We start from the raw sequence: 223,374 nt of genomic DNA, 5'->3' as shown, positions 1-223,374 counted from the left end.
ACTGATGACGCGACCGACCTGGTCACCGCTGGCACTTGTTACGTTCTTGCCCTCGTCGTCCGCGGTCGATGTTCAACTGTCTTTCATCGTGATTCTTCCGCCCCTCACGGGGTTTCGAGATTGAGCCCGACAGAGCGTGAGAGCGTGGGGTTCTGTGATGTGTAACCCGTCGACGAGGCGCCTTCGGCATCCGCTTTTGTCCCGTCTGCGAACTGCGCTGCGGCCGTACTCTCGATCAGCGAGCCGACACCACGTCGCAACCGCTCCGAGACCGCCTGGTGGGAGACGCCGAGCGGCTCTGCGAGTTCCTCGAGGTTGACCTTCCGAGGGACCGAGTAGTACCCCCGTGCGAGCGCTGTGAGCAATGTCTGGGCCTGTATCTCCGATAGCCCGAACTGCTGGGTGTCCTGCAGCTGCTTCAACTCGGACACCTCGAGGAGGTCGAACTGAACGCCGTTCGACTCCGACGCCGTCGCGAACTGTCGGAGAACGGACCGCTCGGGGAAGTACGCCTCCACGGTCCATCCACGCACCTCCCGGTCCGCCGAGAGGAAGACCGCTTGCCCGTCGGTCCAGCGGTGATAGTCTATTGACGAACTCGCCTCTGCCGTGAGCCTGATCTGGTAGAGCTTCCGGGTATCGGTTCCTCCGACAGCAACCCAACGAGAGACCGTCTCGTCAGCGTCCAGTCCGTTCTCGAACGCATCCAAGTCGTCACTGCCAGCCCAGAGCGTGAGGTCGAGTGCGCTGTCGATTGCCGTCTGTTGTTCGAGGGTGATGTCCACGGCGGCGGCCCGTTCGATACTCGTTTCGAGGACAGGCGAATCGAGGAATACCCTGGCGAAGAGAGTCAAAGACGGTCCTCCTGGCGGTTGATATTGGTTTGGTATTGACGCGCGTGTGCGGTCTCGGGTCCGGTTCGGGAGGTGATTCGCATACGCTGTACTCAGTCTGTGACCATATCAATAGTCGACGTTTTTACACGTGTCGGGGTTTTGATTATCTGAGAGACACGAACGGCAGCACCCGTACAGGTCCAATCGACGCACGAGCGAACGAGTGTGAGCCCTGTCGTCGCTCCGACCGCACACAACCGGTGGACGCTCCGCGAGAAGCGAGCAGCCTACCACACCAACAGGGCGTTCATGCGGCCGGCTGGAAGTCACTGAACGGTTTCGGCACTCCCGGGTCCCGGACATCTTCACGACGGTACAGCCGACAGTACGATACCGACTGCTGTCTCTGTGTCCCGATCATCGACGACCTCGGAGCATCGCGCTTTGTGCTCGAACCCCCGCTTTTCGTGACGTTCCTCGGAGTCGGTTTCACTTTCGGTGTCGCCGTCGGGGCACCGTTCATCGGCGAGCGCGTCGTCCGACCCAGGAGGAGTCACCCCGACTCTGTCCGTCACTCGCACGTGGTCGCCACGGATCGGCGGTTCTCGACTGGGTCTCCGTCCGAGGGGAATCGCCACATAGGGGTCGGGGTTAGTCGGAGAGTTTGGTGGCGATCTCCAGCGCCTTTCGAGAGGCGTCGTCGTCGTCTTTGACCTCATCGATCGAAACGAGGATGCTCTGGACGAGCCACTCGTCGTCGTCGTTCTGGCCCATCCGGACCTCGCTCTCGGGAACGACCGACTGAGCGATGTTGTTCGCCCAGTCCGGCGTTCGGACCTCCTCAAACGTATCGGGGTCACGGAATCGCACGTGGTAATAGTCGTCGCTCTGCTCGACTGTCTTTACCGTAAGTTGTGACGCCATACGTGGATCTACGAGATGCTGTCGTAATCACTCGTCTGCTTGCAAACTCCACGTTGTTTCCGTGTGTCCCTTGGTCTCGTCTCGGATACTGGTCGGTGGTCCGTGGGAGGTGTGGCGTCGCGTCGACCCCGTCGTGGTCTCGCGGGGACGTGGGTTCGACGAGACGTCAGCGATTCAGCCTGAGTTCGTCGTCGGTGATTGCTTCGATCTCGTCCTGCTCGATGGGAAAGCGATGGTCGTCACTGCTTTCCTCGGAGTCCGCTCCCGTCATGTTCCGCTCGGTCGGTACCGACTCCGACTTGGAATCGGGGTCGACGTACGCGATATCTCCGCTCACTTCGACGACATGCCCGACGGTCTCGCCCGCCGAGGTGACGACGCGTTTTCCATTGTCCGCTTCGGAGAGGGGTGTATCCTTTGACATCTGTTCAGTATGAAGGCACCCACCGATCTGAGTGTCCCCCTTGCAGATTCAGTTCGCACCTCGGTCCGGGAAGCGGTCGGGTGTCCCCTTCCGTGTCGCATGGAGAGGGTGTTTCCATCACGACAGGCGGCTTCTTTTCATGCTAATATGACTGTAGTACCTGTTGGACGGCTGTTGTGAACCGACCCAAGTCGAGGTAGAGTTTCGTGAGGTAACTACGGTCGCAGATAGGCGTATCCGTCTGTTTCCAATCGCGTTACTTCCACAGCACCCTCTGGGACGGTCTCGACGCCCTCGACGAGGTCGGATTCGTCAAGATCCATCATCTCGAGTGTGTTGGTGCAGGCCTTGAACGAGACACCGTCGTCCAATAGGGTCCGGACTTGCTCCTCGGTCTCCTGGCCAGTTTGGATCGCCTTCATTCCATCCGCCTGAGCGACAACCGCAACGTCGTCGATACTGCCAGTCTCATCGTTCAAGAGGTTTCTGGCAATGGTCAATGATGTCTTCTGTTCGGTCCCGTCTCCTGAAATGAGATGAATAACGGTTTTCATACATGCTGAAGACGGGGAGTAAGGGCTACTGCCTGTTGCCTGCAAATGAAAGGACCCGAGGGCGGATACGAGTCGAGGAAGCGTTTCGATATGTCATTCCGGTCAGCGTGGTCTGCTCGTCCTGACCCGCTGCTCGGACGCCCGCTGGCGTCCGCTCGAACGTCGAGTATCGACGCGCGCGTAGTCGAACATGCGGGTCGAACGTGAGTTCGACGTCCACAGCACCCTCGGAACACGTGAACTTCCGATAGAGTACTTTTCGGGTGGTCGACGCCCTCGGCGGGCGGCATGAAGTCGGCAACGGTCAGCTGGTCTTGAATCGCGTCTCGAGGACATTCATCCCGTCGTGATAGCGCTGGGTTCTCGCTTCCCCGCTGATAGGACCGATGCGAAAATGACCGCCGCGGTCCGCATCGCGTATCGCGGCGAAGATACTCGAGGAATCGACGTGCGGGACGGGAAACCAGTCGATCGACCCATCGGGGCCACGAGCGCGGCGATCTCCAAGTTCCCCACGAGACCGTAGTCCTAGATTGGCGTGTGTTCACACTCGCTCATCGGCCCCACCTCACGTGGAGCATCAGGTGCGATCCATTGTGTGATTCAGCAGTCATGGGGGCGTTTGGGGTGCGAGTCGAAAAAACGAACGAGGGACGAGCACCAAGGGTACCCTCAGGCGAAAGAGGCTCCCCCCTGAACCCCGAACCACTAGGCAGAATGACTGATTACGATCTCATCGTGCTCGGTGGCGGGACCGGAAACCAGGTCGCCGCAGCGGCGGCCGACATGGGGATGGACACGGCGCTCGTCGAGCGAGGGCTGCTCGGTGGTACCTGCCTGAACCGCGGCTGTAACCCCTCGAAAAAACTCATTCACCGCGCGGACATCGCCGAGACCGTCCGTCACGCCGACGAGTTCGGTATCGAGGCGTCCGTCGATGGCATCGCGTTCAGCGAAATCGTCGACGACGTGACAGAGACCGTCACTGAGGCGGCCGAAGAGAAGGCTCGCCGCGCGCGCAACCAACGCAACCTCACCTTCTATCAGACCGAGGGACGGTTCGTCGGCCCACACGAGGTGGAAGTCGACAGCAACGACGGCCCGGGCGGCGACCGGCTCGCTGCCGAGACAATCGTACTGGCGGGCGGGAGCCGACCGATGATCCCTGACTCCATCGACGGGACCCACGAAACGCCCTACCTTACGAGCGACGAGGCGCTTCGGCTTGACACACTCCCTGATCGACTCGTCGTAGTCGGTGGCGGCTACATCGCCGTCGAGATGAGTCACTTCTTCTCACAAGTAGGCAGCGACGTGACCATCGTTGGCCGTGGCGACGCACTCGTCGCCCGAGAGGACGCGGCGATAGCCGCGCGCCTCACCGATGCCTACCGGGAGAAACACGAGTTACACCTCGGATTCGAAGCGACGGCAATCGCAGATGAGGACGGCGAGCGCGTGGTCACCGCCGAGTCGGAAGGTGGCGAGGAGATCAATGTTCGCGGTGACCGGCTCCTGATCGCAACTGGCCGGAAACCGAACAACGACGTCTGGAACGTCTCGGCAGCCGACATCGAGACCGATGAAAAGGGGTTCGTCAAAACCGACGAGTACCTCCGTACGTCGGTCGACGGCGTCTACGCAATGGGCGATATCGCGGGCAACTATATGTTCAAACACTCTGGTGACAAAGAGGCCAAATACGTCGTCGAGAACGCCGTTCGCGGGAACGAGCGACCGGTCGAGTACCCAGGGATGGCTCACGCCATCTTCGGGTCGCCGCAGGTCGCCAGCCTCGGGCAAAACGAGGGTGACCTCGACGAGGGGGTCGACTACGAGGTGGGGACCTGCGCCTACGACGACACGGCGCTCGGGGTGGCGCTGCGTAACGAGGGCGGATTCGCGAAGGCTATCGTGGGGAGCGAGGGCGAGGTACTCGGCTGTCACATCATTGGCCCGGAGGCGTCAACGATGATTCACGAGGTGAGCACGGCCGTCGCAGCGGGTGCCGATGCAGAGCTGATCGCAGAGACGATCCACGTCCACCCCGCCATCTCGGAGGTCGTCCAGGGTGCCTTCCGCGACGCGTGCAACGTAGCTCCCTCCGGTCTCTGATCGAGCGTCGGGACCGTGCGCTGTCACGACTCGTGAGACCATACCACATATCTACCCCCGTGAAGGGCCGATGGGGTACTGATAATTCGCATAGCACTCACCGGAGCGGCGGGCGACGTTGGATGCGAGGCCATTGAGGCATCCGGCTCCGACCACAACGTGGTCCCCTTTCCTCTATCGCGTCGCTCCTGTGACCGCTGATCGCCGCCACCCTCTTCACGATGCCGACCGATATCTAGCGAATGAAGGTACTCGTAGCCGGTTCGCACGGACAGGTCGGCCAACACGTGACACAGATCCTCGCCGAGAGCGACCACAGTGTTCGGGGGATGGTTCGCGCGGAGTCGCAAGCATCGGACATCGAGGACCTGGGCGCCGAGCCGGTCGTCGCGGATCTGACCGGGGACCTCTCGCACGCCGTCGAGGGAATCGACGCGATCATTTTCGCCGCGGGTTCGGGCGGCGAGGACGTGTGGGGCGTCGACCGCGACGGTGCGATCAACCTCGTCGACGCGGCCGAATCCGCGGGCGTCAAACGGTTCGTGATGCTCAGCTCGATTAACGCCGATCACCCCGAGAACGGCCCGGAAGCGCTGCGAGAGTACCTCCAGGCGAAGGCCGAGGCCGACGAGTACCTCCGGGAGAGCGATCTGACGTACACGATCGTCCGGCCCGGACCGCTGACGGACGAGGACGGCACCGGACGAATCAGAACCGGCGCCACTCTTGACGGGGACGATGTCGAGATCCCGCGCGAGGACGTGTCCCGGACGCTGGTCGCGGCGCTCGGGGCCAAGAGCACGTACGGCGAAACGTTCGAACTCGCGGCCGGCGACGAGCCGATCGAGGAGGCGTTACAGGAGCCGCTAGACGGCTGATCGCATGAGTCGGTGAGCGGAGCGCGAACGTCTACCGGTCTTCCGGTGCGTAGCGCACCACGACGTCGGCCCGCCGACCCAACCCGATCGACCGGCTCACGCTTGCGGTTGCAAGCCGTGGCGTTTCACGCCTCGTCCCAATATATCGGAGATAGAACAATGACAGACCGGAACTCATCCCGTTCGAAGCAGCTGATCGGCCTGGGCCAGATCTGCGTAACGTCGTTCATCCGAGAAGCCGTCAGGGAAGCGGTTCGGGAGGCGCTCGTCGAGGAGCGGGCCAGCGCTGACGAACAGGGAGAGCACACGCAGCGCTCGGTCACGGAGGATCGGACGGAGAGCGGGAACCGGATCCTTGGGCCGGCGATGCTCCTCCCGATTCTGGGACTCGCAGTAGTCGGAGTGATCGTAAGGCGTCGGGGTCTTCCGACGGGCTTGACGGGGGAACGCGGTGCCGACGAGGACGACGGGACGCCTTTGACCTTCGACTCGACTCAGCAGAGTACGGCTGACTCAGATTAGAGAGGTGTTAACAAATGGACAGGATATGACAACGACAACGTGGACGCCGACAGTAACGAGTTTTCGAGGACGGAATAGCTCTCTCCGCCGATCAAGCTGCACCACGGTCACAGAGCAGGCCGGCCCACGCTCGCCACGTGTGGGTCGGACGGTGGAGCGTCGATGACGGCGATACCACTCCCCGGAGCGTCCGGTAACGACACGGTGCACTCGCTTAGTCGTCTGGGTGCGGAACGGTTCCCATGGAGACTCGTTCAGCGGCACCGATCGGTCGTGCCGAGACTGGCAGAATCACGAGAGATCCGTTCCGGGTCGAGACGCCCGTTCCGTACTCGGGGAGCGGCCAGTCGAACGCGACGAGCTAGGGCGGTTCGCCGACGGGACGGACGCTATCCGGGGGATCGTTACCCAACCGGTTCTCCCCCTGCCGATCGGACGTGTGGGCATGACTACTCACACCACATCAGCACGGTCACCCCGGGGGAGAGCTTCGATAGAGTCGCGTATCACGACTACGGAACCCTGCACAGCGCCGTGGAATGGGATGCGATGTGTTCTCGGGCGGAAGTAGGTGACTCATGAGCTTTCGATACTCGCGGAGCGCCGGAAACGCCGTCCAAGTCGTACGGAATATCGTTCGCGAGCTTCGGGAGAAAGACGCCCCGTTCATGGCCGGAAGCATCGCGTACGCGGCGTTCGTCTCGCTGTTACCGCTCATCATACTGCTCGTGATCGCGGCGTCCGCGCTCGGTGGCGAACGCATGGCTGGACGCGTCCGAAACGCCACGAGTCGCTTCCTCACACCGACGGGACAGTCCCTAGTGACCGACAGTATCGGCCAGATCAGCAGTCAAGCCGGGCTGTCGATTCTGGGGATCGTCGTTCTCCTGTGGGGGGTCCTGAAGGTCTTTCGTGCGCTCGATACGTCCTTCTCAACGATTTACGATACCACGGAGAAGAACGACATCCTCAACCAGTTCAGGGATGGCCTCGTGGTTCTGGTGGCCTTCAGCGTCGCGTTGGTGGCGGTGCTCGTTGCGGGACTGGGTCTCCGGTTCGTCCCCAATCCTCCGTTCCCGCGGCTGGTGAGCGAGTTACTGTTGATTTTCGGTCTCTCGGTCGTGTTCACTCCGATCTACTACGTGTTCCCCGATGTGGATCTCTCCCTCAAGACGGTCTTTCCGGGGGCCGTGGTCGCGGCTGTCGGATGGGTGCTACTCAAGGCTGGATTCGGAATCTACGTCACGTACTCATCGACACAGGACTTGTACGGCGTTATTGGTGGCTTCATGCTCCTGATCACGTTTCTCTACTTCGGGGCACTGGTGATCCTGATCGGTGCCACCACGAACGCTGTTCTCATGGGACCCCGCCCTATCGCCGCCGAGATTCCGACTGATCGGTGACAGAGACCACAACGATCGCGTTCACGGTGTCATACTGACCGACAGCAGTCAATATGACTCATTATAAAGAGGTTCCGCGTGCCGTACCCCCACCACAGTCTGTCCGGGAAGTCCATGATCGGTAGCAGCTCATTCGCATTGACGCCCAGGTCCGCGAGCGTGTCCAGGTGGTCGGTCAACAGATCCTGAAGGTCTCCGGCGGCGACGTGGAGCCGGTTACCGCTCGCCGCGGGCGCGGCCAACCGGGGCGGGAATTCGTACAGTACTAGCTCGTAATTCTCGGGTAGCCCGTCTTCGGGGAGTTCGTCGTCCCAGGAGAACGCCGGTCGGCATCGCCCGCCGTCTTGGATCCGGAAAGTGCCGCGAATGCCCTGGAACCGGTGAGCTCCTCGGCGAACGGGCCGGGCGCTACGATGGGGTCGTCCTCGCTGCGCTCGACGATGAACTCGTACTCGTAGCGACCGTCCGGCAGGTCCAGCTCGGCCAGGTCCAGCGGTCGGCGCGACTGACGAGTCACGCTATGAGCCGAACCGACGCTTGAAGAATCCCGCAAGCGGAACGAAGTACCTGGAGCCACCGATGGCCACGATCAGTCCGCCGACCGTGTTGAACACCATGTCTGTGACGATGTCGTCGACACCATAGACTTTCAGCGGTGCCTCGATACCGAGTACCCGCGCTACCTGTCCGGACGAGAACTCGAGTAGTTCCCAGACGACGGAGACAGCGAGGACGAACACGACGATGAACACGGGTCGGAAGCTCGCCGGGACGTGAAGTTCCTTCGAGTGCTCTTCAAACCCGCGGAAGGTCGCGTATCCCAGCCCGGCGACGACAGTCGCTGAGACTGTGTGCGTCACGCTGTCGAACCAGGAGAACCACGAGTACGGGCCAAGCGATCCGACGCTGTGGAGACCGATGGCGATGGTAATCCACAGGACCAGCGCGGGACTCATCGTGTAATCGTACTCCCGGCGGATCGCGGCCGGGATCAACGTAAGCGCCAGACCAAACGCCCCGTTGACTGCCATCCCCAGGCGTAGCGTGACTACCCCGGCGAGGAAGACACCCGCCAGCACAAACTGCAGCAGTCGGGTCACCAGGCGTTCTCTCCGCTCCGAGAGGCCGATAGACTCGGAGACCGTCATGACGTCTCCTCCGGGACGACTGGTTGGTGACGTGAGCCGACGTGTTCGATACGATCGAAGTACCACAGAAAGAGTTGACCCATCACGAGGCTGACAATCATAACGGTGACGAGGTCCCACTGAAGTTCGGCCTGTGAGTGGATAAACGAGGTGCCGAACCACTGGTCCGAATAGTAGCCGGCGATCGTCCACCACGACTGGAAGGCGATAGTCGTCATAACGGCGAACAGCACTGCAAAGCGGCGACTCATTTCCACATCGGTGAACGAGTCGAGCTCGACGACAACCGCGAGCGCGACGGACGAGATGACGACGTAGCCGGTGACCTCCGGGGCGACGCCGAACGTCCGCGCGGTCACTCCGACAGCGACGACCAACCCGAGTGGCCACGGGAGCATCACCCGCCAGTCCCGCCGTAGCACCGCCGGAAACACGAGGATTCCGGCAGCGACCAGTGCGAGCAAACCCCAGAGTAGCGGCGTCATAAGGAGGCTAACGGCGGCAATCAGGATCACGACACCGACGAAGACCCACCCAAGCGTTGCGTTCGTTGTCACGTTTCGTGCGAGCGAGTGTGTGATAGGCATTGGTAGGGAGATTTTTTTTATCTCTGACTACTTCAGCGAAAAGACTCCACTCGACGTGGTCAGCCTCGCGACGGTGGAGAGCCGGAACATATGGGCGGTCAACACGAGGTAGGGCGCGATGGAGATCGTGAACGCCAGCGCCACGAACGCTTGTAGCAGCGGGATGCCGAACAATAACCCGCTTGGGAGGACCTGCCCGTTGATCGCGATGATCATCGAGGCGTTGACCAGGATGGCAGGGAGTGCGACGATCAGCAGGGTCTGGGACAGCTTCGATACCTCCTTGGTATAATACAGCGTTTTGAAGTACTCCTTCCCGATGGCGAACAGTTCGAACGCATCGATCAGGTCCTCGAAGCGCTCGGGTGAGGTATCGCGGGAGGAAATAATCGTCTGGGATCCCTCGATGAATGAGCCGTAGTCGAACCCGAGTCCCTTCCAGAGTATGGCGAATTCGGCGCCGGACGTCTCATCGACTGCCCCGAGCTTTTCGGCGGCGTCCGAGACCAACCCCGAGTACTCGTCGAGATCGTCGACGAGTTCCTTATCGGCACCCTCCAACTCGTCCGCGAGCGCGTCCGCGCGGGTGCTGATGATCCTGGACATGACCTTGAGAAACGACCCGGGGTTGGTCGGGTTCTCTCCGGTGGCGGTCAATTCACTGAGGTCCCGTCGGAATTTTATCGTGCCCTGGACGCGGTCCTCTTGATCGGTGAGGGAACTCATGTCGTGTGAGAGCACGATCGAGTTGATCGAGACGACGATGGAGACCAGGAGGATCATCCCGCTCAGGAAGGTGTTGAGGATCGTCTGGATGGTCGAGGTGTCCGTCAGCAGCGTCTGCATCTCGAAGGTCCACACCGTGGAGATACCCATGAAGGTCGCGAACACGAACGAAAGCAACGCTCCTGTCACTGCCAGCCGGTCCCCCTCGAGCAAGACCCATCGCTTCAGTGCGAATCCGCTGCTCCGACTCGGGACCGGAAACCAGTTTCGCCAACGGCTGAACTTCTTGGCGATACTCATGACACCGGCCTCTGAGCGGAACGGCTGGGAGGACCTACCCGTAATCGATAATTCATGCGATAAGGTACGGTCCACAGCCGCAAGACCTTGCGGGTATATTCCAAGGATGGCTGCGTACGTGGTGGCGTCGTAGGTCACGCGCCGCGCCTCCCGTTCACCCGGGGGGTGTCGAAGGGCTACGGCTTGTCACGGAAGAGCGCGAGATGCCGGAGCGCCATCCGATTTTCGGTACCGCCGGCGAGCGCGCCCGACAGCACACCGAGCGTGCTGATGAAGGCCCCGACACGGACAAGGTCGACGAGCCCGACCGTGGGTTCCTCGAGGCTCGGCCAGTTCGTCATCAGGTTCGGCGGAAAGACGGCGAACTCGATCAGGAGCATGATCGATCCGACGAGGATGAAGAGCCCCGTCATCGCCACGACGAGGATGAAGAACACGGTCACGTTCACCAGTGCCATATGTTCGGTGAACACCTGGCTGCGCTCTCGTGGGAACGTGAGGTGCTGAACGTATAGGAGATGGACTGCGGCAGCAATGACACTCCCTATCGCGAAGAGTGCGGCCGTACGGTTGGTCAGGCTCAGCCCGACGTCCCATGCCTCGGCACTGAACACGAGGATCAGTGTCGGCGTCACAGCGGCCGTCGAGAGGCGCGGGAGTGAGAACGGGAGCAGGGGGGCGCGACTCTGCAGCAGCGTCGCGGCGACGATACCCGGATTCCGCACGAGGCTCACCACGTGAAACGCCAGCCGTTGAAGCCGCCCTCGCGAGACGTCCGCTTGGGGAATGCGGGTCGCAATTCCTTTGAGGTGTTCCGTGATGTCCGCATCGAACGGCGGGACGCTCCGTCGGGAGGGGTCAAACGAGAACGGAGCCATGACGCCGCCATCACCGTGGTCCGCACGAAATACGTGTCCCAGGAGGTGAACGAGGAGGGTCGCAGCGTTCCAGCGGACGGCCGGTGAATCGAGCGCCCTGACCGTCTCCCGGTCGTGGGTCCGCAGGAGTCGTCGTGTGGAGACGACAACGACGCGGGCGAGCGGGGAAGCGAGCCCCTCGACGGAACGCTCCTCTCGCGTGGTGAGGGGCACGTCGGTCACGACGACGACCAGGTCGTACGGGCGTTTCGTCATGTGAAGCGCGGCTTCATCGAGGAACTCGGACGGCCGTCGAGGAGCATGGTCGGTGAGCGAGTCCGGATCGGCACAATGGATCCGCCAAGCTGCGTCCGTGGCTGCCGCCAGCTCTTCGATACCGTCCCGGGCCATCCGCTCGGCGAACGACTGGAGCGGCTCGACATCCCCACCAGGCGAGTGCGCAACGAGAACCCCCACGTCGATCGGTGCCCCGGTCTCATCGTCATTCCGATCGTCCACAGTCGGCTGGCCGGGCTGATCCGCCTCATTGAACTGAGGTACCGCACCGCCTGAGGGGTTCCGGTCGACGTCGGAGGACTCGTGATTCATCGCCTGAGTGTCGTCCAGTACATTACCAGGCGATCTCAGAGATACGTATCGTCCCACTCGTCAGCCAGGTGAGCGTTGCCACAGTTCCCGCACTCGAGCCTGCCTTGTCCGTCGGCGGAGACGTCAGTACTGCCGCACTGTGAACAGAAGTACCCGTACGCGTCCTCCTCGTCCTCCTGACCGGACACCGCGAAGAATGGGGCCTCCCTGCCGGGAACGCTCTCATCGCGATTGACGGACCGGGCAACTCCATCGACGGTGACGGATTCGGGAACCGGAACGGCGGGTTCGTTCGGCATCTCTGTCTTTTGCCCCTCCGTGAACATGGTGACATCGAACTCCTCCCCGCCGAGCAGTATCTGGTCGTGGTCACTCTCCTTGAGGCCGAACCCTTTGAGGAAGTCGCCGCCCTCGACGGCTTCGTCGAGGACACACGCTGCAATCGGCTTCTCGACGAACTCTTCGCGGACGCGATCGATCAGCGCCGTGGCGAGGCCCTTGCCCCGCGCCTCCGGATCCACGTGAAGCCACCGGATCGTCGCTCGTGTTCCGACTTCGACGGTGATGAACCCGTAAACGGTCTCGGTGCCGTCGATCGTCTCGTCGACGACGAGCACCGTCGTGTCCGTATCTTCGAGCAGGTCGTTCAGTGACGTGTCGTCGAACTCCTCTTCGAGTATCGTCTCGATCTGCTGTGGGCTGAGCGAGTACGACGATCGCAGTGAGTCACGCGTGATCGCTCTGATCCGTTCCTTGTCGTCCGACTCAGCGGGGCGAACTTTCATATCATGAGTTGTCGTCGTAAAGGGTTAAGTCGTGGGTTGGTCCTCATCTCTGCACGATAGCCCACTCGAAAACGTGACCTGCAGGAATCGGACCGCGCTTTGAGTTCTGCTTACCTCGGTCCGGTGCGTCTGTGAGATTCCCTACCGAACGGAAGTAGCTCAGACTCTCTGGGCGCAGCTGTGACACCGCAGGTTAGAACGATTCCGACTCAGGCGAGTCGTCGTCCTCGGTGGCAGCCCCGCCGCGGTCGCTGTACTTTTCTCGGCCGACCGCCTCGTCGCCGACCATGCTGAACACGGCCTGCCGGACGCTCTCCACGTCCTCGTACTCCTGTTCTTGCTCCGGGGAGAGCACTTCACGTAGCGGGACCTGGGTGTCGAAGAGACCTAGCTCGCGGTCCCCATACCGACTGAGGAGCGTCTCGTGAGACAGCGGGTAGGACTCGTCCTCGAGGTCTCCGATTAGTGTGCCAAATTCGATGCCCATTTCTCGGGTGTCGTCAGAGCCGTTTGTCATAGTAGTCTTTTCGACGGGAAAGAGCGTATAGCTTTTGCAGGCGTATACAAGGTAGTGTGGTTCATTCGGGGGCCTACCACCAGTTACCGGGAGCCACCCAACCTTGCTGCGAACGGACACACAGTACCGAATCGAGATGTGGCATTTCCCCGCGGCCGAACGACCCTCACGCGTGGTACAGAGTAGGGTCTACACAGATGGCACCACAAACGGGATACCCGTGCAACCCCACTATCATGGAATGGACGACCAGAACCAGAGCGATAGTGCGTCGATCAAACCGGGAGAAGTAGTGTACGATAGCAACGGGCGACCAGTGGGACACGTGAGCGGACTCACCGACGATGGGTTCGAAGTGGAGGTGATGGACCCCAACGAAAGCGAGGTCGAGGAACTGCCGGGGAAGGAGTTCGGAGAAGGGTACCTGATGTGGCGGTGTGCCGAATGCGGAGAGATGGGCGAATTGGAGAAGGAGTTGCCAGAAGCGTGTCCGAACTGTAGTGCTCCACGAGAAGCGATCTCCCCCGTCCAAGAGGATTGAGCGCGAACCGCCCCACCGGCTTGGCCGGCCTCTCGACGCGCTCCGGTGGACCGTCGAGAGCGACGGGATCATCGCCGAGCTGGGGTTGCGGGCTGCGACGCGTCACAGCGAGTCCAGACCGTCCGAGTGCGTCACCCCTACCGGGGCATGGGGGCGGGGCGACCTGCGTAGTAGGCGTTTGAATCCGGTAGTCGGTTAGCTAAGCATGAGCGGTCCCATCGAGAGCGTCTGTTTGGCGAGCGTCGCGAGCCGCAGGATGTAGGATGTAAACAGGAGAAATGGCAGTACTGAGACGGCAAACGCGGCGCTAACGACCCAGAGAACGCTCTCGATGCCGAGGAACGTGCCGGTGAACGTTGTCGGGTCGACGAAGACGACCATCCCTCCGGCGACGGTGAGTGCAATCACTGCGGCGTACAGGATAGCGCGTGAGAGTTTCACCAGTGCCCACTGGATGTAGAGGTCCTTGATGTACTCGCGGACCACTCCGTACATCGTAAGCGCCTCGAGCAAATTTCTGAACGCGCTTCGTTCCTCGTCGGTGAGGGAGTCTTCGTACTCCATCCCGAGCCGGCGAACGTCGTGCATCTTCCGGTCGTAGTTATAATCGAGCGCGGGCGATACGACGTCGAAGGTGCCGAAATCCGTGTCTTCGAGGTGGTTGTGTGCGTGGTCGGCGTTCTCCAACAGATCGGTGACGTATTCGTCCACCTTCTTGTAGAGCGTCTGTTTTTCAGTCTCGGAGAGTGTGTCTCGTAGTGTCTTCGCTCGCTGTTCGCTCGTTTCGATAAGCGCATCGAGGTAGGCCGCAGGGTCGGCTGGCGTCGTCATCCCGAGGAGGCTGTCGGTATTTTGGCGAAAATCCATCGCCATATCCATCCGACTACGCTGGCTCCCGAGCGAGCCGATTTCCTGAGAGAGGACGAGTTGATTGATCGTGACGACGAGCGTCGTTCCTGTGATGATCGCGCCGACGAGACCGGCGAATACCGTCTCGACCATGTCGCTCGACTGCATGGTCGAGAGCAACGACACCGGCTTCAGCACGCCCCAGATCATGAACACGAGGAAGATTAGGAACGCGAGTCCGCCAGCGACGACCCACCGGTTAGCCCCGAGCAGCAACCAGAACCAGTATTTGTTGACGTCCGTCCGTTCCCGTAGCGTGCTGTCCGTCGAGAAGTCATTCATGAGAGACTGGGCGTTTGAACAGCAGTAGTTTCGTGCCGCCACCGTCGTAGCTGATCGTCTCTGTGAGTTCCCAGCCCTCTGTACCGAGGCGGTTGAGTTCGTCTGTTGGATCGACCGTCTCTCGCTTGGTCAATCCCTTCGGCGGTTCGAGTGTCTTGTATTCCCATTGCTGGTGCATTTCAGTACCCATAGGTTGCTATCGGCTCTCACGGTGATGACTCTGGTGACAGGTTGATTCCCCTCGTGTAACGGTCGAGAACGGACCGGTGTACTCGTGGACCGTCGTCTATCGCAATCACGAGTCTCAGGAGTTTCGAATATGAATTTCGAGGCTCTGTCAAAAACTCATAACAGCTGATAGGAGCGGCGTTCTGTAATACAGCGCTCGTATCTTGGAGACGCATTTTTGGTTGATTTTCTGTTTGTGAGTCGTGCGAATATTTCGGCATCAGGTGTGGGTGAAGTGACCGGACGGAGGTTCGAGATAGACCTACCTATAGGCAGCCCTACTGTTATCTGTCTGGGTCTCCTACCGTTGTATATGGAAGATGACAAATCGGGACGAGATAAGCAAGCGGATCATGAAGAGGAGCGCCAGAGTGAGAGGGAGATAGAGGAGACCCGGAACCGCGGTGATGAAAAGGAACCGATGGGCGATGACCCAGGAGGACGGCTTGGTGATCTAGATGAAGCGCTCAACTCTCACGACTATCCTGCCACGACAATCGAGTTGGTCGAGTCCTATGGCGAGTTTGAAGTTGAAACTCAGAGCGGCAACAACTCCCTGGAGGACGTACTCGCATCAACTGAGGACCAGAGATATGACTCAGCCAATGACGTTCGCAGACGGGTACTGGGACTCATTGGACGATAACACAACAGTTCAACACACTCGTCTCGCACATCGGACCGCCTGTGCAGAAATAAACTTCGTCTGTAGTTAGCTCTCGACATCCTCTATATTCAGTACGGGCATTGAAAATTTTCTTCGTTTGATGAATTCAACAAGGACAATCTCGAATGATCCGTAGATTCATTTTCAGGTACCTCATGAAGCGTCTATATCCAACGGTGTCTGAGGTTTGAGTTCTGCGTCGGAGCTTAGCGTTGGGATCCGCGGAGGAGCAGCGGTTCGATGGCGAGTGTCCGTTTCGCTATGGTGAGGATGCGAAGGATGTACGAGACGAACAGCATGAATGGAATAAGTGTCACTGCAAACGCACCGCCCACGACGAGGATGATGTGATCGAGACCGAGTGTGCTTCCCGGGAACGTCCCCGCATCGACGATTCCGACCATGATACCCGCAACGGCCACTGCCGGGACTGCAGCATAGAGAATCATCTGGGACAAGTCGATGAGTGCCCACTGGAAGTACAGCGTCTTGATGTGTTCGCGCGCCGGACCAAACAGAGACAGCGCTGTTTTGAGCTCGTCAAGCAAGCCGTGTTCCTCCTCAGTGAGGCTCTCTTCGTATTCGTTCGCGAGACGTTCAACCTGGAAGATCTTCCAGCTATAATTGAAATTCAGTGCGGCGAATAACACATCGAACGAGCCAAACTGCGCACCCTCAAGCTGATCACGTACCGTGTCAGCGTTCCCAGTGACGCTTTCAGCGAATTCATCGACCTCTTCTCGGAGGTTCTCGTCAGCATTCTTGTCAATTGACTCTCGAAGAGCCGTTGTCCGTTGTGCCGTGACTCCGATAATCTGCCGGAGGAATTCGGATGGATCGACAGGACTCGGAGCCCCGATCAATTCTTCAGTAATGTCCCGGAAATCCATCGAACTGGCCATCCGCTCACGTTGATCGCCGAGCGGGCCGTTCTCCTGAGTGAGGACGAGCTGACCGATCGTGACGACGAGTGTCGTCCCAGTCACGATGACCGTGATCATCGTCGAGAACATCGTGTCGATCATGTCACCGGACTCTAATTGCTGTGAAAACGGTGGATGGAGGACAGCGAGGGCGATAACGAATACGACGAACACGGCACTGGTCAGGACACTGGAGACGAGAAGGCGGTTCGCACGAAGCAGCACCCAGAGTGTTATCCGACTCTCTTCGGCGCGCTCACGCATCGTGTTGGCCGTACTGATACCGGTTTCGTCAGTCATACTGGCACACTCGATCGGACAGGTCGCTTGAAAACGAGGTACTTGGTGCCGCCCCCCTCGTAGTCGATTGTCTCCACAAACTCCCAACCCTCTGCACCGAGTTGATTCAACTCCGCTTTCGGATCTTCTGCTTCTTTTTGGGTCTCATCGCGCGGCGGGCGAAGCGTCTCGTACTCCCAGCGGGCCGTTTCTGATTCGGACATCACTACCAGTAGGTACTGCAGCCCTCTATAGCCCGCACCACCACCGAGATGAAGGAGATACTTCGGCCCTGTTGAACCCCTCATCCGGTGATAGGTCTAAGCGGCCGTGCTGCATACGGAGGGTGTAGTCAGCACGGTACTGCAGTCTGTTGTCTTCACTGAGAGAAAACGGGGGCCTCCCCGTCTGGAACGGGTCGAACGTGTCCTGCGTTGGAGGAAACGACTCACATCCGATTTCCGGTCGCCCAACATCACCGCCAATTTGCCAATTCGTCTCTCGGATAATAACAACCCACTCCACGGTGAAAAGTGACGACTTGAACCGTTAGCGTACCCTATCTTGTACAAGATGGCTGCTGGAAGTACCGGCGTCGTTATCGCCGCATTGATCGCGAACGCCGGTATTACGATACTGAAATTTGGCGGGTTCTTGCTGACTGGGAGTCCAGCGATGCTTGCCGAAACCTACCACTCTATCTCCGATACGGGCAATCAGGTGCTGCTTTTGGTCGGGATCAGAGCCAGTAAAGAGCATGCAACAAGGTCCCACCCCTTTGGGCACGGGAAGTCCCAGTTCTTCTACGCGTTTCTCGTTTCGGTGCTGCTCTTCGGAGCCGCGGGGTGGAAAAGCCTCACACACGGTATCTCCGAACTGCGAGCCGGCGGGCACGAAATCGAAGCGGGCCCCGCACAGTTTCTTGGGATCACGATTGACTTGCAGGCACCGGTCGACCCATTCTACGTCGTGGTCGCCATCCTGCTCGGAGCGGTCGCCTTCGAGACGTACGCATTCTCGAAGGCCAACGCCGAACTGAAACGCCAGATGGAGGTCTACGACTGGTCAGGCTATCGCCAGGCGTTTGGAGAGACGAGCGACATAACGACGTTGACTGCCCTCACGGAGGATGCGGTTGCATTGCTGGGACTCCTCGCCGCGCTCGTCGGAATCGGCGCGACACGTGTTACCGGTAACCCCGCCTACGACGCCGCCGCCGCAGTGATAATCGGGAGTCTCCTGATGGTGTTTGCGGTGGCGCTGGCGATCGAAAACAAGCGGCTCATTATCGGAGAGAGTCTCTCCGCAGACGTCGAGCGCGAGCTGCGCACGGCCGTGGAGTCCCACGACCACGTCGTCCATCTCGATGACTTCCGGACGATGTTCATCGGGACTGGAACGGTACTCGTCACCGCGAACGTGAGCTTCGACCCGAAGCTCGTAACCGGCAACATTGATGAAGATATCAAGCAGATTGAACAGGCACTCATCGGCATCGACAGTCGAGTAAAGCTGGTATACATTGAGCCGGAGCTGTAACCACATCTCGCCATTCAAGTCCGTACATTGGCCACCCACTGGCTCACTGAGGAGTGCCTCGGGTCCTGAAATACGCGCGTCATATGCAGCACGACTGTTGGTTCGTCTCAGCATCTCGAAACAAGGTCCTGCCCCCTGACAGGGTCAGCAGCGACCGGCGTCGCTGAATTTACTAGTCGAGCTCCGAGTTTCAGTCAAGCAAACCGTATTCACGTTCGTCGTGCAGGACCGATATCCACTTCTCCTCGAGAAGTTCGTCCCGTACCCATTCGCCGTTGTACCGACCGAGACCCGACTGCTTGAGTCCACCGAACGGTGCATTGGGTTCGTCCTGAATTGGGTGATCGTTGATGTGGACCATCCCGGATTCGATTCGGTCGGCCAGCGAGCGCGCCCGGGCATCGTCCTCACACTGGACCGAAGCCGCAAGCCCGTACTCCGTATCGTTCGCAACCTCGACTGCCTCCTCGTCAGAGCCGACCGGGATCACAGGTGCAACCGGACCGAAGTGTTCGTTGCAGGCAGCCGCCATCTCGTTCGTCACGTCGGAGAGGACCGTCGGCTCGAAGAACAATTCGTCGGCCTCGCCACCGGTTTCGAGGGTCGCACCCTGCTCAATGGACTGGTTGACGAACTCCGTGATACTGTCGAGCTGGGACTCGTTGATCAGCGGTCCGAGGTCGACGTCGTCCGTGGTCGGATCACCCATGTCGAGTGAGTTCGCGTACGTAGTGAGCTTCTCGACGTAGTCGTCGTAGACGTCCTCGTGGACGATATGCCGGTTAATCGAGATACAGACCTGTCCCTGGTGGGTGAACGACCCGACCGCTCCGATCCGAGCGGCCCTGTCGACGTCGATGTCTTCGGTGACGACGTTCGGGCCGTTGCCGCCGAGTTCGAGAGCGGGCTGGGTGATACTGTTGCCGGCCTGGCTGGCGACTCGTTTGCCGACAGCGGTCGAGCCGGTGAAAGAAATCACACGTGGCACCGGGTGGCCCGCCATACGGTCGCCGATTTCCGACCCCCGGCCGGTGACCACGTTCACGACGCCGTCCGGGAATCCGACCTCGTCAGCGATCTCTGCCAAGAAGAGCCCACCGGAGATCGGCGTATCCGAGGCCGGTTTGACGACGACTGTGCACCCGAGCGCGAGCGCTGGGGCCAGTGCGCGCGTGGTCAGATGCACGGGGTAGTTCCACGGCGAGATGATACCGACAACGCCGACCGGCTCCTCGACGATGTGGTGGCGCTTGCCCTCGACGAACGCCGAGTCTCTAACCTCCTCCTCCGGCGGGGTGAGGTCGAGTGCGGTCTCGAAGTCACTCTGCGTGAGGGCGAGTTCCCCGTTGGCCTTTCCACTTGCACTCCCGCCCTCGCGCGCAAGTAGTTCGACGAGGTCATCGGAACGTTCCCTGAGCGTGTCGAGTGCTGCCTTAACGAGCTCGTTCCGGTCGGTGCGTGAAGTAGCCTCCCAGCCCGGCTGTGCTTCCCCAGCCGCCTCGTAGGCCGCATCCACGTCCTGTGTTGTCGCTGCGGGCACCTCGGCAAACGCTTTTTGTGTCGACGGATTTGCCACCTCGAGCGTCTCGCCACCGGTGGCATCGACCCACCCACCGTCAATGTACATCTGATCCCACTCTGAACCTGCTATGCTCTCTCCTAAGGACATCATGTGATAGGACGTTTATACAGAAATAACGCCCCTCGTTTTTTCAGTCTCGTATCTTTTTGAGGAAGTGAGTAACGGAATGAGACAAGACCACTCCCGTATGAGTCCGAGTTGCACCCGCTCAATTCGCGACCTGTCTCTTGGACGCTAGTTTTATCAGAAGTTGGGCGTTTGAACAAAACCAATAGTTCCTGATCCGGATGTGGGCTGCTTGGACGCCCAGCAGTGCAACGTTCAAGCACTCGGATACCGAGGAGGACCAGTCATAACTGTCACTCCCTCGCGTCGCCAAGTCGTTGCGACGATAGCCCTGCGTGGGGTGGTCGTTGGGAGCGATGGATTCGACGCGTTTCTCGAAATCGTCTGTAGGCAGAATAGTCTACGCGCTCACTGGTACTGAGTCGTGAACCCGTTGTCTGTAAGCCCGGCCGAGGCGCTTCCTGTTTTTCCCGCTGAACCCTGGGTTCGCGCAGATCGAATGCCACCATCGGCCGCAACTCCGATACCCCTCCGCCTCGAGTCACCAACAATGAGCTTCGACGGGCTGTTCGACCGGGCCGCCGAGTACGACGCGGACGGCGAGGCGGTGAGCGCAGCGCTTGCGGAGCACCGATCAAATGTCGGAGGCGGAGACGCGACCGAGCAGGACGACGACCCCGCCGAGCGCGGCGACGAAGCCACCCCGACCGAACGCGATCCGAGTCCCGCCCGCGTCGTCGCCGACGCCGACGTGCTCGCGGCCGACCTGCTCGTCGGCGGCGCGGCGCGTGAGGCGCTCGACGTGCTGCGCGCGCACTCGTGGACGACGCTCGTCGCCAGCGACGCGCTCCTCGACGACGCCGAGGCGGTGATCGCCGCGCTGTCGGACCCCGACCTCGCGGCCGACTGGCGCGAGGCGGTCGAGGCGTGGCGCGAACCGGTGACACACCCCGCGGGGGATCATCCCGCGTTGGCATCGGCGTACCACGGCGCGGCGATGCAGGTCGTGAGCCTCGACCCGGCGCTCACGGGGGCGCGGGCCGCGGCCGGGCTCCGCGACCGACTCCCGGTGAGCGTTCGGGAGCCGCGAGCATTCGCGAGCGTCTTCTCGGCAGCGAAACTCTACCCCGAGGCCGTCGGCGGCGCATACCCCGGCCCCGACCGCGACCCGCGCGCGATGACGCCCGCCCGGCCCGAGGAGGACCAGCACCGATAAACGAGCCCCGACCTGACTCACGACAATGACCGATTCGGACGCGACCGCGACGAGGCTCGACGACGGCGACGCCCCGGCGCTGCCGGCCGACCTCGACGCCGTCCGCGAGGCACTCGTGGCCTGGTACGAAACCGACCACCGGGAGTTCCCGTGGCGGCGCACCGATGACGCCTACGAGATCCTCGTCAGCGAGGTGATGAGCCAGCAGACGCAGCTCGACCGCGTGGTCCCCGCGTGGGAGGACTTCCTCGACGAGTGGGCGACGACCGCCGACCTGGCCGCCGCCGACCGCGGCGACGTGGTCGCGTTCTGGTCGGATCACTCGCTCGGCTACAACAACCGCGCGAAGTACCTCCACGAGGCCGCCGGACAGGTCCGAGACGAGTACGACGGCGTGTTCCCCGACTCGCCCGACGAACTACGGGAGCTGATGGGCGTGGGCCCGTACACCGCCAACGCGGTGGCGTCGTTCGCGTTCAACGCCGGCGACGCGGTCGTCGACACCAACGTGAAGCGAGTGCTCCACCGCGCGTTCGCGGTCCCCGACGACGACGCGGCGTTCGAACGGGTCGCCTCCCGCGTCATGCCCGAGGGGGAGTCCCGCGTCTGGAACAACGCGATCATGGAACTCGGCGGGGTCGCCTGCGGGACGACGCCGCGCTGTGACGAGGCCGGCTGCCCGTGGCGCGGTTGGTGTCAGGCCTACGAGACCGGCGATTTCACCGCGCCCGACGTGCCCGAGCAGCCGAGCTTCGAGGGCAGTCGCCGGCAGTTCCGCGGACGGGTCGTCCGGGCGCTCGGCGAGTACGACGAGTTGGCGCTGGACAAGCTTGGGCCGCGGATTCGGGTCGACTACGCGCCCGACGGCGAGTACGGGCGGGAGTGGCTGCGCGGGCTGGTCGACGACCTCGCCGACGACGGGTTGGTCGTGGTCGACGAGGAAGACGGCGAGCCGGCAGTTCGACTCGGGGACTGAGCGTCGTCGGCCCGGCACTCGGTCACTACCGACCGCGTGCGAACCGTCACCCGTTTATCACCGGAGCCGGAACAGACGGCCATGAGCGAGACCGTCGACTCCGACCTCTACACGCGGACGAAGGCCCTGCTGGAGCCGGGCGACATCGAACTCCTGGGCTGTATCGTCCACACGACGCTCGAGGGACAGGAGGACCTCGAGATGCACGAGCTCACGGTCGCCATCAACGAGGTCATCGCCGACCACGCCGACAAGGGCGAGGCGTACATCGAGGCCGGCAACGACGACACGAACTTCTCGTCGAACCAGTTTCAGGGACTCACTCTCGACGGCGAGGAGTTCGTCTGGGAGTGCCAGCAGCTCCTCCGCAACGGCACCTTCGACCTGGTGTTCTACTACGAGGCCGGCGTCGATCAGGAGGCACTCGCCACAGACCTGACCGCGCTCGATAACGTCGACCGCGTGACGCAGGTGCCCTAACGCGGCGATGCGCCCGCTCCTTCCCCCGCGCCCGTGAGCGAAACCGTTCTCATCCCCGGCGGCCGCGACGTTCGAGCCACGCTCGACACCGCCGCGAGCGACGGGAGTCGCGTCGACGCGGTCGTCGTCGCCTGTCCCCCGCACCCGCAACAGGGCGGCCACCGCGGCGACGAGCGACTGACCGCCGCGAGCGAGGCGCTGACCGCCATCGGTATCGACTGCCTCAGATTCGATTACGGCGACTGGGACGAGGGGTACGGCGAGAGCACGGACGCCGACAACGCGGTCGGGTGGGCGGTCGAGCATTACGGAGGCGTGGGCCTGTTCGGCTTCTCGTTCGGTGCTACGGTCGCGCTCGTGACGGCCGCGTCGCGCCCTGAACTTGCCGGCGTCTGTGCGCTCGCGCCGACGGCCCGGCTGAATACAGATGTCGACGCGGTCGCGGCGCTCGACGCGCTGACCGACCTGGGCGTGCCCGTTCGGGTCCTGTACGCGACCCGTGACTCGACGGCCGACTGGGAACCCGTCGTCGAGCGGGCGGGGACGCTCGGAGTCGAGACGGCGGCGTTCGAGTCCGACCACTTCTTCATCGGCCGGTCTGGAGCGATTGGGGACGCGGTGGCCGAGTTTTTCGAACCGCTCCTGGGCGGTAGCAGATAACCCGCAGTTGGTTATCGCCGTGCTAACGGCCAGTGAACGAACTGGTACATATAAGCCCGACACGGGCGACAGCTACCACTCGTGAGAGAGATCCTCAACGAATTGAAAGGACAGCTCGCAAGTCTCGTACCGGCACGAGCGTATCCCGCGCTGAAGGGCGCACACGCGTCGGTCTTCTACGACCCGGATCGAGTCAGAGCGCCTCACGGACGGGACTCCATCCCGAAGACGCTCTCGGACGAACACGTCCGAGACGTCGAGGTCGTCACGTCTCGAGAAGAGATGCTCGAAGCGTTCCCCGAGGGCGGACGGGTCGCGGAGTTGGGAGCGGACGAGGGGAAGTTCTCCGAGAAGATTCTCTCGATTACGGACCCCGAGGAGCTGTATCTGATCGACGTCTGGGGGTCGGCGGAGTACAGCGATCGGAGTGTCGCGGAGGTGAAAGCCAGATACGCGGACGAGATAGCGGACGGAACGGTGGAGGTCGTTCCGGAGCGACCAGATGCCGCGCTCGAACAGTTCGACGACGGGTTCTTCGACTGGGTGTACATCGACACCAGCCACACGTACGAGCAGACGCTGAAGGAGCTACAGATCAGCTGGGAGAAAGTGAAAGCAGACGGCGTCATCGCCGGACACGATTACTGCCTCGGTGACATCCCGAACGGGCGGTGGTACGGGGTCATCGCTGCGGTTCACGAGTTCTGCACGGAGTACGACGCGAAGCTAACGCAGTTGTCCCTCGAAACCCACGGCCACAGCAGTTTCGCGATAGAACGGATCGACCCGTGAGTCGATCGTCGTCAGCACGACTCACGTTCGAGAGGCCACCGAAGCCGCGTGTCGGATCGGGGAAACGCCGATTCGAGCACACCGGACTCCGGAGAGACGATCCGCCGCCGGCGAGTACGACGGATTCTTAATTATACCCGCGCCAGCGACGCCCGCACTCCTTGCACTTGAAGAACCGCGTCGGCGGCTCGTCGGCGGCGCCGGTCTGTTTGATCGTGTACCACGCCTCGCCGTGGCCGCACTCGTCGCAGACGACGTCCGTCGCGGTGGGCTTGCCCTCGAAGTTCGCTCCCTCCTCCGTTTCGATGATCTCGTCGTCGGTCTGTTCCGTGGTCGACTCAAACTCGGCGGCGAGCGCCTCGTCGCGTTCCGTCGTGGCGCCGCAGTCGTCGTTCTGACACACCATCTCTCCGTCGCGAGAGACCATCATCGAGCCGCAGTCGTCACAGAACTGCATATATCCGAGGAAGGGCGTCGAGCGGTTTAGCTCCCGTGACTGCGCTCCGCGTCGTGGTGCGCTCGGAGAAAACGTCGCTCGGCCTCTTCGCGATGCACAGTGCCCGAACGGGGAACAACGTGGCGCGGCGAGTGACATCAAAACGCGGCGAAAAGTAGTGAGAAATGGCGAGAAGTGGTGAGAAGTAGGAAATCGACGGGAAGCGCGTCTCTCAACTCTCGCCGTCGAACGTCGGGTCCTCCTCGGATATCATCGGACAGTTCCGAACCCGGAACTGGTCGAAGCCGACAGCCTCGACGATGGTCGTCCCCTCGTGGGTGCACGCGAACTCGGGCGGCCGGGTGAAGTGCGGACACTGCTGGCAGTACGTGCGCTTTGAGACGACGTGCTCCGTGTCGCCCGCATTGGAGACGGACGTGGCCCCGCCGACCCCGGCGTCCGCGTCGAGCAACTCCCAGACGTCCTCAGCCGCCGGGCCGCCGACGTCCATCTGCTCGAAGGCGTCATCGAGTGGGGGCGTCTCGTCGTCCCACTCGTCCGAGTCGTCGGTAGGCGTCTCGGGTGCGGGCGCCGCGGGTTCGTCGGCCGAGTGCTCGCGGGCTCCCGCGTTCACGTCCGCTTCGGGGTCGTCCCCGTCGAGACCCTCACCGAGTTCGGCGAAAGGATCGGTGATATCCTCCGCGGGGTCGTCAAGAGAATCGAACGCGTCCGGCTCCCCCGCCTCGTCCGAGTCGCGAGGTCGATGGTCGTGGTCCTCGCTCATCCCTCGCCTCCGGCGTCCCGGGTGCTCACGCCGGCGCGCTCGTCGTCGACGTCGCCGTCGAGGGCGGGTTGGTCGTCGACGACCAGCCGCGAGGTGCCGAGGAAGCCAGGGTTCGGCTCCAGTTCGGCGAACCCCCGTCCGCAGTGGGGACACTCGGGCTCCGTCAACAGCCCGACGTAGACGGTCTGTCCGCAGTCGGTGCAGGCCGCCTTTCGGACGCCGTTGCGGTTCGCAGTCGCCGAGAGGGCGTCGAGCCGCTCGCGGTCAGCGCGGTCGCGCTCGGCCGCCTCGAGCCGACGTCTGACCCTGACGACCGCGCTCGCGACGCGGGAGAGCTTGTCATCGAGTTCGTCGGTGTCGAGCGCGTCGACGCGAGCCTCCAGCCCCGCGAGGTCGTCCGTCCGGGCCTCGACATCGGCGAGGCGGTCGTCGAGGGCGTCCACGCGCGCCGCGTCCGCCTCAAGCTCGTCCAACCGCTCCGCCGTCCGGTGGAGGTCAGCCGCGAGCGCCTCAAGCCGCTCTGCCGTCTCGGCGTGCTCGTGGTCCGCCGGCGCCGTCGACTCCAGCCGGCGGTAGAGCTCGACGAAGCGGTCCCGGAGGTCCTCGACCTTCTGATCCACGTCGGCGTCGAGCGCCTCCATCCGCGATTCGAGCGCCGCGACCTCCTCGGCGTCCGGTACGTCGACCCCCTCCTTTTCGGCGAGTGCGACGATGGCGCGCTTCAGCAGCACCTCGCGGTCGACCCCGACGTCGGCGGCGGCGGCCTCGAGCGCGGCGTCGACCGGCCTTTCGGTCGGATCGAGGTCGCTCATCGCGGTTCTCCCGTCATCTACGCCTCGTTACTCGGGGAGCCTTAAGTAACCTCCCGCGTTATTCTCCGAATCGATACTCGCGGCGTACTCGAAGGGGGGAGTGGAATGCTCTCGACCGAAATCACCGTATCTTCCGCACGTCGCTGATGTCGAAGCCCCCCTCGTGGATCTCGGTCTCGAACCGAACGATGTTCTCCTCCTCCAACCGCGAGAGGACGCCGCGGAACTCGCGGACGAACATGGTTCGAGCGCGCTGGGAGCCCCCGCTCTCCCAAGTGAACTGGAGGGTTCCACCGGCGGCGTCCATCAGGGCGCCGAACTCCTGGTCGGAGATCGAATCGGTGTTCACCAACACGAGAATGAGCCCGCCCCATCGATAGGCGGCCTTCTTGAGCCCCTTCATCACCATCGCCACGTCGCTCCATTCCGTGTCTTCGTTGACCATCGAGACGAGGTCGGTGACGGAGTCGATACAGACGAGGCTCCCGTCGGCGTTCGCCGAGAGGTAATCGCCGAACGCCGTGAGGACATCCTCGTACTCCCCGCGGTCGCCGAGTTCCGTGATCGACGTCGTCTCGTCCTCGTACCAGTCGCGGGGGATAGGGCTCAGTTGAAAATATTCCGGCGAGAGGTCTCGGAAGGCGATGTCCTCTATGGCGGCGTCGACGATCTCGTCGGCCATCGTGAACCGCATCTCTCGAGTGATCGCGTCCGTGTCGGCGGTAAACGAGAGGTAGTGGACCTCTCCGGGGAGTTCGGCGTCTGCGGGGAGGTCGCCGTAGTACAGGTCGAACAGGTCCGGGGCGGCGTCTCCGAGGGCGTTCATGGCGGCGCTCGTGTACAGGAACTCTCGCGCGCCAGCCCCCGATTCGCCGGCGAGCAGCACGACGTTTCCGGGCGGCGCGCCGCCACCGAGGATCGAGTCGAGGCGGCCGACGCCGAAGGGAACGCTCGTCATGTCCCGTACGGGGTCGTCGGACCGCTTAGTGTTGTTGCTCGTTCGGGGGGTGCGCGATCGGGGTGCAAGCGATCGGGGTGCAAGCGACCGGGCGCCGACTTGCACCCTCTGTTACTCCGTCACCCGTGCCCCGCGGTCGGCCGCGCGGACGACCGAAACCGACCCGGCCACCCCCGCCTCGTCGAGGGCGCGTTCGCCCGCATTCGCCGCGGCGTCGGCGTTGGCGGCGTCGGTGACGCCGTACACGGTCGGTCCCCACGAGGACTGTCCGGCGCCGAAGACGGCCGCGGACCCCGACAGCGACGCCACCACGTCGCCCACGGGCGGTCGGTAGACGCCGCCCTGCTCGTCGGCGTACCACGCCCCGTTGAGTCGCCCGATCTCCGCGACCGCGGCGCCGAACCGCTCGGCGTTCCCGGTCGCGACCGCGGGGAGCACCCGACGCGTGACGATTCCGCCGATCCGGTCGGCGAGGCCCGGGTCCGCGCGCTCGACCGCGGTTCGCATCGCATCGTCCTCGGCGTCCCCGTTTCGGCCGGGACCGACGTCGGGGCGCACGAGCAGGAACCGCCAGTCGTCGGGCACCTCGTGGCGGGCCGCCACCGGCGGCACGGTCCACTCGCCGTCAGCGGGGCGGTCGGTCGTGAATCGAGCGGTCGGATGGCCGGCGTCGAGGACGAATCCGCCCGTCTCGAACGTCGCGACACCGACGCCGGAGCGCCCGCCGCGGCCGAGCACCGGAGCACGCGCCCTGATTCGGGGCTCCACGCCATGAGCGACCGCGACCGCCGCGAGCGTCGCGGCAGCCAGTTGGGTCCCGCTTCCGAGGCCGGCGTGACGCGGCAGCGACTCGCGGAGGGTGACGCGCGCCCCCTCGACGCCGAGTAGGTCGGTGGCGATACCGGCGTACGCGAGGACGTCATCGATGACGGCGGGATCGGTGGAGTTGGTGGAGTCGGTAGAGTTGGAGTCGCGGGAGTCGGCCGCGAAATCGTCACCGTCGGCCGTCCGGACGCTGACCCGATCGGCCGGCTCGGCGTCGACGACGACGCGGGGCTCGCGGAGGCCGACGCCAAGGGCTCCGTACAGCCGCTCGTGCGAGAGGCTGAGGTTACAGAAGCCGAAGTGGAGCCGGGCGCCGGTACTCGCGCGTGCCATGAGTGCCCCCGCTTCGAGGTCGATGGATAAAGGGTGCGTGACAGTGGCGGAGGTTGCCCCCGATTCGAGCGATACCGCAACGATCGACGCGTCAAGCCGAGAACGGTCACTGGGGTCCGGTAAACGAGCCAGGAGTCTCGACCGTATTAAAAAGCCGCGACGGCGTTCACTCCTGCCAGTCCGGATTCGCGCGCGGCGGGGAGAAGATATCGTAGCCGACGACCGTCTCGTCGCCGTCGTTGCGCGCGCTGTGCGGCTCGTCGCCCGGGAGCACGTACGTGTCGCCGGCCTCGACGACCAGTTCCTCGCCGTCGGCGACGAACGTGATCGTCCCCTCGGTGATCACGCCGATCTGCTCGTGTGGGTGGTCGTGCTCGGGGACCTCGGCGCCGGGTTCGATGACGAAGCGCTGGATGCTGGTGGCCTCGCCGACCGCGCCCTGCGTGAGGAACACGTCGTCGACCGCCTCGACCGCCTCCACGTCCGCGTCGGATACGACGTCCATGAGAGAGCCGGCGGCCGGGAACGACTTAAATAGGGTGCCTACGGGAACGGGTGGTACGCCTTCTCCAGGTCGGGCTCGAACCCCATCGACCGCGGCACGTCGCGGGCGCGGTCGCCGAAGAAGGGGTCGCCGGTGAAGAGCGGCTGCGCGCCGGGGACTAGCACGCGGACCGCCTCGAACCCGATACCGGCGAGGTCGCGAGTCGTGATCCGCGCAACGTACGGCTCCAGCCCGACGGTCTCGACGCGGTCGACCGCGGTCGCCAACTCGTCGGTCCCCGTCAAATCCGGCTCGCCGAGCGCATCGGCAGAGACGCTCGCATCGGGGTCGAAGAACGCCCGCGTCACCTCGGGGAAGTCGGCGTGGTGCCCGATCGCCGCGCCCTCCTCGGCGGCCGACTCCGGCCCCATCGACCGGAGCTCCGTCCAGTTCTGGAGCGCCTCGGCCAGCGCGCTCCGGGCCGCCGCGACCGGATCGAGGTCGGCGCCCGATCCGGCCGCAAACCGCGGCCAGTCGCCCTCGCGGTGGACGCCGACGGCGACGACGGGAACGTCGACGTCGGTCGTTACGAGCAGGGGCGTCACCGACAGCGACTCGGCTCGCGCGCGCTTCTCCAGCTCGGTGATCGTCGGGTCCTCAACGTCGAGGCCGAGCGGGTCCGTCGTCGAGTACCAACTCGTCATCGTCGCGTCGCGCTCTATCGCCTCGTACAGGCCCGAGAGCGCGGCCTCCGGCCCGGAGTTGCCGAGTCCCAGTCCGGTCGTGATCGCAGGGCGGTACCGCCGGTCGGGTGACGGGAAGTGAACGAACTCGGCCGGGAGGCTCGCGGGGTCACCGGTCGCGAGGCGTTCGCCCGTGACCCACGCGAGCCGGTCCTCGCGATCGTACGCCGCGGCGTCTGCGGGGCGCACGAACGCGTCGGGCGTCACCGGGTTCGGGACGTTCGCGGCCGGCGCCCGCGTGAACGACGACTCGCGGTAGACGCCCGCGGCGTACCGCTCTAACCCCTCGCCGAGCGCCTTCATGAACGCCGCGTCCCAGTCGGCGTCGACGCCGCCGCCGAACTCGGCGGCCCGAGCGTCCGAAAACGGAGTGGTGTCGGCGACGCGAGCGACGTAGTACGGCACCGGGAACGACTCCCGCTCCCCGACCTCCGAGAGCGCGCCGAGCCGGCCGTCGACCGCCCGCTCGGCGCGGTCGATCGACTCGTCGAGCGAGCGCTCCGTGTGCTCTCGTGGAAGCGCGTCGCCGGGGGCGTCGCCGCAGCCGCAGCCGGGGACCGGGAGGAGGGTCCGCTCCGCGCCCGGTACCTCGACGACCGTGTCGGCGACCGGATCGCCCGCGAGCAGTCGGATGACCCGGCGCCCCGCGAGCGCGCCGGCGAAGCGCACCGCCGACCGCCGGCCCTGCGGAGCGTCCGCCGGCTCTGCCCCGCCGCTCGCGACGCGAGCCTGAAGGCAGTCGTAACAGGTCTCGTCGAAGACGGTCACCGCGGCGTCGACGGCGTCGAGCGGGACGCCCCCGAGGCCGCCGACCTCGATGCCGACCCAGCGGTCGAGCGCGTCGTTTGCGGCCCCGAACGCGCTCGATCCGGCGGTGTCGACCACGACCGCGAGGTCGAAGCCGTCCAACAGTCCCGGCTCGACCGGCATCACGTTCACGTCGACGTCGCCAAGCGCGGTCGCAACGGCGTCGACCGCGGGGCCCTCGCCGACAAGTCCGATGTCCATGTCCCGTCCGATGCGGAGCAGTGAAAAAAAGCCGCGGGTGGCGGGACGCCGAAGGGAGGCGACGGCGCGGGAGAGCGGCAGGCGGCAGTGCGCGTAGAGCGGGAGGCACCAGCGCTGGGAGCGCAAGGCGAGACGGAGAACGGGTGTCGGTGTCGGAGTGTCGGGGCGGTGGGCAACCCCGACGGAGACGGAGCCGAGTCGCCGATCAGGCCAGCAGGTCGCCCGCCGCCGCGGCGAGGTCCTCGGCGTCAATATCCTGTAGCCGCTCGTCGCCGAGTTTGAGTCGGAGTCGCGGACGGCCGACATCGATCGGGACCTTCTCGGTGTCGATGACCCCGAGGTCCTCCAGCCGGGTCTTCGTCCGGGAGAACGTCGCCTTTGAGGCGATCCCGACGTCCTCGCCCCACTTCGAGATGTCGTACAGGAGCACGTCGTTCTTCGCGGCGACGAGCAGCGAGACCGTCACCTCGTCGAGTCCGGAATCCGTGGACTCCATCGAGGCGAGGACGGCGTCGAAGTCCTCGCGGGTCGGCTCGCCGATCTCGGCCGCCATCGTCTCGCGGACGCGGCTGAGCGCCGGCGTCCGGAGGACGTACTCCTCGGCCGCTTCGAAGGCGTCGCGGTGCGTCGCGAACACCTCGTCGACGAAGTCGGCCTCTTCGGTCGAGAGGGCGGCGACGTGCTCGCCCGCGCCCACGAGGACGACGAGCCGCGACGGCGAGACGAACAGCGCGTTGTCCACGTCGGTCGAGAGAACGCGGAGCCCGAGCGACCCGTCGGCGACGAGATCGGCCGCCTTCGACGCGATCAGGAAGTCGTCCATCACGTCCTTCAGCGTGCGTTCGTCGGCCAGCATCGACAGCGACGGCAGGTCGTCGCGGCCGGTTGCCGCCTCCACGAGCGATACGATCGTCTCCGCAGACGGGTCGACGACGAGGAGCTCCTCGTCGTCGCCGCCGAACGCCGTGTCGAGTACGTTCTCGACGTCCGTCTCCAGCAAATTTGACACCATATATCTCGTCGGATAAAAGCCAGATGCATATTTAATATTAACGGGATTAGGAGAGACAACAACCGATTCTCAGGCACTGAAGCCGCCGAAAACGGGGAATTCGTTGATTTGCGTTGCTCGGCGTCTGACGAGGCGGCGCCAGTGACCGGGACGTCGCCGTCGGCGCAGTCGTCGTCGCGGCACCGTGACGGGAGCGAGCGCGACACCGTGACGGAAGGATTAATGCGCGATCGTACCCGCGTTCGTACATGGACAACGAGCACGTCCGGGAAGTCGATCCGGCGGTCGCCGACGCGCTGGACGGCGAGCGCGACAGGCAGGAACAGACGCTCGCGATGATCGCCAGCGAGAACCACGTCAGCGAGGCGGTGCTGGAGGCGCAGGGGAGCGTTCTCACGAACAAGTACGCTGAGGGGTATCCGGGCGCCCGGTACTACGCCGGCTGCGAGTACGCCGACGAGGTGGAGGAACTCGCGATCGAACGCGCGAAGGAGCTGTGGGGCGCCGACCACGTCAACGTCCAGCCGCACTCCGGGACGCAGGCGAACCAGGCGGTGTACTACGCGACGCTCGACCCCGGCGACAAGATCCTCTCGCTGGAGCTGAACCACGGCGGCCACCTCTCGCACGGCCACCCCGCGAACTTCACCGGACAGATCTACGAGGTCGAGCAGTACGAGGTCGACCCCGAAACGGGATACATCGACTACGAGGGGCTCCGAGAGACGGCCGAGGAGTTCGAGCCCGACATCATCGTCTCCGGCTACTCGGCGTACCCGCGCGCCGTCGACTGGGAGGAGATACAGGCAGCCGCCGACGCGGTCGGCGCCTATCACCTCGCCGACATTGCGCACATCACCGGCCTCGTCGCCGCCGGCGTCCACCCCTCGCCGGTCGGCGTCGCTGACTTCGTCACCGGCTCGACCCACAAGACGATCCGCGCCGGCCGCGGCGGGATCGTGATGTGCGACGAGGCGTTCGCCGACGACATCGACAAGGCGGTGTTCCCCGGCGGACAGGGCGGCCCGCTCATGCACAACATCGCCGGCAAGGCGGTAGGGTTCAAAGAGGCGCTCGAACCCGAGTTCGAGGACTACGCGCGACAGGTCGTCGACAACGCCGAGGTCCTCGCCGAGACGCTGACCGGCCACGGGCTCTCGCTCGTCTCCGGCGGCACAGACAACCACCTCGTGTTGGTCGACCTCCGTGACTCGCACCCGGACCTGCCCGGCGGCGACGCCGAGGATGCGCTCGCGGCCGCGAACATCGTGCTCAACGGCAACACCGTCCCCGGCGAGACGCGCTCGCCGTTCAACCCCTCGGGGATCCGCGTGGGGACCGCCGGGCTCACCACTCGCGGGTTCGACGAGGCGGCGATGGCGGAGGTCGGCGACCTCATCTACCGCGTCGTGGACAACGTCGAGAGCGACGACGTCATCTACGAGGTCGGCGAGCGCGTCGTCGAACTCTGCGAGGCGCACCCGCTGTACGAGTGACCGCGCGCCGATCGCCGGCGTAATCCACCGTCGGATCGAATCCGTGCGTACAAAGTAGGGGCGGCCCCGACGGGTCGACATGGCCGACTCGTCGTTCCTCGCAACACGCCTCGACCGCGGCGCCGTCCCGCTCGCAGTCGGTGATTTGGCCGCGTTGATCGTTCTGTTGACCGTCGGCGCGCTCAACCACAGCACGGTCGAGTTCCTGTCGTCGAACCCGCTGTACCTGCTAGAGGTGTTCGCGCCGTTTCTGATCGCGTGGGCGCTGATCGCGCCCCTCGTCGGTGCGTACTCGGCAGGGGCCGTCGAGACCGCGAAGTCGTCGGTCCCGCTCGTGATTCGCTCGTGGATCCCGGCGGCCGTCCTCGGACTGGCGCTCCGCGCGTTCGTCTTCAGGGGCGGTGCCGCGCCCGCGTTCGCGGTCGTCATGCTCGTGCTCGGCTCGGTCGCGCTCGGCGGCTGGCGCGCGCTTTACTTCAAGCTCCGATAGGGCACTCCGTCGTCGTCCGATAGGGCGCTCCGTCGTCGCGCGAGCCACGAACCGCGGTCGCCAGTCGACCAACACGTTTCTATAACTTATACAGCGCTTCGAGGTGATGGCTTCGGGAGTCACCCCGAACCCCGAGAAAGATTTAATACCGATAATGTAAAACGAACAACTGTATCATGGCTGGGTACTACGACTACGTTCTCGGGCTCATTCCGGCGGCGCTGATCGGTGTAACTGCGTTTTTGAGCCTGTTTGGGCTGTCGGTGACGGCGGCGCTCCCCGCGGGCGCCGTCGTCGCGGGGGCCCTCGTAGTCCACGCGCTGTTCGTCCGGAGTCCGGTCGCCAGATCGGTCGGCGACGACCCCCGCGGTCGCTCGGGGCGGTTGGTCGGGGGGTCTGCCGGACGGTCGAGCGACGGTTCCGACGGCCGGTCGCGCTCCGGTGAAGCCGCGGACTGAGTCGGGACCCGCTTCGCGCCGGAGGGTTCGATCGAGTACCCGCTTTCCTACACGGTTTAATCCCCCGCGCCCAAGGGGGTTGATATGACAGAGACGCTGTTCCTCTCGAGCGCCGACATCGACGACCTCGCCGACCCCGCCGACTACGTCGCCGCTGTCCGCGATGCGTACCGACAGATCGGCGAGGGAGCGCCCGCGAAGCCGCGGACGATGCTGTTCAACCGCGATCCCCCGGGAATGCTGACCTCGTACACGGCGGTCCTCCCCGAAACGGGCGGAATGGGCGGGTACACCTACTCGGCCGGGTTCGGAGCCGGCGACGCCTGGTTCATGACCCCGCTGTTCGACGCCGAGTCGGGCGAGCCGCTCGCGGTGCTCGACGGCGCGTCGATGAACCCGTACAAGACCGGCGCGGCGGGGGCGACCGCGGTCGACGCGCTCGCCCGAGAGGACGCGACGGAGATCGCCGTGATCGGGAGCGGGGCGCAGGCCCGCGGTCAGCTCGCGACGACCGCGACGGTCCGGGAGTTCGAGGCGGTCCGCGTCTTCTCGCCGACCGCCGAGAACCGTGAGGCGTTCGCGGACGAGTTCGCCGACCGGATCGAGCCCCCGGTCACGGCGGTCGACAGCGCGAGCGAGGCGGTCGCCGGCGCCGACGTGGTGATCACGGCAACGAACGCGAGCGACCCAGTGATCGACGACGCCGACGTCGACCCGGGCACCCACATCACGTCGATGGGGCAGTACAACCCGAACAAGAACGAACTCCCACCGGAGCTTATCGCTCGGGCGACGTACGTGCCCGACATCCGCGAGCGGGTGAGCCAAGACGCCGGGTCGTTCCTGGTGGCCAAGGAGGCCGGGCTCGTCGACGACGACCACGTCGCGGCCGACCTCGGTGAGGTCGTCGCCGGCGAACACCCGGGTCGGACGAGCGAGGAGGAGATCACCGTGTTCGACTCCGGCGGAACCGGCATCGAGACGGTCGCGGCCGCGCACATGCTCTACGAGCGAGCGAGCGAAGCGGGGCGCGGAACGGTCATCGACTTCGCGCCCGCGAGCGAGGCGCTCACGGGTAGGTAACGCCGGACCGCGCGACCGACGGCGACCGCGACTGATCCCGGCCGCCCGCCGGAACGCGCACGTGCAAGTCGCCGCAGACCGCGGTCGGTCACCGACGACCGACGCTCACCACCGTCGGGTCAGCGTCCCCGACGCGTCGAGGTCGAACGCCAAGCCCCCGCCCTCGTCCTCGTCGCCCGGGTAGTAGTGGACGTGGTCCCGGTCGGTGAGCCGACTGTCGTTCTCGAAACAGGCGTACTCGATGAGGTATCGCGCGGGGTCGGCCACGTCCTCGCGCACGGCTTCGCCGTTCGGCTCGACGTCGATCCGTCCCGAGAACGCTCTGGCGTCGCTCCTGTCGGTCTCGCTCGTCCGCGAGAACGTCAACTCGATCGCGTACGGTCGATCGGAGTGGTTGAACACGGTCACGGAGAGCGGATGCGCCCCTGAGCGCAGTCCCGAACACCCGGCCAACCCGAAGCAGAGGGGAACCGCAGCCCGGACCGCGGTGCGGCGTCGCATACGTCACCTCCACCGATGATTGGTAAGTGTTTTGGGGAGCGACGGCGGCGCTCGCCTCCCGTCGCGGTCGGAGCGCACGAGCGTCACGGGACGAATCGCAGGAGGTGCGGAGAGGACCGGACCGCGCGGAGGGTTACTGCAGCCGATAGCGGAGAATCGCCGCGATCCCACCGAGGTTTGAGAGCTGCTGGCCGGGCGCGAACTCCGAGGAGAAGACGACCACGTCGCCGCCCTGCCGTTCGACCGACTCGATCACCTCGTTGACGTCGATCGACCAGTCGCCGTCGCCCTGTCGCTCCGTCCGAAGTCGGTCGTCGACCACGAGGAGCGTCTCGATCGCGCCGAACTCGGCCGCCTCGGCCACGTCCTCGGGGCCGTAGGTCGCCTTCGCGCCCTGCGCGATCTCGGCTGTGAGATCGTCGATGAGGTTCGCTTCCTTCGCGATTCGCGTCTCCTTTTGAACCTCGTCGACCGCGCCGCGCTTGAGGACCTCGTGGACCCCGCGATCGCCGGCGGACGAGGTGTCGACCGTGGAGATTCGGTCGGCCAGATCGCGATACTCCTCGCTGATGTAGTCGAGCGCGTCGTTCTTCGTGAACCCCGGTCCGGCGAGGATGACGGCGTCGGCGTCGAGGTGTGCAAGCGCCTCGCCGAGCTCAGCGAACAGTTCGTCCCGAGGGCGCGAGTACTCGCCTTTCCCCGTCGGCTTCGTGAACGAGGCGTACTCCTCGGTCCCGTACTGCTGGACCGTGTGGACGTAGGCGGCGCCCTCCTCGACGGTCGCGATGGCCACGTCGGGGTTCTCGGCGGCCTCCGTCGCCTCCTCCAACCGCTCGGTCTGGTCCGGTTTGAAGTGCTTCTCGACCGTGATTTCGTCGTGCTCCTCGACGTTGAGCGTGTGGTGGGCGTTGAGCTGGTCCTCGCGGGAGCAGCCGACGATCACGCCCGAGACGCGGAGTCGGTTGGCGAACCGGGCGAACTCCACGTCGTCGACTTCCAGTGTGATGAACAGGTGTTCGCGCTGGCCGCCGGTGTCCCGCATCTGGTCGTCGTTCCGCTGGATTCTGCGGGTGGTGTCTCCCTCGACGAGGTCCCCCGGTTCGAGGACGTGCGCGAGGTGCCAGAGGTCGTCGACGTTCTCGGGGACGAGGGTGAGCCGCTCCCGGCCCTCCTCGCCGTAACCCCGGTCGGAGATGCGCATACCCGACCGTTCGCCCGCGCTCGTATCAACTCTTGTTTTCCGAGTCGACGCGGGTTCCCCACTCGAACGCGTCGTCGAGCGCTCTCTCGCTGTCCGCTCTCTCATCACTGGCGCCGCCGTCATCGAACTCGCGCTCGGCGTTCCACCGGAAGCCGTCGGCGTCGGTCGGCACTCCTCGTCCGTCGTCGAACGGGACCGTTCGACCGGTCTGCACCGCCGGCGTCACCTCCGAGATCGAGGATCGGACCCCGCCGTCGAGTCGGTCAGGGGCGCGTTCGACTCGGTCGGAAAGAGGACCGGTCACCGCGGTCGTCGACCCGGTCCGGTCGGCGGCCTCGCCCGTCTCCACCGGCCCCGCGGCACCGAAGTCGACCGTGCCCGCAGCCCCGCGGCCGTACAGCGCGTGGGCGGCGATTCGAACGACGAAGGCGAACACGACGCCGACCACGAGCGGCACGAACGGCGCGGCGAACGCGTACCCCGCGCCAAGCGTCGCGACCGCGACGATCCAGGCGGTCGCATACGAACCCGACCCGGCGACGGCGGCGATCCGCCCCGGCCGGACCGCGTCGCGGAGCCGGCCGGACGCGGCAAACACGGCGAGCGCGGCGGGCCTGACGTACGCGAACACGAAGAGATACACCGCGGCGACGACGGCCAAGAGTCCGACGGCGGCGGCGACGACGACCGAGCCCCCGCCGGGACCGAGCGCGCGCTCCGCGGTCTCGGCCGCGGGCCCGAGGTCGACGAGGCCGAACTCGGCCGCGATGGCGGCGATGACGGCGACCGCGAGGAGCAGCGCCAGCGGCGCCAGGAGGAGTGCGCTCAGCAGGGTCGATTTGACCCCGTCGCGATACAGCTGGTTCCACGCGATGAACGGGGGCGCACCGTCGTGATTCCCCGTCGACCCGGCGTCGGCGACGACGCGAACGAAGTATCCCCGAGCGACGAACGCCGGTGCGAGCGCGAGCGGCGCGAGGACGAGAAGCAGCGGAACAGACAGAACGCCGAGGATCCAGACCGGCGTGACGACCCAGGTCAGCAGAGTCAAGAGCCCGCCGATGGCGAGGACGCCGCCGCTGTCGGCCGATCGCGACAGCGCCGACGCCGCGCCCCGGAGCATATCGGATCCTGTCCCGCGACGGTGATAAAGCATGCCCGACCGCTCGACCGTACGGCACGATTGACGTGCGAACGGGGAAAAAACGGCTGCCTCCCGAGTTTTGGCTGCCTCCCGAGTTTTTATATGGGATAGCTGAGAATATCTAGGTGGCCGCGCGGGACAATCGTGTGCCTCTGACAAGTTCGACTCGGCCGCCCTCCGCGGTGGCCAGTCCCCGTCCGCGGCTTTCGAGGGCGAATGAAATTCTCTCGTCGCGAGCGACGCCGGTAGCGATTTATCCCGTCCGGTCGACGGTCCCGTATGACCGGCGACGAGCGAACGACCGACGTGGAGCCCGCGCTCCGCAGCTACGGAATCAGCGTCGAGACCGTCGACGGCGGCGACCCGCTGGAGCTAACGTACATGACGGCGTTTCCCGGCCGCGAGGTCCACCACGCCGAAATCGGCCGTGCCCTCAACGCGCTGATCGACCGCGCCGACGCGGACGAGTGGGACCCGGTCCGAGTCGAGGCGACCGTGGTCCGCTCTCCGGGCGACGTCCTCGGGACGTGGCGCGCCGAGGCGGAGTGGTTCGAGGCGCTGGCGAGCTACGAGATATCGGAGACGGAGTTCTCGACCCGCGTGCTGGAGACGCTGTCGCACACCGACGACCCCGCTGAGTCCGAGGGCCGAGCGTGACCCGGCGGAACCCGGTGAACCGCGCGCAACGTCGCCTCGCGCGACCGCCCCGCGAGCGGTTCGCAACGAGGGCGCTCGCGTTCGACGTCGACGGCGACACCTGCCGCGGCACCCTCTACCTGCCGGGCGGCGACGACGACGACCCGCCGGTGATCGTGATGGCTCCGGGGCTCGGCGCGGAGCGGAGCTTCGGCTATCCGGCGGTCGCTGAGCGGTTCGCGGACGCCGGCTACGCTGCGTTCCTCTTCGACTACCGCGAGTTCGGCGACTCCGACGGCGACTCGCAGGCGGTTCACCCGGCGCACCAGCGTGCCGACTACGAGGCGGCGATCGACCGCGTCCGGCGCGTCGACGCCCTTGGCCGTGACCTCGTGCTCTGGGGCGCGTCGCTGTCGGCGGCGCACATCCTCACGCTGGCGGCCGATCGCCGCGACGTCGACGCCGTGATCGCCGCGGTGCCGATGCTCGACTGCCGGGCGACCGCCCGGCGTCGCGGCGGGCGCTACCTCCTGCGCTCGGGAGCCGCCGGGGTTCGCGACCTGATCGGGCACCGGTTCGGTCGCGGACGGACCGTGCCTATCGTCGGGGACGTCGAAGAGATCGCAGCGATCACGGAGCCGGGGACGAAGCGGAAGTACCTCGACTTGGTCGACCGCGAGTCGACGTGGCGCAACGAGACGCCGGCGCGGTCGCTGCTGCGGGTCGCGAACTACCGCCCGGTCGACCGGCTCGACGAGATCGGGGCGCCCACGCTGTTGCTGGCGGGAACCGACGACGCGATCGTCGACAGCGAGGCGGTCGTCGACGCGGGCGAGTCGCTCTCGCGCGGGACGGTCGTCACCATGCCCGCGGACCACTTCTCGCCCTTCGGCGAAGACTTCGAGCCGGCGGTGGGCCATCAGCTCTCCTTCCTTCGGGACGCCCTCGATCAGTAGCGATCAGTAGCGATCCGAAGCGGACACCGCCCGCGGGCCATTTTAAGTTTCAGCGTCCCGGATTTCGACCATGACCACAGTCGCGCTGTTGAGCGTCGCGCCGGTGATCGAGGGGAGTATGGCGAGCGAGGTCGCGAAAGCCGTGGCCGCGCTCGACGAGTTCGACGTGAGCTACGAGACGAATCCGATGGGCACCGTGATCGAGGCCGACGACGCCGAGACGGTGTTCGCCGCCGCCGCGGCCGCACACGAGGCCGTCGACGGCGACCGCGTCTCGACGGTGCTAAAGATCGACGACAAGCGGACCGTGGAGACGACCGCCGATCGGAAGGTGGCGGCCGTCGAGGAGGTGCTCGGTCGGGAGGCGAAGCGAGAGCGCTGAGTCGACGGCCGGCGCTCCGAACGGAACCGAAACGACCGTCAGACCGCGTCCACGCCGACCTCGCCGCCGGCAGCCGTGTCGCCGGCGGGGTTCTCGACGGTCACGTCGACGGTCGTCGTGCGCACGACGGTCGCCTCGTCTCCGCCGCCGGCGACGTCCGCGCGGAACACGACGTCGAGCGTCGTCGTCGCCGTCTCGCCGCCGCGCAGGTCGGGATCGCCGAGCGATTCGCTCGTCACCGCGTCGCCGCTGGCGGTCGCGTCGGCGCGCTCGAACCGCGCGGTGAGGCCGCCGTCGACGACGTCGAACTCGGGAGTCGAGTCGTCGGTGGGCGCGTCGCCGGCTGAGGCCACGGCCGCGACGTCACCAGGCGTCGCGCTCGGAGCGCTCGCTGTCAGCGTCTCTCGGTACACCTCGTCCACGCCGGCGTCGCTCCCGACGGCGAGCACGAGCGTCACGCGCTCGACGCCCTCGGAGAAATCGGTCCACGACACGTCGAGAACGGGAGAGAGGTAGACGGACTCGATCCGGCCCTCGTTGCTGGTGACGGTCGGCGCGTCGCCCGCCTCGAATGCGGCGGGGTCGCCGTCGACGGCGGCCGCCGGTTCGCTCGACGCGACGATGGCCCCGAGGCCTGTGAGGCCGCCGACGGCGACGCCGAGGGCGCCGCCGAGTATGGACCGTCTGGAGACCGTTTCGGCCGAACCGCCGTTCCGCGAGTGGTCGGTCATCTCGGTGCGACGTGGCCGCGGTATCCGATATAAGACCTCGGTGGCGGCGGCGGAGCCGACGCTATCCCTTGATGTTGCAGACGGGGAACGTCCGCGCCACCTTGTCGCCGATGCCGAGCGCGTCGCTGACCCGGATCACCTCGTCGATATTCTTGTATACGCCCGGCGCCTCCTCGGCGATGGTCGCCCCCGACTGCGCCTTCACGTAAATATGATGAGTCGACTCGAGGTCGTCCTGCACGTCCCCGCCCCAGAACTCCTGTTTCGCCTGCGTCCGGCTCATGAGCCGACCGGCGCCGTGAGCGGTCGACCCGAACGACACCGACAGCGACTCCGCGCCGCCGCGGAGCACGTACGACCCGGCGCCCATGCTTCCGGGGATGATCACCGGCTGACCGACGTCGCGGTAGGTCTCCGGCACGTCCTCGTGGCCCGCCGGGAACGCCCGCGTGGCCCCCTTGCGGTGGACGTACAGCTCCCGGTCCGCGCGGTCCACGGCCTCGTCCGCATTCGCGGGACGCCCGTCGGCGTCGACGGCGACCTCGTGGGTCTCCTTCTTCGCGATGTTGTGCGCGACGTCGTACAGCAACTCCATCCCGAGGTCGTCGATCGGATCGGCGTCGAACACCTCGCCGAACGTCTTCCGGGTCTGGTGGGTGATCAGCTGACGGTTCACCCACGCGAAGTTGATGCACGCGCCCATCGCCCCGTAATACTCCTCGGCCAGCTCGGAGCCGGCGGGCGCGGCCGCGAGCTCCTTGTCCGGCAGTTCGGCGAGTAAGTCGCCGTGCCCCTTCTCGATCCGTCGCAGGTAGTCGTTGCAGGTCTGGTGGCCGAGGCCGCGGCTCCCGCAGTGGATCAGGACGACGATGCCGTCCTCCTCGAGTCCGTACGACTCGGCGACGTCCGCGCGGAAGATGTCCGTGACGCGCTGGACCTCCAAGAAGTGGTTGCCCGAGCCGAGCGACCCCATCTGGTTGCGCCCGCGGTCGGTCGCCTTCTTCGAGACGTACTCCGGCCGGGCGTCGGGTCGTCGCCCCTCGTCCTCGCAGTGAGCGAGGTCGCTCTCGATCCCGTATCCCTGCTCGACCGCCCACTCGACGCCGCGCTCCAGGGCGCCTTCAATCGCGTCGGCGTCGCCGTCGATCACTCCGCCCCCACCGAGTCCGGAGGGGACCGACTCGAAGAGGGCGTCGACGAGTTCTTCCTCGCGACCGCGAACGTCGTCGTACGTCAGGTTCGTCCGGACCATCCTGACGCCGCAGTTGATGTCGTAGCCGACCGCACCGGGAGAGATACAGCCGGTTTGAGCGTCGATGGCGCCGACGCCGCCGACGGGGAAGCCGTACCCCTGATGGCCGTCCGGCATGCAGACCGCGGGCTCCACGATTCCCGGGAGGTGCGTCGCGTTTTTCAGCTGTTGGAGCGAGTTGTCCTCACCGATCTCCGCCAACAGCGACTCGCTGGCGAGGACTCTCGCGGGGACGTTCATGTCGCCCTCACGAGGAATCTCCCAGACGTAGTCGCGGACTTTCTCCAGCCGGATCCCGTCGAACTCGCGCGTGGTCATACCACCGATCCGCGCGGGGAGGCAAAGGGCGTTGCGTCAGGCGGGCGGATTCGGCTCAGACGTCGAAGACGACGTAGGCGTACCACTCGTCACCGCGGCGGTCGATGGTCATCTCCGAGTAGGTGACCGCCTTTATCTCGCGGGCCGCGACGTCGGTGAGGGGAACGCCGCGGGCCGTCGCGTCGACGGTCCACGCGTCGGCGTCGTCCGGAGACGCGCCGTCATCGGCCGCCGTCGCCGCCTCGTCACCCGCCGACGACTCCGCCGGCCCCGAGACCGTACACTGGTTGGCGGCCGGCAGCACGAGTCGCACGTCGCGCTCGTAGATCAGCTGGTCGAGGTAATCGAACAGGAGCGCCTCGCGGCTCTCGGCGCGGACGGACAGCGAAAAGCGGTCGCCGGTCTCCGGTACCGACTCGCAGCTCGCGGCCGTGAGTCCGTCGGCGACCGACTCGAACAGCGCCGACAGGGTCGGCGCGGTCGCCTCGACCGCGACGTCGGCGGTGTGGTCGCGGAGTTCGAACGTCACGGGCCGGCACCTCCGTCGTCGGGCGTCCCTCGTCCGTCGAGCGGCGCGTCTCGGTCGCCTCCCGCGTCGCGCTCACCGTCGGTGGGGCGCTTCGCCGCGTCCGACATCGAGGAGTGGTACGAGCCGATCCGCCCGTCGGGGGCGGTGTCACGGACCTGTGCCGACGACACGCCGTCGGCGTCGGCCGCGGCGCGCTCGAGGGCGACGCCGCTCGTCACGAGCGCTCGGATACCCTCCTCGACGCTCAGGTCGATTTCGACGATCCGGCGCTTCGGGACGAAGAGGACGTGACCGCCCATCACCGGGTTCGGCGCCATCGGCATGAACAGCGTCTGCATCTCGCCGCCCTCTGCCGGCCCGGCGAGCGTGTCCGGCGTCTCGCTCGTGACGAACGCGAGGGTGTACACGTTCTCGGTCGGGAACTCGACGAGGACCACCTCCTGAAAGTTCCCCCCGTCCGAATCCATCATGGCGTCGCTCATCTGCCGGAATCCCTGGTAGACGGAGCCTATCCCCGGAATCTGCTCGATCGCGTAATCGACGTAGTCGACCGCCTGCTCGCCGTACTGCGTCGACTCGACGGCGACGCCGATGAGGAGGATCGATCCGACGAACACGACCGGCGTGGCTATCTCGATGGCGACCTCGCGGTCGATCGGGAGCGTGGTCGTCGGTAGCAGGGGGAGAATCGCCGTGGAGAACGCGTTCAGGTAGTCGTAGATAGCGTTGAACACGACGCCCAAGACGGCGAGGGTGATGACGGAGGGGACGATGACGGCGACGCCGGTCAGCAACGCCCGTCTGAGGCGTCCCCGATTCGGCGGCGAATCAGCGGCCATTGTCCACATCACGAACGAGTCGAACAAAACGCTTCCGTCGTCGAAAGCATCGGCCGCAATCCACCCCGGTGGCGGTGGAGTTATATTCCGGTGGGGTGTTAGCTGCTTGCAGTGAGCGTCAACGTAGAGAAACGGACGGATCCGCCGGGAGAGTCCGACTACGCCGCCGCGGCGTGGGATCTCAAAGAGCGGATCCGAGTCGAGGAAGGAGTCCTCCGGCAGCGCCGCGGCTTCTTCACTGACGCCTACCGTCGCTCCACGACGCACCTACTCATCGAGAACGACGCGCTCGTCGCGTTCGCGTCGGTCCGCCGCGACGGGTACATCCTCTTTCTGGCCGTCGACCCCGACCGCCGGGGATGTGGCCACGCGGAACGGCTCGTCGCCGACATCGCCGCCGAACACCGGTCGGTCACCTGTCACGCCCGCACGACGAACGAACGGGCGCTCGGCTTCTACGAACACCTCGGGTTCGAGGTCGTCCGCCGGATCGACAACTACTACGAGGACGGCGGCGACGCCTACTACCTCAAACTCGGCGACGAGTCGCTCCGCGAGCGGCTCTCCGGGTTCGTCGGCCGCTGAGCGGTCGGACCGCCCTGGCAGAATCGACAACCATTAGCACGCGCCCCGAGGAGACGCGAACATGACCGACGCCACCCCCGCGTCGCTCGCGGAGCGCGTCCGCGACGGCGAGATCCGGTTCCACGAGCTCGAAGAGCACGCCGACGCCGACGTCGCCGCGGCGGCCCGCCGCCGACTCGTCGCCGAGACCGCAGACGCCGACGTCGATATCCTGGGCGACTACGCCTTCGACGCCGCCGATGCCCACGGCTCGAACATCGAGAACATGATCGGCGCCGTGCAGGTGCCGCTGGGCGTCGCCGGCCCGGTCTCGGTCGACGGCGGCGCGTTCGGCGGGGAGCGCTACTTACCGCTGGCGACCACCGAAGGCGCGCTCGTCGCCTCGATCAATCGCGGGTGCGCCGTGGTGAACGACGCCGGCGGGGCGACTGCGCGGGTGACGAAGAGCGGGATGGCCCGCGCGCCGGTGTTTCGGGTCGCAGACGTCGCCGAGGCGGAGGCGCTCGTCGCGTGGGTCCGCGACAACGAGGCGGCCCTGCGGGAGGCCGCGGAATCGACGACGAGCCACGGCGAACTGCTCGACGTGACGCCGTACGTCGTCGGTAACAACGTCTTCCTGCGGTTCCGCTACGACACGAAGGACGCGATGGGGATGAACATGGCAACCATCGCGACGCGCGAGGCCTGCGACGTCGTCGAGGCCGAGACGGACGCCGCCCTCGTCGCGCTCTCCGGGAACCTCTGTTCGGACAAGAAGCCCGCCGCGATCAATGCGGTCGAGGGACGCGGCCGGTCGGTGAGCGCCGACGTCGAGATCCCCCGCGAGGTCGTCGAGGATCGGCTCCACACGACCCCCGAGGCGATCGCCGAGATCAACACCCGGAAGAACCTCGTCGGCTCCGCGAAGGCGGGGGGGCTCGGATTCAACGCCCACGTCGCCAACGCGGTCGCCGCGATGTTCCTCGCGACCGGCCAAGACGCGGCGCAGGTGGTCGAGGGTGCGAACGCGATCACGACCGCGGAGGCGACGGCCGAGGGAGACCTCTATCTCTCCGTCTCGCTCGCGAGCCTCGAAGTCGGTACGGTCGGCGGCGGGACGAAACTCCCGACGCAGGCCGCCGGTCTCGACGTGCTCGGCGTCCGCGGGGGCGGCGACCCCGCCGGCGACAACGCCGACGCACTCGCGGAGGCGATCGCGGTCGGCGCGCTCGCGGGGGAGCTCTCGCTACTCGCGGCGCTCGGCTCCAGACACCTCTCCTCGGCGCACGCCGACCTCGGGCGGTAGGCCGCGCTCGGCGGCGCGGGATCGGCTCACGCGAGAACACTCAGTCCGACCACCGGGCGCAGTCGTCACGGAGCGCGTGAGCGAGACCTGCGAGCAGTCCGGATCGTCGTCCGCAGCAGGCCGCTCCTTCGACCCGGCGGCCGATGCGTCTCACGCGGGCATCGATCGCGGTACCGTCTATCAGTATAACTGGCATACCGAGGGGTTCAGCGAATTGGGAGGCGTTTCGGAACCGCGAGCGCACTCGGTCGCCCTTGTCGTCCGGGGCGGTCTCAGTCGTCGGCGCCGGCCGACTCGCCAGCGGGGGACGAGCCGTCAGTCGACCGATCGGGGAGCATGGGAGAGCCGTCGGCCCGCGGGCCGAGCCGGGGGCCGTGCGGGCCGTCGTCGGGGTCGATCCGGCGACGGGTCCGGTAGTCGGTGGAGCGTTCGACCGGGGTCCGGCCGATCGCCGTGATCATCTCGACGTAGTCGTCGAACGACCGGTACTCGCCGTACTCGCCGCCCGCGCGTTTCGTTATCTCCTCCGAGAGGATGGTGCCCATGAAGTCGTCGGCCCCGCAGTTGAGCAGCTTCAGTCCGTGGGCGTCGCCCGACTTCACCCACGAGGCCTGCACGTGGTCGACGTTGTCCAAGAAGAGGCGCGCGACCGCGACCACGAGCTCGTCCTCGTCGCGCGAGGGGCCGGAGTCGACGACGCCGTGACGGTACAGCGGGGTGTTCTGATGGATAAAGGATAGGGGGACGAATTCCGTGATCCCGCCCGTTCGGCCCTGTAGGTCGCGGATCACGCCGAGGTGCTCCGCGCGGTGTGCGACCGTCTCGACGTGGCCGTACATCATCGTCGAGGTGACGTCGAGACCGGCAGCGACTGCGCCCTCCATCGCCGCCACCCAGTCGTCGGTGCGGATTTTCCCCGGACAGATCACGTCGCGCACTTCGTCGACGAGAATCTCGGCGGCGGTGCCGGGCGCCGAGTCGAGACCCGCGTCCGCCAGTCGCCGGTAGACGGTTTCGTACTCCCAGTCGGTGCCGCGAGCGGCGTGGTACGCCTCTTCGGGGGTCATCGAGTGGAGGTGAACCCCGCCGACGGACATCGCCTCGATCTGTTCGAGGTAGGTTCCGGGGTCGGTGGCGTACCGCTCCGGGGGTTTGTAGTTCACGGCGCTCGCCGCGTCGTCGTACCCGGCGAGGATCTCGTGGTGCTCCTCGTTCAGCGCCAGCGCGGGGTGGAGCCCGGAGACGGAGCAGACCTCGTAGATACCCATGTCGAGCGCGTCCTCGACGACTTGGCGTGACTCGGCGGGGGGTTTCGTGAACCCCGCGTGGTCCGCGTCGCTGTCGGCCTCGAAGGCGTGCGCGGAGTCCTTGAAGTTGCAGAACAGACAGCCCGTGTTGCAGGCGGTCGTGACGTTGTTGTTGAGGTTGGCGACGAAGGTGACCTCGTCGCCGACCGCCTCGCGCCGTCGCCGGTCGGCGGCCTCGAGGACGGCCTCTTTCCGGACCGGGTCGATGCCGTCCGCGCCCGTGCCGGTCGCGAGGAGTTCGGTCGCGTCGTCGACGGTCAGCCGGACGCCGTCGCGGGCCTTCGCCAGAGCGTTCTCGAACGACTGGTCGGTGGACGGCTCGGCGAAGCCGAAGTCGTCCCGGTCGAGCGCCTCCGCGTCGGAGGCGTCTGCGTCGGGGTCCCGCGCCGGAGTCATCTGATGATCGTCCCCGCCCCACGGGTAAAAACGGGACGGTCACGGCACCGCGTCTCACAGCTGTGACTGGGCGGACACCCGCTGTACCGGTCACAGAGACCGATTTCCGTGACGCCGGACGAGAGTGACCCCGATTCGCGATCGGTGTTTCTTGAGAGGGCCACAGATCGCGATGGTCCCCGGACCGAGGGCGTCGGGGAGTTTAATTGGTCTCGCGGTGAGGTGGGTTTAATGGCCGCCGTGATCGGCTTCCCCGTGACTCCGTCGGCGTTCGCCGTGTTCGTCCTCGCCGCGGCGACGCTGATCGCCACCCCCGGCCCGGACACGCTGTTCGTCCTCTCGCAGGCGGTCGAGGACCGGGCGGTCGGACTTCGATCCGCCGCCGGCGTCACGGTCGGCATCCTCTTTCACACCGCGCTCGTCGTCGTTGGCGTCGCGGCCGTCTACCGGACGGTCCCGGGGGCGCGGGAGATCGTCCGCGTCGCCGGCGCCGCCTACCTCTGTTACCTCGGGGTCGACACGCTCCGCTCCGCCGGCACCGAGGAGCCGACGACCGGCGGCGGCCTGCGGCAGGGATTCCTCGTCAACGTACTCAATCCGCAGGTCGCGCTGTTCTTCCTCGCGTTCCTCCCCGGGTTCGTCTCAGGGGCGGGGACCGAGTCCGGATCGCTCGCGTTTCTCGGGGTTACCTACGCCGCACTCACCGCGGCCTACCTCGGCGTCGTCGCGCTCCTCGCGGACGGCGCCGCGGCGTACCTGCGCTCCGACGGGGTCGGGCGTCGGCTGGACCGGATCGCCGGCGCGACCCTGATCGTGCTCGGCGGGTGGGTCCTCCTCGGGTAACTCGCCCGCCGGCCCGCGACCGACCGCTTCCCAAAACGGTAATCCCCCGGAGCGAGAGCAGATCGTATGGACGCACGCATCCGCGAGCACGCCGAGATCATCGCCGACCACTCGACCGGTATCGAGTCGGGAGACGACGTCGTCATCCAACTGCCAGCCGAGGCCGAGGACCTCGCGGTCGCCCTCCACGAGGTGTGCGGGGACCGCGGCGCCAACCCCGTCTATCTCAACTACTCGAAGCGCGCCGAGCGCGCGTTCAAGCGCTCCTCGGCGGAGTTCGCGGAGCCCGATCACCGGCTCGCGCTGTACCAGGAGGCGGACGTCTTCGTCATCGCGCGCGGCGGCTCGAACGCCACCGAGGACGCCGACGTCGACCCCGAGACCAACGCCGCCTACAACCGCGCGATGGAGGACGTCAAGCGCACGCGCCTCTCGAAGACGTGGTGTCTCACGCAGTTCCCGACCGCGAGCCACGCCCAGCTCGCCGGGATGAGCACCGAGGCGTACGAGGACTTCGTCTGGGACGCCGTCTCGCTCGACTGGGACGAGCAGCGCGCGTTCCAAGAGGAGATGGTCGCCATCGTGGACGACGCCGACGAGGTTCGGATCCGGTCGGGCGAGGAGACGGACCTCACGCTCGACGTCTCCGGTAACTCGACGCTCAACGACTACGGCGAGGCGAACCTCCCCGGCGGCGAGGTGTTCACCGCCCCCGTCCGCGACGGGGTCGACGGCGAGGTCCACTTCGACCTCCCGCTGTACCGCTACGGCCGCGAAATCGACGGAGTCAGACTTCGGTTCGAGGACGGCGAGGTCGTCTCGCATTCCGCCGAACGCAACGAGGACCTGCTGACCGGCATCCTCGACACCGACGAGGGGTCGCGGCGACTCGGCGAACTCGGCATCGGGATGAACCGTCAGATCGACCGGTTTACCTACAACATGCTGTTCGACGAGAAGATGGGCGACACGGTTCACATGGCGGTCGGGTCCGCGTATCCCGAGACCGTGGGCGAGGAGAACGAGATCAACGAGTCCGCCGAGCACGTCGACATGATCGTCGACATGAGCGAAGACTCCGTCATCGAGGTCGACGGCGAGGTCGTCCAACGCGACGGGACGTTCGTGTTCGAAGACGGGTTCTGAGGGCGACGAGCGCCGGGGGCAGAGCGGTGGGCGCCGAGCCGGCGGAGAGGCCCGTCCGCGGCGTGCGGATTTATACCGCGATACGACGTATCTTCGGGTATGCCAGAAGACGTCCTCTTCAAATCCGAGAGCCGCCGAAGCCGCGAGGAGATCGCCGCGTACCTCCGGACCGTCGCCGACTCGCTGGAGTCCGGCAGCGAGATCACGCTCAGTCGGGGCGACGAGTCGGTGACGATGGCCCCTCCGGCCCGACCGACGTTCGAGGTGAAAGCGGAGCGCGAGGGACCCACCGGCGGGCCCGGCGAACTGAGCGTCGAGTTCGAACTGGAGTGGGACGAGAACGGAGACGCCGGCGACGGTGACGGAGAGCTATCGATCGAGTGACCGGGTCGGGATCGGTCTCACGCTACGGGACGTTTCCGGGGACCTCGACGAACGCGTCCCGCGCGGAGAGGTGATCGAGCGTGTCGTCGACGCGTTCGCGGACGGATCCGATCCGATCGATGAGATCATCGTACTCGACGGTGTTCGTCGCGTCCGTCGCCTCTAAGGCGGCCTTCTTCGACGCCAGCGCGAAGAACTCCTGACTGTGCTCGTCGAACTCCGCGCGGTGGAGTAACACTTCCACGAGCGTCAGCAGGTCCTCTTTGGTCACCGGCTTGGTTTTGTAGTCGTCGAACGGCATGTCGACGATGTCCACATCGGGCTCGACGGCGGTCAGCATCGCGACGCGGGCGTCGTACCCGGCCTCGCGCATGGCCGAGAGCACCTCGTGTCCCGACATGTCTGGCATCCGCCGGTCGAGGAGAACGACGTCGACGGACTCGTCCATCTCCGCCATCGCGGCCTCGCCGCCGGTCGCGGTTCGGACGTCGTACGCCGAATCGAGGTACACCCGATACAGCTCCGCGAGGTCCGGTTCGTCGTCGACCGCGAGGACCGTCGCCGTGGTCGTCCCGTCAGTCATAGTTGGGGACCCGGCGTTCGCGACTCGACCGTCGAGAAGGTGCCGCCGACGCGACCGGCCGCCGTTCGTGCACTCATACGACGGGGTACACGCGCCTTCTGTTAAAACATTGACCCGCGAGTATCACCGGTGAGATTCAGCGGGTGGCGGGCGTTCAGTCCATCTGGCGGTGAGGCGGGGCGTCGAGCCTGCGGTCGGATCGGGGTACCTCCGTGACCCAAAGGCACATTTACGCGCGCTTCCTACCGTGGATCAACGAATGTCCCATAGCCCCTCACTGCCCGACCGTCCCCGTCTGGAGCTCGATCCAGACATGAGCGAGACGGAACGGCTCGAAGCGATCCGCCAACACTACCGGCGGATCCTCAACGTGAACGAAGAACTGGAGCAGCGGTTGGACGACGCGCAGGGCCGCCGCGGCGAGCTCAAGACCGACGTCGACGAGCTGAAACGCGAGAACGAGGTGTTGAAAACCTCCTCGCTGTACATCGCGACGGTCGAGGAAATCACCGACGACGGCGTCGTGATCAAACAGCACGGCAACAATCAGGAGGTGCTCACGCAGGCGTCCGCGCGGCTGGACGAGGACCTCCGGCCGGGCGACCGCGTCGCGATCAACGACTCGTTCGCGGTCCAGCAGGTGCTCGACGACGAGACCGACTCGCGGGCGCAGGCGATGGAAGTCACCGAGTCCCCCGACGTCGAGTACGACGACATCGGCGGTATCAACGATCAGATCCGGGAGGTCCGCGAGGCCGTCGAGGACCCTCTCGAGAACCCCGAGCAGTTCGAAGCGGTCGGCGTCGAGCCGCCGAGCGGCGTCCTGCTTCACGGTCCGCCGGGGACCGGAAAGACGATGCTCGCGAAGGCCGTCGCCAACGAATCCGACGCGACGTTCATCAAGATGGCCGGCTCCGAACTCGTCCGGAAGTTCATCGGCGAGGGGTCGCGACTCGTCCGTGACCTGTTCGAACTGGCCGCCGAGCGCGAGCCCGCCGTCATCTTCATCGACGAGATCGACGCCGTCGCCTCGAAGCGGACGGACTCGAAGACCTCTGGCGACGCCGAGGTCCAGCGGACGATGATGCAGTTGCTCTCCGAGATGGACGGCTTCGACGACCGCGGCGAGATTCGGATCATGGCGGCGACCAACCGCTTCGACATGCTCGACGAGGCGATTCTGCGCCCCGGTCGGTTCGACCGCCTCATCGAGGTGCCGGAGCCCGACGAGGAGGGCCGTGCCCGGATCCTCGAGATCCACACACAGCACATGAACGTCGCCGAGGGGACGGACGTCTCGGAGGTCGCTTCGGACCTGGACGGGTACAGCGGGGCCGACATCGCCTCGCTGGCGACCGAAGCCGGAATGTTCGCCATTCGAGACGGCCGCACCGAGGTCACGCAGGACGACTTCGAGGCCGCCCGCGAGAAGCTCCAAACCGCGGAACAGACCGACGAACAGGTCATCAACTACCAGTACTGAGACGAGGAGTGAGGGCTGCGGGCCGCGTTTTTACCTCGGAGACGGTCGCTTCGTAACCCCTTAGCGCGCGGGCCGCCGATCCCACCGCAATGAACACCATCCACGTCGCCGGCGGCGTCGGCGTCGCCGACACGGCGATGGCTTCCTACGACGCCGCGCTCGCGGACGCGAACCTGCACAACTACAACCTCGTCGCGGTCTCCTCCGTGGTCCCCGCGGAGGCCACCGTGGAGGCCGTCGAGGCAGTACCCGACTTAGGCCCCGCCGGGAACCGGCTCACCGTGGTCGAAGCGCGCCGCACCGTCGGCCCGGACGACGAGGTTGACTTCCGCGAGGGCGGCCGCGCCGGCGCTGAGGACGCGGCGTCGAAGCACGCCCCCCGGCGTCACCCCGACGTGGCCGCCGGGCTCGGGTGGGCGACCGGGCCCGGCCCCGGCCTCTTTTACGAGGTCACCGGCGAGGACCCCGACGGCGTCCGCGAGCGGATCGAGGCGGGGTTGGACGCCGGCAGCGAACTCCGCGACTGGGAGTTACCGAATCGAGAGGTCGCCATCGAGACGACCGCCTCGGCACCGGAGCGGTACACGACCGCCGTCGTGATCGCCGCCTACGGCGAGTCGGAAGCGATCCTGTAGCGGATGCGTGCCCGTTCCCGTCGACGTCTTTCGATGGGGCGACGGGTCGGCCGTCGCGCCCGCGCCGCGGCGGATCGCCCCCGCCGACGCCTTTTTTAACTGGCTCCGCGTACCTGTCTTGTCTTCGATGAACGGCAATAACCCGTATGCCGGGGCACCGGGTGTGACGAACGCGGGCGAGCCCGCGTCAGTCGACCTCTCTCCGGATCAGGAACGGCGCCTTCGGCAAGCGGTCGCCGGAATCGTCTCGCGAACCGAATCGTATCTTCCGAACAGCTACGCGGTCGGCTCCGAGCTGTCTGTCGGCGCGAACGGCCCCCAAGCGACCGTCGCCGTCAACCCGCCGGCCGGCCACCCCGTCTCCGCCGGCTTCACGCCGGACCCCGACGAACTGGAGGCCGGGATCGCCGACGCCGACACCGACGAGGTCGCTCGCGGGCTGGCCGCCAGCGCCGCGATGCAGGTGATGGACGCCGTCGGCGACGTTACGCCGACCGCGAAGTGAGTTCGGACTACTCTGCCGGTTTCTCGGTCGAACCGTCTCCTGTCGACTCCTCTCCAACGAGTTCCGTCTCCCCGTCCTGAACGTCCGTTCCGTCGGCGAGCGGCGCCGACGGCTTCATCGTCCCCTGCACGCGGCCGTAGATCCCGAATATCTCCTCGTACCCGTGTTCGCTCGCGAGGATGGGAACGACCCCGTCCTCCTCGACGCGGTGGGTGTACACGTCGTCCTCGGCGAACACCGCGCCACGCGGAATCTCCTCGAAGTTCGCGAAGTAGACGTGCGGCTCGCCCCCGCCCTTCGGTACCTCCTCGTCGCCCGCGACGACCGTCGTTTCCGTGAACGTCGGCGGCTCGTCGTCGAGCGCACCATGCGCCCGCAGGAACGCCAGACAGGCCTCGTAGCCGAACTCGATCGCCTCCTCGCTCCCCTGTCTCCCGACCTCAAGCGAGACGGTGTGCGGGACGACGGAGTCGAGGGTCGTCGAACGGAGGTTACCGGAGTCGACGACGTACTCCACCGGCATTCCGGTCACGCTCCGACGAACCGACTCGGTCGGGTCGCTGTAGATCGCGAACGGCGGCGGCGCGCTGTGAGAGCTGTGAAGCGCGAGCACCGCGTCCATCCCCTCCAGTTCGGCCGCGAGGCGCGGCGCGAGCGTCCGTTCATACTCTGTACTGTCTGGATCGCCCGGGAAGACGCGGTTCAGGTCCGCGTCCGTGTAGCGCGTCCCCGCCGCCAGCGCCCGCTCGTTGGCGACGATCAGTCGAACGCCTCCGCTCCCCGTCCCCTCCCCGTCGAGGTCGGCGGCGAGCCGCCTGACGATCCGCTCGCCGGCGGGCTCGTCACCGTGGATCCCGCCGACGATCGCGACGCGAGCCGAGCCGGGCGACCCGCGTTCGATCGTTATCATGGACTCCGCTACGCACCGGTCGACTAATAAAGGATTGCCGTACGGCCGCGCGACGTTCGTCGGACCTTCCACCTCGCTCGCCGGCTTCCGCGGTTCGCTCACCGATCGAGTCGGCGAGCGAGTGCCGCGCGGTATCGCGTCGCGAGGTGGCGAGCGACCAGCCGGTCTCGGGGGTCAACGCCGAGGACGGAGAGCGCGGCCGCGTACGCCGCCACTCCGACGACGACGCCGGCGATTACCGCGGCCCCGCCGGGAACGGTCGCGCGAACCGCCCACATCGCGATGAGGGCCACGCAGCCGGCCGCGAGCGGAGTGAGAAACGTCCGATCGAACGGCCACAGTCCCTCGAAGCGGCGGAGGAGAACGACCTGAACCCCGTTCTGGACGGCGATTGCGAGCGACGTGCCGAGCGCGGCGCCGACCAGCTCGAACCGAACGACGAACGCGTAGGTCAGCCCGACGTTGAGGACCGCGAGCAGCCAGTCGAGCGCCATCCGGGCGTACTGATGGTCGGTCATCATCAGGAGCCACCCCGTCGCACCGACGGCGCTCCCGACGAACACCCCGCCGAGGTACACTACGAGCGGGACGTATCCCGCGACGTAGGGGTCACCGAACAGCCCGAGCAGTTCGCGTCCATACACCACGAGGGCGGCCAGAATCGGGACGACGGCCGTCACGATCTGGCGGGTCACCGAGGTGTAGACCGCGTTCAGCGTCGCCGTCTCGTCGCTCGCGTACAGCTCCGAGGCGACGGGCGGGAGGAGCTGGTTGAACGACATGAGCGGGATCCACGCGACCGCGATAAACACGAGTACGACGTTGTACACCCCGGCCGCGGTCGCGGTCAGGAGCGCGCCGACGAGCAACACGTCGACGCGGTTCTGAAACACCTTCCCGAGGCTGCTCATCGCGACGGGGGCCGCGTGGTCGTAGAAGCGCCGCGCCTCTCGGCGAGCGCCCCGGAGCGACGGGAGGATTCCGGTCACCCGCGCGACGAGCGGGACGGCGACCGCCGCGAGCAGCGCGGTCGCGGCGACGATTCCGACGGCGACGCCGGCGACGGAGTACCCCAGCGCGAGCGCCGCGACCGCGGCGACGAGCCGGACACCCGGTCTGAGCAGCTTGTTGAAGGCGATCTCGCCGCGGGCCGAGCCGACCGCGCGGAACACCGCCGACGCGACCATCACGACACCGAGGAGCCCGACGAGGAACCCGAACGCCCGCATTGCGCCGGGAAACGCTGGCTCGCTGACGGTGAGATCGTTTATCCGTGGCGCGGCCAGCCAGACGCCCGCGGCGATGGCGGCCCCAAAACCGAGCGTCGTCGCGTACGCGAGCCCGGCGACGACGCCTCGCCGCGCCGGGTCGTCCGCGTACTCGGGGAGGTACCGCTGAAGCGCCGGCACGCTCCCGAACGTGACGAGCCGCGAGAGGAGCTGGGCGATCCGCCACGCCAGCGCGTAGACGCCGTACGCCGTGGGACCGAGCCCGCGCGCGAGGGCGAACTCGGTCGCGGCCGTCAGCGCCCGCTGCCCGGAGACGCCCCCCGAGGTGACGACCGCGCCGTGAGCGATCGTGACGAGCGCCTCGCGCTCGTCGTCAGGGACGGCATCGGAAGCGGCGTCGCTCGGCGCGTCCGGGTCGTCGACCGGGTCGTCGAGAGCGTCGCTTCCGGGTCCGGGGTCGTCGTCCACGAGTCGGATTGACCTGACCCGCCTCGGGAGAAAAGCGACTCGTTCCGGGGCGACCGGGCGACGGGCCGGCCGCGACGCCGACTACTTATAAGACGTCCGCCAGCGCGTCCATCGTCTCGTCCACGCGCTCGACCCGAGCGCAGTGGCCCATATGTCCGATACGCAGGATGTCACCGGCCAGGTCGCCGAGTCCGGTCGCGAGGAGCACGTCGTGCTCCTCCCGCAGGCGCTCCTGTAGCTCCCCGGCCCGGCCGGGCATATAAAAGGCGGTCACGGTCGGCGACGCGCGCTCGGGCGCCGAGTAGAGATCCAGTCCCAACTCCACACCGCGCTCGCGACACCGCGCCGCGGCCGTTGCGTGTCGCTCTCGAACCGCGTCGAGCCCCTCCTCCAGCCACAGGCCGAGCGCCGCGTCGAGCGCGACGACCTCCGTCGTGAGGTGAGTGTACGGAAACCCCTCGCTGGTGTCGCGCCACGGCAGGAAGTTCGTGTACAGCGAGTGCGGATCCCGGTCCGTCATCGCGTCCCACGCGCGGTCGCTGATCGCGGCCGTGGTGAGCCCCGGCGGCGCGCTGAAGCATTTCTGGGACGCGCCCAGACACACGTCGATGCGCTCGGTCGGGACCGGGACCCCGCCGAGCGAGGAGACGGCGTCGACGACAGTGAGCGTCTCTCCGTCGGCCTCCGCCAGCAGGTCCAGCGCGGGACCGAGGTCGTTCAGCGTCCCCGTCGGCGTCTCACAGTGAACCAGCGTCGCGACGTCGAAGTCGCGCTCGTCGTCGGCGAGGACCGATTCCAGTTCGGCGAGCGGGAGCGACTCGTCGTAGTCGGCCGCGACGAGCGTCGCCTCGCCACCGTACGACTCGACGAAGTCGGCGAAGCCGTCACCGTAGAGCCCGTTTGACAGACAGAGCACCTCGGTTCCGGGTTTCACGAGCGAGGCGATGGCGGCCTCCAGGCCGAGGATTCCCTCGCCGCCGGGGACGACGACGTCGCGAGCGGACCCGTCGGCGCCGTCCGTGGCGTCGACCCCGTAGACGGTCGCCAACCGGTCCGTGAGGCGATCGTAGATCCGGTTGAACTCCGGGTCCACGTCGGGGTTGATCAGTTCGCGGCTCATCGCGTCGCGGACGGGGGTGGGGACCGCGGTCGGCCCCGGCGTCATAAGCATACACCGACACTCGGTTCCAGTGAAATAAGCGCCTCGTCCCGCCCTCTGACCGACTCGGAGTGGGTCGAGCCGAATCGAGCTTACTCGAAAGGCCGCCACGCGTAAACATATATGACCGGCGGGCAGAGAAGATAACATGACATCTGAGCAGCATGGTCGGACGGTCTCGGTTCGACCGGCCGACAGACGCGCCGCGACCGCCGGGTCGGGGGAGTGAATGTCCCGCCGACTCCCGGCCCTCGCCGTCGTCGCCGTCGTCGTCCTCTGCGTCGGAGCGTTCGCCGGCTTCGCCGTCGCGCAGGAGGAGCCGTTCGTCCGCGGCGAGCCCGAACTGGACGTGTACGTCCCCGATTCGACGGTGTCGCCGGGGACGGCGACAGACCTCACGCTACAGATCGCGAACGACGGGGAGGTTGACGCGGGGTACGACGCCCGCCGGGCCACCGTCACGACCGCGAGAGCGGTCGTGGTCACCGTCCGGAGTGACGACTCGCCGCTGGTCGTCGAGACGGGCCGTTTCGCCGCCGGATCGATAGGCGAGGGCGCGGTTCGCGAAGTCCCGATATCGATCAGGGTCCCGGCCGACGCGGCACCCGGACGCTACTCGCTCGACGTGCGGCTCACGTACTCGTACACGTCCCTCTCGGCGCCGCGGAGCGGGGTCGTGCAGGACCGCACGCGGACCCGGACCGAGTCGGTATCGGTGACCGTCGACGACGCGCCGCGGTTCGAGATTCGGACGGTCGAGACGGACGTGCAGATCGGCGACGCCGGGACGCTCGCGACGACCGTGACCAACGTCGGCGGCGAGCCTGCGCGCGACCTCTCGGTCGAACTCGTCGCGAACGGACCGGACGTCACGCTCGGTGAGACGGAGCGGAACACCGCGCGGATCGACCGGCTCGCCCCCGGAGCCAACGCAACGGTCGAGTTCCCGGCGCGCGTCAGCGCTGACGCCGCCGCCGAGTCGTTCGACCTCACCGGCACCGTCCGGTACACCGACGTCGACGGCATCCGCGACGCTCACGAGGGGATCGCAGTCGGGCTTCGACCAGGCGCGGAGCAGGCATTCTCGGTCGCGGTCGACGACTCGACACTCCGCGTCGGCGAGAACGGAACCGTCAGCGGGACGGTCCGCAACGACGGGCCGGCGGACGTTCGGGAGGTCGTCCTCACGGTCGGCGACGGGGCGTTCGTCCCGCGCAGCCCCCGGTACGCCGTCGGCGACCTCGACGCCGGTGAGAGTGCGTCCTTCCGGTTCCGGGGCGCGGTCCCGGCGGACGCGGACTCGGTCCCCCAGCAGTTGATGTTCTCGACTAGCTACCGGAGCGCCACCGACACCGAGCGGTCGACCGAGGCCGCGGTTCGCGTTCCGATCGCCGAGCGCCGGGACGCCGTGACCGTGACCGCGGTCGATCCGCGGTTCGAGGCCGGCGAGGAGGGCGTGTTGCAACTCGACGTGACGAACCGCCGTGAGGTGACGCTTCGGGACGTCGAACTGCGCCTCACCGTCGACCAACCGCTTGAGAGCGAGTTCCGGACGACCGTGATCCCGACGCTGGCGCCCGGAGAGACGGGGCGCGTCGCGTTCGATCTCACGGTAGACGCCGACGCGCCGGCCACTCGGTACCCGGCGAGTGTCGGCGTCTCTTACACCGACGCCGACGGCGTGCGCGTCGACGGAGACTCTGCGAGAGTCGCCGCGTCGGTCGTCGAGACGTCCGGTGGCGAGGTGCCCATCGAGGCCGCCGTGCTGATCGTCCTCCTCGTCGTCGTCGCCGCCGGCGCGTGGTGGTTCTATGTCCGGTGATGCGCCTCGCTCCGACGGGGCCGACCACCCCCTCGTCGTCGACGGGCTCACGAAGGAGTTCGGGAACGTGGTCGCGAACGACGACGTGTCGTTCGCGGTGAACGACGGGGAGGTGTTCGGCTTCCTCGGCCCCAACGGGGCGGGGAAGTCGACGACGATACGGCTGCTGTTGGGGCTGTTGAAGCCCACCGCGGGAACGGCGACGGTGCTCGGCGCCGACATCCGCGACGAGGCCGCCCTGACCGAGGCCAAGCGACGGGTCGGGTATCTCCCGGCTCACCTCGGGTTCACCGAGGAGGCGACCGGTGAGGCGGTGCTCGACTACCACGGCGCGATGAAGGGCGAGACCCGCCGCGAGGAGCTATTAGAGCTGTTCACCCCGCCGGTCGAGCGACCGATACGCGAGTACTCGACCGGGAACAAGCGGATGCTCGGACTGGTGCAGGCGTTCATGCACGACCCCGACCTCGTGATCATGGACGAGCCCACGGCGGGGCTCGACCCGCTCAAACAGGAGGCGTTCAACGAGTTCGTCCGGGACGAGCGCGACCGCGGGACGACCTTGTTCTTCTCCTCGCACGTGTTGAGCGAGGTGCGACGCGTCTGCGACCGCGTCGGCATCCTCCGCGGCGGGTCGCTCGTCGAACTCGATAACGTCCAGGCGCTGCTCCACCGCGGCGGGAAACACGTCCGGGTCCACGCGAGCGACGCGGCGCTCGCGGCGATAGCCGACCTCGACGGCGTCGTCGGCCTCGAGCGGTTCGCCGAGGGCGTCCAGTTCATCTACGCCGGCGACGTCAACGCGCTCCTCCGCGAACTGGCCGAACACGACGTCCGCGACGTGGAGATCGGCGAGCCGCCGATCGAGGACGTGTTCGCGCACTACTACGGCGGCGAAGGGGCGGGAGACGGAACGGACGCGACCGACGAAGCGTGGACCGAGAACGTCGGAGTGACGGGCGAGAACGATGAGACGACCGGCGAAGAAGACGAAGCCGACGCCGAGAGCGACCAGACAGCGGGCGAGAGCGACGGTCCGGGGGCGACGAATGTTTGAGACAGTTCGGTACGAGGGGCGGCGGCGGCTCCGCGGCGCCGCGATCCTCACGGCCGGCGTGGGGGCGTACGCCGGGTTCATCGTCTGGTACTTCACCGTCCTGGAAGGCGTCGACTACGAGGACGTCTTCGAGGACCTGCCGCCGGCGATGCTGGACGCGTTCGGGATCCAGAACCTGTCCACGATAGAGGGATTCCTCGGCGCGCAGCTGTTCAGCTTCATCTGGCTGCTCGGGCTGGGATTGTACTTCGCCTACGTCGCCGGGGGTCTCGTCGCGCGCGACATCGAGACGGAGCGGATGGACCTCCTCCTGTCGTTCCCCGTCACACGGTCCCGGCTGCTCGTCGAGAAGTTCGCCGCCCTGCTCGTTCCCATGGTCGCCGTCAACGCCCTCGGCGGCCTGATAATCTACCTGTTCGTGCTCGCCGCGGGAGAGACGATCGCGGTCGATCACCTCTTCCTCGCACACCTGCTCTCCGTTCCGTTCCTCCTCGTCTGTGCGGGGATCGGCCTCGCCTTCTCGGTCGCCGTCGACCGCGCGGCGATCGCCGAGCGGGCCGCCGCCGGGACCGTCTTCGTCCTGTATCTCGTCGAGTCGGTCGTCGGCGGCGCCGAGGGGTACGACTGGATCCAGTACCTGAGCCCGACGCAGTACTACGAGCCGACGCCGATCCTCATCGACGGATCGTTCGAACCGATCGACTCGGTCATCCTGCTCGTCGCGTTCGTCGGCTTGCTGATCCTCTCACAGGCGCTGTTCGAGCGCCGAGACATCTGACTCACGGCTGTTCGGGCGCGACACGTACCGTTGCCTGGGTCGCCCGGGGGCGTGTGAGGATCGGTACCAAACTGCCCGACACGTTCTTATATTTCTGTCGCTTTCAATTGGCCACAATGATGCTCCCGACTCACGTTCTTGCCGGGATGCTGCTCGCCGCGCCGCTCGTGCGCGTGGCGCCGGAACTGGCGAGCGTCGGGCTCGTCGCGGGCTTCCTCGGTGGGCTCTTCCCCGACCTCGACCTGTACGTCGGCCACCGGAAGACCCTCCACTACCCTGTCTACTACTCCGCGCTCGGCGGCGTCCTCGCCGTCGCGGCGTTGGCCGCACCGTCTACGATAACCGTCGCGGCGGCCCTGTTCGTCCTCGGAGCGGCGCTTCACAGCGTCTCGGACATGTTCGGGGGCGGGCTGGAGCTGCGTCCTTGGGAAGGGAACTCCGACCGCGCGGTGTACGACCACTACCGGCGGCGCTGGATCGCGCCGCGCGCCGGGGTCAGGTACGACGGCGCCGCCGAGGACCTCATGCTCTCGGTCGGGTTCTCCCTCCCGCTCCTCTACCTGCTCGACGGGCCGCTCCGCCTGATCGTGGCCGGGACGCTGGTCGTCGCCGCGGTGTACACCGTCCTCCGCCGGCACCTCGCTGAGCTCGCCGCCCTCGTGATCCCCCTGGTGCCGGCGGTGCTGACGCCGTACCTGCCCGACCGATACGCGGACGCGAAGTCGGAGAAGTAGCCGTCGTCCCGCGGTGACCGCGCGGTGTTATTTTCGAGCAGGCTGTGATGCCGCGGGCCTCGCCGCGGTCGACGCAGTGGTTGGGACCGTCACGACTCTCGCCGCGCCGACCGCCAGCTCTCGAAGAACGCGCCGGCGGGGTGGTAGTCGGGCTCGACGCCCGGCGGCTCCGGCGCGACGAGGTCCCCGTCGGCGTCCGCCGGCAACCGCTTCTCGTACCAGACGCCGGCCGGGCCGCGAAAGAGGTCCGTCCTGACGAGGAGCCGACGGTGCCAGCGGCGGAGTCTCGCGGCGGCGTCCGCGTCGCCCCGCGCCGTCGCGCGCTCCGCGAGCGCCGCGGCCGCGCCGATGGCCTCCGCGAGCGCCCAGCCGTACCGGTCCTCGACGAGCGGGGAGCCGTCGGCAGCGTGGGTGTAGACGAACCCGTTCTCGGCCCAGCCGCGGTCGACCGCGGCGTCGAACAGCTCCAGCCCGCGCTCGTACCAGTCCGGGCCGGCGTCGTCGCCTGCGGCGCCGGCTTCAGACGGCGCCTCCGCGTCGTAGCGGTCGAGGAGCGCCAAGAACTTCGCCCACTCGACGTGGTGGCCGGGCTGATAGCCCGGCGGTCGGAACTGGTGGCGGGGCTCGTCCTCGTTGTACGCGAAGTCGTGCTCCCACTCGGGCGTGTAATGCTCCCACAGGAGCCCGTCCGTCGCCGCCGCGAACTCGACCGTGATCGCCGCGGCGATGTGGCGCGCCCGGTCGAGATACGCCGCCTCGCCCGTCGCCTCGTAGGCGGCGAGGTAGGCCTCGCAGGCGTGCATGTTGGCGTTCTGTCCGCGGTACGGCTCCAGTTCGGCCCAGTCCTCGTCGCAGTCGCTCCGCAGCAGGCCGGCGTCGTCGCGGAACCGCTCCTCGATCAGCGCGTGCGTCGCGGCGAGCCCCTCGCGAGCGCCGTCGATGCCGGCGTCGGCCGCACGAGCGTACGCCAGCAGGACGAACGCGTGTCCGTACGCCGACTTGGTCAGGTCGACAGGGTCGCCGTCGGCCGCGACGACGAGGTCGTAGCCGCCGTCGTCGCTCCGATGGACCTCCTCGAGGAACGTCAGACCGTGTTCCGCGGCCGGGAGACACCACTCCGGGCCGTCCGCGAGGGCGCCGAGCGCAAAGTTGGCGACCGACCGACAAGTGGCGACGAGATGCCGCCTGTCACCGGTGTAGCGATCTCCCGTCTCCGGGTGAAGCAGTCGGTACCCGCGGTTGGCGAGCACGTCCGGGTACTGCACGCGGAGCGTCGCGAGCAGTCGCGCGCGGTGCGGCCGGGCCAGCCGTCGGTCGTCGTGCGGCGTCGCGTCAGTCATTGCTTCCAACGAGGCGGCCTCACCGTCTAATGACTGTCGGCAACGTCTCCCCCGGCTCGGCTAGGCGATCAGTGACACTCGCCCACACAGTATTGTGCGTAGTACCCAAAACTATTATCAGCGCCGGGGACGTACGGGTGGGTATGAGTTCGACAGAATCCGTTCCCGCGGAGCCGATCCAGCTGTCCGACCCCGACGACTTCGACGACCTCGTCGCCGAGCACGACGTCGTCCTCGTCGACTTCTACGCCGACTGGTGCGGCCCGTGTCAGATGATGGAGCCCGCCGTGGAAGCGGTCGCCGCGGAGACCGACGCGGCCGTCGTGAAGGTCGACGTCGACGTTCACCAGGCGCTCGCGGCCGAGTACGGCGTCCAGGGCATCCCCACGCTGCTCGTGTTCGCCGACGGCGAGCTCGTCGACCGCATGGTCGGCGCACAGAGCGAGGACGCACTGACCGGCGCGATCGCGGAGCACACCGCCTGAATGCCCCTTCAGTTCGACGGCGAGGCGATGACGCCGCGAGAGCTTCGCGCGAATGTGCCGGCGCTGGGCGACGCGGCGTACTTCAACTTCGGCGCGCACGGGCCGAGCCCCGAGTACGTCGTCGAGGCCGCGTCCGGATTCATCGCTGACCACGAGTACGGCTCGGCGGCGACCGATCCCTACGGGCACGCCTTCGAGACGTACGAGTCGGTCCGCGAGCGGATCGCCGCGTTCGTCGGGGCCGAGGCCGACGATATTGCCCTCACAGAGAGCACGACCGACGGGATCAATCGGATCGCCGGCGCGATCGACTGGGAGCCGGGCGACGTCGTCGTCCGGACCGACCTGGAACACCCGGCCGGGATCCTCCCGTGGAAGCGGCTCGAACGCGAGGGCGTCGAAGTCCGCGTGCTGGAGACCGAGGACGGTCGCGTCGACCGCGACGAGTACGCCGAGGCGGTCGCCGACGCGCGCCTCGTCTGTTTCAGCGCGATCACGTGGACCCACGGGACGCGGCTGCCCGTCGCCGACCTCGTCGAGGTGGCGAACGAATCGGGCGCGTTCACGCTCGTCGACGCCGTCCAGTCGCCCGGACAGGGGCCGTTCGACGTCTCGGCGTGGGACGCCGACGCGGTCGCCGCCGCGGGCCACAAGTGGGTCCTCGGACCGTGGGGCGCCGGCTTCCTCTACGTCGACCGCGAGGCCGCCGACGACCTCGAACCCCGGGCCGTGGGGTACCGCAGCGTCGACGACCCGAACGCCGACGAGATAGAGTACAAGGCGGGCGCCAAGCGGTTCGAGGTCGGCTCCACGACCGCGGCCGCCCACGTCGGCCTCGCCGAGGCGCTCGACGCGATCGATGCGGTCGGGCTGGACGCGATCGAGTCTCGGATCGAGTTGCTCACCGACCGCCTCAAAGACGGCGTACCCGAGGACAGACTTCTGAGCCCGCGCGCGTTCGAGAGCGGGCTGGTCACAATCGACGTCGACGACCCCGACGCGACCGTCGAACGCCTCGCAGAGCGGGACATCGTCGTGCGCTCGCTGCCGCATCCGGACGCCATCCGCGCGTCCGTCCACGCCGTCTCCACCGAGTCGGAGATCGACCGGCTGATCGACGCCCTCGACGCGGAGTGGTGAGGGCGCCCCTGAGCGGTGACTGACCCCGACCGGACGCGTTTTAGCACTCGACACCCAAGACCGCGCATGGGTTTTCACACGTTCGACGCCGAGCAGGCGGGGCGACTGGAGCGTCCCGGTCGCTATCGCTGGGTCTCCGCGGAGGAACTTGTCGGTCCGCTGGTCGAGGCCGAGGCCGCGGTCGTCGCCGACCTCGGCAGCGGCACGGGCTTTTATACCGACGACGTGGCGCCGCACGTCGAGACCGTCTACGGAGTCGACGTGCAGCCCGAGATGCACGACAAGTACCGCGCGAAGGGGACGCCGGAAAACGTCGAACTCGTCGCGAGCGACGTGGCTGATCTCCCGTTCGCGGACGGCGAACTCGACGGCGTCTTCTCCACGATGACGTACCACGAGTTCGCGAGCGACGACGCGATGGCGGAGGTCGCGCGCGTCGTCCGCTCGGGTGGGCTCGTCGTGACGTTCGACTGGACTGCCGACGGCGAGGGTGAACAGGGGCCGCCGGTCGACGAGCGGTTCGCCGCCGCTGACGCGGTCGCGGCGCTCGAGGCCGCGGGGTTCGAGGTCGTCTCCGAGGCGACGCGCACGGAGACGTTCGGTGTCGTCGCCCGCGCGCCGTAGGGAGACCCGCCGAACCCAAGAAAACGACCGTCTCAGGGTTGCACCCGAACGTACGTGAAGAAATACTGTTAGGTGCGTGCAGTCCGTACCGGAAGTATGTCCGCTCGTTCCCGAACGGTCGTTACGGCCGCGCTCGCCCTGCTCGCGACGCTCGTCGCGCGACCGGTCGCGGCCCACATCGACTACGTCACCGAGGGATCCGGCGACCCGCTCGACGCGGTGGCGTTCACCGCCGAGGTGCTGTCGGACCCCGTCAACGCGGTGCTGTTCGCGGGCTCCGGCCTCCTCGGAGTCGCCGGTCTCGCCGTTTACCTCCGGATACGCCCGACCATCGTCGACGTCGTCGTCCTCCGCGAGACGCTCGCGGGCTACGGCGACCTCGTCCCGTGGATGCTGCGGCTCGCCGTCGGTCTCCCTCTCGTCGGCGCCGGTTTTCAGGGATACCTGTTCGCGCCGACGCTTGCGTTCGACCCCGGATCGAGCCCGCTCCTCCGCGTCCTCTTCATCGCGCTGGGCTTCTTCGTCCTCTTCGGGCTCGCGACGCGGATCGCTTCTGCGGTCGGCCTGCTGGCGTACGCGTGGGTCCTCCTCGCCGTCGACCCGCTCGTCTTCCTCGCCGTGGAGTACGTCCCCGTGTTCGTCGCGCTGCTGATCCTCGGCGGGGGGCGACCCAGCGCCGACGAAATGCTGTTAGCGGTCGCGAGCACACCTGGGTCGTACTACGGTCGGATCGATCCCGTCCAGCACCTGAAGCGGTTCTTAGACGAGTCCACTACACCCCTGCGCCGCTACGTGCCGACGGTCCTCCGGGTCGGGATGGGCGCCTCGTTCGTCTACCTCGGGCTCATCCAGAAGCTCGCGGACCCCGCCAGCGCACTGCAGGTCGTCGAGAAGTACGACCTCACCTCGGTCGTCCCGGTCGACCCCGGACTGTGGGTCGTCGGCGCCGGGGTCACCGAGGTCGCGGTCGGGCTGGCGCTGATCGCGGGCTTCTTCACCCGCGGCGCGGCCGCGCTCTCGTTCGTCCTGTTCACGACGACGCTGTTCGGGCTCCCGGACGACCCCGTCCTCGCGCACGTCGCGCTGTTCGGGATGGCGTCGGCCGTCTTCACGCTCGGCTCCGGCCCGCTCTCGTTCGACCAGTGGTTCGGTCGCCCCGCGCTCGGCGACGACGAGTCGGTTCTCACCGCCGACTGAGACCGGTCGCGGTAGTGACCCCCGCGGCGCCGGAGGCTCTCGACGGTCGCCACACCTGCCACTTTTAAGCCGTGTTCGCCCGCGTTGTGAGGTATGCATGTCGACCTCGGCAACGCACTGGAGACGACGCCGGGACTCACCGCCGAGACGCTGGAGCGTCTCGACGACCGGGTCGCGGCCGCGCACGACCGGATCGCCGCCGGCATGGCCGACGACGACTTCGGCTACGCGGCCCTGAACCTTCCCGAGACGACCGACGCGGAGGCGATCCGCGCGGCGACCGACCGCTTCGACCGCCCGGAGGCCGTCCTGACGGTCGGGATCGGCGGGAGCGCGCTCGGCGCGGCGACGCTCGCGAACGCGCTCGACAGCGACGTCGACGCGTACTTCCTCGACAACGTCGACCCCGACGCGGTCGACGCGCTCCTCGACGACCTCCCGCTCGCCGACACCGTCGTCAACGTCGTCTCGAAGTCCGGGACGACCGCGGAGACCCTCGCGAACTTCCTCGTCGTCCGCGAGGCGATGACCGAGGCGGGCGTCGACTGGACCGAGCGCACCCTCGTCACCACCGGCGAAGAGGGGAACCTCCGCGCGCTCGCCGACGCCCACGACCTCCCCGCGCTCGACGTGCCGGACGGGGTACCGGGGCGCTTCTCCGCGCTCTCGACGGTCGGCCTCGCGGTGCCAGCGCTGCAGGGCCACGACATCGAGGCCGTGCTCGCCGGCGGGCGGGACGGCATGGAGGGCCTGTCGGACTCGCTGTTCGAGTCGCCTGCGTACGCCTACGGCGCGGCGACGTACGCGCTCGCCGAGCGCGGCGCCCTCACGAACGCCGTGATGCCGTACGCGGAGTCGCTGGAGACGTTCGCGGAGTGGTTCGCGCAGCTGTGGGCCGAAAGCCTCGGGAAGGATGGGCTCGGCCAGACCCCAGCGCGGGCGCTCGGCGCGACCGACCAGCACTCGCAGCTTCAGCTGTACCGCGCCGGTCCGCCGGACAAACTCGTCTCGCTGATCCGACCGACCGAGCGCGCCGAGACCGCGATTCCGGAAACCGACCTCGACGGTCTCGCGTACCTCGGCGGCTCGTCGCTCGGCGAACTGTTGGACGCCGAGTTCGAGGCGACGGAGGCGAGCCTCGCGGCCGCGGGCGTCCCGAACCTGCGCGTCGAGATCGACCGCGTCGACGAGCGGAGCCTCGGCGAACTCCTCTACGGGATGGAGGCCGCCTGCGTGCTGTACGGTGAACTCGCGAGCGTCTCGACGTTCACCCAGCCGGCGGTCGAGTGGGGGAAGAAGGCGGCGCGGGGGTTGCTCGGCGGTGGCGACTTCCCCGAGGCCGACGCCGTGGCCGATAAACGCGAACTGCGGGTCGAACGGTCCTGAATCGCCACGGATAGCCGCGTGCGAGCCGGCGCGATTCCGTCTCCTTCCGGTGGCGATAAACCGCCGCGAGTCGTACCCCCGACGATGAGCGAGACGCCGTCCGAACCGGTGAATCAGATTCTTCGCGTCGCCAGCGCGGCGTTCGCGGTCGTCTTCGCGTTGTTCGTCGCGAGCGCGGTGACGGCGCCCGCCTCCGAGTTCGCCGTGTCGGTCGGGCTCGTTTCGGAGGGGACGACCGGACTGCAGGTGCTCCGGACGCTGCTGCAGTTCGCCGGCTTCCTGGCCGCGGTCGTGGGGTACCTGGCCATCACCGACCAGTGGGAACTCGTGCCCGTCTCTCAACTGACGCTCCGGGACATCGGACTCGTCCTCGGTGGCGGCGTCGCCCTGTTCGCCTTCCAGTACGGCGCGCTGTTCGTGCTGGGGGAGGTCGGACTCACGACCGGACAGAACCAAGCCGTCGTGCCCGACGGTGACCCGGTGACGTACTACCTCGTCATGGTCGCCGTGTCGCTGCTCGTCGTCGGCCCTGTCGAGGAGGCGCTGTTCCGCGGCGTCGTCCAAGGCGGACTCCGGCGCGCGTTCGACGCCGCGCCCGCGGTTCTGATCGCGAGCGCCGTGTTCGGACTGGTTCACCTGCCCTCCGTCTCCGGGACCCCCGGCCAGCGGTGGGCGTACGTCGCCGTCGTCGTCGTGCTCGGCTCGGTCCTCGGCGTCCTGTACGAGCACACTGAGAACGTGGTCGTACCCGGACTCGCACATGGCGTGTACAACGCCGTCATCTACGTGGTGTTGCTCGCGCAGTCGCTTTGAGGCGGACGTCGGACGGCGTCGACGCGGCTTTGTCGGAGGAGAGCGACCGAAGATGTGGTTTCTCGAGTCGATTTCGACTCCGCGACGACGGCCCCACGCAGACGGATGTCGTGAGGAGCGCGCCGAGTGTCGGAGACCGACTTCCGGGAGATACTTCCACAGGCCCTCTCGACTCGTACTATGCTCTCTCGCGAGAATCCGGTGCTGATCGGGACCGCCGTGGTCGCTCTCGTCGCGCTCGTCGCCCTGCGCACGTTCACGGACGCGGGCGTGGTGGCCAGGTTCGCGGTCGTCGTTGCGACCGTCGTCGCCGCGGACGCCGTTCTCGGGCGGGCGGTCCGGTGAGCAGTCGACGTTCGGTGTGGACGCAGCAGACGGCCGACGGCCGGGCGCGTCGACAGCGGCACGGATCGAAGTCGTTCGTCTGGTCTCGCCACGCCGACATATAGTCAACTATATTTAAATATACATCTTTCCACAGAATATTGATATATAATAGAGCGGGACACAAAGCGGTCGCGCGAGCGAAGCCGCATGGACACCGTCGGTCTCGTCTCGACCTGAACCGTTCGGCGGGAAACGACGCTCACGGCACCCAAACCAGATTCTAACGGGAGCAAGACGATCCGATCTATCGAGGACGAAACGACGATCCGAGTACGCCTATTTCAGGAAGCAGTCGCGGTTACGAGAACAGAGAAAACGCGATATACACCGGAATCAGACCATCAATCGTGACTCTGGCGAGCGGAGGTCACCGACGATCGGATATCGCATTCGGAGACCGTGCGACAACGAATGTGCGGGTCATTTTTGACATATGTATCAAAAGAAAATATATGACTGAATAGTTATAAATATGCGGCAATTCGGATGGCACTGTCCACCGCTTTTGTGACGAGGTCGGTAGCGACGAGCCGTGGTGACTCGACGGACGAGGTCGGGAGCGCGACGCCGTCGCGTCCGGACCCTTCGCCAGTTCGGCGGTCGGTCGGCCCCAGAAGACTATTGACGCCCGTCCGCGTTCAGCCGGTATGGGCGATGCAGACGAACCGAGCGACGGTGGGAGCGGTCGCCGGACGAAGGTGGTCCGACTGATCGAGGAGTACGAGTTGGCGACGCTCGGCCCCGAAATGGAGCGCCGGTGGACATCGGACGGCGACGACCGGCTGAGCCTGCGCGCGCTCGCGGACCACTTCAACCAGCGGTTGCTCGAGACGAAGATGACGGAGGCGGGGATGCAACCGCTCTCCGGCGAGATCGAGAACACCTACCGCCTGCTGACCGACGACGACGTCGGCAGCGCCGACGAGACGCGGACCCGCCGCCGCCTCGAGCGCAACGGGGTGGACGTGGAACGCCTCCAGAGCGATTTCGTCACATACCAGGCGATCAGAACGTATCTGAAGAACGACCGCGGCGCCGAACACGCCACCGACGACCGCCCTCGGACGGTCGTCGAAGGCGAGAACATCCAGCGACTCCGGGGGCGGACGAAGACGGTGACGGAGGGACGACTGAAGCAGTTGCAGAGCGCCGACCACATCCGCCTCGGAGAGTTCCGGGTGTTCGCGGAGATCAACGTGCTCTGTGAGGACTGCGGAGCCCGCTACGAGGTCGAAGAGCTCCTCGAACGCGGCGGTTGTGAGTGTTCCTCGTAACGGAGCGACGGCCACATGGAGGCTCGGCCGAGCCTCTGACCGGTCGTCCGTCTCCGAGGTGATGGAGAGGCTGGCACCGTCGGCGAGGAGACGAACGTCCGAGAGTGGCCGCCTGCGTCCCGGTGTCACCACGGCCTCTCGACGACGAGCCACGGGCCGACATCGATCACGCCCACAATTGCACCGTTGGCCACGCTCGCACCTAACCAAGCGGGCTCGAGTAGCTGACGGCCCGTCAAGCGACCGAGTGCGGGGGATTCTACGGCAATTTCGTGGGAGCAGCCTGACGGTCAGTACATCACTTTACCGGCGGACACGTTGATGTCTTGGCCCGTAATGCGCTCCGAGTCTTCCGAACAGAGAAACCCGACGAGGTCGGCGACGTCTTCGCGGCGGACCAGTTCGCCGCGGGCAGCTTCACGCTCGGACTCGCCGCGGACGTCCTCGTAGCTCTGTCCGGTCTGGGCCGCGTGACGCTCGAACACCCGCTTGATTCGGGGGCCGTCGACCGATCCGGGACAGATCGCGTTGACGTTGATGTTTGCCTCCCCAACTTCGGCAGCGAGGGTCCGCGTGAGTCCGATGAGGCCCATCTTGCTCGTCGCGTAAGGCGTCCGGTTCGGCAGGGGGCGTTTTCCGGTGACCGACGCGATGTTCACGATCCGACCGAACGAGTTCTGTTTCATGTGAGGCAGGATTTCACGACACATCTGGAACGGGCCGTTGAGGTTCACGGCGAGCGTCTGCTCCCACTCCTGGGTGGTGACCTCCTCGCACGGCGCTGTCGGCCCAGCGATGCCGGCGTTGTTGATCAGATAGTCGATGGTGTCGAACTCGTCGAGGGTTCGTTCGACCGTCTCCGCCACGCTCTGGGCGGAGGCGACGTTGGTCTCGACGACGAGACACCGTTGGCCGATCGCTTCGACTCGGTCCTTCGTCTCTTGCATCTCCGTCTCGTCGAGGTCGGCGACGACGATCGAGGCCCCGCGGCGGGCAAGTTCGACACAGATTGCCTGTCCGATACCACCCGCGCCCCCCGTGACGATCGCAGTTGGGTCAGATCGCATAGCTCAAAGAGCTTAGAGGAGGAATATAAGCATTGGTATGCCACCACGTATCAGGAATGTTGGGGCAACGCAGTTCGGCAGGCCGAACGCGCTGGAGAGGTCGCTCGACGGTGAGACGGGTCGCACAACGGTCCACTGGTCGTCAATATTCGTTCTGGTGTGCATGCGTGGACCGCCGCGACCCGTGGTCCCGCAGAGTTAACATTTATTTTAGTACCGAATACATATGTTCACAATGGAGATTACGCAAGACGAAACTGACACCGCCACCCTCCAGGCGAAAAACGTCGGCGGGATTCGGGAGACGACGGTCGAGTTCTCGCCCGGCGTGACGGTGCTCGTCGGGCGGAACGCCACGAACCGAACCTCGTTCCTCCAAGCGCTGATGGCCGCGCTCGGGAGCGAGAACGTCTCGGTCAGAGGCGACGCCGACGAGGCCGAGGTCGAACTCGCGCTCGGCGACGAGACGTACACGCGACGGCTCAGTCGGCGGGCAGGGGGCGTCACGGCCTCGGGCGAACCGTACCTCGACGACCCGACCCTCGCGGACCTGTTCGCGTTTCTCCTCGAGTCGAACGAGGCCCGCCGCGCGGTGGCCGTCGGCGCCGACCTCCGAGAGGTCATCATGGGGCCCATCGACACCGAGAAGATCCAGTCGGAGATCGACGGCCTCGTCGACGAGCGTGAGTCTCTCGAATCTGAGCTTGAGGAGCTCGAAGCGCTCAAACGGAAGCTGCCCGCGTTAGAAGAGGAACGAACCGACCTGAAAGCGAGGATAGAGGAGAAGAAGACCGAGCTCGAAGCGAAGGAAGCGGAGCTCGCGGCCGCCGACGCCGACGTCGACGAGACCCGCGAAGAGCAGTCCGAACTCGACGACAGGCTCGAAGCGCTCCGGGAGAAGCGGTCGACGCTCGACGACGTCCGGTATGAGCTCGAGACGGAGCAGGAGACGCTCGAGGCGACCACTCGCGACCAACGAGAGGTCGAGCAGAAGCTGGCCGAGCTCCCCGAGGTACCGACGGAAGAGGTGGACGAACTCGACACCGAGATCCGGCGACTGCGTGAGAAACGCCAGCGGGTCGAGACCGAGGTGAACGAGCTCCAGAGCGTCATCAAATTCAACGAGAAGATGCTCGATTCGTCCGGTTCGACCGCGTTCGAGGGACTCGCCGACGCGGACGCCGACGACGTGACCGGGCAGCTGCTCGGCGACGACGAGGTGGGCTGCTGGACGTGCGGCAGCAGGGTCGAACGGGAGCAGATCGAAGCCACCCTCGGGCAGCTACGAGAGCGCAGCCAGACGGAGGTCGGGAACGCGAACGACCTCGAAGGCGAGATCGACGCGCTCCGCGACGAAAAAGACGACCTCGAGCAGGCACGACGGGAGCGTGAGCGGCTGAACCGACGGCTCGAGACGATCGAGAACGAGCAGGAACAGATCGAGGCGCGCATCGAGCAGCTCCGGGAGCGTCGCGAGCGCCTGACCGACGAGATAGAGACGCTCCAGGCCGAAGTGGAAGAACTGGAAGACGAGGACTACAGTACGGTGCTCGACCTCCACAAGGAGGCGAACAAACTTGAGTACGAACTCGGGAAACTGGAGAACGACTTCGAGCGCGTCGACGCCAACGTCCGGGAGATCGAAGACCGGATCGCCGACCAGGACGACCTCGAGAGCCGGCGGGAAGACCTCTCGGAGGAGATTGCGTCGCTCCGGACGAAGATCGAGCGTATCGAACGGGAGGCAATCGAGCAGTTCAACGAACACATGGACGACGTGCTCGAACTCCTCGACTACGCGAACCTCGATCGGATCTGGATCGAACAGGTCGAGCGAGAGGTCCGCGAAGGGCGGCGGAAGGTGACGAAGAGCGCGTTCGAACTCCACGTCGTCCGAACGTCGGAGTCCGGCGCGGCCTACGAGGACACGGTCGACCACCTCTCAGAGAGCGAACGGGAAGTGACCGGACTCGTGTTCGCCCTCGCCGGCTACCTCGCCCACGACGTGTACGAGACGGTTCCCTTCGTCCTGCTCGACTCGTTGGAGGCGATCGACTCCGAGCGCATCGCGAAGCTCGTCGCGTACCTCGACGACTACGCCAGCTACCTCGTCGTGGCGCTGCTCCCCGAGGACGCGGCCGCGCTCTCCGACGAGTACGAGCGTATCAGCGAGATATAGCGGTCTCGCACCGGCGGAGATCCGTCGCTCTCCGACGGTCGTTTCCCCTTTCGTGCAGAACCGTGCCGTCCGTCGTCGGGTGCGAACGGAGGCGTCGGTGACGCCGTAAGTGGGCGTTCGTCCGAAATAGAATAACAGCCGTACTTTTGTTACGTTACTCGCCCGGTGTCGCTCGGGCGTCGGTCCGAACGAGTTTCGGCGTTCTCGAAGCGAACGCGGGTGATAAACGAACACCAAGATATCTTATAAGATACCGCGTACATAACACTTATAAAGTAATTCGACAGTCTTGCAGTGCTGCGATTTCGATCTCACTGGCTCGGAAGTAAGTCGTGTCAATATCGTTTATTAATCGCACGTCGCCTCCGATCCCCACCGGAACCGGTCGGACGGTCCGAGCGGGCGTCGGCCGTCCCGCCGCTGCGTGTCAGTGACCGGCACGTATTTGATGGTCGCCGCGGAACCAGGAGCGTATGACCGGTAGCGATTCGCCGCTCGAATCGGTGGTCCTGGACGACGTCGCTCCGGAATCGATACCGCCGCACGAAGTCCGTGCCGCGCTCGAATCGGAGCGCTCGCTGGTCCGTCAGCGGGGAGCACACGTCTGCGTGGCGCTCGCCGGGACCGACGTCGACAGGATTCGCCCGTTCGTCGACGCGTTGGGATCGGCGTTGCGCGACGACGACGCGGGCGTCCGCCAGACCGCCGCCTCGGCGCTCCAAGAGATAGCCGCGGCCGACCCGGACGCCATCACCGGAATCGTCGACGACGTCGTCGTACTGACGCGGTCGGACCTGCCGGACATCCGGCTGGCCGGCGCCGAACTGCTGGCCGAGGTGGCGACGGAGCGACCGTCGGCGTGCGCCTCGGTCGTCGGCGAACTCATCGAGAGCCTCGACGGGCCGCGGGCCGCGGTCGACAACGAGGCGTTCGCGGCCCACGTCACGGACCGGGGAACCGAGGAGGTGATTCGCCAACGCGACCGGGAGAGCCGTGAGTACGGGCGACAGGCCCGCGAGCTCCTGTCGAACGTCCTCGTCGCGGTCGCCGACGACACCCCGGCGGCCGTCGCGGACCACGTCGACGCCGTCGCCGACCTCGCCGCCACGGACGACGCGATCGTTCGAGGTGCGGCGCTGGACGTACTCGGTGCGCTGGCTCGGGAGTCGCCCGAGTCGGTCCGACCCGTCGCCGACGTCGCGGTGCCGGCGCTCGACGCCGAGGCGAACGTCGTCAGGGCGCGGGCAGTTCGGCTGTTCGGCCTCCTCGGCGACGAGGCGTACGTCGAGGCGCTCGAACGGGTCGCGGAGCGCGACGAGGACGACGAGATCGCGGCCTTCGCCGACGAGACGGCGGCGTTCATCCGGCGATAGACCGAGGCGCGCTCACATCGCCCGGCGGGTACAGTACCAGTAGGCCACGCTGAAGACGACGAGACAGCCGACGACCAGAATCGCGTCGATCAGCGCGATGACGTAGGCGGCGGTTCCCGGCTCGAGGAACAGCAGCGAGAACGCGAGGAGAAGCCCCATGACGATGACGACTGCCAGCAGCAGCGGCATCTGGTTCCGCTGCTCGCACACCGCATCGAGGAGCGTCTCTCTGAGCGTCATACCTGTGGCTCTGGCCGGACGGTCATTAACGTCCCGGTCACCCCTGCGGGACGCCTCCGAAGGGCTCTGTGGGTCGGCGGGTTTTATATCCGTGCCGCGGGTGGGTGCCTCGTATGAAACGCGGCCTCGTGAGCCTCAGAGAGACGGAGACGCATCGCGACCTGCTGTCGGAGGCGATGAGCTACGCCGAGGGGAGCAGCGGCGAACTGGTGGTCCTGTGGCACCTCGAAGACGACGAGTACGACGAGGGCGTCCGGACGCTCGAAGCCGTCGGTCGGATCGAGCACGTCGAGTACGATCACTCGTCCATCATCGAGGGCGCGTCCGAGGACGCGCGGTCCTTTATTAGACGTGCGGCGGGCGACACCGACGTCGACGTTCATGTTGTGGTTGGCGTCGGCTCCGAGGACGGGCGGGCGGAGCAGATACTGGAGACCGCCGACGAGCACGGCTGCGACCACGTGTTCCTCGTCGGCGACTCGCGGTCCCCGACCGGCAAGGCGGTCTTCGGCGACGTCGCACAGCGAGTCATCCTCGACTTCGACGGCTACACGACCACGACGACGGTGTGACGGAGCGTCTCCGGCGGGACGCCGCCTCCGTCACCGATCGGACTCGCTCGCGAGCCGACCGCCTCGCTGGAGCCCCTCGACGACGTCGGCCGCGTGGTCGAGCGTGTCGTAGGTGTCGGGGCCGTCCTCCGCCTCGTAGATGAGCCAGTCGACGCCGCTCTCCCGGACCACGTCGACGGTTCGCGTCAGGTCGAGGTCGCCGGTGCCGACCCGGACGGTTTCGCCGGCCGCGGCGTCGTAGTCCTTGAGATGCACGAGGTCGATCCGGTCCGCGTGGGCGGAAACGTACGCGAGCGGGTCCTCGCCTGCTGAACCGGCCCACCCCGCGTCGAACTCGAGACCGACGTCGTCGGTCGCTTCGAGGAGGTGCGTCAGCGCCGGGCGACCGTCGAGGGAGACGAACTCCTGATCGTGGTTGTGGTAGTGAAGCCGGACGTCGTGCGCCGCGAGCGCGTCGGCCGCGTCGGAGAGTCGGTCCGCGGCCGCCTCGACGGCGGCGATCGACTGGAAGTGCCGGGGGTCGAGCCACGGAACTACCACGTCGCGACAACCGGCGTCGAGCGCGGTCTCGGCGGCGCCGGCGGGATCGGCCTCGATCTCGTGGAGATGGACGTGGACGGCGGCACACGAGAGGCCGACCTCGTCGAGCGTCGCCGCCATCGCGTCCGGTTCGTTGCCGTCGAAGCCGGCGAACTCCACGCCGGCGAACGGGGTCTCACCGACGCGTTCGAGGACGGTCGGGAGCGGGTCGTCGACGTCGCGCAAACTGTAGAGCTGGAAGCCGAACGAGGTCATACGATCTCATCGCGGCACCGCGGCATAATTCATGCGGGTCCGCGCCGTCGACGGCGACCGGATACCCCCTACTCGACGTCGGCGACGAACCGGGCCGTCGCGTCGCGCCACGCCGAAACGATCGCGTCGTACTCCGGGTCGGCGTCCCAGTCCGTGACCGCGTCGTCGGCTTCGAGTCTGCCGACGACCCGCGTCGCTCCCTCCTCCCACGATACCGTCTGTCGAAATCCGAGGTCGCGTTCGGCCTTGCTGGTGTCGAACACGGTGGAGAACCGGAAGTGGTCCAGCAGCGGGCCCACCCGGTCGGGGACCGCCTCGCGGAGCGCGTCGGTCGGGACGTGGACGAGGTCCGGTTCCGGCGCGTCCAGCGCGGCCGCGGCGCGACGGTGGTACTGGTTCCACGTCATCGGCTCGGTCGCCGTCGCGTGATACGCCTCGCCGACGGCCTCTCGGTTCCCGACGGCCGCGACGAACGCGGCGGCCACGTCGTCGCGGTGGCACGGCCCCCACACCGAGGTGCCGTCGCCGTGGACGAGTATCGGCTTCCCCGTCCGGAGGCGGTCGACGTACGTCTCGGTCGAGAGCGTGTCGACGAGGCCGTCGCCGCCGCCGTACGTGTGCCACGGTCGGATGACCGTCGCCGGGAAGCCGCGCGTTCGATAGGCCTCGAACAGGCGGTCCTCGCAGGCCGCCTTCTCCGCGCCGTACTCGCTCACCGCCGGTTCGCGGGCGGCGCGCTCCCGGATCGGCATCGTCTCCACCGGTCGGTGGTAGACGTCGACGGTGCTGCAGAACACGTACTGGTCGACGTGGCCGGCGAAGACGTCGACGGCCGTGTCGACGTCGGCCGGGTCGAAGCCGACCATATCGATCACGCAGCCGAGCGAGAGCGCGTCGCGAGCGCGTTCGAGCGCGCCGCGATCGGTGCGGTCGCCGACGATGCGGTCGACCGACTCGGGGAGGTCTGCCTCGGTCTCGCCGCGGGTGAACACGGTCACGTCGTGGCCCGCCGCGGTCGCTTGGCGCGTGATCGCCGTGCTGATGAGTCCGGTCCCGCCGATGATGAGTACGTGCACGTGTCCCGCCGAGGACCGCCGGCGGTATAGCTGTACGGCCCTCCCCCGTTCGTAAAGACTTTCACCCGCTTCGACGTGAGGTATCGTAACCCGTGACAACTTACACCGTGGCCGTTATCGGCGCCGGTCCCGACCCGGAGAACCCGTCAGTCGACGGGTACGCGATGGGGTATCGACACGCGGAGGGGTTCGAGAACGACGCTCGCTGCGAGGTCGTCGGCGTCGCGGACATCGTGCCCGAGAACGGCGCCGCGTTCGCGGAGGCGTTCGACCTCCCGGAGACGGCCGTCTACGAGGCGTACGAGGAGATGCTCGCCGAACTCGACCCCGACGTGGTGACCGTCGCGGTGCCCCCGGCGGTACACCACGACGTGGTCGTCGGCTGCGCGCGGAGCGACACCGCCGCGGCGATCCACTGCGAGAAGCCGATGGCCACGTCGTGGACCGACGCGCGGTCGATGGTCCAGGAGTGCCGGCGGAACGACGTCCAGCTCACCTTCAACCGACAGCGACGGTTCGGGAAGCCGTTCGTCGAGGCTAAGCGGCTCCTCGACGAGGGCGAGATCGGGGCCCTGCGACGGGTCGAGATAACGTGGGGCGACTTCTACGACACGGGCGCTCACACGATCGATCTGGCGGGGATGTTCAACGACGAGCGCGGCGCCGAGTGGGTGCTGGCCGCGCTCGATTACCGGACGGAGGACGTGCGGTTCGGCACGCACCAAGAGAACCAGATGTGGGCGCAGTGGCGGTACGACAACGGCGTCTACGGCGTGCTCTCCGGCGGCGAGGGGAGCGACTTCGCCGACGCGTCGTTCGTGCTCCGCGGCACCGAGGGCGAGATCCGGATCGACGTCGACGACGGACCGATGCTGGCCGTCTCGCACGGCGGCGACCGCCGGGCCGTCGACGTCGACGGCGAGACGATGCACGCCACCGGGTCCGAGGAGGACCGGTACGGGTCGGCGTTCCAGGACCGGGCCGCCACGGAGGTCGTCGACGCGCTCGAAGAGGGCCGCGAACCGGTTCTCAGCGGCCGGATCGGGCTTAACACGACGGAGATCATCTTCGCGGGGTACGAGTCCGTCCGTCGGACCGGCCGCGTCGACCTCCCGGCGGACGTCTCCGGCCATCCACTCGAAGAGATGGTGGAGTCGGGTCGGCTGTCGCCGTCACCGGCCGAGGAGTAGGAGTCGGGAGGCGACGGCGCGGCGGTCAGGGCGCGTCGAAGTCGGGGCCGTCCACCGCCGACTCGGTACGCCAACTGTGGCTGGGCGTCCAGTCGAGGAGGGCCCGCGATTTCGCCATCGAGAACGCGGCCGCGTCGCCCGAGAGCGCGCAGGGTTCGGGGACCGAACCCAGCAGGGCCGCGAACAGGTCGGTCGTGTCCTCGCCGAGGTAGTTCTCCGTCGCGTGGCAGTGCAGGGCCTCGTGGCCGTCGACGTCGACCCGCAGCGTCCTCGCGATCTGATCGGCGAGGTCGCGGACGTCGACGTACGACCAGAAGTTGCCCGGCCCGCCGCCGACCGCCTCCTCCGGGGCCGCCGCCAGGGCGTCGAGGTCGAACGCCTCGCGAATCTCCGTGACGAAGTACTCGCCCGGGTACTGGACCCACGACGGACGGATCGAAACGACGGAGACACCGTCGCGCCGGACGACCGTCTTCGCGGTCTCCTCGCCGCTGACCTTCGAGAGCCCGTAGGGGTCCGCCGGGCGGAGCGGGTGCGTTTCCTCGACCGGCAGCGCGTCGGGGGCCTGCGCGGAGTCGGCGAACGGGAAGCCGTACGCGGACTCGCTGGAGGTCCACGTCACGTCCGCGCCGACCCGACCGGCCGCGTTCAGCACGTTGTAGGTGCTGAGCACGTTGTTGCGGTACACGCGCTCGCCGGCGTGGTTCAGCGGGTCGGGGATCGCGGCGAGGTGGACGACCGCGTCCGGGTCGACGGCGAGCATGAGGTCCGTGGTCTCGCCGGCGTCGACCAAGTCGACGGCGCGGAAGTCCACGCCGTCCGGCGGCGTTCCCACGGGCAGTTCGCGGTCGACGGCCACAATGTCGTACGATTCCTCGGCGAGTCGGTCGACGACCCAGCGCCCGGCCCCGCCGAGCGCGCCGGTCACGACGAGCGTCTCAGGTTTCGATTGCATACGGACACACTCGGTGACACCGAAAAAAAGGTGGCGCTGCGGCGGTCTCAGTCTTCGAGGACCGGGCTGTCCCAGTACTCGTGGTCCGGGTCGCCGCGGAAGCAGGCGCTCCGGTGGGCCCCGGCGTCACCCCCCAGTTCGGGACTGACCTCCCGACAGGTCTCTCGGGCCTCCGGACATCGCGTGTGGAACCGACACCCGCTCGGCGGGTTGACCGGGTCGGGAATGTCGATCTTCCGCATCGGCGGCTCGCCGGCACCCGCGGAGTGCAGCGAGAGGTCCGGGGTCGCCCACCGGAGGACGTTCGTGTACGGGTGGCCCGGGTTCTCGATGAGGTCCTCCGCCGGACCGATCTCGACGAGTTCGCCCAGGTACATGACGCCGATCCGACCGTCGCCGTGCTCGGCGAAGTACCGCGCGTTCGACAGGTCGTGGGAGATGAAGACGAACGAGGTGTTGAAGTCGTCCTGCAGGTCCAACATGAGGTCCATCATCTCCACGCGCAGCGAGACGTCCAGCGCGCTGATGGCCTCGTCGGCGAGGATGAGGTCCGGGTTCATCAGCAACGCGCGCGACAGCGCGACTCGCTGTTTCTCCCCGCCGCTGAGTTGGTGGGGATACCGGTCGGCGAAGTCGGACGCCGGGTTCATCCCGACGCGTTCGAGCAGCGAGTAGATGCGCTCTCGCCGCTCGCTGAGACCGACGTCCGGGTGCGTCAGCTTGATCGGCTGGGAGAGGATTTCGACGATTTTCTGGTTCGGGTTCAGCGAACTCCCCGGGTCCTGATGGATGATCTGGAGCGACGATCGGATCTCGTCGAACGGGATGTCGACGTCGCCCACGCCGTCTTTGGCGTCCCAGATGTCCTGTCCGCGATAGCGGACGCTCCCGCCGGTGGGGCGCTGGAGACCGATGCTCGTCTTGCCGAAGGTGGACTTCCCGCAGCCGCTCTCGCCGACGAGCGCGAGCACGTCGTTCTCTTCGATGTCGAGCGAGATGCCGTCGACGGCTCTGACGACGTCCGGCTCCTCGAAGAACTCGAACAGCCCCTGCTCCTTCTCGAAGTGGACCTCGACGTTGTCCATCGAGACGAGCGGCGCGTCGTCCCGTTCGGGGGCGTCGACCGACGGAGGCGCGTCGGAGCGACTCATACGCCGCCCTCCGGACCGCCGTCGGTCGCCCCGGGATCGATCGACTCGAAGTTGAGGGCGATCGTCTCGCGCGCCTCCTCCCAGCGGTGACAGGCCGTGCTGTGCCCCTCGCCGGTGTCGTAGAACTCGGGGTCGACGTCTCGGCACTCGTCCGTCGCGAGCGGACAGCGCGGCGCGTACGAACACCCCGACGGCACGTTGATGGGCGCCGGACTCTGCCCTTCGATGGCGCGCATCTCCTCGAGCGGCGCGTCGAGGTTCGGCGTGGAGTTCAGCAGGGCGCGCGTGTACGGGTGCCCCGAGTCGCCGATGAGCCGGTCGCGCGGCGCGACCTCGATGAGGTCGAAGGCGTACATCACGGCCATCCGGTCGGCCAGCGCGGCCACCAGCGGCAGGTCGTGCGTGATGAACACCATCGTCAGGTCGTACTTCTCTTTGAGCTCCTGGAGGAGCATCAGTATCGACCGCTGCATCAGCAGGTCGAGCGCGGCCGTCGGCTCGTCCATCACGAGGACGTTCGGCTCGAGCACGAGCGAGAGCGCGATGAGCGCCCGCTGCGTCATCCCGCCCGACAGCTCGTGCGGGTACGAGTCGAGCACTCGGTCCGGGTCGAGATAGAGGTCGGAGAGCAGTTCGCGGGCGAACTCCAATCCCTCGGTCACGTGCGCGTCGTGGGCCTTCAGCGTCTCCTTGAAGTGTCCCCCGATTTTCATCGTCGGGTTGAACGAACTCATCGCGCCCTGGAACACCATCGCGACCTCCTCCCAGCGGAACTGCCGCAGCTCCTCGTCGCTGAGTTCGAGCACGTCGACGGTCGTTCCGTCCGGCCGGTGATACAGCACTTCGCCGGACAGCCGACCGGGGTCGGGAATCGCGTCGAGCATCGCCGAGGCGAGCATCGACTTGCCGCTACCGCTCTCGCCGACGACGCCGACGACTTCGTTTCGCTCGATAGAGACGCTGACGTCGTCTAAGACGAACGTCTCGCCGTCGTCGTACGTGACTTGGGCGTTGCGCATCTCGATTATCGGATCGGTCGCCTCTGCCGGGTCGCCGTACCGTCGGTTCAGTGTTGTGTTCGATGCCATCTATAGCACCTCAGTCACGGTGTCTTCGTCGTCGTCGGAGACGGTCGATTTCGACTCGCCGGCCATCCGCGTTCGGACGCGGGGGTTGAACACGCGGTCCAGCCCCTGTCCGAGCAGGATGAGGCCGAGCGAGAGGCCCATGATCGCGACCATCGGGGCCAGCAGCCAGTGGGCCGCGCTCCACGAGAAGAGCGCCCCGCCGCTGTACGCGAAGTTGAGCGTCACGCCCCAGTTCTGCGTCGAGTAGGGCAGCACGCCGAGGAAGTAGAGCCCGACCGACGCGAACATGACGTAGCGCGCGGCGAACACGAAGTTGACCGTCACGTACGGCATGAGGTTCGGGATGATGTCCTTGACGATGATCCGGGGCGTGCTGACGCCCATCGTCCGGGACGCCTCGACGTAGTTGTTCTCTCGGATGGTGAGCACCTGCGACCGGAGCGATCGGCCGAGGCCGGCCCAGTAGCTGATGTTGATGATGACGCCAAGCAGCACCGGATTCTCGGGGTTGAGCGTCACCGCGAGGATGATGACGAGCGGGAGCCCCGGAATCGCCATCACGAGGTCGGAAAAGGACATCAACCCCCGGTCGACGCTGCCGCCCTTGTAGCCGGCGACCGTGCCGATGATGACCGCGATCACCGTCGCCCAGACGGCGCCGGCGGTGATCATGATGAGGATGCTCGGCGTCGAGTGGATGATGAGCGCCATGAGGTCGACCCCCGAGGCGGTCGTGCCGAGCGGATAGCTCATGTTCTCGAACAGCGTGAGGTATCGCGGCGCCTGGCTCGTCGACGGCTCCCGCCAGAGGCCGAGGACGGCGACGAGTCCCATCAGGACGTACACGCCGATGATCAGCAGGCCGAAGCGGGTTCGCCAGTCGGACCACGCGACCATCGCCGGCGTCCGGATCTGTGCGTCGTATATCTCTTTGAGGCGCTCTTTCCGGGTCACGTCCGCAGACGACCCGCTGTCGCTCCGCCAGTCGACGCCGGCGGTCTCCGTTTCAGTAGGCTTCATCTGACTCACCTGCGCTGATCCGCGGGTCGATCCGGCTGTAGGTCAGGTCGGCGATGAACACGCCGAGCACGAGCGCCACGGTGATGACGAGGAACGTCCCCATCATCAGCGGGTAGTCGTTGGCTTTCAGCGCCGTGATCATGTAGTATCCCAGCCCGGTGTACGAGAATATCTGCTCCAGGATGACGGTCCCGCCGAGGCGGAAGCCGAGCAGGAGCAGGAACCCGGTGTACATCGGCAGGATGGCGTTCCGCGCGACGTATCGCGTCGCGATGCGGCGGTCGGAGAGGCCGCGGAGCCGCGCCACCTGGACGTAGTCGTTGCCGAGCACCTGAATGCTGTTGCCTCGCATCGCGAGCGCCTGTCCGCCCGCCGCGCCCAGCGTGTACGAGACGATGGGAAGGATGCTGTGCTTCAGCGCGCTGACGAGGAACGGGACGCCGAGACTGCGCTCGACGCCGTTGCCGACCGTTCCCGCCGTCGGGAGCCATCCGAACTGGTAGGCGAAGACGTACAGGGCGATGACCGCCACGACGTAGAACGGGAGCGACATCAGCGAGATGGAGACGCCGGTGACCAGTTGGTCGAACCGGCTCCCCTCCCAGTAGGCCTGCAGCGACCCGAGGAAGATGCCGATCACGAAGACCAGGACCGTCGAGACGAGCACGACGAATATCGTCCACGGGGCGGCCTTCGCGAGCACCGTCACGACGGGTTCGCCGAGGGAGATGGACTCGCCGAGATTCCCCTGAAACAGCGCGGTCATGTAGTCGATGTACTGCTGCCACAGGGGTTCGTTTGGCCGGATGTTCTGGAGGTTGGCGATTCTGGCGTCGACCTCGTCGGCCGGCACTCCCTGCCGCAGCAGTTGCGCGCGTAACAGCGTGAACGGACCGCCGGGGAGGAGCCTGACCAGACCGAACGTCAGGGACGCGACGAGGAATATCGTGACGAACACTCTGGCGGTCCGCCGCACGTAGTAGTTGACCATTGCGTACTCGATTTCGTCTGATTAGTTCTTCGCGCTCAGTTTGCCCTGCTTCGGAAGCCAGTGAGAGGGCCACTTGACACCGCGGGCGGGGTCGTCGGACCCGACGACGTCCCACTCGGCGTCGGTGAGCCACGACTGGTCGAGTTTGCCGACCAGCCCCAGGACCGGAATGTTCTGGTTGTGATGCCAGGCGACGCGCTTGACGGTCTCTTCGACCGCCGCTTGGTCCTGCGTCGTCGCGACCGAGGTGATCTCTTCGAGCGGGTTCAGCGTCATCTCGCCGGAGCCGTCCATCGCGGGGACGGTGTGCTCGCCCTCGGCGAAGTTGTGGCCGCCGCTGATGTCGGGAATCTTCATCTGCCAGCGCAGCGGGAAGTACGGGAACGACGAGCGAGCGCCGCCGGGCAGCCAGTAGAAGGCGCCCATCGTGAAGTTGGACTCGATGTAGGCGCCGAAGTAGTCGCCCTGGGGGAGCGAGTTGATCTCGAAGTCGAACCCGAAGGAGTTCAGCTGGTCGACGACGGTGTTGGTCGCCGTCGTCCAGTCGGTCCACCCGGCCGGCGTGATGTAGCTGCCGCCCAGCGCGTTGCCGTCGCCGTCCTGCCACGTGCCGTCGGACTTCGAGTAGCCGGCCTCGCGGAGCAGCGAGGCGGCCTCCTCGGTGTTGGACGCGTTCGGGCCGTAGCCCTCGAAGCTGTCGAAGTCGTCGCCGAGCCACGTCTCCTGGTCGGCCGGCGGGATGCCGGTGACCTTCGGTGCGGGATCCTTAGTTCGCGGGCCGGCGTTGTCGGCGATCTGCTGCCGGTTGAGGACGTGTGCGACCGCCTGTCGGACCTTCCGCTTGCCGAAGTGCTCGTCGTCGTGATTGAACAGGGCGCCGTAGCCCCACTTGGCCGGGAGCTGAACCTCTTCGACCCGGTCCGGGAAGTTCGCGACGATGGTCGGCGGCGTGAACAGGCTCGTGACGACGTCGAGCTCGCCGCCCAGCAGCCCCTGCTGGAGCGCGGTGTTGTCCGTACGGGTGAGGAGCTCGTACGTGCTGAAGTTGACGTTGTCCGCGTTGTAGAAGCTCTCGTTGCGGGTCAGCGTCCAGCCCTGGTCGCTCTTGGAGTCGAGGGCGAAGGGGCCATTGCCGTGGACGTCCTCCTCCCACTTGAACTGCTGCACGGCCGACGCCTCCTTGTCGAGGAACTCCTCGTACACCGGCTGATACCCGTGTATTCGGAGGTCACCGTTCGCCAGCGTGTGCTTGATGATCTCCGGGTTCGTCTGTCCGCTGAGGCTCAGGACGACCGTCTTGTCGTCCTCGCCCTGCTCGACGCTCTCGACGTAGTCCCAGAGCGTGGCGCCGGTCTTCTCCATCAGCCGGAACTGCGTGATGACGTCGCCGGCCGTCACGTCGTCGCCGGTGTCCCACGTGAGGTCGTCGCGCAGCGTGAGCGTGACCGTCTGCCCGTCGAAGGACCAGTCGGAGAGACCCGCGAGCTCGAACTCCTGCGTGGAGAAGTTGTACGCGGCGAAGCGCTCGAAGATGTGATTCCCGGCGATCCAGTCGTAGTTCTGGGTCGCCATCGGATTGACGTGGAGGTTCGACGGAACTCCGTTGTTGGTGGCTCCGACGAGCGTGGCGTCCATCACCTGTGGCCCGTCGCTCCCGTCGGAGGAGCCGCCGTCGCTCCCGTCGCCGCTGCCGCCGTCACCGCCATCTCCGCCGTCGCCGCCGCCGCTGTTGCCCGTACATCCGGCGAGGGCTGCGGCCCCGGACGCGCCGGTCAGTGTCACGAAGTGCCGTCGGCTAACCATATCGCTATAGTCGTCGGTGGGGTCTGACATAGACTAATCACATCGTTTTTTCATCCGTTATTAAATGTTATGGTCAATGGTCGATGATGAGAGATGCCGACGGGAGAGAGTGGAGCGAACGCCCGGAGCCGCCCCGATCCGACGGACACGGCGCTGGACCGGGTCAGCGGCAAAAGAATTAACCTCCGATACTCGGTATCGATGGTAATGCGTTCAGATGAGCCGCGAGGCCTTCCTCGCCGGAGCTTCGTCCGTGCCGCGGTGGCTATCGGCGGCACGAGCGCCCTCTCGGCGTGCTTGGAGACGGAACGAGACCGGCTCGGCGGGGAGAACAGCGCACAGACGACGTCCGACGAATCCGAGCCGACGTTCCCCCGGGGCGACCTCGACGCCGTTCCGGCGGGCCAGCATCGTTGGGGAGCGTCGCTCGTGCGCGATTCCCACGGGAACACCGTTCCGCCGCAGCAGCTCGTGGCCGTCGGCATGACGTACGAGGGGTCGGTCCCGCCGACGGACGACGAGCGAGCGCGCGTCGAGGACGCGCTCCGACTGCTGGAGCGGGCGTTCCAGTGGGGGACGGGCGGAAACGCCGGCGCCCCCTTCCACCGCGGCCTCCTCTTCATGCTCGGCTACGCGCCGAGGTACTTCGATCAGGTGGGATCGGTGCCCGACGGCCTCGCGACGCCGGAGTCGGTCCTCGAGGCCGTCGGCGAGGACCCCGCGAAGGCGGACGGCTACGACGCGGTGCTGATCCTGACCAGCGACATCGGGTCCGTCCTACTGGCCGCCGAAGCGGCGCTGTTCGGTGAGGTCGACGAGCTCAACGGTCTCCCCGTCGAATCGACGTTCGAGGGCGTCTTCTCGAAGGCGGGTCGCCACGTCGGCTACGTCGGGAAGGGACTGCCCGCGGACAAGCTCGACAACGAGGACGTCCCCGAAGACGCCCCGCTGTCGATGGGGTACAAGTCCGGATTCCGGGACAACCTCCCGAGCGAGGACCGCGTCACCATCGACGAGGGACCGATGGCCGGCGGGACGACCATCGCCTCCTCGACGCTCCGCATCGACCTCGACCGCTGGTACGATCAGGGCCAGGAGGAGCGGACCGCGGAGATGTTCTGTCCGGCCCACGACCCCGACGACATCGGCGACACGGGCGACAAACTCGGGGGCGACAGCGGGGTCACGGAGTCCGACGCCGAGAACGTCGACGCCCACGCCGAGGAGTACGGCCGCGTCGGCCACACGCAGAAGGTGGCCCGCGCCCGGGACGACGACTTCGAGGCGCGCATCCTCCGCCGAACCGAGGGGGTCGCGGACACGGTCCGCGACGGTGCGGCGTTCCAGTTCAACTCGATTCAGGAGACGATGGCCGACTTCGTCGAGACGCGGAAGACGATGGACCCCGACGAGTACGACCACGACGTGCCGGCCGAGGACCACGGCATCGACGACTACCTGGAGACGCTCCGCCGCGGCAGCTACCTCGCACCGCCGCGCGAGAAGCGCGCGCTGCCGGTGATCTGACGATGCGGCGCGGTCTGCACGCCGTGCTGGTGGCCCTGTTGGTCGTTCTGGCCGGCTGTACGGCGGGGGGCGCGTTCGGACTGGGCGACGCCGACGCCGAACCCGAGTCCCCGCGGCTGCAGTTCGAGGACGCGACGGCGGCCTCGGGCCTGACGTACGAGGCGGCGGGGACGGGCGTCGGCAGCGGGAACTCCGGGGTGTACGTCGCCGACGTCGACCGCGACTCGTGGCCCGACGTGCTCGTCACCGGCGGATCGGAGCCGGCGCTGTTCGAGAATCGGAACGGGACGTTCTCGCGGAGCGACGCGCTGCCGTCCGTTGACGGGCGCGTGAAGAGCGCGGCGTTCGTCGACGTCGAAGGCGACGGCTGGCCCGACCTGTTCCTGTTCACCCACGACGGCGCGGCCCACGCCTTTCGCAACGACCGCGGATCCTTCGAGCCGGTCGACTACGGGATCGGGAACCTCTCGTACCCGCTCGGCGCGACGGCCGCGGACTACGACGGCGACGGCGACGCTGACCTGTTCGTGTATCAGTCGGGGTCGTGGCGCGAGTCGAAGCCGGCGGGCTACTTCAACCTCAACACGACCGTCGACACGGACAACGGCAACCCGAACTACCTCTACGAGAACGTCGGCGGGACGTTCGAACGCGTGGAGACCGACGACATCGAGGGCGACCACTGGAGCCTGGCGGCGAGTTTCGCCGACCTGACCGGCGACGGCCGGCCCGACATCCACGTCGCCAACGACTACAACGACGACACGCTCTACGTCAACCGGGGCGACGGCGACTTCGAGCGGCGGTCGCTCGGCGGGTCGACGGCGCGGAACGGCATGGCCTCCGAGGTCGCCGACGTAACCGGCGACGGCCGACCCGACGTGTTCGTCTCGAACATCTGGTTCCCCGACCTGCGGGCGAACATGGACCCCGAGCGGTACGACCGGCTGAAGCGCCTGCTCGAGTTCGTTATTCACTCCAGTCGGACGAAGGGGAACACGCTCCTCGTCAATCAGGGAGACGGCGGCTTCCGGGACGAGGCGGACGGACTCGGCGTCCGCCGAGGGGGGTGGGGGTGGGCCGCGAGTCTGACCGACTTCGACAACGACGGCGACCGCGACCTCGTGCACACGACCCAGCACGTGATCAGGGTCGACCGGGAGGACCCCGTCTACACGTATCCGATGGTGTTCCAGTCCAACCGGAGTTCGGTCGGCGACGACGGCGCGTTCACACGCGTGAGCAAGAGCGCGAACGGGATGCGTGAGACCGACGGACGGGGACTGGCGACGCTCGACTACGACCGCGACGGCGCACAGGAACTCGTCGTCGCCACCTACGACGACGAGTTCGTCGTCTACGACAACGCCGCGGCCGGCGACCGGAACGGCCTCCAGTTCCGCGTCGTCGACCAGAACGGCGCGACGGCGCTGGGCGCCACCGTCACCGTGACGATGGACGGCGAGCAGGTGGTCCACCAGACGGACAACACCGACTACCTCTCACAGGACTCCCGCGTCGAGCACGTCGGACTCGGCGGTCACGAGACGGCGTCCCTCCGGGTCGTCTGGCCCGACGGCACCGAACGGCGGTTCGAGGACGTCGACGCGAACCAGCGGCTCCGGATCACGAAATCGGGGCTCGTCGCCGCCCCGTCCGCGTCGGACGACTGAGCCGGGGATTTAGGTCATCAAAAATTATAAACCACCCTGGGTTGCTCTCATTGGTATGCAGTCGAGTAGCGAGCAGCCCCTATATAGAGACGATACTGTCACCCTCACGAAACGGGTCGAGGACCTCCTCGATCGGATGACGCTCGAGGAGAAGGCCGGGCAACTCGTCGGCACGTGGGCGGGTCAGCTCAGCGAGTTCAAATCGGTCGACGACGTCGCGGACGAGGTTCGAGACCACCACGTCGGCGCCGTCGCCTCGTTCGGCTGGGGCGGCGCGGTCGACATGCGACTGGACGACATCGTCGAGACCGTGAACCGCCTCCAAGAGGTCGCTCTGTCGGAGACGCGCCTCGGTATCCCCCTGCTGTTCAACGTCGACGCCGTCCACGGCCACGCGTACGTCGCCGAGGGGACGGCGTTTCCGAACGGCCTCGGCGTGGGGGCGACGTGGGACGTCGAGGCCGCGGAGCGAGCCGCCGACGTGACGGCGACGGAGGTACGCCGGTCCGGCGCGCACCAGAACTACTCCCCGACGTGCGACGTCGCCCGCGAGCCCCGCTGGGGTCGAGCCTTCGAGACGTTCGGCGAGAGCCCGTACCTCTGCGGGAAGCTGGCGGCCGCGAAGGTCCGAGGGTATCAGGGAGAGGGTATCGAGGACGCCAATTCGGTCGTCTCGACGGCCAAACATTTCCCGGCCTACAGCGAGCCCGCACGCGGCGAGGACGCCGCCCCGGTCGAGGTGTCCGAGTACGTGCTGCGGAACGTCTTCCTGCCGTCCTTCCTGGAGGCGCTCGACGAGGGCGTCGAGTCGGTGATGCCGTGTTACAACGCCGTCGACGGCGAACCGGCGCACGGTTCGCGGCGGTACCTCACGGAGCTGCTTCGCGGGACGCTCGGCTTCGACGGAACCGTCGTCTCCGACTGGAACGGCGTCCGGATGCTCCACGACGACCACAAGGTAACCGCGGACCACCGGGAGTCCGTCCGTCAGACCCGCGACGCCGGCCTCGACATCGCGTCCGTCGACGCGATCGAGCACGCCGACCACCTCGTGTCGCTGGTCGAGGACGGCGAGCTCGCGGAGTCGACGCTCGACGAGAGCGTCGGGCGCGTCCTCGAACAGAAGTTCCGCCTCGGGCTGTTCGAGGACGCCTTCGTCGACCCCAACGAGGCGCGCGACGTCGTCGGCGCGGAGCCGCACCGCGAGCGGTCGCTCGACACGGCCCGAGCGTCGATGACCCTCCTGAAGAACGACGGGCTGTTGCCGCTCGACGACGACGCGGACGTGCTGGTCGCCGGTCCCAACGCCGACGACCCGGTCCACCAGTTGGGCGGCTGGAGCGTCCCTGACCCCGACGGAACCGACGTCGTCACCGTTCGCGACGGCGTCGAGGCGGTGACGGACGGCGACGTCGTCTACGAACAGGGCGCGACCATGAACGACGAACTCGACGTCGACGCGGCCGTCGAGGCGGCCGCCGACGTCGACGTGGCCGTCGTCGCGGTGGGCGAGCCGTGGTACCTCCACGAGTTCGGCCCGTCGGCCGACACCGGGACCGACCCGGACGAGTTCCCCAACCGCCACTCGCTCTCGCTGCCCGACGCGCAGCGCGACCTCGTCGAGGCCGTTCACGAGACCGGGACGCCCGTCGTCGGCGTGTTGGTCACCGGTCGGCCGCTCATCGTCGACTGGATGGCCGACAACGTTCCGGCACTGCTCATGGCGTACTACCCCGGAACGATGGGGGGACGGGCGGTCGCCGAGACGCTGTTCGGCGAGAACGACCCCAGCGGCCGACTCCCGATCACGATTCCGAGGTCCGAGGGTCACCTGCCGGCCCGCTTCAACCACTTCCCGCATCCGACGCCGATCGGTCAGGACGAACACCCGTCCTCGTACGACCCGCTGTTCGAGTTCGGACACGGTCTCAGCTACGCCGAGTTCGAGTACGGCGCGGTGACGCTGGACGAGGAGGCCATCGGCCCGCACGAGGAGACGACCGTTCGGGTTCCGGTCGAGAACGTGAGCGACCGAGCCGGAACCGACGTCGTGCAGGCGTACGTCACCGACCACGCCAGTTCCACGGTGACGCCCGTCCGTGAACTTCGCGGCTTCGAACGCGTCTCGCTGGACGGCGGCGAGTCGACCACCGTCGAGATTCCACTCGACGCGGCGTCGTTCGGCCGAGTCGACGCCGACGGAGTGCGACAAACCAAGGCCGGGACTTACTCGGTCCATGTCGGCGAACGGACGGTCGAACTGCGCGTCGAGACGACCTACGACTGACCGGCGTCGTCGAACGATATCGCTTCGAGCGTTATCTTCTGCGCTTCGATGTCTTCGAACACGGCCCCCCAGCCGCCGACGGCGAGCTCCTCGGTCCCGGTGTCCAGCCAGACGACGGAGTACGTCGAGAGCCGTTCCAGGGACGGCTCGTGGTCGGCGAACATGTCCGGGTAGTAGATGTTCGTGATCGTCCCGGTGACGGTTCGGTACTCCCGTGACTCCACGTCGAGGCCGTCGATGGTGACCGCGATACTCCCGCCGTCGTGATACAGCTCGCTGATATCGCGGATAAACTCCTTGAGACTGATGTACACCTTTGGAAGCCGCTGGTTCGACGACAGCGGGTCCCACGAGTACCAGAGGCAGGTCTGGAAGTACCAGTGGTTGATGAACGAGAGGATGTTGTCGTTGATCAGGATGCCGTAGCTCTCTTCGGCGCGCGAGTTCGGCGCGAAGTAGGTCCGGCTCCGGTCGAGGACGGCGAGGAAGGGCCCCGGAATCCTGACGACGCGCATCTCTAAGTTCGGTTCGGAGAGGTCCCACTCCTCGCTCCGCTCGTCGAGGTCCGGCTCGTAGTAGACCGCGACGTGGACGATCACGTCCCTGTCGGCGGCCGCTTTCAGCTCCGTCCGCAGCGACTCGAACTGGTCGGCCGTCAGCGCGACTTCGACGGCGACCTCGGCCTCGCGGACCTGCGTTCGCACGTGTTCGAGCACCGTCTCGGCGTGTTTGACCACGCCGACCCGATGGTCCTTGAGGTCGGGCTCCTCCCAGCGCTCTTCGAGCTCATCGGCCGCGTCGCTGAACAGCTCGCCGCGTTCGCGCAGATGCGCGAGGATGTCGACGGGGTCGGACGGCTCCGCGTGCAGTCGGTCTTGGTCGATGGTCTCGACGAACCCCTTCGTCTCCAGCGACCGAAGCGTCTCGTACACCTGCGACGTGGGCACGCTGGACTTCTTCGCCACGTCGACGGCCGGCAGACGCCCGTGGTCGACGAGCGTCAGGTACGCCTCCGCCTCGTATCCCGTGAGGTCGGCGTTTTCCAGCGCCCGCTTGAGTGTGTCCCGGTCCATGGGTATCAGTTGAGCGCACCGTATGAATTTCTATCGCACGGCCGCGTGAAAACATACGAAATCAGAGACGTATACAGACGCTAAGTAGGCGACTACTGATAGAGTTCTTGACGGAGAAGAGAAATCGGCGCTACGCTCGTTTGAGACAGGTAGAACGTTCACAGAGCCAATGTAGAATCGCGACCGAGAGTAAAAATAGGAAATCTGATACGACCGGCATCAGTCTGTACCAACCCAATAAATATCTTGGATAGCAGTTCGCGCTCTGTTTCCCGCTCAGCGACGGTCGTGCGCCGATTCGTCGTCTGGCGGCACGGGTCGCCGTCTCGGAGACATGCCCATAACAGCAGTACGATTGTTATGGCCCGAGCATCGAGGGGGATCGATCGACGGGTCGGCGCTTCAGAGGGCGCTGGTGCTCGCTCCTCGAGACGCGTTCGCGCGTAGCGATTCATGTGCGCCGGACCGCGTTCAATTATTTAATATATCGTATCCTTCAACAGAAGTGTGCCCCGACCGTTGCAGTTACTCGCGAACAGAGATACATATTAAAAGATCTATAGTATTAGGTACAACTCGTTAGTTCGATAGTATCTATCTGATTCGGATCGTGCAGACGGTGCTCAACAATATTGACGGGACGACAGCCGTATTCGTGAGAAATTCTCGGATTAAAGCGACCAAAGCCGCCATAATTTTTAACTGAATAATATATTCAAATGATTTTAAATAGGCATGTTTCGCTTCTGTCGCGTCAAAATATCCAAAACATGTTCGATTTCGATATACCACATAGACCTGATATGATGACGATATGGAGACGATCACGGACATTGCAAACCGTCTCGTACACGGAATATCAGAATGTGGAAAGTTGTTCTCGACTACCGCGCCGTCGAACCCCGCGGCCGCGGACCGACTCGCCTCCCGCACCGAGAAGATGGGACCGCGTCGGCGACGCCGACCGGTGACATACGGGGCCGCGGCCCGGCCGCGCTCAGTACCGCTCCTTGTCCCAGCGCAGGTCGTCGTACGTCGCCTGCTGGTCGCTGTCGAACCGCTCCTCGAACTTCCGGCGGAGCGCGGCCTTCTCGGTGGCGGCGATCCGCGCCAGCTCGTCCGCCTTCGCGACGGCTTTCGGCGGTCCGCGAGTCGTCGCCACCTCGGCGAGCAACTGTCGCGTGAGGCGGTCGCGCGTCTCGCTGTCGCGGGTGAACGCGTACGGCGCCTCCAGCTTGTAGGTCACGTCGGTCCGGGGGTCGTACACGACGGCGAAGGTGGGCTCGTACAGCTCGGGGTCGAGCTCGCGGTCGATTCCGAGCGCGTCGCTGTCGGCCGCCATGGTCGCGTCGGCGCCGCCGCGGCTGCGGAACCAGGTGGTGAACGTGAGCGCGTCGTCGAGGCGGTCGCCGCGACCGCCGCCCGGGGAATCGGTCGCTCCGTCCGACCGGTCCGGGTCCGCCCGGCGCTCTAACAGTCGCGTGAACAGCGCGGTGTCGTCGGGCCACGGCGACTCGACGCCCTTCCGCCCCAGCGCACGGACGATGGTCCCGCTGGAGGGGTTCTTCACGAAGCCGGCGAGCGGGACGTCGCGCTCGACGAAGCGCTCGACCAGTCGGACGTACTTCTCGACGACCGCGCGGGGCTTCGCCTCGCGGGCGAGCGCGCCCAGTTCGGGGTTGCGGTCGTCCCACGTGAACAGCTCTTTCGGGTAGATCGGACCGTCGAGCACGAGCAGTTCGTCTACTCGATCGGCGTGGTCGAGCGCGTGCGTCCCCTCGGCGAGGTACAGCGCGAGCGCGTGGACGACCCCCTCTGCGTACCGGTTCACCCGGGGGGCGTGGAGCACGCGCTGGCGGGTGTGGCCGTCGTCGCGCCGCCGCCAGTCGCCGTCGAAGTCGGCGGTGGAATCGCCGGCGTGGACGGTTGCGACGATCGTGCGATCGCGGTGGAGGTCCAGGTCGCTGGGCTCGCTCGCCATCGCCGCGTGAGCCACGTCGACGACGAGGCCGTTCTTAAACGTCGTCGGGTTGATCGTGCCGGAGTCGAGGCCGTGGACCGTCTCGAACGGGCGCTCGGCGAGAGCGGCGTCGTCGATGGGCGCCAACCGGCGCTCGTGGTCGCCGACGGGCTCGATCACGACGCGGCCGTCGCGGCGGAGCTCGGGGAGCCAGTCGCGCCACACCCGCCCCGCGAGATCGTCGTGGTCGGTCGTGTCCACGTCGTTCGCGATCCCGTACGCGAGCTGCGCGATGTTCTCGACGTGGATCGGATCGAGCGTCACGGCCGTACCGCCGTTCGGAGAGATATAAAACGCGTCGGCTCGTTCGAGCGCGCCGCCGCAGAGTCGATTGGTTACGTCCCCCGCCCGTCCTCGTCGGGAGATTCGGCCACGAGTTTGCCTTGCAGTCGGTCGAGCCCGAGCGTGAGGAGGAAGAAGCTCCCCCCGACGTACAGGAGCGACTGCGGCTCGGCGACGAGGCGGCTGATGACGCCGTTCCCGTAGCCCATCACGCTGCTCAGATACCCCAGTACGGAGGCGGTCCAACCGAGTCCCATGAGCCCGGCGAGCTGGTTAAGCAGGTCTTTATCGGTGTCGCGTAACAGTCTCAGCCACATAACGAGTATATCATCACCTTAACCGAAGTACTTCGGGAGGGTACATAAATTATTTTCACAGTAATATGAATGTATTTTTCTTGTGAATGTACGGTTTCCTCGGGTGTGCGCTCGCGGCCTCGGACGGGCTCGGCCTCCGAGGCAGATGCGTTCGGCGGCTAAGGGACGAACATCGGTATCAGGCCTAATATTCGGAGGAGGCATTATTTTATGCGGTACGACAACTACGCGGCATGACTGACTCAGTAACCGGATCAGCGCCGGATACGTCCGGAGCGTCCGGGTTTGGGGATACCCTTCGGGAGATTATCAGATACATCCCGGACGGGACGTCGATGCCGAAGGAGATGTGGGGCGGTCGACACCGGAGCATCCTGATCGCGACCGTGGTGCAGGTGCCGTTCCTGATCGCGCTCGGGCTGTACGAAGGGACCGAATCGTTCACCGGCGCGCAGATCCCCGCGACGCCGGCGTGGATGCTCGGCGGGTTCATCGCCGTCATCCTCGGGACGGCGGCGCTGGCGAACTGGTCGCGACTCGGCCGCCGCCAGCGGACGGTCGTCACCGCGTTCAGCCTCATGACCGTCTCGATGGCGATGGTGAAGCTCTCAGGTGGGTACATCGAGGCGCACTTCAGCTTCTTCGTGTTCCTCGCGGTGCTCGCGTTGTACGAGGACTGGGTCCCGTTCGCCGTCGGCGTCGGGTACGTCGCCATCGGGCACGGCGCGTTCAGTCTGATCGATTCGAGCCTCGTCTACAACCACACCGCGGCGATCGAGAACCCGATCGTCTGGGGCGGCATTCACGCGTTCTTCGTCCTCGGGCTCGTCGTCGCGCTGATGGTCAACTGGTACTCCATCGAGAAGTCGCGCGAGGAGGCGCAGCGCCAACTCGACCTCGTCGCCGAGCAGAAGGCCGAGATCCAGGACGTCGAGGAGGCGAAGGCGGAAGTAGAGAAGCGCCGCGAGGAGGTCGAGTGGTTGAACCAGCACCTCGAAACGAAAGCCGACACGTACAGCGCGGCGATGGACCGCGCGGCCGACGGCGACCTCACGGTTCGGCTGGACGCCGACAGTGAGAGCGAGGCGATGGAGCAGATCGGCGCCGCGTTCAACGAGATGATGGACGGCATCGAGACGACGATGCAGGACGTCCAGTCGTTCGCCGGCGAGGTGTCCGCGGCCAGCGAGAAGACGGTCGAGGGCGTCGACACCGCCGAGGCGCGCAGCGAAGACGTGAGCCGGTCGGTGTCGGAGATCGCCGAGGGCGCCGCCGAGCAGCGCGAGATGCTCGAACAGGTGTCCGGTGAGATGAACAACCTCTCGGCGACGATCGAGGAAGTCGCCTCCTCGACGGAAACCGTCGCGGACGCGGCCCAGCAGACGGCGTCGATCGCCGACGACGGACAGGACACCGCCGGCGAGGCTATCGACAGCGTCAACCAGTCACAGAATGCGATCGACGAGACGGCGGAGAAGGTCCGGGTCCTCGACAAGCGGATGGAGGATATCGGTGAGATCGTCGACCTGATAAGCGACATCGCCGAGCAGACGAACCTGCTCGCCCTCAACGCCAACATCGAGGCCGCCCGCGCCGGTGGCGGGGGCGGGAGCGACGGGTTCGCGGTCGTCGCAGACGAGGTCAAACAGCTCTCCGAGGAGACCCAGGAGGCGGCCCAAGAGATCGAGGAACTCATCGCCGGGACGCAGGCGCAGACGCAGGCGACCGTCGAGGAGGTCCGAACCGCCGAAGAGCACATGGAGGAGGGCGCCGAGGCGGTCAGAGACGCCGCCGACGCCTTTGCGGAGGTGGCCGCCAACGCCGGGGAGACCGACGACGGTATCCGCGAGATCAGCAAGGCGGCCGACGACCAGGCCGCGAGCACCGAGGAGACGGTGTCGATGGTCGAGGAGGTCGCGGGGATCAGCCGATCGACCGCGGACGAGGCCGACGACGTCAGCGAGGCGGCCGACGAACAGATCACGGCGATGTCGCAGGCCACCGCCGAGGCCGGCTCGCTCGCCGACCAGGCTGACCGACTCCGGGCGCTGCTCCGGAAATTCGAGGTGAGCGAGAAGTCGCTCGACGACACGCCGACGTCGGGGTCACCGACCGTCGCGATGGGCGACGGCGGGCAGTCCGACTGAGACGGCCGGCAGGTCGACTCGAACCGCAACCGAACCTCCTTTTAAATCGCGTCGACGGCGGCCGCCAGCACCGGCAGGGCGCGCTTCACCTGCGCACCGTCCTCGACGAAGACTAGCGTCCGCGGCGGGCGGACCGCCTTCGGCCTGACGCGGAGTCCCGCCTCCTCGGCCGCGGCGGCGGTGACCGTCGGGAGGTCGTCTGCACCGTCGGTGTCGCCGCCGACGAACTCGAGTCGAACGCGGTCCGACTGGACGTACACCTCGGCGATGAGACGCTCGGCGGCTTCCGTCGTGTCGTCGTCAACCGTGCGGACGATCCGATAGGCGAGCGCGCCGTCCGCGGTCGGCTCGACGTCGGGGTTGGCGTCGGCGAGCGTGAGGCGTCGGAGGCGTCCCTCGTTACCGGTGACCTCCGACGCGAGCAGTTGGCCGATCCGGACCCCGTCGGTCAGGCGGTCCGCGACCATCAGGCGTCACCCGCGCTGTCCCCGTCGGTCGCGTCGCCGGCCGCCGAGAGCGCCTCGCGCACGTCGGCCGCGAGGTGGTCCACCTCCGCGCCGTGCTCCTTCGCGACGAGGACCGCGGCCGCCTCGATGGTGACCGCGAGCGCGCGCTGTCGCTCGTTGATCGCGGCGACGGCGCGCTGCTTCTCGACGCCGGCCGCGACGATTGCGTCGAGGGCGGTCTCGAAGGTGGACTGCTCGCGGAGGATCGATTCGTCCGGAGTGAACCCCTCGGGGACGAACACTTCGTCGGGGTCGAACCGCGCGACGAGGTCGCCGTCCTCCTCGGCGACCAGCCCGCGACCGATCGCAACGTCGACCAGCCGCTTTGCTTGGTCCGGCGAGAACCAGTCGCGGTCGAGCGAGAGCGCGACGACGAACTCTCCCTCGCCGAGCCGCTCCTTCGCGCGGTGTTTAAACGGGACGGCGACGGCGACCTCCAGGCTCATGTTCCAACGGCGGGGCGTCGACGGCGGTAAACCTACCGGACTGCGGGAACCGAGAGTGGAGAAGAGAGTCGAGTGCCGGAGCGCAGCCTCAGTCGTCGTCCGTCGCCGGGGAATCGCTGACCGCGGTCGAGCTCGGAGCGACGCCCGCGTCGGTCGGCGCCGCGTTCAGGGTGTAGCCGGTCGCGGCCATGGCGAACAGGATCAGCGGCGAGAGGAACGCGAACAGATAGTACGGTGCGTACTCCAGCGTCGGCACGCCGGTGACACCCGCCATGTAGACGGCGCCCGCGTGCCACGGGAACAGCGCGCCGGTCGGCGTCCCGGCCGCCTCGACGGCGCGGGAGAGCTGGTCGGTGTCCATCCCGAACTCCTCGTAGGTGTTCCGGAGGGTGACGCTCGGAAGGACGATGCTCATGTACTGCTGGGCGGTGAGCGCGTTGATAACGATGGCCGAGACGCCTGTTCCGGCCACCAGCGCGCCAGGGCTCCGCACGGATGAGGTGAAGGCGTGGGCGATCACCGCCAGCACGCCGGTCCGTTCGAGGATACCGCCGAGCGAGAGGGCGGCGACGACGACCGTGATCGTCCACGCGGAGCCGGTGAGCCCGCCGGTCGCGAGCAGGCCGTTCACCAGTTCGGAGCCGGACTCAGGCGCGGTCCCGTACATGAACGCGTCCCACGCCGCGACGAAGCCGGACCCCTGCACGAGTATCGTCGTGAGCACGCCGGCGAAGACACCCGCGACGAGCGTCGGGAGGGGGGCGTACCCGCGCAGCGCCAGCCCGAAGGTGACGGCGAGCGGGACGAACGCGAGAAGCGTGATCGCGTAGCTCCCGGCGAGCGCACCCTGGATCTCGGCGATTCGCCCGGTGGGAATAGCGCCGCTCGTGCGGAGGCCGAGCGCGAGGAAGCCGAGCACCGAGAGTCCGAACGCGAGGAGGGTGCCGGTCCGCATCCGGCGAATGTGCGCGTACAGGTCGGTGTTCGCCACCCCGGCGGCGAGGTTCGTCGTGTCAGAGAGCGGCGACTGCTTGTCGCCGGCGTAGGCGCCCGAAAGGACGGCCCCGACCGTCATCGGGTCCGGGACGCCGAGCCCCGCGCCGATACCGACGAAGGCGACGCCGAGCGTTCCGACGGTTGTCCACGAGGAACCGATGGCGAAGGCGACGACCGCGGCGACGACCGCGGCCGCGGGGAGGAACGTCGCGGGCGTGAGCGTCTCCAGTCCGAAGTACATGAGCCCGGGGATGGTCCCGGCGCTCACCCACGTCGCGATGAGTCCGTAGATGGTGAAGATGATCAACAGCGCCTGGAGCCCCATCACGAGCCCGTTTGCGATTCCGTCGAAGAGGTCGTCCCAGTCGTAACCGAGCCAGAGGCCGAAGGCGCCGACGAAGGCGATACTCCAGAGGAGCGGGGCGTGCGGGTCGAGCCCGAGGACGGCCGAGCCGACGCCGAGGAACGCGACGACGGCGAGGACCGGGATGAGCGCCGCCGCGAGGCTCGGGCGGCGGTCCGGGTCGATCTCCTCGTAGGTCGTTGGCGTGAACGAGCGTGCCATGAGCGACCGTATTTCCCTGAGACATAAGTATGGCACGAAATATGCGCGAGAAAGATGATGATCGATTATCTTCGCCGGTGAGGCGGGATCGGCCAACGCGACCGGGCTTCGGTGCCTCCGGCCAAACCCCGTCGCGACCGGACGCACCTCGCCGCGGCCGACCGTGCGCCGCCGTGTCGCGCGGGTCGCCGAACGGACGGTCTTATACGCGTCGGTGGGCAAAGACGGTCAACATGATATTTGAGGGCCTCCCGACGACTCCCCGATCGGAGGAGCTCGTCGACAAGGCGTTCTCGCGGGCGGCCCGCGCGGGACGTGCGAAGCGCGGCCACGAGGCGCAGGAGTCGATGCTACGGACCGCCGGAAACGTGCTCTCGGACAACCTGGAGAACGTCGTCGTTTCGTGGCCGGACTTCGGCTTCGACGTCGACCCGTTCTACTACGAACTCGCCGACGCCATCGTCGACGTCGACCGCCTCCGCCAGGCGCTCTCGCAGGTGATGTGGGCCAGTCGACAGATCGAGGACCTGCGCGACGAGTACACGACGAAGATCCGCAACTCCGACGTCGACACCGCACGCAAACACCGGAAGCAGGCGTTCGCTCGCATGGCCGACGTGATGGACCAGATCAGCGACGACCTGCGGTATATCGGCGACTCGCGAGACCAGTTGAAGGTCCTCCCGGACATCCGCCCCGACGAGCCCGCCATCGTGATCGCCGGCTACCCGAACGTCGGGAAGTCGTCGTTCGTCAACCGCGTCACGCGCGCCTCCAACGAGATCGCGGAGTACCCGTTCACGACCCGCGGCGTCCAGATCGGTCACTTCGAGCGGAACCGCGTCCGCTACCAGATCGTCGACACTCCCGGGCTGCTCGACCGGCCGGCGGACGAGCGCAACGACATCGAGCGACAGGCGGTCAGCGCGCTCGAACACCTCGCGGACGTCGTCGTCTTCATGCTCGACCCCTCCGGCGACTGCGGCTACCCGCTCGAGGTCCAACTCGAACTGCGCGAGGAGGTGCGTGAGCTGTTCGGCGACGCCGTGCCGTTCCTCACCGTAGCGAACAAACACGACCGCTTCGAGGCGGTGCAGGCCGAATCCGTGGACGCGACGATGAGCATCACGGAGGACGAGAACGTCGAGGCCGTCCTCGACATGGCGGTCGACGCGGCCGCGTTCGAGCCCGACCTTCCGACGCGGGACCGCGAGGAGTAAACGGACCGACTGGCGAGGGCGCCGCCGCGGCGGCCCCGAAAGGATGCTTTCAAGCGGGGGCTCGCCGAACCGAGGTGTATGTACGACGGTCTCAAGGGATTCCGCGACTTCTACCCCGGCGAGCAGTCCGCCCGCCGGGAGGTGACCGACGCGATCGAAGGCGCCGCGAGCCGGTACGGCTTCCGCGAGGTCGCCACGCCCGCGCTCGAACGGACGGAGATGTACGTCGATAAGTCCGGCGAGGAGATCGTCGAGGAGCTGTACGCCTTCGAGGACAAGGGCGGCCGCAGCGTCGCCATGACGCCCGAACTCACCCCGACCGTCGCCCGGATGGTCGTCGCGAAGGGCCAGGAGCTGTCGAAGCCGATCAAGTGGGTCTCCACCCGTCCGTTCTGGCGCTACGAGCAGGTCCAGCAGGGCCGCTTCCGCGAGTTCTATCAGACGAACATCGACGTGTTCGGCTCGTCGGCGCCCGAGGCCGACGCCGAGGTGCTGGCGGTCGCCGCCGACGCGCTCACCGACTTGGGGCTCACCGGCGACGACTTCGAGTTCCGCGTCTCGCACCGAGACATCCTCGGCGGACTCGTCCGCGCGCTCGCCGACGACCCCGACGCGGTCGACGCGCCCGCCGCGATCCGGGCGGTCGACAAGCGCGCGAAGGTCGACGACGGCGAGTACTTCGGGCTCCTCTCGGACGCCGGCCTCGACCGCACGACCGCTCGAGAATTCGACGACCTCATCTCGGGCGTCGACGCCCCCGAGGACCTCGACGCGGTCGCAGAGGCCGGGGGCGAGGACGTGGAGGCGGCCGTCGAGAACCTCCGGAACGTGCTCGCCGCGGCCGACGAATTCGGTGCCGGCGAGTTCTGTGAGGTCTCGCTGACGACGGCCCGGGGGCTCGACTACTACACCGGCGTCGTCTTCGAGTGCTTCGACTCCACGGGGGAGGTGTCCCGCTCCGTCTTCGGCGGCGGGCGCTACGACGACCTTATCGAGAGTTTCGGCGGCCAGCCGACGCCCGCGGTCGGCGTCGCCCCCGGCCACGCCACCCTCAAACTCCTCTGTCAGCGTGCCGGCGTCTGGCCTGACGAGGCGCTGACGACCGACTACTACGTGCTCTCGGTGGGCGACACGCGTGCCGAGGCCGCCGCGCTCGCTCGTGACCTCCGAGCGCTCGACGACGGCGTCGTCGTCGAGCAGGACGTCTCCGACCGCTCGTTCGGCGCTCAGCTCGGCTACGCCGACTCGATCAACGCGGAGACGGTCGTGGTCGTCGGCGAGCGCGACTTGGAGAACGGCGAGTACACGGTGAAAGACATGGCGAGCGGCGACGAGACGACCGTGCCGGTCGAGGAGTTCCCGCCCGAGGAGGGACTGCCGACGTACGAGGACTACGAGTAACCGAGGCGGGGTCGCCGCGGACGTTACTTAAAAGCTTCCCGCAGGAACACCAGCGCGCCGCCGAGCATGGCGAGGTTGCCGAAGAAGGCCAACCGCTCGCCGCGTTTGTCGTCCTCGTCGGCGTTCCAGAAGTCGTGCATCGTCGCGGTCACGACCGTCAGGAAGGTGACGGCCGCGCCGGTCGTAAGCCGAGGCGCCCGCCAGAGCGCGATCCCGACCCCGGAGACGAGCATCATCCCCGAGGCGAACGGGGCCGTGAAATCGGGCACGGGGACGCCCGCCGATTCGGCGTACTCTATGGTCTCGTCCATCTCGCGGAAGTCTTCGGAGGCCTGTGCCGCGAGGCCGATCCCGAGCAGCACGCGGCCGAGCCGCGAGGGGGCTCCGCGACCGCCGGCCGTCGCCTCGGAGCCGTTGGCGTCGTCGGTGTCGTCTGTCATACATCTCCGTTCGGTAGCATGACACATAAATCGACGTGCGAGGGAACGGGAAGTCCCGTTATCCCCAGTTCCACCGGGCGTGGAGCCGGCGGACGGAGAGGTCGAGCCAGAAGCCGATGAAACCGATCACCAGCATGATGGCGGGTATCTCCGCGTAGGAGAACCGGTCGCGGGCGTCCAAGATGAGATACCCCAGACCGGTGTTGACACCGAGCATCTCCGCGGGAACGAGGATGATCCAGAGGATGCCGATCGACAGGCGGATCCCCGTGAGCATATCGGGGATCACCGCGGGGACGACGACCCGGCGGAGCAGGGCCCGCGTGTCGCCGCCGAGCGACTCGCCGACCGTGATCCAGTCGTCGTCGATGGTCGCGATCCCGTGGGCGGTGTTCAACACGATCGGCCAGAGGCCGGCCATGAACATCACGAACACCGCCGACTGAGTCCCCACGCCGAAGACGATGATGGCGATCGGGAACCACGCCAGCGGCGAGATCATCCGCATGAACTGGAAGAGGACCGTCGTCGCGCGTTCGGCCGTCTTGAAGTACCCGACGACGATCCCGATCGGGAGCCCGACCATCAGGCAGAGTCCGAGCGCGATTGCGAACCGGGAGACGCTGACGAGCACGTGCTCGTAGAACGCGGGCGAGACGACGAGATCCGAGAGGACGGCGAACGTCGTCGTCGGAGCGAAGTTCGTGATGATGCCGCTGCCGAGCGCCGTCACCGCCCACCAGACGGCGAGACCGCCGAGGATCCCGACCGACGGTAGCAGGCGGTCGGCCCCCTCGATCAGCTCAGAACCGTATCGTCTCTTGTCTCTCGTAGCCATTCTCCTCAGGAACGTCGAACGCCGGCGGGCCGCCGGCCGCTTCCAGCGCTGTGCGAACGGGGTCGTACGCGACGAGGTCGTCGGCGACCGCCGTGGGATCGACGTCATCGAGGAAGGCGTCCTCGCCCTCCACGCGCGTCTCGCGCATGCGACGGATCAGCTCCTTCGTGTACGACGGGTATGGGTACGGGTAGAAGCCGATCCGGTCGATATCCCAGTCGGCGTTGCGGATCGCGCCCGACTCACGGTACGGCTCGTGCTCGTCGTAGTGGGTGAGTGCGCGGTCGATCGGCTCCGGCCCCTGCGGAAGCAGGCCGCTCCCCTCCGAGGAGAGCAGCTGCGCGGCCTCCGACCGGTTCTCGCGGAGGTACTGCTGGGCGTCGATGAGCCCACTCATCACGTCCGTCGTCCACTCCGGCTGCGACTCCACGAGTTCCTCGCGCATCACGACGACGCAGCAGGCGTGCTCGCGCCAGACGTCGCCGGTGAATCGTAGGATCTTCCCGCCGGCGTCGAGTTCGCCGATCGCGTTGAACGGCTCGGCGACGATGTACCCCTCGATGGAGCCGTTCTCCAGCGCCGCAGGCATGTCCGGCGGCGGCGTCACGACGAGATTTACCTCGTCGTCCGCCACCTCGTCGGCCGAAGAGTCCGTCCGAGGCGTGAGTCCGTGCTCGCGGAGCCCCATTTGGAGGATGACGTTGTGGATCGAGTACCAGAACGGGACGGCGACGGTGCCGCCGCCAAGGTCCGACCACTCGCCGATGTCCTGTTGAACCGTCAGCGCGGAGCCGTCCGTGTGGTCCCACGCGACGACCTTGACGTTCGCGTCCAGTTGGGAACCGTAGCGCATCCACACCGTCATCGGCATCAGGAAGTGAGCGACGTTGACCTCGCCGGAGAGGAACGCCTCCGCGAGGTCCGACCAGCCGCGGAACAGAGTCGGCTCCGCGGCGTCGACGTCGTGGTCGGCGAAGTGGTCGTTGGCGTATCCCGTCAACAGGGGCGCCGCGTCGGTGATCGGGAGGTACCCTATCTCGGCGGTCGGCGGGCCGGCGTCGCCGCCGTCACCGAGACAGCCGGCAGTCGAGCCGACGCCGGCCGCCGCGAGCGACGCCAGCCCCGACTCTTTCATGAACTCGCGGCGCGAGAGCCCGCTCGTACGGGCCTTCGCCGAAGGGTTCCGCCACCCTGCGCCGCCGGTGAGTTCACGCGCGCTCGCAGCGACGTCGGGGTCGACGTCGTGGCTCGTATGATCGTGCGTCATTCGAGTCCCACCGCCTCCAGCCGTTCGAACGTCGACGCCCGCTCCGCGAGGAACGCGTCGTCGTCCCGCGAGCGCGTCTCGCTGTCGATCTGCTCGACGTGTTCGATGCCCACGGGGACCGGTCCCATGATCGCGACGCGGTCGCCGAGGTACACCGCCTCGTCGATGTCGTGCGTGACGAACACGGCGGTGACGTCGAGCTCGTCGACGATCCGCAACAGCTCGTCCTGCAGTTCCATCTTCGTCAGCTGGTCGAGCGCAGAGAACGGCTCGTCCAGCAGCAACACATCGGGATCATTCGCGAGCGTGCGCGCGAGAGACGCGCGTTGCGCCATCCCGCCGGAGAGGTCGGACGTGTCGGCGTCGGCGACGCCGTCGAGCCCGACCAGTTCGAGCAGTTCGTCCACGTGGTCGGGGCGTGGGTCCTCGCCGCGGAGCCGCGGTCCGATCGCGACGTTCTCGCGAACCGAGAGCCACGGGTACAAGAGCGGGTCCTGGAAGACGACGCCCCACCGGTAGTCGGGTCCCGTCACCGACTCGCCGTCGATCTCGACGCGGCCGCCGGTCGGGTCTTCGAGTCCCGCGAGCAGGTGTAGCAGGGTCGTCTTGCCGCAGCCGGACGGGCCGAGCAGACAGCAGACCTCGCCTGGGGCGACGTCGAGGTCGAGCCCGTCGAAGACGAGGGTCTCGTCGTACCGCTTCGTGAGGTCGCTGGCGACGATCGGCGCCGCGTCGGTCGCGCCGCGGCCGGCGTCGTCGGGGTCGCCGGGGTCGCCGGGGTCGGCTCCGACTGCGGACGCGGAGTCCGACCCCTCACCGCTGCCGTCGGTCGTCGGCGCACGAGACTCGAGGGACATCTATCAGTCCGCCGTCGCCTCGGGCTCGTCCTTCTCGGACTCGTCCTCGTCGTCCGGGAGCACGCTGTCGTTCTCGAGCTCCTCGGCGGTCCCGATGTCGGCGTCGTCGGGGACGAACCCCTTGCCGCGCATCCAGTCCGTGGTCGCGTCGATCCGCTTCTCGTCGGGGGCGCGCACGGGGAGGAACTCGCGGAGTTCGAACTCCTCGCGGAGCCGCTCGAAGTTCACGTCGTCGAAGGCGGGTTTGTCGGCTGCCTCGTCCGCCAACAGTTCGACGTACCGGTCGGTGTATCCCTCGAGGTCGTCGTTGATGTCGGCGACCGCGCGGTTCAGCGCCGCGAGGAACCCCTCCAGCTTCTCCGGGTCGGGCTGCTCGCGCGTGGTGATGGCGGCGCGGCACGGCCCGTCGAACACCTCTTTCAGCTCCTCGTCGTAGCGGCCGAGCGTGACGAACGGCTCCAGCACCGCGATGGAGTCGACCTCGCCGTTCTTCACGGCGTCGAAGCGGTCTTCGGCCTCGCCGACGTGCTCTAAGACGATTTCGTCGTCCTCGAACCCCTCGTTCTCGAGCATCTCTCGCATCGAGTAGAAGGAAGTGGCGTACTTGTTGATCCCGACGGAGCGACCGCGCAGATCGTCGATGGTCTCGGCGTCGTCGGCGGCGTCGACGAAGACGACACGATCCCACTCGCTGTAGGAACCGACGATGTCGCGGTCGGTCTCGGAAACCTCCTGAATCGCGTTCCACTCGCAGACGCCGTGGGTGCCGCCGTCCTCGTCCATATCGTCCCACCAGTCGGCGTCGAAGGCGTTCTCGCCCTCGAAGTCCTGCGTGCCCGGCGCGAAGTACGAGAGGTCGGCGTCGACGCCCTCGTCCTCGAAGTACCCGTTCTCCTCTGCGACGTCCTGCACCAGTCTCCACGTGAAGTATTCGTGGGAGACATTGAGGTCTGACATCAAATGCTTCTTGGTTTTATTGTAAGGTATAGCTCCCGAAACCGACAAGGATGAGCGGGGAAACCGTTTTTGTGCAAATATTGCGACGGCCACGCAGGCTCGGTCGCTAGATAGTAATAGAAACGACGGTGAATCGCCGCGAGAGCACCGCTACCGGCAGCCTGTATTTTTCGGACGAGAAGGGTTCACACTCGGTGTACCAGCAACATTTGTTCATACCTCCGCCGGCACCAGAAAATGGCGTCTCAGGTTCGCTCGATGCGGTTCAACAGGGTTGCCGTCGCCTCGGCGTCGAACGCCATCGGTCGTCGCCACCACGGGCCCCTCCCCGAGTCGCTGGAGAGCGCTGTGACGAGGCGGTTCGCGTCCGCGCCCGCCTCGGGCGTGCTCAGGGGGACGGCGCGCTCGAAGAGCCCCGAGGCGGCCGGGTCGCCGGCGACGACGACCCGCGCGTCGAACGGGTCGCGCTTCAGGTGGGCGTTCGTTGGTGCGAGGGCGGCCGCCGCGTCTCGGTCGACGGTGCGGCTCTCACCCCTGCTGTCGTCACCAACCGCCAGCACTCGTTCAACGCGGATCCCCGCGAAGAGGTACGCGCCCCAGTCAGGCGCGAGGTCGCCGTCGGGGTCGAATTCGTCTCGCTCGGGTTCACTGTGGTCTTCCACCTCGCCCGGCCCGCCCCACCCGTGCGGTCGCAGCGACAGCGTCGCGTAGAAGAACAGCCAGTCGCCCGGTCCGAGGCCGGCGATCCGCCTCGCCTTCACGCCGTGCGGGTCGCCGTAACTGGCTCGGGCGCGACCGTGGACGCCGGGGAACTCCGGATCCATGTGGACCGGCGTCTCGCGCAGGTCGGCCGGCACCGCGAAGGGCAGGTCGAGGTCGGCGTACGTCGGAAGCGGCTCGTCGGTCGGAAATCGCTCGCGCGGGAGCGTCGCCGCCGATTCGGGAATCGGCACGTACGCGAACGAACCGTCGGGGTACACCGGTCCCCGAAATCCGGGCTGGTTCGTGTTGGCGGCGACGTTGACGGCGACGGCGAGGGGGTCGGCCATTACAACGGGTCCGGGCGAATCAGTCCGCCGCGGCGGCGGTTGGCTCGTGGTCGATATCGGTCCCGAGCAGGTCGAGGAACTGCGCGATCCACTCGGGGTGGTCGGGCCAGGCCTGACCGGTGACGAGGTTCCCGTCGGTCGTCACGCCGTCGACCCATGAGCAACCGGCGGCCTCGACCTCGGGCCTGACCGCGGGGTAGGCGGTGATCTCGTAACCGTCGAGCACGCCCGCGGCCGCGAGGATCTGGGGCCCGTGGCAGATCGACGCGACGGGCTTGTCGGCCTCGAAGAAGTGCCGCACCGCGTCGAGCACTTCCTCGTACCCGCGGAGGTACTCGGGCGCGCGTCCGCCGGGGACGACCAGCGCGTCGTACTCGGTCGGATCGACCGCGTCGAGTCCGTGGGTGAGTTCGAAGTCATGGCCGCGGGTCTCCAGGTACGTCTGGTCGCCGCGGAAGTCGTGGATCGCGGTCTTGACGCGCTCGCCCGCCTCTTTCTCCGGACAGACGGCGTGGACCTCGTGCCCGACCGCCTGCAGTGCCTGGAACGGCACCATGATCTCGTAGTCCTCGCCGAAGTCGCCGACGATCATCAGTATTCGCTTTCCTGTCATGCGTTCAACACCACGCCGACGTACGCGCTGCTGGTAAATAACGATACTGACGTGCGCTACCACGAAACGAGGTAGCCGGCGAGGGTCGCGGACCGCGGGGCGCCGACGCGGGGCGACGGCGGCTCACGCCCGTCCCGGCTCGGTCGGCTCGTAGACGCGGACCCATCCGTCGCTTCCGACGTTGACGAGTAATTCGGCGTAGCGGAACTCGACGCGCGCCGTCCCATCCCGAGCGCTCCCGGTCGTTTCGGGACCGAAGAACGCCTGCTCGATGCCGTCGGCGTCGATGACCTCGTACAGCGGGGGAGAGAGGTCGGTCGGGTCGACGCCCTCGCCGTCTGCAACGGCGAACGCGATGGCCCTCGCGAGCTCGCCGTCGTCCTCGGGGTCGTACAGCCGCTGCGCGACCCGATTCCAACGGACGTTCCGCCCGAGCGTCACCGGGGCACCGTCGGATCGGTCAGGCATCCGACTCACCGTCCGGGGGCCGGTCGGAGCCGACGACCGAGACGCGCAGACGCCGGACGCTCGGGGGGATCATCGGACCGGCTCGTCAACCAACGAGAGCACAGTCTGTTCGAGTTCGTCCATGTCGGGACTGTTGTAGGCGTCTTCGGTCTGCCATCTGTAGCGGACCTCGTGCGACTCGTCGAGCGTTACGAGCGCCCGCTTCGGGACCCCCCGGTGGTGTTCCCACTCGTCGTACACGAGGTCGAACTTCCTGATGACTTCTCCCTCCGTGTCGCTCAGGAGGGGGAAAGAGAGGTCGTACTGCTTAATGAACCGCTTGTGCGCGTAACACGAGTCCCGCGAGATGCCGAACACGTCGACGTTCTCGGTGAACGAGAGCCACTCGGCATCCCGGATCCCGCAGAGCTCCTCGGTACACACCGGGCTGAAATCGAACGGGTAGAACACGAGCACCACCGCCCCGCCGTCCGTGTAGTCGCTCAATCGGTATTTGTTGATTTCGTCGCCTTCGGTTCCCGGTAACGTGAAATCGAAGGGTCCTCCCTCTGCGTCGCTCATGTGTTAATCTCGGCTTACCGAGAGATACTGTTTCGGGGTGGTGAATAATGGAACTTATACCGACCCCGGGTTATCCCGAATTGTGTCGAATTTCCGAGTAATTCGCGTCGAGACTGGGGGACACGCGCTCGGCGGTCGTCCGACGCGCATTCCCCGCTGCCCCGTTCGACCGTAGCGCGGGACGCGCCCGCCGGCGTCGCCGTCAGCCGAGGAAGTCGATGCCGGTCACTTCGAAGCGCGCTCCCCCGCCCTCCGCGGCGACAGCCACGACGTCCCACCCGTGGGCGTTGACGATGGTTCGAACGACAGAGAGCCCGTACCCGTGACCGCCGTCGCTCGTGGTGAACCCGTGATCGAAGACCTCCTCCCTGTGTTCGGCGTCGATTCCCGGGCCGTCGTCCTCGACGTAGAAGCCGGTGTCGAGCGGACCGACGCGAACCGTCACGTCGTCGCCGCCGTGGTCCGCGCTGTTCTGGAAGAGGTTCTCGAACAGCTCGCGGAGCCGGTCGGGGTCGCTGCTCACCGACCGAACGGTCTCGTAGCGGAGCGTCGCGTCGGAGCCCAGATTCAGTCCCGCCCACGCCGAGTCGACGACCTCGCCGATGTCGGTCGGCTCCGGGTCGCTGACGACGTTCCCCTGTCGCGCGACGCGGAGCAGGTCGTCGACGAGCCGCGCCATCCGGTCGGTCGTGTCGTCGATCGTTTCGAGGTGCGCCTCGTCGCCGGTCTCCTCGTACAGCGTCAGGTTCCCCTCAATGACGTTCAGCGGGTTCCGCAGGTCGTGCGCGAGGATGTCGGTGAACTCCTTGAGGCGGTCGTTCTGGCGCTCTAACATCCGCTCGTACTCCTTCGTCTCCGTCGTGTCCCGGCTGATCGCCGCGAACCCGCGAAACACGCCGTTCCACAGCGGCGACAGCGTCAGGGTGCCCCAGAAGACGGAGCCGTCCGCGCGCCGGTGCCAGTGTTCGAACTCGACCGACTCCTCGCTCGGCTCCTCGAAGAAGTCCCCGGGCAGCGAGTCGGAGTCCGCCTCGCCCTCGTCGTCGGCGAACAGCATCCGAACGTGCCGGTCGAGGACCGCCGCCGCGTCGTGCCCGTAGAGCGCCGTCGCCGGCGCCGGCCACGTGACGATGTTTCCGTCGGCGTCCAACATGAAGATGGCGTGCGTGGAGACGCCTTCGAGGAGGCGACGGGCGACGGCGTCTCCCGATTCGGACGCGTCCGTCGGAGGATCGTGGGGGTCCGTCGGAGGATCGAGGGCGTCCGTCATAAGAAACGATTACGCTCCCCTTACCAGTCCCTTCGGACTGGCCTACCAAGGTACTTAAATCAGCACCGAGCGACGCGGCCCCGCGGGCGTCAGTCCGCCAGTTCGACCACCATGACTTCCATGTCGGAACCCGTGCCGCCGGTCCGGTACTCCCACGTTCCGCGGGGGTCGACGCCGCTCTCGAGGGCGTCATGGAGCACCCGACCGAGGGCGACCTCGAACTCCTCTGTACTCGATATCTCGTCGTCGGATGTGTCATCAGTTGTCATGGTGAAACGTACAATCGACTGCGATACGACGCTGTCGCGGGACTCGCCGCCACACAAACAGAGACCGCAGTCGCCTGTCTCTACGATTCTTGATAGGTCCTCTGACGTGATAACACCACCGAAACGCATGGTACACCAAGGTTAATCGCGCTCCCGTAGAAGCTCCCTACGGAGTGTTTAACGCGCTTGCGCCAGAACGGGGCTGTATCTAATGAGCGTTATCGTTGAGTTGACTATTCCATCTGCGGCGTTCGAATTGGGACAGATCCTCCGAGTCGAAGAGCCGACGCAGCTCACGCTGGAAACGATGGTCCCGCTGGGCGGGAGACCTACCCCGTTCGTCCGAATCCGGAACGACGCGCGGGAGACGTTCGAGAGCTCCGTCCGCGAGCACCCGTCGGTCAACGATATCACGCTCGTCAACACCCACGAGGACGAGACGCTGTACGCGTTAGACTGGGATCCCTCGGAGGCCTCGCTGTTGCGGCGAATCCTCGATCTGGACGCGGTGCTGCTGAGCGCGGCCGGAACCGCCGACACGTGGGGGCTCGAACTCAGGTTCCCGAGCCACGAGGCGCTCTCGGCGTTTCAGGACTTCTACCTCCACGAGGACATCGACGTGTCGATCGAGCGCATCTACAACCCCACGAAGCCCGACGCGGGACCCTGGTATGGGCTGACGTCCCCGCAGCGCGAGACCCTCAGGGCCGCCGTCAAGGGCGGCTACTACTCGCTCCCGAGGCAGATAGCTACCCAAGAACTCGCGGATTCGTTCGGCATTTCCGATCAGGCCGTCACCGAACGTCTCCGGCGCGGCATCTCCACGCTGGTGCAGAACACGCTGTTGGTCGACGAACTAGACGAGTAGCCGCGTCGCACCTACCTTCCTCCCACCCGGCTATCGGTTCGGCGGCTGGAGATCGCGCCCGACGAGCGCTCAGTTCGGCGGCCGGAGATCGCGCTGGAACTCGTCGAACCGATCGATGTCCACAGGCAGTTCGTACTCGATTTCGCGCTCGTCCTGTCGGTCGGGGAGCCGTCCGTCGTCCAACTCGTCGGCGACCGTCTCCCATCCCGGCTTCACGCGGACGCTTCGGGCGGGCGAGCCGACGACGACGTGATGGTCCGGAACGTCGCCCTGCACCACCGAACGGGCGCCGACGACGCTGTTCTCGCCGACGCGGCAGCCGGCCCGCACCATCGCGTCGTAGGTGACGCGCGCGTCGTCCTCGACGATGGTGTGGAAGTTGCGGACCTCGGTCTGGTCGACGAGGTCGTGGTCGTGGCTGTACAGGTGGACGCCGTCCGAGATGGAGGCGCGGTCACCGATCGTCAGCTTCCCGCGGTCGTCGAGGTGGACGCCGTCGTGGATCACGACGTTGTCGCCGATCTCGATGTTGTGGCCGTAGGTGACGGAGATTCCCTTAAAAAAGCGGCAGTCGTCACCGCACTCGGCGAACAGGTGGTTGCCGAGCATTTGGCGGAATCGGAGGGCGAAGTCGACGTTGTCCGCCATCGGCGTGGCGTCGAACTGGCGCCAGAGCCACTGGAGGTGCTTCGAGCGCTGGAACTTCGCTTCGTCCTTCTCGGCGTAGTACTCCGACTCCAGCGTCGCGTTGCACGGGTCGTACCCCTGCAGGCGAACGCGCTCGGCCCTCGACACCGAGTCCCCGTCCTGCCACGCCTCCCACCTGTCGCGGTCGCCGTGGAGGTCGATCAGCACGTCGCGAACGACGTTACAGGTGTCCTCGTCCGAGGAGAGTCGCTCATCCACCTCGTCGATGAATCCTCGGACCCCGGCCTCCGCGCCGTCGGGCAGGGACACGTGTCGCTTTGTCATCGGCTGTGTTTTGTCGTCGTCCCTCAAAGGGATTCGGTTGTGCAACTCGCACGCACCGACCGCGACATCGCGGCGGTACCGCGCTGGCGACGCGCCCCGGGCAACAGACCTGTTATTGCAATATACATATTGTCACAGCAACACTTTTGTTTCAGTTTTCTGTATTGTTGCACGGTACCATATGCCAGAAGTCAAATTCGAGGTCGACGTCGACAGTCCGCCGGACGAACAGCCGACGGCCAAACCGTTCAACCGATGGCATCCGGACATCCCGGCGGTCGTGGAGACCGAACCGGGCGAAACGATCCGCCTGGAAGCGTTGGACTGGACGGGCGGCCAGATAACCGACAACGACGACCCCAACGAGGTCCGCGACGTCGACCTCTCGCAGGTCCACTACCTCGCCGGCCCCGTCCACGTCGAGGACGCGGAACCGGGCGATCTGTTGAAAGTCGAGTTCCACGACATGGGACCGCTGAACGACCGCTCGGAGTTCGGGTTCACCGGGACCTTCTCCCAGAAGAACGGCGGCGGCTTCCTCACCGACCACTTCCCGGTCGCCGCGAAGTCCATCTGGGACCTCAACGGCTACACCGTCTCCTCGCGACACATCCCCGACGTGCGCTACGAGGGGAAGATCCACCCCGGACTCGCGGGCTGTGCGCCGAGTCAGGAGCTGTTAGAGAGGTGGAACGAGCGAGAACAGGCGCTGATCGACAAACACGAGGCCGACCCGAGTTCGATCCCGAATCATCCGACCGGCGAGGCGGAGCCGGGCGTCGCGAACCCGCCGACTACGGAGGGCGCGCAGATGGGCGAGATGGACCCGGAAGAGGCCGAGGCGGCGGCCCAGGAGGCCGCCAGAACCGTTCCGCCGCGCGAACACGGCGGGAACCACGACATCAAGGACCTCTCTATCGGGTCGACGGTGTACTTCCCGGTCTACGTCGAGGGAGCGAAGTTCGCGCTCGGCGACTTCCACGCCTCGCAAGGTGACGGCGAGATCACCTTCTGCGGCGCAATCGAGATGGCGGGGTACGCCGACCTGGAGTTCGACGTGATCAAAAACGGCATGGAAGAACACGGCGTCGATCACCCGATCTTCGAGCCCGGCCACCGCGGCCCCAACTTCGAGGATTACATCACGTTCTGTGGCTACTCCGTGACGGAGGACGGCGAACAGCGTTACATCGACTCGCACACCGCCTACCGCCGGGCGTGCCTGCAGGCGATCGACTACCTCAAGAAGTTCGGATACACGGGTCAGCAGGCCCTGCACATCCTCGGGACCGTCCCGGCCGAGGGGCGTCAGAGCGGTGTCGTCGACGTGCCGAACGCGTGCTCGACGCTGGCGGTGCCGAAGGGCGTCTTCGAGTTCGATATCTCGCCCGGGAACCTTGACAACCGGGCCGATCGCGGAGATCTCCTCGTCACCGACGACCCACTCGGGTGATCGACCGAGGCGACCGAGGCCGGCGGACCGTCTCGGTCCGCTGGCTCCCCGTGGGCCCGTCGGAACGCGAACCGCGCCAGCGAATGCGAGGCGATCTGAGAGCCGACCTGATCCGAAATGCCACCAACGACGACACCGACCGAGGAATCGACGACTGACCCCCGCCGCGTGCCCGGAGCCGACCCGGCCCGGGCGATCGCGGCCACGCTCCAGAGCACGCTCGGCCCGAACGGGTTGGACAAGATGGTGATCGACCGAAGCGGAACCGTCGTCGTGACCAACACCGCCGCAACTGTGCTCGACGCCATCGAGATTGACGCACCCATCGGTCGCGTGGTGCGAGACGCCGTTCGGTCACACGCGCGCCGCGTTGGCGACGGAACCGCCACGACGGCGCTGCTCGTCGGCGAACTTCTTGACGCGGCGGAGGGCCTCATCGAGGAGGGGCTACATCCCGTGTCCGTCGTGGACGGGTACGGGCGAGCGATCGATCACGCGCGCGAGGCGCTCCGCGAACTCAGCGTGCCGGTCGACCCGGACGATCCGCGGGTGCGAGCGGCGGCGGCGACGGCCGTCACCGGCCGCTGGGACGAGGCCGCAGCGGAGCGGTTCGCGGATCTCAGCGTCGGAGCCCTGCGATCGGTCGAGTTCGACGCGGCGCGGCTCACGCTTCACGCGTACCCCGGCGGCGCGCTCGCGGACTCGGAGCGCATCGAGGGAATCCTCGTCGACGTCGACGAGTCGTCGACGACGGTCGACGACGTCGGGGCGCGCGGCCGCCGAACGCTCGCCGATCCGACGGTCGCGCTCGTCGACGGCGAGGTGACGCTCCCGCTGGACGGCGGCGACGGAACGGTGTCGGTCCGAGACGCCGACGGGCTCGCGACGATCCGCGATCACGAGCGGGCGGCCGGCCAGGCTATGGTCCGCTCGGTGACCGACCGCGACGTCGACGTACTCGTCTGTCAGCGGTCCGTCGACGACGCTCTTCGGACCGAGTTAATCGGCACCGGCGTGCTCCCGGTCGAGCGCACCCGGCGAGACGAGTTCGACGCGATCGCCCGTGCGGCCGGTGCGACACCGGTGACCGACGCGGCCGACCTGACCCGAGACGCGCTCGGCTCGGTCGGAGCGGTCCGACGCCGGTCCGTCGGCGGAGGTACCGCGGTGACGTTCACGGACCTCCCGGGTGAGTCGCACGAGTCGCTCCTCCTGCGCGGCGGGACTCCGCACGTCGCCGCCGAGACGAAGCGGATCGTGTCGGACTGCGTCGCCGTCGCGCGCCACGCCGCGGGCGGCGGCGGCGTGGTCCCCGGCGCCGGCGCGCCCATGATGGCCGTCTCCCGCGCGGTGGCCGAGGCGGCGGCCGGCGTCGACGACCGCGCGGCGCTCGCGCTCGACGCGTTCGCGGACGCGGTCACCGTGATCCCGCGGACCCTCGCGCGCAACGCGGGAGCGGACCCGATAGACGCGGTGACCGCGCTCCGCGCCCGCCACCACGACGGACGGGTGACGGCGGGGATCGACACGTCCGGCGCTGTCCGAGACGCGTTCGACGCCGGAGTCGTCGAACCGGTCGCCGTTCCCGCGCGGTGTCTGGAGACCGCCGTGCGGACCGCGAACCTGGTGTTGCGCGTGGACGAGACGCTCGCTGCGACGTCGAGCGGAGAGGGAGCGTCCGAGGGCGACCACCACGGACACGACCACGGAGACGGGGGCGGACGTGGGTCCGATAGCGGACACGGATCGGGCGGTGGACACGACCACGGCGGCTACCCGTGGGCGCTGAGCCACTGACCGCTCGTCGTCGCTCGCGGTCGGGGCGGTCACCCGACCGTGCGACGGGGTCGCACTCGGACGAATGTATAAAAGCACCCGGCCGCGCTCCCACCGCGTGAGCGAGACCGCATTCGCTAAGTGTCCCGATCTCCAATTCGGGGTATGCAGCACCGCGAACTCGGGAACTCCGGCGTCGACGTCTCTGAGATCGGCTTCGGCGCGTGGGTCGTCGGCACCGACTGGTGGGGCGACCGCTCGGACGAACAGGCGGTCGAGATGGTCGAGACGGCGCTCGACGCGGGTGTCACCTACCTCGACACCGGCGACGTCTACGGTCACGGCGACAGCGAGGAGATAATCGGGAGGGCGATCGACGGCCGCCGCGACGAGGTGACGCTGTCGACGAAGATCGGCTACGACTTCTACGACAACCCGCAGGCGGGCCACGGCGAACTGCCGAAGGAGCTGAACGAGGAGTACCTCACAGAGGCGTTCGAGCGCTCGCTCGACCGGCTCGACACCGACTACGTCGACGTGCTCCAACTCCACAACGCGAACGTCGACGAGGTCACTCCCGAGGTGCGCGACCTCCTCGCCGAGTGGAAGAGCGACGGGCGCGTCCGCGCGCTCGGCTGGGCGCTCGGCCCATCGATCGGCTGGCTCGCCGAGGGCGACGCCGCCGTCGAGTACGAGGAGTTCGACGCGGTCCAAACCGTGTTCAACCTCTTCGAACAGGAGCCCGGTCGTCACTTCGTCGACACCATCCGCGAGACCGGGTCGGACACCTCGGTCATCGCCCGCGTCCCGCACTCCTCCGGTCTGCTCAACGAGCAGGTGACCCCCGATACCGTCCTCGAAGACGGTGACCACCGCTCGCACCGACCGCAGGAGTGGTACGAGACGGGCTGGGAGAAGGTGGAGGCGATCCGCTTCCTCGAATCACCCGAGCACGCCGAGGGGACTCGGACGATGGCGCAGGCGGCGATCCGCTGGCTGCTCGCGCACGACGAGGTCGCGTCGGTGACGCCGACGTTCCGCGACGCCAACGACATCGCGGAATGGAGCGCCGCGAGCGACGTCCCGCCGCTCTCCGAGGCCGAGTACGAGCGCGTCGACGAACTGTACGCCCGGAACTTCGACATCGGCCGCGACGACGGAATGGACGTTCTCCGAACCTCCGTCGACGGCGAGGATATCGAGGCCGCCGGCCTCGACAAGCGCGCCGCGTCGTACTGAGCGAGGACCCACCCGTTTCGCGTCGAGAGCGCAAGACAACAGCCGGTTCGGTCCGGTTACGACTACTTTCACCGCGACCATCGCTCGACGTCCGTCCGTTCACGGAATATCTGAAACGACTATTATATTCATGCTGAACATGCCAAAAACATAAAACGAACGCCCCCGAGTGTTCAGGTACTAACATGAATCATCCCGGCCCCCCACGGTTCGTCGCCGTCGGCGACGTCGTCCAGTTGGCACCCCGAGACCCGGAGCCCGAAGCGACCTACCGGTGGACGGTCACGGACGCCCCGGCCGCGAGCGAAGCCGTCGTGGGCGACGAGCCCGTCGAAGACTTCGTTCCCGACGTGCCGGGCACGTACACCGTGACCCTCGAAGCGTCGGACGAGTCGTCGCTTACCGTCCGCGCGTTCCCTGCCGACCGACGACCGACCGGCGAGGGAGCCGGACCCGCACGGAGGAGTGGAGAGAGCGGGTACAGCGGAAACAGCGGATACAGCGGGCAAAGCGGCTCCGCGCGGTCGCTCGGAAGCGGGGGCGTCAGCGGATCCGGCTCCGGCGCGGGAGCGCTCGACGAGTCGGGCGAGCACCGTGGCGGTCGACCGCGGATCCGGCTCGACGCGCGGGTCACGGACGAAACTATCGTCGTCGAAGCGACGCCGAGCCCGCATCCCGACGCCGAGACAGACGCCGAGAACCTCGACGTCGAGTTCCTGTTGGACGACCGCGACGACGTGTCGCGGGCCGAGGCGACGGTCGACGGCCGCGAACTCAGGGTGCCGGTCGACGCCGTTCCGGACCGGGTTCGGGTCCACGCCGTCGCCGTCGACGCGAGTTACAGCGTGCCGGACGCGGTCAGCGTCGAGCGGTCCGGAGACGGTGACGAAGCGACGTTCTCGACGCGGCGCCTCAACGACCCCCCGAAGTGGGCGACCGACGCGACGATATACGAGGTGTACGTCCGCGGCTACACGTCCGACGACGACGACGCCGAGACGACGTTCGAAGCGCTCGAAGGGTGTCTCGACTATCTCGACGACCTCGGCGTCGACTGCCTGTGGCTCACGCCGGTCCTCCAACACGACGGCATGCCACACGGGTACAACATCGTCGACTTCTTCTCGATCGCCGACGACCTCGGGGACCGCGACGATTACGAGTCGTTCGTCGACGCGGCCCACGAGCGAGGGATGTCGGTGCTGTTCGACCTCGTGTTGAACCATTCCGCGCGCGACCATCCGCACTTCCAGTCGGCGTACGGGAACCCCGAGTCGCCGTACCGCGACTGGTACGAGTGGCAGGAGTCCGGTGAACCCGGGACGTACTTCGACTGGGAGCTGATCGCGAACTTCGATTTCACGACGCTCGACGTCCGTCGTCACCTGCTCGACGCGGTCGACACGTGGGCGGCGGTCGCCGACGGCTTCCGATGTGACATGGCGTGGGCGGTGCCCGAGTCGTTCTGGAAGGAGCTCAGAGACCGTGTCAAACGGGAGGACCCCGAGTTCCTCCTCTTGGACGAAACGATCCCGTACATCGCCGACTTCCACGGCGGCATGTTCGACGTCCACTTCGATACGACGCTCTACTTCATGCTCAGGCAGGTCGGCAACGGCCACGAGCCCGCCGAGTCGATCCTCGACGCCGTCGAGGGGCGGACGCGCTCCGGGTTTCCGGACCACGCCGCGTTCATGCTCTATCTCGAGAACCACGACGAGACGCGGTACATCGTCGAGTGCGGCGACGCCGCGGCGACAGCCGCCGCGGGCGCGCTGTTCACGCTCCCGGGAATTCCCATGCTGTACGGGGGCCAAGAGCTCGGGCAGCGGGGCAACCGCGACGCGCTCGCGTGGGACCACGCCCGCGACGACATCCGCTCGCAGTACGACGATCTGATAGGAGTCACGGAGGCGCGCCCAGCGCTCGGCCCGAGCGGCGACCTCGAACGGATCGACTACGAAGCCGACTCGGAAGCGGTCGTCGCGTTCGCTCGGGCGGGCGGGGAGAACCGGTACGTCGTCCTGCTCAACTTCGGCGAGGAGGCGGCGACCGTCGGGATCGATGAGACCGTCGATGCGACCGATCTCCTTTCCGAGGAGTCCCGTGCCAGCGAATCCGGGCTCACCGTCGAGGACGTCGCGGTGTTCGAAGCGGAAGGATAGCGCCGTGTTCCCTGTCCCTACCGGGGCAGACACTGCGTTGAGAAGTGGTGGCTCGGTGGAAAACCCTCATCACAAGGGGCTCAGTGGGGGTAACACGTCGTCACGGCCACCACAATCGACGTTACTCGCTGGGTCTTATAAACTCCTCGCGACGCCGGCGGCCGCGAGCCGGTTCGCGAGAACGCGCGGGTGGAGCTTACTCGCCGTCGCCGAACTGCGCGTCGTAGTCGTTCTGGATGTCGATCGTGGTCTGCCGGCTCAGGTCGATGAAGTCGTGGCCGTACCGGTCGTTGGTGATCTCGTCGCGAGTCCGGATCTCACCGAGGACCACGTCGCCGGGGAACGGCTGGCGGTTGTAGATCGCCTGCACTTCACCTGCCCGCTCAGCGCCGAGGTCCGCGAAGGCGACGTCGTACTTCGCTCGGCTAATGTCGTCGCGGGTGTACGCCGGATCCGAGGGGAGCGCGCCGAACTGCGCGTCGTAGGCGTTCTGCACCTCGATCGCGGCGTCGCGATCCAGGTCCGAGAACGAGACGTTGTACCGGGCCTCGCTCATCTCGTCGCGGGTGTCAATCTCGCCGGGAGCCGCGTCGCCGGCGAACGGCTGCCGGTTGTAGATCGCCTGCACCTCCCCGGACGTCTCGCTGCCGAGGTTCGCGAAGTCGACGCTGTACTTCGCCCGGCTGATGTCGTTACGGGTGAACGACGCGCTGTCGTCGATCGAGTCGTCCGCGTCGTCCGCCGACGTCGACCCGCCGCCGTAATCGCTCTCCACTGTGACCGAGGCGCCCTCCGCCGCCGTGACGTTGTAGGCGGTGCCGTTTTCGGTCCCGAGGGCGTCGACGCGCAGGTCGATGTCGGTCGTCCCGACGGCGTGACCGCGGATCGTGAGGGTCGCGATAGTGACGGTCCCGTTGTCGACGGTGTCCGTCAGCGCGGCCGTGACGTTCACAGAGTGCCCGTCGTCGACCAAGGTGATCTCGGTCGTCGCGTCGGACGCCCCGCCCGACGCGGAGGCGCCCCTAATCGTGGCGTGAGTCGGGTCCTCGACCGCGACACGGAACTCCTGTGCGCCGACGCCGCCGGACGCGTTCACGACCATCACGTCGTACGTCGTCGTCTCGCCGGCGTCGACCGTCGCGCTGGCGGCGTCGGGGGCGTCGGCGTCGATCGGCGCCCCGCTCGGAAGCAGTCGCACGGCGGTCGCGGGCGCGCGGGTCGACCGCGCGGCGGACTCGACGTCGATGACTCCGGTCACAGAGTCGTCCTCGGTGAACACGCCGTGGACATGCGACCCGGCGCCGAGATCGGTCGCGTTCACCTCGGTGAAGGTGACCGTCTCGCGGTCGTGGCCCGCGAGGGTCACCTCGCGGGCGGCCACCGTCCCGTCGTCGAGGCTCCCGTTGCCGTCGAGGTCCAGTTCGTACCTAACCGTCTGGGTCGCTTCCAGGTCGCCGTCGTTGGTGACCGAGACGGAGACGTTGAACGGCTCGCCCTCAGTGACGTTGTGAGACACGTTCAGCCTCGACACTCGGAACGCCGCCGGGTCCGGGTTCGGTTCGACGGCGATCGAGGCGCCGCGCACGTCGGTGACGTTGTACGGGTCGCCGGCCTCGGTGGCGAGTCCGTCGACGCGAAGTCCGACGTCGGTGGTCCCGGCAGCGTCGCCGCGGACCGTGACCGTCGCGACGACGACACTGCCGTTCTCCGCGATGTCCATCGGTCCGGCTGTCAGGTTCGCGGACGAGCCGTCGGCGGCTATCGAGACGCCGGCGGCCTCGTCGGACTGGTTCCCGCGGAGCGAGGCGTCGGTTATCGAGGCGACGCCCGGATCGCCGACGCTGACGACGGCGGCGTGGTCGCCGACGCCGCCGGACGCGTTCTCGACGACCACGTCGTACGTCGCCGTCTCGCCGACCCGAACCGTGGAGTCGCTCGGCCGGAGGTGGACCTGCGTCTCGGGAGCCGGGGCGGGATCGGCCTGCTGGACGAACGGGACGTCGAAGCCGCCGGTGGGGCCGACACCGGTGATGGCTCCGCCGACGCCGGCACCGCCGACCACCGCGACCGTCAGAAGGACGACGACGGCTTTCGTGGTCAGGGTCGCTGACGCGGCGCTCATCGGCTCGACACCTCCGTGAACAGCCGCCGCACGTCGACGGCGTCCACGGTGCCGTCGTCGTTGAAGTCGAACGCGTCCGGGTAGCGTCGGATCAGGTCGTCGTCTCGGTTCGCGAACAGGGCGTCGACGTCGTCGGTGTCGACGTCGCCGTCGCCGTCAACGTCCTCGTAGCGACCGTCCCCGTCAGGGTCGGTCGGTTGCCCCGAGCTGTCGCCGACCGTCTGCCCGCCGAAACAAACCGGGTCGCCGCCGCGGACGGGTTCGACCGCCCACGGGACGAACTCGACGTCGCCGTCGACCGCGTCGCCAGCCGGGTCCTCGATCGGGTTCGCCTCCGCCACGGGGCCGGTCGGGTCGCCCCAGAAGTTACAGGACGCGACGGCGGAGTGGTCCGACGCGTTTTGGACCCCGTACTCTTCGTTGCCTGCGATGTCGTTTCGCGAGAACTCGTAGACAGGGGTGGCGTCGCCGAAGTCGTCGGTCACGCCCGACAGCGCGATTCCGATCCGGTTGCCGGTGATCGTGTTCGCTCGAACCGCCCCGCTACAGGAGGTGAACTCGATCCCCGGCCCGGCGTTGTTTCGGATGTCGTTGCCGACGACCGTGGCCGAACCGAGGTCCGCCGGCGCGACGAGGCCGATCAGTCGGAGACCGAACCCGTCGTTGTCGGCGACGGTGTTGTCGACGAAAGTCCCTCCACCGGACTCGATTCCGGTGCCATTGTCCCTGACGGTGCTGCGTCTCAGCTCAGTGACGTGCCCCAGATCGGTGGACACCGCCGCGTCGCTGTTCCCGCTCAGGGTGCTTTCCGTTATCGACAGTCGGGCGCCCTCTCCGGGGCCGACGCCGACCTCGTTGTCGCTGATGACCGAGTCCCGGATCTCGATGCGCCCTTTCGGCCCGCCGCGAATCCCGACGGTGTTGTCCGTGACGGAGAGGTTCTCCAGTGCGAGCTCGCCGTTGGGTGAGCCGACGGCAGCGCCGGCGCCGAAGTTCGTTATCCGCAGGTCGCGCACGACTGCGCGCTCGTCGCGGCCGATGTCGAGCGAGAGGCCGATCCCCGAGCCGTCGCCGGAGAGCGTGTGACCGTTCCCGTCGAGCGTGACTCCCGGTCCGATGGTGAGACAGTCACCGTCCGTCTCGATGTCGTCGGTGAGGACGTACTCTCCCGGTTCGGTCAGCGACGCGCATCGGTCGACCTCCGTCGGCTCGGCGGCCGTCGTGGAGGCGGTGGACAATCCGAGCACCGTCCCCCCCACCACGAGACCGCCTTTCAGAAGTGCTGTTCGGCGCGATATCTCCCCGCCTGATTCAGTATCCATTACAGGAAGATATCGGCAGTAGTGTGAATTGTTATTAGCTCGCTTCCAGAAATAACAGAGTCTATAACAATGTCTCGCGTGAGCGAACGAACACGCAACACGATATGCCGTCGACGCTTTTCAGTCACGCCGGCGCGAGTCCCGAACACCTCGTCGACGCGGGTCCCGAACGCCCCGCCGTCGTGACGTCTACCGACACGCGAGCGAGATGAGCCGACCGTTCCTCGGACGGCGGCCGACGATGGGAGCGCGAGACCGATGACGGACGAGTACGAGGTCGTTCGCGGGCTTCCCGACGCCGACGCGCTGCTCGAACTGCTGAGCGAGGCGTTCGGGAACTGGGGCGACGAGGCGTTCCTACGCTGGAAGTACGACCGGCCGGGGATCGAGCCGGCGACAGGGTACCACGTCGTTCGGAACGGCGAACTCGCCGCCTTCCGGGGGATGTTCGAGCGCACCATCGAGGGGGCAAGCGGCGGCTACAACTGTCACGTCTGCGGCGATGCCTGCGTCGCCGAGAGCCACCGCGGCGAGGGGCTCTACTCGACGGTTCGCGACGCGACGGAGTCGGAGATTTCGGAGCGCGGTAGCGACTTCTGCGGAATCTTCACCCGAAAAGGCCACATCCCGTTCGAGGTCGGCCTCGACCGTGGGTGGAAGTACCGTACGCTTCCGCTCTACCTCCGGGTGCTCTCGCCCGCGGCCGTGATACCCCACTACGCGGGACTTGTCCTGGACGGAGACGGAACCGCGGCCGGTCTCCTCGACCGCTTTGGCGGGCGGGCCACGCTCAGGTCCGGCGGCGAGTCGCTCCGGCTCGACCGCCTGCTCGGCAAGCCGACGACCGAGGCAGGGTGGTCCGTTCCGGTCCCACTCCCCGAGTGGGCGATCACGGCCGCGGTCGAGGCGGCGGGGGCCGACTCGCTCCGCGACAGCGTCCGCCGTCGAATACCGTCCGGTCGACCGAAGCGAGGGAATTTCCCGGGCGTCGCCTCCGAGAACGCGGGCGACGCAGACGTCGACGTCCGGGTCGAGCGGTCGGCCGGGGCGGACCTCGTCGAATCGGTAACGTCACTGTACGACCGGGCGACGGCCGAGTACGAACTCGCCTTTCGCCGCGAGGCTGACGACCTCCGTCACTTGTTCGCCCACCCGCGACTGCTCGGCGTCGTCACGGCGAGGCGGGACGGCGCCGTCGTCGGTGCGGCGCCGGTCGCGCTCACCGAGACCGAGGACACGCTCGAAGCGTGGGTGCTCGACCTCGTCGCCGACGACGCGGCCGCCTTCGAGGCCCTGGTGACCGGCGTCGAGCGGGCCGCAATCGAGGGAGGCGCGGACATGGCGCTGCTGATCTCAGACGTCGACCCCGGGACAGCGTGGGCCAAGATCGACAAGCAGGTCATGATGTGGACGTCCTACGGGACGGACACGCGATCGCTCGAAACTGACTCGCTGTTCATGGGTCTCTACGACGTCGTCTGAAGTGCTCAGGAGGAAGTCGATGTGACCCCAAGAGACGGGACGCCAGCCGCCGAGCGAACGACTACTCCGACGACCCGGCCCGCGCTCGGAACCAGTCCCACGCCGGCAGCACCGTCTCCCTGAACGGTCGGTACTCATAGCCGAGCGCCTCGCGCGCCTTGGTGCTGTCGTAGAAGTGCGTGTCTGTCGCCAGCGTCGCCATCTCTGCGTTGAACGGGAACATTCGCCGACCGGTTCGGCGATTCACGATGCCCGCGACAGGGCCCGCCGCGCGGATCGCCGCCGCCGGGACCGTGATCCGGGGAGCAGACCCGCCGATCTCCGCGGCAATGACGTCGAGCGCCTCTCGATACCGGAGGTTCTCGCCCCCGAGGATGTAGTGTTCGCCCGGTTCTCCTCGTTGCATGGCCCGTACGATCCCGTCCGCGACATCCGCGACCCCGACGAAACTCGCGCCACCGGGCGGGTGCGCGAACAGTTTCGGGTCGCTTGCGAGCGCGAAGAACCGCGCCGTGAAGCTCTCGTCTCCCGGCCCGAAGATCGACGTCGGGTGAACGGTGACCGCGTCGAGGCCGCGGCCGGTCGCCGCGTCCACGATCCGTTCGGCCGCCGCCTTCGACTGCTGATAGGCGCCGACGGGGGTCGCCATGTCGCGCTCGTCGGCGACGCCCTCGGCTCGGCGCGTCCCCGCCGTGCTGGTGAAGACGAGCCGCTCGACGTCAGCGTCGAGACACGCCTCGACGACGTTTCGCGTGCCGATCTCGTTGACGGCCCGGACGGTTCGCTCGTCGGAGCTCTGTAAGCCGGTCCCCGCGAGGTGGTACACCGCGTCGTGTCCCTCGACGACCTCGCGGACGGCGTCCTCGTCGAGGACGTCCAGGCGCTCCCATCGAACGGCGCCCGATTCCTCGCTCTCGTCCGGCGGCGGCGAGCTGTGCCGGGTCGCGGTGACGGCACCCTCCTCGTCTGCGAGCCGGTCGAGGAGGTGCGAGCCGAGGAACCCGCTCGCGCCGGTCACGAGCGCGTCGGCGTCGGCGGTCATCGGTCCATCAGCTGCGGTGGCAGCCGGTCCCCCGTGGCGCGGGCGTACAGTCGATACCCCGACTTCATGAGCGGCGACGGCGACCCATCTCGGACCGGCTCGTCGGGGAGCTCGTCGGCCAGTTCGTGGACATCGATGCCGCGAACCCGAGCCGGTCGGTCGACGTTGGCGGCGCCCGCCGGGAGCGCGGCTCGGTCCAGGCCTAACAGGTACGCCGCGACGCGTTCGATCTCCAGCGGAGCCGCGCTCGCGAGCACCGTTCGCGTCCGCCGCGGCGCCCCGACGTACGAGTAGGTCGCGTCCAGCATCGCACCGATCGGGTCCGCTGCCGCGGCGAAGGAGTCCACTTCGAACTCGGTCGGGTCCCGGCCCAGCGCGGCCGCCGCGAGGCGGTCGACGCAGCCGGCGAGCGTCGGCTCCGCGCGTCGGCGAAGCGTCGGCACGACGAACGAGTTGTCGAACAGCCGCTCCGGCGCCGTCACGACCGTCTCTTGGTCGTCGACGGAGACCGTCCGACTCACCTGCGGGCCGGCGTCGGGATCGAAGTACTCGACGTCGGCACGGTCGACGAGCCGGTCGTAGCCGAGGAATGTCGCGCATGACGCGTCGTCGGACCACCCGGTCGCGGCGCGGGCGATCTCGACCCCGTCAACATCCGCGACCGAATCGAGCAGATGGTCGACGAGGGCGGAGATCACGTCCGGGTTCGTCACCGTCCCCGTGCTCGGGTGGTACGGGTAGTGGAGGTCCGGGACGAGCACGACCGTCCCCGCGAACGTCGCGTTGGCGTCCGCCAGTACCTCGGCGACGCCCTCGGCGATCGCGTCGGGCGCAGTGCTCTGAAGCCGCGTGCCGTGGACGGACGTCATCGCGTCACCTCGAGCGGCTCCTCGATTCCCTCGGCCATCCGGTACGCCTCCGTCACGAGTTCGACGGCTCGCGCGCCGTCGGCACCGGTGACGGGTGGCTCGCGTCCCTCTTTCACGGCCGCGAGGAACGCGGTCAGCGCGCGGTAGTGCGCCTGGTAGAAGTACGTCGGCTTGAATATCTCCGGACGACGGCCGCGAACCCGGTTCCCGACGTTCTCCAGTGCGGATCGAGCCGCGTGGCTCATGAAGTTCGACGGCATGAACTCCTCGCTCGAGAGGGAGTCCGCAACCCCGTCGAGCCGCATTCCGCCGGTGACGTTCGGCGGGTCTTCCCACTGGAAGAAGCCGCAGGACAGCGTCGCCGTCGTCCCCGACTCGGTCGAGACCACGATGGTCGCGGCGTCCTCGTACGGGAGCTCCAGCGTCCGGTCGAGGCTCGCGTGCTCGACCGACGGGTCGCCGAAGAACCACTCAAGCACGTCGAACAAGTGGACGCCAAGGTCAAGGAGCGCGCCCCCGCCCGTCGCCTCCGGGTCCAACTGCCAGCTCGCGGGCGCCTCCCCCGCCGGGGGAGCCGAGAACGGGCCGTTGTTGAACCGCCAGATGGAGCAGGTCGGCACGTGGCCGATCGATCCCTCGTCGTACCGCTCCTTGACTCGGCGGACCTCTGGCCGGTACCGGCTCGTGTGGTCGACGCCGAGTGAGACGCCGGCCCGATCGGCCGCGCTCAGCATCGCCTCAGCCTCGTCCGGGTCGCGCGCGAAGGGCTTCTCGACGAACACGTGGCACCCCGACTCGGCGGCCGCGATGGTCGCCTCCGCGTGCAGGAACGGGGGCAGCGCGACGACGACGACGTCCGGGTCACCGGTTGCGAGCAGGTTCTCGTACTCCTCGTACGCACTGTCCGCGCCGAGCGCGAGCGCCCGCTCGCGGTTCTCGTCGACGATGTCAGCGACGAGAACGCGGTCGACGTCGTCGCACGCCAGTGCCGTCTGGAGGTGGACGGTGCCGATGTTTCCGACGCCGAAGAGCCCCACGTCGACGGTGTCTGTCATTGGCCGCCCTTCGACGCCGGTTTCGACGGCGATCCGTCGTCTGGACTCATGGTGTCCGGAGAGGTGCTTCGGCTCGTCTCGCGGCGAACGGCATCTGACCGTCGCGGACCGTCGTCGAGAGTGCCAGAGTCGTCGTGGCTCCCGACCGAATCGCCGCGTGGCCTGTGTGGAATCATCTGTCGAGGCGTACCGATCGTACCGGTTTTGCTATGCGGTGCCTGCGAGGGGGCGCGCGATCCGTGATTCGGTTATCTCGCCGCTAACGACGACCGAAGGGAGCGACTCACACCGACGAGAGCACGGACCCGCGGCGGCGGTACAGGTCATCGTTCTCTCGAACCGCGGTGTCGACCGAGCCGGTGGCGGCGGTCCGTTCGACGACGTCGACGAGCAGCGCCGTCAGGTTGCACTTGTCCGAGAGGAACTCCCTCCGTCTGCGTTCCCACGTCGCCGCCGTGTCGTCGCTCGCGAGCAGTGTCTCGGCCGTGGAGACGACGTCGTCGAACTCGGCGAAGTTGTAGACGAGGCCGGCCTGTTCCAGTGCCTTGAAATTCCCCATATCGTCGTCGCCAACGAAGGAGTTCGAGCGGATGCCTGGCGTGCCGAGGAGGGCGGCCTCGGTGATCATCGTCTGCGTGTCGGCGATGAGCAGCTCTGCCTCCGCCAGCGCCTCGTGCATCAGCGCCGGGTGCGCGTCGTACGGCTCGGCGGCGGTCGCGTCGAAGTCGAGCGCGCCTGTCTCATCGGAGACGAACACCCTCGCGTGCTCGTCGAGTCGGTCGATCAGCGCCTCCTTCTGGTCTGGCGTGAATCCTCGTCGGCCGACGTCGTGGTGACCGTTGAACGCGTTGAAGCGAACGAGGACGAAGGGGTCGTCGCCGACGCCCAGCTCCGCCCGGATCGTCCCGGTGCTCTCGTACACGTCCGGATGGAGGTACGCCGTCTCCTTGAGGCCGGAGAATGCGTAGTGTTTCCGCCCGAGGTTCCGCGTGAACGCGTCAGGCGTGAGGAACGCCTCGACGAACGGAGACATGGCGACGTGCCGCCACGCCATCGGCTCGGAGTCGGTGACCGAGATCGCCGGCGTGCCCGAGACCGCACCGGCGAACGCCGAGTAGATCCCCATCCCGAAGATGAGGTCGAGATCCTCTTTCTGGACGATCTGGTAGATGTTCCGCAGGTGGCTCGGGAGTTGGAGGAACAGGTTCCGCTTCGTCTCGTCGCGGGTGGCGTACCGATAGTGGTTGATGCCGAAATACTCCAAGAGGTCGAGCGTACACCCGTCGTCGCGGGCGAACACGACAGTTTCGTGGCCTCGTTCTTCCAGTTCCGCTATCGTGTTGCGGTACAGGTGGACGTGCGCGGGCGTATTGGTGAAGATGCCGACTCGCATACTGGTTGGGGTCGCTACGGCGGGTTCGGGTTTAGTTACGGAGAATCTACCGACCACGGAGGGGGCCTCGCGTCGCGACGGACGGGGCGGCTCGCAGAGAGCCGGGGCGGTGTGCCCTCCCGCCGGCCGACCGGATCGCGTCCCCGATGAGTCGGCGTCCGTCAGCAGTCCGTGCGGTCGTCTCCGTCGCGGTAGGCGCGGTATAACAAAGCTCGCAGGTCAGTTGGTACCGGTAATGAAGCGACGAGCCCTCCTCGGATCCCTCGCGCTTGGTTGCGGCACGCTCGCCGGTTGTGGCGGGCGAGATGACTCGAACGATCCGTCGGGAACCAAGTCGGGAGCGCAGCCGAACGCGGGGTCGGACGGAGACCAGACGGAGTGGGAGACGCTGCAGAGTCGATTCGGCTTCGAAGAGCGAGTGAACGCCGTCGACGACCTCGGCTGGGATCCGAACGGACTGTTCCCCGTCGAGGAGTCGCTCGTCGAGAGCTTCGACCGGAAGGTCCTCGTGGAGGTGCCGCCGGGAGAGTACAAGCTCGACCAGCCCATCGTGGGCCACTCGGTCACAAACTGGGGGCTGCGGGGAATCGGCGAGGAGCGAACGGACGTGCGATTCACGACCAACGAAGGCAACCGCATCGATGTTCAGCTGCTGTCAGGACATGACATTCTTCTTGAGAATTTTACCTTCGATCAGGGATATCAGTTCGATCGTGCAATGGGGACGACATTTTTGATCGAAGATAACCTCTATATACATAATATAGAAAAAATGGGTTCAAATCCGACGGAGAATCCAAACAACGTCAGCGCGCTCGCGCTGAACGTCACCGACCCCGACGGGGCCGCCGTCGTGGACACGTTCGTTCGAACCGGGCCACAGGAGTTCCTCCCGTACCCGCGGAACGAGTTGTGCGTCTTTTCGGGGCGAGGCCACCTCGGGACGGTCACGTACCGAGACCTCGAGATCCACAACGCCGGGGAGAACGGTGTCTACGCGTCGAAGTGTTCCGGAGACGTCCACGTCGAAGGCGGGTTCTACAAGAACAACCGAAACGATGGCATCCGCATCTCCGGAGAGGGGTCGTACATCAGCGGCGCGACCGTCGTCATCGACTCCGACGACTTTCACCCGGAGAACCGCGGCGTCGAGGGAAACATGCGCGGAATCCGGATGCAGTCCGGCGACAAGGGCTTGACCGGCGGCATCATCGAAGACACGACACTCACGCTTCGCTCGACCTTCCGAACGCAGTCGCTGGTACACGTCGCGCACAATCAGGGCGGGATGGTGTTGCGCGACTCGGAGCTAGAAAACTGGACGGAGTACTTCTCGTTCCGAGCGATATCGCCGTCCGACCACGTCGAGACGCCGTGGGGGGTCACGCTGGAGAACGTTCAGATAACGGAGCACGGGACGCTGGGGTCGGCGCTCAAAATAGACGGTCGTCCGAACTCGACGCTCCGAGACGTGACCGTCGAGACGCCTCGGGAGGTCGGTCTGCGTCACGGGATCACGGTCGCCGACAGCCCCGGGACCGTCTTCGAAGACGTGACGGTCGAGACGAACGGGATCCCACTCACAATCGAACGGCCCTCGACATCGCCGGAGGAGTACGCCATCGAATTTCGGGGCGCGAACCAATTCAGCACGCGCGGGAACGTCGGTCTGGACGGCTCGCGCGAACTGTCGGTCAACGACGACCGAACGGTGTTTCCGTTCCGGGGGGTCGACGAGGATGTGAGTGCGCTCCTCGTGACCGGGATGGAGAACGATCGGCTCAGCGTTCGCCGGGTGCGCAGGTGATCTGCTCCCGCGCCGAGATCGGGGGCGTACATCCCGTTTCGACCTCCCGATCCTGGCGCGCGCAGATCTCCCAGCAATATTGTAATTTCAATGAACAATGGCCCCTATCTACCGTCTCAAATGATTTGATTAGTAGTTGATAGTATAAATAGATAATTCGGCCCGAATCCACACAGTGAACTGTTAATCACTGCTTAATAGCGCTAAAACGCCGGTTTCCGGAGGAGTAATAACATTCACCAAGTACTGAAATTCATTATAGAAATAATGTACTTTCGAGAGAGTCACACATCATTATATATATCAGCTAAGAAACAGTTAATAGTAGTAATCAAGGATTAACAGATGCAATGGATTCGAAAGCGCATCATAACGAGTGCGAAAACGAGACGGAACAGCACACGGGCTGTTCGGAGGGCGGACTGCTCAATCGACGCAAATACCTCATGCTCAGTGCGGCGGCGGTCGGGGCTGTTGGCACGGGTGCGAGCACGACGACCGCTGCGACGACGGGAGCTGCGGAGCGCAACGGGATCACGTTCGACCGCGTCGTCAACGCGACGACCGACCTCGGTATTTCCGACGGCGATGAGGTGGACGCCGCTCTCGGTGCGGCCGCAAACGAAGGCGGGACGCTCGTGCAGTTCCCGCCGGGGGAATACCTCGTCCGAAATTCGATAAGCCTGGAAGCGGACAACTTCGGGATCGAAAGCACAACCGGAAATCGGGAGGACGTCGTGTTCAAACCCGTGTCGGGGATCCATCCCATCATGTTCCACCCGGACCCCGGTCACAGAGGGTTTTACGTCGGGTCTATCACGCTTGACCGTCGCGACGAGTGGGATAGTTCGCTGACGCTCGCCCGCGGGAACTTCGCAGACAAGCTATACGTAACCGACCTCCTCGTCAACGGATGGGCGCCGGACGGGGGCGAACAGCTGCTTATATTCAATATTACTGACCCGGACGGGTCCGCTCTCGTCGACGGCGTGACTCGACGGGGGCCGAGTCAGTTCCCCGCATATCCGGGTACCACCATCACGATCTGGAACGGACGGAATACGGTTGGAGACGTAACGTACCGGAATCTCGAGATCCACAACGCTACTGAATCCGGGCTCTATGCCGGGAAAACGAAAGGAAAAGTCCGTGTCGAGGACAGTTACTTCAAGAACTGCGCTCACTCGGCCGTCCGTGTGACCGGGAACGACTCCTGGGTCAAGAACACTACCGTCGTGATGGATATCGACGACCTCCACCCGGACGCGATGACGATCGATCCAGAGGGAATCGAACTGAATCGAGGGATATGGGCCCAGAGCGCTGACCTCGAACGGGGTGGCCCGCTCATCGAGGATTGTGAGATCATCATCAACAACGCCGGCGACGGGATCGCCGGGATCCTCAACCATGGTGACACCGGCGGGATAGAGCTTCGCAACACCCGTATCGAGTGCAACCAGGACGACATCCGTCCGGTCCTCATCCAGGATGAGTCGACGAGCAAGGCGGGGACACCCTACGAAGCGCTGCTTGACGGCGTATCGGTCACGGGTTCGGGAAGCGGAAAGCCCGCGATCGAGATCCAAGACCGCGACGGAACGACGATCAGAAACAGCTGTGTCCAGATGCCGAACACCGACGGGATCAAATTCAATGGCACGTCAGGCGCGACGATAGAGGACACGAACGTGAACGTCGGCGGGCGAGCGACCATCTTCGACAACGCCGACGTCACGACGACGAACCTCACGTCCAGTGAGAGCTGTCCCGTCCCGCAACCGGACTCCTGGCAGGACGGTACGTCGACCTCGGACGACGACGGTTCGGACACCACCGACGACTCGGGGACCACCGACGACTCGGGGACCACCGACGGGTCGGGAGACGACGCCGACACGACGGACCCTGTGACGAGCGGGAACCGTATCGTCATCGCACAGATGCGCAAGGGCGAGGTGGTCAGATACGAGATGACCGCGAGCGGCGGCCTGACATCTGGCGAGTACGCGGGCGAAGAGCCCGACGGCAACACGGTGAGCGGTCGCGTCGGCAAGAGTCGCGGCGTCGACGACTTCTACCTCGATGGCTACGTCACCGACTTCAGCGGTGGCAGCTTCGACTACGCCAACGTCTACTTCGCTGACGAGGGTGTCTCCCTCGACGTCGACAACTACGTTCTCCAGAACCCGGAGGACCTTCGGGAAGTCGACCCAGCGGTGCTCGGTCAAAACGTCATCACCGTCGAGTCCGGCGGGGATCAGGCGACCGAGTTCGAGTTCTCCGTCTCGGGCGACGTGGAAGCCGGCGCGACCGCCGGCGACGCCGCCGTCGTCGACGGCAGTGCGAGCGGGTCCACGACGGATCTCTCGGCCTTCCACTTCACCGGCTCCGTCGAGAACGTCGCCGTCACCGACCCCGACACCGCCACCGTCACCGTCAACGGCACCGTTCTCCCCGCCGACGACCTCTCGACCATCGGCGAGTCCGCGGACGATTCCGAGGCGGGCAAGAACCGGATCGTCGTCGCACAGGTTCGCGAGGGCGAGGTCGTGAGGTACGAACTGACCGCGAGCGACGGGCTCACGTCCGGTGAGTACGCCGGCGAGGAACCCGACGGCAACACGGTGAGCGGTCGCGTCGGCAGCCTCCGGGGCGTCGACGACTTCTACCTCGACGGCTACGTCACCGACTTCAGCGGTGGCAGCTTCGACTACGCCAACGTCTACTTCGCCGACGACGGCGTCGACGTCGACGTCGACAACTACGTCCTCCAGAACCCGGAGGACCTCCGAGAGGTTGACCCGGCGGTGCTCGCCGAGAACGTCATCACCGTTGAATCGGACGACGGTCGCGACAGCGGGTTCGAGTTCGACGTCTCGGGCGACGTGGAACCCGGCGCGACCGGCGACGGTGCCACCGTCACCGACGGCACCGTCAACGGTTCCACCGGCGACCTCGCGGCGTTCCACTTCACCGGCTCCGCTGAGAACATCGCCGTCACCGACCCCGACACCGCCACCGTCACCGTCAACGGCACCACCCTCGGCGACGACGAGGTGTCGATCCTCGGGGGAGACCTGCCCAACACGCTCAGCTTCGTCGGAACCGGGAACGCGACGAGCTACAGCTTCACCGTTTCGGGGGATATCGAGGCCGAGAGCAGTCCGAACGGCGACATCGCCGACAACATCTCCAGTTCGAGCGCCGAGGGGGCGATCGAGACCGGAACGCACGTGTACGACTTCTCGGGAGAGCTCACCGACCTCACGGTCGCGGGCGACATCGAGGTGTACCTCAACGGCGAACCGGTCAACAACGACTCCTCGGAGCGCCACCTCATCGTCTTCGACGGATCGAACAACGACGAGGTCAGCTCGTACAAGTTCGTAGTGTCCGGCTCGATCGAGTCGAGCGCGGAATACACCATCGCGGCGGACGGCGATTGGGACGCGCTCAAGTCGAAGGTTGATACGGACTCCGCCGTCGGCCTCGTTCACAAGGGGAAAGACGGGTACTGGTTCACCGGTCACATCGAGGAGCTAGAACTCCGGGGATCGGCCGTCGCAACGTTCGAAACGATCGAGTGAGGGCCAGCGCGTGCGTGACCGCGAGTAGGGGTCCCCTCGCTAGTGACTGCCGGTAGCAGCTCTCGTTGCAACCGGTGGTATCGCGAAGCGGTTGTGGCCGCTGCAAGGGCCATTTGAACGACACTTCCGCTTTTTTATCGACTTGAAGCAACCCCTCACCTAGTCGAGCCCCGGAAACGATTGCTACGTGGTGAAGAGGATGCGAGATGAGTCGAAACGACCAGCACTTGCGCCACCGGAAGGAGCAGCATAACAAAAATAATACGGCCTTATGAACGGATATGGGGCGAACGGGATCAGTCGCAGCGAACGAAGACACTTCTCACAGACCCTGCTCTGACGACGATATCGTCGACAGCGTGTGGCGAGTAAAGCAATGCGAAACGCGTAGCGTCGCGGCTCGCTGCGCGGGCGTCGATATCAGTCGGCCACGTCTTGTAACCCCGGATAACAGCCCCTCGTACTGTATCTGTGAGCCGGCAAAGGAGAGCGTAGATCCTGAGCGGGGACCGGCACCGCAGCGGTCGGGAGATAGGGAGACTGAAACGTAACATCGAGATCACCAGACTTCACAATGTCCAGTAAACTGAAGATTAGTCCGGAGAGTGAGGTTCGCAGGAGAGACACGGTCGTCGATCCGCGACGGAGACGCTTGCTGAGGGAGACTCTTACCTATGCGCGGGAGCGGGATTACCGTGGCTGGGACCTCTATGACGGCGAAAGTAGCCGAATCCTTCAATCGCTGCCCGTGAGTAACAAATGGTTGAATATTTTCTTCCAACAGGCAGTTCGTCGGGCACCTGTGAATATTCGTCCGCTCCTCGCGGTCGAACAGCGCCGAAACTTCATGGGTATTGCCCTGTTCACCGTCGCGAATCTGCGAATGTACGAACTCTCCGGTCAGGAGGAGTTCCGTACCGAGGCGCGTGAACTGGCGGATTGGCTGGTGGAGAACCGTGTGCGCGGGTATAAGGGGTTCTGCGGTGGTCACAGGCACCCGCTACAGGATCGCACGAAGCGGCTCGCGCCGAATGATCCCGATGTCGTTTCGACAACCTTCGCAGTCAAAGCGCTGCTGGCGGCGGGAGAGTACATTGACACGTCGTACCGTGAAGTTGCGCTTACCGCGGCCGATTTCGTCTTTGAGGATCTCGATTATGCGGTCCATCCCGACGGCGGTCAAATAAAATACAATCCGGTTGACACCGGCGATCACTACACGCTGAACGCGAACGCCCTCGGCGCGCGTATGTTGATGAACCTCTACGATGTAGTGGGTAACGACTGGCTCCGAAGCGGGGCTGAAAACATCCTCGATTACGTCGCTGCCCAACAGACGGAAGAGGGCGGCTGGATGTACCGCGACCCGCCGGAAGCGTCACATCTTTCGATGGATAACTTCCACAACGGGTTCATCATCGAGTCGCTGCTCCGGTACCAGGAGATCAGCGGGACGGAGCGGTACGCGGAGACACTCGACGACGCCGTGCGCTTCTACCGGGGGCTGTTCACCGACGACGGCGCGCCGTGGTTCGACGAGTCGAACCAGTATCCGCGGGACGTCCACTCGTCGGCGCAGGGGGCCGTCGTGTTCAGCATGCTCGACGACAAGGAGTCCGCCCGACAAGTGATCGAGTGGGCCGTGGAGAACCTCTCGAACCAGAAGGGCGCGTTCTACCACGAGCAGCACCGGTACTACACGAAGCGGACCACGCTCATGCGATGGTGCCAGGCGTGGATGGCCCACGGCATCTCGCGCTACCTCACGGACGCGCTGGACTGACTCGGTCGCAGTCCGATTACGCCCGCGGCCGGAGGTACGAAACGATCTCGTCGACTACCCGCTCGGCCGCGCGGCCACCGCCGTACAGGGAGGGTTTCTCCGGGAGCTCGTCCGTCCGTCGGAGCGCCGATCGGATCGCCGCCGCGTCCGCGCCGACGAGTTCGTTCCAGCCGGCCTCGACGGTCTCGACCCACTCGGTCTCCTCGCGGAGCGTCACGCAGCGGGTGTCGAGATAGAACGCCTCCTTCTGTACGCCGCCCGAATCGGTTGCTACGCGCTCTGCCCCGTCGAGAAGGCCGACGAAGTCGAGGTAGCCGACCGGCTCGATAACGTCCAGCGCCGCCGTCGCCCGCTCCCAGAGGTCGTGTCGCTTGAGCGCCTCCTCGGTCCGCGGGTGGAGGGGAGCGACGACCGGCCTCGGCGACGATGACAGTCCCTCCACGACGGACGCTAAGCGGGCCGGGTCGTCCGTGTTCGCCTGTCGGTGAACCGTCGCGAGGACGTACTCGTCGTCGCCGTAGCCGGGGTCGCCGAGGATCGCCGACGCCGACGGTGCGCGGTCGCGGACGCTGGTGATCGCGTCGTACATCACGTCACCGGTGACGGTGACGCCCTCGGTGATCCCCTCGTCCGCCAGCGTTTCGACCGCCCGGTCGGACGGGACGAACAGCAGGTCCGAACAGCGGTCGGTGAGGACGCGGTTCACCTCCTCGGGCATCGCCCAGTTGCCGCTCCGAAGGCCCGCCTCGACGTGGGCCACCGGAAGGTCTCGCTTCGCCGCGACGAGGGCCCCGGCCAGCGTCGAGTTGGTGTCGCCGTACACGAGGATCATGTCGGGCCGCTCCGCCTCGACGACCTCGTCTATTCGGCGCAGCATCGCCGCGGTCTGGTTCGCGTGATTCGCGGAGCCAACGCCGAGGTTGTAGTCGGGTTCGGGAATGTCGAGCTCCTCGAAGAACACGTCGGACATTCCGAAGTCATAGTGCTGGCCGGTGTGCACGAGCACCTCGGAGAGCTGCTCGCGGAGGAGCCGAGAGACTGGGAACGCCTTGATAAACTGCGGACGAGCGCCGACGATGGAGAGGACGGACGCGTCGCTCATCGGTCGGTTTGCCCCCGAAGCGACCAGTCGGCCGTGGCGGCGCTGTGTTCGGTTCGCATCAGGCGGCCGGTCGGTCGGGCACCCGATAGTTCATCGGTCGTTAACGACCGCAGCCGCACTCGCAGCCGCCGCGTGAACGGCGCGAGCGACGGACGTTCCCCCGGAAACAGAGATCCGCTTCGGGTCGGGGTATAGAGGGGTCACTCGGTCGAAGCGGGTCGGAGGCGTCCGACGGCACCCCGTGTTAGGACTGTCATTACATTGTGCCGTACCGCGTTTAATACGTGCAAATGAGACAGATGGGGTCGTCAGAAGACACTGGGCTACCGATCGGTTCGGTGCCCGCCTTCCCACGCCACCGATGAGCCCGCTGGACCGACTGATCGCCCTAATAAACCGGTTAAAACCGGGGGGCGGGACCGCCGAACGGACGGTCAAGAGCGCGGCCTGGCTGATGAGTCAGAACGTCGTCGGCCGAGCGCTCCAGCTCGGGATGCTCGCGGTGCTGGCTCGGCTCGTCGGCCCAGCCGAACTCGGCCTGGTGGGGATCGCGATGCTGACGCTGAGTGCGACGAAGAATTTCACCACCATCGGGCTGAACAAGGCGCTGATCCAGAAGGTCGAAGAGGACGTCGACAGCCACCTCAACACGACGTGGGTACTAGAGATTGGCCGCGGGATCCTCATCGCCGCGATCCTCTTCGCGATCGCCCCCTTCGTCGGCGAACGGTTCTTCGGGGAGCCACGCGCAGTGAAGATGATACAGGCTATCGGCCTCTCGCCGCTGCTCCTCGGGTTCAGAAACCCCGGAATCGTCTACTTCCAGAAGAACCTCGACTTCCACAAACAGTTCACGTATAAGATCAGCGGGGACTCCGCGCAGTTCGCCGTCGGCGTCGGATACGCCATGATAGAGCCCACCGCGTGGGCGTTCGTCTTCGGCTTTCTCGCGGCCGACGTCGTCAAGCTCGTCGTCTCGTATGCGATCCACGGCTACCGCCCGTTCCCGTCGTTCGACCTCGAGATCGCCAAGGAACTCGTCGACTACGGGAAGTGGCTCACGGCATCGTCGATCCTCTACTTCCTTTACAGCGAGGGCGACGACGCCTTCATCGGGTGGCTATTGACCCCGACGGCGCTGGCGTACTACCAGTACACCTACCGGTTCTCGAACGCGCCGGCGACAGAACTATCACAGGTACTCACAGGCGTGATGTTCCCCGCCTACTCGAAGCTGCAGTCGGACGTGGCGGAGCTACGGGACGCGTTCTCCCGGACCCTCCGGTTCACCGCGCTCATCTCCTTCCCGGCGGCGATCGGGATCGCGGCGATCGCCCCAGACTTCGTGATGACGGTGTTCGGCGAGGACTGGCTGCCTGCGGTGCCGGCGATGCAGGTGCTCGCGTTCTACGGGCTGATGCGCGCGTTAGCGAAATCGGTCGGGCCGGTGTGGCACGCCGTCGGCCGCCCCGATCTCATCACGAAGCTGTCCGCGCTCCGCGTCGCGCTGATTGCCATCTTCATCTACCCGATGACAAACACGTTCGGCATCGTGGGAACGGCACTCACGGTCACCGGCATCTTCGTCTTCCCGATGCTCCCGCTCGACATCTACATCATGTCCGACATCCTCGACATGCCGATGCGCGAGATGTATTACGAGTTCGTCTACCCCATGGCCGCGAGCGTCCCGATGGGACTCGCTGTCTGGTACCTCGGCAGCGTCTCGCCGTTTAGCTCGGCCGTGAACCTCGTCCTGCTCATTCCCACAGGGGCTCTCGTGTACATCGCGCTGGTGCTGCTCTTCGAGTTCGCGACCACGTGGTCGGTGACCGACAACTTCGAGATTATCTACCGCAAGCTGGCGGCATAGCCTCGTTTAATAGCAGCGTTACAATACCCATATCGGCGCACCCTCCGGGTATGTCACTGCAGGACCAACGCCGGTTGCAGTTCAAGCACGAGTGTATTGACGACAACCCACCGACCGCTCGGATGAGCTTCTGTCTCACCACCGATCTCACCGGAAACGGCCGTCCAGACGTCATCGTCGGCGCAGTCGGGCGAAAAGCTCCCGTCACCATTCCGGTACTCGACAAGCAGATATTTCTCGGGAAGCTCGTCGGCACGCGCGAGATAATCAACCGACTCGAGTGGAACGTCTTCTGGTACGAGAACCCCGGCTGGGAGCGACACGAGGTGGCGAAGTCACCCGAGCTGTCGGTCGGCGGCGCGCTCGGCGACATCAACGGCGACGGGCGGGTCGAACTCGTCACCGGGCAGAACCTCAACGAGCACGAACTGTATTGGTTCGAGCAGGCGGCCGATCCCCGCGACCGGTGGACGCGTCGACTCATCACCGACGACTTCGAGAAGTACCACGACGTGGCGGTCGCCGACGTGGACGACGACGGCGAACTCGAGGTGCTCGCGCTCTCACAGGAGAGCGAGACCGTCTTCTACTACGACATTCCCACGGACCCGACGCTGGAGCCGTGGCCGGTCAACAACCGCCACCTCGTCGCCGAGAACTTGAACGTCGAGGGCGTACAGGTCCTCGACGTCGACGGCGACGGCCGGACGGAGATCGTCGCCGGAATGAACGTGTTCCACCGGCGAGAAGACGGCGACGGATGGGATCGCGAGGTCGTCGCCGAGGGCTGGGAGTGGACCCGTATCGTCGCCGCCGACGTCGACGGCGACGGCGAGGAGGAACTCGTCGTGACCGAGGGCGACCTCCCGTATCAGGGCGACAGGCGCGCGCGCCTCGGCATCTTCGACCCACCGGACTGGGAGCTAACGGTGCTCCACGACGACATGTCGAACCCGCACTCCCTGCAGGTGGCGGACCTGAACGACGATGGCCGTCAGGACATCTTCGTCGCCGAGATGGGGTTAGAGGAGGGCCACGAGCCGCGGCAGTTCGTCTTCTGGAATCGGGGCGACGGAACGTTCGACTCCGAGGTGGTCGCGAGCGGCGTGCCGACGCACGAGGCGAAGTTGGTCGACCTCGACGGCGACGGGAAGCTGGACGTCGTCGGCAAGGGGTACGCACACCGCACCGTGGACGCGTGGTACCAGGCCTGAACGCCGTCGTTACGACTCGCCGTCGCCGGGCGTCGACTCGGCGTCGGCGAACTCCTCGGCGTCCGGGAGCGAAAGGACGTCTTCTCTCGTTCCCATGTATCGCCCCCGGGAGACGTTCTGCTCGAACGCGTCGACGCTCCCGTACTCGCGGACCGTGAGGACGTGTCCGTCCTCGACGTGGAACACGATCTCCGTGGACCCGTCCGGGAGCGCGTACTCGTCTCCTTTCGCCGGGGAGTCGGACTCCGGATCGCTGCTCATACGCCTCCTTCGCGGGCCGAGCATTTGAGTAGTCGCCTCGGATACGTCGGGTGCCAGGGTCGAAAGAGGTGGGTGTCTGTCGCGATTCGACTGACTCGTCGTCGGGCGGGCGCGTCGTCCTGGGCTGGCCCGGCGATACCGGCGCTGCCAGCGGGGCGGTTCGACCCTCTCCGAGGCGATGGTACCGCCGTGCGCCGTGCGCGAGCAATTGGCCCGCGAAATTATGTCGGTATTTTCACCCATATATCGACATCATCTCGTTTTGGAGGCTCTCAGAGGAGTTATGAGGCTACTAACCTCCCAAATTATCGATTTGAAAACCGACAAGTAAATACGAAAGAAGATCTGATCAGGAGTCGTGTGGCCCTGGGGACACCTGGCGTTCGCGTATCTGCTTCATTCGTCGGTCGTGCACCTCTGGTATCGCCGACGGCCGGAATGGCCCGGCGTCGCGCTCGCGGCGCTCGGCTCGCAGGTGCCGGACCTCATCGACAAGCCGCTCGCGTGGACGCTTAACATCCTCCCGAGCGGTCGCTCGCTCGGCCACTCGGTCCTCGTCGGCACGCTCATCATCGTCGTCGTGGTCGCACTCTGCAGGCGATACGATCTGCGGGGATGGCCGTTCGCCCTCGGCTACTACTCACACCTCCTCGGGGATTCGATTCGACCCCTGCTAAACGGGCGGATCGAAGACCTCGCGTTCCTCCTGTGGCCGTTCTTCGAGGTGAAGGCTGGGTCCGGGCCGTCGATCGGGATCATTCAGTACCTGCTGAACGCGCGGCTCGAGGGGACGGTGTTGGTAGAACTCGGCCTCGCGAGCGTCGTCTTCGTCTGGTGGCTTCTCGACGGCGCGCCGGGCGTCAGAGACCTCTGGAGAGTGGTGTCTCGCCGGGCCGTTCGTCCGACGGAGTGACTGTCCCGGGCACAGAATCGACCATCGCCGATCGAGACGCCCCACCGTCGCTCCGAGCGATACGACATCCTTGGGGGCCTCATCAGAGGGCCATTGAGAGGCGGTGATAGCAACGATAAAACACGTATCTCCCGGCTGTCGCCGGGAACGCCGCTGGGTTCGCTTTGAGCTTTGAAACGGCCCGTTCGACCGTTCGGGCCGTTCGCTTTGCGCGACCCGGCTGAATCATTTCCTTGGTCTCGTAACAGAACACCGGCTTCCCCGTCCGCTCCGTGATCGCCGCGGCTTGCCGTGGATCGCTTTCGATGAAGAGTGGCGCGTCAGTCGATTCGTATGCGTTCGCCTTGTGCCGAGCGTGGTTTCCCCGTTCCTGCCGGGCTTGTTTGCTCGGCAGGTCCATCATTGTGAGCGTGTCGTAACGGATCCCGTGTTCGTCCAGCCAGCGCTCGGTTTCGGGCCGATACGTCTCCAGTCTGCTCGTGACGAGGTGACCAATCTGCTGGTTCGGAACGACGTTCGGTTCGACGTCGGACAGAAACGCCCGATAGCGTTCCCCGTCGTCGTTCTCTTCGGGCGTCGGATCTCGACAGAGCACGCCGTCGATGTCCACACAGGAGTACTGCAACACCGGATGATGGATCAGATTCCATTCGAAAACGCGCGGGGCAGAGACGACCTCTCCCCAGTAATCGACGTAGTCGTGACCCTGTGGAGAGATGTATATTGCGCCGTACGAGATATCGAAAGGCAGGTCCAGTTCGTCGAGTCGATTTCGCGTTTCCGTCATCTGACGCCCCGATTTCACGGAGTCATCTACGACGAGAACGGAATCGATATCGCCGAACGACCGGTTCGCGTCGTCGCGCGCGCCGGTGTCCATGAGCCTTCCCTCGCAGAAGCGATCGACGTCAGTCATCGGGACGTCGAGGTAGAGACAAAGCATGTTCGCGGCCAAGAGGCCGCTCCTCGGGATACCGACGACGAGGTCAACGTCTAGCGAGTGGTCTTGAACGAATCGACGCGCGGCTTCGTTGAGGTCCGCGACGCTCCTGTACTGCATGCCGGGACATGGGGAGACGGTTCACAAAGTTACGCCACTCCTACCGAGACAGCGCGCCTGTCGGGGGCTGTGACTCTCTTCGGAGATGCGATCGAATACTGACCGTCTTTCACGGCGAGAAGCGACGTACTGCCAGTTATTCTGTGGATAGTAATGTCCGTATTACCGCAACTGAGCCACATGAGTACGGAGCCGGTCAACGTCGTCTGGATAACCCTCGAGAGTGTGAGAGCCGCGAACACGTCGGTCTGCGGGTACGACCGGGAGACGACTCCCAACCTCGAACGGATCGCGTCGGAATCCGAGGGGACCGCGTTTCAACGCTGCTTCTCCCAGTCGATGTGGACGCCGGCCTCGAGCGCCTCTATCCTCACGGGAACGTATCTGTTCGAACACCGAGTCGGGTACGACGGGAAGGCGAAGGAACCGCTGCCGCCGGGTGTCGCCACCCTCCCGGAGCTACTCCAGGATCGAGGATACCAGACCGCGTGTTTCACCCCAAACGCGTACCTAAGCGAGGCGACAGGGCTTGATCGAGGGTTTGAGAGATATCACCACGCCTTGCTCCGTCGCGCGTTTCACGAACCGGAAACGCGGACGGCGGCGTTAAAGTACCTCTTGCGCGCCTGGGAGTACGGACCCGGGTTCTCGCTCAACGTGCGGCGACACAACCAGACGTACATCATGCGCGAGACCCTGAAAGGGTGGCTCGACGACCTCGCGGCCGACGGCGACCCGTTCTTCCTCTACACGCACTGTCCGAACCCGCACCTCCCGTACGCGCCGCCCCGGAAGTGGATCGACCGATTTACCGACGACATCGCGTACTCGACCGAAGAGGCGCTGGAACTGTCGCTTGACACGTACGCGAGCCGAGACCGAATGATCCAGCGCATCGTCGACGGCTGCCCGTTCTCCGACGACGAGTGGGAGGCGCTCAAAGCGATGTACGACGCCGAGATCGCGTACGCGGACGAGTTCGTCGGGGCGCTGTACGACCACGTACAGGAGTTGAACGCGGGGAAGACCATTTTCGTCGTCACCGGCGACCACGGCGACCTGTTCGGGGAGCAAGGGGTGCTCGGCCACAACCTCGTCCTCGACGACCACCTGACGAACGTGCCGATGGTCGTCTCCGGCATCGAGGGACTGGATCACGCGAAAGACGACCCGGTTCAGCACATCGACGTCACACGCACGGTCGCGGAACAGCTCGGCGTCTCTCACGACCAGTTCAGCGGTGTGAACCTCAAAGACACCGTCCCCGACGGCGCGATCAGTCAACGCGGAATTCCCCACTTCGACGAGTACTTAGAGGCCGATCCGGCGTTCGACACCTCCCGGTACCACGCGACGCCGATGACGGCGTTTCGCACGGGCGAATTTAAATACGTGAAGGGGTCCGAGAAGGCGGAGCTGTTCGAGCTACCGGACGAGGAGACCGACGTCAGCGACGAGCATCCGGCGGTCCGCGATGACCTCGACAAGCGCCTCGAGGCACAGCTCCTGGACATGACAACGCCGGACTCGGGGACAACCGAGGCGACGTACTCCGCCGCGATGGAACAGCAGCTCACCGATCTGGGGTACCTCTGACGGCGGCGGGGTGCGGTTCCGATCGGTTACGGTTTGATTCAAATTCGATTCGAGTTCGATTCGCCTTCGCCCCGACTGTTCTCTCGTTATCTTCGCCCCGAGCCGATGGTGTACGTCGGGTGGCCGACGTCGCCGAGCGTGGCCCGACCGTCGACCACGACAACGTCCTCAAAGCCCTCCCACTCGACGTCGTCGAAGGCCTCGTGCGGGGTGACGACGACGACGGCGTCCATATCGGAGCGACCGACCTCGGACAGCGCCACCGGCTCCGCGCCGAACGACGAGACGGTCTCGTCGTCGAGCATCGGGTCCGTCGCGAATGGCTCCGCGCCCCGGCGCTTCAGGTCGGTGATGAGCGGCCCGGCGGGCGTCGCACGCGTCTCCGCGACGCCGGGGCGGTACGTCACGCCGAGGACGAGCACCCGCGCCCCGTCGATTGACGTGCCCCGTGCCTCGAGTTCGCGCTCGACGACGTCCGCAGTGAACGCCGGCATCGAGTCGTTCACCTCCCGCGCCGTCCGGAGCAAGGGCGTCGGCGTCTCCACTCGACTCATCACGAAGTACGGATACCACGGGATGCAGTGCCCCCCAACGCCCGGACCGGGGTCGTGGATGTGACAGAAGGGCTGGGTGTTGGCCGCGTCGATCGCCTCTCGCACGTCGATCTCAAGGTCGTCGGCCAGCGTTCCGAGCTCGTTCGCGAGGGCGATGTTGACGTCGCGGTACAGCCCCTCGAACAGCTTGACCGATTCGGCGGTCGTCGCGTCTGAGACGCGGATGACGTCGTTGTCGGTGACGCTCTCGTAGACGGCCTCGGCCACGCGAGCGCTCTCGTCGTCGACGCCCCCGATGATCTTGGGGTACGCGCCCGTGATATCCTCAATCGCCCGGCCGCTCGACGTGCGCTCCGGGCAGAACGCAGCGCCGAACTCCCCGGCAGAGAGGTCGCTCTGATCGACGAGCCGCGGCACGAGGCGGTCGCGACACGTCCCCGGAGGGACGGTACACTCGACGAACACGATATCTCCGGGGGAGAGCCCGTGTGCGATCGAGTCGACCACCGTATCGAAGATGGAGAGATCCGGCTCCCTCGTCTCGGTGATGGGCGTCGGGACGATAACGACGTGGACGTTCGCCGCCTCCGCCGTGGCTTTGGCGTCGGTTGACGCGCGGAGCGCGCCGTTCTCGACCGCATCGGCTACAAGCTCCGATAACCCTGGCTCCCCGTCGATGTGACACTCGCCGCGGTTGACCGACTCGACGACCGACTGGTCGATGTCGACGCCGATCACGTCGGCGACCCGCCCGGCGTACACGGTCGCCAGCGGGAGTCCCATTTTGCCGAGTCCGTACACGGCGACGTTGGCGCTTCGACCGTCAACGAGCGCGCGAAGCTCCTCGTCACTGCGGTCGACGCCGTAGAGCGGCTCCGACTTCGTTGTCGATCGGGTCATTGGTTGAAGCTCACCGCGCGATCGGCGTCGGTTTGAGAGTCCGTGGCATCCGCGCGCTCAAGGACGGCGTCGGCCAACTCGACCGCGCGGATTCCGTCCTCGCCCGTGATCTCCGGCGTGGTGTGGTCCGCGACGGCCCCGACGAACGACTCGAGCTCGTATCGCAGCGGCTCGCCCGACTGGACCATCGGGCGTTCCGTGATCCCCTCGTGGTGGTACCGGATGTTCCCCCCGATCTCCATGTACTCCGGGCGGGACTGTCGATGGATCTCGATCGTCTGCGTGAGGTAGTCGAGCTCGATGTAGCAGTCCTCGGCCGTGATCGTGAGATCGCGGACCTTCTGCTGGGTCACGCGGCTCGCGGTGAGGGTCGCGACGGTCCCGTTCGCGAACCGAAGCTGCGCATCCGCGTGCTGGCCGTCGCCGGTGCGAACCGCGTTGATCCGATCGATATCCCCGGAGACGAGCGACCTGACGATGTCGAGGTCGTGTATCATCAGGTCGTGGACGACGTTCTCGTCCAACGACCGCCCGTCGTCACTCGGCGGTCCCAGGCGACGGGCGTCGATGGCGATCGGTGACACCCCGTCGACGATCCGGCTCAGCTCAGTCACCGCCGGGTTGAACCGCTCGATGTGGCCGGGCTGGAGGATCACGCCGGCCGCGTCCGCCTGCTCGATCAGGGCTCGTCCCTCCGCGACGGAGGCGACGAACGGCTTCTCGACGAGCGCGTGGACGCCGGCGTCGATACACTGCTCGGCGAGAGATACGTGGTACTCCGTCGGAACGGCGATCGACACCGCATCGACGCGGTCGAGCAGGTCCGCGGTCGGGTACGAGGCCGTGCCGACCTCGGCCGCGACGTCGGCGGCGCGCTCGACGTCCGCGTCGGCGATCCCGACCAGAGTCGCGCCGGGAAGCTCCGAGTACACGCGTGCGTGATTCCGGCCCATCGCGCCGACCCCGACGACGCCGACGTCGACGTCGCCGTCGACCGTCATACGATCGCCCCCGCGGTCGCCTCGGCTATCTGATCGAGGTCCGACTCGTCCAGTTCGGGGTGGACTGGGAGCGACAGCACCTCCTCGGCGCAGGCCTCCGCGACGGGATACGACCCCGAGACGTCCTCGTACGCCGGCTGCCGATGGATCGGGATGGGATAGTACACTCCCGTCCCGATGTCGTGGTTCGCGAGGTGCGTTTGGAGTGCGTCGCGGTCGGTGACCCGGACCGTGTACTGGTGGTACACGTGCTCGTACCCGTCCGGTTCGTGCGGCGTCACCACGTCGGGGACGTCGGAGAGCCGCTCCGTCAGCCGGGCCGCGTTCCGCTGTCTCGCACTGGTGAACTCCGGCAGGCGGTCCAGTTGTACGCGACCGATCGCCGCCGCGAGGTTCGTCATACGGAAGTTGTGGCCGACTGAGGCGTGTTCGTAGCCGCTGGTGCGCCCGTGGTCGACGAACCGCCGTGCGCGCTCGGCGACCGCCTCGTCGTCGGTGAGGATCATGCCGCCCTCGCCGGTCGTCATGTTCTTCGTGGGATAAAACGAGAAGCAGGCCGCGTCGCCGAAGCTCCCGACGCGCTCGCCGTCGCAGCGCGCGCCGTGCGCCTGCGCCGCGTCTTCGAGGAGCCGGAAGTCGTACTCGTCAGCGAGCTCGACGAGTCGCTCGACATCCGCGGGGAGTCCGTACAGGTGGACCGCGATGACGGCGTCTACCTGCTCTCCGGCGCGAAGCCGGGCTTCGAGCGCGTCCGGGTCGATGTTGTACGTCCGCGGATCCACGTCGACGAAGTACACTTCGGCACCGGCCAGTCGGGCCGCGTTCGCCGTCGCGACGAAGCTGAACGGCGTCGTGAGCACCCGATCTCCCTCCCCGACGTCGAGTCCGACGAGCGCGGCGTGGAGAGCCGTGGTGCCGTTCGTGGTCGCGAGGCCGCGGTCGACGCCGCAGTAGTCGGCGAACTCGGCCTCGAACTCCTCGACGACCTCGCCTTCCGCCAACATCCCGGAGTCCATCACCGCCTCGACGCGGCGTTTCTCCTCGTCGCCGATCGACGGGTTTGCGCTCGGTATCATTCGGTATCTCCCTCGGGTCGGTCCCTGATCTGATTCCGTCCGCGCAGCTCGTCCGGAAGCGGTTCGATGATCGCGGGACAGCCGACGGCCAGTGTCTCTGGCGGCACGTCCTTCGTGACGACCGCGCCGGCGGCGACGAACGCGCCCCGACCGACGGTGACCCCGGGAAGCACGGTCGCGTTCGCGCCGATGGACACGTGGTCCTCGACGGTCGGTCCGGTCAGCTCGACGTCCTGCCGCACCGGAAACGGGTCGTTCGTCAACACGGCTCCCGGCCCGATGAAGACATCGTCGCCGATGGTCGTGTTCGACGGCACGTACACCTGACTCTGGAGGCTGACGCCGGAACCGATGGTAGAGTACCCGTCGATGACCGTTTGCGTCCCGACGAGCACGTCGTCGCCTATCTCGGTCTCCTCGCGGACGAGCGCGCCGTGGCCGGTCTGGAAGCCGTCGCCGATCACGACGTCGTCGTACACTACCGACCCGGAGCGAATCGTCGCTCCGGCGCCGATGACCGGTTCGGTTCCGTTTTCGGTGCCGAGCGTTGCGTTCGGCGCGATGGTTCGGTCGTCGTCCGACCGCGCGCCGTCGTCTTCGGAAGAAGTCATTTCGGGACCCCGATCCCGACGCCTGCGTGGCTGTTCATCTCGTTGGCACGTTAGGACAGTGCCGCTTTGTTATGCTGCGTAAAAGCCGAGCGGTAGCAGCGAGATAACGGTTACAACGGAGATACCGTCGGTCCGCATTCAGTCGGTCGTCGAGGTCGCCGTCTCCTCGTCAGCCTCGCCCTCCGCGTCGTCAGCCTCGGCGTCCTCGGCGCCCTCGCTGTCGTCTGCCGCGGCCGTCACCAGTTCTTTGAGCGGGTTGTCGTCGATCTCCAACGGAAGCGTCACGCGACCGCGCCGCCGGACGGACTCCCACGAGGCGAACGGCAGTTCCGCCGCGTAAAGCGATCGTGCCCCGCTGATGACCGGCTCTCGATCCTCTCGGAGCGCGTCGACGACCTCCTCTATGGCTCGCTCGACGAACGAGGTGGGGGCGAACGTGTATTTGTCGCCGAACGGAGCCCGTTCGGCGACTTTCCCAAGTCCCAATCGGAGTTTCCCGGTCAGCGGTCGGTGGATGCTCTCGCCGGTGTCGACCGTGTTCCACCCCTCATCATCGGTCCGGTATCTGAGGTGGGGCCCGTCCTCGACGCCGAGCTCTATCGCGCCGTCGGTACCGATCAGGCGCATGTAACATCCGACGAACGCTGCGCCCATTCCCGGGTCCTCGCCCGAGGAGGCGATGCCGTGAACGCCGCTCTCGGTGTACCACTGCGTGAGCCCCTGATGCTCGTGTCGCGTTCCGAACCACTCGTTCTCCTCGCTGAAGTCGGCGGCCGCCAACACCCACTCGACGGGCGACCAGTCGGTGAAGTACCCGGCGAGGTCGAACTGGTGAACGGCGGCGTCGGAGAGGTTCACCTCGCCGAACTCGATCCGCTCGAGGTCCCCGATCGTCCCGTCGTCGATCAGCGACTTCGCGCGAGTGAAGGGGGCCCCGAATCGCCGCTGGTGGTTGATCGAGAGCTGCACGCCTTCGCGGTCGCACACATCTACCATCCGCCGGCAGTCCCCCCACGTCGTCGCCATGGGCTTCTCGCAGTGAATCGCGAGCGGCACCCCGCTCTCGGCGCAGTCGACGACGATATCGGCGTGGATCGCTGGCGGGACGCAGACGCTCACGATGTCCGGTTCCGCGCCATCGAGCATCGCCTCGTAGTCCTCGTACACGTGGTCGGACCGGATGCCGAACGACTCGGCGAACGACTCGCCGTTCTCACGCACGATGTCCGCGCACGCCACGAGTTCGATCCCGTCGAGTCGCTGGTATCCCGGTGCGTGTCGATACGCCATCGCGTAGCCGGTCCGGTCGCTCTCGTCTGGGTCTGCTCCGGTGCCGATAATAGCCGCTCTCATGGACATTATACCGAGATGCCGGGATTCGGTCAATAGTATGCGGCAATTAACCGTTCGGTCGCGCCGACCGAATCGCCGAGCGGTGCGATGTGCGCGCGTCGTTGCCATCAACGGCGGACGGGTTGTCGGCCTTTCGGGTGCGAGCGCCAAAGCGGAGGCCCATGAGACGCGTTATCAGCGATGACGCCGGTACCACCGACGAGAGATCACTCGAGAGACGTTCGCTAACGTCACAATAACTGCGATCTGCTCTGTAAATCGGTTTGTAATTTTACCACCGGACTTCGTGCCTCTCGGAAGGTAGTCAATGTCCCTCGATAATCGACCAGAAACGACTGATATGGGGTCTTCGGCGGTCGAGAGCATGTCCAGACGGACAGTTCTCAGAGCCGCCGGAGCGGCGTCGACGCTCCCGTTCCTCGCGAACGTATCGAGCGCACCGTCGAGCGCCGCTGACGGGTCGTGGACGGTCGTCGCCCTCCCGGACACGCAGTACTACGCGAACAACGAGCGACGGTACCGGTTCGCCGTCGAGCAGACCGACTGGATCGCCGCGAACGCCGACGCGGAGAACGTCGCGTTCGTCACGCACGAGGGCGATGTCGTTCAGGATGGCAACATCACGGAGCAGTGGGACCGGATGGACAAGGCGATGGCGACGCTGGACGGGGTCGTTCCCTACAGCACGCCTCCAGGTAATCACGACTACTCCATTACGCGGAACCGGAGTTCCGGACTCGAAAACTACACCGATTACTTCGGCGCGTCACGGTTCGACGGGTACGACTGGTACGGCGGGACCGGTCCAGGCGACGAGGAGTCGAACTCCTACCAGCTGTTCTCCGCGGGCGGCTACGACTTCCTCCACCTCGCGCTGGAGTGGGAGACCCGAGACGCGGCGCTCGAGTGGGCACAGGGCGTGCTCGATCAGTATCCCGAACGACCGACGATCGTCACGACGCACGCGTATCTGACGGATGGCGACAAGTACGACGACACCTGGGACGAGGTAAAACCCGGACGTACGCAGTTCATCGAGGAGGAGGACGGCGAGGGCAACCCGGGCGAACAGATCTGGCAGCAGCTCATCAAGCCGAACCCGCAGGTGTTCATGGTACTCAACGGCCACTACCACGAGAATGGCGGTGAGTATCATCAGATCTCCGAGAACATCGACGGCCAGTCGGTGTATGAGATGCTCGCGAATTACCAAAACAGGGACGGGTCGGGGTTCAGCCTCCTCAGACTGATCGCGTTCGAGCCCGGAGAGGGAGACCCAGACCGAATTCACGTCAGCACCTACAACCCGTACAAAGACGAGTACGAGGAGAATTCGAACAGCGAGTTGACGTTCGAGCTCGATTTCGACCAGCGATTCGACTCCAAATCCTCGATAGAAACCGTCTCGTTCGAGCAGGGAACCGACGGCTACGAGGGGACGAGCGACACCAACCTCCGAGAGGCAGACCCAGAGACGGCGTACGGGACAGCCTCGACGGCGACGGTCGACACCGATGACCCGCAGAACACGGACAACCGAGCGCAGGCGCTGGTACGGTTCGACGGCGTCGTCGGCGACGGGGACGGACAGGTTCCCGCGGGGGCAACCGTGAGATCGGCGACGCTGACGGTCGAGACCACGAACGATGGTGACGGCGGGAGCGTCCATCGACTGCTCAGAGACTGGACCGAGACCGACACGTGGGCATCGTTCGAAGGCGGGATCACCGCCGACGGCTCCGAGGCGGTCGCCGACCCCGAAGCGGAGACGGGGCCCGTTCCAACGGGCACGACGACGATCGACGTCACCGCCGGGGTCCAAGCGTGGGTCACCGGCGAACCTAACCACGGGTGGGCGATCTTGCCGCTCGGCGATGACGGGTGGGACTTCGCGACGGCCGATAGCGAGACGCCGCCGCGACTGGCGGTGACGTTCGACACCGGTGATGGCGGCAGTGGGGACGACGGTAGTGACGGCGGTGATGGCGGTAGCGACGATGGAGATGGCGGTAGCGAGAGCGGCGGCGGTGATGGCGGCGGTGATGGCGGCGGAGACAGCAGCGATGACGACTCCACCGAAACCCTCGCCGGTGACGCGGACGGCGACGGCGACGTGGACGAGGCCGACGTCAACCTCACCCAGCGACACGTCGCCAACGAGGACGTCGACATCGACCGCGAGGCGGCGGACATGGACGGCGACGGGGACATCGACATCACGGACATCGTTGAGATGGTCGACGAGACGGGGGCAGAATGATCCGACGGATCGACAGCGGCTCGCGACGCACGACGGTGGTCGTCGCGGCGACGGTGTTGCTTCTCGGAGCGGCGCTTGCGGGCGCCGCGGTCGGCGGCGCGAGTGCGGACGCGCCGTCGGTCGCGCTCACTAACGAGACGGGCGGAAGCGCCGTGGAAGCTCCCGCCGGCGAGACGGTCACGGTGGCAGTCTCAGCGAACGCGTCGAACGTCTCCGCCTACCAGGCAAACCTCACGTTCGACCCGGACGTCGTGCGCGTCGTGTCGGTGTCGGGGACCGACGACTTCGACGACCCCGTGACCAACATCGACAACGAGAGCGGCTGGGTCGCGTTCAATCAGTACCGGGCGTCGAACGTCACCAATCCGCGGCTTGCGACAGTGACCGTCGAACTCGTCGGAGAGCCCGGAAACGAGACGACGATCGCGTTCGTGGAGTCCGACACGAAGTTCTCCGACGCCGCGGCACAGGAGCAGAATCCACAGCAATACGATGGCCTGACGGTCACCGTCGAATCCGAGTCGGACGACGGCAGTGACGGAAGCGACGGAGACGACAGTAGCGACGACAGCACCGACGACAGTAGCGACGACAGCACCGACGACAGTAGCGACGACAGCACCGACGACACCGACGACACCGACGACAGCACCGACGACAGTAGCGACGATACTAACGAGACCGACGGCGACGGAGGGGACGGCGACAGCAGCGACGACTCCGATGACAGCGATTCGGACGACGACGGAGATGAGGCCGACGACGATGACGACGACCGTGATAACCGCAGCGGGGGGAGCGGCGGGGGTTCGGGAGGCAGCGCGAGCGGTGGAGGAACCGGCGATGACGGAGAGGGAGACGAGCCGCCCGCTGGCCCTCCGCGCATCGCTTCCGACACCGCATCGCCGAACGGAACCGCGTCAATCGTCACGACGTTCGACGGGGAGAGCCCGACGATCGACCGAGTCGAACTTCTGCTCGAAGCCGGTGCCTCCGGCGACTACGTCGTGACCGAGTTCGAGCGGCTCCTCGCCGACCTCGACGAGTCGAGGAGCGACAACGCCAGCGAGGAGATTACCGTGATGCGGGTCACTTCGCCCGAGGCGTCCGACGGCGCGCCGAACCAGCTGACGCTCACGCTCAACCGGAGCGCAGTCGAGGCGATGGGCGCGAACCCTGACGGTCTGCGGATCGAGCGCTACGACGAGGCGACCGGTCGGTGGGAGACACTCACGACGACAGTCGACGCTCCGGAGGAGGGGCCCGTTACGCTCACGGCCACTCCGTCACGTCTCGGCTGGTTCGTCGTTACGGCAGGGAACTCGTCTCAGGCGGACGACGCGAGCGGCCCGGCGAACGGAACGAATCCCACATCGCCCGGATCGGGTGGGGGCCCGAACGGAACGTCGGCCGACTCCGCGGACCCGGGGAACACGCCGGCAGGAGACTCCGACGCTACCGCAAACAGTAGCGACGCGCCGGCAGACGACTCCGGCAGCATGAGCGCCTCGTCCGCCGACGAGCCGGGCATCACGCAGTCGGAGATTCCGGGGTTCGGCGTGACCAGCGTTCTCGCCGCTGGCGCACTGCTGTATGGGGTCCTGTACGTCAGACGCCGCGGGCGATAACCGCGGCTCGGGGTATTCGATCGGTTCGGAAAACGGCCACGACGAGGGTCGCCCGAAAGTCGGGCTGTGTCGAATCCGTCAGTCGGCAGTCTGAGACTGCTCCCGAGTAGAGAGCGATTCGATACGGTTGACGACTTCCCGGTCGATCCCGTCTTCCTTCCAGTCGGCGGTGCGCGGGATCCACGCCTGATAGGTGTCGACGTCCTCGAACACCTCTCGGAGCGCGTCCTCCTCGGCCTCGATAACGTCGTCCAACTGGTCGGCGAACGAGGGGCCGGGACAGAGCGCGTCGTACGCCAAGAAGTACTCCATGAGGACTTCATTCCACTCGTAGTAACTGATCGCGTCGACCTCCGTCACCATTTCCTCGGGTGACATCTCCTCGATGACGACGTGGTTCCTGTTCGGCGCCGCCCTGAGGGCGACGACGTTGTCCACCGTCGACTCGGGGATGTGCTTGGAGCCCGGGAACACCGCCGAGACGTCGGTGAACTCCCGGCCCTTCTCCTGTAGAAACCGCTCGTTTAGGAAGCTGACGACCTTCTGAACGACGCCGTCGCTGGCGTTCATGTTCACCTCGATGAACTGGCTCACCTCGTCTCGGACGTAATCTTGGAGGTCGTCATTTCCGACCTCGATCTCGGGGAACGATCGGATGTTGTACGGTTGGAGGTTGACTGATAACGGGTAGCCGAGAGCGGTGCCGTCGGTGCCGACCCACAGCCGGTCGTCGGAGAGGTAGCCCGCGCCCTCCCGTAACAGCGACAGGAGCGTGTTCGTTTTCCCGCCCCCGCGCCAGGCCGGGAACAGCGTCGTCTCTCCGTCGAGTTCGATACCGGACGCGTGGATCAGCGCACGTCCCTCCTTCGCGAGCTCCTGTCTGATCCGGAACTCGACGGGGTAAGTCGCCAGGAACGGCTCCCAGTTCGGCGACACGTAGATGTGGTCCCAACCGGGCTCGACCATCATGAAGTTCGATCCGTTTCGGACGACGAACCGGTCACCAGTCCAGCCGTAGTAGTCCGATGGGTCGCCGAGGACCGCTTCGAGGTCGGGCTCCTCGGTCGTTCGCTCGACCACGATGTCCGGCTCTCGCTCCGGGTCGTCGACCGCGAAGTGATCGAACATCGTGTAGAACTGTTGGGTCGAGCGGCCGCCGTCGCCGCGAACCTCCAGCAACACCGACCCAAAGAAATCGAACGACTGTCGTTTCATCGGTGTGATACTCCGAGGAGACGTGATTGAATCGGTGAAGCTGACGACTGCTGACGGTATGTGTTTTTTCGAACCATTTGACATGAATTGGACCGTGTTCGACCGGGTTTGTTATACAGTCAGTATCCCGCCGTATCGCAGGCCGACCCCCAATCGAGTCGCCGCGTGCGTGACAGTGGCCGGCGAGCGACAGTGCCGCAGTTCGGCCTTCGGTTCGGTCGCCGTCGCCGCCGAGGTGGCGTCATATCGCGGTCGCTGTCGTCGTCGTGCGAGCGTCCCCGTACCGCGCGTCGACTCGGTAAGAACGGAATAACAATTTACCTGTCAGTCGTGGCCGATACTATCCATCCGAGAGGCGGATCGACGGCAACAGAGAGAATCCATGCCCGAACTCAGCATAATCGTCCCTACCCTCAAACCGAAAGACGAGATCGAGTCCGTCGAGCGGCTCGAACAGCACGATTTTACCGACTACGAGGTGCTCGTCCAGAGCGAAGATTCGGCGACGAAAGCCCGAAACGCCGGGATTCGGCGAGCGAACGCGGAGAAGCTCGTATTCCTCGACGACGACTCACTTCCCGTCGAGGGGTACCTCGAACGCGTTTCTGAGCTGTTAGATCGCGAGGCCGTCGTGACGGGGAAGATCGTCCATCCCCGTAACGACGTGATCAAGCGGTTCACAGGGCATTACGATCAGGGGTCGAAACCCCGCTACGTTACCCGGTTTTGGGGATGTAACGCGGCCTGCCGAAAGGAGGTGTTCGACGACGCCGGGATGTGGAACGAGGATATCACCTGGGGACACGAGGAGAAGGAGCTCGCCGAGCGGATACTGAATCATTATCCCATTTACTACGACCCCGAACTGCTCGTGTATCACGTCTACGCCGACTCGGTCCTCGACTACTGGCACAAGCTATACCGGTTGGAGCTGCAGACGCCGCAGATCTGGGAAATCGATGGCGTCCCGTCGTCTCGGCAGTACTTCAAGACGGCACAGACGCTGTTGAATCCGATGAACTACGTGGGGACCTCACCAAAGCACACGCTCGTCCGATCGGGGGGGAACCTGATGCAGTTCGCAGGTCGCGCCGTCGGTCTGTACCGGCACTCGAAAGATTCGGACTGAAAACGCGGAACGGCGCGTTCTCCTCGGGGAAGCGATCGCTCGGAGTCGACGCCCCGGCACTGACACCCCCGGCACCGACACGACCGCTGTCGGGCGGTTGTCGACCGTCACTCCATGTAGCCCAAGCCGCGAAGTCGGTCCTCGACGTCGTCGAAGTCGCCGTCGACCGCCTCGCGCGGTTCGGCGGCGTCGTACTCCGCGGTCCGGACGGATCGATCCGCCGCCGCCGAGTCCGCCGCGAGTACCTCATCGAGGACGGTCCCGTCGGCGTGCGACGGCACCGGACGGTCGAGCAGGTGCAAGAGCGTAGGCACGAGGTCGACGACCGAGGCGTTTGCCGGCCGCGATCCGGGCTCGATGCCGGGACCGTGCGCGAAGAAGATTCCCTCCGACTCGTGGTCCGCGGCCTTTTCCGGGACGGTGAACGGATCGTCGGCGAACTGCCAGTTGACCGTGTAGTTGGTGATCGACTCGACCAAGAGATCCGGTTCGAGCGCGCCGTCCTGGGCGGACGCGTCGCCATCCGAACCGGCCGCGCGGGACGTACCGTGATCCGGGTCCAGCACGACGAGCGGCCGCTTTCCCGTCTCGGGGTCCCGGACGTTCTCGAGGATCTCCGTCACGCGACGCTTGACGTCCGGAACCTCCGAGGGGGGGACGGTCCCCGACGCGAACCGAACCGTATCGTTGACGTAGACGCTCCCGAGGCCGTGGAGGAACGCCCGCGTCTGCGAGAAGTCGGCGTCGTACAGCGCGTGGTTTCCGGGAATGCGGGTAGCCGCCTGGTTTATCAGTCCCTCGGGGAGGTATCGGACCAGCATCTCCTCGTCGACGCCGACCCGCCGCAACGCGGCGAGGACGTTGTCCTTGTCGAGGCCGGCAGTCGACATGAGGCCGCGCATCCCCTCCTGTTCTTGCCGCGCGACGAGCCCCTCTCGTCGGAGGATTTCGTTGACGTTCGCCTGCCGGGAGACGGGGCCGAAGCCGTGGTCCGAGACGACGAAGAGGACGGCGTCGCGCTCTTCACAGCGCTCGACAACCTCCGCGAGCACGTCGTCGAGCTTCTTGTAGTGCTCCTTGAGCACCGCCTCGTCCCAGATGAGGTGCTGGAGGCGGTCGGGCGCGGTGTAGACGAAGAACGAGAGCCGCCAGTCGGTCCGTTCGAGGAGGAGCCGCATGAGCTCCCGACGGTTCATCAATAACTCGTCGAGCGCGTCGAGGAACGCCTCTTGTCGACCGAAGTACTCCTTCCAGTCCAATCCGATTTCGTAGTCGGGGATACGGCGCTCGATCGCTTCTCCGAGCTCCGGTGGGTAGGTGAACTCCGCGGCGCCCGTCGGCGTCATCATGCCGGTGGCCATCTCGCCGTCGAACTCCGCGGCGGGGAACGTCATCGGGACGTTGCCCACGACCGCGGGCGAGACGAGATCCCAGATCGCCGGGCGATTTCGGTCCGCGGCGGTGTTGGGTCGCTGCCTGTACCGGCGGTCCAGGCGCATGAACTCGAACAGCCCGTGCCCAGGCGGGTCACTGCCGGTCGCTATCGACGGCCACGCGACCGGCGTGTTCGCCGGAATCGTGCTCTCGAACGGCCCCGCGGCGCCCTCACGCCGGAGCCGCTCGAACGTCGGGAGGTCCCCTTCGTCCATCCACCGCTCAACCAGCGACCACGGCACGCCGTCCAGCCCGAGCACGAACGCCCGTTCCGGTTCGTCCGCGGTCATCGTCGCACCGCCTTGGTCGCGAGCGTACTCGCCCCGCGGCGGCGGGCGGTGGGCATCGACCGCGCGAGTCCGCGGTCGTCGCGTCTCTCGTCCTCGCCACGGCCGTCGCCGAGTGAATCCATAACTGTCGCGTCCTACCCCCCTCGGACACATTGTTACTCCCGACCTATCGGGCGTGACGGGGCGCCGGCGGGCCGGCTAACGTGTCGCTTGGTCGTGACACAGAGTCGGCAGTCGACCGAACGGCATCAGAGGTAGCCGAGGTCTTCCAGCTGCTTCGCCATTTCGGGAGTGAACTCGGCGCTCCGCTCTCGAGAGTTCGACGAGGCGCCGTGCGTCGCGAGCCACGACTCCGTCTCGTCGGCGAGCCACTCGGCCACCTCGGGTTCCGACTCGGCGACGTCGACGGATTCGTTCGGCAGACGATAGAGGTTCGTGCGATCGTCCCCGCGCTGGTATCTGTGTTCCCGCGTTCTGGCGCTGGTGACGACGCCGGACAGGAACCCGCTCGCGTCGAACGCGGGGTTATGACGGAGCAGCTCCTGCAGTTTCGTCACGCTCCGCGGTTCGCCGCGCTGGGTGAACGCGACCTCCCGGGGATCGGTCCGAATGTCGCGACCGACCGGGACCGGCACGTCCAGTCCGAGCTCCCCGACAATCGTCTGCATCACGTCGGCGTGTTGAACGACGCCCGACTGAGATCCGGAGACGCCGTCGACCCCCGCGACGACGAGCGGGACGTTCGTCACCGCCGTGTGCGTCGAGAGCATGTGTGCTAACAGCCCTTCCTCGCCGAAGAACTCGCCGTGGTCCCCGGTGACGACGATGATCGGGTCGTCGAGTTCGGCGCGGGCCGTCTCGACAATGGACGAAGCGATGGCGTCGACGTACGACAGCGACGTGTCGTACATTACTTCGATGGCGTTCCACGTCTCCGCATCGAACGGGAGCCCGTTGGCGATGTGCTCGTGCACCCGATCGGACATGTCGAGCGACGCGGCGAGGGCCTGATCTATCGGCATGTCGAGGTCGTCCTCGAACCGATCGCGCCAGCCCTTCGGCGGGTAGTACGGGTGGTGGCTGTCGCCGAGGTGCGCGTAGAGGAAGAGGGGCTCGTCGCCCCCGGACGCTTGCCGGATATGTCGGCTCGCCAGCGCGTCGATCAGGTAGCCCGTGCTGTGTTTCCTCGTGTCGGTCGTCCACCCGGCCGAGTGGCGCTGGAGGTTGAGGAGGTACTGTGCGAGGATGCGCGGACCGACCTCCGAGAGGAGCTGATCTTTCCCGAGGTAGTGGAAGTGTTCGAATCCGCGGTCGAGGCCGGTCGCGGCGCTCACCTGCGCAATTGGGGAGACGCCGACCGTCCGGTATCCGGCGTCACGTAGTCCCTCCGGAATGGTTGGGATGTCGTCCGAGAGGGCGAGATCGGTCGACCACGTTCGGTGATTCGAAGGGGCGCGGCCGGTCAGTATCGACGTCGACGACGGCCGAGTCCAGATGGCGTGGGTGGTGCAGTTATCGAACGTGGCGCTGTTGTCCTCGTTGGCGAGGCGTTGGAGAAACGGCGTGGTGTCGCGCTCGTGGCCACCGACGGACGTCCGGTCTTGCCGAACGCTCTCGAGCGTGAGCCACACGATGTCCCGGTCGGTCATTGGTGCACACCAGACCGCAACCGCGTTTAATTCATGACTCGCTAACCGTTCCACGACGGCTCGCTAACCGTTCTGCGACGACCCGCGGAGCGGTCGCACTCGACCGGCCCCATCGAGCGTGTCACCGTCGAAACGACCGCCGGCGGTGAGCCACACGGTGACCGTTCGGGACGAGAGCGCGACCGAAATCGACCGACTGCGAGCCGAATTACGATTGGTGTAACCGATCGGAGCGTCCCCGGAACGCGCCGTCGGGACGCGGACGCCGGTGCGGGCGGTGATAGCAAGTCGATAACGAAGTGCCGAGTCGGCTTACGCAGAGGAAATGAGCGACGAGCGCACGGTGAGCGTCGTGCTTCCGACGTACGGCCGCCCGGAGTACTTCGAGGAGGCGGTCAGCAGCGTCGCGGGACAGACGTACTCGGCTGTGGAGCTCGTCGTCGTCGACGACTGCTCACCAGAACCGGTGGCGCCACTGCTCGACGAGGTCGACACGACGGGGCTCGACGTCACGCTCGTGCGCCACGAGGAGAACCGCGGGGCCTGTGCCGCGCGGAACACCGGCATCGACGAGGCCGGCGGCGAGTACATCGCGTTCATCGACGACGACGACGTCTGGGTCGAGACGAAGCTCGCACGCCAAATCGAGGTCATGGAGTCGTCGGACCCCGCCGTCGGCGCCGTCTACACCGGCCAGCGGTTCGTCAACGGTGACGAGACGACGAACGTCCGAGCGCCAACCACCAGCGGCGACGTCACCGCGGCGATCCTGAAGGGCGCGTCGCTCAACCCGTTCTCGTGTATGCTCGTAGACGCGAGCGTCGTCGAGGCGGCCGGACCGCTCGACGTGCGGTTCCCCAGTTGGCAGGACCGCGAATGGTACTTTCGCCTATCGACCCACTGCGAGTTCGCCGCCATCCCGGAGCCGCTCGTCATCAGGCGAATGGGACACGAGCAGATCAGCGGCGACTACGAGGTGAAACGCGACGTGTCGTACCCGCTGTTGCTCGAGAAACACCTCGGACTCGCGAAAGCGTACGACTGCGAGGACGAGTTTCGGGCGTATTTGAACCGGTCACTCGCCGGCTCCGCCCTCCAAAGCGGTCGCTACGCCGCCGCGGTACGGCACGCGCTCGTCTCACTCCGGTACCGTCCCACATACGGGGCGGCTTGGAAGACGATGGCGGCCGCGGTCGGCGGCCCGGTGACGCTGGGGCTCGTTCGACGAGTGAAGCGACTCGGCGCCGCTCGATGACGACGCATTAAAAGGAAACCTCGTTCAGTCGTCGATGTCTCGCACTGCCGAGACAATGTGACGCCGCTCGTCCTCCGTCGCCACCTCCCGTTCGACAATCGTGCGGCCGATCTCGTACAGCGGGTGGTCCTCGCCCTGTTGCTGCCACTGTCCGTCGGACCGGACGGCGACCGACTCGTCGTCCGGCGTCTGCTGATACCGCCAGTCGCGGCCGCGGGCGACGCGCATGCCGTCGTTGTTCCGCGTGGTCACGTACGGGCGTTCGACCGTCGGCCGGTCCCCCGCGGCGAGCCCGGTGAGCAGATCTGGGATCGCCGTCAGCGAGACCGGGTCCTCGACGCGTTCGCTGGGGACGTTGCCGACGACGAGGGGGACGTTGACGACCGACTCGTGGAGGTAGCCGTGGCCGTACCGGCCCTCCTCGCCGAACAGCTCCCCGTGGTCGGCGTGGACGCAGACGACGGAGTCGTCGCCGACGTCGTCGACGAGCGTGGCGACGAAATCGTCGGTGTACGCGACCGTCTCGTCGTACGCCGAGAGGAGTCGGTCGCGGAACAGCGGGCTCAGTCGCTCGTCCGCACCGCCGAAGAGCCACGCGTTCGCCCCGTAGGTGAACGGCCAGAGGAATAGGTGCTCCGTCGGCGGGATGTACGGCATGTGAACGTCGACGAGGAACACCCACAGGAAGTACGGCTCCTCGGCCGACTGCCGCCACTGATCGATATCGTCGTAAAACGACTCCCACGACATGAACATCTCCTGGCCCGTCCACCAGTCCGCGAGGCGCGTAGCAGTCTCGCGGAGGGGACCGGCGTCGCTGTCACCGCCGTCGCGGAAGCGGTTCGACGTCGTTTCGTCCATGAAATCCTCGAAGTGATCGAATCCCTTGTCGAAGCCGAACGATCGAGAGGTCCACGGATTCGCGGTGAACGCGGCCGTCTCGTACCCCATGCGTTTGAACCGCTCGGCGAGGGTGTCGCGGGCGCGGACCTGCCTCCGTATCGACTCCCGGCGGTCGGCCCCTGGACGGGAGAAGGGGTAGCCGCCGGTCATGAAGGAGGTCGATGAGCCGCGAGTCGATCCGGCGGGCGCGATCGCGTTATCGAACTGGAGCCCGTCCTCGGCGAGTCTGTCGATGGTCGGCGTGAGCGAGGTGTCGTACCCGAGGTGGCCGCATCGGTCGGCGCGGAGGCTGTCGACCGTAACCAGCACGACGTTCCGTGGATCTGCCATCGTACCGGTGTTCCCCAGCGCGAGTATTGTTATAGGCGAGTTACTCCGCGCGGTCGGCGTAGCGACCTGACCGCGTGCGTCCGGCCGTCGCAACGCGAGCGTCTGACCGTCAGACCCGTGGCGGCCGAGGCGCCCGGTCGGCGCATTAGCAGGGGGCTACTGAAGTCCGTTTCCCCGATAGTCCCGGTGAGGGATTCAGAAATGAGCAACGAGGCCGACGGACGGAGTGCGACGGGAGCAGAGCGACGCCGCGACGTGGCGATAGACGACCACCTCTACGAGCGCGTCGAACGGCGCGTCGCGAGGACGAACTTCGAGTCGGTGGACGAGTACGTGACGTTCGTTCTCGAAGAGGTGGTGGCCGGCGACGACGCCGACGAGGCGTACGAGGACGTCGACGATGAGGACATCCAAGCGCGACTGCGGTCGCTCGGCTACTTGGACGCGTGAGACTCGGTCGAGCGCGTCTCTGACCGTTCGCCGGGCGGCGCGTCCGCGTCGTCCCGCGGCGCCGGTGCGAGCGAATCGTACAGCGCTTCCAGGTCGGCGGTCACCGTTTCCCACGAGTGCGCCGCCACGACGCGGCGTCTGCTCTCTTCAGCCATCGTCTGGATCCGTTCCGGATCAGCGAGGAGCGACCGGATCGCGTCCGTGAGCGCGTCCGCGTCGCCCGGTTCGACGAGCACGCCGTTGTCCTCGTCGACGACGCTCGGGATACCGCCGACATCGGTCGAAACGATGGCGTTCCCGCCGGCCATCGCCTCGAGGATGGCGATCGGGACGCCCTCCGCGTACGTCGGGAGGATGTACACCGACGACTCTTCGAGGATTTCGCGTTTCCGCTCCTCGGAGACGTACCCGACGTACTCCACTCCCGGTCGGTCGTCCGCCAGGTCCTCGGCGAGGTGCGACAGCGGCCCCTTGCCCGCGATGGTGACGTCGATCGGCGTCTCCTCGGCGATCCGGTCGAGGGCCTCGGCGAGTTCCTTGATCCCTTTTCGATCGATGTGGTTCGATACGAACGACAGTCGGACCGGTGGGACCGAAAATGACGGATCGTACTCAGAGGCGTCGACCGCGTTGTGGAGAACGATTACTTTCTCCGGGTCGACGTGGCCTTCGAGCACCTCCGCCCACCCGTCCGAGAGCGCTACCACGACGTCGCTCTCGCGAAACACGGCGGACTGGAGCAGTTGGATCGGGAGCGAGTCCACCGCCAGGAACTCGTCGAACGACGACCCGTGAATGTGGAGGATGACCGGGCGGCGCCACACCAGCCCCGCGAAGAGCACGTACCACGCCGACTGATAGAACGAGTTCCACTGCGCCGAGTGGACGTGAACCACGTCCGGCGGGGTACGGAACGGGAACAGGAGCATCTGCTTCAGCGCGGTAAGAAGAGCGATCACCAACCGCTTGAGTCCGGTTCCGGGGGGGACCCAGACGCTGTAGACACGCGTTCGGATCCGATCCGGTAGATGGCGGCATTGTTCAGTGATGTATTGGTTCACGCCACCGCCACTGTCGGGACGGTGTGGTCCAATGACCAGTACCTCGACGCTATCGTCGTCCGCTCGGGAGCTCATGGCAGTACCCCCTGTTTCGAAGCGGCCTCGGGCTGATACGCCGACGGCGCAGGGGACGTGACTCGGGGGTCCCCGATGATGGGCTCGTCGCTATACGAGACGTGGTACACATCGACGCGGCCGTTCGTTATGACCTGACTCACGCCGGGCGTCTCCCGGACGTTCGTGAAGTCCGATTTGTCGTAGCGGAGTCCACGATACGCAACTACCTCTTTCTGTTCGTCTCCGAACGTTTCGATATAGTAGTAGAAATCCTGCGTCGGATAGTCGTCACCGCGGAACCGACGCAGGTCAGATGGAAGCGCCTCCGGTGGAACGGCCCAACCGAGCCGCCGGTCGAGATTCGTTCCCATGGCTTGCGTATACTGAGTGGGGGGGCTGCGGGTCGACGCCAGCGCTGTGCCCTCCGGCCGGTACTCCATTATCGTTTCGTGCCCTGAGTACATCTGCTCAGAGACGTGCTGTGTCGGCTGGCTGAGGTACGGGGAGGGGAACACGACGAGCAGGGACAGCGCCACGGCGATCACGAGCCCGAAAACGGCAAGCGTCTTCACGAGCCGCGAGAGCGAAGGGCGCAGTTCGTCGACGTGATCGCCCGCCTTCGTCAGTCCGATCCCAGCGAGGATCGTGACGAGCACCATCCCGAACCCGATGTGTCGGAAGAAGTAGCCGGACACGTCCCCCACGAAATGCGCAACGGAGTACACACCGAGCGCAAATCCCGCGGTAGAGAACGTCGTCGTTATCATTCGGCTCTCCCTGTCGAACGCGTCTGAGAACAGGTTCGCCACCACGACGCCGCCGGCGACGAGCGCGTAGAACGCCGGCATCAAAAACAGTTTGACGAACAGCTCGCCGACGCCGAGCCCGACGGATTCTGCCGAGTCAACGCGCTCCGTCACGATCTGTCCGCCTTGCTCGGTCCCCAGTAGCCACCCGTTCAGCGAGGCGAGCAAGTTCGAAGTCATGTTGAACACCGCGTCGTGCTGGATGTTCCACAGTAGAAAGAACGCCACCAAGAACAGCAGCTGACCGTATATCGGTGGAGAATTCGCCAGCGGAGTATCCCGAAGAAACCGCCCACTGAGTTGCTGTAGCACTACTATTGCACCCAACACAATGATACCGTTCAGCGCGGTCTGCGGGTGGTAGAAGACGAGCGCGACCGCGGCCACGGCGAATCCGAGATCGGTCGAGGAGATCCGACCGGGGATCGTCTCGTCGACCCCGCGATCGGTGATATGCTTGATCACGACGTAGAGTAGTATCGGCGTCAGAAACGTCGTCATCGAGAACGTGTGAAAGTGCGGGTGGAAGCTGATGTGGTTCAGCGGGAGGATCATGAGCGCCGAGACGGCTGCGATGGCGACCGCCCGCCTGCGTGGCAGAATCGTCCGCACGCAGAGGGTGACGAAGACGACGTAGAGTGCCAACGCGATGAACGCGACGAGGAGCATCGACTGCTCCAGCGAGGCTCCCGAGAACGCACTCAGGAAGGCACTGAAGGTGTACGACCCGGGGTACACCTCGGTAAAGAAGTTTGCGTCGCCGGTCACGAGCCTGCGGATGTTCCCCGAGTGCCGAAGCCCGTCTCCCAGGCCGTAGAAGAAGTAGCCGCGAACGAGCGGAAGCGCCGGGACCGATAGCATCGAGAGGCCCGTCAGAGCGAGGCCGCCGGCCCACTGTATCCACGAGGCGGCCAGCACCAGCGCGGCGATGCCGACCAGCAGCGAGATGGAGACGCCGAGCCAGTAGAGGGGCGGCGTACTTCGATAGATCGACACCTCGTAGGCGGTGGCTGGGTTCGATTCCGCGGCGATAACCGCACCCACGAAGCAGAGGCACCCAACCATCAGCGCTATCGACACCGCGGTTCTGTCCTCGCCGGTCGGTGAGAGGCCGCGGGACATCAGCGCGCCCCCGTGACGGTTGCCGCCCGAATCCACTCAGTCACAGTGTGCTCGCTGGCGAGCGAACTGGAGTCGATGCGATCCACGCTCACCGCCGACGTCGAGGGCCGTTCGAGCGTCTCCGTGACGCGCGCTTCGTCCCCGGCCTGTTCCGACCCGACCCAGAGCGTGAGATTCCGATACGAGTTGCTGAGGGTCGGCTCCGCGGGGCTCTCTCCCTTATAAATGAGATACGCGAGCCGGAGCCGCTCCCCCGACATGTCCGAGGTGACCCGGTGGTCCTGCTGCCACGCCGAACCGGCGTCGACGGTTTGCCGGAACTGCTCGCGGACGGAGACTTCGGTGACGGTCCCGTCGGCGCTCACGCGCTGGAGCTGAACGACGACCTCGTACGTGACCGCCCGCGACTCGCTGTTTTCCACCCGCAAGACGAAGTCCGCGGTCTCGCCCGCCTGGAGCCGGTCCGGATATCCGGCCGCGACGAGTTCGCCCTCGTCGGTCTCGGTCAGCAGCACGGCGGTGGTGTACTCGGGGCTCTCGGACGGGGACGCCATCGCGCCGGCCAGGGTCGCGGTCGCGAGGACGAGCGTCACGACCACGGCGACGTTCAGCGCCCGCTTCCCCGGTGTCGGGGCGGAGACCTCGTCGGCGACGGTTTTCGCCAGATACGCGAACGGCGACGGAGGGTCGATCTGGGTCGGAGAGAGTCGGTATCTGATGGCCGCGAGAGCCGTGAACAGCGTCGTCGCGACCGAAACGAGAACGACCACCGTCCACGGGTCGTACCCGGCTCCCGCCATTTCGACGACGAAGCCGTACACGGGCATCAGACAAACGCTGAATCCGAACGCCAGCGCCAGCCGCTCGAAGGGGTCGAGCGACGACATGGCCGACAGGGAGTAGCGGCGATTCAACGGGGTCTTGGCTTGTTTCTCTTCGGTTCGACTGTCCGGGAACACCGCGAGCGTGAGCGCGTAGCCGGGGAGGAACAACAGCGCGACGCCGGCCGTCAGCAAGCGAAGCGTGGATCCCCCGGGGAGTCCGATCACGAGGAGACTGCCGAGGAGGACGACCGGCACCGGCCACAAAACGCCGAGTGATGGTACGAATTGAGAAGCTTGGCGAGCCGTCATTAGGGTGCTCACACGTCCGCGGTAGCGTGTGATAGTTATACCACGGCTAACCGGTTGCTGCGGGTTTCTGCGGCAAGATCCTCGATTTCAGTCTCCGACCGAGCGCGACGGCGCGCCGCTTGTCGATCCATAACTATGCCACCCGACGAGGATTCTCTCGGAGAGACGCGCACGATGAACGTGTTACAGATCGACCTCGAACCGTGGTACTGCGATCTCCCGAGAGAGCAGTGGGACGCGCGTACCGACCGAGTGATCGAGAACGTCGACCGAATCTTGACGCTGCTCTCGCGGACGAACAACGAGGCGACGTTCTTCGTGCTAGAGGACGTCGCGAGGAATCATCCGGACCTGATCAGGCGAATCCGTGACGACGGCCACGAGATCGGGTCACACGGCTACTCGCACAAGTTCCTCTCCGAGCTGTCTCCGTCGGAACTGGGGACCGAGATCGAGCGCTCCGTGGCGGCGCTCCGCGACGCCGGCGTCGCCGCCGAAGATATCCGGGGATTCCGCGCGCCCAAGTTCTCACTCGACCGGTCGACGGCGTGGGCGATAGACGTCCTCGAAGATAAGGGGTTCCGCTACGATTCGAGCGTCTTCCCGGTGAAAACGCCGTTGTACGGGATGCCAGACGCACCGAGAGCGCCGTACCGGATCAGGTCGGATGACCTGACGGTCCCCCGCGAGGAGGGGCTGTGGGAGGTCCCGCTCAGCACGTACCGCGTCCCCGGAGTCGACGTCAACGTCCCCGTCGCCGGAGGGTTCTACCTCCGAGCGCTCCCGTATCGGTTCGTTAAGTACGCGCTCGAACGCCGGATCGCGGCCGGCCATCCGGCGGTCTGTTACATTCACCCGTGGGAGCTCGACCCGTCGATACCTCGTATCGACGAGTACGACTGGTTCTACTACCACCGTCTCGGGGCGGCGGCGGGGAAGTTCCGACGCCTGCTGGAGGACTTTGAGTTCGCAACCACCGAGCGATACCTCGACTCCGTCGAAGGCCGTCCCGAGCGGACGGGTCCGAACCTCGACGCCTAGCGGCGCTCGGACGTTACATGTAGCCGAGGTCGCGCAACCGCTCCATCAGGTCCTCCTTGTCCTGGGCGCGGCCGGCGCGCTCGGTCGTCCCCTCGAGGTCCTGCAGCCAGGCCGGTTCGTCCGTCGTCTTCTTGGTCGAGACCTCGCTGCCGAGCGAGCGGAAGCCGGCGAAGTACTTCGGTGAGATGGGGATGTCGTCTTGCTCGACACCCTCGGGCAAGTCGTCAGCGGACGTGGGTACGTACCCCTCGTCGGGGAACGCTTCGACGGTTTCCGGGACAACGTAGTTCCAGAAGGCGTCCCACACGTCGGCCTCGGCGAACTGCAGGATTGGTTGAATGCGGTCGTGCGGCGGGAACAGGTCGGGGTCGTGGCGCGGCGAGAAGAACGTCTCGTCCGCCCGCGCTTCCTGCTCGTCCCACCGAACTCCCGAGATGACGCCGTCGATGTCGTACTTCTCCAAGGCGTCGTTGAGCGCGACCGTCTTCAGCAGGTGGTTGCCCACGTACGTGTCCAGGAGGAACGGGAACGTCTCCTCCTCGTACTCCAGAATGTTCCGAACGTGATGCTGGTTGTGGTCGGAGAGCGCGGAGATGGGGATGTCGTCGCCCGGCTCTAACCCGTGCTCCTCGACGTACGCGCCCACGTCGTCGTTGCGGGCGAACACCAGATCGATATCCCATTCGTCGGCCCAGCGCTCGACGAAGTCGATGATCTCCTCGAAGTGCTGGTAGTGGTCGATGAAGACCGCCGTCGGCTTCTCGTAGCCGTACTGTTCGGCCACCTGGTTGATGAAGTACAGCGTCAGCGTGGAGTCCTTCCCGCCCGTCCACATCACCGCCGGGTTCTCGTACTGTTCGAGACCGAGTTTGGTGACCTCGATCGCCTTCTCGAGTTTGTGTTGCAGCGACGGATAGTCCGTCGGATCCTCGCCCTCGCCGTCGGTGTAGTCGACCGACACAGAATCGGGAAAGTTCGCGTCCATGTGCGGTGAGGTCTTGCCGTGGACCCGGCAAAGTTAATCCCCTGCTATCCGGCGGTCGAGGGCGAGCGCGACCGACACCGCGCGGACCGCTCCGTCCCGGCCAAGGGATGACCGCGTGACTCCGACAAAGTTGCGCAGGCGTCACGCGGTTAAGTACGTGATAGACGCTAACTCTCGACAGAGACGACCGCACCGGTCACTGTGGGGCTATTTCCGACGTCGATGGTCTGAAACGCCCGATCCTTCGGCATTACATGTCAATTAGAAGTTGTTTCCGAATGACTAAGAGGATGGGCCCGAATGTCTCTATTATGTCACTGAAAGGAGGTGATAACCAGACAGTCGGAGAGCCGCTCGAAGCCGAGGAGGACCAGACGGTGACGAAGAACGACGTGTTCGACGTGCTGAAGAACGAGCGGCGACGGGCAGTTATCCGGCACCTCGACGACCGCGGGGGGTCGTCGACGCTCTCCGATGTCGCCGAGCGGGTCGCCGCGGAGGAGAACGACACCACCGTCCAACGGATCTCCTCCGACGAGCGGAAGCGCGTTCGGATCGCGCTCTATCAGTGTCATCTCCCGCGGATGGATAGGATGGGAATCATCGACTTCGACAAGGACCGCGGGACGATCGCGCTTCGGGACCCGGCCTCGCAGGTGCTGCTGTACCTGGATCTCTCCGACAGGGGAGGGACGACCGACGCATCGAACCGCCCCGCGTTCGTCGCCACCGTCGTCGTCGCGGCGGTCGTAATGGTAGGGGCGCTCGGTGTCGGGCCGTTTGCAGCCATCCCGCCGAGCGGGTGGACGGCGGTGGCCGCCCTCGCGCTCGTGGCAATCGCCGGGATGCAGTATCTCGCCGGGATGCAGTATCGCGGCTGACGCCGGGAGACCTGCGGGCGAGCCGACCGGAAGAACCGAGACGGAGGGCGTGTGTTCGATATCGAGAGCGGGTCGTCATCGCGGGATAGCGCGGTTTCGACCCCTGTTTACGTCTTTATAACAAAACGACAGAGCGACGAAAGGCCGTCAATGCCCAACCCCCTTTTCGAGCTCACGAGTTTCCAGCGCGATCTCCTGTACGTGATCTCCGGCGCGGAGAAACCGTCGGGACAAGAGATAAAAAAAGAGCTGCAGTCGTCGATGGGCGAGATCACGCACGGGCGGCTCTATCCCAATCTCGACACGCTCGTCGAGAGAGGGTATATCGAGAAGGGCGAGAGCGACCGTCGAACGAACTTCTACGAACTGACCGAGAAGGGATTTGCGGGCCTCCGCGGTCGACGCGAGTGGGAGAATCGGTACGTGGATCTGCCGAGCGTGGAGTGAGTCCGTCGGCTCTCGGCCGCGGGAGGGCGTCGTCGAGTCGCCTTCGGGTCAAGGGGCGAGTATCGGCGCTCGCGTCCTCGTAGTAGCGGCCGATCGAGTGCGCTCACTCCTCGGCGTCATCGAAGAGGCGGTCGAGAAGCTTCCGTTCGGCCGTCCGAAGGTGACGGTTAAACGTCGGTTGCGTGATGTCCATCGCCGTCGCGATCTCCTCGCCGGTGCTCGCGCGCGGCCATTCGAAGTACCCGCCGAGGTACGCCGTCTCGACCGCTTCTCGCTGTCTCTCGGTGAGGTCGTCGGAGAGGTCGACGGGGGCCTCCGGCGGGGCGCCCGCGGAGCGGTCCCGTCGCGAGCGGAGTTCGGCGCCGCCGTACTGTTCCCGGAAGTAGTCCATGAGTCGCCGGACGTCGACGGACCGCGGGAAGGTCATCGTGACGACGAGGTCGGTCTCGCTGGCGACCAGCCGTTCAACGCTGCCCCCGTGCGCGCTCACCTTGTCGGCCACCGTCTCGCCGATCACCGTCGCTTCGATGCGGTCGGTCGCGCCGTCGCCCGTCTCGCGGAGCGACTCGACCGCGGGCACCGAATCCATCACGTCGGCGCCGTCGCCGTCGGTGGTGAAGTAGACCACCGATCGGTCGCCCCCCTGCGGCACGGTCCCGTTGACGTGAAGCGGCTCCCCGAACGCCGACGCGATCCGGGAGAGGAGCGCGTCGGTACCGTCGAGCCGGACTTCGAGTTCGACGAGCGACTCCGTCCGGAGCGACCGCTTCGTCTCCAAACCGTTGATCGCGTTCGCGATGTTGTCGCCGAGTTCGACGAGCAGGTCACCGAACTCGCCGTCGAACACCGAGCCGCGGTCGGCGTACACCGAGAGGACGCCGTAACACAGGCCGTCGTACGAGAGCGGGACGGCGACGACCGAGCGGTGGCCGCGCGAGAGGGCGCACTCCCGCCAGCGCTCCTGCCGGAGCCCGTTCGACACGTCGGAAACGCGGACGGGTTCGCCCGTTTCGACGGCTCGGAGGCCGGGGAGCCCGGCCGCGTCGACCGGGCGGCCGCCGTCCGCGGTCCTCGGCGGGGCGACCTCCCCGTCCGGAAGGAGGTCGAGGAGTCCCTCCGAGTCGCCGGCCCAGGCGATCGGCGTCGGATCGCCGCCGGTGCGGTACGTCTCCCCCATCCAGACGAACCCGACCTGGTCCGCCTCGATGAGCGTGTCACAGACGGCCGTCGCGACTTGGTCGAGCGTCTCCGAGTCGACGAGCTCCCCGTTGATCCGTCTGAGGACGGTGTTGAGCCCGTGGAGTCGCTCCAGTCGCTCTCGGTTCCGGGAGAGCGTGCTCTCGCGCTCGACGCTGTCGAGAGCGGCGACGGCGTTCGCGGCCAACAGCCCGATCGGTTCCTCGACGTTTCCCGCCGGCTCCGCGGAGTCGAAGTCGATTCGTAACAGCCCGTATCCGTCGAGCGTCGCGTAGAGGGTGCGAAAGGAGGATCCCTCGGAACCGACCGACCGCTCGATCACGCGTCCGGTCGGAGCGGTTACCGTCGAATCGTCCACCGAGTCGTCCGAGGGGCCGCCTTCGGCCGAGCCGTCGATCCGTCGAGACGGCATCCGTGCCGGGTCGTCGGTCGTCTCGGCGTCGTCCGCTCCGGTCGTGAACGCCTCCCAGACCACGCTTCCCGGCCCGCACTCGTCGTGGTCGCCGCCGGACGCCGCGGTCGGGATCAGCACCGCTTCGGTCCGGTCGAACGAGTACGCCACGACGGTGGTCTCGGGCCAGACGCCGGTGATCACGTCGACCGCCGTCTCGAAGACCGAGTCGGCGTCGTCGGCGCGGAGCAGCCGCCGGGCGGAACGGCTCAGTTCGCGGAGCGCGTTCTCGTTCCGGCGCCTGTAGGTCACGTCCCTGAGGATGCCGACGCGTCCGCGGCGGCCGTCGTCGAACTCGACCGGCGAGAAGTGGGTCTCGATCGGCAGCGACTCCCCGTCTGCCGTGGTGATCGACGACTCGATCATCCCGATGTCGGAGCCGTCGCCCCGGAGCATGGCGAGGATCTCCTCCGCCTTGTCGAGCGTGTCGCTCCCCGCGAGCATCGACGCGTGCGACCCGACGAGTTCCTCGCGGTCGTAGCCGGTCATCGTCGTGACCGCCTCGTTGACCGACGTGATCACAAGCGCTTCGTCCAGCGTGTACACCCCATCCTCCAGCGTTTCGAGAATGCGGTTCGACCGGCGGAGGTCGCGGCGCAGCCCCACGTCGTGGGTGGCGTCGTAGACGAGGACGCCGACGCCGTCGCGCCCCGGAACCGCCCGGAACTTGAGCGCCGTCCCGTCGTCGAGGGTGGCCTCTCGCTCCGCGATCCGGTCGTCTCGGACGGCCGCCTCGATGGCCGCCACCAGCTCCGGACCGAAGCCCGGGTCGAACTCACGCGGGTCGGCGCCGACCACTCCGCCGTCGACGTCGAGCAGCGCGTCGGCCGTCGTGTTCGAGTCGACGACCTCGTGCGTGCCGTCCGCGTACAGGAAGCCGAGATCGGCTTGGTCGAGAAACCGTCCGACCGCCGCGCGATAGGTGGGACCCGTCAGATCCGTCGACGTCTCGAAGGGGTCCTCGCCTTGGCTCATTGGGTTGTCTCGACACAAACAGCCAATATATATAAATATCTCGTCACGTTCTCGGTGTTTTTTATTTCCGGGTGACACCAGATCCGAGCGCGCTCGCGAAGGCAGCGACCGAACCGAGAGCAGGGCGCGCAGCGTTCGAGCGGACCCGGTGAACGACGTTAGAAAGACATTAGTAAGACATTAGAACGACATTACCAGAAATTACGTGATTGTCACAATATCAGACTTATTTTTAAATGCTAAAACCAGAACAAAAGCCTTAATTAGATTATGCTGTTGTTTACTGGCATGACACACGAGGCGTACGGACAGACGGCAACCGAGGGGTGGGGGGGACCGGATTCCGGGGCGTACACGAAGCAGGTAAACGGTGTTAAGCTGCCACCAACCGCCCGATTGTTCGCGGATCGGTACGCTCGAGTCATCGGCGACAGAGATCGATTCCTCTGGAAATGGATACACAATCTCTTTGATAGGTTTACGTTAACGTCAGTTCCGAGCGGCGAGCGCGACGCCGTGTACGAGCAGAAGACGCTGTTGACGATGTTCGTGACGGTGCTCGACGACCTCGCGGAAAGCGACGCCGACCAGGAGACGTTCAACGTCGGTCGCTGGATCCCGTTCGAGGTCAACGCCACCGAGCGCAGGGGCACTGCAGCGGACGAGGTCGACCGCGAGGTACTCGACTACCTCGCGGATCTGTGGGACGAAATCGACGCGACGGTCAGGGGCGCGCCGCGGTACGAAGAGTTCGTCGACCTCTTCGAGTACGACCTCCGACAGACGTGCAACGCGATGGCGTACTCCGAGCTCGTCAACGACAACCCGGCGATAGCCAATCGCGCCGAGACCGAGCGCCACGACGCGTACAACATGACGATGTTCCCGTACGCCGGCATTGACCTCATGCATTCGCCGTCGTTCGACCGGTCGGAGTTGGGGGCGCTCCGCAGCATCCTCTGTGACCTCCAGCAGATGGCGCGGATCGGGAACTGGGTCACCACCTGGGAGCGCGAACTCGGCGAGGGCGACATCAGCTCCGGCGTCGTCGTCTGCGCGCTCCGACGCGGCGTGATCGACTACGAGGAGATCGTCGACGCCGACGCCCGAGACCTCGACCGCTTGGCCGACCGAATCCGGTCGCAAGGGATCGAGTCCGAGTTCACCCGCGAGTGGGAACTCCGAGATCGAACGGTCAGAAAACGGACCAGAGAAGTGGAAAGCGTCGACGCGGAGCGCATCGTCGACGGCATCGAGACGGTGATGAACCACCATCTCGCGAGCGAGGGCCACAAGTGACGCCGGGCCGCGCCCGACCGGCGCGAGTCAGTCCTCGGTGACGGCCTCGCTGCCGACCTCCGCCGCGGCGTCGGCATCGGTCGCCAACTCGTCGAGCCATTCTGCTGCGCGATCTCGGTCTTCGGGGTAACCGACGTCGATGCGCCAGCCGTCCAACCGAATCGCGTCGATAGTGCGTCCGGACTGGATGAGCAGGTCGATCGCATCGGGGAGTTCGTACTCCCCGCGGTCGGAGGGTTGGACGAGGTGACAGGCGTGGAAGATGGCGGGCGTGAACGTGTAGAAGCCGGTCATCACCAAATTACTGGGCGGGTCGTCGGGTTTCTCTACGACTTCGGTGATCTCGCCGTACTCGTTGGTGTCTAAGACACCGTAGCGGGAGGCCTCCTCGTAGGGGACCTCCTCGACGAGAAAGGCGGCGTCGGCGCGCTCTTCTCGCTGGCGACTGGCCACATCGCCGAGATTCCCGCGGAAGACGTTATCACCGAGCATCAACATGAAATCGCCGTCGACGTGGGGCTCCGCTTGGAGGATGGCGTGGGCCAAGCCGAGCTGTTCGCGTTGGTGTGTGTAGGTGATCGGCACGTCGCGATATTCGTCGCCGTACCGGTCGATGATCTGTTCGGCCTTGTAGCCGACGACGACGATGAGCTCGGTCGCGCCCGAGTCGATCAGGTTGTCGAAGACGTCCTCGATGAGCGGCGTCCCGTTGACCTCGACGAGTACCTTGGGCTTGTCGTCGGTGAGCGGACGGAGGCGGGTCCCCTTGCCGGCGGCGAGCACGACTGCTTGCATACGATTGCGGTCCGATCGAGCGGCCAAGAGTATAGACCGACTAACCCGAGGCATGCCCGATGCGATCGGGCGGTGCCACAGAGCCACACGTCGCAGGGACCGAGCGGCAGCGTGCCGAGGCGGGAGACGCCGCGCCGGAGCGGTAAACGGTCGTGAAGTCGGTGAGGGCGGGGATATGAGCCGAATAACGATGTGGGGTGTCACTGTACCGAGATGCATGAGCGGAGAAGCGAACGACGACGGCCGGACCGGTGGAGAGGTGACACGACATGACGACGAGGCACCCGGTCGGCGCCTGACGCTCGAGGGGACGGTCGTGCGATACGACGACAAGCCCGACGAGTGTACCCTCCACCCGGCGGACCCGACGGAGCGGGAGTGCACCACTGCGTGGATCACCGCCAAGGAAGGGAGCTACGTCTCCGCGAGCGCGTGGCGGTGAGCGGTCGGGGCGCTTTCACTCGGTGCGACGGCGGGACCGAGCGCTCGATCTGATAGCAGAGTCGACCGCCCCGTCAGCGGTCGAGCCCGGACTGCCAGTCGTCCGGGAGTCGCTTGCGAACGGCGTCCAGACTCGAGACGAACGGCTCGATCGCCCCGAACGCCGGCCCCGGCCCGACGGTCTGGTTCTCGCGGTCCCATCGGATGACGTCGTGGTGCGCGAGCTTCGGCAGGTGCTGATGGGTCAGTGCCACCTCCGTGCGCGTCGAGAGGGAGTCGGGAACCGTCTCCTCGACGGGGATCTGTTCGGCGTTCTCGGCCCCGCGATCGCACAGCGACAGCAGCACCCCTCTGCGATGAGCGTTCGCCAGGAGCATCAGGCAGGTGTCGGTCGTCAGACTGCGCTCACCGTCGTCCGGCCCGCTCATCGGGACTCACCTCCGCGCCTGTCTACTCCGGTTTCGGTGCCGCGTCGCCGGCGTCCGCCGGCGTCCGAGACGACGTCGGGACGAGAAAGGTCAACGAACATGTCAGATACCTCGAGAGTGTCTGTGATTACTAACCGCCGCATATCGCAGCTAACCGGAGCGAGAGCGTCGGTTGTAACTGCTTAACAATACCGCTACTGCGCGTATCGGTGTGATCATGAACGCGAAGTGCCCCGCGATCGAGCGGAGAGACGGTCCGCTGACAGAGACACCGGCTCAAAGGTGGTGGACGCGATGACGCGATTCATCGAGATCAGAAACGGGCGAGTCGTGACTCCGTCGTGCGTCATTGAAGACGGACGCGTCGTCATCGCGGGCGAGCGCATCGTCCGGATCGACCGCGCCGCCCCGCCCTCCACGCGCAGCGAAACGGTGGTCGACGCCGACGGTCGGGTCGTCATGCCGGGCCTCGTCGACCTCCACGGTGACGACATCGAAGAGCAGTTCGCGCCGCGGTCCGGCGCGGAGACGGACCCGACGACCGCCCTCGCCACGGCCGACCGCATGAACGTCCTCCACGGCGTCACGACGAAGTTCCACGCGCTGGCGTTCGAGGAATCGCCCGAAGACGGCCGGAACCTCGAGAACGCCGCCCGGCTCGCGCGAGCGGTCGACCGCGGTGCGGGCGCGCTCGGCGACAACCGCGTCCACGCGCGGTGCGAGCTCGCCGACGCGAGCGCCGACGCGGTGGCGGCGCTGATCGAAGAGGTCGACGTCGACCTCGTGTCGGTGATGCACCACGCGCCGGGCGGCGGCCAGTACGACGCCGAGTCGTTCGAGCGGCACTACGTCGAGGACCGGAACTGGCCGGCCGAGGCCGCCCGGTCCGCCGCGGAGGAGCGGAGCGGGATGGACGACGCGAGTCAGGGACAGCGAATCGATCGAATCGGCGAGCTCGCCCGACGCGTCGGTGTCCCCCTCGCGTCCCACGACGACAAGGGCCGTGACGACGTCGAGACGATGGCCGCGCACGGGGCCGCGATCAGCGAGTACCCGCTCACGCTCGACGCCGCCCGGCGGGCGAAGGCCCTCGGCCTGGCGACCGTGATGGGAGCCCCGAACCTCGTTCGCGGCGGGAGCCTCTGGGACAATCTCAGCGCTCGCAAGGCGATTGAGGCGGGCGTGCTCGACGCGCTCTGTTCAGACTACCACCCGGCGTCGCTGCTCGCGGCGCCGTTCGTCGACACGGGGGAGTCGCTGTCGACGCGGGTCAACAGGGTCACGCGCAACCCGGCCGACATCGCGGGGCTCCCCGACCGCGGCCGAATCGAGGTCGGTGCCAGGGCTGATCTCGTCATCGTGGACCCGTCGCCGACTCCGACAGTCGAGCGGGCGTTCGTCGCGGGGTCCGAGGTGATCCGAGCGAGCGCCGGCAGCGGGGCGGCCCCCGAACTCCCCGCCCGGTCCCGAACGCGCTAACTGGGGACGCCGGAGAGGAAGGGGTGGCAACCGCCGTATTGCTCAGTCACGTTAACAAGAAACAAATTCGAAGCCGCGGTCGAGCGACCTTGCTAGCCTGTGTATACTCATATGGACACCATCGAATTCGGCGGGTATGAAAGAGACCGCAACGGACGTCAACCGACGCTGCAGTCGATGCGGGTCGGCGGTGAGTCGGCAATTTGTGCGCGTGTTCGGCATCGGCGACACCGTACACGGCTGCCTCGACTGCCTGCCGCGGAACCAGCTGTCGAGCGGCGAAGCGGCGCGGCGAACGGACGAAGGCCAGGGGCAGCCGCTGCGGACGCCGTAGCGGTCCGCGGCCGACCGGGCCGTGAGCGAATGTGGCTTACCGATCTCGGCGAATCATCTCACCGGGCTCCGTTCGCGCACCGGCGGAGAGCGTCACGCCGGCGTTGATCCCGGTTTGAATCCCAGTTTTGACGCCGGGGCCGAGTACCACACCGAACTTCCGGCGGCCGGTCGAGACCCGATCTCCCTTCACGGTCGCGCGCACGGACCCCCCGTCGTGGCGAAGGTTCGCAACGTTCGTCCCGGCGCCGAGGTTCACCGACCGCCCGAGAACGCTGTCGCCGACGTACGAGAGGTGGCCGACCGTGGCGTCCGCCATCAGCACGCTGTTTTTGATCTCGACCGCGTGGCCGACGCGAGCGCCCTCGCCGATCAGCGTCGCCCCGCGGACGTACGCGTTCGGTCCGACTGAGCACCCGCTCCGGAGGAGGACCGGTCCCTCGATGACGACGCCGGGCCCGACCGTCGCCCCGTCTTCGATGACGACATCGCCGCTGATCGTCGCGTCCGGGTGGACGCCTTCGGCGGTGTCACCGTCCTGCGCTTGCGGGTCGCCGTCGCCCGGGAGCCGGCGCTCGTTGGCCTCCAGCAGTTCCCACGGGCGCCCGACGTCCATCCACTCCTCTAAGATCGCGTAGCCGAGGTCGGCGCGGTCCATCACCCGCTCCAGCACGTCGGTGAGTTCGCGCTCGCCCCGCTCGCTCTCCGGGACGTCGAGGAGGTCGACCGTCTCGGCGGGGAACGAGTACACACCGGCGTTGACGAGATTCGTCGCCGGGTTGGCCGGCTTCTCTTGAACGCCCGTTACCACGTCGCCGTCGACCGTCAACACGCCGTATTGTGACGGGTCGTCCACGCGGAACGCGCCGATCTGCGGCGTCGACTCGAACAGTCGCGCGAGGTCCGCACCGCGGTACAGGGAGTCACCGTTCAGCACGGCGAACGCGTCGTCAATGTGATCGGCCGCCGCCGCCAGTGCGTCGGCCGTGCCCCGCTGTGACCGCTGGACCGCGAACTGGACCGGAACACCCCGGTACGTCGCACCGAAGTGCGCCCGTATCCGCTCGGCGCCCTGGCCGACGGTCACCACGAGCTCGTCGGCGCCGGCCTCGACGGCGGCGTCGGCGACGTGTTCGACGAGCGGGGCGTCGGCCACCGGCAACATCGGCTTCGGCATCGTTTCCGTCAACGGTCCCATCCGCGTTCCCCGTCCGGCGGCGAGAATGACTGCTTGCATGGGTCACCGATACCGCGGACCGGGAGTTTAGTATGCGGCTGCTATTCGGGCCATGCGGTCGTATTCGCGGACAAATACCTCGAAATCCCTCGATCGATATTGCGGCTCGCCTCGGTGCGGGCGGTGACCACGACGTGGCGGGCGCTACCGACGCGACAGGCCACGAGAAACAGGGGCGGGGGGGCCCGTACCGTAACTGGCTCGGGGTGTCCGGGGTCAGGGACAGTCGACCTCAGCTACGGTACAGATGGTACATCACCGCTGTTGGTATTTACTATACGTGGCATATTCGGAGTACGCCCGAACTACCTGAACGACCGTGATGCTTCGAGGACGGGATCGCTACGCGTGCGAGCGGTTAACACCGTACAAACAGATGCGCGCGCCGCGGAGGGGGCGGTCCGGGCGGCCGCGCCGACTCGATGTGGAGCGGGCACCGACGACGGAACCGTCTCCCAATTCGACGCGCTCAGCCCGTGTACAGCGAACCGATACAGTTTATAGATTGGATAGGGAACCCCTGCTCAACGAATCAGAGCACACGATGTCCAACGCAAATAAATGCGGCACTCCTATGCCAAGTGACACGAGTATCGTAGAGCGAAGGCCGACTGAGCCTGACACGTCGACGACGGTTGCCATCGTCCGGGCGGTGGCCGAGGCTAAGTCGGTCAGTCCCGGCGAACTGCCGATCATGGCTGACGTCATCGACCCCGAGGCGATCGATTCGCTGTTCGATTCGGACCCCGCGGTGGGACGGTCCGGCGTGGCGCTCTCTTTTGACTATTGTGGCTACTCTGTCCAAGTGAGCGACGACTTCGTGACCATCCGTCGGTAACGGCTCCGGGCTCTTCGTTGCTGCCGTCGATACAGTTCGCCGCGAGCGCCCGCGCCGTCGACCGAACGGTTCGCCAATCCCGTCGCCGAGTAGGCCTCAAGATGGCGGTCACGGTAGGAGACACATAACGGTTCGATCAGGTTTTCGGCACTCTTCGTTCCGCTCGTCGGGTCGAGAAAGGTTCCGCATTACAATGATCACCCGTACGGCAATGAGGGGCATGGATCGATACCTCCTCCGAGAGACGATGACGAACGCCACGGCGCGCCCCGTCGGTCGTCGGGAACTGGCTCGTGCCGTGCGGGTGACGCGATGAGCGACCTCGACCAGGCGGTCGTCCTCGCGGCCGGTGAGGGTCGGCGCGTGCGACCGCTCACCCGATACCAGCCGAAGCCGATGCTCCGAGTCGCCGGACGGCCGATACTGGAGTACCCGCTCGACGCCCTCGTCCACAGCGGGGTCGAGCACATCGTCCTCGTCGTCGGTCACGGCCGGAACCGGATCCAGAACCGGTTCGAGAACACCTACCGCGGCGTCGACCTCACCTACGTTACGCAGTCGACGCAGCTGGGGAGCGGACACGCGCTGCAGGCCGCCGTCGACCACGTGGACGAAGAGTTCCTCGTGGTGAACGGGGACAACGTCATCGACGAGACGATGGTGCGCGTCACCGCCGAGCGGTACGTCGAGTCGGACGCCACCGCCTGTCTCGCCGTTGCCGCGTCGGACCGAGCCAGCGAGTACGGCACCGTGGGCGTCAGCGACGGGGTCGTCAGTTGGGTCAACGAGCACGGCGGGGGCGCGTCGGCGCGAGTCAACGCCGGCGTCTACGCGTTCGACGAGTCCATCTTCGACGCGCTCGAGCGGACCGCGTTCGAAGACGGGGAGCGACCGCTCACCGGCGCGATCGGGGAGCTGGACGGGCCCGTGATCGCCGCGACGCCGAACGGCGTCTGGTTCGACCCCTCCTACCCGTGGGACCTCCTCCGGACGAACGAGCAGATCCTCTACGCGCACCCGGCGCTCGCTGACGCCGGCGACCGGGTGAAGGAGTCGGCTCGGGTCCACGAGTCCGCCGTGATCGGCGAGAACGTGCTGATCGGCCCGGACTGCACGGTGTCGGCCGGCGCCGTCGTGAAGAGGGGCACCTGTCTCCTCTCCAGTACGATCGTCGGTGAGAACGCGGTTCTCGAGGGCTCCATCGTCGGACCGGACGCCCGCATCGGCGCGAACGCACTGCTCCGAGACACCATCGTCGGCGGCGGTGCGACGATCGGCGACGGGACGGTGTCGCCGGGGCGGTCGGCGACGCTCGTCATCGACGGCATCGAGCACACGGACCGACGGCTCGGCGGCGTGGTCGCGGACCGCGCCACCGTCGGCGCCAACGTCACGATCACCCCCGGCTGTCGGGTGGGACCGCGCGGGACGGTCGCGCCGGGTATCTCGCTCCGTCGCGACGTTCCCGAGAACGCGGAGGTGGTGGCGTAATGTGCGGCATCACCGCACGCGTCGGCACCGGGCCCGCAATCGGGGAACTCCTCTCCGGGCTCCGCAATCTGGAGTACCGCGGCTACGACTCCGCGGGCGTCGCCACCGTGACTCCCGACGGGATCAACGTGGTGAAACGCGAGGGGGAGATCGACGTCCTCTGTGACGCCATCGATCAGTCGTCCGTTCGCGGATCGACCGGGATCGGTCACACGAGGTGGTCCACCCACGGACCGCCGACTGACGCGAACGCCCACCCGCACACAGACTGTCTCGGTCAGGTCGCCGTGGTTCACAACGGGATCATCGACAACTACGCCGAGCTGAAAGCCGAATTGAGCGCACACGAGTTCACGAGCGAGACGGACACCGAGGTCATCCCGCACCTGCTCGAGGAGTTCCTCTCGGCAGGCTACGGTCCGGAGGCGGCGTTCAGACGCACCATCGACCGCCTCTCCGGAAGCTACGCCATCGCGGCGGTGTTCGAGGGGTCCGACACCGTGTTCGGAACGCGGAGCGGGTCGCCGCTCGTGCTCGGTCGCGCGGACGACGCCCACTACCTCGCGAGCGACGTGCCGGCGTTCCTCGAGTACACCAACGAGGTGATCTACCTCCGCGACGGCGACGTGGTCACGATACGGCCGGACGGGTACACGATCACCGACACGGACGGGGAGCCGGTGGAGCGCCCGTTCGAGCGCGTGGACTGGGACCCGAACGACGCCGGAAAGGGAGGGTACGACCACTACATGCTCAAGGAGATCCACGAGCAGCCGGCCGCGCTCCGACAGACCATTCGGGGCCGGATGGACCCCGTCGAGGGTCGCGTCGAGTTCGAGGAACTCCCGGAGGACGCGTTCGACGGGATCGATTCGGTACATCTGGTCGCCATGGGCACCTCGTATCACGCGGCGCTGTACGCGACGACGCTGCTCGCGGACCGGGGGATACCGGCACAGGCGTTCCTGTCGGGGGAGTACGGCTCGAATCCGCCGCCGGTGGACGAGGGGACGCTCGTCATCGCCGTCACCCAGAGCGGCGAGACCGCGGACACTCTCTCGGCGATTCGGAGCGTGCAGGGGACGGGCGCCCGCACGCTCGCCGTGACGAACGTGGTCGGGTCCACGATCACGCGCGAGTGTGAACACACCGTCTACATCCGGGCGGGTCCCGAGATCGGTGTCGCCGCGACGAAGTCGTTCTCGTCCCAGGTGGCGACGCTGATCCTGCTCAGCGAACGGCTGAGCTACGACACGAACGGAGGGGCCCCCCGTGATTCGAGCGAGTTGCTCAGCTCGCTCGCGGCGCTGCCGGACGACGTCCAGCAGATTCTCGACGAGCCAGCGGCGGAGTCCGTCGCCAGCACGTACCGGGACGCCGACTCCTACTTCTTCATCGGCCGGGGCGTCGCGCACCCTGTGGCGCTCGAGGGGGCACTGAAGTTCAAGGAAATAACGTACGACCACGCGGAGGGGTTCTCGGCCGCCGAACTCAAACACGGCCCCCTCGCACTCGTCACGGAGAACACGCCGGTGTTCGCCGTCTTCACCGGGCGGAACGACACGAAGACGCTCCACAACGCCAAGGAAGTGAGTGCGCGGAACGCGCCCATCGTCGCCGTGACCGCCGACAGTAACGCACAGATCGAGGACTACGCGGACCACGTGCTACGGATCCCGGACACGCACCACGACGTCTCCGGCATCCTGGCGAACGTCCAGCTCCAGTTAGTCTCGTACATGGCGGCCGAGGAGCTCTCGCGCCCGATAGACAAGCCGCGCAACCTCGCGAAGAGCGTGACGGTCGAGTGAGCGAGCGCGAGCCTCCGCCGGGCGCGTCGACTGCGATTCTCTCCAGAGCCGGTGTCAGAGAAGACCAATCATCACGAATGATAATAAGCATCTCTTAACGGCGCCTGAGCGCCTCAAGACGCGAATTTTGGCATTTTCAGGGCGCTCCAGAAGAGCATTCTCACACATACATAACCCTTCAGCCGCCGGTCGAACGGGCAGTAATGTCTGTATATCTAAGGGTTGATGCCATGTAACGATGAGATATGTCCGCGGGAAAAACGGGGTCACCCAGCAGTCAATCGATGAATACGAGGAACGGGTCAGACGACGAATCCAATAGTACGGAGATCTCCAACTTGGACGGCATCGGCTCGACGTCGCGCGCCGGTGGGTCGGAGTTAACCAAGGGTGAGATATTCGACCTCCTGAAGAATCGTCGCCGTCGAAGAGTTATCCGGTACCTTCGCGCGAACGACGGGTACGCGGAGTTGAACGATCTCGCCGAGCACATCGCCGCGGAGGAGAACGACATCGACGTCCGACAGCTCTCCTCCGACCAGCGGAAGCGCGTCTACATCGGGCTGTATCAGTGCCACCTCCCGAAGATGGACTCGCTGGGCGTCATCGACTACAACAAGGACCGCGGAACCATCGAGCTACAGGCGTCCGTCAGCCAGCTCTTAGAGTACATGGACCTCGACGGTGAGGGCACCGAGCAGACGACGGAGTCGATCGGGACGTGGAAGATCCCCACCGTCGCGGCCGGAGTCGTCGCGGTCGTAACCATCGGATCGCTCGGTGTCGGGCCGCTCTCCGCGGTCCCCGCCGCGACCTGGACGCTCGTCAGCGTCATCGGCCTCCTCACTATCGTCGGCCTCCAGCACGGTAGCTGACCGCGAACCGGCGCTCAGTCGTTGACGAGCTGTTCGAGGAAGTGGTACTCTCGCCGCTTGAGCTCCCGCTCGTAGTACTGGTACATCGCGAGCAACAGCACCGCGGCGGCGAAGCCGATACTCGTCACCGGCGGGGCGATCCCTGACAGCTGAACGACGGCGAGACCGCTGCCGACGACAGCGAGCGCGCCGTAGTACAGCGCCCACGGGCGCTCGGGGTCGGACTCGGGGTTCAGGACCGCCTCGACGTCCTCGATCCGGTCTGTCAGCGAGACCGTCTTCGTGTCGCTGTCGTACTGGACCAGTCCGACCTCTTCGAGCTTCGGAACGTGCGTCTGGTACAGCGAGATGTAAAATCGCTTGACGACGTCGTCGTCGACCTCGTCGTCACTTTCGGCTTCCGCCGTGTCACGAGCGAGATCCCGCAGCACCGCCCTACCACCGCGCCGGTGGAGATTGTACAGGATCAGCCGTCGCCGTGAGCTACTCAACACCTCGAACACCTCGTCTTTCGTGATTTCCTCCATGGGGTTCAGAACTCCGCGTCAGATGCGACAGGCACGGTTCCTGTGGCCGATTTGGATGAGTGAATAGCCGATCAACCTATTATTAGTTTGTTATCATCTCCATATCGGCGCTAACCGCTCCCTGACGGCCGCTGGTGACCGAGCCTGTGCCCACCGTCAGGGCGGTGCGTGCCCCGTTCAGGGCGACGTAACGCGCGACGACGGGACCGGAAACGACCCGAGCGTGGCCGAAGAACGCCGCGGGTGGGCCCGTGCTCTCGCGGGCGACGGGGGCGGAAGGGAACCCGAAATCGGCGTCGACGGCGGTGGCTCGGACGGCGTCACTGGGTGATGCAGTGCATAACAAAGCCCATGTCAAATAGTCGACGTGGTATGTTTCACCGGGAGCGTCCGGGTGCGGATTCGAGCCGGGACGACCGACACGGAGTCTCCGAAATGACCGGCCCGCGCCGACCCGAACGGGCTCAACGGGATCAGTGCCGCCGGTTCGGAGCCGAGAGACGTTCGGCCCCCGTCGGAGGGCAGCGCTGACGATGTACGACGGGAAGGCCGTCGGCGTCGTCGTCCCCGCGTACAACGAGGCCGGACATATCGGAGAAGTGATCGAGACGATGCCCGCCTACGTCGACCGGATCTACGCGATCGACGACGCGTCGAGCGACGGGACGTGGGCCGAGATCCGCGAGTACGCCAGGCGACAGAACGAACGGGCGGCGATCGAAAACGGATCCGCCGGAACGGCGACTCGAACCCGCGTGGTGCCGATCAGACACGAACAAAACCGCGGCGCCGGCGGGGCGGTAAAGACCGGGTACGCCCGTGCGCTGGAGGACGGCATGGACGTGATCGCCGTCATGGACGGCGACGGACAGATGGACCCCGCGCACCTCGAGCGCGTCATCGAGCCGGTCGCCGCCGGGGAGGTGACGTACGCGAAGGGGAACCGGCTTCGGTCCGTTCGCGACTGCGCGACGATGTCCCGCTGGCGGCTGTTCGGGAACATTCTGCTCACGATGCTGACGCGCGTCTCGAGCGGCTACTGGGAGCTGTCCGATCCGCAGAACGGCTTCACGGCGATCTCCAGCGAGGGGCTTCGGGCCGTCGATTTCGACCGACTGTACGACGGGTACGGATTCCTCAACGACCTCCTCTTCGCGCTGAACGTCAACCGAGAGCCGGTCGCCGACGTCGCGCACCCGGCGCGGTACGGCGACGAGCGGAGCACCATCCGCTACTCGACGTTTATCCCCCGCCTCTCCGCGCTGATCGCGCGGAACTTCCTCACGCGGATCGCCCGGAGCTACGTCCTCCGGCGATTCCACCCGATCGTGGCGTGCTACGCGCTGGGCGCCATCGTCACGGTCGTCGGGGTCGCCGGGGGTGGCTACTCGGTGGTGAGTGCCGGCGTCGACGCGTTCGTCGGCGGAATGGCGTCGCTCTCAGTCGCGACGCTCGGCCTCCTGCTGATGCTGTTCGGGACGTGGCTCGACGTCGTTGAAAACGAAGGATTGGTCCAAGACATCGGTGCGCCCGCGATGGACGAGCACGACCCCGTCGGCCCCGTGGACCGACGTTTCGACGTTGCTCACGACGGAGGGACCGCCGGCGACGGGACGGGGGTAGACGGCCAGTGACCGAGCTCGCATTCGTGATCGGTACCGTCTCCGAGGCGGTCAGGCTCGCGCCTGTGATCCGGGCATGTGAGCGGTACGAGGTGGACCACGCGGTGATCGACACGGGCGAGCGTCGGTTCGGCGGAGTCGAGCGCCCCTTGTTCGATCAGTTCGATCTGCCGGCGCCCGATATCACCCTGGACGTCGGGACGGGCTCGCACGGCGAGCAGACCGGCATGATGCTGGCCGAGATCGAGCGGGCCCTCGTAGAGGTTGACCCCGACACCGCCGTCGTCCACGGGGACGCGAACAGCACCCTCGCCGGCGCGATAGCCGCCAGCAAGATGCGTCCCGAGGTCGCTCGCGTAGGCGCCGGGCTCAGGAGTTTCGACCGGAGGACGTCGGCGGAGACGAACCGAGTGGTCCCCGATCACGTTGCCGACTACCTGTTCGCGCCGACCGAGAAGAACCGCTGGTACCTCATCCGCGAGGGGATCACGGAGCTTCGGATAACCGTCACCGGAAGCACGGCGGTCGACGCGCTCGACCGCGTCCGCGAGGCCGGGTCCGACGAGGGCGCGGTCCTCGACGACCTCGGTCTCGCCGAAGACGGCTTCCTCCTCATGGACGTCCACGGCCGAACGAACGTCGACGACCCGGACCGCTTCCGGTCCCTGCTCGAGGGGGCGGCTCGCGCCGGTCACGCCCACGGCATGGAGGTCGTCTATCCGGTTCAACCACGCGCTCGCGAGCAGATGGAGCGGTTCGGCGTCGATGTTCCCGCCGGAGTTCGGGCGATCGACCCGCAGGAGTACGCCGAGTTCGTGCAGCTACTCGGGGCGTCGGCGGTCGTCCTCACCGACTCGGGCGACGTGCAGGAGGAAGCGTGCATCCTCGGAGTTCCGTGCGTGACGCTCCGGAACAACACCGAGCGGCCCGAGACGACCGAGATCGGTGCGAACCGACTCGGCCAGTGCTCTCCAGACGGTATCAACCGCGCCGTGACCGAGTCGCTTGCGGCGGGCGCGGACTGGGAGAGCCCCTACGGAGACGGCGACGCGGCGGAGCGGATCCTCGACGGGCTTCCCGTAAGCGTAGAGCGTGGAGAGGTCGTTCGGTGAGCGGCCGCCGTCGACAGTGTCCGATCGGTCGTTAGTTCGGGGCGCTGGCACGGACGGTCCGTTCCCCGGTTACGGTGACGAAACAACCGGCCATCCGGAAGGAAACGGAGAGGTCCATCGTGTCGACGCGCTGTGCCTGTTCGACGAGGCGCGCCAGCGATTCGACGTCGATCACGTCGTACAGGCGGTCGTCGATGCGGTCCGGCTCGATGTCCCGTTCTTCGGCGACGGTCGTCACGATGTCCCAGCAGAGTGTGTCGGCAATGTCCGAGTTCATCTGTCTGATTGTATGCAACGCCGCCGGGGGCATCCCGATTGTGTCGACGTGTATGGCATGTCAATCGAGTCGGCACTACTCACGTAGTACCGTGCCAAGAACCGTCACAGTGCCCTCGAGCGCGCGGCGGGCGGTCGGTCGAGGCCCGCGCTCACTCGTCCGCGTCTGAGTCGGTGGTCGTACTGTCGTCGAGGTCGGCGATAGCGTCGACGACGAACGATCTGGCCGTCGAGCGGATCCGGTCCGCCGTCTCAGGATCACGCGCCTCCGCGGTCACGCGGATCAGCGGCTGAGTCCCCGAGGCCCGGATCAGGAACCAGCCGTCGTCGACCTCGACGCGGACGCCGTCGATCCCGGTCACGTCGTCGTACGACTCGCGGACCCGCTCGGTCACGGCAGCCATCGTCGCCTCCGTCCGTGTCGTCTCGATCGCTTCGCGACGGATGGGATAGGTGGGAAGTTCGTCGGCGCGCTCTGAGAGTGGTCGGTCCGCCGCCAACACCGCGAGCGCGACGGCGGCGAGCGGGCCGTCGGGACAGCGGGTCTCGGTCGGGAAGATCCACGCGCCGGAGGGTTCGCCGCCGAACACGACGCCCTCCTCGCGGGTCCGATCGGCGACGTACGCGTCCCCGACGCGGGTTCGCACCACCGACGCTCCGCGTGCCGCAAGCGCGTCGTCGACCGCGAGGCTCGTGTCAACGGGCGCGGCGACGCGGTCCCCGGCGGCTACCGCCTGGAGCGCGAACACGGTCAGGAGCTCGTCCCCCGAGCGGAACCGGCCCGTGTCGTCGACGGCCATCATCCGGTCCGCGTCGCCGTCGTGCGCGATTCCGAGGTCGGCGCCACGCGCTGCGACGTGGGCGATCAGCCCGGTGCAGGCCTCCGCGGTCGGCTCGCTCGGCCGTCCCGGAAAACGGCCGTCGGGCTGCGCGTTGAGCGTCTCGACGGTCGCACCGAGTTCGTGGAGGACGTCGGCGGTGATCCCGCCGGTCCCGTTCCCCACGTCGACGACGGCGTGGAAGCCGTCGAGTTCGACGCCCGCGGCCGCCGCTCGGCGTCGACCGACCTCCAAGAGCGTACGCCTGTGCGCGTCCGCCGCGCCGTCCCATCGGGTCCGGTCACCGTGTCCATCCCAGTCGGCGAACGGTGTCACCTCCGAGTCGACGCGGCGCTCGATCGCCGCCAGCTGCGTCTCGTCGAACGCTTGACCGGACGGCGTCCACAGCTTGATCCCGTTGTCCTGTGGCGGATTGTGCGAGGCGGTGACCGCGACGCCGGCGTCCGCGTCTCGGGAGCCTATCGCCCGAGCGATCGTCGGCGTCGACGCCGTTCCCACGTCGATCACGTCCGCGCCGCACTCGGTCAGTCCGGCGCAGAGCGCGTCGACGAGCGCCCGGCCGGAGTCCCTGACGTCGCGACCGACCACGACCCGGTCCGCGTCAGTCGCGAGCGCGCGCGCAATGTCGAGCGCGAGGTCGGCGGTGACGTCGGATCCGACTCGACCGCGGACGCCGCTCGTTCCGAACATCGGTTACCGCCCGCCGCGGTCGGTTCGGTGGCGGTCGGGTCCGGTCGATCGGTCGCAACCCCCGGGGAGGTGAATCATCATGTGGGTTCGGTGGGTGCCCACGTGCCATTAGTAGCCGCAGCGTACCGGCCGCTCGGGGTGACGAGTACGCTCCGACGGGTCCGCAAGGAGACGACCGGCGTGTGCCCGGCTACCGGGCGCTCGCGAGCCGGTTCGCGACGCAGTCGCGATCGGTACGTATCCGCTCCGCGAGCTCCGAGACCGCTGCCAGCACGGGATATCGCGGCCCGTCAATCGGGGCGTACAGGTACTCGTAGAACCCGCGATCTCCCCCGGTGTCGACCGCGCCGACCGGGGACATCGGCGGGTCGGACAGCGTCGTCTGTCGGTTTGCCGCGATCTCGTCGCACTCCCGTTCGAGGTCGTCGAGCCGCTCCCAGACGTCGATCGCCGCGTCGGCTCCGGAGCCGGAGATGCCGTCGAGGTGTTCGATGAGGCACCGACGCCGCCGATCGACGCGGGAGAGGTCGTCTTCGAACGCTCGGAGCGAGTCGATCTCCTCGCCGATCGCGTCGGCGAGCGACGAGCGCGCCTCGGCCGCCCGCCGGCCGCGCCTGACGAGCGCCGACTTCGATCCCGCACAGAGGGTGCCGTCCGACGCCAGCGCGACCGTCGTGTCCGGACCCAGCTCAGCCGCGAGGCTCTCCGTGACCGTCTCGTCGTACTCCTGTCGGTAGTGGGGCACCGACATCACCGTATCGCGGTACGCCGCCAGCACGCGCCTGAGTCGCACGTCGCCGGCGGGGCCGACCCTGTCGACGGTGCGGACCGCGACCGCCGACCCATTGAGCCCAGACGTCGTCGATTCGGGGGGCGCCGAGTCGAGGGCGGCGACGCGGTCGGCGAACGCCTCGAAAGCGTCGCGCTCGGCGAGCACGCGCCGCCGCTCGCGTCGGTCGGCATCGATGGCGTCGTGGACGTACGCGAACGCGAGGAACGCCCCGAGACCGACGGCGACGACCGTGGCGACCACGACCGGTGCGGTCACCGCCGCGCCGGCCTCACACGAGAGGGTCGTGCACTCAGCCGTCGCCGCCGGGTCCATCGTCGGGATCCGGAAGGCGGTCGCAGTGCCTGCGTGCGCGCTCATAGGATTAGTTAACACACCCCATGCACAAATCACTTCCGTCGCTCATCGGCCCGGAATCTATGGGACGCAGCGGAACGGGGAAATTGCAAGGAGGCGAGCGAGAGCGGCCGAGCGGGCAGGCGACTTACTCGACGACGCCGTCGTCGGTGATCACGGTGTCGATCATCCCGATTGGGGTCGCGTCGTAGCTCGGGTTCTCGATCACGACGTCCTCGACAGGTTCGCGCATCACCTCGACCGCGTCGCGGAACTCGTTCTCGAAGCGGAACTCCTCGATCGTCTTCGCGCCCGAGCCGACCACCGTCACCGGGACGCCGAGTTCGCGCGCGGTGACGACCACGGGGAACGTCCCGATCCGGTTGTAGTACGTGCCGCCGGTGATACAGGTAATCCCGAGGAGGACGTGGTCGCAGTCGCGGAGCGCGTACCCCATGGCGCTGTCGACGACCATGCGGACATCGACGCGGGATATGCCAGCGAGCACGCGCGCCGTCTTCCGGCCGAGCGTTCTCGGACGCGCCTCCGTGACGTAGACTGTCAGGTGCGCGCCGTCGCGGGCGGCATTCTCGATGGACTCCAGCACCGTCGTCGAGTAGTCGTGGACCAGCAGCGTGTCGCCGTCCTCGATGCGCTCGGCCGCGATGGCCGCGGCCTTGCCCTTCGCCGTCTCGATATCGTCGACGACGCGGTCGATCGTGTCCTCGAGGAGCTGTTTCGCGTCCTCGACGCCGGTGGGCTCGCCGATGATTGAGCGCTCGACATCGCGCATCGCGTTGTGGAGCGCGGCGTGCGAGGGGTTCGACCGGCGGAGCACGCCCGCGTTGTGCTCTAAGTCGCGCTCGAACTCGTCAACGGTCACGTACTCGCGGTCGAGAAGCTCAGCGAGCGCCTGCGTCGCCTTCACTGCCACCGCCGACGTGCTGTGGGTCTGCATCGCCCGGATCTCGGCGACGGTCTCGTCGATCATAGGAGAACACTCGTCACGGCCGTTCAAAGGGATTCCGGGGTCTCGTCGGTCGGGTTTCGAGAGAAAACGGTTCGCACGACCCTGTTTCAGGCGTACTTCGCGACGACGTCGAGCACGTCGTCGAGTTCGTCGCCGTCCAGTGAGTAGCGCTCTTGGGCGAACACCGAGCGCAGTTCGGTGCGATCCGCGGGGAGGAGGTCGGCGATCTTTACCGCGGTCGGCAAGTCGATCTGTTCGAGCTCCGTCAGCTCTTCGACGAGATCGCGGGACTCGTCGGCGTCGAGCCGAGCGAACCGGTTGACGTGCTCGATGGCGCGGGCGAGCTCGTAGCGGAGGTCACGGTCCTCGTCCTCGGCGCGCTCTGCCTCGATGTCCACGAGGATTTCCTTCGCCTCGGAGATGGTGACGTACTCCTCGTCGACCTTCTCTTTGAAGATCGTCATCTCAGTTCTGCTGGGCGCTCATGTGGGCGGCGCGGACGATGAGCGTCTTCGTCTTCCCGCCGTCTGGAATCTCGACTTTGAACGCGGCGCCCTGCTTCCCCACGACGGTACCGGTGCGACCGTCGAAGCGCGGGTGGAACCGACCCTCCTGCACGCTGGGGTCGATCTTGAGGTGGACCTGCGAGCCGGCCTCGAACTCCTGAATGGCTCGCTGCGGCGGCGACGTGCCGCGGTCGCGCGGTTTGTTCGAGAGCTTGTCGCGGGTCGCCTTCTGGGGCCCATTGGAACTCGGCATGGTCTTGGGCTACGTTCCGCTGCCGCAGGTATAAATGGTGCGTTACGACCGTCGCCCGGGAGCGGGTACCACACCGCGAGTCGGGCCGGCTGTACGCGTCGGCGACGGCACCCGCCGAGACGTCGATGGCGGCGCTCCGGATCCCGCTGGCCGACGGTCGAGAGACCCCCGGAGCGGGCGAGAGAACTACCCTACGCAAGGCCCCCTATCGAAAGTGCTAATCCCGGGAGTTCCCTACCCGCTTCGTAATGAGTCATCAGTTGCCCGACGTTCAGGCGTCGGCACCCGACGTCAGCGTCGGGCTCTCGCAGGTCGGCGTCACCGGCGTGGAGAAACTCGTCAAACTCGCCCGGGAAGACCAGCGCCCCATCGTCCTCATGGCCGAGTTCGAGGTGTTCGTCGACCTGCCGAGCGGTCGCAAGGGGATCGACATGTCGCGGAACCTCGCGACGATCGACGAGATATTAGAGGATATCACCCGCGAGGAGGCGTACCGCGTCGAGGACGTCTGCGGCGACGCCGCCGAACGACTCTTGGAGAAACACGACTACACGACCACCGCCGAGGTCTCCATGACCGCGGAGCTGGTCACCCGTGAGAACACGCCGGCGTCCGGGATCGAGACGCAGAGCACGTCGACGATCATCGCCAGCGCGACCGCGACCGAAGAGGGAACCCGAGAGGAGATCGGCGCGGAAGTCACCGGGATGACCGTCTGTCCCTGCTCGCAGGGGATGAGCGAGTCCCGCGCCCGCGACAAACTCGCCGAACTGGGCGTCGACGAGGAGACGACCGAGGAGTTCCTCGACGCCGTCCCACAGCCGGGCCACTCCCAGCGCGGTCACGCGACGCTCACCGTCACCACCGACGGCCATCCCGACATCGACCTCCGCGACCTGATCGACGTGGCTCGCGACTCGATGAGCGCCCGGATCTACAACATGGCGAAACGGCCCGACGAGGACCACATGACCTACGAGGCGCACGCCGACGCAAAGTTCGTCGAGGACTGCGTTCGCGCGCTCGCGGAGGGGACGGTCGAGGAGTTCGACCACCTCCCGGACGACGCCGTGGTGCACATGAAACAGTCGAACGACGAATCGATCCACCAACACAACGCCCACGCCGAGCGCGAGGTCACGATGCGGGACCTGCGGACCGAACTGAACGCCCGCTGAGCCGGCCCGAGGTTCGCGAACCGACCGAACTCTCCTCGACCGGAAGCTCCTCGACCGACGTCACCCGAACGACAGCGGCTCCGCGTCCGCCCACCGCGGCTCGAACTGCTCTTTGACGCTCGTCGCGAACTCCGCGTCCTTCACGTCGATCATCGCGAACGGCTCGTCTCCCGAGAGGGGGTGAGGCACTTCGATGCACACCTCGATCCCGTCGAAGAGGTTGAACGTCCCGTCGACCCCGGGCGTCGTCCGAACTTCGAACCCGTCGACCTGCGAGAGTTCGGCGGTGTAGCGTCGGCCGACGCTCCGTGGCAACGCGTCCACCGCCTCCGGCGACAGCAGCACCCGGATCTCGACGCCTCGTTCCAGCGCCTCCTCTAGCTGGTTCGTCACTTGCTCGCCGATGGTCCCGAGATCGAATCCGGTCGCAGGCGCGCCGGCGACCACAACCATCCGGCGCTCGGCGGCCGCGATCCGCTCTAAGAGGAGGTCCGTGGCCTCCTCCGCACCGACCGCCGCGGTCCAAAACTGTCCGTCGACCGGTTCCCCCGCGTCGAGCTCCGTCGAGAGGTCGGCGACGACCTCCTCGTACTGCTCCGACTGCGTCTGGAGCTCACGCTTCTTCTCCTCGAGTAGGCGGTCGAGCGCGGCGTCGGGCTCGACGGCGGCGTACTTCTTCGGTCGGCTGGCTGCCTGGCTCCGGACGAGGTTGTGCTGCTCTAAGCTGTTTAACACGTCGTACACCCGCCCCATCGGAACCTCGCTGGCTCGCGAGAGGTCCTTCGCCGTCGTCGGTCCGGTACGAAGCAGGGCCCGGTACGCGCGCGCCTCGTACTCGGAAAGCCCCAGATCCCGGAGAGATGCCATACCATTTGATCTGGCGGCAGTGGCATAAACGCGTCGTCCGTTTACACGCGGTTAGGGTGGGAAGGCGCACACCGGTTCCGGACCACGGTCGACCGAACCGACAGAGCCGGTTTGCTGCCGGCGAGAACGTTCTGTTTCGCGTGCTATTCGGCGGTGTCGGCGATCCGGCGCATCAACTCGTCAGGCGTTTCCGCCGGGTCGGAGACCACGTCGCCGGCGAGCACGACCGCCGACCCGGCGGGGACCGAGCGCGGCGCCGGCGACCCCTCCGCGTGGGCGTTCGGCGCGACGACCTTCTCGTGGTCCGCGACCCGCCACGCGGCGCGGTGGAGGTCGCTCCCCGGTTCGTCGCCGACCGCGATGACGGTCGTGCCGCGGAGCAGTCGCCCGACGAGACTCCCGTAGCCGGCGACCTGCACGCCGAGTCGATCCGTGGCCCCCGCGAACGACGCCGCGGTCTCGCGGGCGACCTCGCGGTAGCGGTCCTCGCCGGTCAGGGCGGCCAGGTCGAGCAGCGCGGTCGCGAACTCGACGTTGCCATCAAGTGGGCGGAACGGACGGTCGAGCAGTCCCGCTCCCGACCGGGGGCCGTCCACGAACGAGCCGTCGACGCGAAGTCGATCTATCGCCCGGTCCGCGACCGAACGGGCGACGTCGGCGCCCTCGCCGAGGACACCGGCGGCCCGCACGTACGCGCCGACGACGCGGGCGACGTCGTCGAGCAGGTCCGACTCCCCGACTTCGTCGCTGCCGCGGTAGTGCGTCACCTCGCCCGTGTCGGCGTCGATCAGATCGCGTTCGAGGCCGTCGAGGATCCGGTCGGCGTATTCGCGAGCGTGCTCGTCGTCGGTGTACGCGGCGACCGCGAGCAACGCGTCGGCCGCGAGCGCGTTCCCGCCGGCGAAGACGGTCAGATCGCGACGGGGCGAGTCGAGATCGGCGCGGTCGTCGGCGGGCGCGGCGTAGTAAGCGCGGCCGAGCCCGGGTCCAAGGCTGCCGCCGACGCCGTAGCCGGTCCAGAGGTCGTCGGTGAGGAAGTCGACCGCGTCTGTCGCGGGCGCCAGGTAGGCCTCGTCGCCGGTGTAGAGGTAGGCGTTCGCGAACGCTCGGGTGACCGCCGCGTTCGTGTCGACGGGCTTCTCGTAGGCGACGTCGCCCCAGTCGCGGGTCCCCGCGAACCGGAAGAAGCCGCCGGCGACGTCGTCGGCGAGGTGGTCGCGCACCGCGTCGAGCGTCCGGAGGGCGCGGTCGCGGTCTCGCTTCAGCGCGAACTCGACGGTGCGGGGAAGCGGGAACTTGGCGTCCGTCCCCCAGCCGGCGTACTCCTCGTCGTACTTCACCTCCACCTGCCCGGCGAGGTGGCTCTCGATGGCATCGCTCAGGTCCCCGTGAGGCGGGAGGTCGGCGTCGAGCGCGCGGGGGACCCGCCCGGCCGAGCGACCCTTGTCGGTCCACAGCTGTCGGACGGACTCGAGCACCTGACGCATCCCGTCGACGTTGAGATAGCCCGCGCCGGTGAGGAGTTCGCCGTCGGGGGTGAGAAACGCCGTCGTCGGGAACCCGCCCATGTTGTACCGCTCACGCACTCGGGGGTGGCGGTCGACGTCGACCCGGACGGGAACGAACCCCTCGTTGACGTTGGCGGCGATCCGGGGCTCGGCGTACGTGACGGCGTCCATCTCGTGACAGCCCTCGCACCAGGTGGCGGACAGCGAGAGGAGGACCGGGCGGTCGCGCTCGTCCGCCTCGGCGAACGCCTCGGGCCCCCAATCACGCCACTCGACGTGCATCTCGTCGGTCATACCGAGAGTCGGGTCGGCCAGTGGGTAAGCGCTTCGAGACGGGGCCGGAGGACGGCGTCGAGGCCGAGCGACGATGGAAGCGCACGGGGGAGGAGGGAGCGTTCGAACGATCCGGTGCGTCTGGAGGGCGACGCCTCGCAGGTCAGCGGGTTGCCGGTCAGCGCTTGTGGTCGTGTCCGATCGCGAGCGCCAGCGCGTTCGCGAACAGCAGGCCGATGAACAGCAGTCCGGCGCCGCCGTCGAGTCCCATGTACAGCAGCACGGGATACGTGGCCGGGATGGCGATTGCGGCCCAGAAGGCCGCGGCTTTTACCGTGCCGGTCATCAGCCCGGCGACCCGTCGGCCGGAGGCGAGGCGCGTTGGAGCGGGGATCGACATTAGACGATTCTCTCTACGACGGGGGACCTCATATAGCCGGGCGAGGGTTCGGGGGTTTTCACCACGTTTCTCGACCGGTAGGGACGTTTTAAAAACGCCTCAGAAACGTTTTAATCGTTCATATCCGCATCTCATCCTTTTTCTGGAGAATATGCGAATCCGTGCGATCAACAGCGGCGACTCGCGTCGATCCGCGGATCGTCCGCGGTTTGGAGGCGCCGACGGCGCCGAGGCGACGGCGCGCGCACCTGCCGCGGAACCAACCGCTTTGGTCCTCCGAGCGAACCGAGGGGTATGACCGACACCGAGTCGACGGCGGAGTGCGGGGCGCACGACCGGGGACGACCCGTGACCGACGGGGGGCCGAAGCCGCGCGTCGCCGTCGTCGCCTGCGGCGGCACCATCGCGTCCGAACCGAACGACGGCGGCGCGGCGCCGGCGAAGACCGGCGACGACCTCGTCGCGGCGGTACCGGGCGTCGAGCGATACGCAACCGTGAGCGCCCGCGAGGTCTGCGCACAGCCCGGGTTCGACGTCCGCTGGCGCGACGTCCTCGCGACCGCGGCCGCCGCGCGCGAAGAAGTTGAGAGCGGCGCGGACGGCGTCGTCGTCACCCACGGCACCGACACGCTCGCCGACACCGCGTTCGCGCTCGACCTGCTCACCGACCTCGACGCGCCGGTGATCGTCACCGGGGCGCAGCGCCGGCTCGACGAGGCGTCCAGCGACGCGCCCGCGAATCTGACACTCGCGGTCCGGGCCGCCGCTGACGACCGCTTCGCGCCGGGCGTCCACGTCGCGTTCGACGACGAACTGCACGCCGCCCGCGACGTGATCAAGGGGCACAGCAACGCGCTGTCGACGATGACCTCGCCCGGGACCGGTCCGGTCGCGACCTTCACGCGCGCCGGATCGCGACTCGTTCGTGAGCCGCGGCGCGGGGTCGACGTCCCCCCGCTCGCCGACGCTATCGACGACGCCGAGGCCGTGCCGGAGGTGCCCGTGATCCACTCCGGGACGGGCGTCGGCGCGGGCGCGGTCGAACGCGCGGTCGACGCCGGGGTCAGCGGACTCGTGATCGAAGGGACGGGCCTCGGCAACGCGACGAGCGCTATCGGCGATGCCGTCGCCGATGCACTCCCGGAGGTCTCGGTCGTCGTCGCCGGACGCCCCCCGGCGGGTCCGACCGAACCGGTGTACGGGACTCCCGGCGGCGCGGTTACGCTGGCAGAGCACGGCGTGACGTTCGCCGGCGCGCTCCCGGCGTCGAAAGCGCGGATTGCGCTCGCGCTCGGGCTCGCTGCCGGCCTCGACCGCGATGAGGAAGGCGGCGAGGGTGACGTGCTCGGCGATCTGTTCGAGGCGCCCGGAGAAGACTGAGCGCCCGTGACGCGTTCGACGGGTCGTCGTTGACCCCGTCTAGACGCGGACCTCGATCAGCAGGTCCGACTCCGGGGACTCGCCCATGACGTCGCGGACCCGATCCCACGAGAGGTCCGCCCGGGCGGTCACCGTTTCGGCCGCGACGGCGCCGCAGGCGTTGGCGACGAGCAGCGGTACCTGGTAGTCGCGCGGGTCGTGCGAGAAGCCGCCGTCGACGATGTCAGGCTCGCGGAGGGCCGCGCCGAGGAACCCGGCCGCGAACGCGTCTCCCGCGCCGGTCGTGTCGATCGGGTCGACACCGAAACCGGGGTGAGAGACGTCGCCGTGAGGCGTCCGTATCGTCGCGCCCTCGCTCCCGAGCTTGATCGCGACCACGCGATCGTCGGGCTCCCACGGATCGATGTCGGTCGAGTCGGCCAGCGCGTCCGCCTCGGGGGCATTTAAAAAGAGCACGTCGCTGGCGTGGAGCGCGGCGTCGAACGCCCTGTCGCCGACGCGCCGACCGGGGTCGAAGCTGCGGGTCGCGCCTGCCTCGCTCGCGGCGGTCGCCAGCGCGGCCGCCGTCTCCGGCTCCTGGCCCGTGAGATGCAGGTGGTCGGCGGCCGCGAGGGTGTCGCGGTCGAGCCCGGCGGCCGTGAACGACTCGTTGGCGCCGTCGTTCGCCAGCATCAACAGCTCGCCGCCGCCGTCGACGATCACGTACTTCACCGAGGTGGGTTCGTCGGCATCGACGAGCACATGTCCGGGGTCGACGCCGGCGCTCGCGAGTTCGCGGAGCGCGAGCGCGCCCGACTCGTCGCCGCCGACGCTCCCGTACACGACCGACTGGCCGCCCAGGTCGACGAGTCCGACCGCGACGTTCGCGGCGCTCCCGCCTCCGGACTGTTCGAGGCGAGTGATCCGCGTCTCGCCGTCCGGCTCCGGCAGCTGATCGACGTGGATCGTCACGTCCCAGTTGATGTGGCCCGCGGCGATCACCTTCGGCGTGCGAGAAGACTCGTCGGGCACGAGGTCGGGGTCGTCGTCGATGGAGTCGTCGTCGATGGTGTCGTCCTCCCACTCGGAGACCTCCTCGTCCCACTCCGCGACCTCCTCCTCCCAGTCGTCGCCGACCTCGCTTTCTCCATCCTCGTCATCCTCGTCACGCCCGCTCATGGCTCCGCCCACGGCTCCGCGGCGCCCTCGCCGAACAGCTCGCGCATCAGCGTCACGATGCTCTCGGGCGGGAACTGGCCCTGCTCGGTGACGATCGCGTCCATGTACCGCGGCGGCGTCACGTCGAACGCCGGGTTCTCGACGTCGATCTCGCCGATCTCCTCGCGGGTCCCGGGATCGATCACCTCGTCTTCCGACCGCATCTCGATTTCGACGGTGTGGCCCGTGAGCGTCTCCGGGTGAAGCTTGATCGTCTGGGCGGCGGTCATGATCGGCACGCCGCGTTCGCGGGCGTTGACCGCGAGCCCAGAGGTGCCGATCTTGTTGATCACGCCGCCGTCCGCGGCGATGGAGTCGGCGCCGACGACGACGTGGTCGACCTCGTCGAGGTACCGCCGCGCCGCGGAGTCGACGATGAGGGTGACCGGGACGTCAACGTCGCGAAGCGCTTCGGCGGTGATGTGGCCCTGCTGGCGCGGACGGGTCTCCTTGACGACCGCCGAGATCGACTTCCCCTGCTCGACGGCCGCCTCGATGCACGCGAGCGCGTCCGTCGAGTGGCAGTGCGTCATCACCGTGTCGCCGTCGGCGAGGCGGTTCGCGCCCACCCGTCCGAGGTCCTCTTGCGCGCGGTCGAGCTGGCGGACGAACGCCTCGCTCGCGTCGACCACGCTCCGGCGGAGCGCGTCGACGTCGTCGCCCTCCATCCGCTGGAGGACGTATCGGAGGGCGTTCGGCAGCGAAACGGCGGTCGGCCGCGTCTCGTGGAGGGCCCTGGCCGCGGCGCGCATCGACGCGCGAAACGCGTCCGGGTCTGTCGCGGTCGGTCCGCTCGCCGCGGCCGCGCCGGCCTGCTCGGCGAGCGCCTCGGCCGCCGCCGACGCGATGGTCGCCGCACCGCGGATCTCCATCGTCGCGATCTTCTCGGCGGTCTCGCGCACCTCGGCCGCCGGCTCGTACTCGGGCATACCGATCCGGTAGCCGTCCGGGTATTTATATAACCGGGCGACTGTCGCCGAGCCGCCCCTACTCGGCGTCCGGCTGCTGTCCGTAGCTCTCGAACCGCTCCTCGACGGTCGCCAGTTGGTCGTCGGTGAGGACGTTCGGCTCGCCGACCGCCGACGCCCGGAGGTAGAGCCGGCAGAGGTCCTCCACGTGGCGGGTGTTCTCGACTGCGGTCTCCAGGTCCGGGCCGGTCACCACGAGTCCGTGATTCGCGAGGATAGCCGCATCGGAGTCGGCCGCGGCCATCGCACCGACGACGTTCGCGGCCAATTCCTCGGTCCCGTACGGCGCGTAGTCGGCGAGCGGGACCTCTCGGCCGACCGAGACGATCATGTAGTGAACGGGCGGCAGCTTCCGCCCGAGCGTCGCCATCGTCGTCGCCCACGGCGAGTGAGTGTGGACGACCGCTCCCGGCCGGTCGTGCTTATAAATGCCCGTATGCATCGGCACCTCGCTCGACGGTGCCATCCGGCCGGCCAGCCGCTCGCCGTCGAGGCCGACGACCGGCACGTCGTCGGCGTCGAAGGAGTCGTACGGGACGCCCGTCGGCGTCACCGCGACCGCGTCGCCGTCGCGGACACTGAGGTTCCCGGTCCGACCGGGCGTCAGATCGGCGAGCGCCGGCGCGTACTCAACGACCGCCTCGCGGGCGTCGCGGAGCAGGTCCGGGTCGGGGTCCGTCGCGTCCCAGGTCACAGCGCCACCTCCGTCAGGTCGGCGAAGGCGTCCAGTCGGTAGTCCGGCTGCCGGATCCCCTGCCGGTCGTCCGTCGCTTCGGGGTCGCCGTCGCCGTCGACGGCGGTCGCCCCCGCGTCGAACAGCGCCGTGTCCATTCCGACCGCGTTCGCGCCGCCGACGTCGGCGCCGACGTTGTCGCCGACCATCAGCGCCTCGCTCGGTCGGCAGTCGAACGCCGCGAGCGCGGCCGTGAACGGGAGCGCGCTCGGCTTCTCGCGACCCACCTCTTCGGAGGTGACGAGGCGGTCTATCCGGTCGTCTATCCCGAGGCGAGCGAGCTTCTGCAGTTGGACGCGGGCCGTGAGGTTCGTCACGATAGCGACGTGGGTTCCCGCCGACGCGAGGGCGTCGAACACGCGCTCGACGCCATCACAGAGCGTCATTTCGCTCGCGTATCCTTCCCAGTAGGCGTCGCCGAGCGCGAGTGCGGTCGCGGCGTCGTGCCCGTCCGCGTGGCGACGGAGCGCACGCTGAAAGTAGAGGTGCCGATTGTGCGAGGCGGCGGTGCCGCCGGTCTCGCGCTTCGTCGCCTGCCGCGCAGTCGTGTACAGATCGTCGAACGTCTCGCGGTCCATCTCGTACCCGTGCTCTCGGAACGCCGAGAGCGCCGCCCGCTTGCCCGCCTCGTTGCAGGGCGGGTACGGGTACAGGGTGTTGTCGAGGTCGAAACACACCGCCTCGTAGCTCATGTCCACACTCGGCCGGGGGGAGACTTAAATATGGGTCGACGAGGTGTGCCGAGCGGTCGCCCGCCCTCGCCGAGCGGTCGGTCGGTTACTGCTCGTTCATCGATTCACTGGCGATGTTGCGGCCGCGGGAGTTGAGCGCCACCTCGCGGCGCACCCGCACTTCCTCGACCACTTCGAGGCCGACGAGACGCTCGAACGTCTCCTCGACGTCGTCGACGCCCATCCCGAGGAACGACGGGATCTCGAACGGCGAGACGCCGGAGTACAGCGCCATCAGCACCTCCCGGTCGCGGCTGGAGAGGTCGACGTTCGTCGACGAGCGCTCCTCACCCTTCCGGAGCCACGCCTCGACGAACCGCATCCGGTTGGGGTCGCCGGCGACGTGCGTCTCGATGCTGGTGCCCTCGTCGTCGGTGTGCGACACCTCGATAACGGGTTTCTTCTCGCCGTTTACGGTTCGTTTGGCTGCGTCGAGGCCGCTGATATCGTCCAGATCGAACTCTACGAAGGCGCCGCTTTCTAAGGCCGCGTTGAGCCCGTTCTCGTCGATCTTTACCCGGGCCTGCTCCCACTTGGTGTCTTGGACGACGCCGCCCTCGATGGCGGGGTGTTTGGCCATCACCGTCCGCTGGTCGAGCAGCGCTCGGTAGACGTCGCGCTCGAACACCTCGTGTTCGGCGGCGGCGACTAACAGCACCTGGTTGCCGAGGTCGAAGCTCACGTAGTTGGAGACGCGCGCGACCGACTGGTTGGCGTCGTGGCGGCCGCCCAGTCCCTGAAGCTCCGAGAGTGGGATCGTACGCTTCCCGTCGTTGCCGGCGAGGATCAGTCGTCGGTTCGAGAGGAGAACCCGCCCGGGCGTCCACGACACGTCGCTCACCTTCCGACCCTCGCGGACGGCGACCGCGAAGCGCCCCTGGGTGTCCGTCACCTTGTACTCGCCGTCGTTGGACATTTACGGCCCCCCCGCCCGAAGCTTGGACACCGCGGAGAACACCCGCTGCCGGACCGCGGAGCTCTCGTCGTCGGTGAGGTCTTCGAGCCGGTTCAGCGTCTCCTGCCCCCCGACCTGTCCGAGGACGAACACCGCCTTCGCTCGTGCGTCCTCCGGGTGCTCGGCCCCGATGCGGTCGAGCAGCCGGTCCTCGACGATCGGTCCGCCGAGGCTCTTGAGGCTTGTAGCCGCGAACTGGGCGGTCTGCGGATCCTCGTCGGCAAGCGCGTCCGCGAGCGCCTCGACCGCGTCCGCCGACTCCGGCTCGGCGGCACGGCCGAGGATCCACGCAGCGTTCCGTCGCTGGCGGCTCTGTTGGCCGTCCGTGAGGATCTCGACGAGCGGCTCGACGACCGTGGCGTCGTCGGCCGACTTCAGTTCGGAGACGACGCGGTCACGGACTGCGTGGCTGTGTTCGGTCGGGACGTTCGACAGCAGTTCGATGACGGAGTACACCGCGGCGTTCCGGACGGCGGCGCTCTCGTCGCCGAGCGCCCGCGCCAGCGGCTCGACCGGCTCGGGGGTGTTCGCCTTTCCGAGCGCGCCGGCGGCGATCCGTCTGAGCGGCTCGTCGCCGTCGTCGAGGAGGCCGAGCAGCGGCGAGAGCGCCTGGTCCGTCCCCACGCTCGCGAGCGCGTTCGCCGCGGCCCGCCTGACCCGCGGGTCGTCATCGGCGTTCAGCCGCGTCGTCAGCGCCGGGACCGACCGCGGGTCGGCGAACGTCCCGCAGGCCTGGCAGGCGCGGAGCCGCACGCGCGGGTCCTCGTCGTCGAGCGCCCCGACGAGGTGCTGCACGCTGCTCGGGTCGTCGAGTCGGGCGAGTGCGTTCGCGGCTGCCATCCGAAGCTCCGGGCGATCGGCCTTGAGCGCGCGGGCGAACTTTCGTGCGGTGACCCACGCCGCTTCGGAGCCGCCGGTACCGGTAAGCTCGGAGAGCAACTGTTCGAGCGCCTCCTGCCCCAACTCGTCGAGGGCGTCGACCGCGGCCCCTCGGACCTCTGCGTCCTCGTCCTTCGTCGCCGCCCGGAGGAGGGCGTCAATCGTTACCTGCTCGTCGATGTCGCCGACCTCGCCGAGGAACTCGGACGCGCGGCGCCTGACCGCGGCGCTGTCGCTGCCCAGCGCGTCCCTGAGGCGTTCCGAGTTCCCGTCCCGGGCGTACTGGTACAGCGACATCAGACCCTCCCGAACACCCGCCGGCGCTTGTCGATCGGGTCGTATCTGTCGGAGCGGTCCGGGGGAATGCTCTCGGTCATGCCGAGGACGAGGACGCCGTCGTCGGCCAACGACGCCTCCAGCGTGTCGAACAGCGCTCCCTTGTGGTCGACGTCGATATAGATCAACAGGTTTCGGCACAGCACGATGTCGAAGGGGTCGCGCGCGCCGTCGCGGATGAGGTCGTGGGTCTCGAAGTCGACGAGGCGCTTGACCGTCGAACGCACCCGGAACGAGTCGCCGTCGCGCTCGACGTACCGATCAGGGTCCGAGAGCGGCGCCAACTCCTCCGCGATGTCGGTCGTTCGAGTCGTGTGGTAGACGCCCGTGCGAGCGTTGTCGAGCGCCTCCTCACTGATATCGGAGCCGAGCACGGAGAGCCGCGACTCGTCGATATCGGGGTCGTCGCAGGCCAGCATCGCGACCGTGTACGGCTCCCGACCGTCCGCCGAGGGCGCCGACCAGACCCGGACCCGCCGCTGCTCGCTCGTCCGGTCGCGGAGCACGTCGCGGAGGACGTCCCACATGTCGGGGTTGCGGAAGAACTCCGTCACGTTGATCGTGAGCGCGTCCATCAGCGCCTGCCGCTCGCCGTCGTCTTCGCGGAGCAACCGTTCGTACTCAGTGTGCGACTCGGTGTCGCGTCGGCGCATCCGCGCCGTGATCCGGCGGTCGAGGTACGACTCGTTGTAGTAGCCGGGTTCGAACGGGACGGTGTCGTCTATCCGTCGAAGAACGCCCTGGAAGGGGGTCTCGCCGCTCATAGGCTCACCACGTCGAGCACGGCCACGACGTCGCCGTCGCCGAGGACGGCCGTCCCGCTGAGCCCGGGCGTCCCCGACAGCGGGCCGTCGAGCGGTTTCACCACCACTTCCTCCTGGTCTAACACCGCGTTGCAGTGCAAAGCAACCTGTCGCGTCTCCTCGCGGATGCGCACGAGCATCCCCTCGTTGGCCACGCCGCCGTCGGTCGTCGCGGCCTCGGTGTCGACCGGTGGGACACCTTCTCCGCGGGCGTCTCCGGCGAGATTGGGCGCCGAGGGACCGCCGACGCCGGTTCCCGCCGCCGCGGCGCCGTTGGCCGCGAGGCGCTCGTTCAGCCGGATGACCGGGTAGAGGTCGTCCTCGTGGCGGACGATTTCGTCGCCGTGGACCTCCTCGACGTCGTCGGCGCGTGCGACCTCGGCGATCGACTTGATCGGGATGCCGTACTCCGTCCCGCCGACGTCGACGAACATCACCTTCACGATGGCGACCGTGACCGGGAGCCGGAACCGGACCGTCGTCCCCTCTCCGGGGGTGCTATCGACCGAGACGGAGCCGTCGAGGTCGCGAGCGGTCGTCCGGACCACGTCCATCCCGACGCCGCGGCCGGAGATGTCGGTGACCTCCTCCGCGGTGGAGAAGCCGGGGTGGAAGACGAGGTCGTACGCCTCGTCGTCGTCCATGGCTTCGACCGCCTCGCGGCTCTTGACGCCCTCGTCGACGGCCTTCTCGCGGAGCTGGTCCGGGTCGAGCCCGCCGCCGTCGTCGGCGACCTCGATGATCACGTGGTCGCGCTCGTGCTCGGCCGAGAGCCTGACGCGTCCGGTCGGCTCTTTGCCGGCGGCCTCGCGCTCGGCGAGCGACTCGATCCCGTGGTCCACCGCGTTCCGCAGGACGTGGACGAGCGGGTCGCGCATCTCCGTGAGGATCGTTCGGTCGAGTTCGACGTCGGCACCCTCGATCTCGAAGTCGATCCGCTTGTCGAGGTCCCGCGAGATGTCGCGGACGAGCCGGGGGAACGAGTCGGACACCTGCGAGAACGGGATGAGGCGCATATCCATCGCGGTGTCCTGTAGACTGGAGGCAAGCTTGTCGAGCTCGTCTACGGCGTCCGACTGGACGTCGGCCGACTCCAGTTCGCGGCGGAGCTTGATCCGGCTCGTCACCAACTGCTCGACGAGCCCGTACAGCTCGTCGACCTGGTCGACGTCGACTCGGATCGACTTGATCTCGTCGCGGTCGGCCTTCACAGAGGGAGAACCGGCCTGATCGTCCGAATCGGACTGGTCACTCGAACCGGCGGCTCCCGACTCGGCGTCAGTACCGTCCGGCTTCGTAGGGTCGTCGGACCGGCACGGGGGGGCCGTGTCCGGGTCGGCCGCCTCCTCGACACTGCCATCGACATCGCCGGTGCCGCCCTCAATGACGGCCGTCGCGATCGACTTCACTTGGGTGAGTGCGCCGATCCCCTCCGCGACCACGTCGGGGTCGGCGCCGGAGACGAAGACGTCGAACCGCTCGTCGTACTCGCCGTCCTCCAGCGCCGCTGGGTCCGGGTCGGTAGCGTGACCGTCGAACTGGCCGTCGAGCGCCTGCAACACGAGCGCGGCGTCGACGCCGGCCATCGCCGTCTCGCCGATCGTCACGTCCGCGTAGACGACGGGAGCGTCGAGACTCGCGGCGCTCGCGGGAAGGTCGGGGACGGAGAGGTCCGTCTCGTCCTCCGCGTCGGTCCCGGCGTTGTCCGCGGCGACGTCGGCGACGGTCTCCTCGGTCTCCGTCGTGTCGGCGCTCTCGCCGCCTTCGACATCGGGGGCGTCCGACGAGTCGCCACCGACGGTTCCGTGCGCTTCCATCTCGCGGAGCCGCGCCTCCAGATCGGAGGGGTCGGTCGTCATCTCGCCGTCGTCGGATATCTCCGCGACCATCGCTTCGATCGTGTCGACGCCCTCGAAGAGGAGGTCCATCAGCTCCGGCGTCACCTCACGGTCGCCCCGCCGGACCGCGTCGAGGAGGTCCTCCAGCGCGTGGCCGAAGTCCGAGACGCCGTCGTACCCCATCGCCGCGGCATTCCCCTTCAGCGTGTGGGCGACGCGGAACACGTCGTCCATCGCCTCGGCGTCCTCGGGGTCGGCCTCTAAGGCGAGCAGCGCGTTGTTGAGGTCGGTGATCCCGTCTTCCGCCTCGGCGACGAACGCATCGCGGTGGGAGTCCATCAGGCCGCACCCCCCACTACCGCGCCGGCGATGTCGTCGAGGTCGCACACTTCGTCGACGCTCCCCGTCTCCACGGCTCGCTTCGGCATCCCGTAGATGACGCAGGTCTCCTCGCTCTGCGAGATGGTTCGCGCTCCCGCGTCGGCCATCGCCTGAATCCCCACTGAGGCGTCGGCTCCCATCCCGGTCAACACGACGCCGACGAGCGAATCGTCGACCACCTCGGCCGCCGAACGCATCGTCACGTCCGCTGCCGGCGTGACCGACTGCGAGTCGTCCTCGACGAGTTTGACACGGAGACGACCCGCGCGGTAGCTGTCGATCCGGGTGTGACTCCCGCCGCGAGCGACGATGGCCTCACCGGTGCCGAGCCGCGTCCCGTCGCTCGCCTCGCGCACGTCGTACGCCGACGCCTCGTCGAGTCGGTCGGCGAACCGCGAGGTGAACGCCTCCGGCATGTGCTGGACGATGACGACGCGGCAGTCGGTCATCGGCAGGGCCGACATCACGCGTTCGACCGCGTTCGGACCGCCGGTCGACGCGCCGATCACGACCGTCAGCGGCGCGTCGACGTCGACCGTCTCGCCGACGGACGAGCCGGTCGCGCCCGCCGAGGGGCGCCCGGGTCCGGTCGACGAACCGCTTGCACCGCCGCCGAGATCGCGCTCCCGGCGGCCACGCGTCGCCGCGGCAAGGTCCGCGTCCGCTACCGACTTGACCGCCTCCACGAGCTGGTCCGATTCGCGGGAGACGCCGGTCGATACCTCGCCGCCGGGCTTCGCGAAGAAGTCGACCGCACCGCGTTCGAGCGCCTCGAGCGTCACTTCCGCGCCCTCCGCGGTGTGCGCGGACAGCATCAACACGGGCGTCGGCGTCTCCTCCATCAGCCGCTCGACGGCCTCCAATCCGCCCATTCCGGGCATCTCGACATCCATCGTCACCACGTCCGGACGCGTCTCGGCGACCACCGACAGCGCCTCCGCCCCGTCGCCGGCCTCACCGACCACCGTCACTCCGGCGTCGGTCAGGAGATCGGCGATAAGCCCCCGCATAAACGGCGAATCGTCGACGACGACCGCTCGCACGGTGTCGTCGCGACCGCCCCGCCGATCCGTCGTCCTACTCATGTGCGAAAGCGGACTCAGAATCAGCATAAATGCATGGACCCGGTAATCACCCCTGATAATTCAAGGGACACGGTTATTGGCCCCTTCGAACGCACGTTCGGCATGGCAGCCACTGAGACGGAGGCCGAACCCACGAAGGTACTGGAGTTCGGACTGGGGGACGGGACGTACTGTCTGGACATCGGCGTCATCGACGAGATCGTCGACGCCGGCGAACTCACCCGGATCCCCAACTCGCCGGCTCACGTCGAGGGCGTGATGGACCTCCGCGGGCGGACGACGACGATCGTCGACCCGAAGACGCTCTTCAAGATCGAGGAAGCGGGACCGCAGGAGCGGATCGTCGTGTTCGACGACGACGAGATCGACGAGGGCGGCACCGTCGGCTGGATGGTCGACGAGGTGTTCCAGGTCCGCGACGTCGCGCCCGAGGACGTCGATCAGGGAACCACCGTCGACGACGAAGGGATCCGCGGAATCGTCAAATCCGACGACCGGTTCGTCGTCTGGGTCTCGCCCGACGTCGACGGCATCGACGCCGCCGAAGCGGTCCCCGAAGAGGCCGACACGTAAGCGGGCGGCGGTTGTGCCGGCCGATCGGTCTCGGTCGGCGGTGTGTCACGTGACCGGTCGGCGACCGTGGCGACGACCGTTCTCACCCATGAGAAACGGGAGCCAATCCTTATCTGATAACCGGTGAGTGGATTCGTATGCGCGTCTCAAGCGGCGTCCCCGGGTTCGACGGCCTCGTCGACGGCGGCTTCCCGGAGAATCGCCTGTACGTTATCAGCGGCCCTCCCGGAAGCGGAAAAACGACGTTCTGCTCGCAGTTCGCCGCGCAGGGCGCTCGAAACGGCGAGGACGTGCTGTACATCAGCATGCACGAGACGAAGGAGGGAATCCGCCGCGACATGAGCGGCTACGACTTCGGGTTCGACCGGGCACTGGACACGGACCGGGTCACCTTCCTCGACTCCTTCTCCTCCGACGGTCGTCGGTTCTTCGGCCTGCCCGGTGAGCGGCGGGACCACTCGGGGGTGACGAACCGGCTCACCGGCTTCATCAACTCCCGGGACATCGACCGCGTCGTCTTCGACTCCACGATGCTGTTGCGGTTCCTCCTCGACGACGACGAGGACACGATGATCCAGCTGCTCTCCTCGCTGAAGCGGACCGACGCGACGACGCTGCTCATCTCCGAGATGACCGACCCGAGCGCCTATTCGGAGGAGCATTACCTCGCGCACGGCGTCGTCTTCATGCACAACTACCTCGAAGACGGCGGGATGCAGCGCGGGATTCAGGTGCTGAAAATGCGTGGCACCGACGTCAACACCGACATTCAGGACATCGAGTTTACCGGTAGCGGGCTTCGCGTCGGCTCAGCCACGACGGTGACCCACTGATGTACGACCGGACCTTCGGCACGGAGTGGGACGAACTCAGCCGCGAGGAGGCGGTCCGCCGGGCGTTCGCGCTCGGCGTCGCCGAAGGAGTGGGAAACAGGCGCTCCGACGAACTTGACCGCGTGATGGAGGCGTTTCCGGGCGCGTACGACCGGACCCTCGTCGAACTGGCGTACGACGAGGGACGGACCAAGGCGCTCGACGCGGCCGGCGACGCGGACGGTCCGGAGGAGGTGTGGGACGCGCTCGTCGACGGCGAGGGCCTGCCGCGCGGGCCACCGGCGAGAGACGCGTTGCCCGGTGCGATAACGAATCTGACACTAACCCAACCGCCCCGTGAAGGCCTTCCGTCGTCACTCGACTTCCCGTCGATGCTCCGAAAGTGATCCCTCGGAAGGGTTTTACGCGATACCCACCCAATCCAGACACATGACCGTGCTTCCGGACGCTGTCCGTGACGCCGACAGCGTGCTCATCAGCGGCCCACCGATGAGCGGGAAGTACGACCTGTTCAACCGGCTGCTCGCCGAGTGGACGGACGAACCCGTCATCATCTCAACTGGCCGTACCGCGGAGAAGGTCCGCGACGACTACGAGACGATCACGGGACGAGGCGGCGAGGACGTGACCGTCATCGACTGCGTGACGCACGAACAGGGCGACAAGCGCGACGACACGCCGACGACCAAGTACGTCGGCAGCGCCGGGAACCTCACCGACATCGGGATCAAGTTCACCGACGTCGTCGAGTCCTCGGCCGGGCGCGACCGGGCGGTCGGCGTCTACTCGCTCTCCCAGCTGTTGATGTACTGGGACCCCGAGCGGATCTACCGGTTCACACGCGTGATGACCTCGCAGACGTCCGGCGAAGGGTGGCCCTTCGTCGGTGTCGTGGGGTCGACGGCGCACGACGAACAGGTGGTTCACACGCTCCACGAGCCGTTCGAAGTCGTCCTCGAGACGCGCGTGGAGGACGACGACCGCGAGTTCCGCGTCCGGGGACGGGTCGGCGGCCCCTCCGACTGGATCTCGTTTTAGTCGACGTATCAGGCGATGACACCGCTCACCCGACCAGTTCGAACTGCGCGCCGAGCGGCGCCGCGTCGACGATGCCCCAGTAGACGAACCGGTAGGTCCCGGGACCGAGCGCCGGGCAGACGGCCAGGTCAACGTCGGGCACCGCCGACCCGATCGCGTCTTCCTCGAGGTCGATCGACCAGCTGTACGCCCCGCTCGAGCCGAGCGTCTCCTCGGCGCGCGGCAGTTCGACGGCTTCGCCCGTCGTCGAGCCGCGGACGTCGAGCCACCCCGACGCGGTCTCCCGTTGGATCGAGTAGGCGTAGCGGCCGAGCGCGGTCGCCGGTTCGTCGCCGGTGTTCCGCAGCACCAGCCGGATCGCCTGGCCGTACGTCTCCGAGTTCCCCTCCGAGGTTAGCTCGAACGTGGTCGTCTCGGTTTCCACGAGCGTCCCCTCGACTTCACCTTCGAACGGCTGAGAGAGGCGGACGAATCCGTCGTCCTCGCAGGACAGTGTCTCGGGGACGCCCGCCGGACCCTGCGGGCCGTCGCCGGCGGCGAAGTCGAGACAGCCGGCGATACCGAGCGATCCCCCGGCGGTGAGCGTCGCCCCGGTTCGCGCCAACAGGTCGCGTCGCGTGCGCTCCATGCGACCCGTAGGGACGGGACCGGTTTCAAGGGTGCGAGTCCGGCCGGTCACGTCGCGTGCGCTCCATGCGACCCGTAGGGACGGGACCGGTTTCAAGGGTGCGAGTCCGGCCGGTCGCGTCGCGTCGCCGCTCCCCGCAACGCGTTCGGAACCGCTTTCCCGTCGGCCGGCGGATGGCTTCGCATGGAGCTGTTCGGATCCAGCGGCATTCGCGGGGTCGCGCTGCGGTATCTCACACCGGAGCTCGTCCTCGACATCGCGAAGGCGGCCGGTACGGTGTGGGACGCCGATCGGGTCGCCGTCGCCCGCGACACCCGAACCACCGGCGAGCTGTTCGCCAACGCCGCCGCGAGCGGGCTGGCCGCGGTCGGCTGCGACGTCGACCGGCTCGGCGTCGTGCCGACGCCCGCGGTCGGGAGCTACTGCGAGTCTGCCGAGATTCCCGCGGTGCTCGTCACCGCCTCACACAACCCGCCGGAGTTCAACGGGATCAAGCTCGTCGGCGATGACGGCGTCGAGCTTTCGGTCGACGTGCTCGAACGCGTCGAGCGCCGCGTCCTCGACGACGACTACAACCTCGCCGACTGGCGGGATGCCGGAGCGACGACCGCCGTCGAGGGTGCGGTCGACGACTACGCCGACCAGTTGCTCGACGCGGTCGACCGCGAGGCCATCGCCGACTCCGACCTGACGGTCGCAGTCGACCCCGGTCACGGCGCGGCGTCGGTCGCGTCGCCGCGGATCTACCGCGAACTGGGCTGTGAGGTACTAACGGTGAACGCGACGCCCGACGGTCACTTCCCCGGGCGCGACTCCGAGCCGATCCCCGAGAACCTGGCGGCGCTCTCGCGGCTCGTCGCAACCTCCGACGCCGACGTGGGAATCGCCCACGACGGCGACGCGGACCGCGCCGTCTTCGTCGACGAGACCGGCGCGTTCGTCGACGGTGACACCTCCTTCGCGGCGATGGCCGACGCCTGCGTTGAACCGGGAGACGCGGTCGTCAGCGCGGTCAACGTCTCACAGCGCCTCGTCGACGTCTGCGACGCGAACGACGCCGACCTCGAACTCACGCCCATCGGCGCGACGAACATCATCACCCGGACGCGCGAACTCCGCGACGAGGGGGTCACAGTTCCCATCGCCGGGGAGGGGAACGGCGGGTTGTTCTTCCCGCCGTACCGCCTCTCGCGGGACGGCGCGTACATCGGCGCCCGGTTCCTCGAACTGCTCGCGGCCGCAGACGGCCCCGTCAGCGAGGCCGTCGCGCCCTACGCGGACTACCACTTCGTTCGCCGCAACGTCGAGTACGCGGACACCGACGAGCGCGACGAGATGCTCTCCGCGGCGCGGGCGTACGTGGAGACCGCCGACGCGGCGCCGAACACCACCGACGGCTACCGACTCGACTACGGCGACGCGTGGGTGCTCGTGCGTCCGTCCGGAACGGAGCCGAAGATCCGCATCTACGCCGAGTCCGCCGACGCCGACCGCGCCGAACGGCTCGCGACGGATATGCAGGTCGCCGTCGAGAGCGGCCGGTAAGGGGCGGACGGTCGAGCGGTCGGTGTCAGGCGCTCGCGAGGCGACTGCCGCAAGCCGAGAACGCGGAGCGACGCCTCCCCGCCGACGCCACGTCGAGACCAGTCAGAAGAGCGAGGAGTTCCGATACAAATATATTAACTCAGGTTGTAGTAATGATTGATATGAATGCGCGGGAGACCGGTGTCACGTCGAGAATCGAGCCGCACGGAAGCGTCGAGCCGACCGATCTGGTTCGGCTGATGGAGAGCGAAACGGAGACGATCACGGGCGCCGTCGCGGCCGGAGCGGTGACGCTGGGCGATCTGGACCGGTTCGTGCAGAGCGTCGAACGCGGCGAGGTCGACTGCTGTGGCGGGACCGACGCAGTCGTGCGAATCCTCCGATCGCTGCTGAGCGACCGGCGCCCGAACTGGGAGGAGATGGCGTCGGCCGGGCTGTCGACCGTCGCCTGAATTCGCTCGAAAAACTCGACTGTTCGTCACTCTACCACCCGTTCTCGTCACTCTACCACCCGTTCTTTCGAGTTTCCGTCCTGGAGCGTCCCCGCTATCGGTCGAGCGCCGCAAGCGCCTCCGCCGCTTCCCGGGCCGCCTCCAGGTGGTCGCGCGCCCGGCGCGGGTCGTCGGTCTCCTCCGCCGCGACGGCGAACCGGTTCAGGCTCCGCGTCAGCGACGCCCGAGCGTCGGCGATGCTTCCGGATCCGGCGGTCGCCGCGGGCGACGCATTCGCCGCGGGGGTACCCGTCGAGGGTGGAGACCGCTCTCCCGATGCGCCGGTCGGCGGAGCCGAGCCGCGGGCAACCGGGCCGGTCGATTCGGTCGACTCGTCGGGTGCCGCGGTCCCGTTGCCGCGAGGCGGGGTCGGTGAGTCTCCGTCGGCCTCCGTCTCCGGCGGCCGGGACGTTTCGGGCGTTTCGGGCGTCTCGTGCGTCTCGGGCGTCTCCGACGCCTCGACTCCCCGGTCCGCCTCGCCGCCGTCCTGCACGTCCGCGGCGTCGACTGTGTGACAGGACGGACAGAACTCCTGTCCGTCTTGTCGGAAGATGGGGTCGCCGCAGTCGTCGCAGTGGCGGTTCGTCATCGTCGCCCCCTTGAGGAGCAGTTCGGACATCCGCTGGGTGTGTTCGCGCTTCTCGTCGTCGTCCGAGAGCTTCTCTCGGAGCTTCTCTCGTTCGGCTTCCTTATCGAACCCGTCGCTCATGAGCGAACGAACGTGGTTGACGAGCAAAAGTCCGGTGGGCTCGGGACGAGCGTTGCGACCGCAAACGGGGTCGAGTCGTGCCGGCGACGCGCCGTCTACTCCTCGGTGATGGTCCGGTCGTCGGGATCCAGTTCGCCGCGGTACATCTTCGAGCCGTCCTGCGCGACCTGCCGCCCGAGCACCGCGCACTTCACGCGCATCGGGGAGATGTCGGCGCCGAGCATCTCGGTGATGTCCTCGGTGTCCATCTCGTGGAGCTCCTCGACGACCATGCCGTGCAACCGCTCTGAGAGCATGCTCGCGGAGGCCATCGAGATGGCACAGCCGTCGCCGGTGAACCGCACCGCCTCGATCGTCTCGCCAGTCTCGTCGAGGCCGACGTCCATCTTGATGGTGTCGCCGCAGGAGGGGTTCTCGCCGACGTGCGTGTAGTCCGGATCCTCGAGCTCACCGTAGTTGCGCGGGTTTTTGTAGTGATCGAGGATCTGCTGCCGGTACATGTCTGAGCCCAGTCCCATATTGGTTCAGAGTACGCCAGTACGAGTCAAAAGAGTTCCGTCGCTTGGATCGAGTCGCCGCACCGACGGGAGTCGACATCGGCCAACGCGACAGCGTCCGGCCGTCTACTCCTCGGACTCGGTCGGCTCGACGACCGTCTCTGAGCCGGTCGGGGAGCACGTCGTCGCCGTGGGCGTGTGCTGGGCGCCGTCGCCGCCGACGAGTTCGTGGAGTCGTTCGAGGATGCAGTCGTACTGGCCGCGATCCGGCTGTTTGACGAAGTATGCGTCGGCACCGGCGTCGAACGCCCGCGCCTCGGTCTCCGCCTCCCGGCAGGTGGTGTGGAAGGCGACCGGCACGTCGCTGCCCCGCGCTCGGAGCTCCTCGACCAGTTCGACGCCGGAACCGTCCGGTAGCCGCTCTTCGGTCACGATGCAGTCGACGGCGTCGCGAGCGTCGAGCGCCGCCGCCATCTTGTCGACCGACCTGACGGTAAACCGGTCGGCGAACCGCTCCACGAACGCCGCCAGCAGTTCCGCGGAGTCCACGTCCGGTTCGACGTGCAGCAGGACGACTGGACCCCCGTCGTCCGCCGAGTCGTCGCCGGCGGCGGTGTGCGTGTCTGGCTGCGAATCGGACGCGGTCGGAGGTTGCGTGGAGTCTGTCATGTGCAGGAGAGATGAACGAGACGTCGTCGGTCGGTCGAGACGGACCCCGTCGCGGCCACGCCCCCGCCGAGCGCCGCGACCGCCGATCGCCGGGCGCCGCCGGCGAGGGCGTTCCGAGAACGGTCGACGAGGAGCGAGCGGTCCGTCATGCTGAGTGGACGAATGCGCCCAGTTCACCTATAAGTGGACGACGCTCAGTCCGGATTTTCCCGGATTAAGCCCGATTTATCGTCGCGTGTCGCGGCCGTTTTCGGCCGTTTCCCGGCCGCTCCGGCGATCGCTCCGGCGATGAGGTCGTGGGCGGGAGAACACGTCCCGGGCTGGCGGGTTCGGCGCGCAAACTGCCGGTCAGGCGAACAGGTCGCGGGCCTCGCGAACGGCCTCGACCAGGGCGTCTATCTCCTCGACGGTGTTGTAGAGGTAGAAGGAGGCGCGCGCGGAGGCGGCGACGCCCATCTCGTCGTGGAGGGGCTGCGTGCAGTGGTCGCCGGCGCGGATCGCCACCCCGTAGTCGTTGAGAATGCTGGAGAGGTCGTGCGCGTGGACGCCGTCGACGTTGAACGCGACGAGCCCACCGCGGTCGTCGCCCGGCGGGCCGTATATCTCCACCCCGCCGAGCGCCTGGAGTTCGTCGTAGGCGTACTCTGCGAGGAGGTCCTCGTGGGCCTCGATCTGGTCCATGCCGATCTCTTCTAAGTACTCGATCGCAGACGCGAAGCCGATCCCCTGTGCGATCGAGGGGGTACCGGCCTCGAACTTCCACGGCAGGTCCTCCCACGTGGAGTCCTCGAAGGAGACGCGACGGATCATGTCGCCGCCGTAGAGGTACGGCTGCATCGACTCCAGAAGCTCCTCGCGGCCGTACAGCGCGCCGACCCCTGTCGGCCCGCACATCTTGTGCGCGGAGAAGGCGAAGAAGTCGACCCCGAGCGCTTTCACGTCGACCGCGCGGTTCGGCACCGACTGCGCGCCGTCGGCGAAGAGATACGCGTCGTGGTCGTGTGCGAGGTCCGCGAGGTCGGCGATCGGGTTGATCGTGCCGAGGGTGTTCGAGACGTGGACGACCGACACCATCTGGGTATCGTCGTCGATGAGATCAGCGGCGTCGTCCATGTCGAGGCGCCCCTCGTCGGTGACGTCGATAAAGCGCACGTCGGCGCCGGTCCGCTTGCCGATCTGTTGCCACGTCACCAGTGACGCGTGGTGTTCCATCTCGGTGAGCACGACGTTGTCTCCGGGACCGAGCTCTTCGAGGCCCCACGCGTAGGCGACGAGGTTCATCGCCTCGGTCGTGTTCTTCGTGAAGACGATCTCCTCGCGGCCCGCGGCGCCGACGAAGTCGGCGACCGTGTCGTGCGCCTCCTCGTAGGCGACGGAGGCCTCTTGGCTCAACTGGTGGATCCCGCGGTGGACGTTGGCGTTGTAGCTCCGGTAGTAGTCCGAGATCGCGTCCACGACCGGGTCGGGCGTTTGCGAGGTCGCCGCGTTGTCGAGGTAGACGAGCGGGGTGTCGTCGCCCGGCCCCTCTCCCGGTGACTCCGGATCGCCGCCGACCTTCCGATCGAGGATCGGGAAGTCGGCCCGGAGCGCCTCCACGTCGAACGGGTACTGCTCCTGAACTCCCATTGCCCTGATCTGGGTCCCGAGCACTAACACACCTTCGGTCCGGCGGGTGTTGCGGGTAGCTCGGAGCGGCACCAGTGCGTCCACCCCGTCGTTTTCGGGGCGGTGACCGCTTCCGAAGCCCCGTCCGCGAGGGCTCGGTTCGGTCCTCGTGTCCCTCGCACGCGCTCCCATTTCGGGATCACTGATGCGCTCGCAGGCGCCACGCCGGCTTCAGTGATACTTGCTCGCGTCGGGGCGCCTCGTTCTCCGCGTTTCGCCGCGACGCCCGAACTAATGCCCTTTTGAACGCGGGGGACCTCCATCAAGGTATGACCGACACCCTCAGGCTCGCCACGCGCGGGTCGGACCTGGCCCTCCGACAGGCCGGGATCGTCCGCGACGCGTTATCGAGCCGCCGACGCGAGGTAGAGCTCCACCGCGTCGAGACCCGCGGCGACCAGATCCCCGACGAGATGATCCACCGGCTCGGGAAGACCGGCGCCTTCGTCCGCTCGCTCGACGAGGAGGTGCTCGCCGGCGACGCCGACCTCGCCGTCCACTCGCTGAAGGACGTGCCGACCGAGGGAATGGACGACATGGTCGTCGCCGGCGTCCCGGAGCGCGCGCCCTCCGGCGACGTGCTCGTCCACCCGGACGGGCTCGGAATCGAGGACCTCCCGTCCGGCGCCGTCGTCGGGACCGGGTCGCTCCGGCGGACAGCGCAGATCAAGGCCGCGCGCCCGGACCTCGTCGTCGAACCGCTCCGCGGCAACGTCGACACCCGAATCGAAAAGCTGCTCGCGCCCGGCCTGCAGGCGGAACACGAGCGCCGGCTGATCGCCTCGGGGGAGGCGAGCGCGATGACCGCCGAGAAAGGCGGAGACGCCGACGCGGAAGACGGCTCCGGAGACGACGAGGACGAACCGGCGGCCGACGAGGAGTTCGACCGCACCGTCGAGGAGTGGTTCGACTCCCTCTCGGACCTGGAGCGCTCCGCGATGGAGCGGAAAGTGGAGACGGAGTACGACGCCATCGTCCTCGCGGAGGCGGGGCTGCGGCGCTCGGACCTGTTCCACGAGGTCCCGTCGACGCGGCTCCAGCGCGAGGAGTTCGTACCGGCGGCGGGACAGGGCGCCATCGCGGTGACTGCGACCGACCCCGACGTGATCGAGGACGTGCGCTCTGCGATCGATCACCCCCGGACCCGAGTGGCCGTCACCGTCGAGCGAACGATCCTCGGTGAGCTCAACGGCGGCTGCGTCGCCCCTATCGGCGTCTCGGCGCTCGTGCAGGGCGAGCGCGTTCACACCCGCGTCCGCGTGCTCTCGACTGACGGAACCGAAGAGGTGGCCGACACCCGTGACCTCCCTATCCGATCGCACGCGAAGGCAGCCGAGGCGTTCGCGGCGGATCTCGCGGACCGGGGCGCCGCCGACCTCATCGCGGCCGCTCGCGAGGAGGCCGAGACCGACGAGGGGGCACGCGAGGAGGCGGCAGATGAGTGAGGAAGGAACGAGCGAGGCGGGCGACGTCGGCACCGTCTACCTCGTCGGCTCGGGGCCGGGCGACCCGGACCTCATGACAGTGAAGGCCGCCCGGCTGATCGAGTCGGCCGACGTGGTGCTGCACGACAAGCTCCCCGGCCCGGAGATACTCGGCGAGATTCCGGCTGAGAAACGCGAGGACGTCGGTAAGCGCGCCGGCGGCGAGTGGACCCCGCAGGAGTACACGAACCGGCGGCTCGTCGAACTGGCGCGCGAGGGGAAGTCGGTCGTCCGGCTCAAGGGCGGCGATCCGTTCGTCTTCGGGCGTGGCGGCGAGGAAGCCGAGCACCTCGCCGACGCCGGAATCCCGTTCGAGGTCGTCCCCGGCGTCACCTCGGCCATTGCGGGACCCGCGGTCGCCGGAATCCCCGTGACGCACCGCGACCACGCCTCGTCCGTCTCCTTCGTCACGGGTCACGAGGACCCGACGAAGGAGGAGTCGGCAGTCGACTGGGACGCGCTCGCCGCGACCGGCGGCACCATCGTCGTGCTGATGGGCGTCGGGAAGCTGCCCGCGTACGCGGCCGAGCTCCGGAACGCAGGACTCGACGGCGACACCCCCGTCGCGCTGGTCGAGCGCGCGACGTGGCCGGAGATGCGCGTCGCGACCGGCACCCTCGACACCATCGTCGACGTCCGCGACGAGGCAGGGATCGAGCCGCCCGCCGTCACCGTGATCGGTGACGTGGCGGCGACTCGAGAGCGCGTCGTCGAGTTCCTCCGCAACGAGCGAGAGCGAGGTGAGGGCGCGTGAGCGACGCCGAGGCCGACGACGCGACCGGCGAGCACGGCGACGCCCCTCGAATCGCCGTCTTCCGGCCGGCCGACGAGCGGATCGACGACGCGGCGACCTTCTTGAGATCGCTCGGCGCCGACCCGGTCGCGGACCCGATGCTCGCAGTCGATCCGACGGGCGCGGTTCCGGCCGCGGCGCCCACCGTCGTCCTCACGAGCAAGACCGGCGTCGAACTCGCGGCCGAGGCCGGCTGGGAACCGGGCGACGCGACGCTCGTCGCTATCGGTCCCGCGACGGCCGCCGCGGCCCGCGAGGCCGGCTGGACCGTCGACGTGGTTCCAGACGAGTACACATCGGCGGGACTGGTCGAGGCACTCTCTGGGCGCGTCGACGGCGAGCGCGTCGAGGTGGCGCGCTCGGACCACGGCAGCGACGTGCTCCTCGACGGCCTCCGCGCGGCCGGCGCGACCGTGAACGAGACGGTGCTCTACCGCCTGACGCGGCCGGAGGGCGCCGGCGAGTCGACCGAACTGGCCGCCGCCGGCGACCTCGACGCCGCCGCGTTCACCTCGTCGCTCACGGTGACCCACTTCCTCGACGCCGCTGAGGAGCGCGGGATTCGCGACGCGGCGGTCGCCGGCCTCTCGGATGCGGTCGTCGGCACCATCGGTTCGCCGACCGCAGAGACGGCGGCCGAGCACGGAATCGACGTCGACGTCGTGCCGGACGACGCCGACTTCACGGCGCTCGCAGAGGCGGTAGTCGAGGCGGCGACGGAGGGCGAGACGGACGCGAGCGGCGAGTCGTCCGAAGATACGTCACCGAATCGGTAGGTTCCAGCGCGGAGAGCCCGATTCAGTCGCGGCGTCACCCGAGCGTCGATGTGCGGGAATATCCCCGATAGACGCCCGCTCCGAGACGTCTCACCACCCCACATATTTATCAGAAGGAATAATTCGGCCGCGCGATTTAATATCCGACACGTTCGATGTGGTATCATGGAACCGAGCGAGCGCTGGTCGCTGCGGACCGACGACGGGGTGTTAGTCGTCGAGTTCCCGCACGGGACCGGGTTGAGCCCCGCCGACGGCGAGGCGCTCCTCGATCGGTGGCGGGCCGCCACGGCCGACCGGACGATCGACGCCGTCGTGTTCGTCGTGCGAACGAGCCGACCCTGTTCTGACGCAGGTCGACGGGCACTGCGCGAGTCGGCGCAGATCGCCGTCGCCCGCGACGTGGACCGGTTCGCGGTCGTCGGCGAACGCTCGAAGCGCCGCTATCTCAAGCGAACGATCGACGTGGAGGGAATCGACACCGAGGCGTTCAACGACGACGACGCCGCGCTCCGGTGGGCGAAATCACCGGGCGCGGCCGCTTCGTCAGCCGAGACCACTTCGTAGGCGGCGTGGCTTTTGAAGAATAAAACATCGCTTGCGCGACGGTCGAAACCGAAGTGACGACTCGGTGATCCGTGGTTAGTCGCCGTCGCCCGTAGCGGTCCCGTTCTGGGGGTCGTCGCCGTCCGTGTCGCTGGGTTCGCTGTCGTTAGCCGTCGACCCGCTTTCGGCGCCGTCTTCGTCGCTCTCGTCATCCTCGTCGTCGATCTCGTTGACCTCGACGTCCCGGCCCGCAACGCCGCTCCCGGAGATCACGGGCGTGAGGATGTAGCCGTTGTTCTTTCCGCGCTTGACGACGTTGATGTCGAAGACGAAGCTGACCGGTTCGTCGGACGTAACCTCGAACCCGTTCGTGATCTGAAGCTTCTCGCTCGGAAGCTTCACGTCGACCGTCTCGCCGTCGACGATCCCCTCGACGGTGGAGACCGAGAGTTCGACCTTTTCGTAGCTTCCCGCCGGGATCTCGCCGTCGAACACGGCCATCGCGTCCTCCTCGATCACCTGCGTGAGGTCGACCGTCGCGTCGTCGAGGTCGACAACGGTGAAGCCGCGGCCTTCCTCGTCCTCGTCGCTCTCATCTGCCTCGGCGGCCTCGCCTTCCTCCTCTTCGACGGTTCCGTTCGGAGAGTCGCTCGTCGTTTCGGTCTCGTTTCCGGTCTGCTCCGTTCCGTCGTCTCCGTCGGTATCCTCGCTCTCGTCGCTCTCCTCCTCGCCGTCGTCTCCGTCGGTATCCTCGCTCTCGTCGCTCTCCTCCTCGCCGTCGTCTCCGTCGCCCGCCTCGAAGATCCGGGCCTCGCTGAGCGTGACGTCGAGCCGATCGAAGTCGCCGATGTCGGCCGGGGCGTCGCTGATGAGCAGCCGGAAGCCGCCGGTGAGCGACTGGGCGCCGTCGGAGCCGTCCGATCCATCGGAGCCGTCCGATCCGTCTGAACCGCCCGACGGCGGAAGCGCACCGTCGCCGGCACAGCCGGCGAGCATCGTCGCGCTCGCGCCCGCGCCGAGCGCCACGAACTCCCGACGCCGGAGGCCGTCGGCAGCGGTGTCCTGTGAGCGGTCGTCGCCTGTCGCCCGCGGTCGGTCCGTCATGGTGTTTCACCGAATGAGCCGGAGACGGGTATATAAGCAAGATTCTCTTTCCGATTTTGTGCCGATAAAGCCCGTTTTACGATCGGAGATCGCGATCGTTTATAAATGGACGCCGGAGTTCCGGCCGCAGGCTACGATTCGACCGTGTCGATGCCGGCCGCCTCGACCACACGCGTCGCTTCTCGGGTGGCGCGCTCGCGGACCGCGTCGGCGTCGATCCCGACATGCTCGCCGTCGGCGTACCTGACGTCGCCGTCCACCATGGTGAAGACGACGTCGTCGCCGTGGGCGGCGTACACGAGGTGCGAGCGCGGATCGTGAACCGGCGTGGCGCGCGTGCGGTCGGTGGTGAGGCCGATCACGTCGGCGCGCTGACCCTCCCGAAGCGTCCCGAGGCGGTCGAAGCCGGCGGCGAGCGCGCCGTTCGTCGTCGCCATCTCCAGCACGGTCGCGGCCGGGAGACGGGTGGGGTCTCGGGCGTCCACCTTCCCGAGGAGACTCGCCTGCCGCATCTCGGTGAACGGGTCGAGCGTGTTGTTGCAGGGCGGTCCGTCGTTGCCGAGCGCGACCGCGATCCCCCGGTCGAGGTAGTCGTGGACGGGGGCGATCCCGGAGGCGAGTTTCATGTTCGAGGAGGGGCAGTGGGTGACGACGGTGCCGGTCTCGGCGAGCACCTCGCGCTCGCGCTCGCTCGTGTGAACGCAGTGCGCGAGGGTCACGTCCGGGCCGGTGAGCCCGACCTCGTCGAGCCACAGGATGTTCCGCTTGCCCGTGTCGGCCTCCACCGTCTCGATCTCATCTTCGTTCTCGCTGGCGTGGGTGTGGATCGTCACGCCGTCGTGGCGGTCAGCGAGCGCGCGGCAGCCCCGGAGGCACGCCTCGCTGCAGGTGACGGCGAACCGCGGGGTGACCGCGTACCGGACCCGGCCGTCGGCGGCGCCGTGGTACTCCTCGATCAGCGCCTCGCTCTCGGCGAGCGCGGCGTCGGTGTTCTCCAACAGACCGTCGGGCGCGTCCCGGTCCATCAGCACCTTCCCGAGCCGGGCGCGGATCCCCGTGTCGATCGCGGCCTCGAACGCCTCGGCGGCGTGGTTGACGGAGAGGTGGTCGACGACGGTGGTCGTGCCCGACTCGAGACACTCGAGGTACCCCAGTTCGGCGGCGGCGCGCGTCGCCTCGGCGTCCATCGCGGCCTCCATCGGGAGCACGGCGTCGAACAGCCAGTCGAGGAGGGCGTCGTCGTCGGCGATCCCGCGTCCGAGCGACTGCACCGAGTGCACGTGACCGCCGACCAGACCGGGCGCGACGAGGTCGACCTCGCGGCGCTCGTGGTCGGGGTACTCCTCACGGAGGGCGGCGGCGTCGCCGACCGCGGCGATCGTCGCCCCCTCGACGACGACCGCGCCGTCGGCGATTACGGTCTCGGGATCGGGAATGACGGTTCCGGCGATCAGCATGTCCGTCCGTTCCTGACGGCCGGCTCTTAAGAGGGTGTTCCTCGCGTGCCAGTGCTGGGGGGCGCCGTTCGATCGCCCGCGACCGACGGCTATTCGTTCCGGCCGCCCCCACCCGGATCCGTGCTCAGATACGTGACGACGAACCCCGGGAAGGTGCGCGAGGCGGAGCGCTATCTCTCGGACGGCTCAGTGGAGCGGCTCGACTTCGACTACCCGGAAATACAGGCCCCGGAGCTCGGTCCCATCGCCGCGCGAGGCGCTCGGGAGGCGTACCGACACGCGGGCGAGCCGGTTCTCGTCGACGACGCGGGACTGTTCGTCGAGGGACTCGGCGGCTTCCCCGGCCCCTACTCCTCGTACGTCGAGGAGACGCTCGGGATCGAACGCGTCCGCGATATCGCGGCCGACCTCGACGACAGCCGGGCCGCCTTCCGGTGCGTGCTCGGCTACTGCGACGGCGACGAGTTCGCGGCGAGCCCGGATCCCGTCGACCGCGGCGACCGGAACGCGGCTGCCGCGGCGGGGCCGGACGACGGGGCCGCGAACGGGGGCGACCCTGAGGCGTCGGCCGACGCCCTCCCCGTCAAGCTGTTCGAGGGGTACGTCCCCGGTCGGATCGTCGCGCCGCGCGGCGAGGGCGGGTTCGGTTACGATCCGATCTTCGAACACGACGGCGAGACGTTCGCCGAGATGGACACCGATCGGAAGAACGCGGTGTCACACCGGGGACGGGCGTTAGAGAAGTTCGCGGAGTGGTACGCGGACCGGTAAGTCGGGTCGACCGCGTGAGCGACGCGTCGGGATCCCTCGAGACGCCTCAGGACGCGTCGACGCCGCTCAGGCCGCGTCCGCGATAGCGCTCGCGAGCAGGTCGCAGCCGAGGTCGATCTCGCGTTCGGTGACGTCGAGGGGCGGGAGGACCCGGAGCACGTCGTGCCCGCACGCCAGCGTGAGCAAGCCGCGGGAGAACGCGTTCTTCTGGGCCGCGTCGCGGTGCTCCTTCGAGTCGAACTGGACCGCGAGCATCAGCCCCTTTCCGCGGACGTCGGTGACCTGCGCCAGGTTCGCGTCACGCATCGTCTCTTTGAACTGTCGCCCTCGCACCGTGGCGTTGTCCATGAGGTCGTGCTCGTGGATCGCGTCGAGCGTGAGCGCTCCCTGCGCGGACGCGATCACGTCGCCGGCGCCCCACGTCGACGAGAGCCGGCTCCTCTCCTCGGGGAACACGTCGGACCGGGAGATGGTCGCGCCGACGCGGAGCCCCTTCGCGCTGGAGATCACGTCCGGTTCGAGCGCGTAGTGGTCGGAGCCCCACATCTCGCCGGTGCGACCGACGCCCGCCTGGATCTCGTCGGCGATCAGCGTGATGTCGTGCTCGTCGACGAGGGCGGCGATCTCGTCGGTGAACGAGTCGGAGGGGAACCGGTAGCCGCCCTCGCCCTGGATGGGTTCCATGATGAGGTACGCCACGTCGTCGGGGTCGATGTGGCCGCGCTTGGGTTCGAGCTTCTCGCGCAGGCGGGAGACGCCGTCGACGAAGAAGCCGCACGAGCAGGTCTCCGGGGTGCAGTTGCTGTCGTCACAGAACGGCGCGTCGTGGACGCCGCTGATCTCCGGGAACTCTCGACGGTACACGGATTTCGACCGGTTGAGCGAGAGCGCACCGAGCGTTCGCCCGTGGAACGCGCCGTCGAACGTGATCGCGTGTTTGGCGCCGCCGGAGTCGTCGTACGCGATCTTGATCGCGTTCTCGACCGCCTCCGCCCCCGAGTTCGAGAGGAAGACGGTGTCCATGTCGTAGTGATCGGTGATATCGGTGAGTCGCTCCATCAGCCCCGACGACCCCGGCAGCCCGTCGCCGGGTGATTCGCCGCCGGCGACGTAGAAGTCCTGTCCCGCGATCTTCAGGGGGTCGACCAGGTCGAACTCGGCGAGCGGCTCCATGATCTTCGGGTTGTTGTACCCGAGCGGCGCGGCGGCGACGTGGCTCGTGAAGTCCATGAGGACGTTGCCGTCGACGTCGGTACAGAACGGGCCCTCGGCGGGCGCGGTTCGGTCCCAGACGAACTCGTAGACGTACGTGCTCGGCGCGGCAGACTCGTGGTGGTAATCGACCCACTCTCGGGCGCGGTCACCGGGAAGATCGGTGACCTCGGGAGTGGCCGTGTGACGATCCATGCCCACACGTCGCACGCGGACGGGAATAAACTCGGGGCAATCGCGCAGGCGTTAGAGAAATATCCAACTCCGTCGCAGGGGTGATCGAGCGGAGACGGTGGCGGCGGGCGCGGCGGGCGGGGAGCGCGGCACGCAGAGACGGGGGACTCGAGAGGAGGAGGACTCGAGAGGCAGGCGACAGCGACGCCGGCGTGGCCGGCCGCTCAGTGGTCGACGTACTGCGTCTCCCACTCGGTCCGCGCCTCAATCTCGCGGCGGCCGCGACGAGTCAGCGTGTAGTAGTTCGTGCGGCGGTCGCGCTGTCCCTTCTCGACGAGACCCTTCTCGACGAGCGTGTCGAGGTTCGGATACAGTCGGCCGTGATGGATCTCCTTCTCGTAGTAGTCCTCGAGTTCCTCTTTGATGGCGAGTCCGTGAGGCTCGTCGAGACCGGCGATCACGTAAAGCAGGTCACGTTGAAAACCCGTAAGGTCGTACATACAACTGACTGTGTATACCTGTCGTAAATAAATAAATATACCGTTATAAACGGCG

General features: G+C 66.8%; 214 protein-coding genes and 2 pseudogenes (1 of these 216 only partly in view). 93 read left to right on the top strand and 123 right to left on the bottom strand.

Annotated features, from left to right (window positions below):
- From ACNS84_RS08530 to ACNS84_RS08505, 6 genes and pseudogenes are all read right to left on the bottom strand, one after another.
- Nucleotides 1-54: pseudogene (locus tag ACNS84_RS08530) on the bottom strand (DUF8593 domain-containing protein) (its annotated part extends 159 nt beyond the left edge of the window); the annotation flags it as partial.
- A gap of 50 nt (nt 55-104) precedes the next feature.
- Complete coding sequence (locus ACNS84_RS08525; RefSeq protein ID WP_435074422.1) at nt 105-854, bottom strand: helix-turn-helix domain-containing protein; 750 nt, start codon at nt 852-854, stop codon at nt 105-107.
- Nucleotides 855-1,487: 633 nt separating this feature from the next.
- Complete coding sequence (locus ACNS84_RS08520; RefSeq protein ID WP_435074421.1) at nt 1,488-1,760, bottom strand: hypothetical protein; 273 nt, start codon at nt 1,758-1,760, stop codon at nt 1,488-1,490.
- Nucleotides 1,761-1,926: 166 nt separating this feature from the next.
- The gene (locus tag ACNS84_RS08515; protein ID WP_435074420.1) at nt 1,927-2,184 is read right to left on the bottom strand and encodes a DUF8593 domain-containing protein; all 258 of its coding nucleotides are present in this window, start codon (nt 2,182-2,184) and stop codon (nt 1,927-1,929) included.
- 215 nt (nt 2,185-2,399) lie between these two features.
- On the bottom strand, nt 2,400-2,738 hold the full coding sequence (locus tag ACNS84_RS08510) for a DsrE family protein (RefSeq protein WP_435074419.1): 339 nt from the start codon (nt 2,736-2,738) through the stop codon (nt 2,400-2,402).
- A 304-nt stretch (nt 2,739-3,042) separates the two neighbouring features.
- Nucleotides 3,043-3,213 (bottom strand): annotated as a pseudogene (locus ACNS84_RS08505) (trehalase-like domain-containing protein); the annotation flags it as partial.
- Nucleotides 3,214-3,455: 242 nt separating this feature from the next.
- On the opposite strand from ACNS84_RS08505, the gene ACNS84_RS08500 reads away from it, so the two are divergent.
- The 4 genes from ACNS84_RS08500 (at nt 3,456) to ACNS84_RS08485 (ending at nt 7,659) form a co-directional block, all read left to right on the top strand.
- The gene (locus ACNS84_RS08500) at nt 3,456-4,853 is read left to right on the top strand and encodes a dihydrolipoyl dehydrogenase family protein (RefSeq protein ID WP_435074418.1); all 1,398 of its coding nucleotides are present in this window, start codon (nt 3,456-3,458) and stop codon (nt 4,851-4,853) included.
- A 242-nt stretch (nt 4,854-5,095) separates the two neighbouring features.
- Nucleotides 5,096-5,731: an SDR family oxidoreductase gene (locus ACNS84_RS08495; protein WP_435074417.1), complete on the top strand. Its 636-nt coding sequence runs from the start codon at nt 5,096-5,098 to the stop codon at nt 5,729-5,731.
- A 159-nt stretch (nt 5,732-5,890) separates the two neighbouring features.
- Entirely contained in the window at nt 5,891-6,253 is a 363-nt protein-coding gene (locus ACNS84_RS08490; RefSeq protein WP_435074416.1) for a hypothetical protein, read from the top strand.
- Between the two features lie 578 nt (nt 6,254-6,831).
- Entirely contained in the window at nt 6,832-7,659 is an 828-nt protein-coding gene (locus tag ACNS84_RS08485; RefSeq protein ID WP_435074415.1) for a YihY/virulence factor BrkB family protein, read from the top strand.
- Nucleotides 7,660-7,924: 265 nt separating this feature from the next.
- Here ACNS84_RS08485 and ACNS84_RS08480 read toward each other — a convergent pair whose 3' ends face one another.
- From ACNS84_RS08480 to ACNS84_RS08450, 7 genes are all read right to left on the bottom strand, one after another.
- Nucleotides 7,925-8,176 carry a hypothetical protein gene (locus tag ACNS84_RS08480; RefSeq protein WP_435074414.1) on the bottom strand — a complete coding sequence of 84 codons (252 nt, stop codon included), beginning with the start codon at nt 8,174-8,176 and terminating at the stop codon, nt 7,925-7,927.
- A 1-nt stretch (nt 8,177) separates the two neighbouring features.
- Nucleotides 8,178-8,807, bottom strand: a complete 630-nt coding sequence (locus ACNS84_RS08475) for a DUF2238 domain-containing protein (protein WP_435074413.1) — start codon at nt 8,805-8,807, stop codon at nt 8,178-8,180.
- Nucleotides 8,804-9,364 (bottom strand): hypothetical protein, encoded by a 561-nt coding sequence (locus ACNS84_RS08470; RefSeq protein ID WP_435074412.1) that lies wholly within the window; start codon nt 9,362-9,364, stop codon nt 8,804-8,806. The genes ACNS84_RS08475 and ACNS84_RS08470 overlap by 4 nt, the downstream gene beginning before the upstream one ends.
- Nucleotides 9,365-9,421: 57 nt before the next feature.
- Nucleotides 9,422-10,558 (bottom strand): DUF7972 family membrane protein, encoded by a 1,137-nt coding sequence (locus ACNS84_RS08465; RefSeq protein ID WP_435074411.1) that lies wholly within the window; start codon nt 10,556-10,558, stop codon nt 9,422-9,424.
- 38 nt (nt 10,559-10,596) lie between these two features.
- Complete coding sequence (locus tag ACNS84_RS08460; RefSeq protein ID WP_435074410.1) at nt 10,597-11,796, bottom strand: hypothetical protein; 1,200 nt, start codon at nt 11,794-11,796, stop codon at nt 10,597-10,599.
- Between the two features lie 125 nt (nt 11,797-11,921).
- Nucleotides 11,922-12,671 carry a GNAT family N-acetyltransferase gene (locus ACNS84_RS08455; RefSeq protein ID WP_435074409.1) on the bottom strand — a complete coding sequence of 250 codons (750 nt, stop codon included), beginning with the start codon at nt 12,669-12,671 and terminating at the stop codon, nt 11,922-11,924.
- 193 nt (nt 12,672-12,864) lie between these two features.
- Entirely contained in the window at nt 12,865-13,188 is a 324-nt protein-coding gene (locus ACNS84_RS08450; RefSeq protein ID WP_435074408.1) for a DUF5789 family protein, read from the bottom strand.
- 241 nt (nt 13,189-13,429) lie between these two features.
- On the opposite strand from ACNS84_RS08450, the gene ACNS84_RS08445 reads away from it, so the two are divergent.
- The gene (locus ACNS84_RS08445) at nt 13,430-13,729 is read left to right on the top strand and encodes a DUF7130 family rubredoxin-like protein (RefSeq protein WP_435074407.1); all 300 of its coding nucleotides are present in this window, start codon (nt 13,430-13,432) and stop codon (nt 13,727-13,729) included.
- A gap of 195 nt (nt 13,730-13,924) precedes the next feature.
- Here ACNS84_RS08445 and ACNS84_RS08440 read toward each other — a convergent pair whose 3' ends face one another.
- Both ACNS84_RS08440 and sp36 (ACNS84_RS08435) read right to left on the bottom strand, forming a co-directional pair.
- The gene (locus tag ACNS84_RS08440; protein WP_435074406.1) at nt 13,925-14,920 is read right to left on the bottom strand and encodes a DUF7972 family membrane protein; all 996 of its coding nucleotides are present in this window, start codon (nt 14,918-14,920) and stop codon (nt 13,925-13,927) included.
- Nucleotides 14,913-15,110 (bottom strand): Sp36 family protein, encoded by a 198-nt coding sequence (sp36, locus tag ACNS84_RS08435; RefSeq protein ID WP_435074405.1) that lies wholly within the window; start codon nt 15,108-15,110, stop codon nt 14,913-14,915. Before sp36 (ACNS84_RS08435) ends, ACNS84_RS08440 begins: the two co-directional genes overlap by 8 nt.
- Before the next feature lie 351 nt (nt 15,111-15,461).
- On the opposite strand from sp36 (ACNS84_RS08435), the gene ACNS84_RS08430 reads away from it, so the two are divergent.
- Nucleotides 15,462-15,794 (top strand): DUF5789 family protein, encoded by a 333-nt coding sequence (locus tag ACNS84_RS08430; RefSeq protein ID WP_435074404.1) that lies wholly within the window; start codon nt 15,462-15,464, stop codon nt 15,792-15,794.
- 227 nt (nt 15,795-16,021) lie between these two features.
- Here ACNS84_RS08430 and ACNS84_RS08425 read toward each other — a convergent pair whose 3' ends face one another.
- Nucleotides 16,022-17,038, bottom strand: a complete 1,017-nt coding sequence (locus tag ACNS84_RS08425; protein ID WP_435074403.1) for a DUF7972 family membrane protein — start codon at nt 17,036-17,038, stop codon at nt 16,022-16,024.
- Complete coding sequence (gene sp36 / locus ACNS84_RS08420; protein ID WP_435074402.1) at nt 17,035-17,241, bottom strand: Sp36 family protein; 207 nt, start codon at nt 17,239-17,241, stop codon at nt 17,035-17,037. Before sp36 (ACNS84_RS08420) ends, ACNS84_RS08425 begins: the two co-directional genes overlap by 4 nt.
- A gap of 349 nt (nt 17,242-17,590) precedes the next feature.
- On the opposite strand from sp36 (ACNS84_RS08420), the gene ACNS84_RS08415 reads away from it, so the two are divergent.
- Nucleotides 17,591-18,556, top strand: coding sequence for a cation diffusion facilitator family transporter (locus tag ACNS84_RS08415; protein ID WP_435074401.1), 966 nt, complete (start codon nt 17,591-17,593; stop codon nt 18,554-18,556).
- Between the two features lie 190 nt (nt 18,557-18,746).
- Here ACNS84_RS08415 and ACNS84_RS08410 read toward each other — a convergent pair whose 3' ends face one another.
- Nucleotides 18,747-20,183, bottom strand: coding sequence for an aldehyde dehydrogenase family protein (locus ACNS84_RS08410; RefSeq protein WP_435074400.1), 1,437 nt, complete (start codon nt 20,181-20,183; stop codon nt 18,747-18,749).
- 571 nt (nt 20,184-20,754) lie between these two features.
- Between ACNS84_RS08410 and ACNS84_RS08405 the strand changes: the two genes are divergently transcribed.
- From ACNS84_RS08405 to ACNS84_RS08385, 5 genes are all read left to right on the top strand, one after another.
- Nucleotides 20,755-21,420 (top strand): DUF7384 family protein, encoded by a 666-nt coding sequence (locus tag ACNS84_RS08405; protein WP_435074399.1) that lies wholly within the window; start codon nt 20,755-20,757, stop codon nt 21,418-21,420.
- A gap of 25 nt (nt 21,421-21,445) precedes the next feature.
- On the top strand, nt 21,446-22,396 hold the full coding sequence (locus ACNS84_RS08400; RefSeq protein WP_435074398.1) for an HhH-GPD family protein: 951 nt from the start codon (nt 21,446-21,448) through the stop codon (nt 22,394-22,396).
- Between the two features lie 81 nt (nt 22,397-22,477).
- Nucleotides 22,478-22,876 carry a DUF5778 family protein gene (locus ACNS84_RS08395; RefSeq protein ID WP_435074397.1) on the top strand — a complete coding sequence of 133 codons (399 nt, stop codon included), beginning with the start codon at nt 22,478-22,480 and terminating at the stop codon, nt 22,874-22,876.
- A gap of 33 nt (nt 22,877-22,909) precedes the next feature.
- The gene (locus ACNS84_RS08390; protein WP_435074396.1) at nt 22,910-23,536 is read left to right on the top strand and encodes an alpha/beta hydrolase; all 627 of its coding nucleotides are present in this window, start codon (nt 22,910-22,912) and stop codon (nt 23,534-23,536) included.
- An 81-nt stretch (nt 23,537-23,617) separates the two neighbouring features.
- On the top strand, nt 23,618-24,328 hold the full coding sequence (locus ACNS84_RS08385; RefSeq protein WP_435074395.1) for a class I SAM-dependent methyltransferase: 711 nt from the start codon (nt 23,618-23,620) through the stop codon (nt 24,326-24,328).
- A 127-nt stretch (nt 24,329-24,455) separates the two neighbouring features.
- Here ACNS84_RS08385 and ACNS84_RS08380 read toward each other — a convergent pair whose 3' ends face one another.
- The 8 genes from ACNS84_RS08380 to tbsP all read right to left on the bottom strand — a co-directional run bounded on the left by ACNS84_RS08380 (nt 24,456) and on the right by tbsP (nt 31,723).
- A complete protein-coding gene (locus tag ACNS84_RS08380; protein ID WP_435074394.1) occupies nt 24,456-24,785 on the bottom strand; it encodes a transcription factor S in 330 nt (109 codons plus the stop codon).
- A 211-nt stretch (nt 24,786-24,996) separates the two neighbouring features.
- On the bottom strand, nt 24,997-25,548 hold the full coding sequence (locus tag ACNS84_RS08375; RefSeq protein WP_435074393.1) for a DUF8135 domain-containing protein: 552 nt from the start codon (nt 25,546-25,548) through the stop codon (nt 24,997-24,999).
- Nucleotides 25,545-26,360 (bottom strand): hypothetical protein, encoded by an 816-nt coding sequence (locus tag ACNS84_RS08370; RefSeq protein ID WP_435074392.1) that lies wholly within the window; start codon nt 26,358-26,360, stop codon nt 25,545-25,547. Before ACNS84_RS08370 ends, ACNS84_RS08375 begins: the two co-directional genes overlap by 4 nt.
- A 121-nt stretch (nt 26,361-26,481) precedes the next feature.
- Nucleotides 26,482-27,318 (bottom strand): RAD55 family ATPase, encoded by an 837-nt coding sequence (locus ACNS84_RS08365; RefSeq protein WP_435074391.1) that lies wholly within the window; start codon nt 27,316-27,318, stop codon nt 26,482-26,484.
- A 111-nt stretch (nt 27,319-27,429) separates the two neighbouring features.
- Nucleotides 27,430-28,476, bottom strand: a complete 1,047-nt coding sequence (locus tag ACNS84_RS08360; protein WP_435074390.1) for a beta-ribofuranosylaminobenzene 5'-phosphate synthase family protein — start codon at nt 28,474-28,476, stop codon at nt 27,430-27,432.
- A 166-nt stretch (nt 28,477-28,642) separates the two neighbouring features.
- A complete protein-coding gene (locus ACNS84_RS08355) occupies nt 28,643-28,981 on the bottom strand; it encodes a cupin domain-containing protein (RefSeq protein ID WP_435074389.1) in 339 nt (112 codons plus the stop codon).
- A 38-nt stretch (nt 28,982-29,019) separates the two neighbouring features.
- Nucleotides 29,020-30,711 (bottom strand): YcaO-like family protein, encoded by a 1,692-nt coding sequence (locus ACNS84_RS08350; protein WP_435074388.1) that lies wholly within the window; start codon nt 30,709-30,711, stop codon nt 29,020-29,022.
- 205 nt (nt 30,712-30,916) lie between these two features.
- Entirely contained in the window at nt 30,917-31,723 is an 807-nt protein-coding gene (gene tbsP, locus ACNS84_RS08345) for a transcriptional regulator TbsP (protein WP_435074387.1), read from the bottom strand.
- A 248-nt stretch (nt 31,724-31,971) separates the two neighbouring features.
- Here tbsP and glyA point away from each other — a divergent pair, with 248 nt between their 5' ends.
- The 4 genes from glyA (at nt 31,972) to ACNS84_RS08325 (ending at nt 35,250) form a co-directional block, all read left to right on the top strand.
- Nucleotides 31,972-33,219 carry a serine hydroxymethyltransferase gene (gene glyA / locus ACNS84_RS08340; protein WP_435074386.1) on the top strand — a complete coding sequence of 416 codons (1,248 nt, stop codon included), beginning with the start codon at nt 31,972-31,974 and terminating at the stop codon, nt 33,217-33,219.
- A gap of 79 nt (nt 33,220-33,298) precedes the next feature.
- On the top strand, nt 33,299-33,709 hold the full coding sequence (locus ACNS84_RS08335) for a DUF3054 domain-containing protein (protein ID WP_435074385.1): 411 nt from the start codon (nt 33,299-33,301) through the stop codon (nt 33,707-33,709).
- 176 nt (nt 33,710-33,885) lie between these two features.
- Nucleotides 33,886-34,167: a DUF8015 family protein gene (locus ACNS84_RS08330; protein WP_435074384.1), complete on the top strand. Its 282-nt coding sequence runs from the start codon at nt 33,886-33,888 to the stop codon at nt 34,165-34,167.
- 84 nt (nt 34,168-34,251) lie between these two features.
- Nucleotides 34,252-35,250 (top strand): ornithine cyclodeaminase family protein, encoded by a 999-nt coding sequence (locus ACNS84_RS08325; RefSeq protein WP_435074383.1) that lies wholly within the window; start codon nt 34,252-34,254, stop codon nt 35,248-35,250.
- 105 nt (nt 35,251-35,355) lie between these two features.
- On the opposite strand, the gene ACNS84_RS08320 is transcribed toward ACNS84_RS08325, so the two are convergent.
- The 3 genes from ACNS84_RS08320 to ACNS84_RS08310 form a co-directional block, all read right to left on the bottom strand.
- The gene (locus ACNS84_RS08320) at nt 35,356-35,751 is read right to left on the bottom strand and encodes a hypothetical protein (protein ID WP_435074382.1); all 396 of its coding nucleotides are present in this window, start codon (nt 35,749-35,751) and stop codon (nt 35,356-35,358) included.
- Between the two features lie 133 nt (nt 35,752-35,884).
- Nucleotides 35,885-36,952 carry an mRNA surveillance protein pelota gene (locus ACNS84_RS08315; protein ID WP_435074381.1) on the bottom strand — a complete coding sequence of 356 codons (1,068 nt, stop codon included), beginning with the start codon at nt 36,950-36,952 and terminating at the stop codon, nt 35,885-35,887.
- 25 nt (nt 36,953-36,977) lie between these two features.
- Nucleotides 36,978-38,075, bottom strand: a complete 1,098-nt coding sequence (locus ACNS84_RS08310) for a DUF4013 domain-containing protein (RefSeq protein ID WP_435074380.1) — start codon at nt 38,073-38,075, stop codon at nt 36,978-36,980.
- Between the two features lie 300 nt (nt 38,076-38,375).
- On the opposite strand from ACNS84_RS08310, the gene ACNS84_RS08305 reads away from it, so the two are divergent.
- From ACNS84_RS08305 to ACNS84_RS08295, 3 genes are all read left to right on the top strand, one after another.
- Nucleotides 38,376-38,753, top strand: a complete 378-nt coding sequence (locus ACNS84_RS08305) for a DUF8159 domain-containing protein (protein ID WP_435074379.1) — start codon at nt 38,376-38,378, stop codon at nt 38,751-38,753.
- On the top strand, nt 38,750-39,688 hold the full coding sequence (locus ACNS84_RS08300) for an alpha/beta hydrolase (RefSeq protein WP_435074378.1): 939 nt from the start codon (nt 38,750-38,752) through the stop codon (nt 39,686-39,688). The genes ACNS84_RS08305 and ACNS84_RS08300 overlap by 4 nt, the downstream gene beginning before the upstream one ends.
- A gap of 70 nt (nt 39,689-39,758) precedes the next feature.
- Entirely contained in the window at nt 39,759-40,070 is a 312-nt protein-coding gene (locus ACNS84_RS08295) for an MTH1187 family thiamine-binding protein (RefSeq protein ID WP_435074377.1), read from the top strand.
- Between the two features lie 38 nt (nt 40,071-40,108).
- On the opposite strand, the gene ACNS84_RS08290 is transcribed toward ACNS84_RS08295, so the two are convergent.
- The 4 genes from ACNS84_RS08290 to ACNS84_RS08275 all read right to left on the bottom strand — a co-directional run bounded on the left by ACNS84_RS08290 (nt 40,109) and on the right by ACNS84_RS08275 (nt 43,739).
- Nucleotides 40,109-40,801: a hypothetical protein gene (locus ACNS84_RS08290; RefSeq protein ID WP_435074376.1), complete on the bottom strand. Its 693-nt coding sequence runs from the start codon at nt 40,799-40,801 to the stop codon at nt 40,109-40,111.
- 61 nt (nt 40,802-40,862) lie between these two features.
- Nucleotides 40,863-42,371 carry an RtcB family protein gene (locus ACNS84_RS08285; protein ID WP_435074375.1) on the bottom strand — a complete coding sequence of 503 codons (1,509 nt, stop codon included), beginning with the start codon at nt 42,369-42,371 and terminating at the stop codon, nt 40,863-40,865.
- Nucleotides 42,372-42,426: 55 nt separating this feature from the next.
- Nucleotides 42,427-42,900 carry an archease gene (locus ACNS84_RS08280; RefSeq protein WP_435074374.1) on the bottom strand — a complete coding sequence of 158 codons (474 nt, stop codon included), beginning with the start codon at nt 42,898-42,900 and terminating at the stop codon, nt 42,427-42,429.
- Nucleotides 42,897-43,739, bottom strand: coding sequence for a DUF502 domain-containing protein (locus ACNS84_RS08275; protein WP_435074373.1), 843 nt, complete (start codon nt 43,737-43,739; stop codon nt 42,897-42,899). Before ACNS84_RS08275 ends, ACNS84_RS08280 begins: the two co-directional genes overlap by 4 nt.
- 111 nt (nt 43,740-43,850) lie before the next feature.
- Here ACNS84_RS08275 and ACNS84_RS08270 point away from each other — a divergent pair, with 111 nt between their 5' ends.
- Together ACNS84_RS08270 and hmgA are read left to right on the top strand one after the other, a co-directional pair.
- The gene (locus tag ACNS84_RS08270; RefSeq protein WP_435074372.1) at nt 43,851-44,324 is read left to right on the top strand and encodes a GNAT family N-acetyltransferase; all 474 of its coding nucleotides are present in this window, start codon (nt 43,851-43,853) and stop codon (nt 44,322-44,324) included.
- Nucleotides 44,325-44,385: 61 nt separating this feature from the next.
- The gene (gene hmgA / locus ACNS84_RS08265; protein ID WP_435074371.1) at nt 44,386-45,609 is read left to right on the top strand and encodes a hydroxymethylglutaryl-CoA reductase (NADPH); all 1,224 of its coding nucleotides are present in this window, start codon (nt 44,386-44,388) and stop codon (nt 45,607-45,609) included.
- A 272-nt stretch (nt 45,610-45,881) separates the two neighbouring features.
- Here the strand turns inward: hmgA and cofH are convergent, their stop codons facing one another.
- A complete protein-coding gene (cofH, locus tag ACNS84_RS08260; protein ID WP_435074370.1) occupies nt 45,882-47,312 on the bottom strand; it encodes a 7,8-didemethyl-8-hydroxy-5-deazariboflavin synthase subunit CofH in 1,431 nt (476 codons plus the stop codon).
- A 231-nt stretch (nt 47,313-47,543) separates the two neighbouring features.
- On the opposite strand from cofH, the gene ACNS84_RS08255 reads away from it, so the two are divergent.
- The 3 genes from ACNS84_RS08255 to ACNS84_RS08245 all read left to right on the top strand — a co-directional run bounded on the left by ACNS84_RS08255 (nt 47,544) and on the right by ACNS84_RS08245 (nt 49,685).
- The gene (locus tag ACNS84_RS08255; protein ID WP_435074369.1) at nt 47,544-48,155 is read left to right on the top strand and encodes a LysE family translocator; all 612 of its coding nucleotides are present in this window, start codon (nt 47,544-47,546) and stop codon (nt 48,153-48,155) included.
- Between the two features lie 66 nt (nt 48,156-48,221).
- Complete coding sequence (locus ACNS84_RS08250) at nt 48,222-49,301, top strand: aminopeptidase (RefSeq protein ID WP_435074368.1); 1,080 nt, start codon at nt 48,222-48,224, stop codon at nt 49,299-49,301.
- A gap of 99 nt (nt 49,302-49,400) precedes the next feature.
- A complete protein-coding gene (locus ACNS84_RS08245; RefSeq protein WP_435074367.1) occupies nt 49,401-49,685 on the top strand; it encodes an amphi-Trp domain-containing protein in 285 nt (94 codons plus the stop codon).
- 22 nt (nt 49,686-49,707) lie between these two features.
- Here the strand turns inward: ACNS84_RS08245 and ACNS84_RS08240 are convergent, their stop codons facing one another.
- Nucleotides 49,708-50,268: a response regulator gene (locus tag ACNS84_RS08240; protein ID WP_435074366.1), complete on the bottom strand. Its 561-nt coding sequence runs from the start codon at nt 50,266-50,268 to the stop codon at nt 49,708-49,710.
- A 259-nt stretch (nt 50,269-50,527) separates the two neighbouring features.
- On the opposite strand from ACNS84_RS08240, the gene pan2 reads away from it, so the two are divergent.
- The 3 genes from pan2 (at nt 50,528) to ACNS84_RS08225 (ending at nt 52,891) form a co-directional block, all read left to right on the top strand.
- A complete protein-coding gene (pan2, locus tag ACNS84_RS08235) occupies nt 50,528-51,751 on the top strand; it encodes a proteasome-activating nucleotidase Pan2 (RefSeq protein ID WP_435074365.1) in 1,224 nt (407 codons plus the stop codon).
- 89 nt (nt 51,752-51,840) lie between these two features.
- Entirely contained in the window at nt 51,841-52,386 is a 546-nt protein-coding gene (locus tag ACNS84_RS08230; RefSeq protein WP_435074364.1) for a pyruvoyl-dependent arginine decarboxylase, read from the top strand.
- 127 nt (nt 52,387-52,513) lie between these two features.
- Complete coding sequence (locus ACNS84_RS08225) at nt 52,514-52,891, top strand: DUF5811 family protein (RefSeq protein WP_435074363.1); 378 nt, start codon at nt 52,514-52,516, stop codon at nt 52,889-52,891.
- 7 nt (nt 52,892-52,898) lie between these two features.
- On the opposite strand, the gene ACNS84_RS08220 is transcribed toward ACNS84_RS08225, so the two are convergent.
- The 3 genes from ACNS84_RS08220 to ACNS84_RS08210 form a co-directional block, all read right to left on the bottom strand.
- Nucleotides 52,899-53,801: a M14 family metallopeptidase gene (locus ACNS84_RS08220; protein ID WP_435074362.1), complete on the bottom strand. Its 903-nt coding sequence runs from the start codon at nt 53,799-53,801 to the stop codon at nt 52,899-52,901.
- Nucleotides 53,802-53,899: 98 nt separating this feature from the next.
- Complete coding sequence (locus tag ACNS84_RS08215) at nt 53,900-55,498, bottom strand: lipopolysaccharide biosynthesis protein (RefSeq protein WP_435074361.1); 1,599 nt, start codon at nt 55,496-55,498, stop codon at nt 53,900-53,902.
- A gap of 85 nt (nt 55,499-55,583) precedes the next feature.
- Nucleotides 55,584-56,669, bottom strand: a complete 1,086-nt coding sequence (locus ACNS84_RS08210; RefSeq protein WP_435074360.1) for a pyridoxal-phosphate-dependent aminotransferase family protein — start codon at nt 56,667-56,669, stop codon at nt 55,584-55,586.
- 217 nt (nt 56,670-56,886) lie between these two features.
- On the opposite strand from ACNS84_RS08210, the gene ACNS84_RS08205 reads away from it, so the two are divergent.
- The 4 genes from ACNS84_RS08205 (at nt 56,887) to ACNS84_RS08190 (ending at nt 61,048) form a co-directional block, all read left to right on the top strand.
- Nucleotides 56,887-58,479, top strand: coding sequence for a COG1361 S-layer family protein (locus ACNS84_RS08205; protein WP_435074359.1), 1,593 nt, complete (start codon nt 56,887-56,889; stop codon nt 58,477-58,479).
- Nucleotides 58,469-59,536, top strand: coding sequence for an ABC transporter ATP-binding protein (locus ACNS84_RS08200; RefSeq protein WP_435074358.1), 1,068 nt, complete (start codon nt 58,469-58,471; stop codon nt 59,534-59,536). The genes ACNS84_RS08205 and ACNS84_RS08200 overlap by 11 nt, the downstream gene beginning before the upstream one ends.
- On the top strand, nt 59,529-60,314 hold the full coding sequence (locus tag ACNS84_RS08195; protein ID WP_435074357.1) for a DUF2705 family protein: 786 nt from the start codon (nt 59,529-59,531) through the stop codon (nt 60,312-60,314). The genes ACNS84_RS08200 and ACNS84_RS08195 overlap by 8 nt, the downstream gene beginning before the upstream one ends.
- Nucleotides 60,315-60,430: 116 nt before the next feature.
- Entirely contained in the window at nt 60,431-61,048 is a 618-nt protein-coding gene (locus tag ACNS84_RS08190) for a metal-dependent hydrolase (protein ID WP_435074356.1), read from the top strand.
- An 89-nt stretch (nt 61,049-61,137) separates the two neighbouring features.
- Here the strand turns inward: ACNS84_RS08190 and ACNS84_RS08185 are convergent, their stop codons facing one another.
- Nucleotides 61,138-62,388, bottom strand: coding sequence for an AGE family epimerase/isomerase (locus ACNS84_RS08185; RefSeq protein WP_435074355.1), 1,251 nt, complete (start codon nt 62,386-62,388; stop codon nt 61,138-61,140).
- Between the two features lie 143 nt (nt 62,389-62,531).
- On the opposite strand from ACNS84_RS08185, the gene trxA reads away from it, so the two are divergent.
- From trxA to rdfA, 8 genes are all read left to right on the top strand, one after another.
- Nucleotides 62,532-62,873 (top strand): thioredoxin, encoded by a 342-nt coding sequence (gene trxA, locus ACNS84_RS08180; RefSeq protein ID WP_435074354.1) that lies wholly within the window; start codon nt 62,532-62,534, stop codon nt 62,871-62,873.
- Complete coding sequence (locus tag ACNS84_RS08175) at nt 62,874-64,013, top strand: aminotransferase class V-fold PLP-dependent enzyme (RefSeq protein ID WP_435074353.1); 1,140 nt, start codon at nt 62,874-62,876, stop codon at nt 64,011-64,013.
- A 66-nt stretch (nt 64,014-64,079) separates the two neighbouring features.
- Nucleotides 64,080-64,637: a class I SAM-dependent methyltransferase gene (locus tag ACNS84_RS08170; RefSeq protein WP_435074352.1), complete on the top strand. Its 558-nt coding sequence runs from the start codon at nt 64,080-64,082 to the stop codon at nt 64,635-64,637.
- A 96-nt stretch (nt 64,638-64,733) separates the two neighbouring features.
- Nucleotides 64,734-65,834 carry a DoxX family protein gene (locus tag ACNS84_RS08165; RefSeq protein ID WP_435074351.1) on the top strand — a complete coding sequence of 367 codons (1,101 nt, stop codon included), beginning with the start codon at nt 64,734-64,736 and terminating at the stop codon, nt 65,832-65,834.
- A gap of 93 nt (nt 65,835-65,927) precedes the next feature.
- A complete protein-coding gene (locus ACNS84_RS08160; RefSeq protein WP_435074350.1) occupies nt 65,928-67,220 on the top strand; it encodes a phosphoglucose isomerase-related protein in 1,293 nt (430 codons plus the stop codon).
- A gap of 84 nt (nt 67,221-67,304) precedes the next feature.
- Nucleotides 67,305-68,033 carry a CPBP family intramembrane glutamic endopeptidase gene (locus ACNS84_RS08155; RefSeq protein ID WP_435074349.1) on the top strand — a complete coding sequence of 243 codons (729 nt, stop codon included), beginning with the start codon at nt 67,305-67,307 and terminating at the stop codon, nt 68,031-68,033.
- A 180-nt stretch (nt 68,034-68,213) separates the two neighbouring features.
- Nucleotides 68,214-68,378, top strand: coding sequence for a DUF7987 family protein (locus ACNS84_RS08150; RefSeq protein WP_435074348.1), 165 nt, complete (start codon nt 68,214-68,216; stop codon nt 68,376-68,378).
- A 689-nt stretch (nt 68,379-69,067) separates the two neighbouring features.
- Nucleotides 69,068-69,694 carry a rod-determining factor RdfA gene (rdfA, locus tag ACNS84_RS08145; RefSeq protein ID WP_435074347.1) on the top strand — a complete coding sequence of 209 codons (627 nt, stop codon included), beginning with the start codon at nt 69,068-69,070 and terminating at the stop codon, nt 69,692-69,694.
- Nucleotides 69,695-69,984: 290 nt separating this feature from the next.
- Here rdfA and ACNS84_RS08140 read toward each other — a convergent pair whose 3' ends face one another.
- Nucleotides 69,985-70,761, bottom strand: a complete 777-nt coding sequence (locus ACNS84_RS08140; RefSeq protein WP_435074346.1) for an SDR family NAD(P)-dependent oxidoreductase — start codon at nt 70,759-70,761, stop codon at nt 69,985-69,987.
- A gap of 235 nt (nt 70,762-70,996) precedes the next feature.
- Here ACNS84_RS08140 and ACNS84_RS08135 point away from each other — a divergent pair, with 235 nt between their 5' ends.
- Complete coding sequence (locus ACNS84_RS08135) at nt 70,997-72,940, top strand: archaea-specific SMC-related protein (protein ID WP_435074345.1); 1,944 nt, start codon at nt 70,997-70,999, stop codon at nt 72,938-72,940.
- 473 nt (nt 72,941-73,413) lie between these two features.
- On the top strand, nt 73,414-74,313 hold the full coding sequence (locus ACNS84_RS08130; protein ID WP_435074344.1) for a hypothetical protein: 900 nt from the start codon (nt 73,414-73,416) through the stop codon (nt 74,311-74,313).
- Nucleotides 74,314-74,325: 12 nt separating this feature from the next.
- Here the strand turns inward: ACNS84_RS08130 and ACNS84_RS08125 are convergent, their stop codons facing one another.
- The gene (locus tag ACNS84_RS08125; RefSeq protein ID WP_435074343.1) at nt 74,326-74,553 is read right to left on the bottom strand and encodes a hypothetical protein; all 228 of its coding nucleotides are present in this window, start codon (nt 74,551-74,553) and stop codon (nt 74,326-74,328) included.
- 113 nt (nt 74,554-74,666) lie between these two features.
- Here ACNS84_RS08125 and ACNS84_RS08120 point away from each other — a divergent pair, with 113 nt between their 5' ends.
- On the top strand, nt 74,667-75,125 hold the full coding sequence (locus tag ACNS84_RS08120; protein ID WP_435074342.1) for a universal stress protein: 459 nt from the start codon (nt 74,667-74,669) through the stop codon (nt 75,123-75,125).
- A gap of 30 nt (nt 75,126-75,155) precedes the next feature.
- Here ACNS84_RS08120 and ACNS84_RS08115 read toward each other — a convergent pair whose 3' ends face one another.
- On the bottom strand, nt 75,156-75,920 hold the full coding sequence (locus ACNS84_RS08115) for a sugar phosphate isomerase/epimerase family protein (RefSeq protein WP_435074341.1): 765 nt from the start codon (nt 75,918-75,920) through the stop codon (nt 75,156-75,158).
- A gap of 68 nt (nt 75,921-75,988) precedes the next feature.
- Nucleotides 75,989-76,996: an NAD-dependent epimerase/dehydratase family protein gene (locus ACNS84_RS08110; RefSeq protein WP_435074340.1), complete on the bottom strand. Its 1,008-nt coding sequence runs from the start codon at nt 76,994-76,996 to the stop codon at nt 75,989-75,991.
- Nucleotides 76,997-77,088: 92 nt separating this feature from the next.
- Between ACNS84_RS08110 and ACNS84_RS08105 the strand changes: the two genes are divergently transcribed.
- Nucleotides 77,089-78,186, top strand: coding sequence for a Gfo/Idh/MocA family protein (locus tag ACNS84_RS08105; RefSeq protein ID WP_435074339.1), 1,098 nt, complete (start codon nt 77,089-77,091; stop codon nt 78,184-78,186).
- 25 nt (nt 78,187-78,211) lie between these two features.
- On the opposite strand, the gene ACNS84_RS08100 is transcribed toward ACNS84_RS08105, so the two are convergent.
- From ACNS84_RS08100 to ACNS84_RS08075, 6 genes are read right to left on the bottom strand one after another with little or no spacing between them, the layout of a single operon-like run.
- Complete coding sequence (locus tag ACNS84_RS08100) at nt 78,212-79,141, bottom strand: NAD-dependent epimerase/dehydratase family protein (protein ID WP_435074338.1); 930 nt, start codon at nt 79,139-79,141, stop codon at nt 78,212-78,214.
- A gap of 47 nt (nt 79,142-79,188) precedes the next feature.
- Nucleotides 79,189-80,292, bottom strand: coding sequence for an oligopeptide/dipeptide ABC transporter ATP-binding protein (locus ACNS84_RS08095; protein WP_435074337.1), 1,104 nt, complete (start codon nt 80,290-80,292; stop codon nt 79,189-79,191).
- Nucleotides 80,289-81,380 carry an ABC transporter ATP-binding protein gene (locus tag ACNS84_RS08090; protein ID WP_435074336.1) on the bottom strand — a complete coding sequence of 364 codons (1,092 nt, stop codon included), beginning with the start codon at nt 81,378-81,380 and terminating at the stop codon, nt 80,289-80,291. Before ACNS84_RS08090 ends, ACNS84_RS08095 begins: the two co-directional genes overlap by 4 nt.
- Nucleotides 81,381-82,400: an ABC transporter permease gene (locus tag ACNS84_RS08085; protein ID WP_435074335.1), complete on the bottom strand. Its 1,020-nt coding sequence runs from the start codon at nt 82,398-82,400 to the stop codon at nt 81,381-81,383.
- On the bottom strand, nt 82,387-83,391 hold the full coding sequence (locus ACNS84_RS08080) for an ABC transporter permease (protein ID WP_435074334.1): 1,005 nt from the start codon (nt 83,389-83,391) through the stop codon (nt 82,387-82,389). Before ACNS84_RS08080 ends, ACNS84_RS08085 begins: the two co-directional genes overlap by 14 nt.
- Before the next feature lie 21 nt (nt 83,392-83,412).
- On the bottom strand, nt 83,413-85,224 hold the full coding sequence (locus tag ACNS84_RS08075) for an ABC transporter substrate-binding protein (RefSeq protein ID WP_435074333.1): 1,812 nt from the start codon (nt 85,222-85,224) through the stop codon (nt 83,413-83,415).
- 177 nt (nt 85,225-85,401) lie between these two features.
- Between ACNS84_RS08075 and ACNS84_RS08070 the strand changes: the two genes are divergently transcribed.
- Genes ACNS84_RS08070 through ACNS84_RS08060 form a run of 3 tightly spaced genes read left to right on the top strand, consistent with a single transcriptional unit; the run spans nt 85,402 to nt 90,681 of the window.
- A complete protein-coding gene (locus ACNS84_RS08070; protein WP_435074332.1) occupies nt 85,402-86,721 on the top strand; it encodes a DUF7405 family protein in 1,320 nt (439 codons plus the stop codon).
- Between the two features lie 2 nt (nt 86,722-86,723).
- Complete coding sequence (locus ACNS84_RS08065) at nt 86,724-88,394, top strand: CRTAC1 family protein (RefSeq protein WP_435074331.1); 1,671 nt, start codon at nt 86,724-86,726, stop codon at nt 88,392-88,394.
- Nucleotides 88,395-88,449: 55 nt separating this feature from the next.
- Entirely contained in the window at nt 88,450-90,681 is a 2,232-nt protein-coding gene (locus ACNS84_RS08060) for a glycoside hydrolase family 3 N-terminal domain-containing protein (RefSeq protein ID WP_435074330.1), read from the top strand.
- On the opposite strand, the gene ACNS84_RS08055 is transcribed toward ACNS84_RS08060, so the two are convergent.
- From ACNS84_RS08055 to ACNS84_RS08045, 3 genes are all read right to left on the bottom strand, one after another.
- On the bottom strand, nt 90,672-91,754 hold the full coding sequence (locus ACNS84_RS08055; protein WP_435074329.1) for a TrmB family transcriptional regulator: 1,083 nt from the start codon (nt 91,752-91,754) through the stop codon (nt 90,672-90,674). The two genes, ACNS84_RS08060 and ACNS84_RS08055, sit on opposite strands and share 10 nt — an antisense overlap.
- 997 nt (nt 91,755-92,751) lie before the next feature.
- Nucleotides 92,752-94,038, bottom strand: a complete 1,287-nt coding sequence (locus ACNS84_RS08050; protein WP_435074328.1) for a DNA double-strand break repair nuclease NurA — start codon at nt 94,036-94,038, stop codon at nt 92,752-92,754.
- A gap of 71 nt (nt 94,039-94,109) precedes the next feature.
- On the bottom strand, nt 94,110-94,373 hold the full coding sequence (locus ACNS84_RS08045; protein ID WP_435074327.1) for a hypothetical protein: 264 nt from the start codon (nt 94,371-94,373) through the stop codon (nt 94,110-94,112).
- Nucleotides 94,374-94,606: 233 nt separating this feature from the next.
- On the opposite strand from ACNS84_RS08045, the gene ACNS84_RS08040 reads away from it, so the two are divergent.
- Nucleotides 94,607-96,520, top strand: coding sequence for a methyl-accepting chemotaxis protein (locus ACNS84_RS08040; RefSeq protein WP_435074326.1), 1,914 nt, complete (start codon nt 94,607-94,609; stop codon nt 96,518-96,520).
- Nucleotides 96,521-96,561: 41 nt separating this feature from the next.
- Here ACNS84_RS08040 and ACNS84_RS08035 read toward each other — a convergent pair whose 3' ends face one another.
- The 3 genes from ACNS84_RS08035 to arcD all read right to left on the bottom strand — a co-directional run bounded on the left by ACNS84_RS08035 (nt 96,562) and on the right by arcD (nt 99,033).
- Nucleotides 96,562-96,987, bottom strand: coding sequence for a DUF7993 family protein (locus ACNS84_RS08035; protein ID WP_435074325.1), 426 nt, complete (start codon nt 96,985-96,987; stop codon nt 96,562-96,564).
- A complete protein-coding gene (locus tag ACNS84_RS08030) occupies nt 96,987-97,472 on the bottom strand; it encodes a DUF2240 family protein (protein ID WP_435074324.1) in 486 nt (161 codons plus the stop codon). The genes ACNS84_RS08035 and ACNS84_RS08030 overlap by 1 nt, the downstream gene beginning before the upstream one ends.
- Nucleotides 97,473-97,560: 88 nt before the next feature.
- The gene (arcD, locus tag ACNS84_RS08025) at nt 97,561-99,033 is read right to left on the bottom strand and encodes an arginine/ornithine antiporter ArcD (RefSeq protein WP_435074323.1); all 1,473 of its coding nucleotides are present in this window, start codon (nt 99,031-99,033) and stop codon (nt 97,561-97,563) included.
- Nucleotides 99,034-99,266: 233 nt separating this feature from the next.
- Here arcD and ACNS84_RS08020 point away from each other — a divergent pair, with 233 nt between their 5' ends.
- The gene (locus ACNS84_RS08020) at nt 99,267-100,253 is read left to right on the top strand and encodes an NOG1 family protein (RefSeq protein ID WP_435074322.1); all 987 of its coding nucleotides are present in this window, start codon (nt 99,267-99,269) and stop codon (nt 100,251-100,253) included.
- 78 nt (nt 100,254-100,331) lie between these two features.
- Entirely contained in the window at nt 100,332-101,654 is a 1,323-nt protein-coding gene (hisS, locus tag ACNS84_RS08015) for a histidine--tRNA ligase (protein WP_435074321.1), read from the top strand.
- A 23-nt stretch (nt 101,655-101,677) separates the two neighbouring features.
- Here hisS and ACNS84_RS08010 read toward each other — a convergent pair whose 3' ends face one another.
- The 11 genes from ACNS84_RS08010 to ACNS84_RS07960 form a co-directional block, all read right to left on the bottom strand.
- Nucleotides 101,678-102,094 carry a DoxX family membrane protein gene (locus tag ACNS84_RS08010; protein ID WP_435074320.1) on the bottom strand — a complete coding sequence of 139 codons (417 nt, stop codon included), beginning with the start codon at nt 102,092-102,094 and terminating at the stop codon, nt 101,678-101,680.
- A gap of 58 nt (nt 102,095-102,152) precedes the next feature.
- Nucleotides 102,153-102,932, bottom strand: a complete 780-nt coding sequence (locus ACNS84_RS08005) for an ABC transporter permease (protein ID WP_435074319.1) — start codon at nt 102,930-102,932, stop codon at nt 102,153-102,155.
- Complete coding sequence (locus ACNS84_RS08000) at nt 102,898-104,199, bottom strand: ABC transporter substrate-binding protein (protein ID WP_435074318.1); 1,302 nt, start codon at nt 104,197-104,199, stop codon at nt 102,898-102,900. The genes ACNS84_RS08005 and ACNS84_RS08000 overlap by 35 nt, the downstream gene beginning before the upstream one ends.
- Nucleotides 104,196-105,056 carry an ABC transporter ATP-binding protein gene (locus ACNS84_RS07995; protein ID WP_435074317.1) on the bottom strand — a complete coding sequence of 287 codons (861 nt, stop codon included), beginning with the start codon at nt 105,054-105,056 and terminating at the stop codon, nt 104,196-104,198. The genes ACNS84_RS08000 and ACNS84_RS07995 overlap by 4 nt, the downstream gene beginning before the upstream one ends.
- Before the next feature lie 3 nt (nt 105,057-105,059).
- Nucleotides 105,060-106,013, bottom strand: a complete 954-nt coding sequence (locus tag ACNS84_RS07990; protein WP_435074316.1) for an ABC transporter substrate-binding protein — start codon at nt 106,011-106,013, stop codon at nt 105,060-105,062.
- Nucleotides 106,014-106,258: 245 nt separating this feature from the next.
- On the bottom strand, nt 106,259-107,062 hold the full coding sequence (locus tag ACNS84_RS07985; protein ID WP_435074315.1) for an Nmad3 family putative nucleotide modification protein: 804 nt from the start codon (nt 107,060-107,062) through the stop codon (nt 106,259-106,261).
- 19 nt (nt 107,063-107,081) lie between these two features.
- A complete protein-coding gene (locus tag ACNS84_RS07980) occupies nt 107,082-107,675 on the bottom strand; it encodes a DJ-1/PfpI family protein (RefSeq protein ID WP_435074314.1) in 594 nt (197 codons plus the stop codon).
- A 123-nt stretch (nt 107,676-107,798) separates the two neighbouring features.
- Complete coding sequence (locus tag ACNS84_RS07975; protein WP_435074313.1) at nt 107,799-108,143, bottom strand: HalOD1 output domain-containing protein; 345 nt, start codon at nt 108,141-108,143, stop codon at nt 107,799-107,801.
- A gap of 69 nt (nt 108,144-108,212) precedes the next feature.
- On the bottom strand, nt 108,213-108,704 hold the full coding sequence (locus ACNS84_RS07970) for a redoxin domain-containing protein (RefSeq protein WP_435074312.1): 492 nt from the start codon (nt 108,702-108,704) through the stop codon (nt 108,213-108,215).
- A gap of 202 nt (nt 108,705-108,906) precedes the next feature.
- Nucleotides 108,907-109,974 carry a sensor histidine kinase gene (locus ACNS84_RS07965; RefSeq protein ID WP_435074311.1) on the bottom strand — a complete coding sequence of 356 codons (1,068 nt, stop codon included), beginning with the start codon at nt 109,972-109,974 and terminating at the stop codon, nt 108,907-108,909.
- An 89-nt stretch (nt 109,975-110,063) separates the two neighbouring features.
- Nucleotides 110,064-110,243 (bottom strand): hypothetical protein, encoded by a 180-nt coding sequence (locus ACNS84_RS07960; protein ID WP_435074310.1) that lies wholly within the window; start codon nt 110,241-110,243, stop codon nt 110,064-110,066.
- Between the two features lie 211 nt (nt 110,244-110,454).
- On the opposite strand from ACNS84_RS07960, the gene ACNS84_RS07955 reads away from it, so the two are divergent.
- Nucleotides 110,455-111,111 (top strand): helix-turn-helix domain-containing protein, encoded by a 657-nt coding sequence (locus ACNS84_RS07955; protein ID WP_435074309.1) that lies wholly within the window; start codon nt 110,455-110,457, stop codon nt 111,109-111,111.
- Between the two features lie 69 nt (nt 111,112-111,180).
- Here the strand turns inward: ACNS84_RS07955 and ACNS84_RS07950 are convergent, their stop codons facing one another.
- Nucleotides 111,181-112,083: an acyltransferase gene (locus ACNS84_RS07950; RefSeq protein WP_435074308.1), complete on the bottom strand. Its 903-nt coding sequence runs from the start codon at nt 112,081-112,083 to the stop codon at nt 111,181-111,183.
- Nucleotides 112,084-112,264: 181 nt separating this feature from the next.
- On the opposite strand from ACNS84_RS07950, the gene fmdA reads away from it, so the two are divergent.
- The 4 genes from fmdA (at nt 112,265) to malA (ending at nt 118,716) form a co-directional block, all read left to right on the top strand.
- Nucleotides 112,265-113,536, top strand: a complete 1,272-nt coding sequence (fmdA, locus tag ACNS84_RS07945) for a formamidase (protein ID WP_435074307.1) — start codon at nt 112,265-112,267, stop codon at nt 113,534-113,536.
- Between the two features lie 117 nt (nt 113,537-113,653).
- Complete coding sequence (locus ACNS84_RS07940; protein ID WP_435074306.1) at nt 113,654-115,333, top strand: TCP-1/cpn60 chaperonin family protein; 1,680 nt, start codon at nt 113,654-113,656, stop codon at nt 115,331-115,333.
- A 144-nt stretch (nt 115,334-115,477) separates the two neighbouring features.
- A complete protein-coding gene (locus ACNS84_RS07935; RefSeq protein ID WP_435074305.1) occupies nt 115,478-116,551 on the top strand; it encodes an aldo/keto reductase in 1,074 nt (357 codons plus the stop codon).
- Nucleotides 116,552-116,736: 185 nt separating this feature from the next.
- Nucleotides 116,737-118,716, top strand: coding sequence for an alpha-amylase MalA (gene malA / locus ACNS84_RS07930; RefSeq protein WP_435074304.1), 1,980 nt, complete (start codon nt 116,737-116,739; stop codon nt 118,714-118,716).
- A 196-nt stretch (nt 118,717-118,912) separates the two neighbouring features.
- Here malA and ACNS84_RS07925 read toward each other — a convergent pair whose 3' ends face one another.
- Together ACNS84_RS07925 and ACNS84_RS07920 are read right to left on the bottom strand one after the other, a co-directional pair.
- Nucleotides 118,913-120,838, bottom strand: coding sequence for a COG1361 family protein (locus tag ACNS84_RS07925; RefSeq protein WP_435074303.1), 1,926 nt, complete (start codon nt 120,836-120,838; stop codon nt 118,913-118,915).
- Nucleotides 120,835-122,160 (bottom strand): right-handed parallel beta-helix repeat-containing protein, encoded by a 1,326-nt coding sequence (locus ACNS84_RS07920; protein ID WP_435074302.1) that lies wholly within the window; start codon nt 122,158-122,160, stop codon nt 120,835-120,837. The genes ACNS84_RS07925 and ACNS84_RS07920 overlap by 4 nt, the downstream gene beginning before the upstream one ends.
- A gap of 258 nt (nt 122,161-122,418) precedes the next feature.
- Between ACNS84_RS07920 and ACNS84_RS07915 the strand changes: the two genes are divergently transcribed.
- A complete protein-coding gene (locus ACNS84_RS07915; RefSeq protein ID WP_435074301.1) occupies nt 122,419-123,642 on the top strand; it encodes a hypothetical protein in 1,224 nt (407 codons plus the stop codon).
- A gap of 61 nt (nt 123,643-123,703) precedes the next feature.
- Here ACNS84_RS07915 and ACNS84_RS07910 read toward each other — a convergent pair whose 3' ends face one another.
- The 4 genes from ACNS84_RS07910 to ACNS84_RS07895 form a co-directional block, all read right to left on the bottom strand.
- Nucleotides 123,704-124,684, bottom strand: coding sequence for an NAD-dependent epimerase/dehydratase family protein (locus ACNS84_RS07910; protein ID WP_435074300.1), 981 nt, complete (start codon nt 124,682-124,684; stop codon nt 123,704-123,706).
- A complete protein-coding gene (locus tag ACNS84_RS07905; protein WP_435074299.1) occupies nt 124,681-125,553 on the bottom strand; it encodes a DUF362 domain-containing protein in 873 nt (290 codons plus the stop codon). Before ACNS84_RS07905 ends, ACNS84_RS07910 begins: the two co-directional genes overlap by 4 nt.
- Complete coding sequence (locus tag ACNS84_RS07900; protein WP_435074298.1) at nt 125,550-126,608, bottom strand: Gfo/Idh/MocA family protein; 1,059 nt, start codon at nt 126,606-126,608, stop codon at nt 125,550-125,552. The genes ACNS84_RS07905 and ACNS84_RS07900 overlap by 4 nt, the downstream gene beginning before the upstream one ends.
- Before the next feature lie 283 nt (nt 126,609-126,891).
- Nucleotides 126,892-128,001, bottom strand: a complete 1,110-nt coding sequence (locus ACNS84_RS07895; RefSeq protein ID WP_435074297.1) for a DUF354 domain-containing protein — start codon at nt 127,999-128,001, stop codon at nt 126,892-126,894.
- Nucleotides 128,002-128,236: 235 nt separating this feature from the next.
- On the opposite strand from ACNS84_RS07895, the gene ACNS84_RS07890 reads away from it, so the two are divergent.
- The 3 genes from ACNS84_RS07890 (at nt 128,237) to ACNS84_RS07880 (ending at nt 135,181) form a co-directional block, all read left to right on the top strand.
- Nucleotides 128,237-129,808, top strand: coding sequence for a hypothetical protein (locus ACNS84_RS07890; RefSeq protein ID WP_435074296.1), 1,572 nt, complete (start codon nt 128,237-128,239; stop codon nt 129,806-129,808).
- 350 nt (nt 129,809-130,158) lie between these two features.
- Nucleotides 130,159-133,398 (top strand): hypothetical protein, encoded by a 3,240-nt coding sequence (locus ACNS84_RS07885; protein WP_435074295.1) that lies wholly within the window; start codon nt 130,159-130,161, stop codon nt 133,396-133,398.
- An 802-nt stretch (nt 133,399-134,200) separates the two neighbouring features.
- Nucleotides 134,201-135,181: a glycoside hydrolase family protein gene (locus ACNS84_RS07880; RefSeq protein ID WP_435074294.1), complete on the top strand. Its 981-nt coding sequence runs from the start codon at nt 134,201-134,203 to the stop codon at nt 135,179-135,181.
- A gap of 16 nt (nt 135,182-135,197) precedes the next feature.
- On the opposite strand, the gene wecB (ACNS84_RS07875) is transcribed toward ACNS84_RS07880, so the two are convergent.
- Nucleotides 135,198-136,283: a non-hydrolyzing UDP-N-acetylglucosamine 2-epimerase gene (gene wecB / locus ACNS84_RS07875; protein WP_435074293.1), complete on the bottom strand. Its 1,086-nt coding sequence runs from the start codon at nt 136,281-136,283 to the stop codon at nt 135,198-135,200.
- Nucleotides 136,284-136,644: 361 nt separating this feature from the next.
- Here wecB (ACNS84_RS07875) and ACNS84_RS07870 point away from each other — a divergent pair, with 361 nt between their 5' ends.
- Both ACNS84_RS07870 and ACNS84_RS07865 read left to right on the top strand, forming a co-directional pair.
- A complete protein-coding gene (locus tag ACNS84_RS07870) occupies nt 136,645-138,156 on the top strand; it encodes a lipopolysaccharide biosynthesis protein (protein ID WP_435074292.1) in 1,512 nt (503 codons plus the stop codon).
- Nucleotides 138,157-138,206: 50 nt separating this feature from the next.
- On the top strand, nt 138,207-139,370 hold the full coding sequence (locus ACNS84_RS07865) for an FG-GAP repeat domain-containing protein (RefSeq protein ID WP_435074291.1): 1,164 nt from the start codon (nt 138,207-138,209) through the stop codon (nt 139,368-139,370).
- A gap of 9 nt (nt 139,371-139,379) precedes the next feature.
- Here the strand turns inward: ACNS84_RS07865 and ACNS84_RS07860 are convergent, their stop codons facing one another.
- Entirely contained in the window at nt 139,380-139,631 is a 252-nt protein-coding gene (locus ACNS84_RS07860) for a hypothetical protein (protein ID WP_435074290.1), read from the bottom strand.
- A 358-nt stretch (nt 139,632-139,989) separates the two neighbouring features.
- Between ACNS84_RS07860 and ACNS84_RS07855 the strand changes: the two genes are divergently transcribed.
- Complete coding sequence (locus ACNS84_RS07855) at nt 139,990-140,544, top strand: metal-dependent hydrolase (protein ID WP_435074289.1); 555 nt, start codon at nt 139,990-139,992, stop codon at nt 140,542-140,544.
- A gap of 82 nt (nt 140,545-140,626) precedes the next feature.
- Here ACNS84_RS07855 and ACNS84_RS07850 read toward each other — a convergent pair whose 3' ends face one another.
- On the bottom strand, nt 140,627-141,604 hold the full coding sequence (locus ACNS84_RS07850; protein WP_435074288.1) for an orotate phosphoribosyltransferase: 978 nt from the start codon (nt 141,602-141,604) through the stop codon (nt 140,627-140,629).
- A 180-nt stretch (nt 141,605-141,784) separates the two neighbouring features.
- On the opposite strand from ACNS84_RS07850, the gene ACNS84_RS07845 reads away from it, so the two are divergent.
- Entirely contained in the window at nt 141,785-143,200 is a 1,416-nt protein-coding gene (locus ACNS84_RS07845; RefSeq protein WP_435074287.1) for a sulfatase, read from the top strand.
- 86 nt (nt 143,201-143,286) lie between these two features.
- On the opposite strand, the gene ACNS84_RS07840 is transcribed toward ACNS84_RS07845, so the two are convergent.
- The 5 genes from ACNS84_RS07840 to ACNS84_RS07820 form a co-directional block, all read right to left on the bottom strand.
- A complete protein-coding gene (locus tag ACNS84_RS07840; RefSeq protein WP_435074286.1) occupies nt 143,287-144,654 on the bottom strand; it encodes a nucleotide sugar dehydrogenase in 1,368 nt (455 codons plus the stop codon).
- Nucleotides 144,651-145,655, bottom strand: a complete 1,005-nt coding sequence (locus tag ACNS84_RS07835; RefSeq protein WP_435074285.1) for a Gfo/Idh/MocA family oxidoreductase — start codon at nt 145,653-145,655, stop codon at nt 144,651-144,653. Before ACNS84_RS07835 ends, ACNS84_RS07840 begins: the two co-directional genes overlap by 4 nt.
- On the bottom strand, nt 145,652-146,731 hold the full coding sequence (locus tag ACNS84_RS07830) for a DegT/DnrJ/EryC1/StrS family aminotransferase (protein WP_435074284.1): 1,080 nt from the start codon (nt 146,729-146,731) through the stop codon (nt 145,652-145,654). The genes ACNS84_RS07835 and ACNS84_RS07830 overlap by 4 nt, the downstream gene beginning before the upstream one ends.
- Nucleotides 146,728-147,342, bottom strand: coding sequence for an acyltransferase (locus ACNS84_RS07825; RefSeq protein WP_435074283.1), 615 nt, complete (start codon nt 147,340-147,342; stop codon nt 146,728-146,730). Before ACNS84_RS07825 ends, ACNS84_RS07830 begins: the two co-directional genes overlap by 4 nt.
- Before the next feature lie 138 nt (nt 147,343-147,480).
- Nucleotides 147,481-148,701 (bottom strand): Gfo/Idh/MocA family protein, encoded by a 1,221-nt coding sequence (locus ACNS84_RS07820; protein WP_435074282.1) that lies wholly within the window; start codon nt 148,699-148,701, stop codon nt 147,481-147,483.
- A 358-nt stretch (nt 148,702-149,059) separates the two neighbouring features.
- Here ACNS84_RS07820 and ACNS84_RS07815 point away from each other — a divergent pair, with 358 nt between their 5' ends.
- Nucleotides 149,060-150,955, top strand: coding sequence for a DNRLRE domain-containing protein (locus tag ACNS84_RS07815; protein ID WP_435074281.1), 1,896 nt, complete (start codon nt 149,060-149,062; stop codon nt 150,953-150,955).
- The gene (locus ACNS84_RS07810; RefSeq protein ID WP_435074280.1) at nt 150,952-152,583 is read left to right on the top strand and encodes a cohesin domain-containing protein; all 1,632 of its coding nucleotides are present in this window, start codon (nt 150,952-150,954) and stop codon (nt 152,581-152,583) included. Before ACNS84_RS07815 ends, ACNS84_RS07810 begins: the two co-directional genes overlap by 4 nt.
- Nucleotides 152,584-152,661: 78 nt before the next feature.
- Here ACNS84_RS07810 and ACNS84_RS07805 read toward each other — a convergent pair whose 3' ends face one another.
- Nucleotides 152,662-153,798, bottom strand: coding sequence for a hypothetical protein (locus ACNS84_RS07805; protein ID WP_435074279.1), 1,137 nt, complete (start codon nt 153,796-153,798; stop codon nt 152,662-152,664).
- Between the two features lie 382 nt (nt 153,799-154,180).
- On the opposite strand from ACNS84_RS07805, the gene ACNS84_RS07800 reads away from it, so the two are divergent.
- On the top strand, nt 154,181-154,927 hold the full coding sequence (locus ACNS84_RS07800; protein WP_435074278.1) for a glycosyltransferase family 2 protein: 747 nt from the start codon (nt 154,181-154,183) through the stop codon (nt 154,925-154,927).
- Between the two features lie 107 nt (nt 154,928-155,034).
- Here ACNS84_RS07800 and ACNS84_RS07795 read toward each other — a convergent pair whose 3' ends face one another.
- The 3 genes from ACNS84_RS07795 to ACNS84_RS07785 form a co-directional block, all read right to left on the bottom strand.
- Nucleotides 155,035-156,651, bottom strand: coding sequence for an alkaline phosphatase family protein (locus ACNS84_RS07795; protein WP_435074277.1), 1,617 nt, complete (start codon nt 156,649-156,651; stop codon nt 155,035-155,037).
- The gene (locus ACNS84_RS07790; RefSeq protein WP_435074276.1) at nt 156,648-156,773 is read right to left on the bottom strand and encodes a hypothetical protein; all 126 of its coding nucleotides are present in this window, start codon (nt 156,771-156,773) and stop codon (nt 156,648-156,650) included. Before ACNS84_RS07790 ends, ACNS84_RS07795 begins: the two co-directional genes overlap by 4 nt.
- A 126-nt stretch (nt 156,774-156,899) precedes the next feature.
- Nucleotides 156,900-158,300: a sulfatase gene (locus ACNS84_RS07785; RefSeq protein WP_435074275.1), complete on the bottom strand. Its 1,401-nt coding sequence runs from the start codon at nt 158,298-158,300 to the stop codon at nt 156,900-156,902.
- A gap of 325 nt (nt 158,301-158,625) precedes the next feature.
- Here ACNS84_RS07785 and ACNS84_RS07780 point away from each other — a divergent pair, with 325 nt between their 5' ends.
- Complete coding sequence (locus ACNS84_RS07780; RefSeq protein ID WP_435074274.1) at nt 158,626-159,555, top strand: glycosyltransferase family 2 protein; 930 nt, start codon at nt 158,626-158,628, stop codon at nt 159,553-159,555.
- Nucleotides 159,556-159,579: 24 nt separating this feature from the next.
- Here the strand turns inward: ACNS84_RS07780 and ACNS84_RS07775 are convergent, their stop codons facing one another.
- The gene (locus ACNS84_RS07775; protein WP_435074273.1) at nt 159,580-160,788 is read right to left on the bottom strand and encodes a sulfatase; all 1,209 of its coding nucleotides are present in this window, start codon (nt 160,786-160,788) and stop codon (nt 159,580-159,582) included.
- 201 nt (nt 160,789-160,989) lie between these two features.
- On the opposite strand from ACNS84_RS07775, the gene ACNS84_RS07770 reads away from it, so the two are divergent.
- A complete protein-coding gene (locus ACNS84_RS07770) occupies nt 160,990-161,238 on the top strand; it encodes a hypothetical protein (protein WP_435074272.1) in 249 nt (82 codons plus the stop codon).
- Here the strand turns inward: ACNS84_RS07770 and ACNS84_RS07765 are convergent.
- The 3 genes from ACNS84_RS07765 to ACNS84_RS07755 are packed head-to-tail and all read right to left on the bottom strand — an operon-like array spanning nt 161,223 to nt 165,363.
- The gene (locus ACNS84_RS07765) at nt 161,223-162,374 is read right to left on the bottom strand and encodes a glycosyltransferase family 4 protein (RefSeq protein ID WP_435074271.1); all 1,152 of its coding nucleotides are present in this window, start codon (nt 162,372-162,374) and stop codon (nt 161,223-161,225) included. The genes ACNS84_RS07770 and ACNS84_RS07765 overlap by 16 nt on opposite strands.
- Entirely contained in the window at nt 162,371-164,284 is a 1,914-nt protein-coding gene (locus ACNS84_RS07760) for a DUF6541 family protein (RefSeq protein WP_435074270.1), read from the bottom strand. The genes ACNS84_RS07765 and ACNS84_RS07760 overlap by 4 nt, the downstream gene beginning before the upstream one ends.
- Nucleotides 164,284-165,363: a DUF1616 domain-containing protein gene (locus ACNS84_RS07755; protein WP_435074269.1), complete on the bottom strand. Its 1,080-nt coding sequence runs from the start codon at nt 165,361-165,363 to the stop codon at nt 164,284-164,286. The genes ACNS84_RS07760 and ACNS84_RS07755 overlap by 1 nt, the downstream gene beginning before the upstream one ends.
- A gap of 228 nt (nt 165,364-165,591) precedes the next feature.
- On the opposite strand from ACNS84_RS07755, the gene ACNS84_RS07750 reads away from it, so the two are divergent.
- A complete protein-coding gene (locus tag ACNS84_RS07750) occupies nt 165,592-166,458 on the top strand; it encodes a polysaccharide deacetylase family protein (protein ID WP_435074268.1) in 867 nt (288 codons plus the stop codon).
- Nucleotides 166,459-166,471: 13 nt separating this feature from the next.
- Here the strand turns inward: ACNS84_RS07750 and ACNS84_RS07745 are convergent, their stop codons facing one another.
- The gene (locus ACNS84_RS07745; protein WP_435074267.1) at nt 166,472-167,443 is read right to left on the bottom strand and encodes a phosphoadenosine phosphosulfate reductase family protein; all 972 of its coding nucleotides are present in this window, start codon (nt 167,441-167,443) and stop codon (nt 166,472-166,474) included.
- Nucleotides 167,444-167,754: 311 nt separating this feature from the next.
- Here ACNS84_RS07745 and ACNS84_RS07740 point away from each other — a divergent pair, with 311 nt between their 5' ends.
- Both ACNS84_RS07740 and ACNS84_RS07735 read left to right on the top strand, forming a co-directional pair.
- Entirely contained in the window at nt 167,755-168,324 is a 570-nt protein-coding gene (locus tag ACNS84_RS07740; RefSeq protein ID WP_435074266.1) for a DUF7344 domain-containing protein, read from the top strand.
- 150 nt (nt 168,325-168,474) lie between these two features.
- Complete coding sequence (locus ACNS84_RS07735) at nt 168,475-168,771, top strand: PadR family transcriptional regulator (protein WP_435074716.1); 297 nt, start codon at nt 168,475-168,477, stop codon at nt 168,769-168,771.
- A gap of 103 nt (nt 168,772-168,874) precedes the next feature.
- Here the strand turns inward: ACNS84_RS07735 and ACNS84_RS07730 are convergent, their stop codons facing one another.
- Nucleotides 168,875-171,394, bottom strand: coding sequence for a bacterio-opsin activator domain-containing protein (locus tag ACNS84_RS07730; protein WP_435074265.1), 2,520 nt, complete (start codon nt 171,392-171,394; stop codon nt 168,875-168,877).
- 288 nt (nt 171,395-171,682) lie between these two features.
- Here ACNS84_RS07730 and ACNS84_RS07725 point away from each other — a divergent pair, with 288 nt between their 5' ends.
- On the top strand, nt 171,683-172,693 hold the full coding sequence (locus ACNS84_RS07725; RefSeq protein WP_435074264.1) for a hypothetical protein: 1,011 nt from the start codon (nt 171,683-171,685) through the stop codon (nt 172,691-172,693).
- Between the two features lie 27 nt (nt 172,694-172,720).
- Here ACNS84_RS07725 and aglF read toward each other — a convergent pair whose 3' ends face one another.
- Nucleotides 172,721-173,488, bottom strand: coding sequence for a UTP--glucose-1-phosphate uridylyltransferase AglF (aglF, locus tag ACNS84_RS07720; protein WP_435074263.1), 768 nt, complete (start codon nt 173,486-173,488; stop codon nt 172,721-172,723).
- A 217-nt stretch (nt 173,489-173,705) separates the two neighbouring features.
- On the opposite strand from aglF, the gene ACNS84_RS07715 reads away from it, so the two are divergent.
- A complete protein-coding gene (locus ACNS84_RS07715; RefSeq protein WP_435074262.1) occupies nt 173,706-173,930 on the top strand; it encodes a DUF7511 domain-containing protein in 225 nt (74 codons plus the stop codon).
- 73 nt (nt 173,931-174,003) lie between these two features.
- Here ACNS84_RS07715 and ACNS84_RS07710 read toward each other — a convergent pair whose 3' ends face one another.
- Complete coding sequence (locus tag ACNS84_RS07710; protein ID WP_435074261.1) at nt 174,004-174,357, bottom strand: DUF7344 domain-containing protein; 354 nt, start codon at nt 174,355-174,357, stop codon at nt 174,004-174,006.
- A gap of 294 nt (nt 174,358-174,651) precedes the next feature.
- Here ACNS84_RS07710 and ACNS84_RS07705 point away from each other — a divergent pair, with 294 nt between their 5' ends.
- On the top strand, nt 174,652-175,836 hold the full coding sequence (locus ACNS84_RS07705) for an alpha-D-ribose 1-methylphosphonate 5-triphosphate diphosphatase (protein WP_435074260.1): 1,185 nt from the start codon (nt 174,652-174,654) through the stop codon (nt 175,834-175,836).
- A 136-nt stretch (nt 175,837-175,972) separates the two neighbouring features.
- Nucleotides 175,973-176,170, top strand: a complete 198-nt coding sequence (locus ACNS84_RS07700) for a DUF7563 family protein (RefSeq protein ID WP_435074259.1) — start codon at nt 175,973-175,975, stop codon at nt 176,168-176,170.
- A 36-nt stretch (nt 176,171-176,206) separates the two neighbouring features.
- Here the strand turns inward: ACNS84_RS07700 and glmU are convergent, their stop codons facing one another.
- Nucleotides 176,207-177,406, bottom strand: coding sequence for a bifunctional sugar-1-phosphate nucleotidylyltransferase/acetyltransferase (gene glmU / locus ACNS84_RS07695; protein WP_435074258.1), 1,200 nt, complete (start codon nt 177,404-177,406; stop codon nt 176,207-176,209).
- 574 nt (nt 177,407-177,980) lie between these two features.
- Between glmU and ACNS84_RS07690 the strand changes: the two genes are divergently transcribed.
- From ACNS84_RS07690 to ACNS84_RS07675, 4 genes are all read left to right on the top strand, one after another.
- Nucleotides 177,981-178,244 (top strand): HalOD1 output domain-containing protein, encoded by a 264-nt coding sequence (locus tag ACNS84_RS07690; protein ID WP_435074257.1) that lies wholly within the window; start codon nt 177,981-177,983, stop codon nt 178,242-178,244.
- Between the two features lie 312 nt (nt 178,245-178,556).
- Complete coding sequence (locus tag ACNS84_RS07685; protein WP_435074256.1) at nt 178,557-179,735, top strand: sugar phosphate nucleotidyltransferase; 1,179 nt, start codon at nt 178,557-178,559, stop codon at nt 179,733-179,735.
- Nucleotides 179,735-181,546: a glutamine--fructose-6-phosphate transaminase (isomerizing) gene (glmS, locus tag ACNS84_RS07680; RefSeq protein WP_435074255.1), complete on the top strand. Its 1,812-nt coding sequence runs from the start codon at nt 179,735-179,737 to the stop codon at nt 181,544-181,546. Before ACNS84_RS07685 ends, glmS begins: the two co-directional genes overlap by 1 nt.
- A gap of 338 nt (nt 181,547-181,884) precedes the next feature.
- Entirely contained in the window at nt 181,885-182,421 is a 537-nt protein-coding gene (locus ACNS84_RS07675) for a DUF7344 domain-containing protein (RefSeq protein WP_435074254.1), read from the top strand.
- A gap of 14 nt (nt 182,422-182,435) precedes the next feature.
- Here ACNS84_RS07675 and ACNS84_RS07670 read toward each other — a convergent pair whose 3' ends face one another.
- Entirely contained in the window at nt 182,436-182,948 is a 513-nt protein-coding gene (locus ACNS84_RS07670) for a DUF7344 domain-containing protein (RefSeq protein ID WP_435074253.1), read from the bottom strand.
- 533 nt (nt 182,949-183,481) lie between these two features.
- Here ACNS84_RS07670 and ACNS84_RS07665 point away from each other — a divergent pair.
- Together ACNS84_RS07665 and wecB (ACNS84_RS07660) are read left to right on the top strand one after the other, a co-directional pair.
- Entirely contained in the window at nt 183,482-184,582 is a 1,101-nt protein-coding gene (locus tag ACNS84_RS07665) for a glycosyltransferase family 2 protein (protein ID WP_435074252.1), read from the top strand.
- Entirely contained in the window at nt 184,579-185,682 is a 1,104-nt protein-coding gene (gene wecB, locus ACNS84_RS07660; protein ID WP_435074251.1) for a non-hydrolyzing UDP-N-acetylglucosamine 2-epimerase, read from the top strand. The genes ACNS84_RS07665 and wecB (ACNS84_RS07660) overlap by 4 nt, the downstream gene beginning before the upstream one ends.
- A gap of 31 nt (nt 185,683-185,713) precedes the next feature.
- Here the strand turns inward: wecB (ACNS84_RS07660) and ACNS84_RS07655 are convergent, their stop codons facing one another.
- From ACNS84_RS07655 to ACNS84_RS07630, 6 genes are all read right to left on the bottom strand, one after another.
- Nucleotides 185,714-185,959 carry a HalOD1 output domain-containing protein gene (locus ACNS84_RS07655; protein ID WP_435074250.1) on the bottom strand — a complete coding sequence of 82 codons (246 nt, stop codon included), beginning with the start codon at nt 185,957-185,959 and terminating at the stop codon, nt 185,714-185,716.
- 151 nt (nt 185,960-186,110) lie between these two features.
- A complete protein-coding gene (glmM, locus tag ACNS84_RS07650) occupies nt 186,111-187,487 on the bottom strand; it encodes a phosphoglucosamine mutase (protein ID WP_435074249.1) in 1,377 nt (458 codons plus the stop codon).
- A 190-nt stretch (nt 187,488-187,677) separates the two neighbouring features.
- Nucleotides 187,678-188,637, bottom strand: a complete 960-nt coding sequence (locus ACNS84_RS07645) for a DUF7260 family protein (protein WP_435074248.1) — start codon at nt 188,635-188,637, stop codon at nt 187,678-187,680.
- A 124-nt stretch (nt 188,638-188,761) separates the two neighbouring features.
- Nucleotides 188,762-189,604 carry an eIF2B alpha/beta/delta subunit family protein gene (locus ACNS84_RS07640; RefSeq protein ID WP_435074247.1) on the bottom strand — a complete coding sequence of 281 codons (843 nt, stop codon included), beginning with the start codon at nt 189,602-189,604 and terminating at the stop codon, nt 188,762-188,764.
- 86 nt (nt 189,605-189,690) lie between these two features.
- Entirely contained in the window at nt 189,691-190,047 is a 357-nt protein-coding gene (locus tag ACNS84_RS07635) for an RNA polymerase Rpb4 family protein (protein WP_435074246.1), read from the bottom strand.
- A 1-nt stretch (nt 190,048) separates the two neighbouring features.
- Entirely contained in the window at nt 190,049-190,342 is a 294-nt protein-coding gene (locus tag ACNS84_RS07630; RefSeq protein ID WP_092564854.1) for a 50S ribosomal protein L21e, read from the bottom strand.
- Nucleotides 190,343-190,590: 248 nt separating this feature from the next.
- Between ACNS84_RS07630 and mptA the strand changes: the two genes are divergently transcribed.
- Nucleotides 190,591-191,520 (top strand): GTP cyclohydrolase MptA, encoded by a 930-nt coding sequence (gene mptA, locus ACNS84_RS07625; protein ID WP_435074245.1) that lies wholly within the window; start codon nt 190,591-190,593, stop codon nt 191,518-191,520.
- Between the two features lie 60 nt (nt 191,521-191,580).
- Here the strand turns inward: mptA and ACNS84_RS07620 are convergent, their stop codons facing one another.
- The 3 genes from ACNS84_RS07620 to ACNS84_RS07610 all read right to left on the bottom strand — a co-directional run bounded on the left by ACNS84_RS07620 (nt 191,581) and on the right by ACNS84_RS07610 (nt 194,568).
- Nucleotides 191,581-192,387, bottom strand: coding sequence for a TrmB family transcriptional regulator (locus ACNS84_RS07620; RefSeq protein WP_435074244.1), 807 nt, complete (start codon nt 192,385-192,387; stop codon nt 191,581-191,583).
- 143 nt (nt 192,388-192,530) lie between these two features.
- Entirely contained in the window at nt 192,531-194,189 is a 1,659-nt protein-coding gene (locus ACNS84_RS07615) for a DUF255 domain-containing protein (RefSeq protein WP_435074243.1), read from the bottom strand.
- Between the two features lie 157 nt (nt 194,190-194,346).
- Nucleotides 194,347-194,568, bottom strand: a complete 222-nt coding sequence (locus ACNS84_RS07610) for a DUF8028 family protein (RefSeq protein ID WP_435074242.1) — start codon at nt 194,566-194,568, stop codon at nt 194,347-194,349.
- A 294-nt stretch (nt 194,569-194,862) separates the two neighbouring features.
- Here ACNS84_RS07610 and ACNS84_RS07605 point away from each other — a divergent pair, with 294 nt between their 5' ends.
- Nucleotides 194,863-195,948 (top strand): asparaginase, encoded by a 1,086-nt coding sequence (locus ACNS84_RS07605; protein ID WP_435074241.1) that lies wholly within the window; start codon nt 194,863-194,865, stop codon nt 195,946-195,948.
- A 39-nt stretch (nt 195,949-195,987) separates the two neighbouring features.
- On the opposite strand, the gene ACNS84_RS07600 is transcribed toward ACNS84_RS07605, so the two are convergent.
- The 9 genes from ACNS84_RS07600 to cheB form a co-directional block, all read right to left on the bottom strand.
- Entirely contained in the window at nt 195,988-197,106 is a 1,119-nt protein-coding gene (locus ACNS84_RS07600; protein ID WP_435074240.1) for an ATP-dependent ribose-1-phosphate kinase, read from the bottom strand.
- Nucleotides 197,103-198,074, bottom strand: a complete 972-nt coding sequence (locus ACNS84_RS07595) for a ribose 1,5-bisphosphate isomerase (protein WP_435074239.1) — start codon at nt 198,072-198,074, stop codon at nt 197,103-197,105. The genes ACNS84_RS07600 and ACNS84_RS07595 overlap by 4 nt, the downstream gene beginning before the upstream one ends.
- A 58-nt stretch (nt 198,075-198,132) precedes the next feature.
- The gene (locus tag ACNS84_RS07590; RefSeq protein WP_435074238.1) at nt 198,133-198,807 is read right to left on the bottom strand and encodes a ribulose-1-phosphate aldolase; all 675 of its coding nucleotides are present in this window, start codon (nt 198,805-198,807) and stop codon (nt 198,133-198,135) included.
- Nucleotides 198,804-199,538: a ribulose-1,5-bisphosphate 5-phosphatase gene (locus ACNS84_RS07585; RefSeq protein ID WP_435074237.1), complete on the bottom strand. Its 735-nt coding sequence runs from the start codon at nt 199,536-199,538 to the stop codon at nt 198,804-198,806. Before ACNS84_RS07585 ends, ACNS84_RS07590 begins: the two co-directional genes overlap by 4 nt.
- An 85-nt stretch (nt 199,539-199,623) precedes the next feature.
- Nucleotides 199,624-200,493, bottom strand: coding sequence for a CheF family chemotaxis protein (locus ACNS84_RS07580; RefSeq protein WP_435074236.1), 870 nt, complete (start codon nt 200,491-200,493; stop codon nt 199,624-199,626).
- Nucleotides 200,494-201,708: a HEAT repeat domain-containing protein gene (locus ACNS84_RS07575; protein ID WP_435074235.1), complete on the bottom strand. Its 1,215-nt coding sequence runs from the start codon at nt 201,706-201,708 to the stop codon at nt 200,494-200,496.
- A complete protein-coding gene (locus ACNS84_RS07570; protein WP_435074234.1) occupies nt 201,708-202,511 on the bottom strand; it encodes a CheR family methyltransferase in 804 nt (267 codons plus the stop codon). The genes ACNS84_RS07575 and ACNS84_RS07570 overlap by 1 nt, the downstream gene beginning before the upstream one ends.
- Nucleotides 202,508-204,727: an ATP-binding protein gene (locus tag ACNS84_RS07565; RefSeq protein ID WP_435074233.1), complete on the bottom strand. Its 2,220-nt coding sequence runs from the start codon at nt 204,725-204,727 to the stop codon at nt 202,508-202,510. Before ACNS84_RS07565 ends, ACNS84_RS07570 begins: the two co-directional genes overlap by 4 nt.
- Nucleotides 204,727-205,854: a chemotaxis-specific protein-glutamate methyltransferase CheB gene (gene cheB, locus ACNS84_RS07560; protein ID WP_435074232.1), complete on the bottom strand. Its 1,128-nt coding sequence runs from the start codon at nt 205,852-205,854 to the stop codon at nt 204,727-204,729. Before cheB ends, ACNS84_RS07565 begins: the two co-directional genes overlap by 1 nt.
- A 102-nt stretch (nt 205,855-205,956) precedes the next feature.
- Between cheB and ACNS84_RS07555 the strand changes: the two genes are divergently transcribed.
- The 4 genes from ACNS84_RS07555 to ACNS84_RS07540 all read left to right on the top strand — a co-directional run bounded on the left by ACNS84_RS07555 (nt 205,957) and on the right by ACNS84_RS07540 (nt 208,298).
- Nucleotides 205,957-206,427, top strand: a complete 471-nt coding sequence (locus tag ACNS84_RS07555; RefSeq protein WP_435074231.1) for a chemotaxis protein CheW — start codon at nt 205,957-205,959, stop codon at nt 206,425-206,427.
- Nucleotides 206,428-206,564: 137 nt separating this feature from the next.
- Complete coding sequence (locus ACNS84_RS07550) at nt 206,565-207,260, top strand: RAD55 family ATPase (RefSeq protein WP_435074230.1); 696 nt, start codon at nt 206,565-206,567, stop codon at nt 207,258-207,260.
- Nucleotides 207,260-207,646, top strand: coding sequence for a DUF8057 family protein (locus ACNS84_RS07545; RefSeq protein ID WP_435074229.1), 387 nt, complete (start codon nt 207,260-207,262; stop codon nt 207,644-207,646). Before ACNS84_RS07550 ends, ACNS84_RS07545 begins: the two co-directional genes overlap by 1 nt.
- A gap of 43 nt (nt 207,647-207,689) precedes the next feature.
- Nucleotides 207,690-208,298, top strand: coding sequence for a DUF7504 family protein (locus ACNS84_RS07540; protein WP_435074228.1), 609 nt, complete (start codon nt 207,690-207,692; stop codon nt 208,296-208,298).
- Nucleotides 208,299-208,323: 25 nt separating this feature from the next.
- Here the strand turns inward: ACNS84_RS07540 and ACNS84_RS07535 are convergent, their stop codons facing one another.
- On the bottom strand, nt 208,324-208,926 hold the full coding sequence (locus ACNS84_RS07535; protein ID WP_435074227.1) for a hypothetical protein: 603 nt from the start codon (nt 208,924-208,926) through the stop codon (nt 208,324-208,326).
- Between the two features lie 183 nt (nt 208,927-209,109).
- On the opposite strand from ACNS84_RS07535, the gene glmM (ACNS84_RS07530) reads away from it, so the two are divergent.
- Together glmM (ACNS84_RS07530) and ACNS84_RS07525 are read left to right on the top strand one after the other, a co-directional pair.
- Nucleotides 209,110-210,471, top strand: a complete 1,362-nt coding sequence (glmM, locus tag ACNS84_RS07530) for a phosphoglucosamine mutase (RefSeq protein WP_435074226.1) — start codon at nt 209,110-209,112, stop codon at nt 210,469-210,471.
- Nucleotides 210,472-210,632: 161 nt separating this feature from the next.
- Entirely contained in the window at nt 210,633-210,923 is a 291-nt protein-coding gene (locus tag ACNS84_RS07525; RefSeq protein WP_435074225.1) for a hypothetical protein, read from the top strand.
- Between the two features lie 94 nt (nt 210,924-211,017).
- Here ACNS84_RS07525 and ACNS84_RS07520 read toward each other — a convergent pair whose 3' ends face one another.
- The 5 genes from ACNS84_RS07520 to ACNS84_RS07500 all read right to left on the bottom strand — a co-directional run bounded on the left by ACNS84_RS07520 (nt 211,018) and on the right by ACNS84_RS07500 (nt 214,463).
- Complete coding sequence (locus tag ACNS84_RS07520) at nt 211,018-211,671, bottom strand: Sjogren's syndrome/scleroderma autoantigen 1 family protein (protein ID WP_435074224.1); 654 nt, start codon at nt 211,669-211,671, stop codon at nt 211,018-211,020.
- Between the two features lie 95 nt (nt 211,672-211,766).
- Nucleotides 211,767-212,189, bottom strand: coding sequence for a Fe-S cluster assembly sulfur transfer protein SufU (gene sufU / locus ACNS84_RS07515; protein ID WP_435074223.1), 423 nt, complete (start codon nt 212,187-212,189; stop codon nt 211,767-211,769).
- A 105-nt stretch (nt 212,190-212,294) separates the two neighbouring features.
- Nucleotides 212,295-212,837 (bottom strand): response regulator, encoded by a 543-nt coding sequence (locus ACNS84_RS07510; RefSeq protein ID WP_435074222.1) that lies wholly within the window; start codon nt 212,835-212,837, stop codon nt 212,295-212,297.
- Nucleotides 212,834-212,986, bottom strand: a complete 153-nt coding sequence (locus ACNS84_RS07505) for a hypothetical protein (protein ID WP_435074221.1) — start codon at nt 212,984-212,986, stop codon at nt 212,834-212,836. Before ACNS84_RS07505 ends, ACNS84_RS07510 begins: the two co-directional genes overlap by 4 nt.
- Nucleotides 212,987-213,185: 199 nt before the next feature.
- Nucleotides 213,186-214,463 (bottom strand): aminotransferase class V-fold PLP-dependent enzyme, encoded by a 1,278-nt coding sequence (locus tag ACNS84_RS07500; protein WP_435074220.1) that lies wholly within the window; start codon nt 214,461-214,463, stop codon nt 213,186-213,188.
- Nucleotides 214,464-214,771: 308 nt separating this feature from the next.
- On the opposite strand from ACNS84_RS07500, the gene hemC reads away from it, so the two are divergent.
- From hemC to ACNS84_RS07480, 4 genes are all read left to right on the top strand, one after another.
- Nucleotides 214,772-215,947 carry a hydroxymethylbilane synthase gene (hemC, locus tag ACNS84_RS07495; RefSeq protein WP_435074219.1) on the top strand — a complete coding sequence of 392 codons (1,176 nt, stop codon included), beginning with the start codon at nt 214,772-214,774 and terminating at the stop codon, nt 215,945-215,947.
- Complete coding sequence (cobA, locus tag ACNS84_RS07490; RefSeq protein WP_435074218.1) at nt 215,940-216,740, top strand: uroporphyrinogen-III C-methyltransferase; 801 nt, start codon at nt 215,940-215,942, stop codon at nt 216,738-216,740. Before hemC ends, cobA begins: the two co-directional genes overlap by 8 nt.
- Entirely contained in the window at nt 216,737-217,555 is an 819-nt protein-coding gene (locus ACNS84_RS07485; protein WP_435074217.1) for a uroporphyrinogen-III synthase, read from the top strand. The genes cobA and ACNS84_RS07485 overlap by 4 nt, the downstream gene beginning before the upstream one ends.
- Before the next feature lie 165 nt (nt 217,556-217,720).
- The gene (locus ACNS84_RS07480) at nt 217,721-218,122 is read left to right on the top strand and encodes a hypothetical protein (protein ID WP_435074216.1); all 402 of its coding nucleotides are present in this window, start codon (nt 217,721-217,723) and stop codon (nt 218,120-218,122) included.
- A gap of 75 nt (nt 218,123-218,197) precedes the next feature.
- Here ACNS84_RS07480 and ACNS84_RS07475 read toward each other — a convergent pair whose 3' ends face one another.
- Together ACNS84_RS07475 and ACNS84_RS07470 are read right to left on the bottom strand one after the other, a co-directional pair.
- Nucleotides 218,198-219,205, bottom strand: a complete 1,008-nt coding sequence (locus ACNS84_RS07475) for a DUF4382 domain-containing protein (RefSeq protein ID WP_435074215.1) — start codon at nt 219,203-219,205, stop codon at nt 218,198-218,200.
- Between the two features lie 131 nt (nt 219,206-219,336).
- Nucleotides 219,337-220,662: a 5'-deoxyadenosine deaminase gene (locus tag ACNS84_RS07470; protein WP_435074214.1), complete on the bottom strand. Its 1,326-nt coding sequence runs from the start codon at nt 220,660-220,662 to the stop codon at nt 219,337-219,339.
- A 120-nt stretch (nt 220,663-220,782) separates the two neighbouring features.
- Between ACNS84_RS07470 and ACNS84_RS07465 the strand changes: the two genes are divergently transcribed.
- The gene (locus tag ACNS84_RS07465; RefSeq protein WP_435074715.1) at nt 220,783-221,433 is read left to right on the top strand and encodes a non-canonical purine NTP pyrophosphatase; all 651 of its coding nucleotides are present in this window, start codon (nt 220,783-220,785) and stop codon (nt 221,431-221,433) included.
- A gap of 66 nt (nt 221,434-221,499) precedes the next feature.
- On the opposite strand, the gene ACNS84_RS07460 is transcribed toward ACNS84_RS07465, so the two are convergent.
- Nucleotides 221,500-222,840 (bottom strand): aminotransferase class III-fold pyridoxal phosphate-dependent enzyme, encoded by a 1,341-nt coding sequence (locus ACNS84_RS07460; protein WP_435074213.1) that lies wholly within the window; start codon nt 222,838-222,840, stop codon nt 221,500-221,502.
- Between the two features lie 203 nt (nt 222,841-223,043).
- Complete coding sequence (locus ACNS84_RS07455; protein WP_123113152.1) at nt 223,044-223,319, bottom strand: PadR family transcriptional regulator; 276 nt, start codon at nt 223,317-223,319, stop codon at nt 223,044-223,046.
- Nucleotides 223,320-223,374 lie beyond the last annotated feature (55 nt).

The organism is Halorubrum wangae (genome assembly GCF_051194135.1).
Lineage (GTDB): Archaea > Halobacteriota > Halobacteria > Halobacteriales > Haloferacaceae > Halorubrum.
The sequence above is the reverse complement of the archived record's forward strand: the minus strand, read 5'-3'. Positions and strand labels throughout refer to the sequence as shown.

Bases quoted from the DNA above. Each gene is read 5' to 3' on its own strand.
- ACNS84_RS08520 (WP_435074421.1), bottom strand. From the start codon at position 1,760: ATGGCGTCACAACTTACGGTAAAGACAGTCGAGCAGAGCGACGACTAT.
- ACNS84_RS08515 (WP_435074420.1), bottom strand. From the start codon at position 2,184: ATGTCAAAGGATACACCCCTCTCCGAAGCGGACAATGGAAAACGCGTC.
- ACNS84_RS08510 (WP_435074419.1), bottom strand. From the start codon at position 2,738: ATGAAAACCGTTATTCATCTCATTTCAGGAGACGGGACCGAACAGAAG.
- ACNS84_RS08500 (WP_435074418.1), top strand. From the start codon at position 3,456: ATGACTGATTACGATCTCATCGTGCTCGGTGGCGGGACCGGAAACCAG.
- ACNS84_RS08495 (WP_435074417.1), top strand. From the start codon at position 5,096: ATGAAGGTACTCGTAGCCGGTTCGCACGGACAGGTCGGCCAACACGTG.
- ACNS84_RS08490 (WP_435074416.1), top strand. From the start codon at position 5,891: ATGACAGACCGGAACTCATCCCGTTCGAAGCAGCTGATCGGCCTGGGC.
- ACNS84_RS08485 (WP_435074415.1), top strand. From the start codon at position 6,832: ATGAGCTTTCGATACTCGCGGAGCGCCGGAAACGCCGTCCAAGTCGTA.
- ACNS84_RS08475 (WP_435074413.1), bottom strand. From the start codon at position 8,807: ATGACGGTCTCCGAGTCTATCGGCCTCTCGGAGCGGAGAGAACGCCTG.
- ACNS84_RS08455 (WP_435074409.1), bottom strand. From the start codon at position 12,671: ATGAAAGTTCGCCCCGCTGAGTCGGACGACAAGGAACGGATCAGAGCG.
- ACNS84_RS08450 (WP_435074408.1), bottom strand. From the start codon at position 13,188: ATGACAAACGGCTCTGACGACACCCGAGAAATGGGCATCGAATTTGGC.
- ACNS84_RS08445 (WP_435074407.1), top strand. From the start codon at position 13,430: ATGGACGACCAGAACCAGAGCGATAGTGCGTCGATCAAACCGGGAGAA.
- ACNS84_RS08440 (WP_435074406.1), bottom strand. From the start codon at position 14,920: ATGAATGACTTCTCGACGGACAGCACGCTACGGGAACGGACGGACGTC.
- sp36 (WP_435074405.1), bottom strand. From the start codon at position 15,110: ATGGGTACTGAAATGCACCAGCAATGGGAATACAAGACACTCGAACCG.
- ACNS84_RS08430 (WP_435074404.1), top strand. From the start codon at position 15,462: ATGGAAGATGACAAATCGGGACGAGATAAGCAAGCGGATCATGAAGAG.
- ACNS84_RS08425 (WP_435074403.1), bottom strand. From the start codon at position 17,038: ATGACTGACGAAACCGGTATCAGTACGGCCAACACGATGCGTGAGCGC.
- sp36 (WP_435074402.1), bottom strand. From the start codon at position 17,241: ATGTCCGAATCAGAAACGGCCCGCTGGGAGTACGAGACGCTTCGCCCG.
- ACNS84_RS08415 (WP_435074401.1), top strand. From the start codon at position 17,591: ATGGCTGCTGGAAGTACCGGCGTCGTTATCGCCGCATTGATCGCGAAC.
- ACNS84_RS08410 (WP_435074400.1), bottom strand. From the start codon at position 20,183: ATGTACATTGACGGTGGGTGGGTCGATGCCACCGGTGGCGAGACGCTC.
- ACNS84_RS08405 (WP_435074399.1), top strand. From the start codon at position 20,755: ATGAGCTTCGACGGGCTGTTCGACCGGGCCGCCGAGTACGACGCGGAC.
- ACNS84_RS08400 (WP_435074398.1), top strand. From the start codon at position 21,446: ATGACCGATTCGGACGCGACCGCGACGAGGCTCGACGACGGCGACGCC.
- ACNS84_RS08395 (WP_435074397.1), top strand. From the start codon at position 22,478: ATGAGCGAGACCGTCGACTCCGACCTCTACACGCGGACGAAGGCCCTG.
- ACNS84_RS08380 (WP_435074394.1), bottom strand. From the start codon at position 24,785: ATGCAGTTCTGTGACGACTGCGGCTCGATGATGGTCTCTCGCGACGGA.
- ACNS84_RS08375 (WP_435074393.1), bottom strand. From the start codon at position 25,548: ATGAGCGAGGACCACGACCATCGACCTCGCGACTCGGACGAGGCGGGG.
- ACNS84_RS08370 (WP_435074392.1), bottom strand. From the start codon at position 26,360: ATGAGCGACCTCGATCCGACCGAAAGGCCGGTCGACGCCGCGCTCGAG.
- ACNS84_RS08365 (WP_435074391.1), bottom strand. From the start codon at position 27,318: ATGACGAGCGTTCCCTTCGGCGTCGGCCGCCTCGACTCGATCCTCGGT.
- ACNS84_RS08360 (WP_435074390.1), bottom strand. From the start codon at position 28,476: ATGGCACGCGCGAGTACCGGCGCCCGGCTCCACTTCGGCTTCTGTAAC.
- ACNS84_RS08355 (WP_435074389.1), bottom strand. From the start codon at position 28,981: ATGGACGTCGTATCCGACGCGGACGTGGAGGCGGTCGAGGCGGTCGAC.
- ACNS84_RS08350 (WP_435074388.1), bottom strand. From the start codon at position 30,711: ATGGACATCGGACTTGTCGGCGAGGGCCCCGCGGTCGACGCCGTTGCG.
- tbsP (WP_435074387.1), bottom strand. From the start codon at position 31,723: ATGGTGTCAAATTTGCTGGAGACGGACGTCGAGAACGTACTCGACACG.
- glyA (WP_435074386.1), top strand. From the start codon at position 31,972: ATGGACAACGAGCACGTCCGGGAAGTCGATCCGGCGGTCGCCGACGCG.
- ACNS84_RS08335 (WP_435074385.1), top strand. From the start codon at position 33,299: ATGGCCGACTCGTCGTTCCTCGCAACACGCCTCGACCGCGGCGCCGTC.
- ACNS84_RS08330 (WP_435074384.1), top strand. From the start codon at position 33,886: ATGGCTGGGTACTACGACTACGTTCTCGGGCTCATTCCGGCGGCGCTG.
- ACNS84_RS08325 (WP_435074383.1), top strand. From the start codon at position 34,252: ATGACAGAGACGCTGTTCCTCTCGAGCGCCGACATCGACGACCTCGCC.
- ACNS84_RS08320 (WP_435074382.1), bottom strand. From the start codon at position 35,751: ATGCGACGCCGCACCGCGGTCCGGGCTGCGGTTCCCCTCTGCTTCGGG.
- ACNS84_RS08315 (WP_435074381.1), bottom strand. From the start codon at position 36,952: ATGCGCATCTCCGACCGGGGTTACGGCGAGGAGGGCCGGGAGCGGCTC.
- ACNS84_RS08310 (WP_435074380.1), bottom strand. From the start codon at position 38,075: ATGCTCCGGGGCGCGGCGTCGGCGCTGTCGCGATCGGCCGACAGCGGC.
- ACNS84_RS08305 (WP_435074379.1), top strand. From the start codon at position 38,376: ATGACCGGCGACGAGCGAACGACCGACGTGGAGCCCGCGCTCCGCAGC.
- ACNS84_RS08295 (WP_435074377.1), top strand. From the start codon at position 39,759: ATGACCACAGTCGCGCTGTTGAGCGTCGCGCCGGTGATCGAGGGGAGT.
- ACNS84_RS08290 (WP_435074376.1), bottom strand. From the start codon at position 40,801: ATGACCGACCACTCGCGGAACGGCGGTTCGGCCGAAACGGTCTCCAGA.
- ACNS84_RS08285 (WP_435074375.1), bottom strand. From the start codon at position 42,371: ATGACCACGCGCGAGTTCGACGGGATCCGGCTGGAGAAAGTCCGCGAC.
- ACNS84_RS08275 (WP_435074373.1), bottom strand. From the start codon at position 43,739: ATGGCCGCTGATTCGCCGCCGAATCGGGGACGCCTCAGACGGGCGTTG.
- hmgA (WP_435074371.1), top strand. From the start codon at position 44,386: ATGACCGACGCCACCCCCGCGTCGCTCGCGGAGCGCGTCCGCGACGGC.
- cofH (WP_435074370.1), bottom strand. From the start codon at position 47,312: ATGACTCCGGCGCGGGACCCCGACGCAGACGCCTCCGACGCGGAGGCG.
- ACNS84_RS08255 (WP_435074369.1), top strand. From the start codon at position 47,544: ATGGCCGCCGTGATCGGCTTCCCCGTGACTCCGTCGGCGTTCGCCGTG.
- ACNS84_RS08250 (WP_435074368.1), top strand. From the start codon at position 48,222: ATGGACGCACGCATCCGCGAGCACGCCGAGATCATCGCCGACCACTCG.
- ACNS84_RS08245 (WP_435074367.1), top strand. From the start codon at position 49,401: ATGCCAGAAGACGTCCTCTTCAAATCCGAGAGCCGCCGAAGCCGCGAG.
- ACNS84_RS08240 (WP_435074366.1), bottom strand. From the start codon at position 50,268: ATGACTGACGGGACGACCACGGCGACGGTCCTCGCGGTCGACGACGAA.
- pan2 (WP_435074365.1), top strand. From the start codon at position 50,528: ATGTCCCATAGCCCCTCACTGCCCGACCGTCCCCGTCTGGAGCTCGAT.
- ACNS84_RS08230 (WP_435074364.1), top strand. From the start codon at position 51,841: ATGAACACCATCCACGTCGCCGGCGGCGTCGGCGTCGCCGACACGGCG.
- ACNS84_RS08225 (WP_435074363.1), top strand. From the start codon at position 52,514: ATGAACGGCAATAACCCGTATGCCGGGGCACCGGGTGTGACGAACGCG.
- ACNS84_RS08220 (WP_435074362.1), bottom strand. From the start codon at position 53,801: ATGATAACGATCGAACGCGGGTCGCCCGGCTCGGCTCGCGTCGCGATC.
- ACNS84_RS08210 (WP_435074360.1), bottom strand. From the start codon at position 56,669: ATGCTTATGACGCCGGGGCCGACCGCGGTCCCCACCCCCGTCCGCGAC.
- ACNS84_RS08205 (WP_435074359.1), top strand. From the start codon at position 56,887: ATGTCCCGCCGACTCCCGGCCCTCGCCGTCGTCGCCGTCGTCGTCCTC.
- ACNS84_RS08200 (WP_435074358.1), top strand. From the start codon at position 58,469: ATGTCCGGTGATGCGCCTCGCTCCGACGGGGCCGACCACCCCCTCGTC.
- ACNS84_RS08195 (WP_435074357.1), top strand. From the start codon at position 59,529: ATGTTTGAGACAGTTCGGTACGAGGGGCGGCGGCGGCTCCGCGGCGCC.
- ACNS84_RS08190 (WP_435074356.1), top strand. From the start codon at position 60,431: ATGATGCTCCCGACTCACGTTCTTGCCGGGATGCTGCTCGCCGCGCCG.
- ACNS84_RS08185 (WP_435074355.1), bottom strand. From the start codon at position 62,388: ATGACTGACGCGACGCCGCACGACGACCGACGGCTGGCCCGGCCGCAC.
- trxA (WP_435074354.1), top strand. From the start codon at position 62,532: ATGAGTTCGACAGAATCCGTTCCCGCGGAGCCGATCCAGCTGTCCGAC.
- ACNS84_RS08175 (WP_435074353.1), top strand. From the start codon at position 62,874: ATGCCCCTTCAGTTCGACGGCGAGGCGATGACGCCGCGAGAGCTTCGC.
- ACNS84_RS08170 (WP_435074352.1), top strand. From the start codon at position 64,080: ATGGGTTTTCACACGTTCGACGCCGAGCAGGCGGGGCGACTGGAGCGT.
- ACNS84_RS08165 (WP_435074351.1), top strand. From the start codon at position 64,734: ATGTCCGCTCGTTCCCGAACGGTCGTTACGGCCGCGCTCGCCCTGCTC.
- ACNS84_RS08160 (WP_435074350.1), top strand. From the start codon at position 65,928: ATGCATGTCGACCTCGGCAACGCACTGGAGACGACGCCGGGACTCACC.
- ACNS84_RS08155 (WP_435074349.1), top strand. From the start codon at position 67,305: ATGAGCGAGACGCCGTCCGAACCGGTGAATCAGATTCTTCGCGTCGCC.
- ACNS84_RS08150 (WP_435074348.1), top strand. From the start codon at position 68,214: ATGCTCTCTCGCGAGAATCCGGTGCTGATCGGGACCGCCGTGGTCGCT.
- rdfA (WP_435074347.1), top strand. From the start codon at position 69,068: ATGGGCGATGCAGACGAACCGAGCGACGGTGGGAGCGGTCGCCGGACG.
- ACNS84_RS08140 (WP_435074346.1), bottom strand. From the start codon at position 70,761: ATGCGATCTGACCCAACTGCGATCGTCACGGGGGGCGCGGGTGGTATC.
- ACNS84_RS08135 (WP_435074345.1), top strand. From the start codon at position 70,997: ATGGAGATTACGCAAGACGAAACTGACACCGCCACCCTCCAGGCGAAA.
- ACNS84_RS08130 (WP_435074344.1), top strand. From the start codon at position 73,414: ATGACCGGTAGCGATTCGCCGCTCGAATCGGTGGTCCTGGACGACGTC.
- ACNS84_RS08125 (WP_435074343.1), bottom strand. From the start codon at position 74,553: ATGACGCTCAGAGAGACGCTCCTCGATGCGGTGTGCGAGCAGCGGAAC.
- ACNS84_RS08120 (WP_435074342.1), top strand. From the start codon at position 74,667: ATGAAACGCGGCCTCGTGAGCCTCAGAGAGACGGAGACGCATCGCGAC.
- ACNS84_RS08115 (WP_435074341.1), bottom strand. From the start codon at position 75,920: ATGACCTCGTTCGGCTTCCAGCTCTACAGTTTGCGCGACGTCGACGAC.
- ACNS84_RS08100 (WP_435074338.1), bottom strand. From the start codon at position 79,141: ATGCAATCGAAACCTGAGACGCTCGTCGTGACCGGCGCGCTCGGCGGG.
- ACNS84_RS08095 (WP_435074337.1), bottom strand. From the start codon at position 80,292: ATGAGTCGCTCCGACGCGCCTCCGTCGGTCGACGCCCCCGAACGGGAC.
- ACNS84_RS08090 (WP_435074336.1), bottom strand. From the start codon at position 81,380: ATGGCATCGAACACAACACTGAACCGACGGTACGGCGACCCGGCAGAG.
- ACNS84_RS08085 (WP_435074335.1), bottom strand. From the start codon at position 82,400: ATGAAGCCTACTGAAACGGAGACCGCCGGCGTCGACTGGCGGAGCGAC.
- ACNS84_RS08080 (WP_435074334.1), bottom strand. From the start codon at position 83,391: ATGGTCAACTACTACGTGCGGCGGACCGCCAGAGTGTTCGTCACGATA.
- ACNS84_RS08075 (WP_435074333.1), bottom strand. From the start codon at position 85,224: ATGTCAGACCCCACCGACGACTATAGCGATATGGTTAGCCGACGGCAC.
- ACNS84_RS08070 (WP_435074332.1), top strand. From the start codon at position 85,402: ATGCGTTCAGATGAGCCGCGAGGCCTTCCTCGCCGGAGCTTCGTCCGT.
- ACNS84_RS08065 (WP_435074331.1), top strand. From the start codon at position 86,724: ATGCGGCGCGGTCTGCACGCCGTGCTGGTGGCCCTGTTGGTCGTTCTG.
- ACNS84_RS08060 (WP_435074330.1), top strand. From the start codon at position 88,450: ATGCAGTCGAGTAGCGAGCAGCCCCTATATAGAGACGATACTGTCACC.
- ACNS84_RS08055 (WP_435074329.1), bottom strand. From the start codon at position 91,754: ATGGACCGGGACACACTCAAGCGGGCGCTGGAAAACGCCGACCTCACG.
- ACNS84_RS08045 (WP_435074327.1), bottom strand. From the start codon at position 94,373: ATGTGGCTGAGACTGTTACGCGACACCGATAAAGACCTGCTTAACCAG.
- ACNS84_RS08040 (WP_435074326.1), top strand. From the start codon at position 94,607: ATGACTGACTCAGTAACCGGATCAGCGCCGGATACGTCCGGAGCGTCC.
- ACNS84_RS08035 (WP_435074325.1), bottom strand. From the start codon at position 96,987: ATGGTCGCGGACCGCCTGACCGACGGGGTCCGGATCGGCCAACTGCTC.
- ACNS84_RS08030 (WP_435074324.1), bottom strand. From the start codon at position 97,472: ATGAGCCTGGAGGTCGCCGTCGCCGTCCCGTTTAAACACCGCGCGAAG.
- arcD (WP_435074323.1), bottom strand. From the start codon at position 99,033: ATGGCACGCTCGTTCACGCCAACGACCTACGAGGAGATCGACCCGGAC.
- ACNS84_RS08020 (WP_435074322.1), top strand. From the start codon at position 99,267: ATGATATTTGAGGGCCTCCCGACGACTCCCCGATCGGAGGAGCTCGTC.
- hisS (WP_435074321.1), top strand. From the start codon at position 100,332: ATGTACGACGGTCTCAAGGGATTCCGCGACTTCTACCCCGGCGAGCAG.
- ACNS84_RS08010 (WP_435074320.1), bottom strand. From the start codon at position 102,094: ATGACAGACGACACCGACGACGCCAACGGCTCCGAGGCGACGGCCGGC.
- ACNS84_RS08005 (WP_435074319.1), bottom strand. From the start codon at position 102,932: ATGGCTACGAGAGACAAGAGACGATACGGTTCTGAGCTGATCGAGGGG.
- ACNS84_RS08000 (WP_435074318.1), bottom strand. From the start codon at position 104,199: ATGACGCACGATCATACGAGCCACGACGTCGACCCCGACGTCGCTGCG.
- ACNS84_RS07995 (WP_435074317.1), bottom strand. From the start codon at position 105,056: ATGTCCCTCGAGTCTCGTGCGCCGACGACCGACGGCAGCGGTGAGGGG.
- ACNS84_RS07990 (WP_435074316.1), bottom strand. From the start codon at position 106,013: ATGTCAGACCTCAATGTCTCCCACGAATACTTCACGTGGAGACTGGTG.
- ACNS84_RS07985 (WP_435074315.1), bottom strand. From the start codon at position 107,062: ATGGCCGACCCCCTCGCCGTCGCCGTCAACGTCGCCGCCAACACGAAC.
- ACNS84_RS07980 (WP_435074314.1), bottom strand. From the start codon at position 107,675: ATGACAGGAAAGCGAATACTGATGATCGTCGGCGACTTCGGCGAGGAC.
- ACNS84_RS07975 (WP_435074313.1), bottom strand. From the start codon at position 108,143: ATGCCTGACCGATCCGACGGTGCCCCGGTGACGCTCGGGCGGAACGTC.
- ACNS84_RS07970 (WP_435074312.1), bottom strand. From the start codon at position 108,704: ATGAGCGACGCAGAGGGAGGACCCTTCGATTTCACGTTACCGGGAACC.
- ACNS84_RS07965 (WP_435074311.1), bottom strand. From the start codon at position 109,974: ATGACGGACGCCCTCGATCCTCCGACGGACCCCCACGATCCTCCGACG.
- ACNS84_RS07960 (WP_435074310.1), bottom strand. From the start codon at position 110,243: ATGACAACTGATGACACATCCGACGACGAGATATCGAGTACAGAGGAG.
- ACNS84_RS07955 (WP_435074309.1), top strand. From the start codon at position 110,455: ATGAGCGTTATCGTTGAGTTGACTATTCCATCTGCGGCGTTCGAATTG.
- ACNS84_RS07950 (WP_435074308.1), bottom strand. From the start codon at position 112,083: ATGACAAAGCGACACGTGTCCCTGCCCGACGGCGCGGAGGCCGGGGTC.
- fmdA (WP_435074307.1), top strand. From the start codon at position 112,265: ATGCCAGAAGTCAAATTCGAGGTCGACGTCGACAGTCCGCCGGACGAA.
- ACNS84_RS07940 (WP_435074306.1), top strand. From the start codon at position 113,654: ATGCCACCAACGACGACACCGACCGAGGAATCGACGACTGACCCCCGC.
- ACNS84_RS07935 (WP_435074305.1), top strand. From the start codon at position 115,478: ATGCAGCACCGCGAACTCGGGAACTCCGGCGTCGACGTCTCTGAGATC.
- malA (WP_435074304.1), top strand. From the start codon at position 116,737: ATGAATCATCCCGGCCCCCCACGGTTCGTCGCCGTCGGCGACGTCGTC.
- ACNS84_RS07925 (WP_435074303.1), bottom strand. From the start codon at position 120,838: ATGAGCGCCGCGTCAGCGACCCTGACCACGAAAGCCGTCGTCGTCCTT.
- ACNS84_RS07920 (WP_435074302.1), bottom strand. From the start codon at position 122,160: ATGGATACTGAATCAGGCGGGGAGATATCGCGCCGAACAGCACTTCTG.
- ACNS84_RS07915 (WP_435074301.1), top strand. From the start codon at position 122,419: ATGACGGACGAGTACGAGGTCGTTCGCGGGCTTCCCGACGCCGACGCG.
- ACNS84_RS07910 (WP_435074300.1), bottom strand. From the start codon at position 124,684: ATGACCGCCGACGCCGACGCGCTCGTGACCGGCGCGAGCGGGTTCCTC.
- ACNS84_RS07905 (WP_435074299.1), bottom strand. From the start codon at position 125,553: ATGACGTCCGTCCACGGCACGCGGCTTCAGAGCACTGCGCCCGACGCG.
- ACNS84_RS07900 (WP_435074298.1), bottom strand. From the start codon at position 126,608: ATGACAGACACCGTCGACGTGGGGCTCTTCGGCGTCGGAAACATCGGC.
- ACNS84_RS07895 (WP_435074297.1), bottom strand. From the start codon at position 128,001: ATGCGAGTCGGCATCTTCACCAATACGCCCGCGCACGTCCACCTGTAC.
- ACNS84_RS07890 (WP_435074296.1), top strand. From the start codon at position 128,237: ATGAAGCGACGAGCCCTCCTCGGATCCCTCGCGCTTGGTTGCGGCACG.
- ACNS84_RS07885 (WP_435074295.1), top strand. From the start codon at position 130,159: ATGGATTCGAAAGCGCATCATAACGAGTGCGAAAACGAGACGGAACAG.
- wecB (WP_435074293.1), bottom strand. From the start codon at position 136,283: ATGAGCGACGCGTCCGTCCTCTCCATCGTCGGCGCTCGTCCGCAGTTT.
- ACNS84_RS07870 (WP_435074292.1), top strand. From the start codon at position 136,645: ATGAGCCCGCTGGACCGACTGATCGCCCTAATAAACCGGTTAAAACCG.
- ACNS84_RS07865 (WP_435074291.1), top strand. From the start codon at position 138,207: ATGTCACTGCAGGACCAACGCCGGTTGCAGTTCAAGCACGAGTGTATT.
- ACNS84_RS07860 (WP_435074290.1), bottom strand. From the start codon at position 139,631: ATGAGCAGCGATCCGGAGTCCGACTCCCCGGCGAAAGGAGACGAGTAC.
- ACNS84_RS07850 (WP_435074288.1), bottom strand. From the start codon at position 141,604: ATGCAGTACAGGAGCGTCGCGGACCTCAACGAAGCCGCGCGTCGATTC.
- ACNS84_RS07845 (WP_435074287.1), top strand. From the start codon at position 141,785: ATGAGTACGGAGCCGGTCAACGTCGTCTGGATAACCCTCGAGAGTGTG.
- ACNS84_RS07840 (WP_435074286.1), bottom strand. From the start codon at position 144,654: ATGACCCGATCGACAACGAAGTCGGAGCCGCTCTACGGCGTCGACCGC.
- ACNS84_RS07835 (WP_435074285.1), bottom strand. From the start codon at position 145,655: ATGACGGTCGACGGCGACGTCGACGTCGGCGTCGTCGGGGTCGGCGCG.
- ACNS84_RS07830 (WP_435074284.1), bottom strand. From the start codon at position 146,731: ATGATACCGAGCGCAAACCCGTCGATCGGCGACGAGGAGAAACGCCGC.
- ACNS84_RS07825 (WP_435074283.1), bottom strand. From the start codon at position 147,342: ATGACTTCTTCCGAAGACGACGGCGCGCGGTCGGACGACGACCGAACC.
- ACNS84_RS07820 (WP_435074282.1), bottom strand. From the start codon at position 148,701: ATGTCCATGAGAGCGGCTATTATCGGCACCGGAGCAGACCCAGACGAG.
- ACNS84_RS07815 (WP_435074281.1), top strand. From the start codon at position 149,060: ATGTCCAGACGGACAGTTCTCAGAGCCGCCGGAGCGGCGTCGACGCTC.
- ACNS84_RS07810 (WP_435074280.1), top strand. From the start codon at position 150,952: ATGATCCGACGGATCGACAGCGGCTCGCGACGCACGACGGTGGTCGTC.
- ACNS84_RS07805 (WP_435074279.1), bottom strand. From the start codon at position 153,798: ATGAAACGACAGTCGTTCGATTTCTTTGGGTCGGTGTTGCTGGAGGTT.
- ACNS84_RS07800 (WP_435074278.1), top strand. From the start codon at position 154,181: ATGCCCGAACTCAGCATAATCGTCCCTACCCTCAAACCGAAAGACGAG.
- ACNS84_RS07795 (WP_435074277.1), bottom strand. From the start codon at position 156,651: ATGACCGCGGACGAACCGGAACGGGCGTTCGTGCTCGGGCTGGACGGC.
- ACNS84_RS07790 (WP_435074276.1), bottom strand. From the start codon at position 156,773: ATGGATTCACTCGGCGACGGCCGTGGCGAGGACGAGAGACGCGACGAC.
- ACNS84_RS07785 (WP_435074275.1), bottom strand. From the start codon at position 158,300: ATGACCGACCGGGACATCGTGTGGCTCACGCTCGAGAGCGTTCGGCAA.
- ACNS84_RS07780 (WP_435074274.1), top strand. From the start codon at position 158,626: ATGAGCGACGAGCGCACGGTGAGCGTCGTGCTTCCGACGTACGGCCGC.
- ACNS84_RS07775 (WP_435074273.1), bottom strand. From the start codon at position 160,788: ATGGCAGATCCACGGAACGTCGTGCTGGTTACGGTCGACAGCCTCCGC.
- ACNS84_RS07770 (WP_435074272.1), top strand. From the start codon at position 160,990: ATGAGCAACGAGGCCGACGGACGGAGTGCGACGGGAGCAGAGCGACGC.
- ACNS84_RS07765 (WP_435074271.1), bottom strand. From the start codon at position 162,374: ATGAGCTCCCGAGCGGACGACGATAGCGTCGAGGTACTGGTCATTGGA.
- ACNS84_RS07760 (WP_435074270.1), bottom strand. From the start codon at position 164,284: ATGTCCCGCGGCCTCTCACCGACCGGCGAGGACAGAACCGCGGTGTCG.
- ACNS84_RS07750 (WP_435074268.1), top strand. From the start codon at position 165,592: ATGAACGTGTTACAGATCGACCTCGAACCGTGGTACTGCGATCTCCCG.
- ACNS84_RS07745 (WP_435074267.1), bottom strand. From the start codon at position 167,443: ATGGACGCGAACTTTCCCGATTCTGTGTCGGTCGACTACACCGACGGC.
- ACNS84_RS07740 (WP_435074266.1), top strand. From the start codon at position 167,755: ATGTCACTGAAAGGAGGTGATAACCAGACAGTCGGAGAGCCGCTCGAA.
- ACNS84_RS07735 (WP_435074716.1), top strand. From the start codon at position 168,475: ATGCCCAACCCCCTTTTCGAGCTCACGAGTTTCCAGCGCGATCTCCTG.
- ACNS84_RS07730 (WP_435074265.1), bottom strand. From the start codon at position 171,394: ATGAGCCAAGGCGAGGACCCCTTCGAGACGTCGACGGATCTGACGGGT.
- ACNS84_RS07725 (WP_435074264.1), top strand. From the start codon at position 171,683: ATGACACACGAGGCGTACGGACAGACGGCAACCGAGGGGTGGGGGGGA.
- aglF (WP_435074263.1), bottom strand. From the start codon at position 173,488: ATGCAAGCAGTCGTGCTCGCCGCCGGCAAGGGGACCCGCCTCCGTCCG.
- ACNS84_RS07715 (WP_435074262.1), top strand. From the start codon at position 173,706: ATGAGCGGAGAAGCGAACGACGACGGCCGGACCGGTGGAGAGGTGACA.
- ACNS84_RS07710 (WP_435074261.1), bottom strand. From the start codon at position 174,357: ATGAGCGGGCCGGACGACGGTGAGCGCAGTCTGACGACCGACACCTGC.
- ACNS84_RS07705 (WP_435074260.1), top strand. From the start codon at position 174,652: ATGACGCGATTCATCGAGATCAGAAACGGGCGAGTCGTGACTCCGTCG.
- ACNS84_RS07700 (WP_435074259.1), top strand. From the start codon at position 175,973: ATGAAAGAGACCGCAACGGACGTCAACCGACGCTGCAGTCGATGCGGG.
- glmU (WP_435074258.1), bottom strand. From the start codon at position 177,406: ATGCAAGCAGTCATTCTCGCCGCCGGACGGGGAACGCGGATGGGACCG.
- ACNS84_RS07690 (WP_435074257.1), top strand. From the start codon at position 177,981: ATGCCAAGTGACACGAGTATCGTAGAGCGAAGGCCGACTGAGCCTGAC.
- ACNS84_RS07685 (WP_435074256.1), top strand. From the start codon at position 178,557: ATGAGCGACCTCGACCAGGCGGTCGTCCTCGCGGCCGGTGAGGGTCGG.
- glmS (WP_435074255.1), top strand. From the start codon at position 179,735: ATGTGCGGCATCACCGCACGCGTCGGCACCGGGCCCGCAATCGGGGAA.
- ACNS84_RS07670 (WP_435074253.1), bottom strand. From the start codon at position 182,948: ATGGAGGAAATCACGAAAGACGAGGTGTTCGAGGTGTTGAGTAGCTCA.
- ACNS84_RS07665 (WP_435074252.1), top strand. From the start codon at position 183,482: ATGTACGACGGGAAGGCCGTCGGCGTCGTCGTCCCCGCGTACAACGAG.
- ACNS84_RS07655 (WP_435074250.1), bottom strand. From the start codon at position 185,959: ATGAACTCGGACATTGCCGACACACTCTGCTGGGACATCGTGACGACC.
- glmM (WP_435074249.1), bottom strand. From the start codon at position 187,487: ATGTTCGGAACGAGCGGCGTCCGCGGTCGAGTCGGATCCGACGTCACC.
- ACNS84_RS07645 (WP_435074248.1), bottom strand. From the start codon at position 188,637: ATGAGCGCGCACGCAGGCACTGCGACCGCCTTCCGGATCCCGACGATG.
- ACNS84_RS07640 (WP_435074247.1), bottom strand. From the start codon at position 189,604: ATGATCGACGAGACCGTCGCCGAGATCCGGGCGATGCAGACCCACAGC.
- ACNS84_RS07635 (WP_435074246.1), bottom strand. From the start codon at position 190,047: ATGACGATCTTCAAAGAGAAGGTCGACGAGGAGTACGTCACCATCTCC.
- ACNS84_RS07630 (WP_092564854.1), bottom strand. From the start codon at position 190,342: ATGCCGAGTTCCAATGGGCCCCAGAAGGCGACCCGCGACAAGCTCTCG.
- mptA (WP_435074245.1), top strand. From the start codon at position 190,591: ATGAGTCATCAGTTGCCCGACGTTCAGGCGTCGGCACCCGACGTCAGC.
- ACNS84_RS07620 (WP_435074244.1), bottom strand. From the start codon at position 192,387: ATGGCATCTCTCCGGGATCTGGGGCTTTCCGAGTACGAGGCGCGCGCG.
- ACNS84_RS07615 (WP_435074243.1), bottom strand. From the start codon at position 194,189: ATGACCGACGAGATGCACGTCGAGTGGCGTGATTGGGGGCCCGAGGCG.
- ACNS84_RS07610 (WP_435074242.1), bottom strand. From the start codon at position 194,568: ATGTCGATCCCCGCTCCAACGCGCCTCGCCTCCGGCCGACGGGTCGCC.
- ACNS84_RS07605 (WP_435074241.1), top strand. From the start codon at position 194,863: ATGACCGACACCGAGTCGACGGCGGAGTGCGGGGCGCACGACCGGGGA.
- ACNS84_RS07600 (WP_435074240.1), bottom strand. From the start codon at position 197,106: ATGAGCGGGCGTGACGAGGATGACGAGGATGGAGAAAGCGAGGTCGGC.
- ACNS84_RS07595 (WP_435074239.1), bottom strand. From the start codon at position 198,074: ATGCCCGAGTACGAGCCGGCGGCCGAGGTGCGCGAGACCGCCGAGAAG.
- ACNS84_RS07585 (WP_435074237.1), bottom strand. From the start codon at position 199,538: ATGAGCTACGAGGCGGTGTGTTTCGACCTCGACAACACCCTGTACCCG.
- ACNS84_RS07580 (WP_435074236.1), bottom strand. From the start codon at position 200,493: ATGTCCAACGACGGCGAGTACAAGGTGACGGACACCCAGGGGCGCTTC.
- ACNS84_RS07575 (WP_435074235.1), bottom strand. From the start codon at position 201,708: ATGTCGCTGTACCAGTACGCCCGGGACGGGAACTCGGAACGCCTCAGG.
- ACNS84_RS07570 (WP_435074234.1), bottom strand. From the start codon at position 202,511: ATGAGCGGCGAGACCCCCTTCCAGGGCGTTCTTCGACGGATAGACGAC.
- ACNS84_RS07565 (WP_435074233.1), bottom strand. From the start codon at position 204,727: ATGGACTCCCACCGCGATGCGTTCGTCGCCGAGGCGGAAGACGGGATC.
- cheB (WP_435074232.1), bottom strand. From the start codon at position 205,854: ATGAGTAGGACGACGGATCGGCGGGGCGGTCGCGACGACACCGTGCGA.
- ACNS84_RS07555 (WP_435074231.1), top strand. From the start codon at position 205,957: ATGGCAGCCACTGAGACGGAGGCCGAACCCACGAAGGTACTGGAGTTC.
- ACNS84_RS07550 (WP_435074230.1), top strand. From the start codon at position 206,565: ATGCGCGTCTCAAGCGGCGTCCCCGGGTTCGACGGCCTCGTCGACGGC.
- ACNS84_RS07545 (WP_435074229.1), top strand. From the start codon at position 207,260: ATGTACGACCGGACCTTCGGCACGGAGTGGGACGAACTCAGCCGCGAG.
- ACNS84_RS07540 (WP_435074228.1), top strand. From the start codon at position 207,690: ATGACCGTGCTTCCGGACGCTGTCCGTGACGCCGACAGCGTGCTCATC.
- ACNS84_RS07535 (WP_435074227.1), bottom strand. From the start codon at position 208,926: ATGGAGCGCACGCGACGCGACCTGTTGGCGCGAACCGGGGCGACGCTC.
- glmM (WP_435074226.1), top strand. From the start codon at position 209,110: ATGGAGCTGTTCGGATCCAGCGGCATTCGCGGGGTCGCGCTGCGGTAT.
- ACNS84_RS07525 (WP_435074225.1), top strand. From the start codon at position 210,633: ATGAATGCGCGGGAGACCGGTGTCACGTCGAGAATCGAGCCGCACGGA.
- ACNS84_RS07520 (WP_435074224.1), bottom strand. From the start codon at position 211,671: ATGAGCGACGGGTTCGATAAGGAAGCCGAACGAGAGAAGCTCCGAGAG.
- sufU (WP_435074223.1), bottom strand. From the start codon at position 212,189: ATGGGACTGGGCTCAGACATGTACCGGCAGCAGATCCTCGATCACTAC.
- ACNS84_RS07510 (WP_435074222.1), bottom strand. From the start codon at position 212,837: ATGACAGACTCCACGCAACCTCCGACCGCGTCCGATTCGCAGCCAGAC.
- ACNS84_RS07505 (WP_435074221.1), bottom strand. From the start codon at position 212,986: ATGACGGACCGCTCGCTCCTCGTCGACCGTTCTCGGAACGCCCTCGCC.
- ACNS84_RS07500 (WP_435074220.1), bottom strand. From the start codon at position 214,463: ATGGGAGTTCAGGAGCAGTACCCGTTCGACGTGGAGGCGCTCCGGGCC.
- hemC (WP_435074219.1), top strand. From the start codon at position 214,772: ATGACCGACACCCTCAGGCTCGCCACGCGCGGGTCGGACCTGGCCCTC.
- cobA (WP_435074218.1), top strand. From the start codon at position 215,940: ATGAGTGAGGAAGGAACGAGCGAGGCGGGCGACGTCGGCACCGTCTAC.
- ACNS84_RS07480 (WP_435074216.1), top strand. From the start codon at position 217,721: ATGGAACCGAGCGAGCGCTGGTCGCTGCGGACCGACGACGGGGTGTTA.
- ACNS84_RS07475 (WP_435074215.1), bottom strand. From the start codon at position 219,205: ATGACGGACCGACCGCGGGCGACAGGCGACGACCGCTCACAGGACACC.
- ACNS84_RS07470 (WP_435074214.1), bottom strand. From the start codon at position 220,662: ATGCTGATCGCCGGAACCGTCATTCCCGATCCCGAGACCGTAATCGCC.
- ACNS84_RS07460 (WP_435074213.1), bottom strand. From the start codon at position 222,840: ATGGATCGTCACACGGCCACTCCCGAGGTCACCGATCTTCCCGGTGAC.
- ACNS84_RS07455 (WP_123113152.1), bottom strand. From the start codon at position 223,319: ATGTACGACCTTACGGGTTTTCAACGTGACCTGCTTTACGTGATCGCC.